This is a genomic window from Pseudomonas sp. GD04015, from assembly GCF_029837675.1.
Taxonomy (GTDB): Bacteria; Pseudomonadota; Gammaproteobacteria; order Pseudomonadales; family Pseudomonadaceae; genus Aquipseudomonas; species Aquipseudomonas paralcaligenes.
In genome coordinates this window covers 112209-290551 of sequence record NZ_JAOEEE010000002.1, presented here as the reverse complement: position 1 = coordinate 290551, position 178343 = coordinate 112209, and the positions used below count along the sequence as shown (strand labels likewise).

The 178343-nt window shown below is 68.2% G+C and carries 161 protein-coding genes and 1 other RNA gene (1 of these 162 only partly in view); 87 read left to right on the top strand and 75 right to left on the bottom strand.

Annotated features, from left to right (window positions below; genetic code table 11):
* From N7640_RS02930 to N7640_RS02915, 4 genes are all read left to right on the top strand, one after another.
* Positions 1-240 (top strand): OprD family outer membrane porin (locus N7640_RS02930; RefSeq protein ID WP_279906023.1); only part of this gene is annotated, 240 nt, incomplete at its 5' end.
* Between the two features lie 87 nt (positions 241-327).
* On the top strand, positions 328-1317 hold the full coding sequence (locus tag N7640_RS02925; RefSeq protein WP_279906024.1) for an aliphatic sulfonate ABC transporter substrate-binding protein: 990 nt from the start codon (positions 328-330) through the stop codon (positions 1315-1317).
* Positions 1318-1320: 3 nt separating this feature from the next.
* Positions 1321-2172, top strand: a complete 852-nt coding sequence (locus N7640_RS02920; protein ID WP_279906025.1) for an ABC transporter permease — start codon at positions 1321-1323, stop codon at positions 2170-2172.
* Position 2173: 1 nt separating this feature from the next.
* Complete coding sequence (locus N7640_RS02915; protein WP_279906026.1) at positions 2174-2893, top strand: ABC transporter ATP-binding protein; 720 nt, start codon at positions 2174-2176, stop codon at positions 2891-2893.
* Positions 2894-3045: 152 nt separating this feature from the next.
* Here the strand turns inward: N7640_RS02915 and N7640_RS02910 are convergent, their stop codons facing one another.
* From N7640_RS02910 to N7640_RS02900, 3 genes are all read right to left on the bottom strand, one after another.
* Positions 3046-3666, bottom strand: a complete 621-nt coding sequence (locus N7640_RS02910) for a LysE family transporter (protein WP_279906027.1) — start codon at positions 3664-3666, stop codon at positions 3046-3048.
* Positions 3667-3778: 112 nt separating this feature from the next.
* Positions 3779-4318, bottom strand: coding sequence for a transposase (locus tag N7640_RS02905; protein WP_279906028.1), 540 nt, complete (start codon positions 4316-4318; stop codon positions 3779-3781).
* Positions 4319-4368: 50 nt separating this feature from the next.
* Positions 4369-5154, bottom strand: coding sequence for a helix-turn-helix domain-containing protein (locus N7640_RS02900; protein ID WP_279906029.1), 786 nt, complete (start codon positions 5152-5154; stop codon positions 4369-4371).
* Between the two features lie 125 nt (positions 5155-5279).
* On the opposite strand from N7640_RS02900, the gene N7640_RS02895 reads away from it, so the two are divergent.
* From N7640_RS02895 to N7640_RS02885, 3 genes are all read left to right on the top strand, one after another.
* Entirely contained in the window at positions 5280-5681 is a 402-nt protein-coding gene (locus N7640_RS02895) for a hypothetical protein (protein WP_279906030.1), read from the top strand.
* A gap of 143 nt (positions 5682-5824) precedes the next feature.
* Positions 5825-6223 carry a helicase gene (locus N7640_RS02890; RefSeq protein ID WP_220811247.1) on the top strand — a complete coding sequence of 133 codons (399 nt, stop codon included), beginning with the start codon at positions 5825-5827 and terminating at the stop codon, positions 6221-6223.
* Between the two features lie 58 nt (positions 6224-6281).
* Positions 6282-7010: a hypothetical protein gene (locus N7640_RS02885; RefSeq protein WP_279906031.1), complete on the top strand. Its 729-nt coding sequence runs from the start codon at positions 6282-6284 to the stop codon at positions 7008-7010.
* A gap of 30 nt (positions 7011-7040) precedes the next feature.
* Here the strand turns inward: N7640_RS02885 and N7640_RS02880 are convergent, their stop codons facing one another.
* The 6 genes from N7640_RS02880 to exbB form a co-directional block, all read right to left on the bottom strand.
* Positions 7041-8453, bottom strand: a complete 1413-nt coding sequence (locus N7640_RS02880) for an aminoacyl-tRNA deacylase and HDOD domain-containing protein (protein WP_279906032.1) — start codon at positions 8451-8453, stop codon at positions 7041-7043.
* Positions 8454-8556: 103 nt separating this feature from the next.
* Positions 8557-10632, bottom strand: a complete 2076-nt coding sequence (gene recG / locus N7640_RS02875) for an ATP-dependent DNA helicase RecG (protein WP_279906033.1) — start codon at positions 10630-10632, stop codon at positions 8557-8559.
* Positions 10629-11561: a hydrogen peroxide-inducible genes activator gene (locus N7640_RS02870; protein WP_220811251.1), complete on the bottom strand. Its 933-nt coding sequence runs from the start codon at positions 11559-11561 to the stop codon at positions 10629-10631. Before N7640_RS02870 ends, recG begins: the two co-directional genes overlap by 4 nt.
* A 211-nt stretch (positions 11562-11772) precedes the next feature.
* Complete coding sequence (locus N7640_RS02865) at positions 11773-12477, bottom strand: energy transducer TonB (RefSeq protein ID WP_220811252.1); 705 nt, start codon at positions 12475-12477, stop codon at positions 11773-11775.
* Positions 12474-12899: a TonB system transport protein ExbD gene (exbD, locus tag N7640_RS02860; RefSeq protein ID WP_220811253.1), complete on the bottom strand. Its 426-nt coding sequence runs from the start codon at positions 12897-12899 to the stop codon at positions 12474-12476. The genes N7640_RS02865 and exbD overlap by 4 nt, the downstream gene beginning before the upstream one ends.
* A 3-nt stretch (positions 12900-12902) precedes the next feature.
* On the bottom strand, positions 12903-13991 hold the full coding sequence (gene exbB / locus N7640_RS02855) for a tonB-system energizer ExbB (protein WP_220811254.1): 1089 nt from the start codon (positions 13989-13991) through the stop codon (positions 12903-12905).
* 187 nt (positions 13992-14178) lie between these two features.
* Here exbB and N7640_RS02850 point away from each other — a divergent pair, with 187 nt between their 5' ends.
* From N7640_RS02850 to N7640_RS02840, 3 genes are all read left to right on the top strand, one after another.
* Complete coding sequence (locus tag N7640_RS02850; RefSeq protein ID WP_279905516.1) at positions 14179-15033, top strand: NAD-dependent epimerase/dehydratase family protein; 855 nt, start codon at positions 14179-14181, stop codon at positions 15031-15033.
* Positions 15034-15834, top strand: a complete 801-nt coding sequence (locus tag N7640_RS02845) for an AraC family transcriptional regulator (protein ID WP_279905515.1) — start codon at positions 15034-15036, stop codon at positions 15832-15834. It abuts the gene before it with no gap.
* A 69-nt stretch (positions 15835-15903) separates the two neighbouring features.
* Complete coding sequence (locus N7640_RS02840) at positions 15904-16530, top strand: LysE family translocator (protein WP_279905519.1); 627 nt, start codon at positions 15904-15906, stop codon at positions 16528-16530.
* Positions 16531-16539: 9 nt separating this feature from the next.
* Here N7640_RS02840 and N7640_RS02835 read toward each other — a convergent pair whose 3' ends face one another.
* The 6 genes from N7640_RS02835 to N7640_RS02810 all read right to left on the bottom strand — a co-directional run bounded on the left by N7640_RS02835 (position 16540) and on the right by N7640_RS02810 (position 21910).
* Positions 16540-17271, bottom strand: a complete 732-nt coding sequence (locus N7640_RS02835; RefSeq protein ID WP_279905514.1) for a hypothetical protein — start codon at positions 17269-17271, stop codon at positions 16540-16542.
* Positions 17272-17275: 4 nt separating this feature from the next.
* Positions 17276-17656 carry a RidA family protein gene (locus N7640_RS02830; RefSeq protein WP_279905513.1) on the bottom strand — a complete coding sequence of 127 codons (381 nt, stop codon included), beginning with the start codon at positions 17654-17656 and terminating at the stop codon, positions 17276-17278.
* A 45-nt stretch (positions 17657-17701) separates the two neighbouring features.
* Positions 17702-19810: a bifunctional GTP diphosphokinase/guanosine-3',5'-bis pyrophosphate 3'-pyrophosphohydrolase gene (gene spoT, locus N7640_RS02825; protein WP_279905512.1), complete on the bottom strand. Its 2109-nt coding sequence runs from the start codon at positions 19808-19810 to the stop codon at positions 17702-17704.
* Positions 19811-19873: 63 nt separating this feature from the next.
* The gene (rpoZ, locus tag N7640_RS02820) at positions 19874-20140 is read right to left on the bottom strand and encodes a DNA-directed RNA polymerase subunit omega (protein ID WP_220811260.1); all 267 of its coding nucleotides are present in this window, start codon (positions 20138-20140) and stop codon (positions 19874-19876) included.
* Between the two features lie 255 nt (positions 20141-20395).
* Positions 20396-21016 carry a guanylate kinase gene (gene gmk / locus N7640_RS02815; RefSeq protein WP_220811261.1) on the bottom strand — a complete coding sequence of 207 codons (621 nt, stop codon included), beginning with the start codon at positions 21014-21016 and terminating at the stop codon, positions 20396-20398.
* Positions 21017-21046: 30 nt separating this feature from the next.
* Entirely contained in the window at positions 21047-21910 is an 864-nt protein-coding gene (locus N7640_RS02810; RefSeq protein ID WP_279905509.1) for a YicC/YloC family endoribonuclease, read from the bottom strand.
* Between the two features lie 157 nt (positions 21911-22067).
* Here N7640_RS02810 and rph point away from each other — a divergent pair, with 157 nt between their 5' ends.
* From rph to N7640_RS02795, 3 genes are all read left to right on the top strand, one after another.
* Entirely contained in the window at positions 22068-22787 is a 720-nt protein-coding gene (gene rph / locus N7640_RS02805; protein ID WP_220811263.1) for a ribonuclease PH, read from the top strand.
* A gap of 24 nt (positions 22788-22811) precedes the next feature.
* A complete protein-coding gene (locus N7640_RS02800; RefSeq protein ID WP_279905508.1) occupies positions 22812-23180 on the top strand; it encodes a DUF4870 domain-containing protein in 369 nt (122 codons plus the stop codon).
* 94 nt (positions 23181-23274) lie between these two features.
* The gene (locus N7640_RS02795; protein WP_279905507.1) at positions 23275-24210 is read left to right on the top strand and encodes a DUF808 domain-containing protein; all 936 of its coding nucleotides are present in this window, start codon (positions 23275-23277) and stop codon (positions 24208-24210) included.
* A 22-nt stretch (positions 24211-24232) separates the two neighbouring features.
* Here the strand turns inward: N7640_RS02795 and N7640_RS02790 are convergent, their stop codons facing one another.
* Positions 24233-25012: an exodeoxyribonuclease III gene (locus tag N7640_RS02790; RefSeq protein WP_220811266.1), complete on the bottom strand. Its 780-nt coding sequence runs from the start codon at positions 25010-25012 to the stop codon at positions 24233-24235.
* 127 nt (positions 25013-25139) lie between these two features.
* Between N7640_RS02790 and pyrE the strand changes: the two genes are divergently transcribed.
* Both pyrE and N7640_RS02780 read left to right on the top strand, forming a co-directional pair.
* Positions 25140-25781 carry an orotate phosphoribosyltransferase gene (gene pyrE / locus N7640_RS02785; RefSeq protein ID WP_279905506.1) on the top strand — a complete coding sequence of 214 codons (642 nt, stop codon included), beginning with the start codon at positions 25140-25142 and terminating at the stop codon, positions 25779-25781.
* A 30-nt stretch (positions 25782-25811) separates the two neighbouring features.
* Positions 25812-26399, top strand: coding sequence for a DUF4124 domain-containing protein (locus N7640_RS02780; RefSeq protein WP_279905505.1), 588 nt, complete (start codon positions 25812-25814; stop codon positions 26397-26399).
* Between the two features lie 22 nt (positions 26400-26421).
* Here N7640_RS02780 and argB read toward each other — a convergent pair whose 3' ends face one another.
* The 4 genes from argB to coaBC form a co-directional block, all read right to left on the bottom strand.
* Complete coding sequence (gene argB / locus N7640_RS02775) at positions 26422-27330, bottom strand: acetylglutamate kinase (RefSeq protein WP_220811269.1); 909 nt, start codon at positions 27328-27330, stop codon at positions 26422-26424.
* A 23-nt stretch (positions 27331-27353) separates the two neighbouring features.
* Positions 27354-28760: a phosphomannomutase/phosphoglucomutase gene (gene algC, locus N7640_RS02770; RefSeq protein WP_279905518.1), complete on the bottom strand. Its 1407-nt coding sequence runs from the start codon at positions 28758-28760 to the stop codon at positions 27354-27356.
* A gap of 1220 nt (positions 28761-29980) precedes the next feature.
* Positions 29981-30436, bottom strand: a complete 456-nt coding sequence (gene dut / locus N7640_RS02765; protein ID WP_220811270.1) for a dUTP diphosphatase — start codon at positions 30434-30436, stop codon at positions 29981-29983.
* Between the two features lie 24 nt (positions 30437-30460).
* A complete protein-coding gene (gene coaBC, locus N7640_RS02760) occupies positions 30461-31669 on the bottom strand; it encodes a bifunctional phosphopantothenoylcysteine decarboxylase/phosphopantothenate--cysteine ligase CoaBC (protein WP_220811271.1) in 1209 nt (402 codons plus the stop codon).
* Between the two features lie 164 nt (positions 31670-31833).
* Between coaBC and radC the strand changes: the two genes are divergently transcribed.
* Entirely contained in the window at positions 31834-32508 is a 675-nt protein-coding gene (gene radC, locus N7640_RS02755; RefSeq protein WP_220811272.1) for a DNA repair protein RadC, read from the top strand.
* Between the two features lies 1 nt (position 32509).
* Here the strand turns inward: radC and N7640_RS02750 are convergent, their stop codons facing one another.
* Positions 32510-34087, bottom strand: coding sequence for an ABC transporter substrate-binding protein (locus tag N7640_RS02750; RefSeq protein WP_279905504.1), 1578 nt, complete (start codon positions 34085-34087; stop codon positions 32510-32512).
* A gap of 322 nt (positions 34088-34409) precedes the next feature.
* Here N7640_RS02750 and rpmB point away from each other — a divergent pair, with 322 nt between their 5' ends.
* The 4 genes from rpmB (at position 34410) to ltrA (ending at position 37812) form a co-directional block, all read left to right on the top strand.
* A complete protein-coding gene (rpmB, locus tag N7640_RS02745; protein WP_220811274.1) occupies positions 34410-34646 on the top strand; it encodes a 50S ribosomal protein L28 in 237 nt (78 codons plus the stop codon).
* Between the two features lie 10 nt (positions 34647-34656).
* Positions 34657-34812 carry a 50S ribosomal protein L33 gene (rpmG, locus tag N7640_RS02740; protein ID WP_012703270.1) on the top strand — a complete coding sequence of 52 codons (156 nt, stop codon included), beginning with the start codon at positions 34657-34659 and terminating at the stop codon, positions 34810-34812.
* Positions 34813-35833: 1021 nt separating this feature from the next.
* Positions 35834-35989, top strand: a complete 156-nt coding sequence (locus N7640_RS02735; RefSeq protein WP_021218932.1) for a hypothetical protein — start codon at positions 35834-35836, stop codon at positions 35987-35989.
* Positions 35990-36105: 116 nt separating this feature from the next.
* Positions 36106-37812: a group II intron reverse transcriptase/maturase gene (gene ltrA, locus N7640_RS02730; RefSeq protein ID WP_031287528.1), complete on the top strand. Its 1707-nt coding sequence runs from the start codon at positions 36106-36108 to the stop codon at positions 37810-37812.
* A 234-nt stretch (positions 37813-38046) separates the two neighbouring features.
* Here ltrA and N7640_RS02725 read toward each other — a convergent pair whose 3' ends face one another.
* Entirely contained in the window at positions 38047-38409 is a 363-nt protein-coding gene (locus tag N7640_RS02725) for a cupin domain-containing protein (RefSeq protein ID WP_279905503.1), read from the bottom strand.
* Between the two features lie 214 nt (positions 38410-38623).
* Between N7640_RS02725 and N7640_RS02720 the strand changes: the two genes are divergently transcribed.
* Both N7640_RS02720 and N7640_RS02715 read left to right on the top strand, forming a co-directional pair.
* A complete protein-coding gene (locus N7640_RS02720) occupies positions 38624-40117 on the top strand; it encodes an aldehyde dehydrogenase (RefSeq protein ID WP_279905502.1) in 1494 nt (497 codons plus the stop codon).
* A 125-nt stretch (positions 40118-40242) separates the two neighbouring features.
* A complete protein-coding gene (locus N7640_RS02715; protein ID WP_220811277.1) occupies positions 40243-41382 on the top strand; it encodes an MFS transporter in 1140 nt (379 codons plus the stop codon).
* 59 nt (positions 41383-41441) lie between these two features.
* On the opposite strand, the gene N7640_RS02710 is transcribed toward N7640_RS02715, so the two are convergent.
* The gene (locus tag N7640_RS02710) at positions 41442-42995 is read right to left on the bottom strand and encodes a phospholipase D family protein (RefSeq protein WP_279905517.1); all 1554 of its coding nucleotides are present in this window, start codon (positions 42993-42995) and stop codon (positions 41442-41444) included.
* 68 nt (positions 42996-43063) lie between these two features.
* Positions 43064-44482 carry a PLP-dependent aminotransferase family protein gene (locus N7640_RS02705; protein WP_279905501.1) on the bottom strand — a complete coding sequence of 473 codons (1419 nt, stop codon included), beginning with the start codon at positions 44480-44482 and terminating at the stop codon, positions 43064-43066.
* A gap of 175 nt (positions 44483-44657) precedes the next feature.
* On the opposite strand from N7640_RS02705, the gene N7640_RS02700 reads away from it, so the two are divergent.
* A complete protein-coding gene (locus N7640_RS02700) occupies positions 44658-44888 on the top strand; it encodes a DUF1127 domain-containing protein (RefSeq protein WP_220811279.1) in 231 nt (76 codons plus the stop codon).
* 9 nt (positions 44889-44897) lie between these two features.
* Here N7640_RS02700 and N7640_RS02695 read toward each other — a convergent pair whose 3' ends face one another.
* Complete coding sequence (locus N7640_RS02695; protein ID WP_279905500.1) at positions 44898-46220, bottom strand: FAD-binding oxidoreductase; 1323 nt, start codon at positions 46218-46220, stop codon at positions 44898-44900.
* Between the two features lie 156 nt (positions 46221-46376).
* On the opposite strand from N7640_RS02695, the gene N7640_RS02690 reads away from it, so the two are divergent.
* The 4 genes from N7640_RS02690 to N7640_RS02675 all read left to right on the top strand — a co-directional run bounded on the left by N7640_RS02690 (position 46377) and on the right by N7640_RS02675 (position 50794).
* Positions 46377-46730: a YkgJ family cysteine cluster protein gene (locus tag N7640_RS02690; RefSeq protein ID WP_279905499.1), complete on the top strand. Its 354-nt coding sequence runs from the start codon at positions 46377-46379 to the stop codon at positions 46728-46730.
* Positions 46731-46784: 54 nt separating this feature from the next.
* On the top strand, positions 46785-47330 hold the full coding sequence (locus N7640_RS02685) for an RNA polymerase sigma factor (RefSeq protein ID WP_279905498.1): 546 nt from the start codon (positions 46785-46787) through the stop codon (positions 47328-47330).
* Entirely contained in the window at positions 47327-48166 is an 840-nt protein-coding gene (locus N7640_RS02680; protein ID WP_279905497.1) for a FecR domain-containing protein, read from the top strand. The genes N7640_RS02685 and N7640_RS02680 overlap by 4 nt, the downstream gene beginning before the upstream one ends.
* 114 nt (positions 48167-48280) lie before the next feature.
* Positions 48281-50794: a TonB-dependent siderophore receptor gene (locus N7640_RS02675; protein WP_279905496.1), complete on the top strand. Its 2514-nt coding sequence runs from the start codon at positions 48281-48283 to the stop codon at positions 50792-50794.
* A gap of 61 nt (positions 50795-50855) precedes the next feature.
* Here N7640_RS02675 and dadR read toward each other — a convergent pair whose 3' ends face one another.
* Positions 50856-51344 carry a transcriptional regulator DadR gene (dadR, locus tag N7640_RS02670; RefSeq protein WP_220811285.1) on the bottom strand — a complete coding sequence of 163 codons (489 nt, stop codon included), beginning with the start codon at positions 51342-51344 and terminating at the stop codon, positions 50856-50858.
* A 148-nt stretch (positions 51345-51492) separates the two neighbouring features.
* On the opposite strand from dadR, the gene N7640_RS02665 reads away from it, so the two are divergent.
* The 9 genes from N7640_RS02665 (at position 51493) to N7640_RS02625 (ending at position 60834) form a co-directional block, all read left to right on the top strand.
* On the top strand, positions 51493-53691 hold the full coding sequence (locus tag N7640_RS02665) for a YdbH domain-containing protein (RefSeq protein WP_279905495.1): 2199 nt from the start codon (positions 51493-51495) through the stop codon (positions 53689-53691).
* Between the two features lie 14 nt (positions 53692-53705).
* A complete protein-coding gene (locus N7640_RS02660) occupies positions 53706-53888 on the top strand; it encodes a YnbE family lipoprotein (protein WP_220811287.1) in 183 nt (60 codons plus the stop codon).
* A gap of 22 nt (positions 53889-53910) precedes the next feature.
* Positions 53911-54255 carry a YdbL family protein gene (locus N7640_RS02655; protein ID WP_279905494.1) on the top strand — a complete coding sequence of 115 codons (345 nt, stop codon included), beginning with the start codon at positions 53911-53913 and terminating at the stop codon, positions 54253-54255.
* 227 nt (positions 54256-54482) lie between these two features.
* Positions 54483-55781: a D-amino acid dehydrogenase gene (gene dadA / locus N7640_RS02650; protein ID WP_279905493.1), complete on the top strand. Its 1299-nt coding sequence runs from the start codon at positions 54483-54485 to the stop codon at positions 55779-55781.
* Positions 55756-56109 (top strand): RidA family protein, encoded by a 354-nt coding sequence (locus tag N7640_RS02645; RefSeq protein WP_220811290.1) that lies wholly within the window; start codon positions 55756-55758, stop codon positions 56107-56109. The genes dadA and N7640_RS02645 overlap by 26 nt, the downstream gene beginning before the upstream one ends.
* A gap of 191 nt (positions 56110-56300) precedes the next feature.
* On the top strand, positions 56301-57389 hold the full coding sequence (gene alr, locus N7640_RS02640; RefSeq protein WP_279905492.1) for an alanine racemase: 1089 nt from the start codon (positions 56301-56303) through the stop codon (positions 57387-57389).
* A 103-nt stretch (positions 57390-57492) separates the two neighbouring features.
* The gene (locus tag N7640_RS02635) at positions 57493-58041 is read left to right on the top strand and encodes a cupin domain-containing protein (protein ID WP_220811292.1); all 549 of its coding nucleotides are present in this window, start codon (positions 57493-57495) and stop codon (positions 58039-58041) included.
* A 118-nt stretch (positions 58042-58159) separates the two neighbouring features.
* On the top strand, positions 58160-58582 hold the full coding sequence (locus N7640_RS02630) for a c-type cytochrome (protein ID WP_220811293.1): 423 nt from the start codon (positions 58160-58162) through the stop codon (positions 58580-58582).
* Positions 58583-58698: 116 nt separating this feature from the next.
* The gene (locus N7640_RS02625) at positions 58699-60834 is read left to right on the top strand and encodes an acetyl-CoA hydrolase/transferase C-terminal domain-containing protein (protein WP_279905491.1); all 2136 of its coding nucleotides are present in this window, start codon (positions 58699-58701) and stop codon (positions 60832-60834) included.
* Between the two features lie 194 nt (positions 60835-61028).
* Here N7640_RS02625 and rep read toward each other — a convergent pair whose 3' ends face one another.
* A complete protein-coding gene (gene rep / locus N7640_RS02620; protein WP_279905490.1) occupies positions 61029-63041 on the bottom strand; it encodes a DNA helicase Rep in 2013 nt (670 codons plus the stop codon).
* A 295-nt stretch (positions 63042-63336) separates the two neighbouring features.
* On the opposite strand from rep, the gene N7640_RS02615 reads away from it, so the two are divergent.
* Positions 63337-65016, top strand: a complete 1680-nt coding sequence (locus tag N7640_RS02615; protein ID WP_279905489.1) for a bifunctional diguanylate cyclase/phosphodiesterase — start codon at positions 63337-63339, stop codon at positions 65014-65016.
* Positions 65017-65119: 103 nt separating this feature from the next.
* Here N7640_RS02615 and N7640_RS02610 read toward each other — a convergent pair whose 3' ends face one another.
* The gene (locus N7640_RS02610; RefSeq protein ID WP_279901538.1) at positions 65120-66517 is read right to left on the bottom strand and encodes a NorM family multidrug efflux MATE transporter; all 1398 of its coding nucleotides are present in this window, start codon (positions 66515-66517) and stop codon (positions 65120-65122) included.
* Between the two features lie 140 nt (positions 66518-66657).
* Here N7640_RS02610 and N7640_RS02605 point away from each other — a divergent pair, with 140 nt between their 5' ends.
* Positions 66658-67584 (top strand): LysR substrate-binding domain-containing protein, encoded by a 927-nt coding sequence (locus tag N7640_RS02605; RefSeq protein WP_279901541.1) that lies wholly within the window; start codon positions 66658-66660, stop codon positions 67582-67584.
* Between the two features lie 325 nt (positions 67585-67909).
* On the top strand, positions 67910-68707 hold the full coding sequence (locus N7640_RS02600; RefSeq protein WP_279901543.1) for a type 1 glutamine amidotransferase: 798 nt from the start codon (positions 67910-67912) through the stop codon (positions 68705-68707).
* Positions 68708-68791: 84 nt separating this feature from the next.
* On the opposite strand, the gene N7640_RS02595 is transcribed toward N7640_RS02600, so the two are convergent.
* Positions 68792-71173: a penicillin acylase family protein gene (locus N7640_RS02595; protein ID WP_279901545.1), complete on the bottom strand. Its 2382-nt coding sequence runs from the start codon at positions 71171-71173 to the stop codon at positions 68792-68794.
* 104 nt (positions 71174-71277) lie between these two features.
* On the opposite strand from N7640_RS02595, the gene N7640_RS02590 reads away from it, so the two are divergent.
* Positions 71278-72315, top strand: coding sequence for an AraC family transcriptional regulator (locus N7640_RS02590; RefSeq protein WP_279901547.1), 1038 nt, complete (start codon positions 71278-71280; stop codon positions 72313-72315).
* Here the strand turns inward: N7640_RS02590 and N7640_RS02585 are convergent.
* The 3 genes from N7640_RS02585 to N7640_RS02575 are packed head-to-tail and all read right to left on the bottom strand — an operon-like array spanning position 72279 to position 76495.
* Positions 72279-73685, bottom strand: a complete 1407-nt coding sequence (locus tag N7640_RS02585; RefSeq protein WP_279901549.1) for an FAD-binding oxidoreductase — start codon at positions 73683-73685, stop codon at positions 72279-72281. The two genes, N7640_RS02590 and N7640_RS02585, sit on opposite strands and share 37 nt — an antisense overlap.
* Positions 73686-73713: 28 nt before the next feature.
* Positions 73714-75993 carry a phosphoenolpyruvate--protein phosphotransferase gene (gene ptsP, locus N7640_RS02580; protein ID WP_220811302.1) on the bottom strand — a complete coding sequence of 760 codons (2280 nt, stop codon included), beginning with the start codon at positions 75991-75993 and terminating at the stop codon, positions 73714-73716.
* Positions 75994-76015: 22 nt separating this feature from the next.
* On the bottom strand, positions 76016-76495 hold the full coding sequence (locus N7640_RS02575) for an RNA pyrophosphohydrolase (RefSeq protein ID WP_220811303.1): 480 nt from the start codon (positions 76493-76495) through the stop codon (positions 76016-76018).
* Positions 76496-76640: 145 nt separating this feature from the next.
* On the opposite strand from N7640_RS02575, the gene N7640_RS02570 reads away from it, so the two are divergent.
* Positions 76641-77294, top strand: coding sequence for an HAD-IB family hydrolase (locus tag N7640_RS02570; protein ID WP_279901553.1), 654 nt, complete (start codon positions 76641-76643; stop codon positions 77292-77294).
* 73 nt (positions 77295-77367) lie between these two features.
* Here the strand turns inward: N7640_RS02570 and N7640_RS02565 are convergent, their stop codons facing one another.
* The 4 genes from N7640_RS02565 to ilvA are packed head-to-tail and all read right to left on the bottom strand — an operon-like array spanning position 77368 to position 81054.
* Positions 77368-77835, bottom strand: coding sequence for a DUF2269 domain-containing protein (locus N7640_RS02565; RefSeq protein WP_279901555.1), 468 nt, complete (start codon positions 77833-77835; stop codon positions 77368-77370).
* Complete coding sequence (locus tag N7640_RS02560; RefSeq protein WP_279901556.1) at positions 77832-79088, bottom strand: SDR family oxidoreductase; 1257 nt, start codon at positions 79086-79088, stop codon at positions 77832-77834. The genes N7640_RS02565 and N7640_RS02560 overlap by 4 nt, the downstream gene beginning before the upstream one ends.
* Positions 79088-79528, bottom strand: a complete 441-nt coding sequence (locus N7640_RS02555) for a DUF2269 family protein (protein WP_279901557.1) — start codon at positions 79526-79528, stop codon at positions 79088-79090. Before N7640_RS02555 ends, N7640_RS02560 begins: the two co-directional genes overlap by 1 nt.
* An 11-nt stretch (positions 79529-79539) precedes the next feature.
* On the bottom strand, positions 79540-81054 hold the full coding sequence (ilvA, locus tag N7640_RS02550) for a threonine ammonia-lyase, biosynthetic (protein WP_279901558.1): 1515 nt from the start codon (positions 81052-81054) through the stop codon (positions 79540-79542).
* A 181-nt stretch (positions 81055-81235) separates the two neighbouring features.
* Between ilvA and N7640_RS02545 the strand changes: the two genes are divergently transcribed.
* Both N7640_RS02545 and rpiA read left to right on the top strand, forming a co-directional pair.
* Positions 81236-82381 carry a calcium-binding protein gene (locus N7640_RS02545; RefSeq protein WP_279901559.1) on the top strand — a complete coding sequence of 382 codons (1146 nt, stop codon included), beginning with the start codon at positions 81236-81238 and terminating at the stop codon, positions 82379-82381.
* A 64-nt stretch (positions 82382-82445) separates the two neighbouring features.
* Positions 82446-83117, top strand: a complete 672-nt coding sequence (rpiA, locus tag N7640_RS02540; protein ID WP_220811310.1) for a ribose-5-phosphate isomerase RpiA — start codon at positions 82446-82448, stop codon at positions 83115-83117.
* Between the two features lie 103 nt (positions 83118-83220).
* Here the strand turns inward: rpiA and N7640_RS02535 are convergent, their stop codons facing one another.
* The gene (locus N7640_RS02535; protein ID WP_279901560.1) at positions 83221-84333 is read right to left on the bottom strand and encodes an SRPBCC family protein; all 1113 of its coding nucleotides are present in this window, start codon (positions 84331-84333) and stop codon (positions 83221-83223) included.
* An 87-nt stretch (positions 84334-84420) separates the two neighbouring features.
* On the opposite strand from N7640_RS02535, the gene N7640_RS02530 reads away from it, so the two are divergent.
* From N7640_RS02530 to N7640_RS02520, 3 genes are all read left to right on the top strand, one after another.
* Positions 84421-85344: a LysR family transcriptional regulator gene (locus N7640_RS02530; RefSeq protein WP_279901561.1), complete on the top strand. Its 924-nt coding sequence runs from the start codon at positions 84421-84423 to the stop codon at positions 85342-85344.
* A gap of 201 nt (positions 85345-85545) precedes the next feature.
* Complete coding sequence (locus N7640_RS02525) at positions 85546-87492, top strand: autotransporter domain-containing protein (RefSeq protein WP_279901562.1); 1947 nt, start codon at positions 85546-85548, stop codon at positions 87490-87492.
* A gap of 118 nt (positions 87493-87610) precedes the next feature.
* Positions 87611-87943 carry a YegP family protein gene (locus tag N7640_RS02520; protein WP_279649799.1) on the top strand — a complete coding sequence of 111 codons (333 nt, stop codon included), beginning with the start codon at positions 87611-87613 and terminating at the stop codon, positions 87941-87943.
* Positions 87944-87994: 51 nt separating this feature from the next.
* On the opposite strand, the gene N7640_RS02515 is transcribed toward N7640_RS02520, so the two are convergent.
* Positions 87995-88918: an SdiA-regulated domain-containing protein gene (locus N7640_RS02515; protein WP_279901563.1), complete on the bottom strand. Its 924-nt coding sequence runs from the start codon at positions 88916-88918 to the stop codon at positions 87995-87997.
* A 113-nt stretch (positions 88919-89031) separates the two neighbouring features.
* Between N7640_RS02515 and N7640_RS02510 the strand changes: the two genes are divergently transcribed.
* The 8 genes from N7640_RS02510 to N7640_RS02475 all read left to right on the top strand — a co-directional run bounded on the left by N7640_RS02510 (position 89032) and on the right by N7640_RS02475 (position 97397).
* Positions 89032-90042, top strand: a complete 1011-nt coding sequence (locus N7640_RS02510; RefSeq protein WP_220811316.1) for an AraC family transcriptional regulator — start codon at positions 89032-89034, stop codon at positions 90040-90042.
* Between the two features lie 83 nt (positions 90043-90125).
* Positions 90126-91298 (top strand): 5-demethoxyubiquinol-8 5-hydroxylase UbiM, encoded by a 1173-nt coding sequence (gene ubiM / locus N7640_RS02505; RefSeq protein ID WP_279901564.1) that lies wholly within the window; start codon positions 90126-90128, stop codon positions 91296-91298.
* A 203-nt stretch (positions 91299-91501) separates the two neighbouring features.
* The gene (locus N7640_RS02500; RefSeq protein WP_279901565.1) at positions 91502-92551 is read left to right on the top strand and encodes an ABC transporter ATP-binding protein; all 1050 of its coding nucleotides are present in this window, start codon (positions 91502-91504) and stop codon (positions 92549-92551) included.
* Entirely contained in the window at positions 92548-93456 is a 909-nt protein-coding gene (locus tag N7640_RS02495; protein ID WP_220811319.1) for an ABC transporter permease, read from the top strand. The genes N7640_RS02500 and N7640_RS02495 overlap by 4 nt, the downstream gene beginning before the upstream one ends.
* Positions 93453-94241 carry an ABC transporter permease gene (locus tag N7640_RS02490; RefSeq protein ID WP_220811320.1) on the top strand — a complete coding sequence of 263 codons (789 nt, stop codon included), beginning with the start codon at positions 93453-93455 and terminating at the stop codon, positions 94239-94241. Before N7640_RS02495 ends, N7640_RS02490 begins: the two co-directional genes overlap by 4 nt.
* A gap of 10 nt (positions 94242-94251) precedes the next feature.
* Positions 94252-95295 carry an extracellular solute-binding protein gene (locus N7640_RS02485; protein ID WP_279901566.1) on the top strand — a complete coding sequence of 348 codons (1044 nt, stop codon included), beginning with the start codon at positions 94252-94254 and terminating at the stop codon, positions 95293-95295.
* A 144-nt stretch (positions 95296-95439) separates the two neighbouring features.
* On the top strand, positions 95440-96474 hold the full coding sequence (locus N7640_RS02480; protein WP_279901567.1) for a histone deacetylase family protein: 1035 nt from the start codon (positions 95440-95442) through the stop codon (positions 96472-96474).
* A gap of 182 nt (positions 96475-96656) precedes the next feature.
* Entirely contained in the window at positions 96657-97397 is a 741-nt protein-coding gene (locus tag N7640_RS02475; protein WP_279901568.1) for a DUF6796 family protein, read from the top strand.
* Here N7640_RS02475 and N7640_RS02470 read toward each other — a convergent pair.
* The 3 genes from N7640_RS02470 to N7640_RS02460 all read right to left on the bottom strand — a co-directional run bounded on the left by N7640_RS02470 (position 97378) and on the right by N7640_RS02460 (position 100700).
* The gene (locus N7640_RS02470; protein WP_239330250.1) at positions 97378-98304 is read right to left on the bottom strand and encodes an SdiA-regulated domain-containing protein; all 927 of its coding nucleotides are present in this window, start codon (positions 98302-98304) and stop codon (positions 97378-97380) included. The two genes, N7640_RS02475 and N7640_RS02470, sit on opposite strands and share 20 nt — an antisense overlap.
* A gap of 201 nt (positions 98305-98505) precedes the next feature.
* The gene (locus tag N7640_RS02465; RefSeq protein ID WP_279901569.1) at positions 98506-99171 is read right to left on the bottom strand and encodes a fumarylacetoacetate hydrolase family protein; all 666 of its coding nucleotides are present in this window, start codon (positions 99169-99171) and stop codon (positions 98506-98508) included.
* A 134-nt stretch (positions 99172-99305) separates the two neighbouring features.
* Positions 99306-100700 (bottom strand): FAD-binding oxidoreductase, encoded by a 1395-nt coding sequence (locus tag N7640_RS02460; protein ID WP_220811326.1) that lies wholly within the window; start codon positions 100698-100700, stop codon positions 99306-99308.
* A 177-nt stretch (positions 100701-100877) separates the two neighbouring features.
* Here N7640_RS02460 and serA point away from each other — a divergent pair, with 177 nt between their 5' ends.
* Positions 100878-102107, top strand: coding sequence for a phosphoglycerate dehydrogenase (gene serA / locus N7640_RS02455; RefSeq protein WP_220811327.1), 1230 nt, complete (start codon positions 100878-100880; stop codon positions 102105-102107).
* 135 nt (positions 102108-102242) lie between these two features.
* Here the strand turns inward: serA and ppx are convergent, their stop codons facing one another.
* Positions 102243-103742, bottom strand: coding sequence for an exopolyphosphatase (ppx, locus tag N7640_RS02450; protein ID WP_279901570.1), 1500 nt, complete (start codon positions 103740-103742; stop codon positions 102243-102245).
* Between the two features lie 215 nt (positions 103743-103957).
* Between ppx and trxA the strand changes: the two genes are divergently transcribed.
* From trxA to N7640_RS02430, 4 genes are all read left to right on the top strand, one after another.
* The gene (gene trxA / locus N7640_RS02445; protein ID WP_220811329.1) at positions 103958-104284 is read left to right on the top strand and encodes a thioredoxin TrxA; all 327 of its coding nucleotides are present in this window, start codon (positions 103958-103960) and stop codon (positions 104282-104284) included.
* Between the two features lie 237 nt (positions 104285-104521).
* Positions 104522-105781, top strand: a complete 1260-nt coding sequence (rho, locus tag N7640_RS02440) for a transcription termination factor Rho (protein WP_220811330.1) — start codon at positions 104522-104524, stop codon at positions 105779-105781.
* A 111-nt stretch (positions 105782-105892) separates the two neighbouring features.
* Complete coding sequence (gene ubiD / locus N7640_RS02435) at positions 105893-107359, top strand: 4-hydroxy-3-polyprenylbenzoate decarboxylase (RefSeq protein ID WP_279901571.1); 1467 nt, start codon at positions 105893-105895, stop codon at positions 107357-107359.
* A gap of 100 nt (positions 107360-107459) precedes the next feature.
* Positions 107460-108428, top strand: a complete 969-nt coding sequence (locus tag N7640_RS02430; protein ID WP_279901572.1) for a CDP-6-deoxy-delta-3,4-glucoseen reductase — start codon at positions 107460-107462, stop codon at positions 108426-108428.
* Positions 108429-108461: 33 nt separating this feature from the next.
* Here the strand turns inward: N7640_RS02430 and N7640_RS02425 are convergent, their stop codons facing one another.
* Positions 108462-109931, bottom strand: coding sequence for a tyrosinase family protein (locus N7640_RS02425; RefSeq protein WP_279901573.1), 1470 nt, complete (start codon positions 109929-109931; stop codon positions 108462-108464).
* 160 nt (positions 109932-110091) lie between these two features.
* The gene (locus tag N7640_RS02420; RefSeq protein WP_220811334.1) at positions 110092-111072 is read right to left on the bottom strand and encodes an NADPH:quinone oxidoreductase family protein; all 981 of its coding nucleotides are present in this window, start codon (positions 111070-111072) and stop codon (positions 110092-110094) included.
* A gap of 158 nt (positions 111073-111230) precedes the next feature.
* Between N7640_RS02420 and N7640_RS02415 the strand changes: the two genes are divergently transcribed.
* On the top strand, positions 111231-111638 hold the full coding sequence (locus tag N7640_RS02415; protein ID WP_279901574.1) for a flagellar basal body-associated protein FliL: 408 nt from the start codon (positions 111231-111233) through the stop codon (positions 111636-111638).
* Between the two features lie 78 nt (positions 111639-111716).
* Here the strand turns inward: N7640_RS02415 and N7640_RS02410 are convergent, their stop codons facing one another.
* The 5 genes from N7640_RS02410 to N7640_RS02390 form a co-directional block, all read right to left on the bottom strand.
* Entirely contained in the window at positions 111717-112841 is a 1125-nt protein-coding gene (locus tag N7640_RS02410) for an ABC transporter permease (protein ID WP_220811336.1), read from the bottom strand.
* On the bottom strand, positions 112841-115546 hold the full coding sequence (gene rbbA, locus N7640_RS02405; RefSeq protein ID WP_279901575.1) for a ribosome-associated ATPase/putative transporter RbbA: 2706 nt from the start codon (positions 115544-115546) through the stop codon (positions 112841-112843). The genes N7640_RS02410 and rbbA overlap by 1 nt, the downstream gene beginning before the upstream one ends.
* On the bottom strand, positions 115543-116610 hold the full coding sequence (locus tag N7640_RS02400) for an HlyD family efflux transporter periplasmic adaptor subunit (protein WP_279901576.1): 1068 nt from the start codon (positions 116608-116610) through the stop codon (positions 115543-115545). Before N7640_RS02400 ends, rbbA begins: the two co-directional genes overlap by 4 nt.
* An 88-nt stretch (positions 116611-116698) precedes the next feature.
* Positions 116699-118561, bottom strand: a complete 1863-nt coding sequence (locus N7640_RS02395; RefSeq protein WP_279901577.1) for a diguanylate cyclase — start codon at positions 118559-118561, stop codon at positions 116699-116701.
* 50 nt (positions 118562-118611) lie between these two features.
* Entirely contained in the window at positions 118612-119061 is a 450-nt protein-coding gene (locus N7640_RS02390; RefSeq protein WP_220811340.1) for an EVE domain-containing protein, read from the bottom strand.
* A gap of 203 nt (positions 119062-119264) precedes the next feature.
* On the opposite strand from N7640_RS02390, the gene N7640_RS02385 reads away from it, so the two are divergent.
* Positions 119265-119393, top strand: a complete 129-nt coding sequence (locus tag N7640_RS02385; protein WP_262880323.1) for a hypothetical protein — start codon at positions 119265-119267, stop codon at positions 119391-119393.
* A 46-nt stretch (positions 119394-119439) separates the two neighbouring features.
* Here N7640_RS02385 and N7640_RS02380 read toward each other — a convergent pair whose 3' ends face one another.
* From N7640_RS02380 to N7640_RS02365, 4 genes are all read right to left on the bottom strand, one after another.
* Entirely contained in the window at positions 119440-120039 is a 600-nt protein-coding gene (locus tag N7640_RS02380) for a 5-formyltetrahydrofolate cyclo-ligase (RefSeq protein WP_279901578.1), read from the bottom strand.
* 8 nt (positions 120040-120047) lie between these two features.
* Positions 120048-120226, bottom strand: a non-coding RNA gene (gene ssrS / locus N7640_RS02375) — 6S RNA.
* Between the two features lie 35 nt (positions 120227-120261).
* The gene (locus N7640_RS02370; RefSeq protein WP_220811342.1) at positions 120262-120576 is read right to left on the bottom strand and encodes a cell division protein ZapA; all 315 of its coding nucleotides are present in this window, start codon (positions 120574-120576) and stop codon (positions 120262-120264) included.
* A complete protein-coding gene (locus N7640_RS02365) occupies positions 120573-120782 on the bottom strand; it encodes a TIGR02449 family protein (RefSeq protein ID WP_220811343.1) in 210 nt (69 codons plus the stop codon). Before N7640_RS02365 ends, N7640_RS02370 begins: the two co-directional genes overlap by 4 nt.
* Before the next feature lie 157 nt (positions 120783-120939).
* On the opposite strand from N7640_RS02365, the gene N7640_RS02360 reads away from it, so the two are divergent.
* From N7640_RS02360 to gcvP, 13 genes are all read left to right on the top strand, one after another.
* The gene (locus N7640_RS02360; RefSeq protein WP_279901579.1) at positions 120940-121494 is read left to right on the top strand and encodes a YecA family protein; all 555 of its coding nucleotides are present in this window, start codon (positions 120940-120942) and stop codon (positions 121492-121494) included.
* A 9-nt stretch (positions 121495-121503) separates the two neighbouring features.
* A complete protein-coding gene (gene pepP, locus N7640_RS02355) occupies positions 121504-122835 on the top strand; it encodes a Xaa-Pro aminopeptidase (RefSeq protein WP_220811345.1) in 1332 nt (443 codons plus the stop codon).
* Entirely contained in the window at positions 122835-124019 is a 1185-nt protein-coding gene (gene ubiH, locus N7640_RS02350; RefSeq protein ID WP_279901580.1) for a 2-octaprenyl-6-methoxyphenyl hydroxylase, read from the top strand. Before pepP ends, ubiH begins: the two co-directional genes overlap by 1 nt.
* Before the next feature lie 9 nt (positions 124020-124028).
* The gene (locus N7640_RS02345; RefSeq protein WP_279901581.1) at positions 124029-124511 is read left to right on the top strand and encodes a DUF4442 domain-containing protein; all 483 of its coding nucleotides are present in this window, start codon (positions 124029-124031) and stop codon (positions 124509-124511) included.
* Positions 124512-124520: 9 nt separating this feature from the next.
* A complete protein-coding gene (locus N7640_RS02340; RefSeq protein WP_279901582.1) occupies positions 124521-125738 on the top strand; it encodes a 2-octaprenyl-3-methyl-6-methoxy-1,4-benzoquinol hydroxylase in 1218 nt (405 codons plus the stop codon).
* A gap of 104 nt (positions 125739-125842) precedes the next feature.
* Positions 125843-126343, top strand: coding sequence for a sigma-70 family RNA polymerase sigma factor (locus N7640_RS02335; protein ID WP_279901583.1), 501 nt, complete (start codon positions 125843-125845; stop codon positions 126341-126343).
* A complete protein-coding gene (locus tag N7640_RS02330) occupies positions 126344-127291 on the top strand; it encodes a FecR domain-containing protein (protein ID WP_279901584.1) in 948 nt (315 codons plus the stop codon).
* A gap of 103 nt (positions 127292-127394) precedes the next feature.
* Positions 127395-129842, top strand: a complete 2448-nt coding sequence (locus tag N7640_RS02325) for a TonB-dependent siderophore receptor (protein ID WP_279901585.1) — start codon at positions 127395-127397, stop codon at positions 129840-129842.
* 242 nt (positions 129843-130084) lie between these two features.
* A complete protein-coding gene (locus N7640_RS02320) occupies positions 130085-131080 on the top strand; it encodes an extracellular solute-binding protein (protein ID WP_279901586.1) in 996 nt (331 codons plus the stop codon).
* A 124-nt stretch (positions 131081-131204) separates the two neighbouring features.
* Positions 131205-132824 (top strand): iron ABC transporter permease, encoded by a 1620-nt coding sequence (locus N7640_RS02315; protein WP_279901587.1) that lies wholly within the window; start codon positions 131205-131207, stop codon positions 132822-132824.
* Positions 132825-132970: 146 nt separating this feature from the next.
* The gene (gcvT, locus tag N7640_RS02310; protein WP_220811355.1) at positions 132971-134053 is read left to right on the top strand and encodes a glycine cleavage system aminomethyltransferase GcvT; all 1083 of its coding nucleotides are present in this window, start codon (positions 132971-132973) and stop codon (positions 134051-134053) included.
* 87 nt (positions 134054-134140) lie between these two features.
* A complete protein-coding gene (gene gcvH / locus N7640_RS02305; protein WP_220811356.1) occupies positions 134141-134530 on the top strand; it encodes a glycine cleavage system protein GcvH in 390 nt (129 codons plus the stop codon).
* 91 nt (positions 134531-134621) lie between these two features.
* Positions 134622-137495, top strand: coding sequence for an aminomethyl-transferring glycine dehydrogenase (gene gcvP / locus N7640_RS02300; protein WP_279901588.1), 2874 nt, complete (start codon positions 134622-134624; stop codon positions 137493-137495).
* Positions 137496-137750: 255 nt separating this feature from the next.
* Here the strand turns inward: gcvP and N7640_RS02295 are convergent, their stop codons facing one another.
* The 8 genes from N7640_RS02295 to N7640_RS02260 all read right to left on the bottom strand — a co-directional run bounded on the left by N7640_RS02295 (position 137751) and on the right by N7640_RS02260 (position 146163).
* Positions 137751-138077, bottom strand: a complete 327-nt coding sequence (locus N7640_RS02295) for a DUF2388 domain-containing protein (protein WP_279901589.1) — start codon at positions 138075-138077, stop codon at positions 137751-137753.
* Between the two features lie 87 nt (positions 138078-138164).
* A complete protein-coding gene (locus N7640_RS02290; RefSeq protein ID WP_279901591.1) occupies positions 138165-139229 on the bottom strand; it encodes a GGDEF domain-containing protein in 1065 nt (354 codons plus the stop codon).
* A 58-nt stretch (positions 139230-139287) separates the two neighbouring features.
* Positions 139288-139734 (bottom strand): NfeD family protein, encoded by a 447-nt coding sequence (locus tag N7640_RS02285; RefSeq protein WP_279901592.1) that lies wholly within the window; start codon positions 139732-139734, stop codon positions 139288-139290.
* A complete protein-coding gene (locus N7640_RS02280; protein WP_220815992.1) occupies positions 139731-140657 on the bottom strand; it encodes an SPFH domain-containing protein in 927 nt (308 codons plus the stop codon). The genes N7640_RS02285 and N7640_RS02280 overlap by 4 nt, the downstream gene beginning before the upstream one ends.
* 42 nt (positions 140658-140699) lie before the next feature.
* On the bottom strand, positions 140700-142484 hold the full coding sequence (locus N7640_RS02275) for a GspE/PulE family protein (protein ID WP_220815991.1): 1785 nt from the start codon (positions 142482-142484) through the stop codon (positions 140700-140702).
* 96 nt (positions 142485-142580) lie between these two features.
* Positions 142581-143945: a CYTH domain-containing protein gene (locus N7640_RS02270; RefSeq protein WP_279901593.1), complete on the bottom strand. Its 1365-nt coding sequence runs from the start codon at positions 143943-143945 to the stop codon at positions 142581-142583.
* Positions 143942-144550, bottom strand: coding sequence for a serine acetyltransferase (locus N7640_RS02265; RefSeq protein WP_220815989.1), 609 nt, complete (start codon positions 144548-144550; stop codon positions 143942-143944). The genes N7640_RS02270 and N7640_RS02265 overlap by 4 nt, the downstream gene beginning before the upstream one ends.
* A 140-nt stretch (positions 144551-144690) precedes the next feature.
* Positions 144691-146163 carry an inorganic phosphate transporter gene (locus N7640_RS02260; protein WP_279901594.1) on the bottom strand — a complete coding sequence of 491 codons (1473 nt, stop codon included), beginning with the start codon at positions 146161-146163 and terminating at the stop codon, positions 144691-144693.
* A 166-nt stretch (positions 146164-146329) separates the two neighbouring features.
* On the opposite strand from N7640_RS02260, the gene argE reads away from it, so the two are divergent.
* Together argE and argA are read left to right on the top strand one after the other, a co-directional pair.
* Positions 146330-147469, top strand: a complete 1140-nt coding sequence (argE, locus tag N7640_RS02255) for an acetylornithine deacetylase (protein ID WP_220815987.1) — start codon at positions 146330-146332, stop codon at positions 147467-147469.
* Between the two features lie 113 nt (positions 147470-147582).
* Positions 147583-148881: an amino-acid N-acetyltransferase gene (gene argA / locus N7640_RS02250; RefSeq protein ID WP_279901596.1), complete on the top strand. Its 1299-nt coding sequence runs from the start codon at positions 147583-147585 to the stop codon at positions 148879-148881.
* A gap of 202 nt (positions 148882-149083) precedes the next feature.
* On the opposite strand, the gene N7640_RS02245 is transcribed toward argA, so the two are convergent.
* The 4 genes from N7640_RS02245 to N7640_RS02230 all read right to left on the bottom strand — a co-directional run bounded on the left by N7640_RS02245 (position 149084) and on the right by N7640_RS02230 (position 153960).
* Positions 149084-149281 (bottom strand): ribosome modulation factor, encoded by a 198-nt coding sequence (locus tag N7640_RS02245; RefSeq protein ID WP_220815985.1) that lies wholly within the window; start codon positions 149279-149281, stop codon positions 149084-149086.
* Positions 149282-149465: 184 nt separating this feature from the next.
* Positions 149466-151052, bottom strand: a complete 1587-nt coding sequence (gshA, locus tag N7640_RS02240) for a glutamate--cysteine ligase (RefSeq protein ID WP_279901597.1) — start codon at positions 151050-151052, stop codon at positions 149466-149468.
* A 178-nt stretch (positions 151053-151230) separates the two neighbouring features.
* Complete coding sequence (locus N7640_RS02235) at positions 151231-151617, bottom strand: PaaI family thioesterase (RefSeq protein WP_279901598.1); 387 nt, start codon at positions 151615-151617, stop codon at positions 151231-151233.
* Between the two features lie 3 nt (positions 151618-151620).
* Positions 151621-153960 carry a Tex family protein gene (locus N7640_RS02230; protein WP_279901599.1) on the bottom strand — a complete coding sequence of 780 codons (2340 nt, stop codon included), beginning with the start codon at positions 153958-153960 and terminating at the stop codon, positions 151621-151623.
* A 316-nt stretch (positions 153961-154276) separates the two neighbouring features.
* Between N7640_RS02230 and ompR the strand changes: the two genes are divergently transcribed.
* Together ompR and N7640_RS02220 are read left to right on the top strand one after the other, a co-directional pair.
* Positions 154277-155008, top strand: a complete 732-nt coding sequence (ompR, locus tag N7640_RS02225; RefSeq protein ID WP_220815703.1) for a two-component system response regulator OmpR — start codon at positions 154277-154279, stop codon at positions 155006-155008.
* Positions 155009-155100: 92 nt separating this feature from the next.
* Entirely contained in the window at positions 155101-156414 is a 1314-nt protein-coding gene (locus N7640_RS02220) for an ATP-binding protein (RefSeq protein ID WP_220815704.1), read from the top strand.
* Positions 156415-156564: 150 nt separating this feature from the next.
* Here N7640_RS02220 and rimK read toward each other — a convergent pair whose 3' ends face one another.
* Together rimK and N7640_RS02210 are read right to left on the bottom strand one after the other, a co-directional pair.
* Positions 156565-157470 carry a 30S ribosomal protein S6--L-glutamate ligase gene (rimK, locus tag N7640_RS02215; RefSeq protein ID WP_220815705.1) on the bottom strand — a complete coding sequence of 302 codons (906 nt, stop codon included), beginning with the start codon at positions 157468-157470 and terminating at the stop codon, positions 156565-156567.
* Positions 157467-157907, bottom strand: a complete 441-nt coding sequence (locus N7640_RS02210) for an ATP-dependent zinc protease (RefSeq protein ID WP_279901967.1) — start codon at positions 157905-157907, stop codon at positions 157467-157469. The genes rimK and N7640_RS02210 overlap by 4 nt, the downstream gene beginning before the upstream one ends.
* 128 nt (positions 157908-158035) lie before the next feature.
* Between N7640_RS02210 and N7640_RS02205 the strand changes: the two genes are divergently transcribed.
* Positions 158036-158422, top strand: a complete 387-nt coding sequence (locus tag N7640_RS02205; protein ID WP_279901600.1) for a S4 domain-containing protein — start codon at positions 158036-158038, stop codon at positions 158420-158422.
* 1 nt (position 158423) lies between these two features.
* Here N7640_RS02205 and N7640_RS02200 read toward each other — a convergent pair whose 3' ends face one another.
* Complete coding sequence (locus N7640_RS02200; RefSeq protein ID WP_279901601.1) at positions 158424-159221, bottom strand: phosphatase PAP2 family protein; 798 nt, start codon at positions 159219-159221, stop codon at positions 158424-158426.
* 90 nt (positions 159222-159311) lie between these two features.
* On the opposite strand from N7640_RS02200, the gene hslO reads away from it, so the two are divergent.
* A complete protein-coding gene (hslO, locus tag N7640_RS02195) occupies positions 159312-160205 on the top strand; it encodes an Hsp33 family molecular chaperone HslO (RefSeq protein WP_279901602.1) in 894 nt (297 codons plus the stop codon).
* A 159-nt stretch (positions 160206-160364) separates the two neighbouring features.
* Positions 160365-161906: a phosphoenolpyruvate carboxykinase gene (locus tag N7640_RS02190; protein ID WP_220815710.1), complete on the top strand. Its 1542-nt coding sequence runs from the start codon at positions 160365-160367 to the stop codon at positions 161904-161906.
* Positions 161907-162336: 430 nt separating this feature from the next.
* Here N7640_RS02190 and N7640_RS02185 read toward each other — a convergent pair whose 3' ends face one another.
* The 7 genes from N7640_RS02185 to gshB form a co-directional block, all read right to left on the bottom strand.
* Positions 162337-163608, bottom strand: a complete 1272-nt coding sequence (locus tag N7640_RS02185; RefSeq protein ID WP_279901604.1) for a dihydroorotase — start codon at positions 163606-163608, stop codon at positions 162337-162339.
* Positions 163608-164609, bottom strand: a complete 1002-nt coding sequence (locus tag N7640_RS02180; protein WP_279901606.1) for an aspartate carbamoyltransferase catalytic subunit — start codon at positions 164607-164609, stop codon at positions 163608-163610. The genes N7640_RS02185 and N7640_RS02180 overlap by 1 nt, the downstream gene beginning before the upstream one ends.
* A gap of 9 nt (positions 164610-164618) precedes the next feature.
* On the bottom strand, positions 164619-165125 hold the full coding sequence (pyrR, locus tag N7640_RS02175; RefSeq protein WP_279901607.1) for a bifunctional pyr operon transcriptional regulator/uracil phosphoribosyltransferase PyrR: 507 nt from the start codon (positions 165123-165125) through the stop codon (positions 164619-164621).
* 15 nt (positions 165126-165140) lie between these two features.
* Positions 165141-165572, bottom strand: a complete 432-nt coding sequence (gene ruvX / locus N7640_RS02170) for a Holliday junction resolvase RuvX (protein WP_279901609.1) — start codon at positions 165570-165572, stop codon at positions 165141-165143.
* On the bottom strand, positions 165569-166135 hold the full coding sequence (locus N7640_RS02165) for a YqgE/AlgH family protein (RefSeq protein ID WP_279901968.1): 567 nt from the start codon (positions 166133-166135) through the stop codon (positions 165569-165571). Before N7640_RS02165 ends, ruvX begins: the two co-directional genes overlap by 4 nt.
* A gap of 85 nt (positions 166136-166220) precedes the next feature.
* Positions 166221-167123, bottom strand: a complete 903-nt coding sequence (locus N7640_RS02160) for an energy transducer TonB (RefSeq protein WP_220815715.1) — start codon at positions 167121-167123, stop codon at positions 166221-166223.
* A gap of 87 nt (positions 167124-167210) precedes the next feature.
* A complete protein-coding gene (gshB, locus tag N7640_RS02155; protein WP_279901610.1) occupies positions 167211-168170 on the bottom strand; it encodes a glutathione synthase in 960 nt (319 codons plus the stop codon).
* A gap of 222 nt (positions 168171-168392) precedes the next feature.
* Here gshB and pilG point away from each other — a divergent pair, with 222 nt between their 5' ends.
* The 6 genes from pilG to N7640_RS02125 all read left to right on the top strand — a co-directional run.
* On the top strand, positions 168393-168800 hold the full coding sequence (gene pilG / locus N7640_RS02150; protein ID WP_021698994.1) for a twitching motility response regulator PilG: 408 nt from the start codon (positions 168393-168395) through the stop codon (positions 168798-168800).
* Between the two features lie 45 nt (positions 168801-168845).
* The gene (pilH, locus tag N7640_RS02145; RefSeq protein ID WP_043216118.1) at positions 168846-169211 is read left to right on the top strand and encodes a twitching motility response regulator PilH; all 366 of its coding nucleotides are present in this window, start codon (positions 168846-168848) and stop codon (positions 169209-169211) included.
* Between the two features lie 47 nt (positions 169212-169258).
* On the top strand, positions 169259-169795 hold the full coding sequence (locus N7640_RS02140) for a chemotaxis protein CheW (RefSeq protein ID WP_220815717.1): 537 nt from the start codon (positions 169259-169261) through the stop codon (positions 169793-169795).
* 84 nt (positions 169796-169879) lie between these two features.
* On the top strand, positions 169880-171922 hold the full coding sequence (locus N7640_RS02135) for a methyl-accepting chemotaxis protein (protein ID WP_220815718.1): 2043 nt from the start codon (positions 169880-169882) through the stop codon (positions 171920-171922).
* Between the two features lie 68 nt (positions 171923-171990).
* Positions 171991-172854: a protein-glutamate O-methyltransferase gene (locus N7640_RS02130; RefSeq protein ID WP_220815721.1), complete on the top strand. Its 864-nt coding sequence runs from the start codon at positions 171991-171993 to the stop codon at positions 172852-172854.
* A gap of 22 nt (positions 172855-172876) precedes the next feature.
* Positions 172877-178343: the 5' portion of an Hpt domain-containing protein gene (locus tag N7640_RS02125; RefSeq protein ID WP_279901612.1), read on the top strand. It continues 2510 nt past the right edge of the window; the window shows 5467 of its 7977 coding nt (coding positions 1-5467); its start codon is at positions 172877-172879; its stop codon lies off the right edge, out of view.

The following is a 178343-nucleotide window of genomic DNA, read 5'->3' as shown; positions in this document are numbered from 1 at the left end:
TCCGTCGGCGCGCCGGGCCTGAAGGCGATCATCACCTACCTGTCGGGCGACAACATCGACGCCGCCGGCGGCGACCGCCGCGAGTGGGAGCGCGACTTCCGCCTCGACTACACCCTGCAGGACGGCGCGCTCAAGGGCCTCGGCTTCTCCTGGCGCAACGCCTCCCTGCGCGGCAACACCAGCGCCAACGACCAGGACGAGAACCGCCTGATCGTCAGCTACACCCTGCCGATCCTCTGACCGGCAACGGCGGGGCCTCGCGCCCCGCCTTCTCCTGACCCGTCCGCCATCGGACAGGAAGGCCAATCCAGCGCCAAGGAGAATTCCATGAGCTTCAAGCCCCGCCACTTGCTCGCCGCCCTGCTGGCCGCTGCCCTGCCGGTCGCTGCGCACGCCGCCGAGCCTCGCGAAGTCCGCCTGGACTACGCCTACTACGCCCCCACCAGCCTGGTGCTGAAGGACCAGGGCATCCTCGAGAAACGCCTGGCCGCCGACGGCATCTCGGTGAAGTGGGTGTTCAGCCAGGGCAGCAACCGCTCCCTCGAATACCTCAACGGCGGCAGCGTCGACTTCGCTTCCACCGCCGGCCTCGCCGCCGTGCTCAGCCGCGCCAACGGCAGCCCGGTGAAGACCGTGTACATCGCCAGCCGTCCGGAGTGGACCGCCCTGGCCGTGCCCAAGGATTCGCCGATCAAGACCCTGGCCGACCTCAAGGGCAAGAAGGTCGCCGCCACCAAAGGCACCGATCCCTACCTGTTCCTGCTGCGCAGCCTGCAGAGCGCCGGCCTGGGCAAGGGCGACGTGGAGATCGTCCACCTGCAGCACCCGGACGGCCGCGTGGCCCTGGAGCGCGGCGACGTGGATGCCTGGTCCGGGCTCGACCCGCACCTGGCCGCCAGCCAGCTGCAGGCCGGCTCGCGCCTGCTCTATCGCAACCTCGACTTCAACAGCTACGGCGTGCTCAACGTCAGCGACCGCTTCCTCGAGGAACAGCCGCAGCTGATCGGCAAGGTCATCGCCGCCTACGAGGAGGCGCGCCAGTGGACCATCGCCCACCCGCAGGAGACCGCCGAGCTGCTGGCCCGCGAGGCCAAGCTGCCGCTGGACGTGGCCAGGCTGCAACTGTCGCGCACCGACTTCGGCAACCCGCAGCCGGGCGCCGAGCACATCGCCGCGCTGAAGGCCGCCGCGCCCATCCTGCTCGACGAGCAGCTGGTGCGCCCGGGCACCGACGTGGCCGCCGTGGTCGACCAGCTGATCAGCCCGCAACTGGCGGCCGGCGTGATCGGCCAGCCGGTGGCCAGGACGGAGCCGTGAGCCATGACCGGTAGCAGCCTGCTCGCCACCTTCCTGGCCGCCCGCGCGGCCATCCGCGGCGAGCGTTCGCCTACGGCCCCGCGCCGTCCGTGGGCCGGCAACTGGCGCGGGCTGGTACTGCCACTGGCCCTGCTGGTGCTGCTGGAGGCGCTGGTGCGCCTCGGCTGGATTCCCGCGCACCAGCTGCCGGCGCCCAGCCAGATCGGCCAGACCCTGTGGTGGCTGGCCGCCGGTGGCGAACTGTGGGGACACATCGGCGTGAGCCTGGCGCGGGTCGCGGCCGGCTTCGCCATCGGCACGGCGCTGGCCGTGCTGATCGGCGCCTGGGTCGGCCTCAGCCGCCGCGCCGAGAGCTACCTGGAGCCGACCTTCCAGGCCCTGCGGGCGATCCCCAGCCTGGCCTGGGTGCCGCTGCTGCTGCTCTGGCTGGGCATCGACGAGACGCCCAAGGTGGTGCTGATCGCCCTCGGCGCCTTCTTCCCGGTCTACCTGGCGCTGCTCGCCGGCATCCGCAACGTCGATCGCAAGCTGGTCGAGGTCGGCCGCCTGCATCGCCTGTCCGGCGTCGAGCTGACCCGGCGCATCCTCCTGCCGGCGGCGCTGCCCAACCTGTTCACCGGCCTGCGCGGGGCGCTCAGCCTGAGCTGGATGTTCCTCGTCGCCGCCGAGCTGATCGCCGCCACCCGCGGCCTCGGCTACCTGCTCAGCGACGGCCGCGAGACCTCGCGGCCGGACCTGGTGATCGCCGCCATCCTGCTGCTGGCCGTGTTCGGCAAGCTCAGCGATGGCCTGCTCAAGGCCTTCGAGGCGCGCGCCCTGCACTGGCGCGACAGCTTCGTCGGCGGGGAGGGTTGAGATGGGCGCGTTGCTGGAACTGCGCGGCATCCGCAAGGCCTTCGCCGGCCAGCGGGTGCTCGACGACATCGACCTCAGCCTGGCGCCGGGCGAGATCGTCAGCCTGCTCGGCCCCAGCGGCTGCGGCAAGAGCACCCTGCTGCGCATCGCCGCCGGCCTCGACGAGGACTTCAGCGGCGGCCTGGCGCACAACCCGCTGCTGGATTTCGGCGGTGGCACCGGCATCGGCGTGGTGTTCCAGGAGCCGCGCCTGCTGCCCTGGCTGAACGTGGCGCAGAACATCGGTTTCGCCGATGGGCGCAAGGCCGACGGCGCCTGGATCGGGCAGTTGCTCGACGATGTCGGCCTGGCCGGCCAGGGCGACAAGCTGCCCAAGCAGCTCTCCGGCGGCATGGCCCAGCGCGTGGCCATCGCCCGCGGCCTGTACCAGCGGCCCCAGGTGCTGCTGCTCGACGAACCCTTCAGCGCGGTGGACGCCTTCACCCGGATGAAGCTGCAGGACCTGGTGGTGCGCCTGGCCGACACCTACGGCATCGCCCTGCTGCTGGTCACCCATGATCTCGACGAGGCGTTCTACTTGAGCGACCGCGTACTGATCCTGGGCGGCACGCCGAGCCGCATCCAGCGCGAACTGGCGGTGCCCCTGCCGCACCCGCGCGACCGCCGCGCCGTGGAACTGGCCTACCTGCGCGGCGAGGCACTGACCGAACTGACGCTGTAAACGAACCTCAAGGTGGAAGCTGTTTCCGGGCCGCATGGCCCGGTTTTTTTATCTGCGGGAAGTGTGGCGGGCTCTTGTAGGGTGCGCCGTGCGCACCGGACAGGATTGCTGGTGCGCACGGCGCACCCTACGCAAGCGCGATGGCGCTGCGTCTAGCTGCGCTGCAGCGAAGACGCCGCCAGGCCCAGCCCCAGGGCCACCAGCACGCCGCCGATGGCCCGCTCGATCAGGTGCCGGCTGCGGGCGACGAAGGCGCGCGCCGCATCCGAGGACAATCCATAGGCCACCAGGGCGAACCAGAACAGGTGGGCGACGGCCATGAACAGCCCGTAGCCGAGCTGGGTGAGGGTGGCGGTGTCCGGGCTGATCACCTGGGTGAACAGGGCGACCACGAACAGCGTGGTCTTGGGATTCAGCGCATTGGTCAGGAAGCCCACCCGCAGCGCCTGCCAGTCGGACAGGCGGGGCGCGTCCAGCACCTGCTGCGGGTCCGCCTTGCGGCTGCGCAGCATGCCGATGCCCAGCCAGATCAGGTAGGCGGCGCCGGCGAACTTGACCAGGTTGAACAGCACGATGGACTGGGAGATCAGCAGGCCGATGCCGAGCATCGAGTAGGTCACGTGTACCAGCACGCCGAGGCTGATGCCCAGCGCCGTGAGCAGGCCGGCGCGGCGCGACAGGAACATGCTGTTGCGGCTGACCATGGCGAAATCGGCGCCGGGGCTGACCACGGCGAGCAGGGTGATGGTGACGACCGAGACGAGTTCGAGCATGGCGCAGTCCGTTTTCCTGGTGGGCTGGTCAAGATGAGGGCAGTCTCCGTCGACGGCAAGCGCGGGTTTCACCCGCCCTACTCTGTGTAGGGCGGGTGAAACCCGCGTGTGCCTACTCGCCTACCGGCATGTCCGCATCCGCCGAACCACCCCAATCCGCCGGATAGATACCCTCGAGCACGTACCGATGGAAGGACGACCAGGGCCAGTCGACGACCCGCTCCACCAGGCCATGCCTGAGCGGATTGCCGTGCAGGTAGTCGAGGTGGTTGCGCAGGTCGGCCTCGTCGCGGATCAGATGCTCCCAGAACCGGTTCTGCCAGAGGCTGCCCTGGCCTTTATCCATCCGCCGTTCGCTCAGCAGCTCGGGGCGATGGTAGGCCGAGCAGGCTACGGCGACATGGCGCTTGATCAGTCGCCAGCGGTTGGAAAAGTCCGCATCGCCGTCCGGCAGGGTCCAGATGGCGTGCATATGGTCCGGCAGCAGCACCCAGCCGTCGATGCGGAATGGCAACCGAGCCCGCACCCGGTCGATGGATTCGCGCAGGGCGGTGCGCACATCGTCGTGGGTCAGGATGGCCTGTCGGCCTTGGGTGACGACCGTGAAGAAATAGGTTCCGCCGGGGACGGCGGCGCGTCTGTAGTAGGGCATCACAACGTCCTTGTTGTGCGGTGTTCAGGGCTGCGCGGGTTTCACCCGCCCTACGGTTGGGCAATGGCGCGCAGCAGCGCCGCGCTTTCGGCGTCGGCGGGGAAGAAGGTTTCCAGGGCCAGTTCGGCCAGGGTCACGTCGTTGGGGGTGCCGAACACGGTGGTGGTGCTGATCAGGCTGAGCACGCCCTGTTCCGTGCGGAACTGCAGCGCCATCAGCACGCTGTCCGGCTGCGGGGCGGGGACTTCCTCGGGGGCCGGGTAGCCCAGCAGTTCTTCCTGTAGCGCCATCAACTGCGGGTCGCCGCTGATGTCGATGTCGTGCTGCAGGCGCATCAGCAGGTAGGCGCGCCACTGGGCCAGGTTGACGATGCGCGGCGCCAGCCCGTCCGGGTGCAGCGATATGCGCAGCACGTTGAGCGGCGGGCCGAGCAGCTCGGCCGGGATGCCGGTGAGGAACGGTGCCACCGCGCCGTTAGCGGCCAGCAGGTTCCACTGGCGGTCGATGGTGAGCGCCGGGTAGGGCTCGTGGGCCTTGAGCAACTGCTCGATGGCGGTGCGGGCGGCGGCCAGCGCCGGGTCTTCCAGGCCGTGCTGGCTGTACAGCGGCGCGTAGCCGGCGGCGGTGAGCAGGCGGTTGCGCTCGCGCAGCGGAATCTCCAGCTGCTCAGCCAGGTGCAGCAGCATCTCGCGACTGGGCAGGGCGCGGCCGGTCTCGACGAAGCTCAGGTGGCGGGTGGAGATGTCCGCCTCGCAGGCCAGGTCGAGCTGGCTCAGGCGGCGGCGCTGGCGCCACTGGCGCAGCAGGGCGCCGACGGGGTGATGGGCTGTGTTCATGGTTGCCGACGATAGCCCAGGGGCGTCATCGCGGCCATTACCTGGGACGTAATCGACGCCTGGCGCGATCCGGACGAACCCTATGGACAGGCGCCGATCCGGCGTCGCCATCCGGAGATTTCGCCATGAACACCCTGAACGCTTCCCCGCTGCTGCGTCGCGCCCTGCTCGCCGACGGCCTGGTCGGCCTGGCCACCGGCTCCCTGCTGGTACTGCTCGCCGACTGGTACGCCAACCTGCTGGCGCTGCCCGCCGACCTGCTGTACGGCGCCGGCCTGGCCCTGTTGCCGCTGGGCCTGTTCCTCGCCTGGCTGGGCTGCCAGGAGCGGATCAACCGCCTGCTGGTGTGGGCCGTGATCGCGATCAACGCGCTGTGGGCGATCGACAGCCTGGCCCTGCTGTTCGCCGGCTGGGTGTCGCCCAACCTGCTCGGCCAGGTGTTCGTCATCGGCCAGGCCGCGCTGGTGCTGCTGTTCCTCGAACTGGAGCTGATCGGCCTGAAACGCTCAGAGGCGGTGCCGGTCTGAATCCCAGGCGCATGGCCCCACCCGCGAGGCGGGGCCTTGCCGGCGTGACGACCGGTCCGCGGAGCGGTCCGGCGCGGGATGTAGTGTCTCGCGGAAGTCGCTACAATGCGCCGCCGATTTCTCCACCACCGAGGCCGCGCGCCATGAAACTCCGCTTTCTCCTCTGGATGCTGGGCCGCCTGATGGCCAAGGCCAGCCGTACCAACCCCGAGTTCCAGAAGCAACTGGAAGGCAAGGACCTGGTGTTCCAGCTGCACACCCTCGACGGCAAGCTGGCGCGTCACTACCGGATCAAGGACAAGCGCGTCACCAGCCATGCCGGCGCGGCCAGCGAGCCTGCCTTCGCCATCGGCTTCAAGGACGCCGCCTACGGCTTCGCCACCATGAACGCCAAGAACAAGCAGCTGGCCTTCATGCAGGGCATCCAGAACAAGGACATCCAGATCCAGGGCAACCCGGCGCTGGTGATCTGGTTCCAGGGCCTGCTCAAGCATGTGGTGCCGAAGAAGAAAAAGAAGAACGAGGTCAAGAAAGCGGCCTGAGCCGCTTTCCCTCGCGGGCCCATGCGCTAGGCTGGGCCTTTTCACGGATATCGCCCCGATGCGCCTGTCGTTTCTCCTCGCTCTGCTCCTGTCGCTGGCACTCCCGGTCCGCGCCGAAACCGACGCCACCCTGGCGCGCGTGCTGGACCTGGCCGGGGTCAGGCTGCTCTGCGAGCAGGCCGCGCCGCTGCTGCAGCGCGGCATGAGCGAGGATCAGCAGAAGGCGCTGGGCGAGGCCTTCGCCGCCGGCCCGCTGTGCGACGACCTGGCCGAGCGCATGGCGCCAGGTCTCCGGCAGGAACAGCTGGAGGCGGCGCTGACGCTGCTCGACAGCCCGCTGGCCCATCACTTCACCGCCGCCGAGCGCGCGGTGGGCGAGGATGGCGGCCTGGCCGCCTACCGCCAGCAGCTGCAGGAGCGCCCGCCGCTGGGGCCGCGCGTGGAGCTGGTACGGCGCCTGGACAAGGCGGCGCACACCACCGAACTGGCCACGCTGCTGCGCTACGAGGTGGGCAAGACCCAGGCCCTGATGGCCCTGCGCGCCCGTGGCGGCGACCTGGGCGAGCAGGAACTGGCCGAGCAGACCGCCGCGCAGCTGGCGCCGCTGCGCGCCTCCAGCACCAGCGGGATCGAGGCGTTCATGCTCTACGCCTACCGCAAGACGCCCAGCGATCAGCTCGGCGAATACGTTGCCCTCTACGAGCAGGAACCCCTGCGCGTGGTGCTCGAAGCCAGCGTCAAGGCGCTGCCGGACGTGTTCGCCGCGCGCCGGGCGAAACTGAAGTAGCGCGCGGGGCCGCGGTGGCCCCGCCTGCACCTACTGGGCGTGATGGTTGAACTGCGAAGCCAGTTCACGCAGCGCCACTTCCGCCTGCAGCACCCGATTCAGGGCTTCATCGGCCTTCTCGCGGCTCACCCCCAGACGCTCGAACAGGGCGTCCGGCAGGTCGTGCTGCGGGCCGTTGCCGATGCCGCGGCTGCGCAGCAGGTTGACCGCCAGGCACACCAGGTTCGGGTAGGCGGCGTGGGCGCCGTCGTAGTCCGGGTCGTGCTGGAAGCGCAGCGCGGTGGCCAGCTCCTCCGGCATGTCCCAGAAACGCATCAGCCAGGCGCCGATCTGCTCGCGGGTGATGCCCAGCAGGTGCTGCTCGACGTAGCCGTGGCTGAGGTGCGGGTTGACCTCCAGATGGCGGCAGATCAGCGAGAAGTGCGGCGGGAAGACGTGGGCCAGCACCAGGTAGCCGAAGTTGTGCAGCAGCCCGGCGAGGTAGGTCAGGCCGGCCTCGGGGCGCTGGGCGCGGGGCATGGCACGGGTCAGGCCCTCGATGATGGCGGCGGTGTAGATCGCCTGCTGCCAGTAGGGCGTGGCCTGCTGCGGCTGGTCCTTGGGCAGGCTGAGGGTCTTGCCCAGGGCCAGGCCGAGGGCCAGGTTGATCACCAGGTCGAAGCCCAGCACGCGGACGATGGCGTCTTCCACCGAGCGGATCTTGCCCGGCGCGGCGTAGTAGGGCGAGGCGGCCCAGCTGACCACCTGGGCGGCCAGCGCCGGGTCGGTCTCGACCACGCCGGTGATGTCGTCCACGGTGGCGTCCGGGTCGACGCGCAGCTTGATGATCTTCTGCGCGGTTTCCGGCAGCGGCGGAATCTCGATGGTTTCCTCGAGGCGCTGCTGGATGCGGCGGGCGGTGAACGCCTGCACGGCCTGGGTGATCTCGGCGCGGTCGTCGTCCGGCCGGTCCAGGTTCGGCCGGATGCTAGTCAGCGGCTGGCCGAAGCGGGCGGCGCTGGCCTTGGCCAGGAGGATGGCCTTGTAGTGCTCGCTGTCGATCTCCAGCAGCACGCCGGCCTGGCCCGACTCGATCAGCAGGTTGGATTCGTCGAGCAGCCGCTCGTCGTACAGGCAGGGCGAGCTGGTCAGCGGCGGCAGGCCCGGCAGCAGGTCGAGGCTGTGCTTGCCCAGCATGCGCTCCATGCGTTCCGGCTTGACCGCCACCAGCTTGCGGCCGGTCAGCTCGGCCAGGCGGTTGAGGTCGAGCAGCTGGTTCTGCGGGAACAGCACCAGCAGGGCGCCGACCGCGTCCTCCAGCAACACTGCCTGCACCCGCCGCGCGGCCGGCAGGGCCTGGTGGTCCGGCCGTATGTGGCAGGGCACGCCGAGTTTCTCGAGGAGCTGCAGGATCACCGTCGGCGGGCGCGGAGAGGCATCGGGGGCGAGGGCGACTTCGGTCATGGGCGACATCCGGAAGAAGAACTACTGAGGGGGAGTATAACCAGCGCCCCGCGGGATACACCCGGTTGCCGGACAGGTGAACCGCGGCAGTCTGTGCGCCGGCTCACACTTGGCCGTACTGCTGGCCGTGGCGCAGCCAGCGTTCGAGCAGCGGGCTGACGTGCTGCGGCCAGCGTGCCAGCAGCTCCTGCGCCGCTTCGCGCACGGCCGGCAGCAGGTCGGCGTCGCGCATCAGGTCGGCCACCTTGAACTGCAGCAGGCCGGTCTGGCGGGTGCCGAGCATCTCGCCGGGACCGCGCAGCTCCAGGTCCTTCTCGGCGATGACGAAGCCATCGCAGGTCTCGCGCATGATGCCCAGGCGCTCGCGGCCGAGCTGGGACAGCGGCGCGTGGTAGAGCAGCACGCAGTGGCTGGCGGCGCTGCCCCGGCCGACCCGGCCGCGCAGCTGGTGCAGCTGGGCCAGGCCCAGGCGCTCGGGGTTCTCGATGATCATCAGACTGGCGTTGGGCACGTCGACACCGACCTCGATGACGGTGGTGGCGACCAGCAGCTGCAGTTCGCCGCGCTTGAAGGCGTCCATCACCTCGGCCTTCTCCGCCGGCTTCATGCGGCCGTGGATCAGGCCGACGCGCAGCTCGCCGAGGGCCGCGCTCAGCTCTTCGTAGCTGGTTTCGGCGGCCTGGCAGGTGAGTTCCTCGGATTCCTCGATCAGGGTGCACACCCAGTAGGCCTGGCGGCCTTCGCGGCAGGCCGCGCGGACCCGCTCGATCACCTCGATGCGGCGGCTGTCGGCCACCAGCAGGGTGTTCACCGGGGTGCGCCCGGGCGGCAGCTCGTCGAGGATCGAAGTGTCGAGGTCGGCGTAGGCGCTCATCGCCAGGGTCCGCGGGATCGGCGTGGCGGTCATGATCAACTGGTGCGGGCAGAGGCGGCCGTCGATGCCCTTCTGCCGTAGCGCCAGGCGCTGCTGCACGCCGAAGCGGTGCTGCTCGTCGATGATCACCAGCGCGAGTTTCTGGAAGCGCACCTCGTCCTGGAACAGGGCGTGGGTGCCCACCACCATCGGCGCGCCACCGGCGATGCGCTCCAGCGCGGCGGCGCGGGCCTTGCCCTTGAGCTTGCCGGCCAGCCAGGCGACCTCGATGCCGAGCGGCTCCAGCCACCGGCCGAAGTTGAGGAAGTGCTGCTCGGCGAGGATTTCGGTGGGCGCCATCAGCGCCACCTGGTAGCCGGCCTCCAGCGCCTGCAGGGCGGCCAGCGCGGCGACCACGGTCTTGCCGGCGCCGACGTCGCCCTGCACCAGGCGCAGCATGGGTTCGGCCTGGGACAGGTCGTAGGCGATCTCGGCGCCGACCCGCTGCTGGGCGCCGGTGGGGGCGAAGCCGAGGTTCTGCAGGAAGCGCTGCGGCAGCTTGCGCGCCACCGGCAGCGCCGGCGCCTGCTGGGCGCGCACCTGCTCGCGCAGGCGCTGCAGCGACAGCTGGTGGGTCAGCAGCTCCTCGAAGGACAGGCGGTGCTGGGCCCAATGGCGGCCCTCGGCCAGTTCTTCCAGGTCGGCGTCCGGCGGCGGCCGGTGCAGGTAGCGGATGGCCTCGTCGAGCGGGCCGAGTCGATAGTCGCGGGCCAGCTCGGCGGGCAGCCAGTCCGGCAGGCTGTGCGGGCCGAGGCGGGCCAGGGCGAGCTGGCTCAGCGAGCGCAGGCGCTGCTGGGTCAGGCCTTCGGTGGTGGGGTAGATCGGGGTCAGGGTCTGTTCCACCGGCGCCGGCTCGTCGCCGCTCTGGGCGCGGTATTCCGGGTGGTAGATCTCCAGGCCGGTGGCGCCGGGGCGCACTTCGCCGTAGCAGCGCAGGGCGGTGCCGCGCTTGAGCGCGTCCTTCTGCGCCTGGCTGAAGTGGAAGAAGCGCAGGCTGAGCGTGCCGCTGCCGTCCTGCAGGCGCACCAGCAGGCTGCGCCGGCGGCCCATGACGATGTCGGCGCCGGCCACCACGCCCTCGACCACCGCGTCCTGGCCCGGGCGCAGGGCGCCGATGGGAGTGATGCGGGTACGGTCCTGGTAGCGCAGCGGCAGGTGGAACAGCACGTCCTGCAGGCTTTCCAGGCCGACCTTGCCCAGCTTCTCGGCCAGCGCGTCACCGACGCCCTTGAGCGCAGTGACGGGGACCTGCGCCAGTTCGGTCATGCCGGGACGGCTTCACCCTGGGGGCGGGCTACCGAGCACAGGCGCACGGAGTCGGCCAGCACTTCGATGGCCTTCGGCCGCGGGAAGCTGGCGCGCCAGGCGATGGCGACGGTGCGGAATGGCGCCGGCGCGCTGAGCGGGCGCACTTCGATCACCCCCGGCGCGTAGTGGTGGCTGTCCACCGCCGAGAACGGCAGGATCGAGATGCCCAGGCCGGAGGCGACCATGTGGCGGATGGTCTCCAGCGAGCTGGATTCCACCGTGGTGTGCTTGGCCGCGTCGTCGCCGCCCTTGCGCAGCGACGGGCAGGCTTCCAGCACCTGGTCGCGGAAGCAGTGGCCCTCGCCGAGCAGCAGCAGGCTCTTGTCGTTGAGCAGCTCCTTGTCGATGGTCTCGCGCTCGGCCCAGGGGTGGCCGGCCGGCAGCAGGGCGTAGAACGGCTCGTCGTACAGCGGCTTGGTCAGCACGTCGGCTTCCTGGAACGGCAGGGCGATGATGATCGCGTCCAGCTCGCCGGTGCGCAGCTTGTCGCGCAGCACGTGGGTGAAGTTTTCCTCGATGTACAGCGGCATCTGCGGGGCGACCCGGTGCAGCTGCGGGATCAGATGGGGGAACAGGTAGGGGCCGACGGTGTAGATGGCGCCGATCTTCAGCGGCGCGGCCAGCTGGTTCTTGCCGGCCTGGGCCAGTTCGCGGATGCCCTGGGCCTGCTCCAGCACCTTCTGTGCCTGGGTGACGATGCCCTCGCCGACCGGGGTCAGGCGCACCGCGCTCTTGCTGCGCTCGAAGATGAGCACGCCCAGCTCGTCCTCCAGCTTCTTCACGCCGACCGACAGGGTCGGCTGGCTGACGTGGCAACGCTCGGCGGCACGCCCGAAGTGCTGCTCCTGGGCGAGGGTGACGATGTAGCGCAGTTCGGTGAGGGTCATAGGTAAATTCCATTGAGACGCGGCCAAGCATAGCGGCTGCATTCGATGGAACCAAGGCTGGCAACGGGCCAAGCGCGGGAAGCTTCTGCTGGCGCGGTAGGGCGGGTGAAACCCGCGAATGGGCACGCGGGTTTCACCCGCCCTACACGGAAAAACGCCGCGGCTCCGGTAAGGGAGTCGCGGCGTGTTTTCATCCGGGCTACGGCTGCCGTCAGCGCCTGTCCAGCGAGTAGACGAAGGGCGCGACGATCTCCAACTGGCCGTTCTGCAGCATGTCCGCCGGGGGCGGCGGCAGCGGCTGGGCGCGGCGGATCATTTCCAGGGTGGCGCGATCCAGCGAGGCGCTGCCGGACTTGCCCACCAGCGAGTAGGACAGCACCTTGCCGTTGGCGTCGAGCACGAAGCGCAGGCGGTTGACCCCTTCGAAGCCGCGACGGCGGGCGTCTTCCGGGTAGCGCTTGTACTTCGCCAGGTGGCCGAGCAGGGTGCTCTGCCAGCTCACCTGCGCCTGGGTCGGCGCGCTGACCGGGGCCTTCTGCGGCGCGGCGGCCTTCTCGTCGCGGGCGACCACCGGGGCCTCTTCCTGCGGCGGCCTGATCTCAGGCTCCGGCGGCTTGGGCTGTGGCGGCTTCGGCTTGGGTTTCGGCTTCGGCTTGACGATGGCGATCTTCGGCTTGGGTGCTTCCACCACCTTCGGCAGCTCCGGCTCGTCCGGCTCGACCACCGGTTGCGGCGGCGGAGGCGGCGGCTCGACCGGCGCCACCAGCGGCTCCAGCTCGATCATCATCGCCGCCGGCGGCACCTGCATGGGCTCGACCTTGGGATTGAGCCGCGCGATCAGGTACAGGCCGACGTGCAGCCCGGCCGCGATCATCAAGGCGATGGCCCAGATCGGTATGCGTCGCGATTGGCTCATTGCGCTCCGACCGTTTCCAGGCCCACCAGGCCGATCTTCAGGTAGCCGGCACCGCGCAGGTTGTCCATCACGCGCATCAGCTCTTCGTACTGCACGCCCTTGTCGCCGCGGACGAAGATGGTCTTGTCCTTGTCGCCGCTGGTGCGCTGGTCCAGCGCGGCGCCGAGCTTGGCCGGCTCGACCTGCTCGTTGTCGAGGAACAGGGCGCTGTCTTCCTTGATGCTCAGGTAGATCGGCTTGTCCGGGCGCGGTGCCGGCTTGGCGGTGGACGCCGGCAGGTCGATCTTCACGTCCACGGTGGCCAGCGGGGCGGCCACCATGAAGATGATCAGCAGCACCAGCATCACGTCGATGAACGGCGTGACGTTGATCTCGTGGTTTTCCTGGAGGTCGTCACCGCCCTCGTGCAGATGCAGGCTCATGGATCAGCCCACCTTGGCGATCGGAGCCTGGGCGCGCTCGCCAGCCGGCTGGTCCAGGTCGCGGCTGACCAGCAGCAGCACCTGGGCCGAGGCGTCGGCGACCTGGGCCTTGTAGCTGGCGATGGAGCGGGCGAAGACGTTGTAGATGATCACGGCCGGGATCGCCGCGACCAGGCCCAGGGCGGTGGCCAGCAGGGCCTCGGCGATGCCGGGGGCCACGACCGCCAGGTTGGTGGTCTGCGATTTGGCGATGCCGATGAAGCTGTTCATGATGCCCCACACGGTACCGAACAGACCGACGAACGGGGCGGTGGAACCGATGGTGGCGAGCACGCCGGTGCCCTGGCTCATCTTGCGGCCGCTGGCGGCGACCAGGCGCTCCAGGCGGAAGCTGACGCGCTCCTTGATGCCTTCCTTCTCGCGGCAGCCGGCCGACAGGCGCAGCTCTTCGCGGGCGTCCTCGATCAGGGTGGCGCTGAAGCTGTGCTTGGCGTGGGCCTGCTCGGCGGCCTGGTTCAGGCTGCGCGCGCCCTTAAGGTCGCCCAGCTCGCGCTGCAGGCGGCGGCGGCCGATCAGCAGCTCCAGGCCCTTGGCGATCCACACGGTCCAGGTGAGGATGGAGGCCAGCACCAGGCCGATCATCACGCTCTTCACCACCTTGTCGGCGTTGTTGTACATGCCCATCGGCGACAGGTCGTGGAGGATGGCGTTGTCGCCTTCGACCAGTTCGTTGCCGGTGGCCGGCTCGTCGACGGCCAGCAGCAGCTGCTCGGCTTCGGGGCCGGTGATGCCGTTCTGCTGCAGGAACTCCTGTTTGGTGGCTTCGATCTGCTCCGAGGTCGCCTCGGCGCCCAGTGCCGCCAGCCTGGCCTTCAGTGCTTCGGCCTGGGAAGGCTGGGCTGCGGCGGGGATTGCCTCGCCGGCGATCGGGGCGGCGGTGGTCTCGGTCGCTACGGCCGGCTGCTCCTGGACGGCGGCGGGCGCCGCGGGCGTGACCTCTTCGGCATGGCCGCCGAGCGGCAGCAGCAGGCCGAACAGCAGGGCCGCGAGAGGCAGACGGGAGGATTGTGTGCGGAGAGCGTTACGATTCATGCTGGCCGGACCTAAGTGGGGTGTGCACTGGGCGGGACCCTTTTGGGTGGCTCCCGCTAAAAAAGGCCAGCATTATTGCAAGTAATTCTTGTTTATGAAAGTAACGATGTAACCTTTCTGCACAGCCGTTGTCCGTGACGTCCTTCCCGGACCGGCCGGTCCGTTTCCTGTTTTCGAGGTGTTATCCATGTCCAAGAGCCTGATGATCGTCGGTTGCGGCGATGTCGGCAGCCGTCTGGCGCGTCGCGCGCTGGCCCTCGGCTGGACCGTCCACGGCCTGCGGCGCGATGTCGCATCCCTGCCCGCCGGCGTGCTGCCGGTGGCCGCCGACCTGGAGCGGGCCGAGTGTCCGCCGGCCTGGCCGGCCGCCGGGCCGGACTATCTGGTGTACTGCGTCGCCGCCACCCGCCACGACGAGGCGGGCTACCGCAGCGCCTATGTCGACGGCCTGCGCCATGTCCTAGCCTGGCTGGCCGAGCGCGGCCAGCGGCCGCGGCGCCTGCTGTTCGTTTCCAGCAGCGGGGTGTATGCCCAGCAGCAGGGCGAGTGGATCGACGAGGGTTCGCCCGCCGAGGCGGAAAGCTATTCCGGCCGGGTGATGCTGGAGGCCGAGCGCCTGGCGCTGGACAGCGGCCTGCCGGCGACCCTGGTGCGCCTCACCGGCATCTATGGCCCGGGCCGTGAATGGCTGCTCGGCCAGGTGCGCCAGGGCTACCGGGTGGCCAGCGAGCCGCCGCTGTACGCCAACCGCATCCACGCCGAGGACGCCGCCGGGCTGCTGGCCTTCCTGCTGGCGGCGGACGCCGGGGGCCGGCCGCTGGCCGACTGCTACCTGGGCGTGGACGACGCGCCGGCGCCGTTGCACGAGGTGGTCGGCTGGCTGCGCGAGCGCCTGGGAGTCGAGCACTGGGCCGAGGAGCAGAGCGTGCGCCGCGCCGGCAGCAAGCGCTGCAGCAATGCCCGCGCCCGCGCGCTCGGCTGGGCGCCGCAGTATCCCAGCTACCGCGAAGGCTACGCGGCGGTGCTGGAAGGCCGCGACTGAATGGAAGCCAACCGCCTGTTGGCCCGGCCCTGGCTGCCCGGGGTGGAGCTGTTCCACGCCGACTTCTCCGGCCAGCAGTTCGGCCGGCACAGCCACGACGCCTTCGCCGTCGGCGCGATCCTCCAGGGCGTGGGCGGCTACCTCTGTCGCGGCGCCCGCCACGCGCTGCCCGCCGGCACCCTGTCGCTGATGAACCCGGAGGAGCCGCATACCGGCCATGCCGAATCGGAGCGCCTGGTCTACCGCATGCTCTACGTCGAGGAAGCGCGCCTGCCGGCCCTGCTGGGACGCAAGCGCCTGCCGGGCGGCTTCCGCGAGCTCAATCCGGCCGATGACGGCCAGGTGGCGGCGGGCCTGGCGCGCCTGGCCGCGGAGTTCGAGCGCGGCGACGCGCTGGTGCTGGAGGCAGAGCTGCTGGAGGTGCTGGAGCGGGTGTTCGTGCGCCACGGCGGCCTGCCGGAGGCGGCTCCGGCGCCCCGCGACGGCGGCACGACCGCGCGCCTGCGCGAGTACCTGGAGGCGCACTACGCCGAGTCGGTCAGCCTGGAACAGCTCGCCGGCCTGGTGCAGCGCCATCCGCGCCACCTGATCGAGGCCTTCCGCCGCGCCTACGGCGTGCCGCCGCACACCTACCTGCTGCAGCGCCGGGTGCGCGAGGCCAAGCGCCTACTGCTGGATGGCCAGGCGCCGCTGGACGTGGCACTGGCCCTGGGTTTCTACGATCAGGCGCACTTCGGCAGCACCTTCAAGCGCTTCACCGGGGTCAGCCCGGGACGTTTCCGCACCGCCGCCGCGACCTGAGTTTCTTCCAAGACGGCGTCCACCGCCGCTATCGACACTGGCCCTCCGTTTTCGAGGAGGTCCGTGATCGTGTTCGCCCTGTTCCTGCTGGTGGCTGGTACCCATTTCGCCGCGCTGCTGTCGCCCGGCCCCGATTTCTTCCTGCTGCTGCGCGCGGCGCTGGTGCGCGGCCGCCGGCACGCGGATGGCTGCGCGGCGGGCATCGCCACCGCCAACCTGCTGAGCATGGCGATGGTGCTGGCGCTGCTGGGCCTGGTGGCGTCGGTCGACGGACTCTGGTGGCGCCTGTTGCAGGGGGCCGGCGGGGCCTACTTCGTCTGGCTCGGCGGCCGCGCGCTGCTGGCCCGCCGGCGCCTCGACCTGCCGGACCGCCTGGAGGCAGAGGCGCGCGGCTCCTGGCGCAGAGGTTTCGTCGAAGGGCTGCTGGCCAGCAGCTTCAATCCCAAGCTGCCGATCTTCTACGCCGGGCTGTTCGGCGCGCTGCGCGAGGCGGCCATGCCGGCCTGGGGGCTGGCCGCGAGCATGGCCTGGATGACCCTGGTGGTGCTGGGCTGGGACATGGCGCTGGTGCGCCTGCTCGGCCACCAGCGCTGGCGCGGCCGGCTGCAACGGCGGGTGGCGCTGCTCGACCGGCTGTGCGGCGGCCTGTTGGCGGCGCTGGGGGTGTGGCTGCTGGCAGGGCTAGCGAGATCGTGAACGACGGGCTCAGTCGCGTTCCAGCAGCCAGGCCTGGCGGCCGGGGCGGTAGTCGGGGAACTCGTCGGCCGCGGCCCGGTTGACCGCTTCGAGGATGCGCAAGCGGTCGCCGTCGCGCTCGAACAGCCAGGGTGCGCCCTGGTTGCCGAGCTGCAGCCACAGGCTGTCGCCCTCGGTCATCGAGGCGCAGTCGCCGGCCAGGCACAGGGCGTAGCGGTCGGCGCCCGGCAGACCCTCCAGGCGGCCGTCCGGATGGAACAGCACCAGGCCGCCACGGCCGACGCCTTCGCGGATCTTCCACTCGCCGCCGCCCAGGTAGGCGTCGTACAGCGCCCACTCGAAGCTGCTGCCGAGGAGCGCGCCGTTCTCGGCCTCGCTCTGCGGCCGGGCGAAGCGCTGTTCCGGGCCGTAGTTGTTGGCGTGCTGGACCAGTTCGTCGCCGCGCACTTCCAGCTCGTCCTGGTGGGCGTCCCGGTAGCTCACCTGCCAGCGACCGCTCTCGGTGGCTGCCAGGTCGCCCTGGGGCGTCTCGAAGCCGTTGCTGAACACGGCCTGGCCGCGCTGGCTGTCGACCCGCCATTCGAGGACCGGGCCATGGGCCAGCAGTGCCTCGTGCAGGGGGATGCCTTCGCGGGCGGCGTCGATGATGGGCTGGTTGATCCAGGTGCCGTCGGGGCTGCCGGGGCCAGCGCAGCCGGCCAGCAGGCCGGCGGCCAGGGCGATCAGGAGCGGATGGCGCATGGGCTTACTCGAGGACCAGCACGCCGTCCATTTCCACCAGCGCGCCGCGCGGCAGGGCGGCCACGCCGATGGCGGCGCGGGCCGGGTAGGGCTGCTCGAAGTAGCGGCCCATGACTTCGTTGACCTTGGCGAAGTGGCTCAGGTCGGTGAGGAAGATGTTCAGCTTGACCACGTCCTTGAACGAGCCGCCGGCCGCCTCGATCACCGCCTTGAGGTTCTCGAACACCTGCACGGTCTGCTCCTCGAAGCCCTGCACCAGTTCCATGGTCTTCGGGTCCAGCGGGATCTGCCCGGACAGGTAGACGGTGCTGCCGGCCTTGATCGCCTGGGAATAGGTGCCGATGGCGGCGGGGGCGTTGGGCGAGGTGATGACGGTCTTGCTCATGGGAACTCCGATTCCGGGGATTTGTTGTTCTGCGGCGGCGCGCCCTCAGGCGCGCATGCGGGTGATGCGGATCACGCCCTTGAGGGCGCGCAGCTTCTTGATGACGCGGGCCAGGTGCACGCGGTCATGTACGCTGATGACCAGCTGGACCACGCTGATGCGGCCGTCGCGCTCGTCCATGCCGATCTTCTCGATGTTGCCGTCGGCGGCGTTGACGCTGCTGGCGAGCAGGGCGATCAAGCCACGCTGGTGCTCCAGTTCGACGCGCAGTTCGACGTTGAACTCGCCGGCCACGTCCTTGGCCCAGTTGAGCTGGATGCACTTCTCCGGGTTGTGGCGGATGTCGGCGATGTTCTTGCAGCTGTCCAGGTGCACCACCATGCCTTTGCCGGCCGACAGGTGGCCGACGATGGGGTCGCCGGGGATCGGCGTGCAGCACTTGGCGTAGCTGAGCACCAGGCCCTCGGTGCCGCGGATGGCCAGCGGGCCGTCCGGGCTGGGCGCGGCCTCGCCGGTCTCGGCGAGCAGGCGGCGCGCCACCACGTAGGCCATGCGGTTGCCCAGGCCGATGTCTTCCAGCAGGTCCTCGATCACTTCCAGGCGATACTCGGCCAGCACCGCCTGGATGCGCTCCAGGGCGATCTTCTCCAGATGGCTGTCGAAGCCGGTGAGGGTCTTGTTGAGCAGGCGTTCGCCCAGGTTGATCGACTCCGAGCGGCGCTGCAGCTTGAGCGCGTGGCGGATGTGCGTGCGCGCCTTGCCGGTGACCACGAAGTTGAGCCAGGCCGGGTTCGGCCGCGCGCCGGGGGCGGTGACGATTTCCACCGTCGAGCCGCTCTCCAGGGCCTGGGACAGCGGCGCCAGGCGGCGGTTGATGCGGCAGGCGATGCAGCTGTTGCCGACGTCGGTGTGCACCGCGTAGGCGAAGTCGACCGCCGTGGAGCCCTTCGGCAGCTCCATGATGCGGCCCTTGGGCGTGAACACGTAGACCTCGTCCGGGAACAGGTCGATCTTCACGCTCTCGATGAATTCCAGCGAGTTGCCGGCGCGCTGCTGCATCTCCAGCACGCCCTTGACCCACTGGCGGGCGCGGGCGTGGTTGCCCTTCGGCACCTCGTCGCCTTCGGACTTGTACAGCCAGTGGGCGGCGATGCCGTTGTTGGCCATCTCTTCCATTTCGCGGGTGCGGATCTGGATCTCGATGGGCACACCGTGCATGCCGAACAGGGTGGTGTGCAGCGACTGGTAGCCGTTGGCCTTGGGAATCGCGATGTAGTCCTTGAAGCGGCCCGGCAGCGGCTTGTACAGGTTGTGCACCACGCCGAGGGCGCGGTAGCAGGTGTCGACCTTGTCGACGATGATGCGGAAGGCGTAGACGTCCATGATCTCGTTGAACGCCCGGCGCTTGCCGCGCATCTTCTGGTAGATGCTGTAGAGGTGCTTCTCGCGCCCCATCACCTCGCCCTGCAGGCCCTCGCGCTGCAGGTAGGCGGTGATCGATTCCTCGATCTTGGCGACGATTTCCTTGCGGTTGCCCCGGGCGCGCCGGACCGCGGCGCGGATGCGCTCGGAGCGCATCGGGTGCATGGCCTTGAAGCCGAGGTCCTCGAACTCCACGCGCATGTTGTGCATGCCCAGCCGGTTGGCGATGGGCGCGTAGATTTCCAGGGTTTCCTTGGCGATGCGCCGGCGCTTCTCGCCGGACAGCACTTCCAGGGTGCGCATGTTGTGCAGGCGGTCGGCCAGCTTGACCAGGATCACGCGGATGTCGCGGGCCATGGCCATGGCCATCTTCTGGAAGTTCTCGGCCTGGGCCTCGGCCTTGGACTGGAAGTCCATCTGGGTCAGCTTGCTGACCCCGTCCACCAGCTCCGAGACGGTCTCGCCGAACTGCGCGGTGAGGGCTTCCTTGGCGATGCCGGTGTCCTCGATCACATCGTGCAACATAGCTGCCATCAGGCTCTGATGGTCCATGTGCATGTCGGCGAGGATGCTGGCGACGGCGAGCGGATGGGTGACGTAGGCTTCGCCGCTGCGGCGGCGCTGGCCATCGTGGGCCTGCTCGGCGTAGAAGTAGGCGCGGCGGACCAGGTTGACCTGATCCGGTGCCAGGTAGGACGAAAGTCTGTCGGCGAGGGTGTCTATGCTCGGCAAGGGATCACCCCCTGCCGAGTCGGCGCTTTACCCGGTGCCGCGAGACTTCGACCAGGCATTGGCTTACAGAGGCTCGTTGGCCTCTTCCTCGAAGGCAGCGGCGAACAGCGGCTCTTCCTCGACCAGGTCTTCCTGGGCGACGAATTCGGAGTCCACCAAGCCGGCGGCGATTTCACGCAGGGCGACCACGGTCGGCTTGTCGTTTTCCCAGGCGACCTTCGGCTCCTTGCCGCCGGTAGCCAGCTGGCGGGAACGCTTGGTGGCCAGCATGACCAGCTCGAAGCGGTTGTCTACGTTCTCCAGGCAGTCTTCAACGGTAACGCGGGCCATGGTGTTCCTCGTGGCAAATAGCAGATAAGGCTAGGCCCGGATGGGCGAGCGGACTGAATAGTCTAAAAAATCACCAGCGATTAGGGAAGACCTTTCGGTGGCGCAGGGCGATCGGGTGAAGGCCTCCTATCAGGAGACATCCGTCATTCCCGCGCAGGCGGGAGTCCATGGGCGCTGTGTTTTTTGGGTCCCCGCCTTCGCGGGGATGACGGGGCCGTGTGTGCGCCGCTGCTCCGCGATACCTGGCCGGGGCCGTCAGCTCAGCAGCTCGCTGAGCAGACCGGCGTGGCGTTTCGCCTGTTGCGCGCTGTCCAGCTGGTTGGCGCGGAAGATCGATTTCAGGTCGTCCAGAGCGTGGGCGAAGTCGTCGTTGATCACCAGGTAGTCGTACTCGACGTAGTGGCTCATCTCGCTGACCGCGTCGCGCATGCGCCGCTCGATGATCTCGGCGCTGTCCTGGCCGCGGTTGGTCAGGCGGTGGCGCAGCGCCTCCTGGGTCGGCGGCAGGATGAAGATCGACCTGGCCTCGGGCATCAGCCGGCGGACCTGCTGGGCGCCCTGCCAGTCGATCTCCAGGATCAGGTCGGAGCCGGCGGCGAGGGTCTGCTCGACCCAGACCTGGGAGGTGCCGTAGAAGTTGTCGAACACCTGGGCATGCTCTAGGAACTCGCCGCGCTCGATCATCGCGCTGAACCGGGCGTGGTCGACGAAGTGGTAGTTGACCCCGTCCTGCTCGCCGGGACGCATGGCGCGGGTGGTGTGCGACACGGACACGCGGATGCGCGCGTCGCTGTCGAGCAGGGCCTTCACCAGGCTGGTCTTGCCGGCGCCGGAGGGTGCGGAAACGATGTAGAGGGTGCCGGTGGCGAGGGTCATCTGTCTGTCCTGTGGCTCGGGCCTGGCGGCTTATTCGATGTTCTGGACCTGTTCGCGCATCTGCTCGATCAGGACCTTGAGGTTGACCGCGGCCTGGGTGCTGCGCGGGTCGAAGGCCTTGGAGCCCAGGGTGTTGGCCTCGCGGTTGAGTTCCTGCATGAGGAAGTCCAGGCGGCGGCCGGCGGCGCCGCCGGCCTTGAGCACGCGGCGCACCTCGGTGACGTGGGTGGACAGGCGGTCCAGTTCCTCGGCCACGTCGCTTTTCTGCGCCAGCAGCACCAGTTCCTGCTCCAGGCGCTGGGGGTCCAGCTCGGCGCGCATCTCGGCGAAGCGGGTCTCGATCTTCTGGCGCTGGTTGGCCAGCATCTCCGGCACCAGCTCGCGCAGGGCGGCGACCTCCTGCAGGATGCCGTCCAGGCGCTCGTTGAGCAGCCGGGCCAGTTCGGCGCCTTCGCGGGCGCGGCCGTTCTTCAGCTCGCCCAGGGCCTGCTCGAACAGTTTCAGCGCGGCGGCGTTCAGCGCCTGCGGATCGGCGGCGTCGGCCACCAGCACGCCGGGCCACGCCAGCACTTCCAGGGGATTGAGCGGGGCCGGCTGGCGGATCAGCGCGGCCACCTGCTCGGCGGCCTCGACCAGTTGCCGGGCGCGCTCGCCGTCCACCTGCAGGCTCCTGCCGGCGTTCTCTTCGGCGAAGCGCAGGGTGCATTCCACCTTGCCGCGCGACAGGCCCTGGCGCAGCGCCTCGCGCACCGCGCCTTCCAGGTCGCGGAAGGCTTCCGGCAGGCGCAGGTGCGGCTCCAGGTAGCGATGGTTGACCGAGCGCAGTTCCCAGCTCAGGGTGCCGTGGGCCTCGGCGCCTTCGGTGCGGGCGAAGGCGGTCATGCTGTGCACCATGGTGAGGGCCTCGTGAAATGACGAATGGGCGCGGGATTGTAGCGCAGTGCGACCGCCGGCCCAATCGGGCGTGTCGCGCCATCTGCGGCGGCCCTATAATGCCGGCAGGTCGGGCGCCGCGACGCCCGAGATTTCCGCTTTATACAGGTACCAGTAGATGAAACGTCCCAGCGGCCGTGCTTCCACCCAGTTGCGTTCCGTGCGCATCACCCGCAACTACACCAGGCACGCCGAGGGGTCGGTGCTGGTGGAGTTCGGCGACACCAAGGTGATCTGCACCGCCAGCGTCGAGTCCGGCGTGCCGCGCTTCCTCAAGGGCCAGGGCCAGGGCTGGCTGACCGCCGAGTACGGCATGCTGCCGCGCGCCACCGGCGAGCGTAACCAGCGCGAGGCCAGCCGCGGCAAGCAGGGTGGCCGTACCCTGGAGATCCAGCGCCTGATCGGCCGCTCGCTGCGCGCCGCGCTGGACATGAGCAAGCTGGGCGAGAACACCATCTACATCGACTGCGACGTGATCCAGGCCGACGGCGGCACCCGCACCGCCTCCATCACCGGCGCCATGGTGGCCCTGGCCGACGCGCTGAAGGTGCTGAAGAAGCGCGGCGCGCTGAAGGGCGAGCCGCTCAAGCAGATGGTCGCCGCCGTGTCCGTGGGCATCTACCAGGGCGAGCCGGTGCTCGACCTGGACTACCTGGAAGACTCCGCGGCCGAGACCGACCTCAACGTGGTGATGACCGACGCTGGCGGCTTCATCGAGGTGCAGGGCACCGCCGAGGGCGCCCCCTTCCAGCCGGAAGAGCTGAATGCCATGCTGGCGCTGGCCCAGCAGGGCATGCGCGAGCTGTTCGAGCTGCAGCGCGCCAGCCTGGCCGACTGATTCCTGTTGCCCACGGAGAGCCCGATGGAAGAGCAGAACCTCATCCCCACGCCGAGCCAGGAAGCCCGGCAATGGGCCATGTTGTGTCACTACGCGGCCTTCTTCTGGGTGCTGGCGCCGATGATCGGCAACGTCATCGGCCCGCTGATCGTCTGGCAGCTGAAGAAGGAGATGGACCCCTTCGTCGACGATCAGGGGCGCGAGGCGCTGAACTTCCAGATCACCTACAGCATCGCCATGATGATCTGCGGCCTGCTGGCCTGGGTGCTGATCGGCTTCCCGCTGATGGTGCTGGTCGGTGTGGTCGCCCTGGTGCTGACCATCATCGCCGGGATCAGGGCCAACGAAGGCAAGACCTACCGATATCCGCTGTGCTGGAGGTTGATCAAGTGATTTCCGGGCCCCGCATGCGGGGCCTTTTGCTGTGCCGCCGGACATCGAATCGACCCCGGCGAAACCCTCAACCACTCATACAAGGAAGCCGGAAGTGGCTGGAGCCAGTCTGCTGACACTGCTCGATGACATCGCCAGCGTGCTCGACGATGTCTCTGTGATGACCAAGGTGGCGGCGAAGAAGACCGCCGGTGTGCTGGGCGACGACCTGGCGCTGAACGCCCAGCAGGTGACGGGCGTCAAGGCCGAGCGCGAACTGCCGGTGGTCTGGGCGGTGGCCAAGGGTTCGTTCATCAATAAGGCCATCCTGGTGCCGGCGGCCCTGCTGATCAGCGCCTTCGCGCCTTGGCTGGTGACGCCGCTGCTGATGCTGGGCGGCGCCTTCCTCTGTTACGAGGGCTTCGAGAAGCTCGCGCACAAGTTCCTGCACAGCAAGGAAGAGGTCGAGCAGCGCCACGCCGAGCACGTCCAGGCGCTGGCGGACCCGGCGGTGGACGTCCAGGCGTTCGAGAAGGAGAAGATCAAGGGCGCGGTGCGCACCGATTTCATTCTCTCTGCCGAGATCATCGCCATCACCCTGGGCGTGGTGGCCGAGCAGGCGTTCCTGCAGCAGGTGATCGTGCTGTCCGGCATCGCCCTGCTGATGACCGTCGGCGTGTACGGCCTGGTCGCCGGCATCGTCAAGCTGGACGACGCCGGCCTGTACCTGAGCCAGCGCGCCAGCGCCGCGGCGCAGGGCCTGGGGCGCGGCATCCTGTGGCTGGCGCCCTGGCTGATGAAGTTGCTGTCGGTGGTGGGCACGGCGGCCATGTTCATGGTCGGCGGCGGCATCCTTACCCATGGCATTCCCGGCGCCCACGAGCTGATCCACCACTGGAGCGAGGCGATCGCCGGCGTGCCTGCAGTCGGCGGTGTACTGGCCGTGCTGGCGCCGACCGTGATCAACGCGCTGTTCGGCGTGCTGGCGGGCGGCATGGTGCTGGCTGTGGTGAGTGTCGTCGGCAAGGCCTGGAAGGCCCTGCGTTCCTGAGAGGTGACGTGCTGGCTGCCGGCTAGACGCTGAGCAGCCAGTCGTAGTCGACGATCAGCGGCGCATGCTGGGAGAAGCGCGGCTGGCGCGGCAGCTTGGCGTTGCGCACGATGCGGCGCATGCCGGGGGTGAGCAGCTGGTAGTCGAAGCGCCAGCCGAGGTTGAGCATCTCGGCCTGCTCGTTGTCCGGCCACCAGCTGTACTGGTCGCCCTCGCGGCTGACTTCGCGCAGTGCGTCGACGTAACCCATGGTGCCGATCACTTCGTCCAGCCACGCGCGCTCGGGGGCGAGGAAGCCCGGCAGTTGCTGGCTGTCGCGCCAGTTCTTCACGTCCAGCTTCTGGTGCGCCACATAGAGCGAGCCGCAATAGATGTACTCGCGGCGCTTGCGGCGCTGCTTGTCCAGGTAGCCGGTGAAGTCGTCGATGAACTTGAACTTGTGGTTCAGGCTCTCGTCGCCGCCCTGGCCGGACGGCAGCAACAGGGTGGCGATGCTCACCTTGTCGAAGTCGGCCTGCAGGTAGCGCCCGTAACGGTCGGCCATCTCGAAGCCGAGGCCGTGGATCACCGCCTTGGGTTGCAGGCGCGAGTAGAGCGCCACGCCGCCCTGGGCAGGCACTTCGGCATCGGCCGCATAGAGAAAGTAGCCATCCAGCTGGTAGGCCGGATCGTCCAGTTCGAAGGAAGAGACTCTTGTATCCTGCAGGCAGATCACGTCGGCATTCTGGGCCTGCAGCCAGCTGAGCAAACCTCGCTCGACCGCGGCCTGAATACCATTCACGTTCACACTGATGATCCGCATAAATGGCCCCTGAAAACTCGTGCGGGTATGATACCCGAGTTATTCCCATTAGCTAGATTCATGGGACTTGCGAGCCGCGTGCGTGGTATCGGAAGCTCCCGTAGAGCCGTGCCCTCCGGAGTCCTTCATGCAGGCGTACCAGCGCGAATTCATCCGTTTTGCCATCGAGCGCGGGGTGCTGCGTTTCGGTGAGTTCACCCTCAAGTCCGGGCGCACCAGTCCTTACTTCTTCAACGCCGGCCTGTTCGACAGCGGCCTGGCCCTGGCCAGGCTGGGGCGTTTCTACGCCTCCGCGCTGGTGGATGCGGGCATCGGCTTCGACGTGCTGTTCGGCCCGGCCTACAAGGGCATCCCCCTGGCCGCCGCCACCGCCGTGGCGCTGGCCGAGCAGCACGACCGCGACCTGCCCTGGTGCTTCAACCGCAAGGAAGCCAAGGACCACGGCGAGGGTGGCACCCTGGTCGGCGCGCCGCTGGCCGGGCGGGTGATGATCGTCGACGACGTGATCACCGCCGGCACCGCGATCCGCGAGGTGATGCAGATCATCCAGGGCCAGGGCGCCCAGGCGGCCGGCGTGCTGATCGCGCTGAACCGCCAGGAACGTGGCAAGGGCGAGCTGTCGGCGATCCAGGAAGTGGAGCGCGACTACGGCATGCCGGTGATCAGTATTGTTTCCCTGGAGCAGGTGCTGGATTATCTGGCAGGCGATGCTGAACTCAAGAAGCACCTGCCGGCGGTGGAGGCCTACCGCGCGCAGTACGGCATCTGAAAACCAACAATAAACAGGATGTGCTTGCTCATGCTCAAACCGGTCGCGCTCAGTCTGTCCCTGGCTCTGGGGTTCGGCCATGTGCCGCTTGTGGCGGCGGGCGAGTATTACCGCTATCGCAACGACAAGGGTGTGACGGTGCTCGACCGCCTGGGCGTGCCGCCTGAATACATCGAGAAAGGCTACCAGGTGGTGGACGAGCAGGGCCGGGTGGTGCGCGACGTGCCGCCGGCGCCCAGCCTGGAAGAGCGCAAGCGGATGATCGAGGAGAAGGCCAAGGCCAAGTCCGACGTCCACCTGCTGCGCATGTACTCCGAGCCGGCCGACGTCGACCGCGCCCGCGATCGCAAGCTGGCCGAGCTGGACGGGGTCATCGGCGTGGCCCACAGCAACCTCAGCTCGCTGCACACCCAGCAGGCCAACCTGCAGGCCCAGGCCGCGGAGTTCGAGCGCGCCGGCCGCGAAGTGCCGGAGCACCTGCTGGTGCAGATCGAGAACATCAAGGCCGAGCAGGTCGGCGTCGAGCGCGATATCCAGCGCTACCAGAAGAACCGCGCCGAGGCCGAGACCTCCTTCGCCGCCGACCGCGCGCGCCTGGTCGAACTGCGGGGCGAGTGAGCCCGCCCCGCAGGCGCCATCCTCAGTAGTGGCGCTTGCGATTGCTGATCAGGGTGCCGACACCGCTGTCGGTGAAGATTTCCAGCAACACCGCATTGGGCACGCGCCCGTCGATGATGTGCGCGCTGGTCACACCACCCTGCACCGCCTCCAGGGCGCAGCGAATCTTCGGCAGCATGCCGCCGTAGATGGTGCCGTCGGCGATCAGCTCGTCCACCTGCTCGGTGGTCAGGCCGGTGAGCACTTCGCCCTGCTTGTCCATCAGGCCGGCGATGTTGGTCAGCAGCATCAGTTTCTCGGCCTTCAGCGCTTCGGCTACCTTGCCGGCCACCAGGTCGGCGTTGATGTTGTACGACTCGCCGTTGGCGCCCACGCCGATGGGGGCGATCACCGGGATGAAGTCGCCTTTCACCAGCATGCCCAGCAGGTCGGTATTGACGCCGACCACTTCGCCCACATGGCCGATGTCGATGATCTCCGGCTGGGTCATCTCGGGGGTCTGGCGGGTGACGGTGAGCTTCTTCGCGCGGATCAGCTCGGCGTCCTTGCCGGTCAGGCCGATGGCGCTGCCGCCGTGGCGGTTGATCAGGTTGACGATGTCCTTGTTGACCTGGCCGCCGAGGACCATCTCCACCACGTCCATGGTCTGCGCATCGGTAACGCGCATGCCGTCAATGAAGTGGCTCTCGATCGACAGGCGCTTGAGCAGGTCGCCGATCTGCGGACCGCCGCCATGCACCACCACCGGATTGATGCCCACCGCCTTCATCAGCACGATGTCGCGGGCGAAGCCTTCCTTCAGCTCGTCGCTTTCCATGGCGTTGCCGCCGTACTTGATCACCAGGGTCTTGCCGACGAAACGACGGATGTACGGCAGCGCTTCGGACAGGACCTTGGCGACTTGGGTGGCGGCATCACGATTGAGGGTCATGGTGGAACGGGCTCCGGAACGGATCAGAACGGCAGGTTGAGGTCGGGGGCGACGTTGTACAGCTGGGCGCGGAATACTTCCTTGATGCGCGCCAGCTCTTCCTCGGTCTCCGCCTCGAAGCGCAGCACCAGCACCGGTGTGGTGTTGGAGGCGCGCACCAGGCCCCAGCCCTTGGGATAGTCGACGCGCACGCCGTCGAGCGTGGTCAGGTTGGCCTCGCCCCAGACGCCGTCGCGCTGCAGGCGGTCGATCAGGCGGAACTTGTTCTCGTCGGTGACGGTGACGTTGAGTTCGGGCGTGGAGATGTCCAGCGGGAAGGCGGAGAACACGTGCTCGGCGTCGCGGCGGTCCTGGCTGAGGATTTCCAGCAGGCGCGCGGCGCTGTAGATGCCGTCGTCGAAGCCGAACCAGCGCTCCTTGAAGAACACGTGGCCGCTCATTTCGCCGGCCAGCAGGGCGCCGGTTTCCTTCATCTTCTTCTTGATCAGCGAGTGGCCGGTCTTCCACATCACCGGGCGGCCGCCGTAGCCGCTGATCAGCGCGCCCAGGCGGCGGGTGCACTTGACGTCATAGATGATGTCGGCGCCGGGGTTGCGCGAGACCACGTCCTTGGCGAACAGCATCATCAGGCGGTCCGGGTAGACGATGGTGCCGGTGTTGGTCACCACGCCGACGCGGTCGCCGTCGCCGTCGAAGGCCAGGCCGAGGTCGGCGCCTTCGCTCTTCACGCGGGCGATCAGGTCCTTGAGGTTCTCGGGCTTGCCCGGGTCCGGGTGGTGGTTGGGGAAGTTGCCGTCCACCTCGCAGTACAGCGGGATCACGCTGCAGCCCAGGGCCTCGATCAGGCGCGGGGCGATCACGCCGGCCACGCCGTTGCCGCAGTCGACCACCACCTTGATCGGCTTGGCCATGGCGATGTCGTCGCGGATCTGCTTGAAGTAGCGGTCGAGGATGTCGATCTGCTCGACGCTGCCGACGCCGCTGGCCAGGTCGTTGTTGTCGATGCGCGTCTTGAGCGCCTGGATCTGCTCGTTGGCCTGGGTGTCGCCGGCGATGACGATCTTGAAGCCGTTGTAGTCCGGCGGGTTGTGGCTGCCGGTGAGCATCACCCCGGACTTGCCTTCCAGCACGTGGGTGGCGAAGTACAGGACGGGGGTCGGCACCATGCCGATGTCGGTGACCTGGCAGCCGCAGTCCAGCAGGCCCTGGATCAGCTGTTGCACCAGTTGCGGGCCGGACAGGCGGCCGTCACGGCCGACGGCCACGTGCGGCTCGCCCTTGGCCAGGCTTTCCGAGCCGATGGCGCGGCCGATCCAGTAGGCGGCCTCGGTGGTCAGAGTGTCGCCGACCACGCCACGGATGTCGTAGGCGCGGAAGATGCTGGCGGGGAGTTTCGGTGGGGTCTGTACGTTCTGCACGGGGCTGTCCATGAAAGGTTGCTCCAATCCCAGGAGATCCTGGTCTTCGTCGAGGATGTCGATATCGAGAATATCGGTAGCCTGGAACATCGGGTCTGCCAGCTGCGTCGGCCTGGTGCTCGCCGACGGGGCGCTGTTGGCTGGGCTGCCAGGCTCCGGCCTTGATGCTTCTTTCTTCGGGCGCGGCAGGCGCGCCAGGCTCTGCGCCAGCCCATCCAGGGCGGTGAAGTGCAGGCCGAAGGCTTTGACCGACTTTCCGCTGGAAAGCTCCTGGAGCATGCCGGCGAGCTGTTGCACGTCGCCACGCAGGCGGCCGAGCAGATGATTGCGGGTCAGCATCAGGCCGATCAGGGCACCCGCCAGGGCCAGCAGGCCGGCGATGGCGAGGATCACCGGCGACAGCGGCGCGCCGCTCAGCGCCGGACCCGGCGCGAAGTCGAGCTGCCAGTTGGGGTTGCCGGTCTCGAAGCGCTGCGCCGGGCCGGCCGCGGTGCCGCGGGAGAGCAGCGTCTGTGCCGGCGTGGTGGCGAATTTCTGGCTGAGCTGGACCTGGCCGATGCCTTCCGGCAACGCGGGCAGGGCGGCCAGCAGCCGTTCCAGGTCGACCACCAGCAGCAGGGTGCCCTGCAGCTGGTCGCTGCCCGGGCTGCGCAGGGGGGCGGTGGTATAGGCCAGCCAGCGCTCGCCGATCTTGTAGGCCTCGATGGCCGGCGCCTGGCCGTTTTCCAGGCGCTGCAGCATGTCCAGCGCGGCGAAGTTCATCGGGCCGGTGCGGCCCACGTCCAGCGCGGCGCGGCGCGGCAGGTTGATGTGGGCGTCGACCACGCCCTGCCAGTGCAGGAGGTTGCGTTCGGCGCTGGCGATCAGGTTGCGGTCGCCGCTCTGCAGGGCCGCCAGCAGCGCCGGGTCGCCGGCCGCGGCCTGGGCGTCCGCCTGGAGCTGCCGCTGGGCCTGCTGCAGGGCGCCCGCCTGGCTGCCGCCCCAGGCCTCGACCAGCTGCTGTTGCTGCTGCTTGCCGATGCCCAGCAGGCTGAAGCCGATCAGCGCGCCGGCCAGCAACAGCCCGCCGAAGGCCGCCAGGGCGCCGGGAATCAGCGCCTTCTGGTCATTGGAGACCTGGCGCGCCGGCTTGGCCGGGGCGGCGGAGAGGGGTTGGCCGGTGTCCTTGGCGGTACGTTTTGAGAATTTCACGCAACGTCTCCCTGGCAATGCATCCTGATGGGCGGGCTGACTCAGTGGCTACCGGAATGGCCGAAGCCGCCGGCGCCGCGTTGGCTGGCGTCGAACTCCTCGACCAGCTCGAAATGCGCCTGCACCACCGGCACCAGCACCAGTTGGGCGATGCGCTCGCCGATGGCGATGGTGAAGGGCGTCTGGCCGCGGTTCCAGCAGGACACCATCAGCTCGCCCTGGTAGTCCGAGTCGATCAGCCCGACCAGGTTGCCCAGCACCACGCCATGCTTGTGGCCGAGGCCGGAGCGCGGCAGCACCAGGGCGGCCAGGCCCGGATCGGCGATATAGATGGACAGGCCGGTGGGGATCAGCAGGGTCTGGCCCGGCTCGAGGACGGTGTCTTCCTTGAGCATGGCGCGCAGGTCGAGGCCGGCGGAGCCCGGGGTGGCGTACTGCGGCAGGGGGAAGTCGCTGCCCAGGCGCGGGTCGAGGATCTTGGCTTGCAGAGCGTGCATGGCGGGTTCCGTAGACGAATGGTGTCAGGCGCGGTTCAGGCGCTCGGCGATGAAGGCCACCAGTTGGCGGGCGATCTTGCTCTTGCTGGTCTGGGCGAAGGCGCTCGCCTGCAGTTCGCGGTCGATCACGGTGATGGCGTTCTCTTCGCTGTTGAAGCCGATGGTCGGGTTGGCCACGTCGTTGGCGACGATCAGGTCGAGGTTCTTGTCCTTCAGCTTGCGCGCAGCATAGCCGAGCAGGTTCTCGGTTTCTGCGGCGAAGCCCACGCTGAAGGGACGATCCTGGCGGCCGGCGATGGTGGCGAGGATGTCCGGGTTGCGCACCAGCTGCAGGAGCAGGCCCTCGCCGCTGGCGGGGTCCTTCTTCAGTTTGTGCTCGGCGACCACTTCCGGGCGGTAGTCGGCCACGGCGGCCGAGGCGATCAGCAGGTCGCAGGGCATGGCGGCCTCGCAGGCGGCCAGCATGTCGCGGGCGCTGACCACGTCGATGCGGTTGACCCGGTCGGGCGTCGGCAGGTGCACCGGGCCGGTCACCAGGGTGACCTTGGCGCCGGCCTCCACGGCCGCCTCGGCGAGGGCGAAGCCCATCTTGCCGGAGCTGTGGTTGGTGATGTAGCGCACCGGGTCGATGTTTTCCTGGGTCGGGCCGGCGGTGATCAGCACGTGGCGGCCGGTCAGCGCCTGGCGCTGGAAGCAGTCGGCGGCGCGCTGGGCCAGCTCGTCGGCTTCCAGCATGCGGCCGGGGCCGACGTCGCCGCAGGCCTGGCTGCCCGCGGCGGGGCCGAACAGGTGCATGCCGCGCTGCAGCAGGACCTTGGCGTTGGCCTGGGTGGCCTCGTCGCGCCACATGGCCTGGTTCATCGCCGGGGCCAGGGCGACCTGGGCATCGGTGGCCAGCACCAGGGTGGTGAGCAGGTCATCGGCCACGCCCTGGGTCAGCCGCGCCATGAGATCGGCGGTGGCTGGGGCGATCAGCACCAGGTCGGCCCACTTGGCCAGCTCGATGTGGCCCATGGCGGCCTCGGCGGCCGGATCGAGCAGGTCGAGGTGGACCGGGTGGCCGGACAGCGCCTGCAGGGTCAGCGGGGTGATGAACTCGCGGCCGCCGCGGGTCATGACCACCCGCACTTCGGCGCCCTGGTCGCGCAGGCGGCGGACCAGTTCGGCGCTCTTGTAGGCGGCGATGCCGCCGCCCACGCCCAGGACGATGCGTTTCCGATACAGCCGCTGCATAGGCCTGCCTTAATAATGTGGTGTGGATAGCAACGCGTGGAGGCGCCTCCCCAGGCCGACCAACGCGCCAAAAAAGCCGGGCTAAGATAGCACAGGGCCTGCGCCGGAACAGCGGGCTGCACGGGGCGCCTTCGCGCGCCGTCCATTCGTCACAAGGAGGTGCCATGAGCATACGCGACTGGCCCGCGGCGGAACGCCCGCGGGAAAAACTGCTGCAACTGGGGGCGGCGGCGCTGAGCGACGCCGAACTGCTGGCCATCTTCCTGCGCACTGGGGTGTCCGGCCACAGCGCGGTGGACCTGTCCCGCCGCCTGCTCGCCGACTTCGGCAGCCTGCGCGCCCTGCTGGAGGCCGATCTCGGCGCCTTTGGCCAGCGCCTGGGGCTGGGACCGGCGAAGTACGCGCAGCTGCAGGCGGTGCTGGAGATGAGCCGGCGCCACCTGGCCGAGCGGCTGCGCCGCGATTCCGCGCTGGAGAGCCCGCAGGCGGTGCGCGACTACCTGAAGGCGCGCCTGCGCCACGAGCACCACGAGGTGTTCGGCTGCCTGTTCCTCGACGCCAAGCACCGGGTGATCTGCTTCGAGGCGCTGTTCTTCGGCAGCATCGACGGGGCCAGCGTCTACCCGCGCCAGGTGGTCAAGCGCGCCCTGGCGCACAACGCCGCGGCGGCCATCCTGGTGCACAACCATCCGTCCGGTATCGCCGAGCCCAGCCAGGCCGACCGCCTGCTCACCGAGCGCCTGCAGGAGGCGCTCGACATGATCGAGGTGCGCGTGCTCGACCACTTCATCGTCGGCGATGGCGAGCCGCTGTCGATGGCCGAGTACGGCTGGCTGTAGATCAGGGGGCCAGCTTCACCCTGGAGAAGTCCTGGCGGCCGAACGGGCTGACCTGGTAGCCGCTCACCTTGTCGCTGTGCAGGGCGAAGGCGGTGGGGTGGGCCAGCGGTAGCCACAGTGCCTGCTGCTGGATGATGGCCTGGGCCTGGCGATACAGCGTGTCACGCTGCTGCTGGTCGCTGGCGGACTTGCCCTCGGCGATCAGCTTGTCCAGCTGCGGGTCGCAGTAGCGGGCGAAGTTCAGGCCGGACTGCACCGAGGCGCAGGCGAATTGCGGGGTGAGGAAGTTGTCCGGGTCGCCGTTGTCGCCGGCCCAGCCCATGAACAGCAGGTCGTGCTCGCCGGCCTTGGCCCGGCGGATCAGCTCGCCCCATTCGATCACCCGCACCTCCGCCTGGATGCCGATCTTGGCCAGGTCGGCCTGCAGCAGCTGGGCGCCGAGCGTCGGATTGGGATTCAGCAGGCTGCCGGACGGCCGGGTCCAGAGAGTGGTCCTGAAGCCGTCCGCCAGGCCGGCCTCGGCCAGCAGCGCCTTGGCCTTGTCCGGGTCGTGGGCGTAGCCGGGGAGGTCTTGCGCGTAGCTCCAGGTGTTCGGCGGGTAGGGGCCGCTGGCGGGGGTGGCGCTGCCCTCGAACACCGCCTTGAGGTAGCTGGCCTTGTCGAAGGCCAGGTTGATGGCCTGGCGCACCTGGGGCTTGTCCAGCGGCGGGTGCTGGCTGTTGAGGGCGACGAAGGCGGTCATGAAGGCCGGCGTCTCGCTGACCCTGAGCTTCGGCTCCTGGCGCGCGGCCTGCACGTCCAGCGGTTTCGGCGACAGAGCGATGTGGCATTCGCCGCGCTTGATCTTCTGCAGGCGCACGTTGGCGTCCGGGGTGATGGCGAACACCAGGCCATCCACGGCCGGCTTGCCGGCGAAGTAGTCGGGGTTGGCGGTGTAGCGGATCGCCGCGTCCTTCTGGAAGCGCTTGAGCACGAAGGGGCCGGTGCCCACGGGCTGGCTGTTGAGCTTCTCCGGCGTGCCGGCGGCCAGCAGCTTATCGGCGTATTCGGCGGAATAGATGGAGGCGAAGCCCATGCTCAGGGTGGCGAGGAAAGTGGCGTCCGGGTGCTTGAGGACGAAGCGCACGCTGGTCGGCGACGGCGCCTCGACCCGTTCGACCAGCTCCGGCCACTGCATGGACTGGGCGTGCGGGTAGCCGCCGGCGGCGCTCTTGTGCCAGGGGTGGCTCGGGTCGAGCATGCGCTGGAAGCTGAACAGCACGTCCTCGGCGTTCAGCTCGCGGCCCGGGGTGAACCAGGCGGTGCGCTGGAACTTCACCTCCGGGCGCAGCTGGAAGGTCCAGCTCAGGCCGTCGGCGGACACCTCCCAGCGCTCCGCCAGGCTGGGCACCAGCTCGCCGGTCGCGGCGTCGTAGTCCACCAGGCGGTTCATCAGCACGTCGGCCGAGGCGTTGGTGGTGGTCAGCGAGTTGTACTGCACCACGTCGAAGCCGTCCGGGCTGGCTTCGGTGCACACGGCAAGGGTGGCGGCCTGGCTCAGCACGGGGGCGAGCAGCAGGGGCAGGGCGGCGAGACGCATCTCGGTTCCTCCGAATGGCAAGAGGCCCACCCTAGACAAAAGCGCCGTGGTAGACAATCGAATCGGGCGACGAGCGGTCATCCCGGCGGCGCGGCGAGGGGCCGCCGTTCCTGGCCGGGAACGGCATTTGCCGGGTGCGGCGATCCTTGCGGGTGGTGGGGTGTTCTGGTATAAAGCAGCGCTCTTTTCTAGGGGCCCGGTCCTGCGGCGACGCAAACAGCCGGTAAGACCCCCGAGAAACGCGGCGCTGAGCGCCAAATGACTATTGAGTTCAAGCGGCCAACCCATGCCGGGTTGGGCATGTGGTTTAGAGGGCTGAGGCATGTCGAGAGTCTGTCAAGTAACCGGTAAGGGTCCGGTTACCGGGAACAACATTTCCCACGCGAACAACAAAACCCGTCGTCGTTTCCTGCCGAACCTGCAGCACCATCGCTTCTGGGTCGAGTCCGAGAAGCGCTTCGTGCGTCTGCGCGTTTCCGCCAAGGGCATGCGCATCATCGACAAGCGTGGCATCGACGTAGTGCTGACTGAGCTGCGCGCTCGCGGCGAAAAGGTCTAAGGAGACAATCATGCGTGAACTGATCCGTTTGGTGTCCAGCGCCGGTACCGGCCACTTCTACACCACCGACAAGAACAAGCGCACCACCCCGGACAAGATCGAGATCAAGAAATACGATCCGGTCGTCCGCAAGCACGTGATCTACAAGGAAGCCAAGATCAAGTAATTGGTGCGACACGCATGGTCGTGTCGTGCTTGGTTGGGAGCTTTACCCTGACACCAAGCCCCTTGATTCAAGGGGCTGAAGTCAAAACTAAGCAGATGAGCCTGGCTTTGATAGCCTAAAATGATCCGCTTGCGGGGGTGCGAAATTCTCCGTCTGCGGGGAAAGAACGCCTCGAATTCACCTCTCCGAGGTTAGAGTTCGATCAAAAGCACTATCAAAAGAACAATCTCCACCGGGGATTGCCTCAAATGAATGAAGCTCCTTGGGAGGATGAAACTCCCGTAGGGAGTTCTCGTTTTCTCAAAAGCTTGATCATTTGGCCCTCCGCCACCGTCGTGAGACGTGGGAGGCATCTTGTCCAAGCACGAGCGCAAGCTCTATCTGTCATTGTCCAGCCATTGCCTGTATGGAATGGTAGCGGACTCGTTGTACGACCAACGATAGCCTAGGGAGACATGCGTCACTGGTAACGGTGGGGTATGAAGCTTTCCCGACAATGTAGCCCCCTTCTGGGTGCGTCTTTGCCGTGAGGCGGGGCGTAGACGCTCGGAGCAGTACCGGGTCGAGGCGCTAGGCTGGCTGGCATGGGCAACGCAAGTGAACTGCTGATAAACGTCGTTATGATCAGATTGCCAAAACTGCTGTTAGGCAATAACCAAAAGGTGCGTGGTCGGTTATCCCTGTCGATTATGGGGTTACGTCGTCTCAGTACCACCGGCGAATAGGCAGGTCCTAAACCAGTCGTGTGATAGATAGGGAACGTGGTAAGCCCGTATCGCTGCCCTCGTGGCAGGTGAGCCGCGAGGCGAACTGTTGGCGGTGCGGGTATGGGATTGCAGAAAAAGCGAATGCCGGGCTGTAATGGTTCGGATAGGGGTTGGAACATCACCCCACGGGAAACCGGGCAGACTTCTGCATGGTCTTTCGTCGCATGACGTCTGACTGACCTCACTCAAATAGGTGGCAAGCCCACCAGGCTCGTATCCCTTCACGGGATAGGGGAAACGCAAGGAGAAAACGGATGAACGCTTTTGCTCGTGAGATTCTCGCGGCCGCAAGGCAGGCTCCGGCCATCTACTTCGCGCCGCTCTTGGGTGCGATTCAGGAAGTAAAAGCCGAGTGGAAGCGCCAAGTGCGCAACCACGAGGCCAGCTCTTCTCTGGATAAAAAGCGCTAGGAGCACCCGCAAGCCCTCCAGGGTTTGCCGTAGCCATCATCAACCCCGTTCGGGACCATTGTTCCCGAACGGGGACAGTGCGTTTCCGCTCGGGCCCTACCTGAGAGGAAAGCAGCATGAAAGAACTCAGCCAGCCGGCCGGGTCTGCGTTTTCCGACACCCCGCAGCAATGGCACGACATCGACTGGTGTCGTGTGCAGCGGAATGTCCGAGGAATGCAGATACGGATTGCGAAGGCTTGTCGGGAAGGCAGATGGCGCAAGGTGAAAGCCCTGCAACGGATGCTGACCCGCTCGAAGTCGGCCAGATACTTGGCCGTACGACGAGTCACTGAAAACCAGGGCAAGCGCACGGCGGGAGTCGACCGCGTGCTCTGGAATACCCCCGACGAAAAATGGAAAGCGGCACAAGGGTTGAAGCGACGCGGATATAAACCACGGCCTTTACGGCGTGTGTTCATTCCTAAGTCGAACGGGAAGGAACGTCCTCTGGGCATCCCGACCATGACCGACCGGGCCATGCAGGCGTTGTATCTGCTGGCGCTGGCGCCCATCGCGGAAACCACGGGCGATCCGAACAGCTACGGCTTCAGGACCGAGCGCTCGACGGCGGATGCTATGAGTCAGCTATTCACCTGCCTGTCCCAAAAAGCCTCGGCTAGATGGGTACTGGAGGCGGATATCGAAGGTTGCTTCGATCACATCAACCACCACTGGTTGGTCGCGAATATCCCCACGGATAAAGCGGTTCTCCGGAAATGGTTGAAGGCTGGCGTGGTTCATAAAGGTCAGCTACAGGCAACGGATGCCGGTACGCCACAAGGCGGGATTATCTCGCCGACCTTGGCAAATATGGTGCTGGACGGGCTGGAGTCAGGTCTCAAGCAGTATCTGGGGCGGGCGAAGGCAAAGAGGCTGAAGATACATGTGGTGCGTTATGCGGATGATTTCGTGATCACCGGCGACTCTCCGGAGGTGCTGGCAGACGAGGTCAAACCTTGGGTAGAGCAGTTCCTGGCGGTACGCGGGCTGCGGTTGTCTCCCGAGAAAACGCAGATCGTCCACATCGATCAAGGCTTCGACTTCCTGGGATGGAACTTCCGCAAATACTACGGAAAGCTCCTGATCAAACCGAGCAAGAAAAACGCGCAAGCGTTCTATCGCAAGGTGAAAGAAGCGATCAGCAACAACAAGACGACGAGACAGGAGAATCTGATTCGCCTGCTGAATCCGATCTTGAGGGGTTGGGCGTTGTATCACCAACCCGTGGTTGCCAAGCAGGCGTTCAGTCGCATGGATTTCCTGCTCTTTCAGGCAATATGGCGTTGGGCAAAACGGCGACATCCGAGGAAGAATCTCGAATGGATACGGAAGAAGTATTTCCGAACGGGCGAGAACAAGAACTGGGTGTTTGCCACCACGGTACTTACCGAGGAAGGGAGCAAAAAGGATTTTGTGCTGTATACCCTGTCGGAAACACCAATAGAGCGGCACATCAAGATCAACGGGGAATACAACCCCTTCGATCCCACGATGGAGGCGATGAGCGAAAAGCTGCGGATGGATCGGATGCTGAAAAAGCTGAAGTACCGGAAGCAGATTAAGAGCTTGTACGTGATCCAGAAAGGGCGGTGTGTACTCTGTGGACAACCGATAACCAAGGAAACGGGATGGCATGACCATCACATCATTCACCGCTCGCAAGGCGGCAGTGATGCGATGGCTAACCGGGTGCTACTGCACCCCAATTGCCACCAACAGCTACACAGCCGTGGTCTGACAGTAAGCAAGCCGGCTCCCTCGGGAGCTTTGTTAAAGGCTTGAGCCGTATGCGCTGAAAGGCGCACGTACGGTTCTTAGGGGGAGGCGGGCCAGCAATGGCCTGTCTCTACCCGACATCCGGCCCTTGTACGAAGAAACCCGCCTCGGCGGGTTTTTTCTTGCCCGCGAAAAGGTGCGGGCAAAGGTGGACTGCTCATGATCGGTGGGAGCGAGCTTGCTCGCGAATGGCTCCGCAAAGAGCTTCGCGAACAAGTTCGCTCCCACAGAGGTTCGTGTTCAGACTTTGGCCTCGAAGATCACGTACACCTTGCGGCAATGCTCCAGCACTTCCCAGGTGCCTTTCAGCCCGGCCGGGATGACGAAGCGGTCGCCGGCGCGGACGGTCCGCGCGTTGCCGTCCTGGTCGCGGATCACCGACACGCCCTGCAGGATCTCGCAGTACTCGTGCTCGGTGTAGTGGATCGTCCACTGCCCCGGCGCGCCTTCCCAGATGCCCGCGTTGAACTGGCCGCAGGGGCTGCCGTAGTGGTTGCGCACGCTCTGCTCGGGGTCGCCCTTGAGGATCTTCTCGGCGGCGGGACGGTAGTGCTCGGGCGCGGTGGCGGCCGTGGCGAAGTCGACGATCTGCTCGATGTTCATGACGCTTCCTGTTGTTGTAAGACGCGAGTGTTCGGGAGTCTATGTTTGATAAAACGAACATTGCAAGGCGGAGCACGGCCATCTGTCAAAAATATTGAAAAGGTCGGGCGCTCTGGTTTAGTGTTGCCTGCACGATGGCCGGCAATCGGCCTGGCAGAATAATTGACAGTGCGTGTTGTCGATTTGCGACACGCTTCCACTCGAGGATCCTTGCATGACCACCCTGACCCGTGCCGATTGGGAACAGCGCGCCAAGAACCTGAAGATCGAGGGCCGGGCCTTCGTCCAGGGCGAATACACCGATGCGGTGGCCGGCGCGACCTTCGAGTGCATCAGTCCGGTCGACGGCCGCCTGCTCGGCCTGGTGGCCAGCTGCGACGCCGCCGACGCCGATGTGGCGGTGAGCCACGCCCGCGCCGCCTTCGAGTCCGGCGCCTGGTCGCGCCTGGCGCCGGTCAAGCGCAAGGAGATCATGATCCGCTTCGCCGACCTGATCGACGCCCACGCCGAGGAACTGGCCCTGCTGGAAACCCTGGACATGGGCAAGCCGATCGGCGACTCGCTGAGCGTCGACGTGCCGGCCGCGTCCCGCGCCCTGCGCTGGAGCGGCGAGGCGATCGACAAGATCTACGACGAGGTGGCCGCCACCGCCCATGACGAGCTTGGTCTTGTGACGCGCGAGCCGGTCGGCGTGGTCGCCGCCATCGTGCCGTGGAACTTCCCCCTGCTGATGACCTGCTGGAAGCTCGGCCCGGCCCTGGCCACCGGCAACTCGGTGGTCCTCAAGCCGTCCGAGAAGTCGCCGCTGACCGGCATCCGCATCGCCCAGCTGGCCATCGAGGCCGGCATCCCGGCTGGCGTGTTCAACGTGCTGCCGGGCTTCGGCCACACCGTGGGCAAGGCGCTGGCCCTGCACATGGACGTCGACACTCTGGTGTTCACCGGCTCCACCAAGATCGCCAAGCAACTGATGGTCTACGCCGGCGAGTCGAACATGAAGCGCGTCTGGCTGGAGGCCGGCGGCAAGAGCCCGAACATCGTGTTCGCCGACGCCCCGGACCTTGAGGCCGCCGCCCAGGCCGCCGCCAGCGCCATCGCCTTCAACCAGGGCGAGGTGTGCACCGCCGGCTCGCGCCTGCTGGTGGAGAACTCGATCAAGGACAGGTTCGTGCCCATGGTGGTCGAGGCGATCAAGACCTGGAAACCGGGCAACCCGCTGGACCCGGCCACCAACGTCGGCGCGCTGGTCGACACCACCCAGATGAACAACGTGCTGAGCTACATCCAGGCCGGCCACGACGACGGCGCCAAACTGGTGGCCGGCGGCAAGCGGGTGCTGGAAGAGACCGGCGGAACCTACGTCGAGCCGACCGTGTTCGACGGTGTGACCAACGCCATGCGCATCGCCAAGGAAGAGATCTTCGGCCCGGTGCTGTCGGTGATCGGCTTCGATAGCCAGGAAGAGGCCGTGGCCATCGCCAACGACACCATCTACGGCCTGGCCGCCGCGGTGTGGACCAGCAACCTGTCGCGCGCCCACCTGGTCGGCAAGGCCCTGCGCGCCGGCAGCGTGTGGATCAACCAGTACGACGGCGGCGACATGACCGCGCCGTTCGGCGGCTTCAAGCAGTCCGGCAACGGCCGCGACAAGTCGCTGCACGCCTTCGACAAGTACACCGAGCTGAAGTCCACCTGGATCAAGCTGTAACACTGCACGCGGGCGGCCGCGAGCCGCCCGGAGGTCCGCCCTACGGGGCCGGCTCCCTGGAGCCATACCTGCGGCCGGGTTTCTCACGAAACCCGGCCGCGTTGCATTGAGAGGACGGAAAGACCATGCGTTGGGGAACCTACTTCGCGGTGTGCGCCGCGGTGATCAGCATCGGCCTGGCCCTGGGCGTGACCATGCCGCTGGTCTCGCTGCGCCTGGAGGGCTGGGGCCACGGCAACTTCGCCATCGGCGTGATGGCGGCCACCCCGGCGATCGGCGTGCTGCTCGGCTCGCTGATCGCCGGGCGCCTGGCCGGGCGCCTCGGCACTACGCTGGTGATGCAGTTGTGCCTGCTGCTCGGGGCGGTATCGGTGGCGCTGCTGGCGCTGGTCCAGCACTACCCGGTGTGGCTGGGGCTGCGCCTGTTCCTCGGCGTGGCGCTGACGGTGGTGTTCATCCTCGGCGAGAGCTGGATCAACCAACTGGCGGTTGAGCAGTGGCGCGGCCGCCTGGTGGCGCTGTACGGCACCGGCTACGCGCTCAGCCAGCTCGCCGGACCGCTGCTGCTGACCCTGCTCGGCACCAGCACTGATCTGGGCTTCTGGACCGGCACCGGGCTGCTGGTGTTCGGCTCGCTGGCGCTGCTCGGCCGCAGCGGCGCGCCGCGGGTCGACGCGCACAGCGCCTCCGGGCGCGGCCTGTTCGACTTCTGCCGGCGCATGCCGACCATCGCCTGGGCGGTCGGCCTGTTCGCCGCCTTCGAGGCGATGATGCTGACCCTGTTGCCGGTCTACGGCCTGCACCAGGGCTTCACCCAGGAAGTCGCGCTGATGATGGCCAGCGTGGTGGTGGTGGGCGACGCCGCGCTGCAGCTGCCGATCGGCTGGCTCGCCGACCGGGTGCCGCGCAACGCGCTGTTCCGTCTGTGCGGCGTGGTCCTGCTGCTGTCCAGCCTGGGCGTGCCGCTGCTGCTGCACACGCCGCTGATCTGGCCGCTGTGGGTGTTGTTCGGCGCCAGCGCCGGCGGGCTGTTCACCCTGTCGCTGATCCTCATCGGCGAGCGCTTCCGCGACGACGAGCTGGTCCGCGCCAACGCCCATGTCGCCCAGCTGTGGGGCATCGGCTGCCTGCTCGGCCCGCTGCTGACCGGCGCCGCCAGCCAATGGCTCAGCGGCCATGCACTGCCGATGATGATGGCGCTGGGCGCGGCCGGTTTCGTCTGGCTGGCCTGGCGCGACAAGGGCGAGGCGGTGCCTGCCCGGTAGGGGGCCGGGCGCATCGGTTCTCCAGGGCATCGGTGCGCGCGGCCTACGAGAGTGCGGGCCTAGAGCATGCGCTCCAGCCCGATCAGTTCGGCGAACCAGGCGTTGAAGCGGCGCCAGGTGCTTCCGGGTTCCTCGGCCAGTTCGCGCTTGCGACCGTTGTCCTCGGTCAGCCAGACCACCCGCTCGTCGCGCAGGCGCACCTCGTAGCTGAGCGAGGGCTGCATGCCTTCCAGTGCCAGGCGTCGCACGTGCCCGCTCAGCTCGACGCTGTCCACCAGCACGCCGACCTCGGTGTTCCACAGCAGCGAGCGTGGGTCGAAGTTGAGCGAGCCGACGAAGCTGTAGCGGCCGTCCATGACGATCGCCTTGCTGTGCAGGCTGGAGGCGGAGGCGCCGCTGAAGCTGTAGGGCCCGCTGCCGCCGGCGCCGTTGTCGCCCGGCTGGCGGCGCAGCTCGAACAGGCGCACGCCGTGTTCCAGCAGCTCGCGCCGGTAGGGCGCGTAGCCGCCATGCACGGCGGGCACGTCGGTGGCTTCCAGGGAATTGGTCAGCAGGCGGATGTTCACCCCGGCGTCGGCGTGGCCGGTGAGGTAGCGCATGCCTTCCTCGGCCGGCACGAAGTAGGCGGAGACCAGGATCAGCTCCCGCTCGATACCCGACAGCCGCGGCTCCAGTTGGGTGGCGAGCAGTAGCTGCGGCTCCGGCTCGCCACCGGCCAGCACCTTGGCCGGGGCGTCCCACAGCGCCTGGCCCGGCGCCCAGATCAGTTCGTCCAGCCAGTGCTGCAGGCGCGGTTCCTGCCGGTAGGTGTGCAGGCGCTGGTACAGCTCCTGCTGTTCCACCTTGGCCTTGTCCAGGTAGCGGTGCAGGCCCTGGCGGGCCTTGGCCAGGTCGCGCTGGTCCGGCGCCCACAGCAGGAACTGCTGGATTGGCTTGCTCAGCGCGCTGTTCCAGTACTGGTCGAAGCTGTGCGCCAGCTGCTCGGCCACCGGGCCGACGGCCAGCAGGTCGATGTCGGTGAAGTTGCGGCTGGGTTCGGCATCGAAGTATTCGTCGCCGAGGTTGCGCCCTCCGACGATGGCCGCGCTGCCGTCGGCCAGCCACAGCTTGTTGTGCATGCGCCGGTGCTGCTGGCCGAGGTTCAGCGCGCGGCCGAGCACGCGGGTGACGCCGGTGGAGCGGCCCAGGTGCAGCGGGTTGAACACCCGCACCTGGATGTTGGGGTGGGCGGCGAGCAGGGCGATCTCGTAGTCGCGGCCGTCGCTGCTGGTGTCGTCCAGCAGCAGACGCACGCGCACGCCCCGGTCGGCGGCGCCCAGCACCTCGTCGATCAGCGAGCGGGTGCTGAGGCCGTCGTGCACGATGTAGTACTGCAGGTCGAGGCTGCCGCGCGCCGCGCGCACCAGCTCGGCGCGGGCGGCGAAGGCTTCGTCGCTGGCCGGCAGCAGGCGGAAGCCCGACTGCCCCTGGTGGCGGGCCGCGAGGTCGTGCAGCTGGCGGCCGAACGAGGATTCGGCGGGCGGCAGGGTCTGGCTCGGCTGGATGGCGGGCGGCGCGGCGCAGGCGGCGAGCAGCGCCAGCAGGCAGATCAGCAGGGGGCGGTGCACGACGATCTCCGGTCTTCGCGTCCTCTTGCTACGACGATGCCGTCCCGCCAAAGATTCCACCAATCGCACGTCGCTCAACGGCCTTCCAGCAGCCGTGCCGCGGTCTCGCCGACCAGGCGCACGGCGGCCTCCACCTCGGCGTCCGGCCGGGCCGCGTAGTTCATGCGCAGGCAGTTGCGGTACTTGCCGGCTGCGGAAAAGATGCTGCCCGGCGCGATCTGCACGCCTTGCGGCAGCAGCTCGCGGTTCAGGCGCTGGCTGTCGAAGCCCTCGGGCAGTTCCACCCAGATCATGAAGCTGCCCTGGGGCTGGCTGACCTTGGTGCCGGCCGGGAAGTAGCGGCGGATCCACTCCTGCATCTGGTCGCGGCTGTGCTGGTACTGGGCGCGCATGCGGCGCACGTGGGGCTCGAAGTGGCCGTCGCGGATGAACTCGGCCAGCGCCAGCTGCGGCAATTGCGCGGTGGAGCCGGTGCCCATGTACTTCATGTGCAGCACCCGGTCGAGGTAGCGGCCGGGGGCGATCCAGCCGATGCGCAGGCCCGGCGCCAGGGTCTTGGAGAAGGAGCTGCAGAGCAGCACGCGGCCGTCCTCGTCGAACGACTTGATGGTGCGCGGCCGCGGGTAGCGGTAGGCCAGGTCGCCGTACACGTCGTCCTCGATGATCGCCACGTCGTAGCGCTGGGCCAGGGTCAGCAGGGCGCGCTTGCTGGCCTCCGGCATGATGTAGCCGAGCGGGTTGTTGCAGGTCGGGGTGAGCTGGATGACCTTGATCGGCCACTGCTCCAGCGCCAGTTCCAGGGCTTCCAGGCTGATCCCGGTGAGTGGGTCGCTGGGCAGCTCCAGGGCCTTCATGCCGAAGCCCTTGAGCGCCTGCATCACGCCGTGGAAGCTCGGCGAGTCCACCGCGACGATGTCGCCGGGTTCGCAGATCGCGCGCAGCGCGGCGGACAGCGCCTCGTGGCAGCCGGTGGTGATGACGATGTCCTCGGCGGGGATGCGGCAGCCGGAGTCGAGCAGCAGGCGCGAGACCTGCTCGCGCAGGCCGATGTCGCCGTAGATATTGCCGTAGGTCAGGCCGTTGAGGTCCTGGCGCCGGCTCAGGCGCGACAGCGAGCGCAGCAGGGGCCTGAGGGTCGGCTGGCTGATGTCCGGGCGGCCGCGGCCGAGCTGCAGCACGGATTCGTTCGGCGAGTTCGCCACCTGCGCCAGCACCTGGTCCCACTGGGATACCTCCACCGGCCGCTGGGCGGTGCGGCTGACCTGGGGCAGCTCGGCGACCGGCCGCGCGCTCGGCACGTAGTAGCCGGACTTCGGCTGCGGCCGGACCAGGCCGCGATCCTCCAGTTCGCGGTAGGCCTGCTGCACCGTGCTCAGGCTCACGCCGTGCTCCTGGCTCAGCGCGCGCACCGAGGGCAGGCGGTCGCCGGGGCGGTACAGGCCCTGCTCGATGCGAGTGCCGAGCAGGTTGGCCAGGTTGAGGTAGAGCGTCATGACAGATGCCTCGGCGATTGCACTGCGAGCGATACAGATGGGCTCAGAATAAGCCATTCAGCCGCGCGGTCGAGCCTTCTGTATGGATTTAATAGATCATTTTTGAATCTGTATCCTCCGTGCGCGCGCCGCCATCATGGTTGCCCAAGGGAGAAGCCTGGATGGAGGGCTGACCATGCGCGAATTCGCTGATCTGTACGGGGCGCTGCCGGAGCGCCGGAAGGCCGGTGAACGCTTTTCGCCGAAGGGCCTGGCGCTGCGCTGGCAGCGGCTGCTGCGGCGCATCAGGACTCGGCGCGCGCTGCAGAACCTGGACGCCAGGCTGCTGGCGGACGTGGGCCTGAGCGCCGAGCAGGCGCGGGCCGAGGCTTCCCGCTCGCTCTGGCAGCTACTGCGGGAAGCCTGAGCGGCGGCCTCAGACCAGGCCGACGGCTTCCTTGAGCCGGTACCAGGCCATGCCCAGGGCCAGCAGCGGCGAGCGCAGGTGGCGGCCACCGGGGAAGGTCATGTGCGGCACCTTGTCGAACAGGTCGAAGCCGCCGCCCTGCTGGCCGGCGATGGCCTCGGCCAGCAGCTTGCCCGCCAGGTGGGTGGCGTTGACCCCGTGCCCGGCATAGGCCTGGGCGTGGTAGACGTTCGGGTGCTCCCGCAGGCGGCCGATCTGCGGCAGGCGGTTGGCGCCGATGCCGATCATCCCGCCCCACTGGAAGTCGATGCGCACGTCCTCCAGGCCGGGGAACACCTGCAGCATCTTCGGCCGCATGTAGGCGGCGATGTCCGCCGGGTCGCGCCCCGAGTAGTGGCAGGCACCGCCGAACAGCAGGCGGTGGTCGGCCGAGAGGCGGTAGTAGTCGAGGGCCACGCGCTGGTCGCACAGCGCCATGTTGCGCGGGATCAGCGCGCGGGCGCGTTCCTCGCCCAGCGGCTCGGTGGCGATCACGTAGCTGCCGGCGGGCAGCACCTTGCCGCCGAGGGTCGGGTCCAGGCCGTTGAGGTAGGCGTTGCAGGCCAGCACCAGGGTCTTGGCGCGCACGCTGCCGCGGGCGGTGTGCACCTTCACCTCGCTGCCATGGTCGATGCGGGTCACCGGCGAGTGCTCGAACAGCTGCACGCCGAGCGACGCGGCGGCGGCGGCCTCGCCCAGCGCCAGGTTGAGCGGGTGCAGGTGGCCGGAGCCCATGTCGATCAGGCCGCCGCAGTAGCGGTCGGAGCCCACAACCTCGTGCATCTGTTCCGGGCGCAGCAGGCGCAGCTCGTGCCGGTAGCCGAGGCTTTCCAGCTCGGCCTTGTCCTCGGCGAAGCCTTGCAGGTGCGCGGGCTTGTTGGCCAGGTCGCAGTAGCCCCAGGTCAGGTCGCAGTCGATGGCGAACTCCTCGACCCGCTGGCGGACGATCTCCACCGCTTCCAGGCCCATCAGCTTGATGGTGCGCACGCCGTCTTGGCCGATCACCGGCTCGAACTGCTCGACGCCGTGGCCGACGCCGCGGATCAGCTGGCCGCCGTTGCGACCGCTGGCGCCCCAGCCGACCTGGTGGGCCTCCAGCAGCGCCACCGAGAAACCCTTGCGAGCCAGTTCGATGGCGGTGTTCAGCCCGGAGAAGCCGCCGCCCACGATGCACACGTCCGCCACCTGCTCGCCGGCCAGGAGCGGGTACGCCAGCTGGCGGTTGACCGTGGCGGCGTAGTAGGACGCGGCGTGCTGGTCGCTGTGGACGGGCGGGTTGAGCCGGGCGTTCATGTGCGAAATCCTGATTGATGTGTTGTTAAAATTTGACGCAGGATAAGCGCGGTCCTTGCCGCTAGCCAAGAGGGGCGGATACTTTTTCCCGCAACGGGCGGTGAGCGGGCATGATGCGCCGCCGAAACCCTTCCTCCATCCGCTTCCGGAATGCCCATGAGTTGCACCGACCGCAAGATCGACCACCTGCGCCGGCAGATCCCGCGCTTCGACTGCGTGCCCGGCTGCCACGACTGCTGCGGCCCGGTGACGGCCTCGTCGGAGGAAATGGCGCGCCTGCCGGTGAAGAGCGACGCCGAGCACGACGCCGCGCTGGCCGCGTTCGACTGCGTGCACCTCGGCCCGCAGGGCTGCACGGTGTACGACCAGCGCCCGCTGATCTGCCGCCTGTTCGGCACCACCCCGCGCCTGCCGTGCCCGCGCGGGCGGGGGCCGGAGACGCCGATCGAGCTGGCCGTCGAGCGCCAGGTACACCGGTTGATCGCCAGCACGCGGCAGGTGCTGGTCTAGCTCGGGTTCGTGGATATAATGAGACTCACTTTCAAGTAGTCCGCAGCCGTCCCGATGACCCACTCCCCGCAAGACGCCGCGCTGGTACACGCCCTGGCGCTGCATTACGACGATCTGGTCGAGTACATCCGCCGACGCTTCCAGGGCAGCCAGTTCGCCCGCGAGGTGGTGCACGACGTCTGCGTACAACTGCTCGAGAAGCCTCCGCAGCAACCGGTGAAGGTGCCCTTCGCCTTCCTGCGCCGGGCGACCTTCAACCGTGCCATCGACCGGCGCCGTGCCGACAGCACCCGCGATGCCCGCTTCGAGGCGGTGGCCGAGGTGTCCGACTGGCACATGCACGACCTGGACGGCGCCGCCGCGCTGGACTTCGAGCAGCAGCTCGAGGCCCTGCTGGCGATCATCGACGCTCTGCCGGCGCGCGCCCGCCAGGTGTTCCTGCTGCACCGCATCCACGACATGCCGCAGCGCGAGATCGCCGAGGAACTGGGCATCTCGGTGAACATGGTGACCCAGCATTTCGCCCGCGCCATGCGCGACATCGCCCGGGACTGGGAGCCGGCCCGGCTCGCCCTGGCCGGCGGGCGCCGGCAGCCATGACCGACCGCGCGCGGCCCGACGACACGCCCGCCGACCCGCTGGCGCCCTTCGAGCAGGCGCTGCGCGCCCGCGTGCCGTCCCGGGAGGCCCTGCTCGCCGAGGCCAAGGCGCAGACCGCGCGCCAGCGGCGGCGCAAGCAGGCCCTGGGCGGCGGCCTGTCGGTGCTGCTGCTGGCGACCGGCCTGTGGCTGGCCGACCCCGCCTGGCAGCGCGAGGACGTGCGCACCGCGGCCGGTGGGCGCGACAGCCTGACCCTGGTCGACGGCAGCCGGGTGGTGGTCAACGGCGCCACCCACCTGCGCGTCGAGCGGCGCCTGCGCAGCCGCCAGGTCGAGCTGGTCGAGGGCGAGGCGACTTTCACCGTGGAGCACGGACCCACGCCGTTCATCGTGCGCAGCCAGGGCGTCGACGTGCTCGATATCGGTACGGTGTTCAACGTGCGCAGCGACAGCCGGGGCGTGGCAGTCGCCGTGGTCGAGGGCGCCGTCGAGGTCTCCGCGGGCGCGTCGCCGTCGCGCCGCCTGGGCGGCGGCCAACAGGTGCTGGCCCGGGCCGGCGCGTTGGGCGACACCGAGCGGGTCGACCCGGCCCGCGCCACCGCCTGGCAGCAGGGCAAGCTGCGTTTCGACGGCACGCCGCTGAGCGAGGTGATCGTCGACATCCAGCGCTACCGCCAGGCGCCGGTCCGCCTGGCCGATCCGCGCCTCGGCGCGCTGCGGGTGTCCGGCGAATACGACAGCGCCGCCATAGAGTCGCTGATCGACCTGCTGCCGGCGATCCTGCCGGTCCGCCTGAGCCGCGCCGGCGACGGCAGCGTGGTGATGAGCGGACGCTGATCGGCGGGGCGCCCGGGAAAAAACGAGAATTTTTCCCAGGCGACCTCAACATCCCCCCAGGCTCATCCGCCACTCCCTGTGATCGTCACTTTCTGCTCGTTCATGGGGAGTTTCATGGATACCAAACCGACCACCGTGCCGTCCCGGCGCAGCCGCCTTTCCCTCCTGATCGCCGGCCTGGCGCTGGCCTCGGCCCTGCATGCCCAGGACGCCACCCACGCGCTGAACCTGCCGGCCCAGCCGCTGGACCAGGCGATCAACGCCCTGGCCGGGCAGACCGGCAGCCGCATCCTGTTCGCCACCGAGGTGGCCGAGGGCCTGAACGCGCCGGCGGTGAGCGGCGACCTGACGGTGCAGCAGGCGCTGCAGCGCCTGCTGCGGGGTTCCGACCTGACCGCCCAGGCGACCGCCGACGGCGGTTTCGTGATCGCCGCGCCGGTGGCGGGTGGCACGGCGCTGGAACTGGGGGCGACCACCATCCAGGGCCAGGGGATGGGCGAGGCGACCGAGAACTCCGGCTCCTACACCACCGGGCTGGTCAGCGTCGGCTCGAAGACCCCGACCAGCCTCAAGGACACGCCGCAGACGGTATCGATCATCAGCCAGCAGATGATCGAGGACCAGCGCATCACCACCCTGCCCGAGGCGATGAGGCGCGCGCCGGGCATCACCGTGCGCAACAACAACTACCACGTCGAGCAGTTCTTCTCGCGTGGCTTCAGCATCGACAACGTGCAGATCGACGGCGCGGCGCCGATGGACATCGGCAATGGCCTGGGCACCTTCTACAGCGACCGCCTGTACGACATGGCGTCGTACGACCATGTCGAGGTGCTGCGCGGCGCGAGCGGCCTGCTGGGCGGGACGGGTGACCCGGGCGGCATCGTCAACCTGGTGCGCAAGCGTCCGCTGGACAGCTACCAGCTGAAGTTCAACACCTCCGCCGGCTCCTGGGACAACTACCGCACCGAGGTCGACCTGACCGGCCCGCTGGCGTTCGACGGCAAACTGCGCGGGCGTGTGGTGGCGGCCTATTCCGACCACCAGTACTTCATGGACAACCGCAGCACCGAGAAGCCGTATCTCTACGGCATCTTCGAGGCCGACCTCACCGACGGCACCATGCTCACCCTCGGCGGCAGCTACGACAAACTCAAGGAGAACGGCACCGGCGACGGCCTGCCGCGCTACAGCACCGGCGGCGACGTGCACCTGCCGCGCAGCACCTGGTACACCACCGACGCCGCCTGGTCCGATAGCTACACCCGCGAGTGGTTCGCCAAGCTCGACCACGACTTCAACCAGGACTGGAAGCTCAACGCGTCCTATACCTACTCCTACAACGGTTCCACCACCGAGGGCATCATCCCCTACGGCTCGGTGGACGAAGCCACCGACACCGGGCCGTACTGGTGGGGCAGCTACGTCTCCAGCTGGAGCAAGCAGTCGGTGTTCGACGTCAACCTGTCCGGCTACTTCGATGCGTTCGGCCGCCAGCACGAGTTGCTGGTCGGCGGCGACTACCAGAAGGTCACCAGCCGCTGGCGCGGGGCCCCGGGCATGCTCGACAAGGGCGGCATGATCGACATCTGGAACCCCGGCGCCACGCCGCTGCCCAGCAACCGCTCCAGCCATGAGTTCTGGCGCGACTACTACCCCAACACCCGCGAGCAGTACGGCCTGTACTCGACCCTGCGCCTGCAGCTGACTGACCCGCTGAAACTGGTGGTGGGCGCCCGTGCCCAGCGCTACAAGTTCGAGCAGGCCTACAGCATGCGCAAGAGCGACGGTACCGGGCCCTGGGTGGAGCAGGACGACGTGTTCGATCGCGAGCCGACCACCGTGGTGCCGTTCGGCGGGCTGATCTACGCGCTGAATGACGACTGGTCGACCTACGTCAGCTACTCCGAAGTGTTCAAGCCCCAGGCGCAGAAGCTCAAGGGGCCGGAAGACGCGGCCACTTCCCTGGAGCCGATGACCGGCAAGACCTACGAGACCGGCATCAAGGGCGAACTGCTCGGTGGGGCGCTGAACGTCAGCGCCGCGCTGTTCTACACCACCCGCGAGCACCAGGCGGCGACCGATCCGGCGTATCCCAACCCGCCCTTCAGCTACAGCAGTTCCTGCTGCTTCCTGGCGCAGGACAAGATCACCAGCAAGGGCATCGACCTGGAAGCCACCGGCGAGATCGCGCCCGGCTGGGAGGTGCTGGCCGGATACACCTACAACCAGGTACGCAACGACACCCAAGAGACGCTCTACAGCACCGTCACGCCCAAGCACCTGCTCAAGCTCTGGACCACCTACACCCTGCCGGACACGTTGTCGGCCTGGCGTGTCGGCGGTGGCGTGACCGCGATGAGCCCGACCTACGTGGAGGGCGAGGCCTATCGCTTCGACGGCGACTGGAACGTCATCGACGCCCAGCCCTACAAGTTCAGCCAGTCGGGCTATGCGGTGTACGACGCGATGATCGAGTACGACGTGGACGAACACTGGACCGTCGCCCTGAAGGGCAACAACCTGTTCGACCGCCGCTACTACGCCAGTGTCGGCACCTCCGAGTACGGCAACTACTACGGCGAGCCGCGCAACTACATGCTGACCTTGCGCGGCACCTTCTGGTAAGCCTGCCCGCGCAGCGCGAAACGCCCGCCTCGCCGCGGGCGTTTCGCGTTCGGCGCTCCGGTTACTCCGGCACCGGCAGCGTCAGCGACTCCTTCACCTCTTCCATGACGATGTAGGACTTCGACTCGCGCACGTGCGGCAGCTTGAGCAGGATGTCGCCGAGCAGCTTGCGATAGCTGGCCATCTCGTTGATCCGCGCCTTCACCAGGTAGTCGAAGTCGCCGCTGACCAGGTGGCACTCCAGCACGTGGGGCAGCTTGAGCACGGCGCGGCGGAATTCCTCGAAGGTATCGCCGGACTTGTAGTCCAGGCTGATCTCGACGAACACCAGCAGGCTGGCCTTGAGCTGCTGCGGATTGAGCCGGGCGTGGTAGCCCATGATGATGCCCTCGCGCTCCAGGCGGCGGACGCGCTCGGTGCAGGGCGTGGTGGACAGGCCCACCCGCTCGCCCAGTTCGGTGAACGAGATGCGCCCCTCCTCCTGGAGGATGCGCAGGATGTTGCGGTCGATCTTGTCCAGTTCACGGCGGCTCTGGTGCTGGGTTCTCATGGATGCCTCAAGTGGTTGCCGTCTCGGCTGGGAAATCCTCGGCCAATATAGTGGCCCGGGTAGTGGAAATCACTGCCTGGACGAAACGCCTTGATCTCGGCCGGCCCAGCCGCCACCCTGATTCCGAGTCGCCGGACGAGATGCCTGCATGTCCTTTCCCCGCCTGACGCGGATTCTGTTGCTGCTGATCCTCTGCGCCGTGCTCGGCTGGCTGGGCTGGGAGCGCCTGCTGGCGGCCCAGGGCATCGACGAGCTGGACTGGCGCGGGCTCGGCCTCTCGCGCGACGGGCTGGCGCTGGACGAACTGCAGGCGCGTCGGGACGGCCCCGACGGCAGCCGGCTGGTGGTGCGGGCACAGGGGCTGTTCCTGGCCTGGCCAGGCTCCCGGGACGGGCAGTGGGGGCTGGAGGAGTTCCGCGCCCGGGCCGTGCAGGCGAGCTGGCAGCCCGGGACGGCCGTCGACAATGCGCCGAGCGACCCCCAGGCCATCCTCGACGGTCTGCGCTGGGTGCCGCGGCGGGTGAGCGTCGAGGACCTGAGCCTGGACCTGCCCTGCGCCAGCGGGCGCTGCACGTTGCGCGGGAGCCTGCAGCTGGATGCCACCGCGCTGCCGGCGACGCTGCGCCTGGACCTGCTGCAGGGCGAGCGCCGCGTGGCGGTGAACGCCCAGGCGGGCCGGCAGGCCGGCGAATGGCAGCTCGACGCCGAGGCGACCTTTGACGGCCAGCCCTGGCTGACCCTGGCCAGCCGCCTCCAGGCCGACAGCCCCACACCACTCTGGAGCGGCAACCTTCGGCTGGCGCAGATGGCCGATACCCGCCCGCTGTTCGCCTGGCTGAGCCAGTGGCTGCCGTCCGACGAACGCCTGCTGCACGCCGAGGCCGCGCTGCGCTTCGACGCCGACTGGCAACTGACCCTGGCGAGCGCCGACGACCCGCTCGACCTGAATCGGCTGCGCCAGGGCAGCGGTACCTTTGCCGTACAGGCGCAACTGAAGAGCCCGCAGCTGCGCCACGACACCCTGCACCTGCAGGGCATCGACCTGGACGCCCGCATCCAGGGCAGCCTCGCCGACGAGCGCCTGGCGCTCGCCGTGCAGGCGCCGTCGCGGCTGATCCTGGCCCAATTGCGGGTGGACCAGGCGTTCACGGCCAAGACCCTGCGCGCCGAGCTGGGCGGGCTGACGATCACCCTCGACCCGTCCGCCGGCGCCGGGCTGGAAGGTCCCCTCCAGTTGAAGGTCGGCAGCTTGCAGCAGGAGCAGCTGTTGCCCTTGGGCTGGCAGTTCAAGGGCCAGGTGCAGGCGGCCGCCGAGCGCCAGACTTTGCGCGGCACGCTGAGCAACGACGCCGGCCTGAGCGCCGAGCTGCAGGGCGACTACGACCGGCGGGGGGCGCTGTCGCTGTCCGCCGCCTTCGGCGAAATCTTCTTCCGCGCCGGCAACCCGCTGAGCAAGACCCTGGTGGCCTGGCCGCCGCTGCTGGAACTCGCCAATGGCCGGCTGACGGCCAAGGCCAGCCTGCGCAGCGACCCCGGCCGGCCACTGGCGCTGCAGGCGGGGCTGCAGTTCAAGGGCCTCGACGGCATCTACGACCGTAGCGAACTGCTTGGCCTGGGCGGCCGGCTCGACCTGCGGCTCGATGGCCAGCAACTGGTGCTGGATGCCCCCGAACTGAATCTGAACCAGGCCAACCCGGGGCTGCCCATCGGCCCCCTGCAGTTCCAGGGCCGCTACGCCGCCAGCCTCGACCGGCCAGCCGCCGGGCAACTGAGCTGGACCCGCGCGAGCAGCGGCCTGTTCAAGGGAGAGGCGTCGCTGGAGCCGGGCCGGGTCGACCTGAGCCAGGCCGGCCAGCGCCTGACGGCCCGGCTCAAGGGGCTGCAACTGGACGAGATTTTCCGGGTCTACCCGGCTGAAGGATTGGCCGGTCGTGGTGCCCTGTCCGGCCAGTTGCCGGTGCTGGTCGACCCGAAGGGCGTGCGCATCGAGCGTGGCAGGGTGGTGGCCGAGGCGCCGGGCTACCTGCGCTTCCGCTCGGAGAAGATGCGCGCACTCGGGCGCAGCAACCCCGGCATGCAGCTGGTGGTCGATGCCCTCGACGACTTCCACTACGACCTGCTCGAAAGCGCCGTTGACTATGATGAACACGGCAAGCTGACCCTGGGGCTGCGCCTGCAAGGGCGCAACCCGGACCTGGAAAAGGGTCGGCCGATCAACCTCAACGTCAACCTGGAAGAGGACGTGCCCGCCTTGCTTACCAGCCTGCAGCTCACCGACAAGGTCAGCGAAACCATCCGCCAGCGTGTCCAGGAACGTCTGCGCCAGCGCAACGTGCCCGCCCCATGATCCGGGAGATCGCCATGCGCCCGAGCGCCCTGTTCTGTCTCGTCCTGCTGGTCGCCGCCTGTACGCCCACCGTGCAGCTGGCGGTGCCCAACGAACCGATCAACATCAACCTTAACGTGAAGATCGAGCACGAAATCTACATCAAGGTCGACAAGGCCCTGGACTCGATCATCAACGAATCCAGCGGCCTGTTCTGAGTCGCTGCAAGGAGCCAAGAGCATGAAACTGCGTAGCAAACTGGGATACGGCGTGCTGGTGCTCTGCCTGAGCCTGCCGGCCTGGGCCATGAGCCTGAGCGAAGCGATGTCGGCGCTGGGCCCGGCCAAGGCCAGCGGCCAGCTCGGCGAGCAGCCGGACGGCTATCTGGGCGTGGTGAGCAGCGGGGGCCAGGCGACGGAGATCGCCGAGCAGATCAACCAGGCGCGGCGTGCCGAGTACCAGCGCTTGGCCAAGGAGAACGGCCTGCAGCTGGGCGACGTCGAGGCCATGGCCGGGCAGAAGGCGCTGGATAAGACGCCGTCCGGGCAGTACATCCAGGTCAACAACAAGTGGGTGCGCAAGTAGCGCACCGCCTCGCCGCGCCAGGCGCGCGGCGAGACATTCTCCTGCTGTTCCGCCGTTTTTTCCTTTGCTGGCGCCTTTCCTGCTCGCGTGAAACGCCTTATGGCCGAGCTTTCCCCTCGAATATTGCCTTTTAAACAGTGAAAAGACCTATCTGAGTCTTTCTATACTGCGCGCATTGCGGGTCCATATTTTCACGAGGCGGAGCAGTCCGCGGCGAGGAGGCGACAATGCGTGTTCTGGTTCTCGGCAGCGGGGTGATCGGCACCGCCAGCGCCTACTATCTGGCCCGTGCCGGGTTCGAGGTAGTGGTGGTCGACCGCCAGGACGGCCCGGCCCTGGAAACCAGCTTCGCCAACGCCGGCCAGGTCTCCCCCGGCTACGCCTCGCCCTGGGCCGCCCCGGGCGTGCCGCTGAAGGCCATCAAGTGGCTGCTGCAGAAGCACGCGCCGCTGGCGATCCGCGCCACCGGCGACATCGACCAGTACCTGTGGATGGCGCAGATGCTGCGCAACTGCACCGCCGCCCGCTACGCGGTGAACAAGGAGCGCATGGTGCGCCTGTCCGAGTACAGTCGCGACTGCCTCGACGAACTGCGCGCCGAGACCGGCATCGCCTACGAAGGCCGCCAGCTCGGCACTACCCAGCTGTTCCGCACCCAGGCCCAGCTCGACAACGCCGCCAAGGACATCGCCGTGCTGGAAGCCTCCGGCGTGCCCTACGAGGTCCTCGACCGCGCCGGCATCGCTCGCGTCGAACCGGCCCTGGCCGGCGTCACCGACAAGCTGGCCGGCGCCCTGCGCCTGCCCAACGACCAGACCGGCGACTGCCAGATGTTCACCACCCAACTGGCGGACATGGCCAAGGCCCTGGGCGTGGAATTCCGCTTCGGCCAGAACATCCAGCGCCTGGACCACGCCGGCGACCGCATCAACGGCGTGTGGATCGACGGCAAGCTGGAGACCGCCGACCGCTACGTGCTCGCCCTCGGCAGCTACAGCCCGCAGCTGCTCAAGCCGCTGGGCGTCCGCGCGCCGGTCTACCCGCTCAAGGGCTACTCGCTGACCGTGCCGATCACCAACCCCGACATGGCGCCGGCCTCGACCATCCTCGACGAGACCTACAAGGTCGCCATCACCCGCTTCGACAACCGCATCCGCGTGGGCGGCATGGCGGAGATCGCCGGCTTCGACCTGAGCCTCAACCCGCGTCGTCGCGAGACGCTGGAAATGATCACTGCCGACCTCTACCCCCAGGGCGGCGACCTGGCCCAGGCGAGCTTCTGGACCGGCCTGCGCCCGGCCACCCCGGACGGCACGCCCATCGTCGGCGCCACGCCGTACCGCAACCTGTTCCTCAACACCGGACACGGTACCCTTGGCTGGACCATGGCCTGCGGCTCCGGCCGTTTCCTCGCCGACCTGATGGCGAAGAAGCGCCCGCAGATCAGCGCCGAAGGCCTGGACATTTCCCGTTACGGCAAGACCAAGGAGACCCACAAGCATGTCCATCCAGCGCCGGCACATTGAGAAACGCTACAGCGAGATCGTCCTCCACAACGGCACCGTCTACCTGGCGGGCCAGCTGGCCGACGACTACAGCGGCGACATCGCCGAGCAGACCCGCCAGACCCTGGCCAACGTCGACCGCGCGCTGGCCGAGGCCGGCAGCGACAAGACCCGGATTCTCTCGGTGACCATCTACCTCAAGGATATCGCCGCCGACTACGCCGGCCTCAACCAGGTGTGGGACGCCTGGGTCGCCGAGGGCGCCGCGCCGGCCCGTGCCTGCGTCGAAGGCAAGCTGTACGACCCGCGCGCCCTGGTGGAAATGACGGTCATCGCCGCCCAGAACTGATTCCCTGACTCGCCCGGCACCCCCACCGGGCTTTTTTTTAGCCATATCCCAATCGAGTGTTGCAGTGACCCCGTGGGAGCGGACTTGTCCGCGAAGCTTTGCTTGTCAGCCCTGTTCGCGGACAAGTCCGCTCCCACAAGGTTCGAGCCCACCAACAACAATTAACCCAGACACCGACTGAAGTAGCCGAAATGCGCCCTGCCCGTGCCCTGATCGACCTCGAAGCCCTGCGTCACAACTACCGCCTCGCCCGCGAGATCGGCGGCGCCAAGGCCCTCGCGGTGGTCAAGGCCGACGCCTACGGCCACGGCGCCACGCGCTGCGCCCAGGCGCTGGAGGCGGAGGCTGACGGTTTTGCCGTGGCCTGCATCGAAGAGGCGCTGGAGCTGCGCTACGCTGGCATCCGCAACCCGATCCTGCTGCTCGAGGGCTTCTTCGAGGCGAGCGAGCTGAGCCTGATCGACCAGCACCAGCTGTGGTGCGTGGTGCACGCCACCTGGCAGATCGAGGCCATCGAGCGGGCGCGCCTCGGTCGGCCGCTGCGAGTGTGGCTGAAGGTGGACTCGGGCATGCACCGGGTCGGCCTGCACCCGGCCGAATACCGCGACGCCCACGCGCGCCTGCTGGCCAGCGGCAAGGTCGACAGGATCGTGCTGATGAGTCACTTCTCCCGCGCCGACGAGCTGGACTGTCCGCGCAGCGCCGAGCAGGTGGCGCTGTTCCGCGAGGCCCGTGGCGACCTGCGGGCCGAGGTCAGCCTGCGCAACTCGCCGGCGATACTCGGCTGGCCCGGGCTGGTCGGCGACCAGCAGGCCAACGACTGGGTGCGCCCCGGCATCATGCTGTACGGCGCCACCCCCTTCGAGCAGGACCAGGAGCAGGCCGCGCGCCTGCGCCCGGTGATGACCCTGGAATCGAAGATCATCAGCGTGCGCGAGCTGCCGGCCGGCGAGCCGGTGGGCTACGGCGAGCGCTTCTTCGCGGAGCGGCCGACCCGCGTCGGCGTGGTCGCCATGGGTTACGCCGACGGCTATCCGCGCCACGCGGCCACCGGTTCGCCGGTGATGGTCGACGGCCAGGCGAGCCGGCTGATCGGCCGGGTGTCCATGGACATGCTCACGGTCGACCTCACCGACCTGCCCGGCGCCGGCCTCGGCAGCCGCGTCGAACTGTGGGGGCGCAACGTCTCCGCCAGCGCCTTGGCCTATGGCTGCGGCAGCATCCCGTACCAGCTGTTCTGTAACCTTAAGCGAGTGCCGAGGCTCTATTCCGGGGGTTAGCCGTCGGGCCGCCGAGCAGTTGCGTTTGCAGTGTTGTAAATACTGAACACTGCCCGCATGATACCGCCACCCAAATGCCTCGTTCCCAAGGAGGACCCCCGCATTGGACGTCGGTGTTCGACTGCAATCTATCCGCAAACTCAAAGGCCTTTCCCAGCGTGAACTCGCCAAGCGTGCGGGCGTCACCAACAGCACCATCTCGATGATCGAGAAGAACAGCGTGAGCCCCTCGATCAGCTCCCTGAAGAAGGTGCTCGGCGGGATTCCCATGTCGCTGGTGGAGTTCTTCTCCATCGACCTGGAGCAGGACAACCAGACCCAGGTGGTCTACCGGGCCGACGAACTGACCGACCTTTCCAGTGGCGCCGTGACCATGAAGCTGATCGGCAAGGCGCATCCCAACCGGACCATCACCTTCCTCGACGAGACCTACCCGCCGGGCACCGACACCGGCGAGGAAATGCTCAACCATGACGGCGAAGAGGCCGGCATGCTGATGGATGGTCGCCTGGAGCTGACCGTGGGCAGCGAGGTATTCGTGCTCGAACCGGGCGACAGCTACTACTTCGACAGCACCAAGCCGCACCGCTTCCGCAACCCGTTCGACAAGCCCGCCCGGCTGATCAGCGCAACCACGCCGGCGAACTTCTGATCGCGGGCAATGCCCCTGCGACAAGTTGGGTTGTTCCGGCCGGCCGGTCTAACCGTTATACTGCGCGCGCTCGCGAAACCGTGGCCGCGAGCGTGACTAGCCACAATGAGGGTGTACCGTGAACCTGATCAAGAAGATGCTGGCGGCTCAAGCTGCCGTGTTGGCCCTGTGGGCTGTGAGCGCTCAGGCTGCGACCAACGACGAGATCGCCGAGCGCATCAAGCCGGTCGGCGAGGTCTGCATCCAGGGTGAAGAATGCAAGGGCGTCGGCACCGTGGCCGTAGCCGCCGGCGGTGGCGCCAAGTCGCCGGACGACGTGATTGCCGCCCACTGTGGCGCGTGCCACAACACCGGCGTGCTGGATGCGCCGAAAGTCGGCGATGCCGCCGCCTGGAAGACCCGCGCCGACAAGGAAGGCGGTCTCGACGGCCTGCTGGCCAAGGCCATCTCCGGCATCAACGCCATGCCGCCGAAAGGCACCTGCGCCACCTGCTCGGACGACGAGCTGATGGGCGCCATCAAGAAGATGTCCGGCCTCTGATCGCCGCCATCTCGCGATGACCGCAAAGCCGCCTCCGGGCGGCTTTGTCGTTTTCACCTGATCGAAATCCCCCGAGGGGCGGTCCAACCTCCTACGCCAATCGAGGAGGAAGACGCGTGCCGACCTGCACACTGGAAAGCGCCGTGGACGAAGTGCTGGCGCGGATCGACGGGCCGATCCGCCTGGGCCTGCCGCTCGGCCTGGGCAAGCCCAACCGCTTCGTCAACGCCCTGTACCGCCGCGTCCGCGACCTGCCACAGCGCCAGTTGACCATCTACACCGCGCTGTCCCTGGCCCGCCCGCAGCCGCGCAGCGACCTGGAGCAGCGCCTGAGCGGCCCCTTCCTGGAGCGCATCTACGCCGATCACGTCGAGCTGGACTACCTTGCCGACCTGCGCCGCGACGCGCTGCCGGCCAACATCAGGCTGGAGGAGTTCTACCTGCAGCCGGCCAGCCAGCTGCACAATCCCTCGGCCCAGCAGAGCTACATCAGCCTCAACTACAGCCACGTCGCGCGGGACCTGCAGCGCAAGGGCATCAACGTGATCGCCCAGTTGGTCGCCCGGGACGAGCGCCGGCCCGGCCACGTCAGCCTGAGCTGCAACCCCGACGTCACCCTCGACCTGCTGCCCGGCCTGCGCGAGCGGCGGCGGGCCGGCGAGACCATCCTGTGCATCGCCCAGCCGCATGCCGACCTGCCCTACATGGGCGGCGACGCGGAGCTGAAGGTCGACGAGTTCGACCTGCTGCTGGAGCCGGTCGAGCGCTGCCGCCTGTTCTCCACGCCGAACCTGCCGGTGACGCCGCAGGACCACGCCATCGGCCTGCACGTCAGCGCCCTGGTGCGCGACGGCGGCACCCTGCAGCTCGGCATCGGCGCGATGGCCGACGCGGTGGCCGCGGCGCTGCTCGCGCGGCAGGCGGACAACGCCTCCTACCGCGCGTTGCTGCGGGCCATGCAGGTGCCCCGGCGCTGGGCCGGACTGGTCGAGGAGGAGGGCGGCATGGAGCCCTTCGCCCGCGGCCTGTACGGTTGCAGCGAGATGTTCATGCACGGCCTGCTGGTGCTGCTGGAGGCCGGCGTGATCCGGCGCATGGTCTACCCGGACGAGCACCTGCAGCGCCTGGCCGACCAGGGCGGGCTGGATGCCGACGGCCGCCTGGCCGATGTCGGCGCGCTGCGCCACGCCGGCATTCCCCAGGTGCTTGACGACCTCACCCTGGGCTGGCTGCAGCGCCACGGGCTGGTCGACGCCGGGGTGAAGGTGGATGACGGCCAGCTGCTGCTGCCAGACGGCCGCCGACTGCCCCGCGACCTCGGCGATGCGGACACCCTCGCCGCCCTGGCACCGCATTTCGGCGCGGCGAAGAACGGCGTGCTGGTGCACGGCGGTTTCTTCCTCGGCCCGCAGGCCTTCTATGACCGGTTGAGCGAACTCGAAGACGGCCAGCGGCGGCGCATCGGCATGACCGCCATCAGCCGCATCAACCGGCTGTACGGCGACGAATCGCTGAAGCGGGCGCAGCGCCGCGACGCGCGTTTCATCAACAGCTGCCTGGTGGTGACCCTGCTCGGCGCCAGCGCCGCCGACCAGCTGGAGGACGGCCGGGTAGTCAGCGGCGTGGGCGGCCAGTATGACTTCGTCGCCCAGGCCCACGAGCTGGAGGGTGCCCGCTCGATCCTGATGCTGCGCAGCTGGCGCGAGGCCGACGGCGAGGTGAGTTCCAACATCCGCTGGGACTACCGCCACGCCACCATTTCCCGCCACCTGCGCGACATCGTGGTGACCGAGTACGGCATCGCCGACCTGCGCGGCAAGAACGACGCCCAGGTGATCGAGGCGCTGGTGCGGATCGCCGATTCGCGCTTCCAGGACGAATTGATCGTCGCCGCGCAGAAGGCCGGCAAGCTGCCCGGGGACTTCGAACTGGAGGCCGAGTACCGCCAGAACACGCCGTGGCGGCTGCTGACCCTGCAGACCGAATTCCCCCAGCTGTTCCTCGAATACCCGCTGGGCTGCGACTTCACGGACGAGGAACAGGACCTGCTGCGGGCACTGCGCTGGCTGCAGAGCAAGCTCAAACTCAGTGAGATACTGGAACTGGGCGCGGCGACCCTGTTCGACCTGCCGGATGCCACGGAGTACGCGCCGCACCTGCGGCGCATGGACTTGGAACGGCCCGAGGGGCTGCGCGAGCAGCTCTACCAGAAGCTGCTGCTGGCCGGCCTCAAGGCCACCGCCCAAGGGTAGGGTGTGCCCGTCGTTCAGCCGGGGGACATGGGTAACAGGTGTCGAGAGACATGGGGATCGTCATTGCCGCGCAGGCGGCAATCCAGAGGCTCGCCGCACCTGGGCTCCCGCCTGCGGGGAGTGGCGGGGAGTGGCGGGGAGTGGCGGCTGTAGGGGGCATGGGGCCACCCAGGCCGCACGCATCGGGAAACGTCCTACGTCCGCTTCAACATCGCCCGCATATTGGCCAGCGCGTCGTTGCCGCGCGCGCTCTTGACCTCAGCCGGCGCATCTTCCTGGCCTTCCCAGACCAGGTCCTCCTGGGGCAGTTCGTCCAGGAAGCGGCTTGGCGAACAGTCGATGATCTCGCCGTACTGCTTGCGCTTGGCGGCGTAGGTCAGCGCCAGGTTGCGCTTGGCGCGGGTGATGCCGACGTAGGCCAGGCGGCGTTCTTCCTCGATGGTGTCGGCCTCGATGCTGGAGCGGTGCGGGAGGATTTCCTCCTCGAAGCCGATGATGTACACCGAGGGGAATTCCAGGCCCTTGGAGGCGTGCATGGTCATCATCTGCACGCCCTCGGCGCCTTCCTCTTCTTCCTGCTGGCGCTCCAGCATGTCGCGCAGCACCAGCTTGCCGATGGCGTCCTCGATGGTCATGTCGCCGTCCTCGTCCTTGTCGAGGGTGTTCTTCAGCGCCTCCACCAGGAACCAGACGTTGCCCATGCGCGCCTCGGCGACCTTGTCGCTGGAGGCGTTGGTGCGCAGCCAGGTCTCGTAGTCGATATCCATGATCATGCTGCGAATGGCGCCGATCGGGTCGCTTCCGGCGCAGAGTTCGCGGACCTTGTCCATGTAGCGCTTGAACCGGGTCAGGCGCTCGGTGTAGCGGGCGTCGAGGTGCTCGGCCAGGCCCAGCTCCTCGCTGGCGGCGTACATCGAGATGCCGCGCTGGCTGGCGTAGTTGCCGAGCTTCTCCAGGGTGGTGGAGCCGATCTCCCGGCGTGGCACGTTGATCACCCGCAGGTAGGCGTTGTCGTCGTCCGGGTTGACCAGCAGGCGGAAGTAGCTCATCAGGTCCTTCACCTCCTGGCGGGCGAAGAAGCTGGTGCCGCCGGACAGGCGATAGGGAATCTGGTGGTGCTGCAGCTTCAGCTCCATCAGCTTGGCCTGGTAGTTGCCCCGGTAGAGGATGGCGAAGTCGCTGTACGGGCGCTCGGTGCGCAGGTGTTCGGTGAGGATTTCCAGCGCCACCCGCTCGCACTCGGCGTCCTCGTTGCGCGTGCGGATCACGCGGATCTCGTCGCCGTGGCCCATCTCCGACCACAGCTGCTTCTCGAACACGTGCGGGTTGTTGGCGATCAGCACGTTGGCGCACTTGAGGATGCGGCTGGTGGAGCGGTAGTTCTGCTCCAGCATCACCACCTTCAGGGAGGGGTAGTCCTCCTTGAGCTGGTTGAGGTTCTCCGGCCGCGCGCCACGCCAGGCGTAGATTGACTGGTCGTCGTCGCCGACCACGGTGAACTGGTGGCGCATGCCCACCAGCAGCTTCACCAGCAGGTACTGGCTGGCGTTGGTGTCCTGGTACTCGTCCACCAGCAGGTAGCGGATGCGGTTCTGCCACTTCTCGAGCACGTCGGGGTGCTCCTGGAACAGCTTCACCGGCAGCAGGATCAGGTCGTTGAAGTCCACCGCGTTGTACGCCTTGAGCGTGCGCTGGTAGTGCAGGTAGACCACCGCAGCGGTCTGCTCCTTCGGCCCGCGGGCGCCCGCCAGGGCCTCGTCGGGCAGGATCAGGTCGTTCTTCCAGCCGTCGATGTAGTTGCGGATCTCGTCCACGCCGTCGTCGCCGGCGTACTCCTTCTGCATGATGTCGGTCAGCAGGGCCTTGATGTCGCCGTCGTCGAAGATCGAGAAGCCGGGCTTGTAGCCGAGGCGGGCGTATTCCTTGCGGATGATGTTCATGCCCAGGTTGTGGAAGGTGGACACGGTCAGGCCGCGCGCCTCGCCGCCCTTGAGCAGGGTGCCGACGCGCTCGCGCATTTCCCGCGCGGCCTTGTTGGTGAAGGTCATGGCGACGATGTGCTGGGCGCGGATGCCGCACTGCTGGACCAGGTAGGCGATCTTGCGGGTGATCACGCTGGTCTTGCCGGAGCCGGCGCCGGCGAGCACCAGGAGCGGCCCGCCGATGTAGTTCACGGCTTCCTGCTGGCGGGGGTTGAGTCGGGACATGGAGGAGAGTCGGTCGGGAAAAACGAGGCGGCATTCTAGCAGCCGCCCCTCGGCGGGTGGGGTATGGACCGACAACCGCCCGGCGGAGCGAGTTCCCTACAAAAAGCCTCAGGATTGAGCGATAAGTCACTCTTTTCAAAGATCATGTAAGATTGCGCCGCCTTCCTCCCGTTGCCGCTGCCAGGTGTTTCCGGGAGGATGCGCGAAGGTCTGCACAGGGACGGGCAGAAAAAGCGCGCCGGAGCATGGCGCACACAGACCGGACGGTCTGTTTTCCTGACCTTGGGGAGGTCGTTTGTCCGCGCACGTCGAACCCATGCGCCTGGTCCTGCTGGCCGAAACGCCGGAGTGGGCGGCCCTGCTGCGCGCGCGGCTTGACGCTCTGGGCGGTGCCTTCCCGCTGATCACCGCGCCCTCCTGGGAGGCCGCCAGCAGCCTGTTCGACGACGGCGGCCGCGGCCTGCTGCTGACCACGCCTGCCTGCCAGCCGGCGCCCGGCAGCTGTTCGCTGCCTACCGTGCTGCTGCTCGAGGAAGAACCCGCCGAGGCGCCGGCGGACGTCTACGACTGGCTGGTGCGCGACAGCCTCAGCACCGACCTGCTGCGCCGCTGCCTGCGCTACGCCCGCGAGCGCGACCGCCTGCAGACCACCCTGCAGCACCTGGCCGAGCAGGACCCGCTGACCGGCATCGCCAACCGCCCGGGCTTCCACACCCTGCTGGCCGCGCGCCTGGCGGAATACCAGGGCCGCGGTCTGACCCTCGGCCACCTCGACCTGGACAACTTCAAGCACGTCAACGATGCCCTCGGCTACCAGGCCGGCGACCGTTTGATCCTGCAGGTGGTGGCGCGGCTCAAGGCCCAGCTGGAGGCCGGCGACGACCTGGCGCGCCTGGGTAGCGACGAGTTCGCCCTGCTGATCGACACCCGCCGCGACCCGCGCCGTGCTGAGCGCCTCGCCGAACGCATTACCGAGGCGCTCTCCGAGCCCTACTGGCTGGACGGCGAGAGCCTGCTGCTCGGCTGCAGCCTGGGCCTGGCCCATGCCCGCGCCGGTGAGCAGGCCGACCCGCTGCTGTGGCACGCGCACATCGCGATGCAGCAGGCCAAGGCCGCCCAGGGCTGCACCTTCCACCTCTACGACGAGCGCGTCCACCGTGGCGCGCGCAGCATGGCCGACCTGGAGGCCGAGCTGCGCCGGGCCTTGCGCCGCGACGAGCTGGAGCTGCACTACCAGCCGCGCCTGTGCCTCACCAGCGGGCGCATCGTCGGCCTGGAGGCGCTGGTGCGCTGGCGCCACGCCGAGCGCGGTCTGCTCGGCCCCGACGAATTCATCCCGCTGGCCGAGGAAAGCGGGCTGATCGTGCCGCTCGGCTACTGGGTCATCGCCCGCGCCCTGCGCGACATGCAGTGGATGCGCGGGCGCGGCCTGCCGGCGCTGCACATGGCGGTCAACCTGTCGTTCCGCCAGTTCCAGGACAGCCAGCTGCTGGCCACCCTCGGCCGGCTGATCGAGGAACGCGGTGTGGACGCCCAGATGCTCGAGTTCGAGCTGACCGAGACGGCGGTGATGCGCCGCAGCGAGCAGGTGCGCCAGACCATGCAGGCCCTCGGCCGGCTCGGCGTGCGCTTCTCGCTGGACGACTTCGGCACCGGCTTCTCTTCCTTCGTCCACCTGAACAACCTGCCGATCACCCTGCTCAAGCTCGACAAGAGCTTCGTCGGCGAGATGGGCGAGCGTGCGGAGAACCGCCAGCTGGTGCGGGCCATGATCAACCTGGCGCACAACCTCAATCTGGAGGTGGTGGGCGAAGGCGTGGAGAACGCCGAGCAGCTGGCGCTGCTGCGCCAGTTCGGCTGCGACCAGGTGCAGGGCTACCTGATCAGCAAGCCGCTGCCGCTGGCCGACCTCGCCCGCTTCCTGGTGTTCGGCCTGCGCCAGCCGCTGCTCTCCGGACAGCCGCCGTCCCTCTAGCCTTCACGTCCTGTGGGAGCGGCCTTGGCCGCGAAGCTCTATTGGCCCTTTCGCGGCCAAGGCCGCTCCCACATGAGGGGGATGTGCAGGCAGTCTCCCGCTCCTACGGCAGGCAGGGCTGTGCCGAGCTGTCTTGCGGGGCCGGGCGAGGCCGCAGCAGGCGGTCGGTCTTCCACTCGAAGCCCAGGGTCAGGCCGATGGCCGCGCAGGCCAGCCCGCAGGCCAGGCCCCACCATACGCCATGGGCGCCCCAGCCGAGCGGGAAGGCCAGGGTCCAGGCCAGCGGGATGCCGATCAGCCAGTAACAGCCGAGGCCGACCAGCAGGGTGGTCTTGCCGTCGCCCAGGCCGCGGATCGTGCCCATGGCGATGCTCTGGGCGCCGTCGAACAGCTCGAACACGGCCGCCACCGCCAGCAGGCTCACGGCCAGCGCGACCACCTCGGCGAACGCCGGGTCGGCGCGGTCGACGAACAGCCCCACCACCGGCTCCGGCATCAGCCAGAACAGCAGCGCGAACACCAGCATGCAGCAGGCGCCGCCGGCGATGCCCAGGCGTCCGGCGCGGCGCACGTCGGCCGGGCGGCCGGCGCCATAGTGCTGGCCGACACGGAAGGTCACCGCGTAGGACAGCCCCTGGGGCAGGATGAACGCCAGCGTCACCGCCTGGATGGCGATCTGGTGGGCGGCCAGTTGCACGCTGCCGAGGGCGCCCATGCACAGCGCGGCGAAGGTGAACATGCCCTGCTCGGCGGCATAGGTGCCGCCGATCGGCAGGCCCAGGCGCAGCAGCTTGCCCATCTCGGCCCGGCGCGGGCGCAGCAGGCCGCGCAGCAGCGCGTAGTCGCGGTAGGCCGGCGCGCGCAGGATATGTAGCGCGAGGGCCAGGGCCATGCCGCTGCTGACCAGGGCGGTGGTCATGCCGATGCCGCCCAGGCCCAGGCTGGGCAGGCCGAACCAGCCTTTGATCAGGGCGTAGTTGATGACCAGGTTGGCGATGGCGCCGACGATGCCGATGGTCATCACCGGGCCGGGGTGGCCGATGGCGCTGGTGAAGCCGCGCAGGGCCATGAAGGCCAGGTAGCCGGGCAGAGCCAGGGCCAGCGGGCCGAGGAATTCCATGGCGCGTGCCGCGGCGTCCGGTTGCTGGCCCAGGTGCGGCAGCAGCGGGCCGAGGGATCGCAGGCAGAGGGCGCCGCCGATACCCAGCAGCAGGGCCAGCCATAGACCGTTCTGCAGCAGGCGGGTGGCGCCCGGCGCGTCGCCGGCGCCGTGGCGGATGGCGACCAGGCTGCCCACCGCCGCCACCATGCCGACGCAGAACAGGGACAGCATGTAGTAGCAGGTGGCGCCGAGGGCGCCGCCGGCCAGCTGCTCGGGGCCGAGCATGCCCATCATGATGGTGTCGGTGAACACCATCAGCACATGGGCGAGCTGCGCGGCGATCAGCGGACCGGCGAGGCGGAAGAGGGCGACCAGTTCGTCGCGGGTGGACTGCGGCATGATGAGTGAGGCTCAGACAAGAGGCGCCGCCGGAAATCCCGGCCAGGCGAAAGGATTGCGCGCATTCTCGGAATCCGCACGGTCACGCACAAAGGGAAAAATGCGATGCTTGGCATGACTATTACTCATGGATCGCCGTCATGGCCCGTCGCCTGCCCCCGCTCTATGCCCTGCGCGCCTTCGAGGCGGCCGCCCGGCATGCCTCCTTCACCCGTGCCGCCGAGGAGCTGGCCATCACCCAGAGCGCGGTGAGCCGGCACATCCGCACCCTGGAGGATCACTTCGGCTGCAGCCTGTTCGAGCGCGCCGGCCGCCACCTGCGCCTGAGCGAGAGTGCGCGCCTGCTGCTGCCCGGCGTGCGCGACGGCTTCGACGCCCTGGAGCGGGCCTGCACCGCGCTCAGCGCCGACGACGCCACCCTGCGCCTGAAGGCGCCCTCGACCCTGACCATGCGCTGGCTGCTGGCGCGGCTGTCGCGCTTCCGCCAGCGCAACCCGGACATCGAGGTGCAACTGACCAGCGCCTGGATGGACGTGGACAAGGTCGACTTCCACCAGGAGCCGTTCGACTGCGCCGTGCTGCTCAGCAGCGGTGGCGCCTTCCCCGCCGAGTGGGAGAGCGTCGAGCTGTTCGCCGAATGGCTGATCCCGGTGTGCGCGCCCGAGGCGGCGGTCGACGCCCCGTGGGACCTGGCGCGGCTGCAGGCCGCCGAGCTGCTCCACCCGACGCCGGACCGCCGCGACTGGCGGCGCTGGCTGCAGGCCATGGGGCTGGAGGAGCGGGTGCCGCTGCGCGGCGGCCAGGTGTTCGACACCCTGGAACTGGGCATCGTCGCGGCGGCGCGGGGCTACGGCGTGTCGATCGGCGACCTGGTGATGATCGCCGAGGACGTGGAGCAGGGGCGCCTGGGGCTGCCCTGGCCCAGCGCGGTGGCCAGCGGGGACAGCTATTACCTGGTCTGGCCCAAGGGGCGGCGCGGCGAGGAGCGCCTGCGCCGGCTGCGCGACTTCCTGCTCGCGGAAGTCGGGCAGATGCGCCTGCCGGCGGTGGAACGGGTCGCTGGCTGAGCGTTATTCGTAAAAAATATTGGACTTCTGCGAGGGAGGAGGCCAGGCGGAATCAGGCTTGTATGCCATGGAATGGCGCCTGTAGGCCAATGTTCGCCAGACGCCATTCTTGAAATGTTTGACATATTTTACGCGGATAAGGAGACTGTGCCGGCGGTTCGACTGTTATGCGGCCGTCGCGGGAGGTCCGTTACCTTCCACTCCCATGCCTCCAGGTGAGGCCCGCTACGCCGCCGACAGACGGAACCGTGCCAAACAGGTAGTGCGTCGATCTCCCGACCCACCTGCACAGCAACGGCAGAACCGATCTGCCCCAAGGTGACGTATGTCCAACAAGAACAGTGCAAAGACCCCCTCTGCCAAGCGCAAACCCGTCGTGTTGATGTCCATGGGCGCCCAGGAGCGCAAGGGCCACGACTATCAGGTGATGACCCACAAATACATCGTGCCGCTGGTGGAGATCGCCGGCTGCGTGCCGGTGCTGGTGCCCACCTGCTGCGGGACCGACGATCTCGAGCAGTACCTCGACATGGCCGACGGCGTGTACCTGACCGGCGCCGGCTCGAACATCGACCCCGCCCTCTACGGACAGGAAAACCTCACCCCCGAGAAGGGCCAGGACCGCGACCGCGACCAGTTCGACCTGCCGCTGATCAAGGCGGCCATCGCCCGCGGCCTGCCGATCTTCGCCATCTGCCGCGGCATGCAGGAAATCAACGTCGCCCTGGGCGGCGACCTGTACCAGAAGCTCTACGCCGAGCCCGGCTTCAACGACCACCGCGAGAATTCCGAGGACCCGGTGGACGTGCAGTACGCCGAGGCGCACAAGGTGCGTATCCAGTCGGGTAGCTGGCTGGCCAGGGTGCTGGGCGGCGAGGAAGTGGGCGTCAATTCCCTGCACGGCCAGGGCGTGAAGACCCTGGCCAAGGGCCTGGAACCCCTGGCCCTCGCCGAGGATGGCCTGGTCGAGGCCTTCCACGCGCCGAGCCTGTCGCCCTTCCTGTTCGCGGTGCAGTGGCACCCGGAATGGCAGGCGGCGCAGAATCCGGTCTCGGTGAAGATCTTCGAGGCCTTCGGCGAAGCCTGCCGCCAGCGCCAGACCGGCGTCCGCCTGGCCGGCTGAGCGTCTGGGCCGGGGCGCCAGCTCGCTCCGGCCCCCCCCGATCTCGTATTATTCGCTGAGAGACGAGGCGGTATCTAGGGCGGGTCAGTCCTCTGGCCGTAGCTCCAGCGTGCCGCGGGTATTGGCGCGCACCTCGTCCTCGGCGAAGTGCATCGGCAGGTACTCCCCGGCGACGTAGGCCTCGGCCTGGTCGGCGAAGTGGCGGTCGAACGGCACGCCGCTCTGGCCGACCGGGTTGATGCCCAGGCCCTTGCTGGCGTCGGCCATGTCGATCAGGCGGCGGGTCGAGGGGCCGTAGACCACCGACCAGGGCGCCGGGCCGACCCGGTGCGACAGGTTGTTCGGCACCTCGTGGCCGCCCGGCACGGCGAAGGGGCCGACGTTGAACAGCCTGTCCAGCGGCTTCTGGGTGCCCAGCGGGTGCTGGTGGGTCAGGCTGTGGCCCTTGTCCCAGGTCCACTGTTGGCTGTCCGGGCCGAAGGTCTGGCGCAGGTGGGCGATGCTCGCCTGCCAGGCCGCCTTGACCGTCTCGGCGCGGCTTTCCACGGCCTCGGTGCCGCGCCTGTCCCACCAGGGCGAGGTGGCGTCGGCGGTCAGCCGTGGCAGCGCCACGTCGAGCACGCGGGTCTGCAGCAGGCTGTCGAAGAAGGCGTCGCCCAGCTCATCGTGCATGACCTGGTTGGCCAGCTCGAAGGTCAGCTGGTTGAACAGGGTGGCGGCGACCGACTCCAGCGGATGGCCGCCGTCCCAGGCGGCGAGTTGCTCGACCAGGGCGCGCTCGTCCTTGTCCGCCGCAGCGGCGCGCAGGTCGTCGAGGATCGGCGCCAGCAGGCGCGGGCCGTAGCCGGTGCCATCGTCCAGCTGCAGGGCCTGGCTGTTGTGGGTGTCCCACTTCACGTCCGGTTGGGCCAGGCGCTGGTCCAGGCGTGCGCCGCGGTCCGCCAGGTTGTAGTAGCCGGGGATGGCCGCGCCGGTGGGCGAGTCGGGCTGGTAGTTGGCGGAGATGATGTAGCCGCGCGCCGGGTTCTCTTCCTGCGGGTTGGCGGCGAACGGCAGGTAGCCGGGCTTGTCCGCCTCGCCGCTGGCGCCGTCGAGGATGAAGCTCGGGTTCACCCCGTCCGGGCGCCGCGGCAGCTTGCCGGCGGCCCACCAGCCGATGTCGCCGCTGGCGTTGGCATAGATCACGTTGAGACCCGGCGCGTGGATCTTCGCGGCGGCGGCGCTGGCCTTGGCCAGGGTGTCGGCGCGGTTGAGCTGGTAGAAGGCGTCGAGGACCGGGTTCTCGGTCTCCAGGAAGGCCCACCACATGGCGATCGGCGTCTTGCCCGGCGTGGCGCCGAGCGCGTCGTTGACGATGGGGCCGTGGGGCGAGCGGCGCAGGGTGATGGTCACATCCTCGCCGCCCTTGACCCTGATGGTCTCCTCGCGGATCTCCAGACTCACCCAGCGGCCGTCGATCCAGACCTGCCCGGAGTCGTTCGGGTTGACCTTCTCGGCGATCAGGTCGAGGTCGTCGTTCTGGAACATGGTGAGGCTCCAGGCGAACTGCCGGTTGTGACCGAGCGAGGCGTAGGGGTTGAGCGCCTGGTGGTGGCCGTACAGCTCGAAGCCGGGGTAGCTCAGCTGCGCCTCGTACCACACCGCCGGCACGGCGAAGCGGATGTGCGGGTCGCCGGCCAGCAACGGCTTGCCGCTGGCGGTGCGGCTGCCGGAAACGGCCCAAGCGTTGCTGCCCTCGAACTGGGGCAGGCCGGCCTCCACCAGCGCCTGCTGGCTGAGCCGCGCCAGGTCGTTGAGCGCCTGCCAGTCCTCGCCACCCAGGCGCTGCGCCAGGGCGCCGCCGGGGTGCCAGTCGAGGTCGAACACGCGCAGGTAGTCGCCGCCCAGGTTGTCGCGCACATGGGTCAGCACTGGTTCGGTGCGGAAGGCGGCGGCGAAGCTGTAGGCCATGTAGCCGGCCACGGACACGGTGTCTTCGAGGGTGAAGGGGCGTTTCTCGATGCCCAGCAGGTCGAACTCCACCGGCGCCGGGCGGCTGTCCTGGTAGCGGTTGATGCCGTCCAGGTAGGCCAGCAGGGCCTTCACCGACGGGCTCTCGCGGTCCAGGCCCTGGGCGTAGCGATCGGCGTGCTGGCGGATGCCGAGGGTGCGGAACAGGCGGTCGGTGTCGACCAGCTTGGCGCCCAGCACCTCGGCCAGCTCGCCGCGCGCCAGGCGGCGCAGCATCTCCATCTGGAACAGGCGGTCCTGGGCGTGCACGAAGCCCAGGGCGCGGTACAGGTCGAGTTCGTTCTGCGCGCGGATGTGTGGCACGCCGCGCTCGTCGTAGCGCACCTCGACCGGCGCCTGCAGGCCGGCCAGCGGCAGGTTGCCGTCGCGTACGGGAAGTTTGCCGTGGACGTACCAGGCGCCGCCGGCGGCCGCCGCGGCGACGGCCACGGCGAGGAAGGTCAGACTGCGTTTCATGACGCGCTCCTTGTTGTAGTGCGGCCATTCTGCGCAGCGCTTCGGCCAGCGGCATTGACCGGGGATGCGCGTGCTGGAATTCTCCGGTCAAACAAGGAGCGCCCATGAACCCGCACCTCGGCACCACGCCGCTGACCCATTCCGCGACCCTGCGCCGCCTGCTCTACGAGGCCCTGACCGAACTGGGCCACGACCCCGTGACCATCTACCGGCGCACCAACCAGAACCGCCGTCTGGTGCCGCCGCCGACCGAGGGGCGCCTCAGCCACGACGAAGCGCCGCTGTTCTGGCTGGCCGCCGACGCGCTGACCGGCGACCCGGACATCGGCCTGCACCTGGGCGAGGTGATGAAGCCGCGCCTGCTCGACGTGGTCGGCTACCTGCTGCTGTCCGGCCGCGACCTGCAGCAGGCGGTGGACAGCTTCCTGCGCTTCCAGCACATCCTCGCCGGCGGCTTCGTCGCCCAGCTGCGCGTCGAGGACGAGCGCGCCTGCCTGGTGCTGGACCTCAACTACCGAGGCTTCGGCCCGCTGCGCCAGCAGATGGAATGCCTGGTGCTGCTGTTCATCAAGCTGCTGCGGCTGATCACCGACGACGAGTTCCATATCGACGGTCTCGACTTCCGCCACCCGCGGCCGGCCCGGGTGAGCGAGCATCGCCGGCTGTTGGGCCTGCTGCCCCGCTTCGCCGCCGAACACGACGCCCTGTGGTTCCCCGCCGCGCTGCTCAGACGGCCGTCGCGCAACGCCAATCCCGGCCTGCACCGCCTGCTCTGGCAGCACGCGGAGACCCAGCTGGCCGAGCTGGTGGAGAATGATCTGCTCAACCGCCTGAGCTACCTGATCGGCGTGCGCCTGGGCCGCGCCGACTGCTCCCTGCGCGCCTGCGCCACCGAGCTGGGCATGCCCCCGGGCGCCCTGCAGCGCGGCCTGGCCGCCCAGGGCAGCCACCTGCGCCAGGTGCGCGAGGCGATCCAGCAGTCCCGCGCCCACGAACTGCTGCGCACGGGCCTGGCGATCCGCGACGTGGCGCGGGCCTGCGGCTTCGCCGAGCTGTCGCCCTTCTACCGGGCGTTCCGCCGCTGGTACGGCATCGCGCCGGACGCCTATCGGGCCAAGCTGATGCTGGAGGAGGGGGCGTAGTAAGCGTCCCACAGCCGGTTGCGGAACTTGTAGCCGGGGTCGAGTCGCTGCTTGAGGGCGAAGAACTCGGGGGCGCGTGGGTAGGCGGCGAGGAATTGTTCGCGACTGGCGTGGATCTGGTAGGGCAGGTAGTAGCGCCCGCCGCAGGCCAGCGCGGCGTCGATCAGTTCGCGGGTCCAGGCGGCGGCACGTTCGCGCTCCTTCGCGGAGCTGCCCTGGCGGTAGTAGAGCACCAGGGCGAATACCTCTTCCGGTGCCCAGGCCAGCAGTGTGTCGGGGTCGGCCTTGGCGTGGCGGATGGATACGTTGATCAGGCTGGCCCCGTGCTTTTCGCTCAGCCGCGCCAGTTCGCCGACGAAGCGCTCCAGCTGCGTCGGCGGCACGAAGTACTCCTGCAGCACGAAGCTGAAGTCCGGCCCCGAGATGGGCTCCAGTTCGCGCACGTCGAGGCTGGCCTCGTGGTTGCGCCATTGCACCTTGGCGCCGCGGAACAGCAGCGGGTCCAGTGCCGCCTCGCGCAGCACGCGGCCGGTGCGCGAGGCACTGGTCAGGCGGATGCCGGCCTGCTGCAGGCGGTAGTCGCGGTCGGTGGGCGTGAGCCTGGCCGTCTCGGTCAGTGCGGCGCTGGTGCGGCGATAGGAGACGGCGCGCACGGTGTTGAAGCCGTCCGGGTAGAGAATGCCGTTGTGCAGCACCAGGTCGCTCTGCCCGCGGACCTCGCGGTCGAACCAGGCGCGGTACCGGCTCAGCGGCATGACCGTCGACTCGCGGGCGATACGGCTGCTGTCCACCAGGCCCAGCGTGGCCTCGACTATCACCCCGAGCCCGCCGTAGCCGCCGATGGCGCCATGGAACAGCTCGGCGTTCTGCTGCGGGCTGGCCTCCACCAGGCTGCCGTCCGCCAGTACCAGGCGGATGCTGCGCACCGAGCCAATCAGCGGGCCTTCGCCGACATAGCGGCCATGCACGTTGACCGACAGGGAGCCGCCGACCGTGAAGTTGGCGTAGGACTGCATGATCTGCGGCGACAGGTCGTGGCGATCGACGTACTCGAGAATCGCGCGCCAGGTGATGCCGGCCTGCACGCGGATCTCGCGGCGCTCGGCGGAGAATTCGAGGATCTGGTCGAAGTCACGCATGTCGAGCTGCAGGGCGCCATCCGTGGCGGTCTGGCCGCCCATGCTGAAGCGTCCGCCGCCGATGCTGATCGGGCCGGGGTGGTGCTTCACCGCGGTGACTATCTGCTCCAGTTCGGTGGGCGCGAGGACGCGCTCGACCTGGATCGGGTTGAGCCCGGTGACGTCGTTGACCGTCTCGTCGGCCAGCGCCGGAAGGCCCAGGAGAATCAGGAAGACAAGCAGGAGGCGCATGAACATTCCTTGTTCGCGGCCCGGCGGATCAGCTCTGGATGGTCGCCGCCGGGTTGATCACGCGGCCCAGGCCGAGGTTGCGCAGGGCCAGGTGCAGGCTGCTGTGGATAACCTGCGGGTTGTCGATGGCCATCAGGTGGCTGAGCAGTTCGCGGGCGCGAGTGGAGCTGATCTGGCGCAGCAGCCACTTCACCTTGGGCAGGTTGGTGGCGTTCATCGACAGGCTGTCGAAGCCCATCGCCAGCAGCAATACGGCGGCCGCCGGGTCGCCGGCCATCTCGCCGCAGATGCTCACCGGCTTGCCTTCGGCGTGGGCGCCGTCGACCACCAGCTTGAGCGCGTGCAGCACGGCGGGGTGGAGGAAGTCGTAGAGATCGGCGACCCGCGGGTTGTTGCGGTCCACCGCCAGCAGGTACTGGGTCAGGTCGTTGGAGCCGACCGAGATGAAGTCGACCTGGCGCGCCAGCTCGCGCACCTGGTAGACGGCGGCGGGAATCTCGATCATCACCCCCACCGGCGGCATGGGGATGTCCACGCCCTCGTCGCGCACCTCGCCCCAGGCACGGTGGATCAGGTGCAGCGCTTCTTCCATCTCCTGGATGCCGGAGATCATCGGCAGCAGGATGCGCAGGTTGTTCAGACCCTCGCTGGCCTTGAGCATGGCGCGCACCTGGACCAGGAAGATCTCCGGGTGGTCGAGGGTGATGCGGATGCCGCGCCAGCCGAGGAAGGGGTTCTCTTCCTTGATCGGGAAGTAGGACAGGGCCTTGTCGCCGCCGATGTCGAGGGTGCGCATGGTCACCGGCAGCGGGTGGAAGGCGGCCAGCTGCTCGCGGTAGGTGGCCAACTGTTCCTTCTCGCTGGGGAAGCGCTCGCCGTTCATGAACGGTACTTCGGTGCGGTACAGGCCGACGCCTTCGGCGCCGCGCTCCTGGGCGCGCTTCACGTCGGCCAGCAAGCCGGTGTTGACCCACAGCGGCATGCGCTGGCCGTCCAGGGTCTCGCAGGGCAGTTCGCGCAGGGCGTTGAGGCCCTGGGCCAGCTGGCGTTCTTCCTCGACCACCTCGGCGTACTGCTTGCGCAGCAGCTCGCTGGGGTTGGTGAAGACCTCGCCGTGGTAGCCGTCGACGATCAGCTGGATGCCGTCGACCTTGGAGTAGGGCAGGTCGACCACGCCCATCACCGTGGGGATGCCCATGGCGCGTGCCAGGATGGCCACGTGGGAGTTGCCCGAGCCCTGCACCGAGATCAGGCCGACCAGCTTGCCTTCCGGCACCTGGCCGAGCATGGCCGGCGACAGCTCCTCGCTGACCAGGATGGTGTTGTCGGGGTAGACCAGGCTCTGCTTGCGTTCTTCCTGCAGGTAGGCAAGCAGGCGGCGGCCGAGGTCGCGCACGTCGCTGGCGCGCTCGCGCAGGTAGGCGTCGTCCATCAGCTCGAAACGGGAAACGTGCTCGGTGACCACCTGGCGCAGGGCGCCCTGGGCCCACTGGCCGGTCTTGATGACCTTGCGCACCTCGTTGCCGAGGGCATTGTCGTCGAGCATCATCAGGTACACGTCGAACAGCGCCAGCTCTTCCTTGCGCAGCTGGCTGGCGAGCTTCGCGGACAGCTCCTGCATGTCCTCGCGGACCCATTCCAGGGCCTTGCCGAACAGTGCCAGCTCGGCCTCGATGTCGTCGACCGACTTGTCCGGCACCACGTTGAGGTCGGCCGGCGGCAGCACCACCACGGCGCTGCCGACGGCCGCACCCGGGGAGCCGGGAACGCCGACGAAGCGCGCCTCCTGTATGCCCTTGCCCTGCTTGCCGAGGCCGCGGATCGAACCGGTGGCCTCGGCGTGGGCGATGACCCCGGCGAGCTGGGCGCTCATGGTGACCAGGAAGGCTTCCTCGCCCTCGTCGAACTGGCGGCGCTCCTTCTGCTGCACCACCAGCACGCCCATCACCCGGCGGTGGTGGATGATCGGCGCGCCGAGGAAGGAGGCGTAGCGCTCCTCGCCGGTCTCGGGGAAATACATGTAGCGGGGGTGCTCGGAGGCGAACTCGAGGTTCAGCGGCTCCTCGCGGGTGCCCACCAGGCCGACCAGGCCCTCGTTCGGGGCCATGCTGACCTTGCCGATGGCGCGCTTGTTGAGGCCGTCGGTGGCCATCAGGACGAAGCGCTTGGTATCGGCGTCGAGCAGATAGACGGAGCACACCTGGCTGCCCATGGCCTCCTTCACCCGTTGCACGATGATCGTCAGCGCCGCCTTGAGATCCTTGGCGGCGTTCACTTCCTGGACGATCTTGCGCAGGGTGTTGAGCATGGCTCGCTATCGAACTCCTTCGTCAGTCGCGCGTCAGCAGGCGCGGGGCTAATTCCTTCAGGGCGCGGCGGTAGACCTCGCGCTTGAACGTCACCACCTGGTTCAGCGGGTACCAGTAACTGACCCAGCGCCAGCCGTCGAATTCAGGCTTGCCGGTCAGGTCCATGCGCACCCGGCTCTCGTCGCCGACCAGGCGCAGGAGGAACCACTTCTGTTTCTGCCCGATGCACAGCGGCTGGCTGTGGGTGCGCACCAGGCGCTGGGGCAGACGATAACGCAACCAGCCCCGGGTGCAGGCGAGAATCTTCACGTCCTGCTGTTCCAGGCCCACTTCCTCGTTCAGCTCGCGGTACAGCGCCTGCTCGGCGGACTCGTGGGGATTGATGCCGCCCTGGGGAAACTGCCAGGCATCCTGGTTGATCCGCCGCGCCCACATGACCTGGCCGACATCATTGGTCAGGATGATGCCGACATTGGGGCGGAAACCATCGGAATCGATCACGGCACAACACCTCGAAAACGCATGTTTCGGCATTGTTCCACAAAGCCCGCGGGCGCAGCAAACGCGCGGTTCCAGCAATGGGCAGCGGCGCTGAAAGCGGCTATTCTGGCGCCCCTTCCGGCCATTGCGAACCAGGTATCACGACGTGCGCCTCGCCCTTTTCGACCTCGACAACACCCTGCTCGCCGGCGACAGCGACCATAGCTGGGGCGAATTCCTCTGCGAGACCGGCCGGGTCGACGCCGCCGAGTACCGCGCGCGCAACGATGCCTTCTATGCCGACTACTGCGCCGGCCAGCTGGATGTGGTGGCCTACCAGAGCTTCACCCAGGCCATCCTCAGCCGCACCCCGGCCGCCGAGCTGGCGCGCTGGCAGGCGGAGTTCATGACGGAGGTGATCGAGCCGATCATCCTGGCCAAGGGCGAGGCCCTGTTGGGCGAGCACCGCGAGGCCGGCGACCGGTTGGTGATCATCACCGCCACCAACCGCTTCATCACCGCGCCGATCGCCGCGCGCCTGGGCGTGGAGACGCTGATCGCCACCGAGTGCGGCATGGAGAACGGCCTCTACACCGGCCGGGTCGCCGGCGTGCCCTGCTACCAGGACGGCAAGGTGACGCGCATGAACCAGTGGCTGGCCGAGACCGGCCTGAGCCTGGAAGGCAGCTACTTCTACAGCGACTCGCGCAACGACCTGCCGCTGCTGCAGGCGGCGACCCACCCGGTGGCGGTCGACCCCGACGACACCCTGCGCACCATCGCCGTCGAGCGTGGCTGGCCGGTGATCAGCCTGCGCTGAGTCGAGGTGTCACGCGGGTTTCACCCGCCCTACGGTCATGTAGGGCGGGTGAAACCCGCGTAGAACCACCGATCTACAGCGGCTTGGCCACCATCAGCCAGAAGATGGCGATGAACGCGACGAAGGCCGGCCAGCCCAGCGCGAACCAGATGCGCATGTACAGGTGGGCGCGGGCGGGCAGCCCGGTGCCGTCGCGTAGCGCCTGGCCGGCCATGTCGCGTACCCGCATCTGCAGCCACAGCACTGGCAGCCAGCACAGCCCGGCCAGCACGAACAGTCCCGCGCTCCACAGCAGCCAGGCCTGGCTCAGCGGCCAGCCCGCCAGCTTCGCCAGGGCCAGGCCGGAGAGCGGCTGGAACACCGCCGTGGTGGCGATGAACAGCCAGTCGGCGGTGACCAGGTGGCGGAAGGTGGTGGCGATCACCTGTACCTCGCCACTGCGCCAGGCGCGCAGGGCGTAGTAGGCCGAGCCCAGCCCGGTGCCGAACAGCAGGGTGGAGGAGAGGATGTGCAGGGTCTTGAGCAGCAGGTACAGGCTCATCGGTGTCTCGTCGTGGAGGCGGAAAGGCCCAGCAGCCAGAGGCTCAGCAGCAGGACCGCGAAGTTCTTGCCCAGCGCCATGTACGGATCGAACCAGTAGTGGGGCAGCAGCAGGCTGATGGCCAGGCTATAGACCAGCATCAGGCCGATCTGTGCCTGCAGGGCGCGGACGCGCCAGCGCCGCCACAGCAGGGCCAGGCCCAGCGCGCCGTCCAGCAGGGCGCCGGCGATCACCGCCAGGCGCGCGGGAAGGCCGTTGACGCCGGCCTCCGCCATGATCCGCAGGCCCCAGTCGAAGCCTGGCCCGAGGCAGACCACGGCGGTGCCCAGCCAGATCAGTGCCAGCACCAGCAGGACCAGTGGTTGCAAGGCCAGGACCAGGCTCTGCGCCGGCTGCGGCCAGTGGCGCAGGCGGCTCGCCAGGGGCGCGGCGCGGTAGCCGCAGGCATCTTCCAGCGGCGTCGGATCGGCCAGGTTGTCGTGGCGGCTGAGGCGCAGGGTCTGGCGGTTCAGCGCCTGCCAGCCCAGGCGTTCGCCCAGCGCCGCGCCGAGCCCGGCGAGCGGGGCCGGCAGGGTGACGTAGCGCGCCGGCCGCCAGCCCTGGGCCTGGCGCAGCACGTCGATCAGCTCGCCCTGAGTGAGCGCCTGCGGCCCCACCAGCGGCAGCACGGTCGCCTGCGCCGGCCAGCGCCGCAGTAGCGCCAGCACCGCCGCGCAGAGATCGTCGACATGCAGCGGCTGCAGCCTGGCCCGGTTGCCCAGCAGCGGTACTAGCGGCAAGGACGACAGGCGTTGCAGCCAGCCGCTGCTGGCGCCACCGGGACCGACGACCAGCGAGGGGCGCAGCACCACGGCGGGGATGCCGAGGCCGAGCAGGTGCCGGTCGGCCGCCGCCTTGCTGGCCAGGAAGGGCAGATCGGGGTGCTCGCCGGCGCCCAGGGCGGAAATCTGCAGCACCGCGGCGCCGTGCCGCTGGGCCAGCTCGAACAGGGCAATAGCACCCTCGCGCTGCAGGCGCTCCATGCGCGCCGTGTCGGTGGACAGCTTGCCGCTGGCGTTGATCACCAGCTCGACGCCCTCCGGCCAGGCGAAGGCGTCCGGCCGCAGCAGGTCGAGGGAGCGCCACTCCACGCCGGGCAGCGTGGGCGCATCGGGGCCGCGCCGGGTGGCCACCACCGCGTGGCCGGCCAGGACCAGGGCGTCGAGCAGATGCCGGCCGATAAAACCGCCGGCTCCGACCAGCAGGATGCGCATCAGGCCGGCTTGGCCCCCATCAGGGCGAAGATCGCCAGCAGCAGGATCAGCATCAGCGCCGCGTAGGCGATCACGAAGCGCAGCAGCCTGGTCGGCACCGCGCCACCGGCCGCCGCCTGCCAGGCGCCGAGGCGGCTGTGCAGGAGCAGGCCGAACAGTACCAGCAGGCCGAACAGCACCGCGCTGTACAGCAGCCAGCTGGCGCCCAGCGGCCAGCCCACGGTGTGCACCAGCCACCAGCCGCTGACCGGCAGGGACAGCGCCACCAGGCCCATGGCCGGCAGGCTGTACAGGCGGGTGACGCGCAGCTTGCGGGCCAGCACCGCGGCGTCGCCGGAGCGGTTGGCCTTCCACAGCATGAAGACGTGGGCGACGAAGCCCGCCAGGATCAGCACGGCCGGGATCAGGTGGGCGTATTTCAGCAGTTGGTAGTGTTCCATCACTTACACCCTTATCCGAGGAACAGCTTGTACGCCGGGTTGTCGGTCTCGTCCCAGTAGGGATAGCCGATGGCGTCGAAGGCCGCCGGAATCTGGTGGCGCTCGTCCGCCGGCACCTGCAGCGCGGCCAGCACGCGGCCGTCGGCGGCGCCGTGGTTGCGGTAGTGGAACATGGTGATGTTCCAGCGCCCGCCCAGGCGGTTGAGGAAGTTGAACAGTGCGCCCGGCCGCTCGGGGAACTCGAAGCGGAACACCACCTCGTCCGACACCGCCGCCGCGTGCCCGCCCACCGTATGGCGGATGTGCAGCTTGGCCAGCTCGTTGTCGGTCAGGTCGACCACCGGGAAGCCCTGCTCGCGAAGGTTGTCCACCAGCGCCGCGCGCGGGTCGTTCTCCGGGTGGGTCTGCACGCCGACGAAGATGTGCGCCTCGCGGTCGGTGTGGTAGCGGTAGTTGAACTCGGTGATCTGGCGCTTGCCGATCGCCTCGCAGAAGGCCTTGAAGCTGCCCGGGCGCTCGGGGATGGTCACGGCGATGATCGCCTCGCGCTTCTCGCCCAACTCGGCGCGCTCGGCGACGTGGCGCAGGCGGTCGAAGTTGATGTTGGCGCCGGAGTCGATGCCCACCAGCACCTGGTCGCGCAGGCCCTCGCGCTCCACGTACTTCTTGATCCCGGCCACGGCCAGGGCGCCGGCCGGCTCGGTGATCGAGCGGGTGTCGTCGTAGATGTCCTTGATCGCCGCGCAGATTTCGTCGGTGCTGACGGTGATCACCTCGTCCACGTACTGCCGGCAGATGTCGAAGGTGTGCTGGCCGATCTGCGCCACCGCCACGCCGTCGGCGAACAGCCCGACCTGCGGCAGCACCACGCGCTCGCCGGCGGCCATGGCGGCCTGCAGGCAGTTGGAGTCGTCCGGCTCGACGCCGATCACCTTGATCTCCGGGCGCAGGTACTTCACGTAGGCCGCGATGCCGGCGACCAGGCCGCCGCCGCCGACCGGCACGAAGATGGCGTCCAGCCGGCCCGGCTGCTGGCGCAGGATTTCCATGGCCACGGTGCCCTGGCCGGCGATCACCAGCGGGTCGTCGTAGGGGTGGATGTAGGTGTAGCCCTTCTCTTCCACCAGCTTGAGCGAGTGGGCCAGGGCCTCGGGGAAGGCGTCGCCGTGCAGCACCACCTTGCCGCCGCGCGAGCGCACGCCCTGCACCTTCAGCTCCGGGGTGGTTCGCGGCATGACGATGGTCGCCTTCACCCCCAGGTGCTTGGCGGCCAGGGCCAGGCCCTGGGCGTGGTTGCCGGCGGAGGCGGTGACCACGCCGCGCTCCAGTTCCTCGCGGCTGAGCTGGGCCAGCTTGTTGTAGGCGCCGCGAATCTTGAACGAGTACACCGGCTGCAGATCCTCGCGCTTGAGCAGAATCTGGTTGCCCAGCCGCTCGGTGAGCTGGCGGGCGGGTTGCAGCGGGGTTTCCACCGCGACGTCGTAGACGCGCGAGGTGAGGATCTTCTTCATGTACGGTTCGAGCATCACGGGTATCACGGCGCAGGGAAGGAGGGAGAGGGGGAGTCTACTCCGGCGACGCCGGACGCGGCCACCCGGGCGAGCCGACCGGTGGCGCGGAATCTTCCGCCGTTGCGCCAGTCAGTCCGCTCAGGCCCCTTTGTGCAGTGGCGTGCCTCCCCCACACTCCACTCCATGAGGATTCGCCATGGCCGTTCCCTCCCGCGTACTTGTGCCCGGCACGCCCGGCAACGACCTGCTGGTCGCCCACCCCGAACCCAGCCGCCTGCTCGGCGGCGACGGCGACGATGTCCTGATCGACGGCCCCGGCTCGGACTCGCTGGTCGGCGGCGCCGGCCACAACCGCCTGTACGGCGGCCTGGGCAGCGACTACTACACCTACGATCTGAACGCTGGCGGGCGCGACGAGATTCTCGACTTCGACCCCAGCCCGTCCTGGGTCAACCAGAACATGGACACCCTGATCATCGACGAGAGCCTGGAGTCGTTCGGCCCCTTCGAGCGCTACCAGGACGACCTGCTGATTGGCCTCAACGGCGAGCCGGGCGTGGTCGTGGTGCGGCACTTCTTCCTCGACCCCGCGTTCCGCATCGAGGTGTTCCGCTTCGGCTCCACCGTGGTGACGGACGAACAGGTGCTGCGCAACTTCCACATCGACCCGCTCATGGCGCTCGGCCGCAGCGCCGACAACCCGCCGACCTACACCGGCAACCTGATCCGCCTGACCGGCAACGAACAGGCCAACCGCCTGGTGGCGGCGGACCGGCCCACCTACCTGTCCGGGCGTGGCGGCAACGACCTGCTGATCGGCAGCCGCCACGGCGACCTGCTCAACGGCGGCACCTCCGAGCCGATGTTCCTCGGCGGCAACCGCTGGAACCGCCTGTACGGCGGGCCGGGCGACGACTACTACCAGGTCGACCTGGTGGTGAGCGGCGATTTCGGCGACCAGCGCATCCACGACTACGACACCACCCCGGGCAACCTCGACACCCTGCACATCCGCGGCGCGGTAGACCCGGCCTACGTGCGCTTCAGCGGCGGGCCGCCCGGCGACCTGATCGTCGAGCTGGACAACGAGCAGCGCATCGTCATCGACAACTACTTCCTCGACCGGGCCTTCGTGGTCGAGAAGATCCGCTTCGACGACGGCACGGTGCTGGACGAGGCCGCTGTGCGCCAGCGCATGGGCCTGCCGGCGGCGGCCCCGCCCCAGGCGAGCCTGAGCACGCCGGGCCACTGCTGCCCCGGTGTGGCGCCCGAGCCGGCGGCCGATGGCCTGCTGGGCCTGGCGCTGGCCGCCGGCGCCGTGCTGGTGCGTGCGGGCGGATGAGAAGCGCTGCGGCCGGGCCGGCAGCGCGGCTATAATCGCGCTTTTCCAGCCCGGCAGAAGCGTCATGACCCAGGATCAGCTCAAGCAGGCGGTGGCCCAGGCCGCCGTCGACCACATCCTCCCCCTGCTCGACAGCAAGAGCGTGATCGGCGTCGGCACCGGCTCTACCGCCAACTTCTTCATCGACGCCCTGGCCCGGCACAAGATGGCCTTCGACGGCGCCGTTGCCAGCTCCGAGGCCACCGCCGCGCGGCTCAAGGGCCACGGCATCCCGGTGTATGACTTGAACAGCGTCAGCGAACTGGAGTTCTACATCGACGGCGCCGACGAGAGCGACGAGCACCTGCACCTGATCAAGGGCGGCGGCGCCGCCCTGACCCGCGAGAAGATCGTCGCGGCGGTGGCCAGGACCTTCATCTGTATCGCCGACGGCAGCAAGCTTGTACCGGTGCTCGGCGCCTTCCCGCTGCCGGTGGAAGTCATCCCCATGGCCCGCAGCCACGTGGCGCGCCAGCTGGTGAAGCTGGGCGGCGACCCGGTGTACCGCGAGGGCGTGGTCACCGACAACGGCAACATCATCCTCGACGTGCACAACATGAGCATCGTCGACCCGGTGAAGCTGGAGGCGGACATCAACGCCATCGTCGGCGTGGTCACCAACGGCCTGTTCGCCGCGCGCCCGGCCGACCTGCTGCTGCTCGGCACCGCCGAGGGCGTGAAGCGCCTGGAGCGCTGAGCGCTCACGCGCCGTCGGGGAACGGTGTAGGAGCGAGCTCTGCTCGCGAATACAGGCGCCGCCAACACTTCGCGAGCAGAGCTCGCTCCTACCATTCGTTCGGCTAGGCGCCGGCGCGCGCCTCCCAGGCCCGCTTCAGCTCGACCAGCGACTGGCGTGACTCGCGCTCGGTCCTGCGGGACAGGAACAGCGCGTCGAGCAGGCGCAGCAGCCGGCCGTTCACCCGGTACTCCATGCGCCGCTCGAAGCGGGTGCCGCCGGCCAGCGGCGCGCACAGGTAGGTGACCCGCAGCCAGAAGCGTCCCTGGGCGTCCTCCGCCTCGGCGCACCACAGCCGGCCCGGCTGGTAGTCGGTGACGCGCCAGGCGATATGGCCGAGGCGGCCGGCGGACTCGATGTCCTCCTCGAAGGTCGCGCCCGCCGGCAGCGGCCCGCTCACCCCGTAGATGACCTTGGACGAGGGATGCCACTCGGGCCAGTGGCTGGCGTCGCGGGCGTAGTCCAGCACCGCCTCGGGCGTGCCGCTCAGGTCTACCACGTGCTGCTGGCGGACCAGGCCGGCCTCGGGCATCGGCTCCCAGTGCAGGGTGCCGTAGAGCCAGTCGGTCAGCGGGAACACGATGTTCATGTTGCGCTCCTGCATCAGGTCGCGGCGATGGTGCAGGGCGTGCAGGTGGCGCATGTGGCGGACCCAGGGCAGGCGCGCGACGGGGTTGCTGTCGGGCAGGTGCTCACAGGCGTGCAGCACCTCGTAGAGCAGGTAGCCCAGCACCCAGCCGGCGCCGACCACGGCCGCTAGCTCCGGGTTGAACGGCCGGATCACCGCCCAGAGGGCCACGGCGCCGGCGCTCTGCACCATCACCAGCCAGGCCGGGAACAGGATCACCCGCCAGTCCCGCGCCTGCTCGAAGGGCATGTGGCGCTCCTCGAAGAAGCTGTGGTGGTCGCCGGTGTGGCGCTTGTAGAACATCGCGCCCAGGCGCCGCTTGTGGTGCCCCAGGCCCTGGTGGATGCGGTGCTCGCCCCAGTTGAGGAACAGCAGGGTCAGGGGCAGCGCCAGCCACTCCCACGGCCCGATGTCCTGCGCGGTCGCCAGCAGGGCGGCCGCCACGCCGAGGCCGAACAGGGCGACGAAGCCGGCGTGCAGCCAGGGGTTGTAGCCGGGGCTGATCGCCGCCCGGTAGCGTTCGCGGAATGTATGCACGTCGAAGCTCATGCCATCGCCCTCCCTCGGGTCTATGAAAGCTCAGGCTAGAGGCTGTATCTTCATTCGTATAATGGATATTCAGAAAGAGCTTTATTCATGATCCGGAATTTGCAACAGCTCGATCTGAACCTGCTGCTGGTGTTCGACGCCCTGATGCAGGAACAGAACCTGTCGCGCGCCGCCCTGCGCCTGCACCGCAGCCAGCCGGCGGTGAGCAACGCCCTGGCGCGCCTGCGCGAGCAGCTCGGCGAGAGGCTGTTCGTGCGCACCGCCCAGGGCCTGCGGCCGACCGCCCAGGCCCAGGCGCTGCACGTGCCGATCCGCCAGGCGCTGGGCATCCTGCAGCGCGGGCTGGGCAGCGAGACCGCCGTCGACCGCGACAGCGAGCACCGCCTGCGCCTGTCGATGAACGACTACGCCCAGGCCAGCCTGCTGCCGGCGCTGAGTGCCCGGCTGGCCGCCGAGGTGCCGCGCTGGACGCTGCAGGTGCAGAGCGACGACGCCCGGCAGATGGTCCGGCAACTGGCCGACGGCGAACTCGACCTGGCCATCGACTACCTGTATTTCGACGATCCGCAGCTGTGCTACCAGGCGCTGCACGAGGAACGGATGATGGTCATCGGCCGCGGCGGCCACCCGGCCTTCGACGGCGGCCTGGGCCTGGAGGACTACCAGGGCGCCCGGCACGTCTCTATCCTGCCGCGCGACGGCCGCGGCTCGCCGCTGGAGATCGTGCTCGGCTCGGCCAAGGTGCGCCGCCAGGTGCAGGTCTACCTGCCCAACTACATGCCGCTGCCGGCCATCGTCGCCGGCTCCGACCTGCTGGCCACGGTGCCCGGCCACCTGCTGCGCCAGCTGCCGGCCGGCCATGGCCTGGCGGTGGCGCCGCTGCCGCTGGCACTGCCGCCGGTGCAGGTCAGCATGATCTGGCACCGTTCCCAGGACCGCTCGCCGAACATGCGCTGGCTGCGCGAGCGGCTGCTGGAGATCGCCGGCGAACTGCGCGCCGGCGAGGCCTGATTCGGGGCCGGAAAGACCCCGTTCGCGCCAATCCGGTGCGCCGTGTCCGCCCGGTCATGTAGCCAGGCGGATACAACTTACAGCCAGGCGACCCGCAGTTTTTCCCATGCGTCAATCTGTCTGCGCGGACAGGTTGCCGGCCCGCATCCTGCTATTGCTTTCCTGTCGTTTTTCCTCCCAACCAACAACAAGGAAAGTGAAGTGATCAAATCCCTCGCTCGCGCCGTCAGCCTCGGCAGCCTGCTCTGCGCCCCCCTGGCCGGCGCCTACCAGTTCGGCGAACACGCCGCTGGCACCGTCGACAAGCTGATCCACGACTACCCGGGCCGCTACCGCGACACCGCCAGCTTCGCCGGCGCCGCCGACTGGATGGAGGCCCGCATGGGCAGCGGCTATGCGCTCGGCCGGCAGAACTTCAGCTGGAACGACGGCACCCGCACCTCGCAGAACGTCGTTGCCTCCGCCGCCGGCCTCAGCGACCAGTACGTGGTGATCGGCGCCCACTTCGACACCTACTTCGGCCGCCCGACCCTGCAGGGCCTGGACGACAACGCCTCGGGCGCCGGCGTGCTGACCGAGGTGGCGCGCAACCTCTCCGGGTTGCGCCTGGAGAACGGCCTGGAGATCGTCGGCTTCGGCGCGGAGGAAGAGGGCCTGCGCGGTTCCCGGGCCTACGTGGCCGCGCTGGACGACGCGCGGCGCGCCAACCTGCTGGCGATGATCAACATCGACAGCCTGATCACCGGCGACATGATGTACGCCCACGCCGGCCAGAACAGCACGGACAACCCGGAGCTGGCCAGCCTGCGCGAGCACGCCGCGCGCATCGCCGGGGAGCTGGGCATCGACCTGCGCGCCAACCCCGGCCTCAACCCCGACTACCCCGTCGGCACCGGCTGCTGCAGCGATGGCGAGGCGTTCGAGGACCTCAACGTGCCGATCCTCTACGTCGAGTCGACCAACTGGGACATCGGCGACCTGGACGGCTACGAGCAGACCACCAACCCGGCCATCCCCGGCGGTTCGACCTGGCACGACCCGGTCGAGGACAACGAGACCGTGCTGGTCGGCGCCTTCGGCGAGGAGCGTATCGAACAGCGCCTGCGCGACTACTCGCGCCTGCTCAGCCGCCTGATGCTGGAGCTGACCAACGCCGACCTGCTGGCCTCCGCCGCGTCGGGCGGCGCCACCGCGCGCAACATGCAGGACCACCTGCAGCGCCAGTACCAGGCGCAGAGCCAGCTGCACGAGCGGCGCTGGCAGCTGCTGCAGGCCATGCAGCGCGAGGTCGGCAGCTTCGACGGGGCGATCGGCGTGGACGGCGAGTACGCGCCGGACAGCGGATTCGACGAGGCGCCCAACCCCGAGGCCCGGCGCTACGGCATCCACGCCCTGGGCGACCTGCGGGTGAGCGAGCTGCTGTCGGTGGGCGCCAGCCTGAGCTACCAGAACGGCCGCGACGACCTGGAGCATGGCGGCAAGCTCGACAGCGACGCCTGGCGCCTCGGCGCCTTCGCCCTGCTCAGCGACGGCGGCCCGGCCTGGCTGGGCGCCGACCTCGGCGTGGCGCACACCCGCCTCGACAGCGAGCGCGCCCTGCGCATCCAGGCCGACGGCGGCCCGGTGCTGCTGGAGCGGCGCTTCTCCGCCGATACCGACGCGCTGACCTGGGGCGCGCGCCTGCTCGGCGGCTACGACTTCAGTTTCGGCGACCTGCGCAGCGGTCCCTTCGCCGGCCTGGACTACAGCCACAGCCGCATCGACGACTTCTCCGAGAAGGGCGCCGACCGCACCGCCCTGGGCTACGAGGAACAGGACTACGACAGCCTCGAAGCCAGCCTCGGCTGGCGCCTGCAGGGCAGCCTGGCGCTCGATGGCTCGCTGCGCCTGCTGCCGTACGCCAGCGTGGCCTGGGTCAAGGAGCTGGGCGACGGTCGCCTGGAAGACATCGCCCTCACCAGCCGCGCCGACGGCCGGGTGCGGGTGGCCGAGCTGGGCGACGTGGACACCAGCTTCGGCCGCGCGCGCCTCGGCAGCCAACTGCAGATCGGCGACAGTCTGGGGCTGTACGTGGAGGTCAACGGCCGCCTGGGTCACGACGAGGGCAGCCAGACCGGCTACTCGCTCGGCGCCCAGTGGCTGTTCTGAGGTGAGCGGGCGGGGCCGGCTCCCGGCCCCGCCCGATTCTGCAAGCGTGATCGTCCGAACAACCGAAGCGGCAGCTTGCGGCTACGCTTAGCGGACCATTCCCCACGGAGGTCCACCCATGGCCAGCAAGTTCCACCTGAAAACCGCCAGCAACGGCCAGTTCCACTTCAACCTGCATGCCGGCAACGGCGAGATCATCCTCAGCAGCGAACAGTACAAGGCCAAGCAGTCGGCCCTGGACGGCATCGAGTCGGTGCGCAAGAACTCGCAGCGCGAGGGTGCCTTCGAGGTCAAGGACGCCAGCAACGGCAAGAGCTACTTCGTGCTCAAGGCCACCAACGGCCAGGTGGTCGGCCAGAGCCAGATGTACGCCAGCGAGGCCAGCTGCAAGAACGGCATCGAGTCGGTGAAGAAGAACGCGCCGGACGCGGTGCTGCAGAACGACGCCTGAGCGGGTGACGAGTGAAACCCGCGTGGGTGTTCGGCGCGGGTTACACCCGCCCTACGGCTGCGCCTGTTTCTCGAACACGTAGAACAGGTTCGGCTCGCTCACCAGGTACAGCCGGCCGTGGTCGTCCAGTGCGACGCCCTCGGCCTGCGGTACTCCCTTCTCCAGGCCGTTGCGCCCGCCCAGCAGCGACAGGGTGCTGATCGGCCGGCCGTCCGAATTGATCTCCAGCACCAGGCGCGACTCGTCCGAGAGTGCCAGCAGGTGCCCGCTGTGCTGGTCGTACTGCAGGCTCGACAGGTCGCGCACGAACAGCCGCGCATCGCGCTCCGGGTCTTCCACCACGTGCACGGCGAACGGCTTGTCCGGGTGGGTGTGGGGGAAGCCGTGGATCTCGTAGATGGTCACCGGGTCGCGCTCCTTGGCGGCGAACAGGCGGTGGTTGACCGGATCGTAGGCCAGCCCCTCGAAGCCCTTGTTGCCGTTGAGGCCGATGCCCAGCGACAGCTGCTCGGAGTCGGCGGCGTCGACGAAGTCGGTGTCGTCGTCCAGGTGCACGCGGTACAGGCGCTGCTGGCGTTCGTCGGTGATCACGTAGAGGTCGCGGCTGATGTACTCGATGGCTTCCGGGTCGCCGAAGCCGATCAGGGGCACGCGGCGGATGATCGCGCCGTCCAGCGACAGCTCGACCACCTCGGGTTTCTTGTTGGTCACGGTGAAAAGCGTGCGCCGGTCCGGGTCGAAGGTCAGCGCGGAGACATCGGAACTCAGCCCCTCGATGGGCCTGGCCTGCACGGTGGCGTGGTAGTCCGGCAGCCAGATCGAGCGGTCCCGCCATTCGGTGGTGTGGCGCCATTCTTGCACCATGAACCAGCCGCGTTCGAACAGGCGCCACTGCTGGGCCACCACCAGCAGGGCCAGGAGGACGAGCAGCGCCAGGGTGGGCAGCAGAACGCGGGCTTGGGTCAGGCGACGCATGGATGGGGTTCCGGGTCAGGGGTGCTGCATCAGAGCAGCCGCAGCTGAATTCAACCTTAAGAAGGCGCCGCCGGCCGAAGTTACCGAATACCACCGCAGCGGAAACGGTCGTCATGTCAGTGTTACCGGAAGAGCGAGTATTGACCACCCTGCACACGGTCGCCTTGGCCGTGCAGGTCCTGCAGCGCATGGGCGTCGCCGCCGAGCGGGTGCTGGAGGGCAGCGGCATCCAGGCCGGCGACCTGGACAGCCCGACCCGGCTGGTCAACCACGCCCAGGAACTGCGCGTGCTGAGCAACGCCCTGGCGGCCAGCGCCGACCCCGCCCTGGGCCTGCTGCTGGGCAAGCGCATGCACGTCTCGGCCTACGGCATGCTCGGCTACACCCTGCTGGCCAGCCGCAACCTGGGCGACGCGCTGCGCCTGGCCATCGCCCATCCGGCGCTGCTCGGCACCTACTTCCAGCTCGACCTGCGCCCGGTCGGCGACGAGGTGCGACTGAGCGCCGGTGGCTACCGCTACGACCCCGCATTGTCGCGCTTCAACACCGAGCTGTGCCTGGCCTCGCTGCTCACCGTGGTGCAGGACCTGCTCGGCGAGTCCGTACGCCCGCGCCGCCTGCTGCTGGCCTACCGCGCGCCGGCCCATGCCGCCAGCTACGGCGAGCGGCTCGGCTGCCCGGTGGAGTTCGACGCCGGCTGCAACGCCCTGTGCTTCAACCCGGCGCTGCTGGAGCGGCCGCTGCCGCTGGCCGACCCGGTCAGCCACCAGCACGGCCTGCAGCAGTGCATGCAGCTGGAAGCGCAGCTGCACAACCGCCACGACCTGCGCGACCTGATCCGCCAGCAGCTGTCCGGCGACCTGATCGAGTGCTCCAGTCTGGAGCGCGTCGCCACCCGCCTGCACCGTTCCGAGCGCACCGTGCGCCGCCATCTGCAGCAGCTCAACACCAGCTTCCAGCACCTGCTCGACGAGGTGCGCTACGACAAGGCGCGCCAGCTGCTGCTCAACACCGACATGCCGATCTACCTGATCGCCGAGCAGCTCGGCTACAGCGAGACCGCCAGTTTCCGCCACGCCTTCCAGCGCTGGAGCGGCCTGGCGCCGAGCGAACTGCGCCGCTGAGGCGGCGACATGATCCAGGACAAGACCGGACGGCGCTCCCGCGCCTAGACTCGCGGACATCGTCAGTGCTGCGGGAGCCGCTCATGATCCACGATGTCGCCATCATCGGCGCCGGCCCGGCCGGCCTGTGCCTGGCCCGCGCCCTGTCCGGGCACGGCCTGTCCGTCGTCCTGCTGGAGCGCCAGGCGGAACAGGAACTGGCCGACCCGGCCTTCGACGGCCGCGAGATCGCCCTGACCCACGCCTCCCAGGCCCTGCTGGAGAAGCTCGGCCTGTGGCGGCGCTTCCCCGCCGAGGATGTCGCCGTGCTGCGCGACGCCCAGGTGTTCAACGGCCCCTCGCTGTTCGCCCTGAAGATCCGCGCCGAGCAGGCGGGCGCCGAGCGCCTCGGCCATCTGGTCGCCAACCAGGCGATCCGCCGCGCCGCCTTCGAGGCGGTCGCCGAATGTGCCGACGTGCAATTGCGCTGCGAGACGAGCGTACGTGCGATCCGCCACCACGCCCGGGAAGTGGAGTTGGAACTGGCCGATGGCGAGTCGCTGCGCACGCGCCTGCTGGTGGCCGCCGACAGCCGCTTCTCCGAGACCCGTCGCCAGCTCGGCATCGGCGCCCGCCTCAAGGACTTCGGCAAGACCATGCTGGTGTGCCGCATGCGCCACGACAAACCTCACCAGCAGGTGGCCTGGGAGTGGTTCGGCTACGGCCAGACCCTGGCCCTGCTGCCGCTCAACGGCAACCAGTCGTCCGTGGTGCTGACCCTGCCGCCGCGCGAGATCGAGCGCCTGCGCGAACTGGACGAGGAGGCCTTCGCCCGGGAGATGGAGCAGCGCTTCGACCGTCGCCTCGGCGCCATGCAGCTGGTCAGCGCCCGCCGCGCCTATCCCCTGGTCGGCGCCTACGCCGAGCGCCTGGTCGGCCCGCGCTGCGCATTGCTCGGCGACGCCGCCGTCGGCATGCACCCGGTCACCGCCCACGGCTTCAACTTCGGCCTGGGCAGCGTGCAGCGGCTAAGCGAAGCCATACTGACTGCCCACGCCCACGGCGAAGACATCGCCGCGCCGGCGGTGCTGTCCCGCTACGAGCGCCAGCACCGCCTGGCGACCTGGCCGCTGTACCAGGCCACCAACCTGCTGGTGGACGTCTACACCAACGACCGCCTGCCGGCCAGGTTGCTGCGCGGCGCCGGCCTGCGGGTGGCGCAGGGGCTCCTGCCGCTGCGCAAGGGCATCGCGCGGCACCTCACCGCGCACGGCTGACCCACCGTAGGGTGCGCCGCGCGCACCGGCCGTGCCTCGGTGCGCGCGGCACACCCTACAGATTGGCCTCATCTATCCCCTTTTGTCCGCATCTATCGTTCTGCCGCAAGCGCAGCGCTGCCTAGAATCGATCACAAGGTGTCCTTGGCACCCAACTGCCTCTTAATCGCCAATAAAAACAATTGGTTAGGAGCTATTTGCGGATGAGCAGCGCGATCTCGATCGAAACCCTGAGCATGGAGTACGGTGCCGCCGGCAGCGGCCACAAGGCCCTGGACGAGGTCTCCCTGGAAATCCGCGACAACGAGTTCTTCACCCTGCTGGGCCCCTCGGGCTGCGGCAAGACCACGCTGCTGCGGCTGATCGCCGGTTTCGAGCAGCCCACCGCCGGGGTGATCCGCCTGTACGGCGAGCCGATGCAGGACCTCCCGCCCTTCCGCCGCCCGGTCAATACCGTGTTCCAGAGCTACGCGCTGTTCCCGCACATGACGGTGGCGCAGAACATCGGCTTCGGCCTGGAGATGCAGGGCAAGCCGAAGGCGGAGATCGCCGCCACCGTGGAGCGCATGCTGGCGCTGGTGAAGCTGCCGGACGTGGGCGGCCGCCGCGCCGACCAGCTGTCCGGCGGCCAGCAGCAGCGCATCGCCCTGGCCCGGGCGCTGGCCAGCCGGCCGCGGGTGCTGCTGCTGGACGAGTCGCTGTCGGCGCTGGACATGAAGCTGCGCAAGGAGATGCAGATCGAACTCAAGCGCCTGCAGGCCGAGACCGGCATCACCTTCATCTTCGTCACCCACGACCAGGAAGAAGCGCTGACCATGTCCGACCGCATCGCGGTGATGAGCAAGGGGCGCATCCTCCAGGTCGGCACGCCCAGCGAAATCTACGAGAGCCCGGTGAACCGCACGGTGGCCGACTTCATCGGCGAGACCAACTTCCTCGAAGCCTGGGCCCGGGACGAGCGCCTCGAACTGGCCGACGGCCAGGCGCTGCCGGGGGCGGGCGAGCGGCGCGGCGCGGTGACCCTGGCGATCCGCCCGGAACGGGTGGCCCTGGACGAGGCCGGCAACCTGGCCGGCGAGGTGGAGGAGGTGGTGTACATCGGCACCGACACCCTCTACCTGCTCAAGGTGGCGGGGCAGTCGGGCTTCCGCGTGCGCCAGCAGAACCGCGGCGGAAGCGCGCAGCCCCTGCCGCGCGGCGCGCTGGTGCGGCTCGACGTGCCGGCAGCGGCGATCCGGGTGCTGGCCGAATGAGCACGCCACGGCAACTGGCCGAACGCCGCCAGCTGGTCCGCCGCCTCGGCCTGATCGCGCCGGGCATGGCGGTGCTGGCGGTGTTCCTGATCGCGCCGCTGGCGATCATGCTGCTGGTGTCCTTCCTCCAGCCCGGCGACTACGGCGGGGTGAAGTGGGGCGAATACTCGGTGGAGGCCTATGTCGGCTTCCTCTACGAGCGCGACTTCGATGATAGCCTGGTGTTCAACACCGACTACCTGGGCATCTTCCAGCGCTCCTTCTGGCTGGCCGTGGCGACCACCGCCGGCTGCCTGCTGATCGGCTTCCCCACGGCGCTGTACCTGGCGCTGCAGAGCGAGAGGAAGCGCAACCTGCTGCTGTTCCTGGTCACCGTGCCGTTCTGGACCAACCTGCTGGTGCGGGTCTACGCCTGGATGCTGCTGCTGCGCAACGGCGGCCTGGTGGACAGCGCGCTGGGCGTGTTCGGCGTGCCCGAGGGCAGCGTCGGCCTGCTGTACAGCAACGGCGCGGTGATGATCGGCCTGCTCTACAGCTTCCTGCCGTTCATGGTGCTGCCGATCTACACCAGCCTGGAGAAGCTCGACTGGCGCCTGGTGGAGGCGGCCTTCGACCTGGGCGCCAACCGCTGGCAGGCGCTGAAAAGGGTGATCCTGCCGCTGGCGCTGCCCGGCATGCTGGCCGGGGCGACCCTGGTGTTCATCCCGGCGCTGGGCAACTACATCATTCCCGAGCTGCTCGGCGGCGGTAAGGCGCTGATGATCGGCAACCTGATCCAGCTGCAGTTCGGCTCCGGGCACAACTGGCCGCTGGGCTCGGCGCTGGCCTTCTCGCTGTTCAGCCTGGTGCTGCTGGCCCTGCTGTTCAATGGCCTGCGCCAGCGCGGCCAGGAGGTGCGCGCATGAACCTGCAGGGCCCGCTGTGGCGTTTCACCGGCGTGCGGCCGCTGGCCTGGGCGTTCTTCGCCTTCCTCTACATCCCGATCGTGGTGCTGGTGGCGCTGAGCTTCAACGCAGGCCAGTCGGCTACCCTGTGGCAGGGCTTCAGCCTCAAGTGGTACGGCGTGGTGGCGAACGATCCGGAGATTCTCCGCGCGGCGAAGAACTCGCTGATCGTCGCGACCCTGGCGACGCTGATCGCCACCTGCCTGGCGACCCTGGCCGCGCTGGGCATGCACGGCCGGCGCTTCCGCGGCCAGGGCGCATTGCAGGGCGTGCTCGGCCTGCCGCTGCTGGTGCCGGACATCGTCTGCGCGGTGGCGATCCTGATGTTCTTCGCCTTCATCGGCCTGAAGCTGTCGCTGCTGACCATCCTGATCGCCCATGTGGTGTTCTGCACGCCGTTCGCCTACCTGCCGATCCGCGCCCGCCTGCAGGGCATGGACCCGCGTCTGCTGGAGGCGGCCGCCGACCTCTACGCCTCGCCCTGGCGCGCGTTCTGGCGGGTCAGCTTCCCGCTGCTGCTGCCCGGCATCCTGTCCGGGGCGATGCTCGCCTTCATCATCTCGATGGACGACTTCGTCATCACCTACTTCGTCGCCGGGGCCGGTTCGACCACCCTGCCGATCTACATCTTCAGCTCCATCCGCATGGGTATATCGCCGAAGATCAATGCGATTTCCTCGATCATGCTCGTGCTTTCCATCCTCTTCGTCACCCTGTCGTACTACCTCGGCCAACGCAAACGCTAGGAGCCAGACCATGATCCGTCGTACCCCGCTCGCGCTATCCGTCGTATTCGCTCTCGGCCTGTCCGGCGCCGCCCAGGCCGCCGGCAGCCTCAACTTCGCCAACTGGTCGGACTACTACCCGCCGGAGCTGCTGAAGAAGTTCGAGGCCGACACCGGCGTCAAGGCCACCCTCGACGCCTACGACTCCAACGAGACCCTGCTGGCCAAGCTCAAGGCCGGCGGCGGCAACTACGACGTGGTGGTGCCGTCGGACAGCTTCATCCAGATCATGGTCCAGGAGGACCTGCTGCAGAAGTTCGACAAGAGCAAGCTGCCGAACCTGAAGAACCTGGCGCCGACCTTCCAGAAGCTCGACTTCGACCCGGGCCACGACTACAGCGTGCCGTACCTGTGGGGCACCACCGGCTACAGCTACGACAGCGCCCAGGTGCCGGGCGGCAAGCTCGACGAGAGCTGGGGGCCGTTCTTCGCCCCGCCGGCCGAGCTGAAGGGCAAGGTGGTGGCGCTCAACTCGATGGACGACCTGTTCCCGCCGGCCGCCTTCTACCTCGGCATCGACCGCTGCACCGAGGACCCGCAGGAGGTGAAGAAGGTGATGGACCTGCTGAGCAAGCAGAAGGGCATGCTCGCCATGTACAACAGCGACGGCACCATCGAGCGCATGGCCGCCGGCGAGGTCGCCATGCACCAGCAGTGGAACGGCGCCTTCCACCGCGCCAAGGAGCAGCGCGGCTCGCTGGTCTACGTCTATCCGAAGGAAGGCATCGCCACCTTCATCGACAACTTCGTGATCCCCAAGGGCGCGACCAACGTGGAGGAGGCTCACGTGTTCATCAACTGGATGATGCAGCCGGAGAACATCGCCGCCGCCTCCAACTTCGCCAAGTACCACAACGCCATCGCCGGCTCCGAGCAGTTCATGGAGAAGGCCCTGTTCGACGACCCGGCCATCAACACCCCGCAGGACAAGCTCGAGCGCCTGCGCCCGTTCAAGCTGTGCTCGCCCAAGGCCCTGTCGTTGCGCACCAAGGTCTGGACCAAGCTGAAGAAATAAGCGCCTGGCTCCCCTCTCCCATTTGGGAGAGGGGTCGGGGCGGCCCGCGTAGGGGTGAGGGTGCTTCGACCCTCGCCTGAACCATCCCGGCAGGAAAATTCATCCTTTCATTTCACGGACCCTTGCGAGTCCGGGGAGCCCCTCATGCTGACGATCTACAGCGACGACCATCACCTGCACCACGGCAAGTTCGAACTGATCGACGGCCAGCTCACCCCCTGCTTCGAGAAGCCCAGCCGTGCCGACATGGTCCTGGCGCGTGCGCAGAAGGTGAAGCTGGGCGAGGTGGCGGCGCCGCGTGAGTTCGGCCTGGAGCCGATCCTGCGGGTCCACGACGAAGGCTTCGTGCACTTCCTCAAGGGCGCCTGGGCCGAATGGCAGGCCATGGGTCGCGACTACGACATGCTGCCGTTCACCTGGCCCAACCGGCGCCTGCGCCAGACCATCCCGGACAGCGTCGACGGCCGCTTCGGCTACTACAGCTTCGACGCCGGCGTGCCGATCACCGCCGGCACCTGGCAGGCGGTGAGCAGCTCGGTGAACGTCGCCCTGACCGGCCAGGCCGAGCTGGCCAAGGGCGCGCGCGGGGTGTTCTCCCTGTGCCGGCCGCCGGGCCACCACGCCGCCGCCGACTACATGGGCGGCTACTGCTACTTCAACAACGCCGCCATCGCCGCCCAGGCCATGCTCGACCAGGGCGCCAGCCGGGTGGCCATCCTCGATGTGGACTACCACCACGGCAACGGCACCCAGGACATCTTCTACGATCGCGCCGACGTGCTGTTCACCTCGATCCACGGCGATCCGCGCTTCGAGTACCCGTTCTTCCTCGGCTACGCCGACGAGAAGGGCACCGGCGTCGGCCAGGGCTTCAACTTCAACTACCCGCTGGCCGCCGGCAGCGACTGGTCGGCGTGGAGCCTGGCGCTGGCCGCCGCCTGCCGGCAGATCGCCGCCTACGCGCCGGACGCGCTGGTGGTGTCGCTGGGGGTGGACACCTTCAAGGAAGACCCGATCTCCCAGTTCAAGCTGGACAGCCCGGACTACCTGCGCATGGGCGAAGTCATCGGCAAACTCGGCCTGCAGACCCTGTTCGTGATGGAAGGCGGCTACGCGGTGGAGGAGATCGGCATCAACGCCATCAACGTGTTGCAGGGCTTCGACAGCGTGGTGCGCTGACCTGCGGATGGGTGTGCCGTGGTGGCGGCGGTGCGCACAGCGCACCCTACGGTAGGGCGGGTGAAACCCGCGGGCGGGACCGATGACCTCGCGGAGGCGCGGGTTGCACCCCCCACGGGATTCGCTCGCCTGGCAGCGCGATAGCTTCTAGAATCGAGAACAATTCTCGACAAGGGGGCTCCATGTCCGCATCCATCCGGCTTCGACTCGTCCGCCTGAGCGGCCTAGCGGGCATCCTCGGCGCGCTGCTGTGGACGCTCGGCGACGCCCTCATCATCGGCGCCAATGCCGGCGTCGCCGACTATCCCCTGCTGCTCGACACCTACGCGGAGCGGATCGGTTTCGACGGCCTGGCGATGATGCTGCCGTCGTCCGAGCCGCGCCTGGCGGCCGGCGCGCTGGTCGCCAACGTCGGTATCGTCTTCTACCTGGCCGGCTGCTGGCACCTGCTCCAGGGCATGCGCCCGGACCGGGGATGGCTCGCCTGGGCGGCCTTCGCCCTGCTGGTCGCCGGCAACGCCTGGTCGCCGCTCGGGCATGCCGGCTTCTACTACGTCGGCATGGTCTACAAGACACTGCTGGAGACGCCGGTGGAGGCCCATGCCGCGCTGCTCGAACTCGGCAACCACTTCGACCACGTGCTGATGATCGCCTGGTTGCTGGCAGTGGTGACCCTCGGCGTGGCGCTGTTGCTGCTCGGACTGCGCATCGCCCTCGGTGGCACGGCCTGGCCGCGCTGGTTCGCGCTGGTCGCCAACCCGCTGTCGCTGGTCGGCATCGGCCTGCTGGTGCCGTTCGTGCTGCCGGAACCGCTGAGCACCTGGCTCGGCGGCGCGGCGTTCAACGTCGGCTGGCTGGCCGTCTACGCCCTGTCGACCGCGCTGCTGTGGCGCGGCGACACGCTCAGCCCTGCGGTGCGGTAAAGGGCTCGTCCTTGCGGAACACGTAGAACAGGTTCGGCTCGCTGACCATGTAGATGGTGCCGTCCTCGTCCATGGCCACGCCCTCGGCGCGCGGGATGCGCTGCTCCAGGCCGCTGCGGCCGCCGACCAGGCTGATGAAGCTGACCGGCTCGCCGTGCTCGTCCAGCTCCAGCAGCAGGCGCGACTGGGCGGAGAGGGCGAGGATGTGGCCGGTGCGCGGGTCGACGCTGAGCGCCGACAGGTTGCGCATGCCCAGGCCGTAGCTCGGCAGCGGCTGCAGTTCCTGGTCCAGCAACTGCTGGCCGTCGCTGCCCAGGCTGAACATGGCGGTGGGCGAGCGCTCCTTGCCGAGCAGCAGGCGCTGCTGGGCCGGATCCCAGGCGATGCCCTCGAAGCCCTTGTTGCCGGCGTCCGGGAAGCCCAGGTCGAAGGGTTCGGCGTCGGCGATGTCCAGTTCCTCGGTGTCCGGCGTCAGGGCGAAGATCGACAGGTTGCGCTTGCGCTCGTCAGTCACGGCGATGTTGCCGTTCTCCAGCACGGCCACCCCTTCCGGGTTGGCGAAGCCTTTCAGGGCGATGCGCCGCAGCACCTCGCCGGTGCGGCTCAGCTCGACCAGCATGGGCAGCTTGCCGGTGACGGTGAACAGGGTGCCGGTGAGTGGGCTGTAGGCCAGGTCGGAGGCCTCGTCGTCGTCCAGGCCGGCCAGCGGCTTGCCCTCGACGCTGACCTTGTAGCCCGGCAGCCAGATGCTGGCGTCGCGGTCGGCGGTCGGCACGTTCTGCTCCTTGAGCCAGAGCAGGGTGCGGTCGTCCCAGTGCAGGTAGCGGACCACGGCGACGGTGCAGGCGAGGATGACGACCAGCGCGAGGCTGAGCGTGCGGCGGCGGGAGAGAACGGCGAGGGACATCGGGGACTGCTCGATGAAGATCAGTCCCTGTGATACCCCGGGCACGGTGAAAGTTCTGTGAAAGGCCGACTCGGAACCTGTTCACGAGCGAGAACACATCCTGTAGGAGCGGTCTTGGCCGCGAAGCTTTTACCGTGCTCCCGGTTCGCGGCCAAGGCCGCTCCTATCAGCTGCGCCTATCTGCTGCTCTCGCCCGGGCTTTCAGAGGACCTGGCTGGCGAAGCGCGAAAGCCCGACCAGTTCGATCTCCAGGCTCTGGCCGCTGCTCAGCGGGCCGACGCCGGCGGGGGTGCCGGTGGACACCACGTCGCCCGGCTGCAGGCTGAAGTGGCCGGCGATGTGCTGGATCAGGCCGATGATCGGGTTGAGCATGTCGCGGCTGTTGCCGTCCTGGCGGACCTGGCCGTCGATGGACAGGCGGATGCCGATGTCGCGCACATCCTCCACCGCGTCGGCCGTGATGAAGGGGGCCAGCACGTAGGCGCCGTCGAACGACTTGGACAGCTCCCAGGGCAGGCCCTTTTCCTTCAGCTTCGCCTGCACGTCGCGCAGGGTCAGGTCCAGCGCCGGGGCGAAGCCGGAGATGGCGTCGCGCACCTCTTCCTCGCTCGGCTTCTTCGACAGCGGCTTGCCGATCAGCACGGCGATCTCCGCCTCGAAGTGCACGGCGCCGCGCTCCTGGGGAATGGCGAAACCGCCCTCCAGCGGCACGGTGCAACTGCCCGGCTTGATGAACAGCAGCGGCTCGGTCGGCACCGGGTTGTTCAGCTCGGCGGCGTGCTCGGCGTAGTTGCGCCCGACGCACACCACCTTGCCCAGCGGGAAGTGGACCGGGGTGCCGTCGATGTAGTGGTGCTGGTAGCTCATGATGTAGCTCCGTGTGCTTTTGCTCCCTCTCCCCTTGGGAGAGGGTTGGGGTGAGGGTGTTCCAAATCGCTCCGAGCCGCCTATGGCGCCCTCACCCCCGGCCCCTCTCCCGAGGGGAGAGGGGAGTCGAGGCTTCAAACCGGGAAGATCTTGCCCGGGTTCATGATGCCATTCGGATCGAACACGGCCTTGATCGCCTTCATGTAGCCGATCTCCGCCTCCGAGCGGCTGTAGTGCAGGTAGTCGCGCTTGGTCATGCCCACGCCGTGTTCGGCGCTGATCGAGCCGTTGTACTTCTGCACGGTCTCGAACACCCACTGGTTGACCACCGCGCACTTGGCGAAGAACTCGTCCTTGGACAGGTTGTCCGGCTTGAGGATGTTCAGGTGCAGGTTGCCGTCGCCGATATGGCCGAACCACACCACCTCGAAGTCCGGGTAGTTGGCCTCGACGATGCGGTCGATGTCGTGGAGGAAGGCCGGCACCTGGCCGACGGTGACCGAGATGTCGTTCTTGTACGGCGTCCAGTGGCTGATGGTCTCGGAGATGTACTCGCGCAGCTTCCACAGGTTCTCCAGCTGCTGCTGGCTCTGGCTCATCACGCCATCGACCACCCAGCCCTGCTCGACGCAGTGCTCGAAGGTGGCCAGGGCCTGCTCGGCGACTTCCTCGGTGGTGGCCTCGAACTCCAGCAGGGCGTAGAACGGGCAGTCGGTCTCGAAGGCCGGCGGCACGTCGCCTCGGGCCATGATCTTGGCCAGGGCCTTGTCGGAGAAGAACTCGAAGGCGGTCAGGTCGAGCTTGTTCTGGAAGGCGTGCAGCACCGGCATGATCGAGTCGAAGTCCGGGGTGCCGAGGACCATCGCGGTGAGGTTCTTCGGCGCGCGCTCCAGGCGCATGGTCGCTTCCACCACGAAGCCCAGGGTGCCTTCGGCGCCGATGAACAGCTGGCGCATGTCGTAGCCGGTGGCGTTCTTGATCAGGTCGCGGTTCAGCTCCAGCAGCTCGCCGGTGCCGGTCACCACCTTGAGGCCGGCCACCCAGTTGCGCGTCATGCCGTAGCGGATCACCTTGATGCCGCCGGCGTTGGTGCCGATGTTGCCGCCCAGCTGGCTGGAGCCGGAGGAGGCGAAGTCCACCGGGTAGTACAGGCCCTTCTCCTCGGCGAACAGCTGCAGCTGCTTGGTCACCACGCCCGGCTGGCAGACCACGGTGCGGTCGTACTCGTTGAAGGCGAGGACCTGGTTCATGTAGTCGAACGCCACCACCACCTCGCCGTTGGCCGCGACGGCGGCGGCGGACAGGCCGGTGCGGCCGCCCGAGGGCACCAGGGCGACCTTGTGCTGGTTGGCCCAGCGCACGATGGCCTGCACCTGCTCGACGGTCTTGGGGAAGACGATGGCGCTGGGCGCCGGGGCGAAATGCTTGGTCCAATCCTTGCCATAGGCGTTGAGGGAGTCGGCGTCGGTCAGCACCTTGCCGGCCTCTACCAGGGTCTTCAGCTCGTCGATCAGGGCGGGATTGGTCATCTGGGAACTCTCAAGCTGTTCATGGTCACCCTGAGAACGCTTCATCGGTCAGGGGTGGGCGTTTCGCGGGGTCCGTATGCTAGCATACGCACCCCGCCAATCGTGCCCCCGAGCCGATCCGCGGGGTCGGCCGCGGCCGATTTCCCTGACACTTTTTGTGGGACAACAGGTACTCCGATGAGCAAGACCTCTCTCGACAAGGGCAAGATCAAGTTCCTTCTGCTGGAAGGCGTGCACCAGAACGCCGTCGACACCCTGAAGGCCGCTGGCTACACCAACATCGAGTACCTCAAGGGCGCCCTGTCCGGCGACGAGCTGAAGGCCAAGATCGCCGATGCTCACTTCATCGGCATCCGCTCGCGCACCCAGCTGACCGAGGAAGTCTTCGACTGCGCCAAGAAGCTGGTCGCCGTCGGCTGCTTCTGCATCGGCACCAACCAGGTCAACCTGGACGCGGCCCGCGAGCGCGGCATCGCCGTGTTCAACGCACCCTATTCCAACACCCGCTCGGTGGCCGAGCTGGTGCTGGCCCAGGCCATCCTGCTGCTGCGCGGTATCCCGGAGAAGAACGCCTCCTGCCACCGTGGTGGCTGGATCAAGTCGGCGGCCAACTCCTTCGAGATCCGCGGCAAGAAGCTCGGCATCATCGGCTACGGCTCCATCGGCACCCAGCTCTCGGTGCTGGCCGAGGCCCTGGGCATGCAGGTGTTCTTCTACGACACGGTGACCAAGCTGCCGCTGGGCAACGCCACCCAGATCGGCAACCTGTACGATCTGCTGGGCCTGTGCGACATCGTGTCGCTGCATGTGCCCGAGCTGCCGTCCACCCAGTGGATGATCGGCGAGAAGGAAATCCGCGCCATGAAAAAGGGCGGCATCCTGATCAACGCCGCGCGTGGCACCGTGGTCGAACTGGACCACCTGGCCCAGGCGATCAAGGACGAGCACCTGATCGGCGCCGCCATCGACGTGTTCCCGGTCGAGCCGAAGTCCAACGACGAAGAGTTCGAGAGCCCGCTGCGTGGCCTGGACCGCGTGATCCTGACCCCGCACATCGGCGGCTCCACCGCCGAGGCCCAGGCCAACATCGGCCTGGAAGTGGCCGAGAAGCTGGTCAAGTACAGCGACAACGGCACTTCCGTCTCCTCCGTCAACTTCCCGGAAGTCGCCCTGCCGGCACACCCGGGCAAGCACCGCCTGCTGCACATCCACCAGAACGTGCCGGGCGTGATGAGCGAGATCAACACGGTGTTCGCCGAAAACGGCATCAACATCTCCGGCCAGTTCCTGCAGACCAACGACAAGGTCGGCTACGTGGTGATCGACGTCGACGCCGAGTACTCCGACCTGGCGCTGGAGAAGCTGCAGCACGTCACCGGCACCATCCGCAGCCGCGTCCTGTTCTGAGGCGCGTCGCCGCAATGAAAAAGGGAGGCTTCGGCCTCCCTTTTTCGTTGTGTCGTATGTCGCTGCGGTGCGCGCGGCGCACCCTCCGCTCGGCGTGTAGCCCGGATGAATCCGGGATTGCGGGCTCTTGGCCCGTCAGCGCACCGTCAGCGCGAAGCCGATGCGGGTCAGCCACTCGGCTTCCTGCTCGAAGTCAGCCTGGGTCAGCGGGTTGGCTTCCAGCCAGCCGCCGGGGAAGGTCAGGTCGAGGCTCTGCGGGCCGGCCTTGAGCTGCACCTTCGGCATGTCCTGGGTGCCGCGGATGTGATGGAAGAGGATGGCGAAGCGCAGCAGCACGCACAGGCGCAGCAGCTGCACGCCGTCCTCGCCGAACTCGGCGAAGCGGTCCTTGGGGATGTTGCGGCGGTGGCCGCGGACCAGCAGCGCCAGCATCAGCTGGTCGCGCCGGGAGAAGCCGGCCAGGTCGGAGTGCTCGATCAGGTAGGCGCCGTGCTTGTGGTACTGGTAGTGGGCGATGTCCAGGCCGATCTCGTGCACCCGCGCGCCCCATTGCAGCAGGTCGCTGTGCCAGTCCTCGTCCAGCTGCCAGGTGTCGGCGACCTTGCCCAGCGCCTGCAGGGCCTTGGCCTCGACCCGCGCCGCCTGCTGCAGGTCGACGTGGTAGCGCTCCATCAGCGCGCCCAGGGTGCGTTCGCGCACGTCCTCGTGGTGGTGGCGGCCGAGCAGGTCGTAGAGCACGCCTTCGCGCAACGCGCCTTCCGAATGATCGATGCGCTGCAGTTCGAGGGCATCGAACACGGCCTCGGCGATGGCCAGGCCGGCCGGGAAGATCTGCCGGCGATCGGGCTTGATGCCGTCGATCTCCAGCTTGTCGGCCTCGCCCAGCTTGAACACCTTGCGCTTGAGCCAGGCCAGGCCCTCGGGATTGATCTCGCCGTTGCCCAGTTCGCCGGCCTTGATCGCCAGGCCGATGGCGCGGATGGTGCCGGACGCGCCCACCGCTTCCTGCCAGCCCAGGCGATGCAGGCCCTGCTCGATGCTCATCAGTTCCAGGCGCGCGGCGGTGTAGGCCTGTGCATAGCGCGCCGGGGTGATCTTGCCGTCCTTGAAGTAGCGCTGGGTGTAGCTGACGCAGCCCGTCTGCAGGCTCTCGCGCAACAGCGGCTCGAAGCGCTGGCCGACGATGAATTCGGTGCTGCCGCCGCCGATGTCCACCACCAGGCGCTTGCCGGGAGTGTCGGCGATGGTGTGCGACACGCCGAGATAGATCAGGCGCGCTTCCTCGCGCCCGGAAATCACTTCCACCTGATGGCCGAGCAGCTCGTCGGCGCGGCGGATGAACTCGGCGCGGTTGCGTGCCTCGCGCAGAGCGTTGGTGCCGACGATGCGCACGGCGCCCTGGGGCAGGTGCTGGATCAACTGGCCGAAGCGGCGCAGGCAATCGAGGCCGCGCTGCATGGCTTCCTCGCTGAGCTGGCGCTCCTCGTTGAGGCCGGCGGCCAGCTGCACCTTCTCGCCGAGCCGCTCGAGGATGCGGATCTCGCCATGATCGGCCTTGGCCAGCACCATGTGGAAACTGTTGGAGCCCAGGTCGATGGCTGCAATCAGGGGGTACTGCTTGGAGGTGTTGGGCATGAGGGATTCCTTGAGGAAACGCTGGCATCCTGCCACGACCAGGCAGGCGCTCCAATGGTTCGCATGTTAACCGCCCGAGGCCTCGATGCCGTATTCTTTCATCAGCTTTTACCCTGGGATCGATAGCCAGGCTCAATGGCCTGCGGCTTTCGACTCGGGGCGAGGCGGGCTATCATGGCCGCCAATTTTTCCGCTTCCGACCACGGAGACTGTGCATGAGCGAATTCATCACCAACGTCAGCGACACCAGCTTCGAAGACGATGTGATCAAGGCCGAAGGTCCGGTCCTGGTCGACTACTGGGCCGAATGGTGCGGCCCGTGCAAGATGATCGCCCCGGTCCTGGACGAGATCGCCCAGACCTACGCCGGCAAGCTGAAGATCTGCAAGCTGAACATCGACGAGAACCAGGAAACCCCGCCGAAGTACGGCGTGCGCGGCATCCCGACCCTGATGCTGTTCAAGAACGGCAACGTCGAGGCCACCAAGGTCGGCGCCCTGTCCAAGTCGCAGCTGGCCGCCTTCCTCGACGCCAATATCTGAGGCGTTCGCCGCTGTAGCAGAAGCCCCGCACATTGCGGGGCTTTTTCTTTGGACGCAGGCTGGACGCCACGATAAACGCGGTGTTACATTCGGGCCTGCGCCGGGTTCCCCGCCGCCCTCCAAGCCGTCGCCGATGCACTCCTCCCGATAATATCGAGCGATCCAGTCGCCCTCTCGCGGCGCGGCCAGCAAAGCCACAGGCTTTCCTTCCTTCTCTCATCTATCTACGTCATTCCTATGAATCTGACCGAACTCAAGCAAAAGCCGATTGCCGAACTGCTGGACATGGCCGACCAGGCTGGTCTGGAAAACATGGCCCGTTCGCGCAAGCAGGACATCATCTTCGCCCTGCTCAAGAAGCACGCGAAAAGCGGCGAAGAGATCTCCGGCGACGGCGTGCTGGAGATTCTCCAGGACGGCTTCGGCTTCCTGCGCTCCGCGGACTCCTCCTACCTGGCCGGCCCGGACGACATCTACGTCTCGCCCAGCCAGATCCGCCGCTTCAACCTGCGTACCGGCGACACCATCATCGGCAAGATCCGCCCGCCGAAAGAGGGCGAGCGCTACTTCGCCCTGCTCAAGGTCGACACCATCAACTTCGACCGTCCGGAAAACGCCAAGAACAAGATCCTGTTCGAGAACCTGACGCCCCTGTTCCCGACCAAGCGCCTGACCATGGAGGCCGGCAACGGCTCCAAGGAAGACCTCACTGGCCGCGTGATCGACCTCTGTGCACCGATCGGCAAGGGCCAGCGCGGCCTGATCGTCGCCCCGCCGAAGGCGGGCAAGACCATCATGCTGCAGAACATCGCGGCCAACATCACCCGCAACAACCCCGAGTGCTACCTGATCGTCCTGCTGATCGACGAGCGCCCGGAAGAAGTGACCGAGATGCAGCGCACCGTGCGCGGCGAAGTGGTCGCCTCGACCTTCGACGAGCCGCCGACCCGCCACGTGCAGGTTGCCGAGATGGTGATCGAGAAGGCCAAGCGCCTGGTCGAGCACAAGAAGGACGTGGTCATCCTGCTCGACTCCATCACCCGCCTGGCGCGTGCCTACAACACCGTGATCCCGAGCTCCGGCAAGGTCCTCACCGGTGGTGTCGACGCCCATGCCCTGGAGAAGCCCAAGCGCTTCTTCGGCGCCGCCCGTAACATCGAGGAAGGCGGCTCGCTGACCATCATCGCCACCGCGCTGGTCGAGACCGGCTCGAAGATGGACGAGGTGATCTACGAGGAATTCAAGGGCACCGGCAACATGGAGCTGCCGCTGGACCGCCGCATCGCCGAGAAGCGCGTGTTCCCGGCCATCAACATCAACAAGTCCGGCACCCGCCGCGAGGAGTTGCTGACCGGCGAGGAAGAGCTGCAGCGCATGTGGATCCTGCGCAAGCTGCTGCACCCGATGGACGAGATCGCCGCCATCGAGTTCCTCACCGACAAGCTGAAGGACACCAAGACCAACGAGGAATTCTTCTTGTCGATGAAGCGCAAGTAGGCACGAATCGTTGCACGCGAGGCCGGGGAAACCCGGCCTTTGCATGTGCGCAGCCTTCTGAATAACCCAGTTCGGCGCTAAACTTTGCGCCCCGACCTGTGAGGCCCAAGCATGCAGTATCGCGACCTGCGCGACTTCATCCGCGAGCTGGAAAAGCGCGGCGAACTCAAGCGCATCCAGGCGCCGGTATCGCCGGTGCTGGAAATGACCGAAATCTGCGACCGCACCCTGCGCAAGGGCGGCCCGGCGCTGCTGTTCGAGAAGCCCACGGGCTTCGACGTGCCGGTGCTCGGCAACCTGTTCGGCACGCCCAAGCGCGTGGCGCTGGGCATGGGGGCAGAGGATGTGGGCGAGCTGCGCGAGATCGGCAAGCTGCTGGCCTTCCTCAAGGAGCCCGAGCCGCCCAAGGGTCTCAAGGACGCCTGGAGCAAGCTGCCGATCTACAAGAAGGTCATCAGCATGGCGCCCAAGGTGCTCAAGGATGCGCCGTGCCACGAGGTGATCGAGGAGGGCGAGGCCGTCGACCTCGGCAAGCTGCCGATCCAGCACTGCTGGCCGGGCGACGTGGCGCCGCTGATCACCTGGGGCCTGACCATCACCAAAGGCCCTAACAAGGAGCGGCAGAACCTCGGCATCTACCGCCAGCAGGTGATCGGCCGCAACAAGGTGATCATGCGCTGGCTCAGCCACCGCGGCGGCGCGCTGGACTACCGCGAGTGGTGCCAGAAGCACCCGGACAAGCCCTACCCGGTGTGCGTGGCCCTGGGCGCCGACCCGGCCACCATCCTCGGCGCCGTGACGCCGGTGCCGGACACCCTCTCCGAATACGCCTTTGCAGGGCTCTTGCGCGGCCACCGCACCGAACTGATCAAGGCCATCGGCTCGGACCTGCAGGTGCCGGCCAGCGCCGAGATCGTCCTCGAAGGCGTGATCCATCCGGGCGAGACCGCGCCGGAAGGCCCCTACGGCGACCATACCGGCTACTACAACGAGGTCGACACCTTCCCGGTGTTCACTGTCGAGCGCATCACCCGCCGCCGCGATCCGATCTACCACAGCACCTACACCGGCCGCCCGCCGGATGAACCGGCGATCCTCGGCGTGGCGCTGAACGAGGTGTTCGTGCCGATCCTGCAGAAGCAGTTCCCGGAGATCACCGACTTCTATCTGCCGCCGGAAGGCTGCTCCTACCGCATGGCGGTGGTGACCATGAAGAAGCAGTACCCGGGCCACGCCAAGCGGGTGATGCTCGGCGTGTGGAGCTTCCTGCGCCAGTTCATGTACACCAAGTTCGTCATCGTCACCGACGACGATGTGAACGCGCGCGACTGGAGCGACGTGATCTGGGCCATCACCACGCGCATGGACCCCAAGCGCGATACGGTGATGATCGACAACACGCCGATCGACTACCTCGACTTCGCCTCGCCGGTGTCCGGCCTGGGCTCGAAGATGGGCCTGGACGCCACCCATAAGTGGCCGGGCGAGACCAGCCGCGAGTGGGGCAGGGTGATCGAGAAGGACCCGGCCGTGGTCGCACGAGTCGACGAGCTGTGGGCGCAACTGGGGATCGACTGATGAAGCGCCTGTGGGAGCGGCCTTGGCCGCGAACGGAACAGCGCAGAGGCATCGCGGCCAAGACGGAGTGCCGCCTAGTCGCTCTAACGGGGGCCGTGGCATGAAGGTCACCCTGCAGCCCTCCGGCGCCGTGCTCGACGTACACGGCGGCGAGCGCATCCTCGACGCCGCGCGGCGCCTGGGCTACGAGTGCCCGCAGAGCTGCCGCAACGGCAACTGCCACATCTGCGCGGCATTGCTGGTGGAAGGCCGGGTGCGCCAGGACGGCGCCGAACTGGACCACGGCGAGCTGTTCACCTGCCTGGCCGAGCCGCTGGAGGACTGCGTGCTGCACTGGGACGGCGTGCTCGCCCCCGGTGAGTTGCCGGTGCGCACCTTCGGCTGCCAGGTGCTCGACCTAGCCGATCTGGGCGGCGACGTCTGCCGCGTGCGCCTGCGCGCGCCGGCCGGCAAGCCGCCGCGCTACCACGCCGGGCAGTACCTGCTGCTGCAGCGCGACGACGGCGAGTGGGCGGCCTTCTCCCTGGCTTCGGCGCCGCACGAGGGGCGCGATCTGGAGCTGCATATCCTGACGCGCGAGGACGCCCCACGCCAACTGGTGGAACAACTGCGCCGCACGCGCCTGGCGCGGGTGCAGATGCCGTTCGGCGACACCCACCTGGCCGAGCTGCCGGAAGGGCCGCTGGTGCTGCTCGCCGCCGGCACCGGCATGGCGCAGATGCACAGCCTGATCGAGCACTGCCGGGCCACCGGCTTCACCCATCCGCTGCACCTGTACTGGGGCGTGCGCCAACCGGAAGACTTCTACCATTTGGACCACTGGCGCGCCTGGGAAAACCAGCCCGGCCTGCACCTGCACCGGGTGGTCAGCGACGCCTGCACCGGCGACAGCCGCTGCGGCATGCTGCACGAGGCGGTGTGCCAGGACTTCGCCGACCTCAAGTCCCTGCACGTCTACGCCAGCGGCTCGCCGGGAATGGTCTACGGCACCCTGGACGCCCTGGTGGACGCCGGCATGGACGCCCACCAGATGCGCGCTGACGTGTTCGCCTACGCGCCCCGCTCCTGACCGGGCCGCCCCAGGGCGGCCCGGCAGGTTGCCTCAGTAGCGCAGCAGGCTGATGTCGTCGATGCGGATCTCGTCGCTGCGATCGCCCTGGCTCTTCACCCGCAGGCCGTACTGCCCGTCGGCCGGTAGCTCGTCGGTCACGTCGAACAGGAACGACGACTTCAGCCGTGCCGGTTCGGCCGCGTGATCGGCGTGTGAAAGCTCCGCGCCGCCATGGCTGCTGGCGTGGTGCGCGGCGCCGAAGAAGGTCAGATAGCCGGCCAGCCGTTCGCCGCCCTGGCTGTCGGTGATCAGCACCTCGTAGGCGCCGTCGGGCTCCTCGGTGAAGGACACGACCATCTGCAGGACCAGTGCCGAGGCGTCGCTCGTCAGCACCTTGGGCGCGGACTTGCTGGTCTGGGGCGGGGGCGCCAGGTCGAGGCTCAGGCCTTGCAGGGCCTGGCGCGGGGCGGACTGCCAGAGGCGCTGCGGCTGCTGGCGTTCATTGGCCTGCAGCAGCTCTTCGCTCGCGCTGCTGCCGAGCGCGGCCACCGGGCTGCCGAGCTGATCGTAGACGTAGTTGGGGCTGAAGGCGGCCTGGTAGGCCTGCGCGACGCTGTATTCGACGCGCTGGCCGTTGGCGTCGAAGAACTGGTAGGGCCAGGGCACGGCCTGCAGCTCGGCCAGCGAGGGGCGTCGCCCGTTCGGCGAGCGTTCCCACTTCTGCCACAGGTAGTCGATGTTGGCGTGGTGCAGCCAGAACACCGGGTCGAATCCGGCCGAGGGCACCTCGCCCATCAGGCCGGCGTGGGCCTTGTCGCGGTAGATCGAGTTCCACATGGTCAGGTCGTTGGAGACGCCGCCGATGTAATTGTGCATCGCGCCGTGCGGGGCGCGGTCGATCTGGTTGCTGAAGACGCTGAAGACCCGGCTCTGGAACAGGCTGGTCACGTCCAGCAGCTTGTCCATGTTGGCGATGGGTGTGTTCTGGATCGGCTGGCCGGCGTTCAGGCTGGGCAGGCGTTCGGCGCTGAACAGACTTGAGTCGGGCCGGCGGATGGGCTCGGGCATCACCCGATAGGCGCTGTTGGTGTAGTCCCAGTAGGGCAGGGCGAAGTCGCGCTTGCCGGAGAGCTGGCGCACCATGGCCTCGAAATGCTGGATGTACAGGCGGTGCCAGAGCAGGAAGTGGATCTCCGAGCCGTCCTGGTGGGTGCAGGTGTTCCACCCCCACTTGAGCTGGCCGATGTTGGTATAGGAAGGGCAGAGCGGGTTGTCGCCATCGGGGATGGTCGGCGGAATGGCGTGGGTGGCGCCCTGGTAGTACCAGCTGCGCGGGTCGGCGCAGCCCAGGGCGCGCATCTTCTGCAGGGCGGTCTGCAGCGCCATCAGGTCGGGCAGGGCCGCGGCGGTGCTGGCGTTCTTGCGAACGAAGGGCGGGGTGTTGGTCGCGGTTTCGGCCTGGGCCTGGCTGGCGATAAGCAAGGAGGCGCCGAGGAGGGCGCCGAGAGCGGCATGCTGCATATGTTCGTCCCTGTATGCGGATCGACGGGAAAGGCCTTGGGGCCTTTGCGAGGTGGCGTCGGGCCGGCGCCATCCGGCTCCGGGGCAGGCATCCGTGCCCGCGCTGGTGGAGGAGTCTAGCAGTGAATCGCGGATGCGCCGCACAGGGCGGCGCAGTGCTTCAGCGGACGAGCACGACCACCTTGCCCACGGCCTTGCGCTGGCCCAGGGCGTCGATGGCTTCGCCGCCGCGCGCCAGCGGGAAGGTCTGGGACACCAGCGGCTTGAGCTTGCCCTCGGCGTGCCAGGCGAACAGCTGCTCGAAATTGGCTGCGTTGTCCTGCGGCTGGCGCTGGGCGAAGGAGCCCCAGAACACGCCGATCAGCGCCGCGCCCTTGAGCAGCGGCAGGTTGGCCGGCAGGGCCGGGATGCCGCCGCCGGCGGCGAAGCCGACCACCAGGAAGCGGCCGTTCCAGGCGATGGAGCGGAAGGCCTCCTCGAAAAGATCGCCCCCGACCGGGTCGTAGATCACGTCCACGCCTTGGCCGCCGGTGAGTTTCTTCACTTCTTCCTTGAGGCTCTGCTCGCTGTAGTTGATCAGGTGGTCGGCGCCGGCGTTGCGCGCCACTTCCAGCTTCTCGGCGGTGCTCGCCGCGGCGATCACCTTGGCGCCCATGGCCTTGCCGATCTCCACCGCCGCCAGGCCGACGCCACCGGAGGCGCCGAGCACCAGCAGGGTCTCGCCCGGCTGCAGGTTGGCGCGCTGCTTCAGCGCGTGCATCGAGGTGCCGTAGGTCATGCCGAAGGCGGCGGCGCTGGTCAGCTCCATGCTCTTCGGCACGGGCAGCACGTTGTAGGCGGGTACCGCCACTTCCTCGGCGAAGCCGCCCCAGCCGGTCAGCGCCATGACCCGGTCGCCCGGCTTGAGGTGGGTGATCTTCTCGCCGACCGCCTTGACCACGCCGGCGGCCTCGCCACCCGGGGCGAACGGGAACGGCGGCTTGAACTGGTACTTGCCCTCGATGATCAGGGTATCGGGGAAGTTGACCCCGGCGGCGTGCACTTCGATCAGCACCTCGTTCTTCTTGGGTTCGGGGCTGGGCAGGTCTTCCAGGACCAGGCTGGAGGCCGGGCCGAAGGCTTTGCAGAGCAGGGCTTTCATCGCACTTTCCTCGGGTTCGTGACTGTCCGGCAGTGTAGGCGGCGGGTCGCGAGGGTCAACGAGCATGGCCGCATCTGATGGCGCCCCATAAGCACCGGGCTTGGGCGCGGGGGCGGCTATGGCTATGCTAGGCGGCATCCGCCTTCGAGGAGTCGTCCGTGAAAAACTGCATCGCGTTGCTGCTGGCCCTGATCCTGCCCTGCGCCGCCCTGGCCAACAGCGGCGGCGGCGAGGAGAACGCCGCGCCCAAGGTCGCCTACTACAACCTGGTGCCGGCCCTGGTGGGCAATTTCGGCGCCGGGCCCAAGCTCAAGTTCTACAAGGCCGACATCGCCCTGCGGGTGACCGGCAGCGAGGCCGAGGAGCGGGTCGAGCACCACGAGCCGCTGATCCGCAACCAGCTGGTGATGCTGTTCTCCCAGCAGACCGAGGCCAGCATGGCCGACGAGGCGGCCAAGGAGAAGCTGCGCCAGGACGCCCTCAAGCAGGTGCAGGAAGTGCTGACCCAGGAAGAAGGCAAGCCGATCGTCGAAGACCTGCTGTTCAACAACCTCATCGTTCAATAGCTGCAAGCTTTAAGCTACAAGCCACAAGTAGAAGCGGGTGCTCTCTTGCAGCTTGAGGCTTGTAGCTTGCTGCTGCCTTCAGGCCATCTGCGCCAGGGTCTTGCGGAAGCGCAGCAGGGCCGCGGTGAAGAACAGCGCGCCGATGCCGGCGATGGCCAGCAGCTGCGGCCAGACGATGGACAGCCCCGCGCCGCGGTAGAGGATGGCCTGGGCCAGCGCGACGAAGTGGGTGGTCGGCGCCGCCAGCATGATCTGCTGCACCAGCTCCGGCATGCTCTCGCGCGGCGTGGTGCCGCCGGAGAGGATCTGCAGCGGCAGCAGCACCAGGATGATCAGCAGGCCCAGCTGCGGCATCGAGCGCGCCACCGTGCCGAAGAAGATGCCCATCGAGGTGGTGGCGAACAGGTGCAGCGCCGCGCCCGCCAGGAACAGCGCCAGCGAACCCTCGATCGGCACCTGCAGCCAGCCCTGCACCACCAGCAGCAGCGACAGCGCCGCCGCCACCAGCACCACCAGGCCCATCGACCAGACCTTGGCCAGCATGATCTCCAGCGGTGTCACCGGCATCACCAGCAGGTGCTCCACCGTGCCGTGCTCGCGCTCGCGGATCAGCGCCGCGCCGGTGAGGATGATCGACAGCATGGTGATCTGGTTGATTACCTCCATCACCGAGCCGAACCAGGCGCGCGTCAGATTGGGGTTGAAGGCGACCCGCACCGCCAGCTCCGCCGGCTGCTGCAGCTCGCCCCGGTAGCGGCGGACGAACTCGGCCACCTCGCTGGCGCCGATGCTCTGGATGTAGCCGGCGCCGGTGAAGGCCATGCTCACCTGGGTGGCGTCGACGTTGAGCTGGATCGCCGGGCTGCGCCCGGCCAGCACGTCGCGCTGGAAGTCCGGCGGGATGTTGAGGGTGAAGGTGTAGCGGCCGGAGTCCATGCCGCGGTCCATCTGGCTCAGGTCGATGCGTTCCGGGGGCCGGAAGTAGGGCGCCTGGAAGGCCTGGACCAGGCGCTCGGAGAGCTGCGACTGGTCCTCGTCGACCACCGCGATGGCGGCGTTGTGCAGGCTCTCCGGCATGCTGGTGGCGGAGGAATATACGCCCAGGCTGAAGGCCCAGAGGATCAGCACCACCAGCGCCAGGTCGTGCTGCAGGCTGCGCAGTTCCTTGACGCCGAGGTGGAGGATATTGGCCAGGCGTTCCATCACACCTCCTGTTTGCGCAGCAGGCTGGCGCTGAGCAGGGTCAGCAGCGGCACGGTCAGCGCCAGGGCGAGGAAGTAGCCGGCCAGGTCCTGCAGTTCGAGGGCCTTGGAGAAGATGCCGCGGCTGATCACCAGGAACTGCGAGGTCGGGTAGACCTGGCCGATCAGCGCGCCGAAGCCTTCCAGCGAGGCCACCGGGTAGATCAGCCCGGAGAACTGCACGGCCGGCAGCAGGGTGGCGATGGCGGTGCCGAACACGGCGGCGATCTGGCTCTTGGTGAAGGTCGACATGAGCAGGCCCAGGCCCGTGGCGCAGGCGACGTAGAGCAGGGCGCCGAGGCCGAGGGTCAGCCTGCTGCCCTTGAGCGGCACGTCGAACACGGTGATCGCCAGCAGCACCAGCAGGGCGCAGTTGAACAGGCCCAGGGCGATGTAGGGCAGCTGCTTGCCGAGGAGGAACTCCAGCCGCGTCACCGGGGTGACGTAGAGGTTGGTGATCGAGCCCAGCTCCTTCTCGCGCACCACGCCGAGGGCGGTGAGCATCGCGGGAATCAGCATCAGCAGCAGCGGGATCACCGCCGGCACCATGGCCTTGAGGCTCTCCACGTCCGGGTTGTAGCGGTAGCGCACTTCCAGCTCGGCGGCGCCGGCCGCCTGGGGCTGCGGCGAGCGCCGCGCCAGTTCGGCCAGGTAGTGCTGGTGCAGGCCGGTGACGTAGCCCTTGATGGTCTCGGCGCGGGTCGGCATGGCGCCGTCGATCCACATGCCGATCTGCGGGCTGGCGCCGCGCTTGAGGTCGCGGCCGAAGTGCGGCGGTATCTCCACCGCCAGGCTGATGTCGCCGTTGCGCAGGCGTCGCTCCAGGTCGGTGTAGTCGGTGAGCGGCGGCTTCTCCAGGAAGTAGCGCGAGCCGGACAGGTTCAGGTGATACTCCTGGCTGGTGGTGGTGCGGTCGCGGTCGAGCACGGCGAAGGTCAGGTCCTCCACGTCCAGGCTGATGCCGTAGCCGATGATGAACAGCAGCAGCACCGTGCCGAGCAGGGCCATGCCGCCGCGGATCGGGTCGCGGCGCAGCTCCAGCGACTCGCGCCGGGCATAGCTCAGCAGCCGGCGCGGACTGAAGCGCTGGCGTTGCGGCGGCGGCGCCTGTTCCAGCGGCGGCGCCTCGCTGACCGGCTGCTCGCCGACCGCCTCCTGCAGGTAGGCGATGAAGGTGGCTTCCAGGCTGTCCAGCCCGCGCTTGTCCATCAGCCCCTGGGGCGTGTCGCTGTCCAGCACCTTGCCGGCGTGCATCAGCGAGATGCGGTCGCAGCGCTGCGCCTCGTTCATGAAGTGGGTGGAGATGAAGATGGTCACCCCGTCGTTGCGCGACAGGTCGAGCATCAGCTGCCAGAAGCCGTCGCGCGCCACCGGATCGACCCCCGAGGTGGGTTCGTCGAGGATCAGGATTTCCGGCTGGTGGATCACCGCCACGGCCAGCGACAGGCGTTGGCGGATGCCCAGCGGCAGGCGCTCGGGGAGCATGTCCATGACCGCGCCGAGGTCGAAGCGCGCGGCCATCTGCGCCACCCGCGGCTCGATGTCGGCGGCCGGCACGTGGAACAGCTGGGCGTGCAGCACCAGGTTCTGTCGCACCGTCAGCTCGCCGTACAGGGAAAACGCCTGGGACATGTAGCCGACCCGCTTGCGAGTGGCCATGTCCTTCGGGTCCACCGCCTGGCCGAACAGCAGCGCCTCGCCCTCGCTGGCCGGCAGCAGGCCGGTGAGCATCTTCATGGTGGTGCTCTTGCCGCAGCCGTTGGAGCCGAGGAAGCCGAAGATCTCGCCGCGGCGGATGCGGAACGACACCCGCTCCACCGCCACGAAGTCGCCGAAGCGCATGGTCAGGTCGCGGGCCTCGATGGCGATCTCGCTGCTGTCGTGCAGCGGCGGGATCACCACCTCGCGGTGGCCGCGCCGGCGCTCCTCCGGCAGCAGGGCGATGAAGGCCTGCTCCAGGCTGTCGCAGCCGGTGCGCTGGCGCAGCTCGGCCGGGCTGCCGGTGGCCAGCACACGGCCGGCGTCCATCGCCACCAGGTGGTCGAAGCGCTCCGCTTCCTCCATGTAGGCGGTGGCCACCAGCACGCTCATCTGCGGGCGCTGGCTACGGATGCGGCCGATCAGGTCCCAGAACTGGTTGCGCGACAGCGGGTCGACGCCGGTGGTGGGCTCGTCGAGGATCAGCAGGTCGGGGTCGTGGATCAGCGCGCAGCACAGGCCGAGCTTCTGCTTCATGCCGCCGGACAGCTTGCCCGCCGGCCGCTCGCGGAACGCCGCCATGCCGGTGCTGCGCAGCAGGTCGTCGATGCGCCGCTCGCGCTCGGCGGCGCCCTGGCCGAACAGGCGGCCGAAGAAGTCGAGGTTCTCGAACACCGACAGGGTCGGATAGAGGTTCCTGCCCAGGCCCTGGGGCATGTAGGCGATGTGCGGGCAGACCTCGCGGCGGTGGCGACGGCTGGCCATGTTGCCGCCGAGCACCTCGACCGTGCCGTGCTGGATCTGCCGGGCGCCGGCGACCAGCGCCAGCAGGCTGGACTTGCCGACCCCGTCCGGGCCGATCAGCCCGACCATGCGTCGCGCCGGCAGCTCCAGGTCGATCCGTTCGAGCGCCTTGGTCTGGCCGTAGTCGAGGCCGACGCCGGCGAGCCGGGCGACCACCTCGTTCATTGCGGGACCTTGATCGTCAGGTGCTCGGGCCATTCGGCCTCAGGGTCGAGACGCAGGTAGGCCATGCCCGGCACGCCGATCTTCACCTGCTGCAGGTGCTTCTGCAGCAACCCGGGGTCGATGCGCGCCTTGACCCGGAACATCAGCTTCTCGCGCTCGCTGGCCGTCTCCACCGTCTTCGGGGTGAACTGGGCGACGCTGGCGACGTAGCTGACCTTGGCCGGAATCACGTACTGCGGCGCGGCGTCGATCACCAGGCGCACCTCGCTGTCGAGCGCCACCAGGCCGGCCTGGCGCTCGGGCAGGAAGAAGGTCATGTAGACGTCGGTGAGGTCGACCAGGTTGAGCACCTTGCCACCAGCGCCGAGCACTTCGCCGGGCTGGGCGACGCGGTACTGCACGCGGCCGGCGCGCGGCGCCTTGAGCCGGCTGTCGTCGAGGTCCGCCTGCAGGCGATCGACGCTGGCGCGGGCGGCCTCCACGGCGGACTCCGCCTCGATCGCCTGGGACTGGGCGGCGGCGATGCCGGCGGCGGCGGAGCTGACCTGGGCGCGGGCCGCGGCCAGCGCCGCCTCGGCGCTCTGCAGGCGGGCCAGGTCGTCGTCCAGCTGCTGCTGGGCCATGGCGTTGCGCTTGACCAGGGTGACGCTGCGGGCGTGGCGCTTGCGGGCCGCGTCCAGCTCGGCCTGGCGCTGGCGCACCACGGCCTCGGCGGTGAGCTTCTCGCTCTCGCGCAGGCTGATCTGGCTGGTGGCGGTGATGCGGCCGTTCTCGGCCTGCTTCAGTTGCGCCCTGGCCTGGGCCAGCTGGGCCTCCAGCACCTGGGTGTCCATCTGCGCGAGGACCTGCCCGGGCTGGACGAAGTCGCCTTCGTCGACCTCGATGGCGGCGATGCGCCCGGCCAGCTTGGTGGCGACATCCACCTCGGTGGCCTCGATCCGTCCGTTGCCGCTGGCGAAGTCCTCGCCCAGCCCTTGCGGGCGAAGTTGCCACCAGGCCGCGGCGACCAGCAGGGCCAGGCCGGCGGCGATCAGGTAGGGCAGGGGACGTTGCGTTTTGTTCATCTCGGCTTCCCTTCTGCGAGCCCCGTCGAGGGGATGGTTAGCAGGCTTCCATTCTCTGCCGGTCGTGGTTGCGGCAACGTGACTCAGGTCAAGCGGATGGCCTGCCGTGGGTGGCGAAAGTGGCGTTCCAGACGCAGGTACGGTTGCGCCCGTCGTGCTTGGCACGGTACAGCGCCTGGTCGCTGCGCGCCACCAGCGCGCCCGGGTGCTCCTCGGTTATCGGCTCGGCCACGGCCAGGCCGATGCTCAGGGTCAGCCGCCCCTCGGGGCTCGCTGGATGGGTGATGGCCAGCGCGGCGATCAGCGCATGGACCCGTGCGGCCACATGCTCGCCGCCTTCCAGGCCGGTGTTGGCGAGGATGATGGCGAATTCTTCGCCGCCGTAGCGGCAGGCGACATCGCCCTCGCGTTGCAGGCTGTTCTGCAGGACCTCGCCCACCTGGCGCAGGGCATCGTCGCCGGCCAGGTGGCCGAGGCTGTCGTTGAACGCCTTGAAGTGGTCGATATCCAGCATCAGCAGCGCCAGCGGCGCGTCGATCCGGCGCAGGCGGCGCCATTCGCCCTGTAGCTGCTGGTCGAAGAAGCGCCGGTTGTACAGGCCGGTCAGGCCGTCCAGGTGCGACAGGCGTTGCAGGCGGGCCTCCAGTTCCAGGCGCTCGCTGTTGTCGCGGGACACGGCGATCAGGTATTCGCGCTCGCCCTGCTGCACCAGCTGGGTGTTGATCTCCGCCGGCTGGCGGCTGCCGTCCTGGCGGTACAGCTCGCGCCGGAAGATGCGCGACTGGTTGTCCTGGCGCGCCGCGCGCACCTCCTCCAGCCAGTCGTGGAAGCCCGGCAGCAGGCGCTCGGGGTCGTCGCGCAGGAGCCGGGCGAACTGCTCGGCGGGGTAGCCCAGGCCGGCGTGGGTGGCGCGGTTCATGTGCAGCAGCTCGCGGCTGCGGGTATCGAAGATGAACAGGCTGTCGTGGCTGGAGTCGGTCAGGTCGAGCACCAGTTGCAGGCGCTCGCGGCTGTCGCGCAGGCGGCGCTCGGTCTCCTCGCGGCGCGCGGCTTCCTCGTGCAGGCGGCGGTTGGCCATCTGCATGGCGCTGGCGCGGCGCATGTTCTCCAGCGCCAGCGCCAGGGCGGCGACCAGCAGCAGGCTGATGGCCAGGCCGGCGCCCAGGACCACCTCCGGCAGCGGCGTGTCCAGGCTCTGCAGCAGGCTCGCGGTGGGACTCAGCTGTAGGCTGAAGGAGCCGTTGTTGAGCAGGTGCAGGCCCACCTCGCGGGCCATCTGCAACTGGGTGTCGGGGTGCTCGTAGCTGTACAGGCTGCGCTGGTTCTCCAGCAGCCGCACGCTGAAGCTGCCCCGGTCGAGCTGGGCCAGCAGCTCGTCCATCAGCGGCTCGACGCGGAACACGCCCTGCAGGAAGCCGTCGAACTCGCGCTTGCCCGTGCCGTCCTGCAGGTACAGCGGGGTGTAGAGGATGAAGCCGAGGCCGCCCTGGACCAGCGGGAAGCTGTTGGAGAAGCGCTGTTCGCCGGTCTGCCTGGCCTGCATCGCCAGCGGGTAGTTGGGGTGGTCCGGGGTCAGGCGGAAATTGACCGCCGCCTCGTTGCCGAGCAGGGGCAGCAGCCAGCGTATCCGCAGGTCGGCGCCGGTCCACTGGACCGACTGGTAGGCGGGGAAGTCGGCCAGCGCCAGCTCCGCCTCCTGTTCCCAGCTCTCCCGTGGCAGGCGCCCCAGGCTGTTCCACAGGCGGGCGATGCGGCCGAGGCTTTCCACCTCGGTATGCAGGGTGGCTTCCAGACGGCGCGCGAGGGTGCGTGCCTCGTAGTCCACCCTTTCGTTCACGCGTGCCTGCTGGGCCTGTTCCAGTTGGCGCCAGAGCATGATGCTGGCCATGTTCAGCGCCAGGAATACGAGGACCAGCGCCAGGCGCGCCGGCCAGACGGGACTCACGCGCATGGTCGGCTCCGCAGGCTATGTCATGGTGATAGCACAGCGCCGATGGCGACTCAACGCATGGCGAGGATGGCCTGCCACTGGGCGTCGCTCACCGGCATCACCGACAGGCGGCTGCCGCGTTGCACCAGGGCCAGTTCGGCCAGGGCGGGGTTGTCGCGCAGGCGCGCCAGCGGCAGCACCTGGGGGAAGGCCTCGACGAACTCCACGTCCAGCGCGCTCCAGGGATTCTTCTCGGCGCTGGCCTTGGGGTCATGGTAGTGGCTGCCCGGGTCCAGCGCGGTGGGGTCCGGGTAGACCGGCCCGGCGATGCGGGCGATCCCGGCGATGCCTGGCTCGGGGCAGCTGGAGTGATAGAAGAAGAACAGCTCGCCCGCCTGCATGCTGCGCATGAAGTTGCGCGCCTGGTAGTTGCGCACTCCGTCCCAGCGGGCTCGGCCGAGCTTCTGCAGGTGGTGGATGGACAGCTCGTCGGGTTCCGATTTCATCAGCCAGTAAGGCATGAACTTTGCTCCTGTGTGCCGGTCCTTTCGCGGGCGCCGTCGCCGGGCCCGCGGTCGACTGCCGGACGGCCGAAAAGAATGTGTGGATCGCGCCTTGATCGGATTCGCTTCGAGGTGCAGGCTAGGCGCCCTCGTCGCGGCCAACAACACAACGACCGCCGCCGGTAACGAGCAGCAACACGCCTACAGGGGGAGGCAACTCGATGAAACGCAAACCGGATCTGTTGTGGGTACTGGTCATCCTGTTCGGCCTGGGCATGGTAACCACAGGTTACACCCAGGGTCTGTGGGACCGTCAGGGTAACCCGCCGGCCACCGAGCAACAGCCCTGATCCACAGCCCGCATCGCCGCAGGGAACGCGGCGCCTTCACCGCCTCTCAGCCGTACCACCGCAGATCGGTCACCACCGCACCGAGCCTGACGTCCCAACTGGCCAAGGCCAGCCTGTCCACCCGCTGACACTCGTGCGCAACGCCCAGAAGCGTCGGTTTGTGCCATTTTTTGCGCCTCTGCAGGTAAGCCAGGCTGCGGTCGTAGAAGCCTCCGCCCATCCCCAGTCGTCCGCCGTACGCGTCGAAGCCCACCAGTGGCAGCAGGATCAGGTCCAGCGCCCAGGCCTTGCGCTGGCGCGCCCGCCGGATGGCCGGCTCCTCGATGCGGAAGCGGTTGCGCACCAGCGCCTCGCCCGGCTGCACCCGCTGGAAGTGCATGTGGGTACGTGGCCAGGGGCCGAGCACGGGCAGGTAGGTGGCCTTGCCACGGCGCTGCGCTGCGCGCAGCAGCGGGCGCGGGTCGATCTCGCCGTCGTTGGGCAGGTACAGGGCGATGTGGCGGGCGCGGCGGAACAGCGGATGCTGCGCCAGCTGGCGATAGAGGCCGCGGGCGGCGCGTCGTTGTTGCAGGGGTGGGAGGTTGCGGCGAGCCTGGCGGAGCTGGCGGCGTAGCGCCGCGCGTGAAAGGTCACCAGCCAGGATCATGGAATTCGGGACTCCCCGGTCGTGCCGCTGTCGGGTTAGCCCTTGAACCCGAAAGTTCAAGGTGGAGATTGCAGGAGGCGTTAAGGCTTTCCGTCAGGCGGACATGCACACCGGCCCCGCTGGCAACCCCCGTGGTTGTGCGTATCGGCTCAGGGACATCACCGACTGGCCAACACACCAGGGAGCTCGGGGGCGAGTATACCCCATTCGGGCGCGCTGCGATCAGAGCGCGTGGCCATCCGGATCGGCGGCGAGGGCGGAGTCGACGCGGCCGAGCAGGTCGCGCACCTGCTCGCGGGCGGCGCTGGCCTCCTGATCCAGGCGCTGCTGCTTGTGCAGCAGGTCGTGGGTGATGTTCAGCGCGGCCATGACCGCGATGCGGTCGGCGCCGATGACTTTGCCGCCGGAGCGGATCTCGCGCATCTTGCCGTCGAGATAGCGCGCGGCGCTCTCCAGGTTGGCGCGTTCGTCCGCCGGGCAGGCGATGCAGTATTCCTTGTCGAGGATATGCACGGTTACGGTTTTCGACTGGGTCATGAGTCCTGCTCCAGAGCTTTCAGGCGCGAAATCATCGCTTCGACCTTCTGCCGGGCCAATTCGTTCTTTTCGACCAGATGAGCGCGCTCTTCGCGCCAGCTCTTCTCCGCGGCGAGCAGGGAGCGATTCTGCGTCTTCAGCTGCTCAACACGCTGGATCAGCAGCTCCAGCTTGCCCGTGAGGGCTTGCAGTTCGGGGTTTTCCATCGTCTCCATACCTGGGCCGTGATCCCGGCACTATAAAGGATCGCGGGGAGGGGGCGGCAAGCGGCGTGCGGCAACGATGCGGTGGAAACCACAGCGCGCAGGCCCTACGATACGAAACCTTCATTCTAGAGATCGCGCGGTTCAGCGCCTGGTTGCCATGCCCACTTCGAATTCCCCCTACGCCGCCTTCGCCGCCCTGCTGGCGAGTTCCGGCAAAGCCGTTTCCCCCGCCGAACTGCACGGCCTGCTGCTGGGCCGCAGCTGCGCCGGCGCCGGCTTCGAGGCCGACGCCTGGCTGCAGGACGCCAGCGAGCTGCTCGGCGCCGAGCCGGCCGACAACGTGCGCCAGGCCCTGGTCGGCCTGCAGGAGATGGTCAAGGGCGAACTCGCCGGCAACGACATCACCCTGGTCCTGCTGCTGCCCGGCGACGACGAGCCGCTGGCCGAGCGCGCCAAGGCTCTGGGCCAGTGGTGCCAGGGCTTCCTCGACGGCTTCGGCATGATCCTCGGCAACGCCGCGCTGAGCGCCGAGGCCATGGAAGTGCTCCAAGACCTCTCCGCCATCGCCCAGATCCAGAGCGCGCTGGAGGAATCCGAGGACGGCGAGAGCGACTATATGGAAGTGATGGAATACCTGCGCGTCGCCCCGCTGCTGCTGTTCACCGAGTGCGGCAAGGCCGAAGCGCCCGCGCCCAAACCTTCCCTGCATTAAGGTCGAGCCATGGTCAGCATCCCCAGGTCGGAATACGCCCGTCGGCGCAAGGCGCTGATGGAGCAGATGGAACCCAACAGCATCGCCATCCTGCCGGCGGCGCCGGTGTACATCCGCAACCGCGACGTCGAGCACGTCTACCGCCAGGACAGCGATTTCCAGTACCTCACCGGCTTCCCCGAGCCGGAGGCGGTGATGGCCCTGATTCCCGGCCGCGAGCACGGCGAGTACGTGCTGTTCTGCCGCGAGCGCGACCCCGAGCGCGAGCTGTGGGACGGCCTGCGCGCCGGCCAGGATGGCGCCGTGGCCCAGTACGGCGCCGACGACGCCTTCCCCATCGGCGACATCGACGACATCCTGCCGGGCCTGATCGAGGGCCGCGAGCGGGTCTACTACGCGATCGGCACCAACCAGGAGTTCGATCACCGGTTGATGGAGTGGGTCAACGTGATCCGCTCCAAGGCGCGCCTCGGCGCGACGCCGCCCAACGAGTTCGTCGCGCTCAACCATCTGCTGCACGACATGCGCCTGTACAAGAGCGCGGCCGAGGTGAAGGTGATGAAGGCCGCCGCCGAGATCAGCTCGCGCGCCCACGTGCGGGCCATGCAGGCGAGCCGCCCCGGCCTCCACGAATACCACCTGGAAGCCGAGCTGGACTACGAGTTCCGCAAGGGCGGGGCGAAGATGCCGGCCTACGGCTCCATCGTCGCCGCCGGCAAGAACGCCTGCATCCTGCACTACCGCGAGAACGACGCGCCGCTGCGCGACGGCGACCTGGTGCTGATCGACGCCGGCTGCGAGATCGATTGCTACGCCAGCGACATCACCCGCACCTTCCCGGTTTCCGGCACCTTCTCGCCCGAGCAGAAGGCCATCTACGAGCTGGTGCTCAAGGCCAACGAGGAGGCGTTCAAGTACATCGCCCCCGGCAAGCACTGGAACGAGGCCCATGAAGCCACGGTGCGAGTGATCACCGCCGGCCTGGTGGAGCTCGGCCTGCTCGAGGGTGACGTCGAGCAGCTGATCGCGAGCGAAGCCTACAAGCCCTTCTACATGCACCGCGCCGGCCACTGGCTGGGCATGGACGTACACGATGTCGGCGACTACAAGGTCGGCGGCGAATGGCGAGTGCTCGAACCGGGCATGAGCATGACCGTGGAGCCGGGCATCTACATCGCCACCGACAACGACAAGGTGGCGAAGAAGTGGCGCGGCATCGGCGTGCGCATCGAGGACGACGTGGTGGTGACCCGGACCGGCTGCGAAGTGATCACCGGCGGCGTGCCCAAGACGGTCGCCGAGATCGAGGCGCTGATGGCCGCCGCGCACCAGGCCGCCTGATGGCCCGCGCGCAGCTCGTCATCGTCGGCGGCGGCCTGGTCGGCGCCAGCCTGGCCCTGGCGCTGCAGGCCGGGGCCAGGGCGCGCGGCTGGCGCATCGTGCTGGTCGAGCCGTTCGCCCCGGGCGACGCCTGGCAGCCGAGCTACGACGCCCGTTCCAGCGCCCTGTCCTACGGCAGCCGGCAGATATTCGAGCGCCTCGGCCTGTGGCCGGCGCTGGCCGAGCGGGCCGAGGCGATCACCCGTATCCAGGTCTCCGACCAGGGCCGCTTCGGCGCCACCCGCCTGTCCGCCGAGGACGAAGGCGTGCCGGCCCTCGGCTACGTGCTGGAGAACGCCTGGATGGGCCACTGCCTGTGGCGCGCCCTCGATCCCGGCGTGGTCGAGTGGCGCTGCCCGGCGGAAGTGACCCGCATGGAGGCGCTGGACGACGGCTACCGCCTGTTCCTCGACGACGACTCCAGCCTGGACTGCGACCTCGCCGTGCTGGCCGATGGCGGCCGTTCGGGCCTGCGCGAACAGCTCGGCATCGCCGTGCGCCACACCCCATACGACCAGTGCGCGCTGATCGCCAACGTCAGCACGGCCGACGCCCACGGCGGCCAGGCCTTCGAGCGCTTCACCGAGCAGGGGCCGCTGGCCCTGCTGCCGCTGGCGGACGATCGCTCCGCGCTGGTGTGGACCCGCCCGCCGGTGGACGCCGAGCGTCTGCAGCGTCTGCCCGAGCGCGCGTTCCTCGGCGAGCTGCAGCAGGTCTTCGGCTACCGCCTCGGCGCGCTGCGCCAGGTCGGCGCCCGCCACGTCTATCCGCTGGCGCTGGTCGAGGCCACCGAGCAGGTGCGCCCGCACCTGGTGGTGCTCGGCAACGCCGCCCACAGCCTGCACCCGGTAGCGGGGCAGGGCTTCAACCTGTCCCTGCGCGACGCCCAGGCGCTCGCCGACACGCTGCTGGAGAGCGAGGATGGCGTCGGCGAATTCGCGACGCTGCAGCGCTACCTGGAGCGCCAGCGCCAGGACCAGGCCCTGACCGTGGGCTTCTCCGATCGCGTCACGCGCCTGTTCGGCCGTGGCGAGTCGCTGCTGGTGGCCGGACGCACCCTGGGCCTGCTAGGCCTCGACCTGTTGCCGCCGGCCAAGCGCTGGTTCGCCCGCCAGGCCATGGGCCTGGGCACCCGCACCCTATGAGAAAGACCGATGACTGATCGTAAACTGGCGCGCCGCGCGCGCCTGCTGCGGCTTGGCCTGAACCTGTATCCGCCCTACCTGGGCGCGGGCATCCGCGTGCAGCGCATTTCCGCCGACTGCCGCGAGGCGCGGGTGAAGATGGCCTTGCGCTGGTACAACCGCAACTTCGTCGGCACCCAGTTCGGCGGCTCGCTGTACAGCATGATCGACCCCTTCTACATGCTGCTGCTGATGCCCCTGTTGGGCGACGACTATATCGTCTGGGACAAGGCCGCCAGCATCGACTTCGTCAGCCCGGGCAAGGGCCCGGTGTTCGCCGACTTCCGCATCGACGACGCACTCCTGGCGGAAATCCGCGACAAGACCGCCAGCGGAGACAAGTACCTGCCCGAGCTGCACGTGGAGATTCGCGACGGCGAAGGTACCCTGGTGGCTACCGCACACAAGACCCTGTACGTGCGCCTGAAGCCGCGTGCGCGGCAAGCGGCATAAGGAAGCGACATGCAAGCGGACCTGATCATCGTTGGCGCCGGCATGGTCGGCAGCGCACTGGCCCTGGCCCTGGAGCACAGCGGCCTGGAGATTCTGGTGGTCGATGGCGGGCCGCTCAGCGTGCGTCCCTTCGAGGCCGAAGGCGCCTTCGAGCCGCGGGTCAGTGCCCTGTCCGCGGCCAGCCAGCGCATCCTCGAACGCCTGGGTGTGTGGGACGGCATCGCCGCCCGGCGCGCCTCGCCCTACCGCGACATGCGCGTGTGGGACGGTTCCGGCACCGGCAGCGTGCATTTCTCCGCCGCCAGCGTGCATGCCGAGGTGCTCGGCCATATCGTCGAGAACCGGGTGGTGCAGGACGCCCTGCTCGATCGCCTGCACGACAGCGGCATCGGCCTGCTCGGCAGCGCGCGCCTGGAGCAGCTGCGCCGCTCCGGCGACGGCTGGCTGCTGACCCTGGCCGACGGCCGCGAGCTGCGCGCGCCGCTGCTGGTGGCCGCCGACGGCGCCAACTCGGCGGTGCGCCGCCTGGCCGGCTGCGCCACCCGCGAGTGGGACTACCTGCACCACGCCATCGTTACCAGCGTGCGCTGCGAGCGGCCGCACCAGGCCACCGCCTGGCAGCGCTTCACCGACGACGGCCCGCTGGCTTTCCTGCCGCTCGACCGCCAGGGCGACGCGCACTGGTGCTCGATCGTCTGGTCCACCGTGCCGGAGCAGGCCGAGCGCCTGATGGCGCTGGACGACGCGGCCTTCCGCCACGAGTTGGGCAAGGCCTTCGAGTGGAGCCTGGGGCCGGTCGTCGCGGCCGATCCCCGGCTGTGCATCCCGCTGCGCCAGCGCCACGCCAAGCGCTACGTGGAAAGCGGCCTGGCGCTGATCGGCGACGCCGCCCACAGCATCCACCCGCTGGCCGGCCAGGGCGTCAACCTCGGCTTCCTCGACGCCGCGGTGCTGGCCGAGGTGCTGCTGCACGCGCTGGAGCGCGGCGAACAGCCGAACGATGTGCGCGTGCTGAGCCGCTACGAGCGCCGGCGCATGCCGCACAACCTGGCGATGATGGCGGCGATGGAGGGCTTCGAGCGGCTGTTCCAGGCCGATCCGCTGCCGATCCGCTGGCTGCGCAACAGCGGCCTGAACTGGGTCGACGAGCTGCCGGACGCCAAGGCCCTGTTCGTCCGCCGCGCCCTCGGCCTGGCCGGCGACCTGCCGGTGCTGGCGCGGGTATAGCGCTCCGGCCCGAGGGTTTGCCAGAAACCGGTGGCATGAGTGGCTTGCCAGCAGCCGGTCTCACCCGGACAATGCGATGAATTATCATTTGTAACTTCATCGCCATGTCCTGCTCCGACTCTCGTTCCCTGCATGCGCTCTACAGCGAGCATAACGGCTGGCTGAAGGGCTGGTTGCGTGCCCGCCTGGGCAATGCCAGCGATGCGGCCGACCTGGCCCAGGACACCTTCGTCCGGGTGCTCGCCGCGCGCAACGTCGAGGCCATCCGCGAGCCACGCACCTACCTCAGCGCCATCGCCCGCGCGCTGATGATCGACAAGTTCCGCCGCCAGGCCATCGAGCAGGCCTATCTGGACGCGCTGGCGCTGCGCCCCGAGCCGCTGGACATTGCCCCGGAAACCCGCCTGCTGATCCTGGAAACCCTGACCGCCGTCGATGTCATGCTCGACGGCCTGGGCGAGCGCACCCGGCGCATCTTCCTCGCCGTGCAGCTCGAAGGGCTGAGCTACGTGGCCACGGGCGAGCGTCTCGGCGTGTCGGTGACCACGGTGAAGAAGCACATGATCCGCGCCATGACCCAGTGCCTGTTGCTGGTGGACGATTGAATGGCCGCCAGCCTGGATCGCAAGACCCTCGAAGCCGCCGCCACCTGGTACGTGCAGCTCAACGCCGCGCCGCCCAGCGAGGCCGAGCGTCAGGCCTGGCGTGACTGGCTGGGCGAGAGCGCGGCCAATGCCCAGGCCTGGGCGCGGGTGGAAAAGCTCCAGCGGCAACTGGGTGCCCTGCCGCAGGAGGTGGCCTTGCCGACCCTGGCCGGGGTGCGTGCCCGACGCCGCGCCGTGCTCAAGACCCTGGGCGTCCTGCTGGCGGTGGGCGCCACCGGCTGGACGGCCGGCGAGCTGGCGCCGACCGCGGCCTGGCTGGCCCGGCACCGTACCGCCAAGGGCCAGCGTCGCCGCCTGCGCCTGGAAGACGGCAGCCGGCTCGACCTGAATACCGACAGCGCGGTGGATGTCGCCTACGACGACACCCTGCGCCGGGTGTACCTGCGCCGCGGCGAGATATTCATCGAGACCGCCGTCGACCCGGCGGGCCGTCCCTTCGTGGTCCATACGGAGGAGGGCAGCGTGCGCGCTCTCGGGACGCGCTTCAGCGTGCGCAGCGAAGCGGGGCGCAGCGAGGTCCGGGTGATGCAGCATGCGGTCGAGCTGCGGCCCGTGCAGCAGCCGTCCTCGGTATTGCGTGTGGAAGCCGGCCAGCAGGCCGACTTCGACGGCCAGCGCCTCGGTTCGCCCCGGGAACTGGTCGCCGGCAGCGGCGCCTGGACCGAGGGCATGCTGACGGTCATCGAATGGCGCCTGGCGGATTTCCTGGCCGAGCTGGAGCGCTACCGACCCGGCTATGTGCGCTGCGCCGAGACGGTCGCCGACCTGCGCCTGTCCGGCGCCTTCCGCCTCGATGACACCGACCTGATCCTGGAAAACCTCGGTGCCTCGCTTCCGATTCGCGTGCGGTACCTGACGCGTTACTGGGTGCGGGTCGAGCCGGCCTGAAAATAATTCAGTCACTGGGTTGCCGATTTTCATTCTCATCCGGCCAAGCAATGAAGCGGTGAACGCTGCCGCACTTCTGCCATGCCAACCGAAGGAAAATTGCATGACCCGTCTTTCTCCGCGAGCGGCCAGGCCGCTGGCCCATGCCCTCCACCTGGCGCTGTTCGGCCTGACCGCCGCACCGTTCGCGCTGTTGCCAGGCCAGGTCGCCGCCCAGACCGGAATGGCCCAGACCGAAGCGGCTACCTACAACATTGCCGCCGGCCCGCTGGGCACGGCCCTGAGCCAGTTCGCCACCGCCGCCGGCGTGACCCTGTCGTTCGCCGCCGAACAGACCCAGGGTCGCAGCTCGCCAGGCTTGCAGGGCGCCTATTCGGTGGACGAGGGGCTGAGCCGGCTGCTCGCAGGCAGCGGCCTGCTGGCGCAGCGCCAGGGCAACGGCGGGTATGTACTGGTGCCGGCCCCCGTGGCCGGGGATGCGGCGCTGGAGCTGTCGGCCCTGAGCATCTCCGGCAAGGCGCCGGGTTCGACCACCGAGGGCTCCGGCTCCTACACCACGGACTCCTCCAGCAGTTCCACACGCCTGAACCTGTCGCCCAGGGAGACGCCGCAGTCGGTCACCGTCCTGACCCGGCAACGCATGGAAGACCAGAGGCTCGACAGCCTGACCGATGCCCTCGACGCCACCACCGGCATCACGGTGATTCGCGAGAGCCTGGGGGCGGACAGTACCACCTACCTGTCGCGCGGCTTCCCGATCAGAAACTTCGAGATCGACGGCGTGCCCACGTCGGCAAGCATGGACAACTACACCCAGAACACTGCGATGTACGACCGGGTGGAAGTGGTGCGTGGCGCCACCGGGCTGATCAGTGGCCTGGGCAACCCCTCGGCGACCATCAACCTGATCCGCAAGCGGCCCGGCACCGATCCGCAGGTCATCCTCAGCGCCGAAGCGGGCAGCTGGGACCGCTACGGGCTGGGCGTGGACGTCGGTGGCGCGCTGAACGACAGTGGTACCGTGCGTGCCCGCTTCGTCGCCGAGCACAAGGACGAGCATGCCTGGATCGACCGCTTCAGCCAGGAGCTGACGACCCTCTATGGCATCACCGAGCTGGACCTGACGGACGCGACCCTGCTGACCCTGGGCTTCAGCCACCAGATCACCCACAGTAACGCGCCGATGCGTACCGGCTTTCCGCTGTTCACCACCGACGGTGGCATGACCGATATCAAGCGCTCCTTCAATACCTCGCCCGACTGGAGCTACTACGATCGCCAGCAGAGCACGCTGTTCACCTCCGTCGAGCAGCATTTCGCCAATGGCTGGAGCGGCAAGCTGGAGTACAGCCACGCGCGCAATGACTACGACACCGTGGTCAGCTACATGGACGGTGAAATCGATCCCGCCACCGGCGGCGGCGCCTATATCATGCCGACCCGCTGGCAGGCGACGCCCGAGCAGGACAACCTCGATGCCTATCTGACCGGCTCGTTCCCGCTGTTCGGTCGCGAGCACGAACTGATCGGCGGCGTCACCCTGTCGCGCGTCGAGGAGCGCGGCACCTCGAACTTCGGCGGCTGGAAGCGGGCAAGCTCGGGCTACGAGGGCGATATCCCGAACATCTACGACTGGGATGGCAAGGCGCCCAAGCCGCACTTCGACAAGATCGGTGAGAACGACGTGACCGAGAGCCAGTATGCCGGCTACCTCACCTCGCGCTGGCGCCTGACCGATGCCGCCAGCCTGATTCTCGGCGCCCGCGTGGTGGACTGGAACCGCGAGAGCAAGAACCGGCTCTACGCCGGCACCCGCAGCAAGACCGAACGCACCGAGAGCGGGATCGTCATCCCCTATGCCGGCTTCACCTACGACCTGACCGACATCTGGACCGCCTACGCCAGCTACACCCAGATCTTCAACCCGCAGTCGGCCAGTGTGCGCGACGTCAACGGCTCGCCGCTCGACCCGCTGGAGGGCACCGGCTATGAAGTGGGCCTGAAGGCCGGCTTCTACGACGGGCGCCTGAACACCAGTCTGGCGCTGTTCCGGGTCGAGCAGGACAACCTGGCGGTGGCCGACGGCAAGAGGCTACAACCCAACGGCTTCCAGGCCTACAGGGCCGAGAGCGGCACCACCAGCGAAGGGGTGGAGCTGGAAGTCACCGGCGAACTCGGGGACGGCTGGCAGTTCACCGGCGGCTACTCCTACAGCGTCAGCTTCAACGATGCCGACCGGCGCATCGTCACTGAGATCCCGCGCAACAGCGTCAAGCTGTTCACCACCTACCGCCTGCCCGGCGCGCTGGACAAGTTCACCGTCGGTGGCGGGCTGAACTGGCAAAGCGAGGCCGGCTACGACCTCTACTACGCCACCACCCAGAGCAGCTACGCCCTGGCCAGCCTGATGGCCAGGTACCAGATCACGCCGGCGCTGTCGGCGACGCTGAACGTCAACAACCTGTTCGACAAGGAGTACTACACCACCACGGCGGCAGGTCTGTATGGCGCGCCCCGCAACTTCATGACGACGCTGCGCTACGCCTACTGAGGCGCAGCGTTTTCGAGGCGTCTGGAAACCCGTCGCAACGGGCCGGTCCTGCCCGTTGTGCAGGCGAGGCATATCCCGCTCCGACTGCGCGGGTGTGGCAGTCCGGGGCGTCAGCCTGATGTCTGTACGGAGCATCGGGCGCACGCTGCGCACCCCGAAACACTTCGACATACACACCATGCTCATTCGCAACTGAGGTTTACTATCATTTGCGCCTTTCTGGACCTTACAGGGACTGCATGATGCGCACAGGCAAACCTCTTCTCGCGGCGCTGCTGCTTGCCGCCACCACCGCCCAGGCCGCCGACGAAGTAGTGGTCTACTCCTCGCGGATCGACGAGCTGATCAAGCCGGTGTTCGACGCCTACACCGCCAAGACCGGGGTCAAGGTCAAGTTCATCACCGACAAGGAAGCGCCGCTGATGCAGCGCATCAAGGCCGAGGGCGAGAACGGCGTGGCCGACCTGCTGATCACGGTGGACGCCGGCAACCTGTGGCAGGCCGAGCAGATGGGCATCCTGCAGCCCTTCACCTCGTCGGTGATCGACGCCAACATCCCCGCCCAGTACCGCTCCAGCAACCACGCCTGGACCGGCCTGTCGCTGCGCGCGCGCACCATCGTCTATTCCCCCGAGCGGGTGAAGCCGGGCGAGCTGACCACCTACGAGGCGCTGGCGGGCCCGGAGTGGGAAGGCCGCCTCTGCCTGCGCACCAGCAAGAAGGTCTACAACCAGTCGCTCACCGGCACCCTGATCGAGACCCACGGCGCCGAGAAGGCCGAGCAGATCGTCCGCGGCTGGGTCAACAACCTGGCCACCGACGTGTTCGCCGACGACAACTCGGTGGTCCAGGCGGTGGATGCGGGCCAGTGCGACGTCGGCATCGTCAACACCTACTATTACGGCCGCCTGCACAAGGCCAACCCGCAGCTGCGCGCCAAGCTGTTCTGGCCGAACCAGGAAGACCGTGGCGTGCACGTCAACCTGTCCGGCATCGGCCTGACCAAGCATGCGCCGCACCCCGAGGCGGCGAAGAAGCTGGTCGAGTGGATGACCACGCCGGAGGCCCAGGGCCTGTTCGCCGAGATCAACCAGGAGTTCCCGGCCAACCCGGCGGTCAAGCCGTCCGCCGAAGTGGCCGCCTGGGGCGAGTTCAAGGCCGACTCCATCCCGGTGGAAGTGGCCGGCAAGCGCCAGGCCGAGGCGATCAAGCTGATGGACCGGGTCGGCTGGAACTGATCCGCCTCGCGGTGAGGCGATGATCCGCCAGCGACCTCCGGTCGCCGGGCCATCGCCCCTTCGCCCGTTATACTCGACGCCCCGGCCCGCCGGGGCGTTTCGCATCCACCGCCTAGGAGTCCGCGTGGCCCATCCCGCCCAACGCCGCTGGTACCCCATCGCCTTCGCCATCGCTTCCCTGGTGCTGCTGCCGCTGTCGGTGCTGGTGCTGTCCTGGCACGAGGTCGACGGCGAGATCTGGCGCCACCTGTGGGATACCCAGATGCCGCGCCTGCTGGGCAACACGCTGATCCTGGTGCTGGGCGTCGGCGTCGGAGTGACCGTGCTCGGCGTCAGCCTGGCCTGGCTCACCAGCCTCTGCGAGTTCCCCGGCCGGCGCTGGCTGGACTGGGCGCTGATGCTGCCCTTCGCCATCCCGGCCTACGTGCTGGGCTTCGTCTTCATCGGCCTGTTCGACTTCTCGGGCCCGGTGCAGAGCCTGCTGCGCGAGTGGTTCGGCACGGGTATCCGCTTCCCCCGGGTGCGCTCGACCGGCGGCGTGATCGCGGTGCTGGTGCTGGTCTTCTACCCCTATGTCTACCTGCTCGCGCGCAGCGCCTTCCTCGCCCAGGGCAGGGGGTTGATGGAGGCCGCCCGGGGGCTCGGCCAGTCGCCGTGGCAGGCGTTCTGGCGGGTGGCCCTGCCGATGGCCTGGCCGGCGATCGGCGCGGGCCTCGCCCTGGCGATCATGGAGACCCTGGCCGACTTCGGCGCGGTGGCGGTGTTCAACTTCGACACCTTCACCACCGCCATCTACAAGACCTGGTACGGCTTCTACAGCCTGTCCGGCGCCACCCAGCTGGCCAGCTTGCTGCTGCTGGCGGTGATGCTGGTGCTGTACGGCGAGCGCCGCGCCCGGGGCGTCAGCCGGCCAGCCAGCGAACGGCCGCGCGGCCAGGCCCTGTACGTGCTGCGTGGCTGGAAGGCGGTCGCCGCCAGCGCCTGGTGCGGCCTGGTGTTCGCCTGCGCCTTCGTGGTGCCGCTGCTGCAGTTGCTGGCCTGGTTCTGGCAGCGCGGCCGCTTCGACCTGGACGAGCGCTACGCCGGGCTGATCCTGCACACCCTGTCGCTCGGCGGCCTGGCGGCGCTGATCACCGTGGCGGTGGCCCTGCTGCTGGCGTTCGCCCGGCGCCAGGCGCCGACCCGGCCGGTGCGCGGCGCGATCAGCCTGGCCAACCTCGGCTACGCGCTGCCCGGCTCGGTGCTGGCGGTCGCCATCATGCTGGCCTTCAGCTTCCTCGACCGGGAGCTGGTGATCCCGCTGTCCGCCTGGTTCGGCGGCGCCGGCAAGCCGCTGCTGCTGGGCAGCCTCGCGGCGCTGCTGCTGGCCTACCTGATCCGCTTCATGGCGGTGGCCTACGGCCCGCTGGAAAGCAGCCTGGCGCGCATCCGCCCGTCGCTGCCCCAGGCCGCCCGCAGCCTCGGCGTCGGCGGGCCGGTACTGTTCTTCCGCGTCTACCTGCCGTTGTTGGTGCCGGGCGCGCTCTCGGCGGCGCTGCTGGTGTTCGTCGACGTACTCAAGGAAATGCCGGCGACCCTGCTGATGCGCCCCTTTGGCTGGGACACGCTTTCCGTGCGCATCTTCGAGATGACCAGCGAGGGCGAATGGGCCCGCGCCGCGCTGCCGGCCCTGACCCTGGTGCTGGTCGGCCTGCTGCCGGTGATCGGCTTGATCCGCCGCTCGGCGCGGCAGCCGGGGCACTAGCGTTCGGCGAATCCGGTCACGCAGCGACTGTCCGGTCGGCTATCGAGGTGACCGGGGGCCGCGTCGGGGCTACAATGCGCGCCTGCTGAAGCAGCCGTCCATGAGCCCGTGCCTACCAGGGCAGGGCCCGCATCAAGGAGTTATCCATGGGACAGCGTACACCCCTGTATGAACAGCATCTGGCGCTGGGCGCCAAGATGGTCGACTTCGGTGGCTGGGACATGCCGCTGCACTACGGCTCCCAGGTCGAGGAACACCACCAGGTCCGGCGCGACTGCGGCGTGTTCGATGTCTCCCACATGACGGTCGTCGACATCACCGGGCCGCAGGCCAAGGCCTGGCTGCAACACCTGCTGGCCAACGACGTGGAGCGCCTGAAGACGCCGGGCAAGGCCCTCTACAGCGGCATGCTCAACGAGCGTGGCGGGGTGGTCGACGACCTGATCGTCTACCTCACCGACTGGGGCTACCGCATGGTGGTCAACGCCGCCACCCGCGACAAGGACATGGCCTGGATGCAGGCCCGCACCGCCGGCTTCGAGGTGACCCTGACCGAGCGCCCGGAACTGGCCATGCTCGCCATCCAGGGCCCCAGCGCCCGGGCCAAGACCGCCGAACTGGTCAGTGCCGCGCGCGCCGCGATCATCCACGAACTCAAGCCGTTCCAGGGCCTGCCCGAAGGCGACTGGTTCATCGCCCGTACCGGCTACACCGGCGAGGACGGCCTGGAGATCATGCTGCCGGCGGCCGAGGCCCCGGGCTTCCTCAGCGAGCTGGTCGGTGCCGGCATCGCCCCGATCGGCCTGGGCGCCCGCGACACCCTGCGCCTGGAGGCCGGCATGAACCTGTACGGCCAGGACATGGACGAGGACACCTCGCCGCTGGCCGCCAACATGGCCTGGACCATCGCCTGGGAGCCAGCCGAGCGCCGCTTCGTCGGTCGCAGCGCCCTGGAGAGCCAGCGCGCCGCCGGCGACCAACCCAAGCTGGTCGGCCTGGTGCTGGAGGAGCGCGGCGTGCTGCGCGCCCACCAGGTAGTGCGGGTGGACGGCGTGGGCGAGGGCGAGATCACCAGTGGCAGCTTCTCGCCGACCCTCAACAAATCCATCGCCCTGGCCCGCGTGCCGGCCGCCACCGGCGACCGCGCCGAGGTGGAAATCCGCGGCAAGTGGTATCCGGTACGGGTTGTGCAACCGAACTTCGTGCGCAATGGCAAGGCCGTGATCTGATTCCAGTGGCGCGGGGCGGCAGCCTCCGCGCCAACTGCTAAATTTTCCGGGCGGACGTTCCGCCCACCGATTCCGAGGATAACGACAATGAGCAACATCCCCGCCGATCTGCGTTACGTCGCCAGCCACGAGTGGATTCGCCTGGAGGCCGACGGTTCGGTCACCGTGGGCATCACCGACCACGCCCAGGAAGCCCTGGGCGACGTCGTCTACGTCGAGCTGCCGGAAGTCGGCAAGCAGCTGAGCGCCGGCCAGGAAGCCGGGGTGGTCGAGTCGGTGAAGGCCGCCTCCGACATCTACGCGCCGATCTCCGGCGAAGTGCTGGCGGTCAACGAGTCGCTGGCCGACGCGCCCGAGCAGGTCAACGGCGAGCCCTACGAGGCCTGGTTCTTCAAGCTCCAGCCGAGCGACGCGGCCGAACTGGAAGGCCTGCTCGACGCGGCCGGCTACCAGGCCGTGTGCTCCGCCGACGCCTGAGGCCGATGACCGCGCGCAGCGCGGTCCGCACCGATTCCCGTTGCCGAGCCTCGATCCGTCGGGGCTCTGTCATTTTTCGAGAGCTTCCGCCATGTCCACGCCCCGTCTCGACCAGCTGCAACAGCCCGACGCTTTCCTCCGCCGCCACCTCGGCCCCGACGCCCGCGAGGAGCAGGCCATGCTCGATGCCCTCGGGCTGGGCAGCCGCGACGAGCTGATCGTGCAGACCGTGCCGCCGGCCATCCGCCTCAACCGCCCGCTGGACCTGCCGGCGGCGCTGGACGAGCAGGGCGCCCTGGCCAAGCTCAAGGGCTACGCCGAGCAGAACCAGCTGTGGACCAGCCTGATCGGCATGGGCTACCACGGCACCATCACCCCCACGGTGATCCTGCGCAACCTGCTGGAGAACCCGGGCTGGTACACCGCCTACACCCCCTACCAGCCGGAGATCGCCCAGGGTCGCCTGGAGTCGCTGCTCAACTTCCAGCAGCTGACCATCGACCTGACCGGCCTGGACCTGGCCAGCGCCTCCCTGCTCGACGAGGCCACCGCCGCCGGCGAGGCCATGGCCCTGGCCAAGCGTGTGGCGAAGAGCAAGAGCAACCTGTTCTTCGTCGACGAGAACTGCCACCCGCAGACCATCTCGGTGGTGCAGACCCGCGCCGAAGGCTTCGGCTTCGAGGTCAGGGTCGGCGCGCTGGACGAGCTGACCGGGCTGGAAGTGTTCGGCGCCCTGCTGCAGTACCCGGACACCCATGGCGAAATCCGCGACATCCGCCCGCTGATCGACCAGCTGCACGCGCAGAACGCCCTGGCCTGCGTGGCCGCCGACCTGCTCAGCCTGCTGCTGCTGACCCCGCCCGGCGAATTCGGCGCCGACGTGGTGTTCGGCTCGGCCCAGCGCTTCGGCGTGCCGATGGGCTACGGCGGCCCGCACGCAGCCTTCTTCGCCACTCGCGACGCCTTCAAGCGCGCCATGCCCGGGCGGATCATCGGCGTGTCCAAGGACGCCCGCGGCAACACCGCGCTGCGCATGGCCCTGCAGACCCGCGAGCAGCACATCCGCCGCGAGAAGGCCAACTCCAACATCTGCACCTCGCAGGTGCTGCTGGCCAACATGGCCAGCTGCTACGCCGTCTACCACGGCCCCGAGGGCCTCAAGCGCATCGCCCAGCGCGTGCACCGGCTGACCGCCGTGCTGGCCGCCGGCCTGGAGCAGAAGGGCCTGCAGCGCGACAACCTGTTCTTCTTCGACACCCTGACCCTGGATGTCGGCGGCATGCAGACCGCGATCATCGAGTCGGCCAAGGCCGCGCGCATCAACCTGCGCATCCTCGGCCGCGGCAAGCTGGGCGTCAGCCTGGACGAGACCTGCTCGGAGCAGACCGTCGAGCAACTGCTGAGCATCTTCCTCGGCGCCGACCACGGCCTGTCCGTCGCCGAACTGGATGCGGGCTACCTGCCGGAAGGCATCCCGGCCGCGCTGCAACGCACCTCCGGCTACCTGAGCCACCCGGTGTTCAACAGCCACCACAGCGAAACCGACATGCTGCGCTACCTCAAGCGCCTGGAGAACAAGGACCTGGCCCTGAACCAGGCCATGATCCCGCTCGGTTCCTGCACCATGAAGCTGAACGCCACCAGCGAGATGATCCCGGTGACCTGGCCGGAATTCGGCGCGCTGCACCCCTTCGTGCCGCGCGAGCAGGCCACCGGCTACCAGCTGATGATCGACGAGCTGGAGGCCTGGCTGCGCGCCATCACCGGCTTCGACGCCATCTGCATGCAGCCCAACTCCGGCGCCCAGGGCGAGTACGCGGGCCTGCTGGCGATCCGCAAGTACCACGAGAGCCGCGGTGAAGGGCACCGCGACATCTGCCTGATCCCGGCCTCGGCCCACGGCACCAACCCGGCCTCGGCGCAGATGCTCGCCATGCGCGTGGTGGTGGTGGAGTGCGACGCCGCCGGCAACGTCGACCTGGACGACCTCAAGGCCAAGGCCGGCGAGGCGGGCGACAAGCTGTCCTGCCTGATGATCACCTACCCGTCCACCCACGGCGTGTACGAGGAAGGCATCCGCGAGATCTGCGAGGTCGTCCACGGCTTCGGCGGCCAGGTCTACATGGACGGCGCCAACCTCAACGCCCAGGTCGGCCTGGCGCGCCCGGCCGACATCGGCGCGGACGTGTCGCACATGAACCTGCACAAGACCTTCTGCATCCCCCACGGAGGCGGCGGCCCGGGCATGGGCCCGATCGGCGTGCGCGCGCACCTGGCGCCCTTCGTCGCCAACCACCCGGTGGTCGAGCTGCAGGGGCCGAACCCGCAGAACACCGCGGTCAGCGCCGCGCCCTGGGGCAGCGCCAGCATCCTGCCGATCAGCTGGATGTACATCGCCATGATGGGTCCGCAGCTGGCCAGCGCCACCGAAGTGGCGATCCTCAACGCCAACTACCTGGCCAGCCAGCTCAAGGGCGCCTTCCCGGTGCTCTACAGCGGCCGCAACGAGCGCGTGGCCCACGAATGCATCCTCGACCTGCGCCCGCTCAAGGCGGAGACCGGCATCAGCGAGGAAGACGTGGCCAAGCGCCTGATGGACTACGGCTTCCACGCCCCGACCATGAGCTTCCCGGTTCCGGGCACGCTGATGATCGAGCCGACCGAGAGCGAGTCGAAGGAAGAGCTGGATCGCTTCATCGAGGCGATGCTGAGCATCCGTGCCGAGATCGCCAAGGTCGGCAGCGGCGAGTGGCCGGAGGACAACAACCCGCTGAAGAACGCGCCGCACACCCTGGCCGACGTCACCGGCGTGTGGGAGCGGCCGTACAGCATCGCCGAGGCGGTGACCCCGTCCGTCCACACCCTGGCGCACAAGTACTGGCCGGCGGTGAACCGGGTGGACAACGTCTACGGCGACCGCAATCTGTTCTGCGCCTGCGTGCCGATGGACGACTACCGCGAGTGATGCCGTGCGGGTGAAACCCGCGATCCGGCACCGGTGCGGGTTTCACCCGCCCTACGGCGACGTCGACGCCCCTGCATTCCGCGAGGAGTGTAGGGGCGTTTTTCTTAGGCTATGTGCCTGTTACGTGGCGCAGTCCTGATGTTGTGGGAGCGGCTGGGCGGCATTCCGATCAGCCGCGAAGTTCGCGGATAAATCCGCTCCCACAAGGTATGCAGCATTCAACGGGGGCATGGCCTTTTCGTAGAGGGCGACGAATCAGCGCGTGGCTGCGTGGCCCGTCGGCTGCACCAGCAGTGCCTGGGCCAGCTCTTCGTCGCTGGCCTGCAGGTGCGGATGGTCGGCGCGCGCCCGCTGCAGCGCCGCTTCCAGGTGGGCGCCGCGGATCTGGCCGCCGCTGGCAATGAAGGCGCTGGCGTCGTCGCGCGCCGCGATCACCTCCTTGTTGTCCTTGAAGGTCAGGTAGGTGGAGGCGGTGGTGGCGCCGGAGGAAATGACGTCGCGCCAGAAGCCTCCGTCGGCCATGGCCGGGCCGAAGGGGAGGGCGATCAGGGCGAGGGTCGCGAGGGTTTGGCGGGTGCGCATGCTGGCTGCTCCTTTGGCGGCGAGTCCTGAGAGCTCTGAACCTGTGGTTTTGCCGGGAGTTCCACCTTTCGAACGAGGTGGCAGGTTTCAGGATAGCTCGGCCTGCGTCTCGCCAACGACCCGGTTGCGACCGGACTGCTTGCCCTGGTACAGGCGCCAGTCGGCGCAGCGGTACAGCTCGTCCGGCGTATGGCCGTCGCGGGGCCATTCGGCGAGGCCGAAGGTGGCGGCCAGTTCGATGGTCTGCCCGGCGTATTCCAGGGGCTGCTCGCAGATCAGCTGGCGCAGCGACTCCAGCAGCGGCAGCGCGCCGGCGGCGTCGGTGTTGCGCAGCAGCAGGCCGAACTCCTCGCCGCCGAGCCGGCCGAGGTTATCGGTGGTGCGCAGGCGCCGGTAGAGCAGGTCGCAGATGTGGCGCAGGGCGTGGTCGCCGGCGTCGTGGCCGTAGCGGTCGTTGACGCTCTTGAAGTGGTCGATGTCGAGCAGCGCCAGGACCACTGGGCTCTGGCTGCGGCCGGCATCCTTCAGCGCCCGGCGCAGCTCCTGCTTGAAGTGGCCGCGGCTGTCGGCGCCGGTCAGCTGGTCAGTCTGCGCCTGGTGCTGCAGCTCGGCGAAGGCCGCGGCGCGGCGGGTCTCGTAGAGATGGACGAAGACCACGATCAGGGCGCCGCAGAGAATGGCGTTGCCGGCGTCGATCCAGGCCAGCGCGGACTGCGGCAGCGGGTACCTCAGGTAGTAGAGCACCAGGGCCAGCAGCATGAACGGCAGCGCCAGGCGCATGCCCCGCCGCTTGCCGAGCATCAGGTAGGACAGCACCGGGATCAGGTAGACCCAGACGAAGGCGGTGGACGAAGCCTGGGGCATCAGGCTGATGTAGAGGATGAAGGCGAAGGTCGGCAGCAGGTAGAGGTAGATCCACAGTTCCAGGCGCCGGGCGCCATGGATGCCGCGGCCGGCCGCCAGCAGAGTGATGCAGGCGATCACCTCGAGGCTGGCGAACAGCACGTTGCCGGAGCCGAACTGCAGCACCGAGAACGCCCCGATGCTGAGGGCGGTGGCGTTGAAGATCAGGCGCAGCAGCGAGCGCCGGTCGCTGTCCTCCAGCCCGGTATGGCTGCTCTCCCTCGGTGGTCGCGGTTGCCGCTCTTGCATGCCCGGCGTTCTCATGTGTTGTGCACCGTTGGCGGCCGCTGGAGCGGCGTGGCTGCCGTCAGGCGGGCTCGACGATCAGCAGCACGCCGTCCTGGCCGGTGACCCGCACCGTGCTGCCCGCGGGCAGGTCGCCGCCCCTGACCAGCCACAGCGTGTCGCCGGCCCTGATCTTGCCGCGTCCGTCGACGATCGCCTCGTGCAGGACGAAGGTGCGGCCGATGAACTCGCTGCCCCGGCGGTTCAGCCCCGGCACGTCCGAGGGCTTGGCGGCGCTGCGCTGGCGCTGCCACCAGAACACCGCGGTGAGCACCGAGAGCAGGGCGAACACGATGAACTGCCAGGTCCAGGGCAACTCGGGGAAAAGATAGGTCAGAACGCCGACCGCCGCCGCCGCGACGCCGATCCACAGCAGGTAGCCGCCGGCGCCGAACACCTCGAGGATCAGCAGGACCGTGCCGAACGCCAGCCAGTCCCAGAACGACAGGTGCTGCAGGTAGGCGATCATGCTTTCTTGCCGTCCCTGTCGAAGGTGGCGCGGACGATCTCGCCGATGCCGCCGACCGCGCCGATCACCTGGCTGGCCTCCAGCGGCATGAGGATGACCTTGCTGTTGTTGGCCGATGCCAGCTGGCCGAGGGTCTCGACGTATTTCTGCGCGACGAAGTAGTTGACCGCCTGCACGTTGCCGCTGGCGATGGCGTCGGACACCATGCGGGTCGCCTCGGCTTCGGCCTGGGCCGCCCGTTCGCGGGCCTCGGCCTCGAGGAAGGCAGCCGCGCGCTCGCCCTCGGCCTTGAGGATTTCCGCCTGCTTGTGGCCCTCGGCGGTGAGGATGGCCGCGGAACGCGAGCCCTCGGCTTCGAGAATCTGCGCGCGTTTGAGGCGCTCGGCCTTCATCTGGCTGGCCATGGCCTCGACCAGATCGGCTGGCGGGCTGATGTCCTTGATCTCGATGCGGGTGATCTTGATGCCCCAGGGCGCGGTGGCCTCGTCCACGGTCTTGAGCAGGCGCTCGTTGATCGCGTCACGCTGGCTGAGCATGGAGTCCAGCTCCATGGAGCCGAGCACGGTACGGATGTTGGTCATCACCAGGTTTCGGATCGCGTGCTCCAGGTCGTTCACCTCGTAGGCGGCCTGGGCGGTGTTGATCACCTGGAAGAAGCACACCGCGTCGATCTGCACGATGGCGTTGTCGGCGCTGATCACCGCCTGCGGCGGGATGTCCAGCACGCTCTCCATGACGTTGAGCTTGCGGCCGATGCGGTCCATCACCGGCACGATGATGTTGAGGCCGGGCTTGAGGGTGTTGGTGTAGCGGCCGAAGCGCTCCACCGTCCACTCGTAGCCCTGGGGGACCACCTTGAAGCCCATGAACACCACGGCCACGGCCAGGGCGACGAAGAGAAAGATCACGCTACCGACTTCCATGGAAAACTCCCTTTCTGTGCGGGCCGGCGTGGGGCCCGTTGATTACTTCTGTTCGCTCTGCGGGGTGACCCGCAGCACTTCCTCGATGGTGGTCAGCCCCGCCGCGACCTTCTGCGCGCCGGACAGGCGCAGGCTGCGCATGCCGTCCTTGAAGGCCGCGCGGCGCAGGGCGATGAGGTCGGTGTCGGCGGTGATCAGCGGCTTGATGCTGTCGTTCAGCAGCATGATCTCGTAGACGCCGGCGCGGCCCCGGTAGCCGGTCTCGCGGCACTCCAGGCAGCCGACGGCGCAGTGCGCCTGGGTCGGCAGCGGCGCGTTCCAGGGCTTGGTCAGGCTCTGCCAGTCGTCCTCGTCCAGCGCCACCGGCGCCTTGCAGTGCGGGCACAGGGTGCGCACCAGGCGCTGGGCCATGACGCCGAGCAGGGTGGCCCTGAGCAGGTAGTGCGGCACGCCCAGCTCCAGCAGGCGGCTGATCGCGCTGGGCGCGTCGTTGGTGTGCAGGGTGGAGAGCACCAGGTGGCCGGTGAGCGCCGCCTGGATGGCCATCTCGGCGGTCTCCAGGTCGCGGATCTCGCCGACCATGATGATGTCCGGGTCCTGCCGCATCAGCGCGCGCACGCCGCTGGCGAAGGTCAGGTCGATGTTGTGCTGCACCTGCATCTGGTTGAAGGCGCCCTCGATCATCTCGATCGGGTCTTCGATGGTGCAGACGTTCACCTCTTCGGTCGCCAGCTGCTTGAGCGTGGTGTACAGGGTGGTGGTCTTGCCCGAGCCGGTGGGGCCGGTGACCAGGATGATGCCGTTGGGCTGGCAGGTCATGCTCTCCCAGCGGCGCAGGTCCTCCGGCGAGAAGCCCAGCTGGTCGAACGACTTGAGCAACACCTCCGGGTCGAAGATACGCATCACCATCTTCTCGCCGAAGGCGGTGGGCAGGGTCGACAGGCGCAGCTCGACCTCGCCGCCGTCCGGGGTGCGGGTCTTGATCCGGCCGTCCTGGGGCTTGCGTTTCTCCGCCACGTTCATCCGCCCGAGGCTCTTCAGGCGGCTGACCGCGGCCATGGTCACCTGCGGCGGGAACTGGTAGACGTTGTGCAGCACGCCGTCGATGCGGAAGCGCACGGTGCCGGCCTCGCGGCGCGGCTCGATGTGGATGTCGCTGGCGCGCTGCTGGTAGGCGTACTGGAACAGCCAGTCGACGATGTTGACGATGTGCGCGTCGTTGGCGTCCGGCTCCTGGTCCTGGGCGCCGAGGTTGAGCAGTTGCTCGAAGTTGCCCACGCCGCTGATCTTCTGGTCCACCGAGGTGGCGCCGGTCACCGAGCGGGCCAGGCGGTAGAACTCGGTGGTGAAGCGCTGGATGTCCGCCGGGTTGGCCACCACCCGCTTGATCGGGCGCTTGAGCACGTGGGTCAGGTTGCCTTCCCAGCCATGCACGAACGGCTGGGCGCTGGCGATGGTCACCGTCTCGCTGTCCACCGCCACGGCGAGGATCTTGTGGCGCTGGGCGAAGGCGTAGGACATCAGCGGCGTCACCGCCGCCACGTCGATCTTCAGCGGGTCGATACGCAGGTACGGCTGGCCGGCGAAGTTGGCCAGCCACACGGTGAGGCCTTCCAGATCGTGCTTGCGATCGGGCCGCTGCAGGTCGTCGATCTGCTGGGCGGCGATGAATTCCAGCGGGTGCAGCTGTGCGTTGCTCGACGCGCGGCGCAATACCATGCACTGCTCGGCCTGCTCCTGGGCGATCCGGCCCTGGGCCACCAGCTCGCGGAGGATGTCGTTGAGGTCGAGCCAGCGATCCTGGGCTGGCGAGGCGAAGGCGGACATGGAGCTCCCTTTTTGTTCTGACTGGATGCCCGCTGGATGCGTGGGAGCGGCCAGGGCCGCTCCCACAAGTTCTGCTCCCACTGCGGGACGAGCAGCTTATTTCAGCAGCAGCTTCCAGGGTTTGAGCGTCGCCACAGTATGGGCCTGTGCCTGGCGAGCGGCCAGCACTTCGGCATCGTTGCCACGGCTGGCCAGGGCCTCCAGCTTGGCCAGTTCGCCGTACAGGCGGTCCAGTTCCGGCAGTTCGAGCGCCTGGCGGGCCAGGCGCAGCCAGGCCTGGATGCGCTCGATGCGCGGCAGCTGTTCGGCCAGCGCCTCGGGGAACTGCTGGTAGTGTTTCAGGCGCAGGCCCTCGGCCTCTTCGCCCAGCAGGGTCGGCAGCCAGTTGCCCAGCGCCGCCGCGCCCTGGCGCTCGCCGCGCGAGTTGCGCCCGGCCGTCCAGCCGCGCTGCAGCAGCCAGCGCGACAGCTGCAGGGAGAGCAGGCCCCAGCGGTTGCCCTGCAGCTCGCCGGCGAACATGGCCGGCGCGTTGTGGCGCAGCGCCTCGTCGTCGCGGCCGGCGGCCAGGCGCGGGCGCCAGTCGGCCAGCAGGGCGTCCAGCGCCTCGCGCAGCTCGCGGCTGGAGGCGCGCGGCGCGGCCTGGCCGAGGCTGCCGAGCAGGGCGCGCAGGTCGATCAGCTGTTGCAGCCACTGTTCCAGCAGCTTCCAGTGGCCGTTGAAGCGGTACTGCTCGGCCAGGCGCTGGCTGCTGCCGAGCAGGTGCCAGGCGAGGGCGGCGAAGGCGTCGTCCAGCGCCATCTCGGCGTGCAGCGCGGGCGGCGGCAGGCTCAGGCTGTAGCTGGCGGAGTCGAACAGGCGGTAGCCGCGCTCGGCCTTGCTGATGTCGCAGGGCATCAGCGGCAGGTCGGCGGCCAGCTCGCAGGCCAGTTCCAGCAGGGCCGCCGGCTCGCCTTCGCGCAGTTCCAGTTCCAGTTCGCAGATTTCTTCCTCGCCCTCGCCGGCGACCACCTTGCCCAGGTCCAGGGCCGCCTCGATCACCGTCTTGGCCTTGCCGCGACCCCAGGCGATCTCCGCCTTCTGGCGGACGAAGTCGGTGGTGAAGATCGGCTGCAGGGTCTTCTTGTCCAGCTCGGCCAGGCTGGCCGGCCAGCAGTCGTCGCCGAGCAGCTTGAGGTCCAGCTTGGCCTTCTTCAGGTACCAGTCCCACTCGTTGCGTTCGGACAGCCCGGCCACGCTCTGGCCGCGGCTCTTGAGGGTCTGGATGTACTGCTCGCCGTCGCGGCGCAGGCGCAGGGCGACGCGGGCGCCGGCCAGGTCGCGCTCGGCCGTGTCGAAGTACTGGTTGAACAGCTCGTGGGTCTGCCAGCCGGACTTGTTGCGCTTCTTCAGCAGCGGGTGGTCGCGCAGGGCGGCGAGGGTTTCGCGGCTGGCGCGCAGCTTGATCTCGGTTTCTTTGTTCATGCGGGTTTCGTCGGTTGCGGCTGTTGTGCCTGGCGGGAATGGCGCGTGCTGATGAGGGAGGCCCCCTGGCGGGGCTCGATCAGCTCCGAGGCGTAGCGGGTGACGAACAGGTGGTCGTCGGGAATGTCCTTGTTGACGAAGGCGGCCGCCGCGATGGTGACGTTGTTACCGATGCGCAGGTCGTGGCCGATGATGCAGGCGTTGGCGCCGACGGTCACGTTGTCGCCGATCAGGATGGGCGCGCTGTCGTCGTTCTTCTGGCCGATGGTGGTGTTCTGGAAGATGCTGAAGTTCTTGCCGATCACGGCCTTGCGGGTGATGACGATACCCACCGGATGAGGGATGAACAGCCCTTCGCCGATCTGCGCGCCGAGGGCGATCTCGATGCCGAAGCGTTCGGCGATGCGGTCCGCCAGGCGCTCGGCGCGCTTGCGCAGGAACTTCGAGCGGCTGCTGTGCAGGTACTGGGCGAAGCGGAACCAGAACAGGTAGCGGTAGCGCGAGCGCTGCACGTACTTGGCGCGCAGCCGGCGCCAGGAGAAGCGCTTGTGGGCGCCGCCCAGCAGCTCGATGTGCCAGTAGCGCCTGAGTTGTTGGAAAGTCATCGCTGGGTGATCCGCCTCTGTCTCGTCGCCACGCCGCCCCGAGCCGCCAGTGTACAGGGCAAAGCCGGGCTGGGAAGGTGGCTGGGGCTGGAACGAAGAGGCCGCCCGGGGGCGGCCTCGTCGCGTGGCGCCGGTGGCGCCTACACGAACAGCTGCACGCCCAGCCAGAACAGGCCGGCGGACAGCAGGATGGTGGCCGGCAGGGTCAGCACCCAGGCCATCAGGATGTTGCGCACCGTGCCGAACTGCAGGCCGCTCTTGTTGGCGACCATGGTGCCGGCGACGCCGGACGACAGTACGTGGGTGGTGGACACCGGCAGGCTGTAGACGTTGGCCAGGCCGATGGCGATGGAGGCGGTGATCTGCGCGCTCATGCCCTGGGCGTAGGTCATGCCCTGCTTGCCGATCTTCTCGCCGACGGTCAGCACCACGCGCTTCCAGCCGACCATGGTGCCGATGCCGAGGGCCAGGGCCACGGCGAAGATCACCCAGGTGGGGGCGTATTCGGTGGTGGCGGTGAGGTCCTTGCGCAGCTTGTCCAGGTCCGCCTTCTCGCGCTTGGGCAGGTTGTCCAGCTTGCTGACGCGCTTGGCGGTGTCGTCCAGGCAGAGCAGGTAGCGGCGCACCTGGGTGCGTTTCTCGTGATCCATCTGGTTGTAGTCGGTGACGCCCTGCAGGTCGGTCATCAGGGCGGCGATGGTCGCCTCGGTCAGCTTGGCGTCGCAGCGGAACTGCTTGGGCAGCTCGGTGTTGCCGGGCTTGCCCAGCGACAGGTACTCGCTCAGCGCGTCGTGGTTGCGCTGGTAGAACTGCTGCAGGTGGACGGTGGCGTCGCGGGTGCGTTCGATCTGGTAGGTGGTGCTGTTCAGGTCCAGCACGAACTTGGCCGGGACGATGCCGATCAGCACCAGCATGATCAGGCCGATGCCCTTCTGGCCGTCGTTCGAGCCATGCACGAAGCTCACGCCCATGGCCGAGATGATCAGCACCATGCGGTTCCAGAACGGCGGCTTCTTCTTGCCCTTGATCTCCTTGCGGCTCTCGGGCGTCTCGTGCATCTTCGATTCGGCGAAGGCACGGCGCAGGCCGATCAGGATCAGGCCGGCCACGGCGAAGCCGGCCAGCGGCGACAGCAGCAGGCTCAGGCCGATGTCGATCGCCTTCTGCCAGTTCACGCCGTCGGCCAGGGAGATGTGGGTGAGCAGGGCGTTGGCCAGGCCGACACCGAGGATCGAGCCGATCAGGGTGTGCGAGCTGGAGGCCGGGATGCCCAAGTACCAGGTGCCCAGGTTCCAGGCGATGGCCGCGGTCAGCAGGGAGAACACCATCACCAGGCCGTGGCTGGTGTTGACGTTGATCAGCAGCTCCACCGGCAACAGGTGGACGATGGCGTAGGCGACGCCGACGCCGCCCAGCACCACGCCGAGGAAGTTGAAGATGCCGGAGGCGATCACCGCCAGGTGCGGCGGCATCGCCTTGGTGTAGATCACCGTGGCCACCGCGTTGGCGGTGTCGTGGAAACCGTTGATGAATTCGAAGGCCAGGACAAAGGTCAGAGCCAGGACCAGGCTGATGGCAACCCACACATCCAGCCCGCTGAATAGTTCGAACATGACGTTTTCATGACCGCAAAAGGGGCGCGAAGTATGCCAGATGACAGCGGCTTCTGCTCGAACGGTCGTTTCGGCTCATGTCGGCCCGGACGAAAGGTCGGGTTCCGACCGCGTTTGCAGGGCGCGCCCGCGTCTCTATGATGGGGGCCAGATCATGGAGATTCCTATGCCGCTTCCCTCCCTGCAGGACCAGCTCGCCGCACTGATCGCCACCCCCTCGGTCAGCTGCACCCAGCCCCACTGGGACCAGTCCAACCGCCCGGTGATCGAGCTGCTGGCGGCCTGGCTGGGCGACCTCGGCTTCGCCTGCGAGATCCAGGACGTGGCGCCGGGCAAGGCCAACCTGCTGGCGACCCTGGGCAGCGGCCCCGGCGGCCTGGTGCTGGCCGGCCACAGCGACACGGTGCCGTTCGACGCCGCGCTGTGGCGCAGCGACCCGCTCCGGCTGACGGCGGAGGGGGACCGCTGGGTCGGCCTCGGCGTCTGCGACATGAAGGGATTCTTCCCGCTGGTGATAGAGGCGGTGCGCGGGCTGCTCGACCACCCGTTCCGTCAGCCGCTGCTGGTGCTCGCCACCTGCGACGAGGAAAGCTCGATGGACGGCGCGCGCGCCCTCGCCAGGGCCGGCCGGCCGCTGGGCCGCGCGGCGGTGATCGGCGAGCCTACCGGGCTCAGGCCGGTGCGCCTACACAAGGGCGTGATGATGGAGCGCATCGACATCCTCGGCCAGAGCGGCCACAGCTCCGACCCGAGCCTCGGCCACAGCGCCCTGGAGGCGATGCACGACGCCATCGGCGCGCTGCGCGACCTGCGTGGCCAGTGGCAGCGCGAGTTCAGCAATCCGCAGTTCGGCGTGCCGCAGCCGACCCTCAACCTCGGCTGCATCCACGGCGGCGACAATCCCAACCGCATCTGCGGCCAGTGCTCGCTGGAATTCGACCTGCGCCCGCTGCCGGGTATGGACCCGGAGCAGCTGCGCGAGGCCATCCGCGGCAAGCTGCGGCCGCTGGCCGAGCGGCACCAGGTGAAGATCGACTACGCGCCGCTGTTCGCCAACGTGCCGCCCTTCGAGCAAGCCGCCGACAGCGAACTGGTGCGCCTGGCGGAAAAGCTGACCGGGCATGCAGCCCAGTCGGTGGCATTCGGCACCGAAGCCCCGTATCTTCAGCAGCTCGGCTGCGAGACCATCGTCCTCGGCCCGGGCGACATCGCCTGTGCCCACCAGCCGGGGGAATTCCTCGAACTGGCGCGCATCGAACCGACCGTGGCGCTGCTGCGCCAGCTGATCCAGCACTACTGCCTGTAACCCGCCCGGCCCATAAGGGGAGCAACGATGTTGCGACGACGCTAGACCGACCTTCCTTCTCCGCTTCGGAGAGGCAAAACATCGCTCGTCCGTCCTTGCTCACAGGCTTCTCAATGCACGACTACGTCAACTGGCTTCGCCACGCTTCGCCCTATATCAACGCCCACCGGGACTGCACCTTCGTGGTGATGCTGCCCGGCGACGGCGTGGAACATCCGAATTTCGGCAACATCGTCCACGACCTGGTGCTGCTGCACAGCCTCGGCGTGCGCCTGGTGCTGGTGCACGGCTCGCGCCCGCAGATCGAGGCGCGCCTGGCCGAGCGCGGGTTGATCCCGCACTATCACCGCGACCTGCGCATCACCGACGGGCCGACCCTGGATTGCGTGATCGACGCGGTCGGCAGCCTGCGCATCGCCATCGAGGCGCGCCTGTCGATGGACATGGCCGCCTCGCCGATGCAGGGCTCGCGCCTGCGCGTGTCCGGCGGCAACTTCGTCACCGCGCGGCCGATCGGCGTGGTCGACGGCATCGACTACCACCACACCGGCGAAGTGCGTCGGGTCGACCGCAAGGGCATCGGCCGCCTGCTCGACGAACGCAGCATCGTGCTGCTGTCGTCGCTCGGCTACTCGCCCACGGGTGAAATCTTCAACCTGGCCTGCGAGGACGTCGCCACCCGCGCCGCCATCGACCTGCAGGCCGACAAGCTGCTGCTGTTCAGCGCCGAGCGCGGCCTGCTCGACGACAGCGGCAAGCTGGTGCGCGAGCTGCGCCCGCAGCAGGTGCCGGCGCACCTGGCGCGCCTGGGCAGCTGCTACCAGGCCGAGCTGCTCGACGCCGCCGCCCAGGCCTGCCGGGGCGGGGTCAAGCGCAGTCATATCGTCAGCTACATGGAGGATGGCTCGCTGCTCACCGAGCTGTTCACCCGCGACGGCGGCGGCACCCTGGTCGACCAAGAGCAGTTCGAGTCGCTGCGCGAGGCGACCATCGAGGATGTCGGCGGCCTGATCGAGCTGATCACCCCGCTGGAGGACCAGGGCATCCTGGTGCGCCGCTCCCGCGAGGTGCTGGAGCGGGAGATCGGCCAGTTCAGCATCGTCGAGCGCGACGGGCTGATCATCGCTTGCGCCGCGCTGTATCCGATCTCCGATTCCGAGGCCGGCGAGCTGGCGTGCCTGGCGGTGAACCCGGAGTATCGCCACGGCGGCCGCGGCGACGAGCTGCTCGAACGCATCGAGGAGCGCGCCAGGGCACTGGGGCTGAAGACCCTGTTCGTGCTCACCACTCGCACCGCGCACTGGTTCCAGGAGCGTGGTTTCGAGCCCAGCGGCGTCGAGCGCCTGCCGGCCGCCCGCGCCTCGCTGTACAACTACCAGCGTAATTCGAAGATATTCGAGAAGGCCCTGTAGGGGCTCCGGTGTGCATGGCGCACCCTACGGTAGGGCGGGTGAAACCCGCGATGGTGCCGGTCACGCGGGTTGCACCCGCCCTACGTGACCGCGGGCGATAACGAAGAGCCACGCCGGAGCCTGTAGGAGCGAGCTCTGCTCGCGAACATCAACGGCGAAAGGCTTCGCGAGCAGAGCTCGCTCCTACGGACGTGGCGGGGTGTCAGGCGCTGCGGCGCTGGTGTTGCTTGAACTGCTCGTTGCCGTCGTCCCAGCCGGCCTCCCAGGCGGCGGCCAGCACTTCGGCGGGGTAGGGCTGGGCGTGCTGTGGCTGGCCGGTGAGGCCGGCCATGTAGCCTTGCTGGTAGGCCTTGTTCAGGCTCTCCAGGCTCCAGTCGTGATTGTCTGCTGCGGGCGTCATGGCGGTTCGCCAATACGGGTTTCCACACAGGCTAGCCCGTGGCAGGGCGGCCGGCGTGCCGCTGGTCAGGGCCGAACGGTCGTCGTGGCGGATTTGTGACGGGCTGCCGCAAAGAAACCCCGCTTTTCGCCAGGTCATTGATTGCAGAGCCTTTACCGCGCGCCGGTGTTCCGGCGCGCTGCCCTTATACGCTGATGCCGAGGATGCTCGCCTGGTACGCCGCGACGAAGGTGTCGAAGTCGCCGGCCGGGGCCCGTTCCAGTTCCTCCTGCTCGGCCAGCGACTGGCTCGCCGCCGCCTCGAAAGCGGCCCGCTCCTCCGCGCTCAGCGGCCGGGCGCGGAAGGCCTCGGCGTGGGCCTTGCTCTGGCGCAGGGCGAACTGGCGGAAGCTCTCGCCGGTCGCCTGCAGCTCGGCCAGCACCCGCGCCGAGGGCGTCAGGCTGGTGTCCTCCACCTTGCGTCGCTGCAGGTGCAGGGCGGTCTGGTAGGCGTCGCCGCCGTGGGCGCGGTCGAGCAGGGTGGCGATGGGGGCGAAGGCATCGAGCAGTTCGCCGGCCCAGGTCCGCAGTTCCACCTGCTGGCTGTCGCGCTGCAGGTGCAGGTTGGGGCGGCGACCTTCCTTGACCGTCTTGAGGAAGTTCTCGGTGCAGGAGCAGCACTCGCCGCTGGCCAGCAGCGGGCTGTCGGCCAGGGCGCAGAACAGGATGAAGGCGTCGAGGAAGCGCGCCTGGTCCAGGTCGATGCCCAGCGGCAGGTAGGGGTTGATGTCCAGGCAGCGCACTTCCACGTATTGCACGCCGCGGCTCATCAGGGCCTGGATCGGGCGCTCGCCGGAGTAGGTGACGCGCTTCGGGCGGATGCTCGAGTAGTACTCGTTCTCGATCTGGATGATGTTGGTGTTGAGCTGCAGCCACTCGCCGTTGGCGTCCTTGGTGCCGATCTCGGCGTAGGCCGGGTAGGGCGTGGCCACTGCCGCGCGCAGGCTCTCGGTGTAGCTGGCCAGGTCGTTGTAGCAGGGCGTCAGGCCGGACTGGGCGCTGCTCTGGTAGCCCAGGTCGCTCATCCGCAGGCTGGTGGCCCAGGGCAGGTAGAGGGTGTCGGCGTCGAGTTGCTGCAGCTGGTGCGGGCGGCCGCGCAGGAAGCTGGCGTCCAGCGCCGGCGAGGCGCCGAACAGGTACATCAGCAGCCAGCTGTAGCGGCGGAAGTTGCGGATCAGCGCGATGTAGGCGGCGGACTGGTAGTCGCGCGGGGCCTGGGTGTCGCCGTCCAGCTTCTGCAGCAGCGGCCACAGGTCCTCGGCCAGGCTGAAGTTGTAGTGGATGCCGGCGATGCACTGCATGGTCTTGCCGTAGCGCAGGGCCAGGCCCTGGCGATAGACGTACTTCAGGCGGCCGATGCTGGAGCTGCCGTAGCGGGCGATCGGGATGTCCGCCTCGTCAGGCAGCAGGCCGGGCATCGACGGGCTCCACAGGTATTCGCCGTCCAGCCGGTCGGCGGCGAAGCGGTGGATGCGGTCGAGATCGGCCAGGGTGTCGGCCGGGTCCGGCTCGGCCGGGGTGATGAACTCCAGCAAGGCCTCGGAATAATCGGTGGTGATCTGCGCGTGGGTCAGCGCCGAGCCCAGCGCGCGGGGGTGCGGCGTCTGCGCCAGCCGGCCGTTCGCGTCGACGCGCAGCGTCTCGCGTTCGATGCCGTGCAGGCACCGGGTGAGCAGGGGCAGGTGGGCGGCCTCGCCGAGCAAAGCCAGGCGGCGTTCGATGCGATCGCTCAAGATTCTTGTTCCTTCACTCGACGGTCGCCCCTATATGGGGGTGGAGCCGCCACACTGCAAGTGGGGTACGGACGGACGCTGTCGCCTGACCGGAAGGGGAGGATGCGCCGCCCGGGCGCGCGGCGCAATCCTGAAGCGCCCCTCTCCCAGGGGGAGAGTGCTCGCGCGCCGCCGTGGCTTACTTGCAGATGAACGTGGCCTGGGCCGTGGCGATCAGCTTGTCGCCCTGTTCCACCCTGGCCTCCAGCACGTGGACCTTGCGCCCGGCGTTGAGCACGCGGGCGTGGCAGACCACCTCGCCGGCCTCGACGCCGCGGATGTAGTTGACCTTGCATTCCAGGGTCATGCTGCCGGCCTCACCGCCGAACAGGCTGTGGCTGGCCTGGCCGAGGGCGGTGTCGATCAGCGAGTAGAGCGCGCCACCGTGCATGCGCCCGTGCAGGTTGAGCAGGTGCTCCTGCATGCTCATGCGCAGCACCGACTCGCCGTTCTCGGCCTTCTCGATGCGGATGCCGAGCAGCTTGCTGAAGTTGCTGTCCTGGCCGACCGGCGACGCTTCACTCATGGCTCACTTCCTCAGCTGCTTGGCGTTGGCGAACAGCGCGGCCATGGCGGCGTTGGCCGGGGCCGGCTTGTCCTGGCTGGAGTGGCGCTCGCTGCGCGGCTGGTTGCCACCGTTGCCACCACGGGACTGCCCGCCCCGGGGTTGCCCGCCACGCGGACCATCGACCTTCTCGCCGGGGGTGTCGCTCATGCGCATGGACAGGCCGACGCGGTTGCGCGGGATGTCCACTTCCATGACCTTGACCTTGACGATGTCGCCGGCCTTGACCACTTCGTAGGGATCTTTCACGAACTTCTCGGAAAGCGCGGAGATGTGCACCAGGCCGTCCTGGTGCACGCCGATGTCGACGAAGGCGCCGAAGTTGGTGACGTTGGTCACCACGCCCTCCAGCACCATGCCCGGCTGCAGGTCCTTGAGGCTTTCGACACCGTCCTGGAACTCGGCGGTCTTGAACTCCGGGCGCGGGTCGCGGCCGGGCTTGTCCAGTTCCTTGAGGATGTCGGTGACGGTCGGCAGGCCGAAGCTCTCGTCGGTGAAACGCTTGGGATCGAGGCTGCGCAGGAAGCTGGAATCGCCGAGCAGCGAACGCACATCGCGGCCAGTGTCGGCGGCGATGCGCTGCACCAGCGGGTAGGTCTCCGGGTGCACGGCGGAGGCGTCCAGCGGGTTGTCGCCATTCATCACGCGGAGGAAGCCGGCGGCCTGCTCGAAGGTCTTCTCGCCCAGGCGCGGTACCTTCTTCAGGTCGGCGCGGGAGGCGAAGGCGCCGTTGGCGTCGCGGAACTGCACGATGTTCTGCGCCAGGGTGCCGTTGAGGCCGGAGATGCGCGCCAGCAGCGCGGCGGAAGCGGTGTTCACGTCGACGCCGACGGCGTTCACGCAGTCCTCGACCACCGCGTCCAGCGAGCGTGCCAGCTTGAGCTGCGACACGTCGTGCTGGTACTGGCCGACGCCGATGGATTTCGGGTCGATCTTCACCAGCTCGGCCAGCGGGTCCTGCAGGCGGCGGGCGATGGACACGGCGCCGCGCAGCGACACGTCCATGTCCGGGAATTCGCGGGCGGCCAGCTCCGAGGCGGAGTACACCGAGGCGCCGGCCTCGGACACCATCACCTTGGTCAGCTTGAGGCCCGGCAGCTTCTTGATCAGGTCGCCGGCCAGCTTGTCGGTCTCGCGGCTGGCGGTGCCGTTGCCGATGGAGATCAGGTCCACCGCGTGCCTGGCGCACAGCTTGGCGAGAATGGCCAGGGTGCCGTCCCAGTCGTTGCGCGGCGCGTGCGGGTAGACGGTGGCGGTTTCCAGCACTTTGCCGGTGGCGTCGACCACGGCCACCTTGCAGCCGGTGCGCAGGCCCGGGTCCAGCGCCAGGGTGGCGCGCGGCCCGGCCGGGGCGGCCAGCAGCAGGTCGTGCAGGTTGCGGGCGAACACGGTGATCGCCTCGTCCTCGGCCTTCTCGCGCAGCTCGCCGAGCAGGTCGGTTTCCAGGTGGGTGTAGAGCTTGACCTTCCAGGTCCAGCGCACCACTTCGCCCAGCCACTTGTCGGCGGCGCGGCCGCGCTGCTCGATGCCGAAGCGCTCGGCGATCATCAGTTCGCACGGGTGCATGGTGCCCGGCGCCTCGTCGCCGACCTTGAGGCTGGCGCCGAGGATGCCCTCGTTGCGCCCGCGGAAGATCGCCAGCGCGCGGTGCGACGGCACGCCCTTGAGGGCTTCATCGTGCTCGAAGTAGTCGCTGAACTTGGCGCCCTCGGCCTCCTTGCCGGCGACCACGCGGGCGCTGAGGGTGGCTTCGTGCTTGAGGAACGAGCGCAGCTTGTCGAGCAGGCTGGCGTCCTCGGCGAAGCGCTCCATGAGGATGTACTTGGCGCCTTCCAGCACGGCCTTGACGTCGGCGAAGCCCTTCTCGGCGTCGACGAAACGCGCGGCCTCGGTTTCCGGGTTCAGCTCGGGATTGCCGAACAGCGCGTCGGCCAGTTCGCCGAGGCCGGCTTCCAGGGCGATCTGGCCCTTGGTGCGGCGCTTCTGCTTGTACGGCAGGTAGAGGTCTTCGAGGCGGGTCTTGGTGTCGGCCTCGTTGATCTCGCGGGTCAGCTCGGGGGTCAGCTTGCCCTGTTCCTCGATGCTGGCGAGGATCGCGGCGCGGCGCTCGTCCAGTTCGCGCAGGTAGCGCAGGCGCTCTTCCAGGTGGCGCAGCTGGGTGTCGTCCAGGCTGCCGGTCACTTCCTTCCGGTAACGGGCGATGAAGGGCACGGTGGAGCCTTCGTCGAGCAGGGCCACGGCGGCGGCGACCTGTTGCGGGAGGACGCCGAGCTCGGCGGCGATACGCTTGTTGATGCTGTCCATGAAACCTACCTGAGAGCCTGTCAAAGTCTGCTGCGCGTCGGCCAAACGGCGTTGAAAGCGGCCTCGGAATGCTCATTTACTACTCGTAAACTCCGCTTCCTCGGCCGTTTTCGCCACCGTTTGGCTCTAGCTCGCAAGCCTTTGAACAGGCCCTGAAAGAAAACCACGCCGGTGCCGACGCGAAAGCGCCGCATTATAAACACCGGGTCGGAAAGCATTGGGAACCGTTCGGGGAAAAATCTGCTAACAATGGACGGGCCGCCGCAACCCGGCACTGGGCGATAATGCCGCCCCACCTGGACCGACAGGAGAGAACATGAGCAGCACACCCGCCGCCGAAGGCGAAAAGATCCTCATCGTCGACGACGACCCTGGCCTGCGCCGCCTGCTGGAGCGTTTCCTAAGCGAGCAGGGCTACCGCGTGCGCGCCGTGGAGAACGTCGAGCAGATGGACCGCCTGCTGGCCCGCGAACTGTTCCAGCTGCTGGTGCTCGACTTGATGCTGCCGGGCGAGGACGGCCTCTCCGCCTGTCGCCGCCTGCGCGAGGCGAACAACCAGATGCCGATCATCATGCTCACCGCCAAGGGCGACGAGGCCAGCCGCATCCAGGGCCTGGAGGGCGGCGCCGACGACTACCTGGCCAAGCCGTTCAACCCGCGCGAGCTGCTGGCGCGGATCAAGGCCGTGCTGCGCCGCCAGTCGCCGGTGGTGCCGGGCGCCCCGGCCAGCGAGGACGAGACCGTCACTTTCGGCGACTACGAGCTGTCCCTGGCGACCCGCGAGCTGAAGAAGGGCGACGAGGTGCACATGCTCACCACCGGCGAATTCGCCGTGCTCAAGGCCCTGGTCCAGCACGCCCGCGAACCACTGACCCGGGACAAGCTGATGAACCTGGCCCGTGGCCGCGAATGGGACGCCCTGGAGCGCTCCATCGACGTACAGATCAGCCGCCTGCGCCGCCTGATCGAGCCGGACCCGTCCAAGCCACGCTATATCCAGACCGTCTGGGGCGTGGGCTACGTCTTCGTGCCTGATGGCAACAAGTGAGCCGCAAGCAGCAAGCCACAAGCTGCAAGTGGCCCTGCTGAAGTCCGGCTTTTGCTTGAGGCTTGTCGCTTGAGGCTTGCAGCTGTCTTTCTATGAAAACCCCCCTCTGGTTTCCACAAAGCTTCTTCGCCCGCACGCTCTGGCTGGTGCTGGTCGTCGTGCTGTTCTCCAAGGCGTTGACCCTCGTCTATCTGATGATGAACGAGGACATGCTGGTGGACCGCCAGTACAGCCACGGCGCGGCGCTGACCCTGCGCGCCTACTGGGCGGCCGAGCCCGAGGACCGGGCGCACATCGCCGAGGCGGCGACCCTCACCCGGGTCTCGGCCGACAAGGTGCCGGCCACCGAGCAGCACTGGCCCTATTCCGAAGTGTTCCTGCGCCAGATGCAGTCCGAGCTGGGCGCGGACACCGAGGTGCGCGTCCGCGTGCAGAGCCCGCCGGCGCTCTGGGTGCGGGCGCCCAGCCTGGGGCCGGACTGGCTCAAGGTGCCGCTGTATCCCTACCCACTGCGCGGGCAGCGCATCTGGAGCGTGCTCGGCTGGTTCCTCGGCATCGGCCTGCTGTCCACGGCCGCCGCCTGGATCTTCGTCGGCCAGCTCAACGCGCCGCTCAAGCGCCTGGTGTTCGCCGCCCGCCAGTTCGGCCAGGGGCGCAGCGTACGCCTGCCGGTGAGCGACACGCCGAGCGAGATGACCGAGGTGTACCGTGCCTTCAACCAGATGGCCGAGGACATCGAGCAGGGCGCCCGCGAGCGCGAGCTGATGCTGGCCGGCGTCTCCCATGACCTGCGCACGCCGCTGACCCGCCTGCGCCTGTCGCTGGAAATGCTCGGCGGCGATGTCGAGATGACCGAGGACATGGTCCGCGACATCGAGCACATGGACACCATCCTCGACCAGTTCCTCGCCTTCATCCGCGACGGCCGCGACGAGCGGACCGAGCCGCTGCTGCTCGACGAACTGGTGCGCGAGGTGGTGGCGCCCTACAACCAGCAGGAAGACCGGGTGCGCCTGTGCCTGGAGCGGGTACCGGCGTTCCCGCTGCGCCGGGTATCGATCAAGCGGCTGCTGGTCAACCTGCTCGACAACGCCCTGCGCTACGGCGGCCAGAACGTCGAGGTGGTGACCAGCCTGGCCGGGGACGAGAGCGCGCCCTACGTGGTGCTCAGCGTGCTCGACCGCGGCCCCGGTATCGCCCAGGAGGAAATGGGCGAGATCTTCAACCCCTTCATCCGTGGCGACCGCGCCCGTGGCGGCAAGGGCACCGGCCTGGGGCTGGCCATCGTCAAGCGCATCGCCGCCCTGCACGGCGGCAGCGTGGAGCTGCGCAACCGCTCCGGCGGCGGCCTGGAGGCGCGCATCTGCCTGCCGCTGGGCCTGCTGCTGCCGCGCGACGCCAGCTAGGCTGCATCAACCCCTCTCCCTGCGTGGGTGAGAGTTTTCCAGGCAATTCCGAGTGGCTGGCGGCACCCTCACCCCAGCCCTCGGCTTTGGCATCCTGCGTCGCCCTACCTCCTGCATCCATGCAGTCGTCTCCCAAGGGGAGAGGGAGCTTCAGCCTCTGCCCCTGGTCCGGGTCTGCCCCGGCATGGCGTTCTTCTCCAGATACTGGATGATCATGCCGGCCACGTCCTTGCCGGTGGTGGTCTCGATGCCCTCCAGGCCCGGCGACGAATTCACCTCCATCACCAGCGGCCCGTGGTTGGAGCGCAGGATGTCGACCCCGGCCACCGACAGCCCCATGACCTTGGCCGCGCGGATGGCAGTCATCCGCTCTTCCGGGGTGATCTTGATCAGGCTGGCCTCGCCGCCGCGGTGCAGGTTGGAGCGGAACTCGCCGGGCTTGGCCTGGCGCTTCATCGCCGCGATCACCTTGTCGCCGACCACGAAGCAGCGGATGTCGGCGCCGCCCGCTTCCTTTATGTACTCCTGCACCATGATGTTCTGCTTCAGGCCCATGAAGGCCTCGATCACCGACTCGGCGGCCTTCTCCGTCTCGCACAGCACCACGCCGATGCCCTGGGTGCCTTCCAGCACCTTGATCACCAGCGGCGCGCCGTTGACCATCTGGATCAGGTCGGGAATGTCGTCCGGCGAGTGGGCGAAGCCGGTCACCGGCAGGCCGATGCCCTTGCGCGACAGCAGTTGCAGCGAGCGCAGCTTGTCCCGCGAGCGACTGATCGCCACCGACTCGTTGAGCGGAAACACCCCCTGCATCTCGAACTGGCGCAGCACGGCGCAGCCATAGAAGGTGACCGAGGCGCCGATGCGCGGGATGACCGCGTCGAAGCCCTCCATGGGCTTGCCGCGGTAATGGATCTGCGGCTTGTGACTGGCGATGTTCATGTAGGCGCGCAGGGTGTCTATCACCACCATCTCGTGACCGCGCTGCACGCCGGCTTCCACCAGGCGACGGGTCGAATAGAGACGCGGGTTGCGCGACAGAATGGCGATCTTCATTGGGCACCGGAGGCGAGAGGGAACTGGGGTTTGTCTTGGACGTAGGTGAGCGCGGGGTTGACCACCAGCTGGCCGTCGATCAGGGCGTGGGCGCCGAGCAGCACGCGGTAGCGCATGGTCTTGCGGCAGGCCAGGGTGAAATCCACCGCCCAGCTGCGATCACCCATGGCCAGCGTGGTGGTGATCACGTAGCGGGTCTGGGCCTGGCCGTTGGAGCTCTTGATGGTCTTCACCGTCACCACCTTGGCCTCGCACGGATGGCGGCGCTGCACCAGGGTGCCGAAGTGGGCGGTGAAGCGCACCCAGCGCACGCCGTCGCGCTCGAACGGCACGATGTCGCTGGCATGCAGGGTCGAGGTGCTGGCGCCGGTGTCGATCTTCGCGCGCAGGCCGATCATGCCCAGCTCGGGCAGGTTGATCCATTCGCGTAGGCCGATCACAGAGAGATGGTCGAAAGTCTTCAATGCAGGCTTTCCCGGGAAATTCGCAGGAGTTTAGCTGTGCCATGTGACAACGGCATCAGGCAAGATTCGAACCTTGATCGACAAGATTTTGCGGAACGAGCATGAGCGACAGAGACGACGACAAGGTGCGCCTGGACAAGTGGCTGTGGGCCGCGCGCTTCTACAAGACCCGTTCGCTGGCCAAGGAAGCCATCGAGGGCGGCAAGGTGCATTGCCGGGGCGAGCGCTGCAAGCCCGGCAAGGAGCCCAGGGTGGGTGACGAGTACGTGATCCGCGCCGGCTTCGACGAACGGACCGTGGTGGTGCGGGCGCTGTCCATGGTGCGCCGCGGTGCGCCCGAGGCGCAGCTGCTCTACGAGGAAACCGCCGACAGCATCGCCCGCCGCGAGGAGGCCGCCGCCTTGCGCAAGGCCGGTGCGCTGGGCGTGCAGACCGAGGGCCGGCCGAACAAGAAGCAGCGCCGGCAGATCCTCGGCCTGCGCGACTGACTCAGCGCCGCTGCAGTACGCCCCAGCGGCCCACTGCCGGCAGCCGCTGCAGCCAGGGCAGCAGCGGCTGGCTGCAGCGCTCCAGGCCGGCGGCGACGAAGCCGGCCAGCGGCGTGCAGTAGCCCCAGGCGAAGGCCAGTGCGGCCAGCAGCACGCCACCGACGGCGACGTCCTCCAGCCAGTGCGCGCCGGCCATCAGGCGCGGCAGGGTGCAGAACAACACCAGGGCCAGGCTGGCCCACAGCTTCCAGCCGCGGCAGAAACAGGCCATGAACAGGCCCCAGACGAACAGCACCGAGGCGTGGTCGCCGGGGAAGCTGCGGCTGGAACGGTCCTTCACCTCGAAGACTCGCTCCAGGCCGGGGAAGGCGTCGCTGAGCCGATAGCTGCCGGGGATCAGCTCCGACGGACTGGCGTGCTGCCAGTGCATATATCCGACCAGCTTGCTGAACACCGTGCGCAGGAGCACCAGGATCAGCATCAGCGCGAGCACGTGGAACAGCGCGCGGCGGCTCTCCGCGCCGCGGAACGCCCAGCCGTGATGCAGCAGCAGGGCGAGCATCAGCGCGCCGACCAGGATGTCCCACAGGCGCGTGCTGCACAGCGCCCACAGGGCATCCCACAGGGCGTTGTGGCCGAGGGTGCCGTGCAGGGCCAGGAAGAAATGGGTGCCGGCCTCGCGCCACACCTGGCGACCGGCTTCCGGTATCCAGCTCGCCAGCAGGGCGAGGGCCAGCAGGTGCAGGCCGAGGAACGCCGGCCATCGCCAGGCGGCTTGGATGCGTGGGGCTTTATCCATAGAATTCATACCTTCCCTAGTCGCAAAGATTCGTTGGCGCGTTTTAACGGCTCGTCATCGAATTGTCATTCTTTCAGGTGCCCGTCCGTCATGTCCGACCGCGATTTCACCCAGCGTTTCCTCTTCGATGACACCGACGTCCGCGGCGAAATGGTCAGCCTCGCCGAGAGCTACCAGCACGTGCTGGCCAAGCATCCCTACCCGCAACCGGTGGCCCAGCTGCTCGGCGAGATGCTCGCCGCCGCCGCCCTGCTGGTCGGCACCCTGAAGTTCGAGGGGCTGCTGGTTCTCCAGGCGCGCTCTTCCGGCCCGGTGCCGCTGGTGATGATCGAGTGTTCCAGCGAGCGCGACGTGCGCGGCATCGCCCGCTACGACGCTGAGGCGGTGGATGCCGGTGCGGGCCTGCGCGAGCTGATGCCGGACGGTGTCCTGGCGCTGACCGTCGACCCCGCCAGGGGCCAGCGCTACCAGGGCATCGTCGAGCTGGAGGGCGACAGCCTGGCCGACAGCCTGACCGCCTATTTCGCCACCTCCGAGCAGTTGCCGACCCGCTTCTGGCTGCGCGCCGACGGCCAGCGCGCCCGCGGCCTGTTGCTGCAGCAGTTGCCGCCGCACCACCAGACCGAGCCGGAGGAGCGCCAGGAGAGCTGGAACCACCTGCTGACCCTGGCCGATACCCTGACCGCCGAGGAGCTGCTGGGGCTGGACAACGAGACCGTGCTGCACCGCCTCTACCATCAGGAGTCCGTGCGTCTGTTCGAGCCCAGTCCACTGCAGTTCCGTTGCAGCTGCTCGCGCGAGCGCTCGGCGAGGGCCCTGGTCAGCATCGGCCAGGCGGATGCCGAGGCCCTGCTGGAGGAAAGCGGCGGCCAGGTGGAGGTCGACTGCCAGTTCTGCAACGAGCGCTATCTGTTCGACGCCAGCGACGTCGCCCAGCTGTTCGCCACCGGCGACAGCCAGGCGCCGTCGACGACCCGTCACTGACGCCCATAGCCTGGCTCTATCGAAAGCATTCATGGACAAGAGGCTGCCAAGAACCTCGCTTTTCTGGCATACTCCCGCGACTTTTTTATCGATGTAGTGCGTTACGTGGCTCACTACACAACGTTCGGAAGACTCGGCCGCCGGCCGACGGGGACCCAAATGACGCAAGCCAACACCGCCGTTTACACCGACATCAGCGCTGCCCAACTGGTCGAAGAGGCCATACGCCGTGGCGAGGGTGAGCTGGCCGCCAATGGCTCTCTGGTTGTCCGCACCGGCCACCGTACCGGCCGTTCTCCGGTCGATCGCTTCATCGTCCAGGAGCCGAGCACCGAGGCCAAGATCGCCTGGGGCAGCATCAACCGTCCGTTCCCCGCGGACAAGTTCGATGCCCTGTGGGACCGCGTCGAGGCATTCAACGCCGCCCAGGATCACTTCGTTTCCTACGTCCACGTCGGTTCCGCCGCCGAGCACTACCTGCCGGTGAAGATGACCACCCAGACCGCCTGGCAGAACCTGTTCGGCCGTTGCCTGTTCATCAACCCGGAAACCTACAACCCGGCCGGCAGGGGTGAGTGGCAGGTCCTCAACGTCGCCAACTTCGAATGCGTGCCGGAGCGTGACGGCACCAATTCCGACGGCTGCGTCATCCTCAACTTCGCCCAGAAGAAGGTCCTGATCGCCGGCATGCGCTACGCCGGTGAAATGAAGAAGGCCATGTTCTCCGTGCAGAACTTCCTGCTGCCGGAAGCCGACGTGCTGCCTATGCACTGCGCCGCCAACATCGGCGAGGAAGGCGACGTGACCCTGTTCTTCGGTCTGTCCGGCACCGGCAAGACCACCCTGTCCGCCGACCCGAGCCGCTACCTGATCGGTGACGACGAGCACGGCTGGGGCGAGGGCGTGGTGTTCAACATCGAGGGCGGCTGCTACGCCAAGTGCATCGACCTGTCCGAGAAGAACGAGCCGGTGATCTGGAAGGCCATCCAGTTCGGCGCCGTGCTGGAGAACGTGGTGCTCGACGAGAACCGCGTGCCGGACTACGCCGACGACAGCCTGACCCAGAACAGCCGCGCGGCCTACCCGCTGGAGCTGGTCGAGAAGCGCAGCGAGAAGAATCTGGGCGGCGAGCCGAACGCCGTGATCTTCCTGACCTGCGACCTGACCGGCGTGCTGCCGCCGGTGTCCATCCTCAACGAAGAGCAGGCGGCCTACCACTTCCTGTCCGGCTACACCGCGTTGGTCGGCTCCACCGAGATGGGCAGCGGCGGCGGCATCAAGTCGACCTTCTCCACCTGCTTCGGCGCGCCGTTCTTCCCGCGTCCCGCCGGTGAGTACGCCGAGCTGCTGATCAAGCGCATCCGTGGCTTCGGTTCCAAGGTGTACCTGGTCAACACCGGCTGGACCGGTGGCGGCTACGGCGTCGGCAAGCGCTTCAGCATCCCCACCACCCGTGGCGTGATCGCCGCCATCCAGAGCGGCGCGCTGGTCGGTGCCGAGACCGAGCACCTGCCGATCATCAACCTGGACGTGCCGAAGGCCGTGCCGGGCGTCGAGACCGGCCTGCTCAACCCGCGCAGCACCTGGGCCGACCAGAACGCCTACGACGAGGCCGCCAAGACCCTGGCCAAGCTGTTCATCGACAACTTCCAGAAGTTCGACGTGTCCGACGCCATCCGCAACGCCGGGCCTCAGCTGTAAGCCGAGCGCCCAGTGACGAAAAAGCCGCCCTCGGGCGGCTTTTTCATGGCTATCTTCCCGTGCGTTTTGCGCGGTCAAGCCTCTTTGTCTGAGCGCTGTAGCTGTCTGCTCCTGGATTATTCCCCTCCCAGCGCAAGTGCTGTCCCGCCTGTACGGGAATGATGCTCCTCGGCAGGAGTGAGTCCCACCCCTACCTCGTCATCCCCGCGCAGGCGGGGACCCAGAAAGGATCAGGGCACTACAACAACAGGTAGCGGGTACACAGCTTGCTGCCTCATGGCCATGTCCCCGTTACGTGCTGGTGGCGCAATCCTGCTTTTGTGGGAGCGGCTGGGCAGGCCGCGAAATTCGCGGATAAATCCGCTCCCACAAGGTGTGCAGCATTTAACGGGGCATAGCCTTCTTCATGTCCGGCGGATTTTCCTCCGCGTCAGCCCTGATAGCTGACGCGGCCGTCCACCAGGGTGTAGCGCACCCTGCCCGGCAGGCAGTGGCCGATGAAGGGGCAATTGGCGCCCTTCGAATGCCAGGTTTCCCCGGCCAGGGTCTGGCCTTCGGCGTCGAGCAGCAGCAGGTCGGCCGGAGCGCCGACGGCCAGGCGGCCGGCGGGCAGGCGCAGGGCCTTGGCCGGGCCGGTGGTCAGGCGCGCCAGCAGGGTCGGCAGGTCGAGCAGGCCGTCCTGCACCAGGGTCATGGCCAGCGGCAGCAGCAGTTCGACGCTGCTGATGCCCGGCTCGGTGGCGCCGAACGGCGCCAGCTTGGCATCCGCCTCGTGGGGCTGATGGTGGCTGGCGATGGCGCCGATCACGCCGCTCTTCACCGCCTCGCGCAGGCCGTCGCGGTCGAAGGCGGTGCGCAGCGGCGGCTGCACGTGGTAGAGGCTGGAGAAGCCCAGCAGCGCCTCGTCGGTGAGGATCAGCTGGTACATCGCCACGTCGGCGGTCACCGGCAGGCCGCGCGCCTGGGCGGCGGCGATCATTTCCGCGCCGCGGGCGCTGGTCAGCTGGCTGAAGTGCGCGCGCACGCCGCTCTGCTCGACCAGCAGCAGGTCGCGGGCCAGGGCCACGGTCTCGGCGCTTTCCGGGATGCCGGCGAGGCCGAGGAAGCTGGCGGTGGCGCCCTCGTGGGCCAGGCCGCCTTCGGCCAGGTCGGCGTCCTGGGTATGGAATACCACGGTCAGATCGAAGGTGGCGGCGTATTCCAGGGCGCGGCGCAGGGTGCGGTTGTTGGCCATCGGTGCCAGGCCATTGGCGAAGGCCACGCAGCCGGCGTCGCGCAGGGCGACCAGTTCGGCCAGTTGCTCGCCGGCTAGGCCCTTGGTCAGGGCGCCGATGGGGAAGACCTTGGTGTGGCCGGCTTCCTGGGCGCGGTCGAGGATCAGCTCGGCCACCGCCGAGGTGTCCAGCACCGGCTTGGTCAGCGGCGGGCAGCACAGGCTGGTGACGCCGCCGGCGGCGGCGGCCAGGGTCTCGCTGGCGATGCTGCCCTTGCGGCTGTAGCCCGGCTCGCGCAGGGCGACGGACAGGTCGACCAGGCCGGGGCTGGCGACCAGGCCGCGGGCGTCGATGGTCTGGTCGGCTTCGAAACCGGCCGGCGCCTGGTCGAAGGCGGCGATCTTGCCACCCTCCAGGTAGAGGTCGCGGACCTGGTCCAGGCCGCTGGCCGGGTCGATCACCCGGGCTCCGAGGATTCGGCTGCGCATCAGTTCTGCTCCTCGGCGTTGAGTTGGCGCTGGGTGGCCTGGCCGCTCATGGCCATGGACAGCACGGCCATGCGGATGGCGATGCCGTAGGTGACCTGGTTGAGGATCACCGACTGCGGGCCGTCGGCCACCGCCGACTCGATTTCCACGCCGCGGTTGATCGGCCCCGGGTGCATCACCAGGGCGTCCGGCTTGGCCTGCCGCAGGCGCTGCTCGGTCAGGCCGTAGAGGCGGTAGAACTCGCCCTCGCTGGGCAGCAGGCCGCCCTGCATGCGCTCGCGCTGCAGGCGTAGCATGATCACCACGTCGACGTCCTTCAGGCCTTCGGTGAAGTCGGTGTAGACCTTCACCCCGTACTGTTCCACGCCGACCGGCAGCAGGGTCTTCGGCCCGATCACGCGGATGTCCGGGCAGCCCAGGGTCTTCAGCGCGAGCATGTTGGAGCGCGCCACTCGCGAGTGCAGGATGTCGCCGACGATGGCCACGGAGAGGTTCTCGAAGCCGCCCTTGTGCCGGCGGATGGTGAGCATGTCCAGCATGCCCTGGGTCGGGTGCGCGTGGCGCCCGTCGCCGCCGTTGATGATCGCCAGGTTCGGGCATACGTGCTCGGCGATGAAGTGGGCGGCGCCGGAGTCGGCGTGGCGCACGACGAAAATGTCCGCGGCCATGGCCTCGAGGTTGCGCAGGGTGTCGAACAGGGTCTCGCCCTTACTGGTCGAGCTGGTCGACACGTTGAGGCTGATCACGTCGGCCGACAGGCGCTGGGCGGCCAGTTCGAAGGTGGTGCGGGTGCGCGTGGAGTTCTCGAAGAACACGTTGCACACGGTGCGGCCGCGCAGCAGCGGGACCTTCTTCACCGCGCGGGTGCCGACTTCGAGGAAGGAATCGGCGGTGTCGAGGATTTCCGTCAGCAACTCGCGGGGCAGGCCGTCGAGCGAGAGGAAGTGGCGCAGCTGGCCCTGGTCGTTGAGCTGCAGCGAGCGCTTGGCGTCGATGGGCATGGGGTGGTCCTAGGCGGAGAGGCTTTGCAGCTCGAGGGCGAGCGGCGCGGGGCCGGACAATTTTACCCGCTGCTCGGGCGCCAGGGCGAGGGTGGCGCCGAGCACGTCGGCGTGGATCGGCAGCTCGCGGGCGTCCAGGTCGAGCAGGCTGACCAGGGTCACGCTGGCCGGGCGGCCGTAGTCGAACAGCTCGTTGAGGGCGGCACGGATGGTGCGCCCGCTCATCAGCACGTCGTCCACCAGCACCAGGTGCTGGTCCTCGATCTCGAACGGCAGCTCGGAGGGGCGCACCTGCGGGTGCAGGCCGCTGCGGGTGAAGTCGTCGCGGTAGAAGGACACGTCCAGGGTACCCAGCGGCTGCTCCAGGCCCAGCTCGCGCAGCAGCGCCTCGGCGACCCAGACGCCGCCGGTGCGGATGCCGATGAAGCGCGCCTGGTCGACGCCGCGCCGCTGCAACAGGGTACGCAGGTCGGCGGCCATGCGTGGCAGCAGTTGCTGGGGATCGGGCAGGGTCATGGGCAGTCCTCGCAATCAGTCCGAAAGATGGTGTTCGAGCCAGCCTTCCAGCAGCAGGGCGGCGGCCAGGGCGTCCACCGGGCGCTCGCGGTAGCCGCCACGCTGACCCTGGGACAGGCGCTGGCCCTTGGCCTCGAAGGTGGTCAGGCGTTCGTCGTGGGTGTGCACCGGCAGGTTGAAGCGGCCGTTGAGGCGGCGGGCGAACTTCTCCGCGCGCTCGCTCATCTCGCTGCGGCTGCCGTCCATGTTCAGCGGCAGGCCGACGACGATGGCGTCCGGTTGCCACTCCTTGATCAGCGCCTCGACCTTCTGCCAGTCCGGCACGCCGTTCTGCGCCTTGAGCACACACAGCTCGCGGGCCTGGCCGGTGACGGCCTGGCCGACGGCGACGCCGATCTGCTTGGTGCCGTAGTCGAAGCCCAGCAGCAGGCGCGGCGTGGCGCTCATGCGTGGCCGGCCTGGGCGGTGAGCAGGCCGAGGTTGACGCCCAGGCGCGCGGCCGCGGCCTCCAGGCGCTGGTCGTAGGGCGTGTCGAAGAGGATGGCGGCGTCGGCGGGGCAGGTCAGCCAGGCGTTGTCAGCCAGTTCGGCTTCCAACTGGCCGGCTTCCCAGCCGGCGTAGCCGAGGGTGATCAGGTGTTTCGCCGGGCCGTTGCCGTCGGCGATGGCGAACAGCACGTCCTGGGAGGTGGACAGGGCCAGTTCGCCCAGCCCCAGGGTGGCCTGGAAGTCGTGTCCGCTCGGGTGCAGGACGAAGCCGCGGTCGGTCTGAACCGGTCCGCCGGCGAAGATCGGCAGACTCTGGCAGAGGGCAGGCGGGGTCTCTTCGGGGCGCAGCTGTTCGAGCACGTCGGCCAGGTTGAGGCCGTTGGGGCGGTTGATCACCAGGCCCATGGCGCCCTGCTCGTTGTGCTCGACCAGGTAGGTGACGGTCTGCGCGAAATGCGGATCGGCCATGTGCGGCATGGCGATCAGGAAGTGGTGCTTGAGGTAGCTGGTGGCGGTCTTCATGGCGCTAGTTTGGAGCGACACGCTCCAGGTCACAAGCTCGGCAAGGTGCTGCCGGTAGGGTGCGCCGTGCGCACCGCTGGGATTCCTAGTTGCTCGACAGCCGGTCGCCGCGCTCGAAGCGCCAGGTGCGGATGATCTCCAGTCGGTCGATGTCCGCGAGGTCGCCGCTGAAGGGGGCGAACGGGGCGGCCAGGCGCACGATGCGCAGGGCGGCCTGGTCCAGCGTCGGCTGGCCGGAGGATTCCAGCACCTGCACCTCGTAAAGCGTGCCGTCGCGGTTGATCGACACCAGCAGGCGCAGGCTGCCGTAGATGCGCTGGCGCCGCGCCTCTTCCGGGTAGTTCAGGTTGCCGATGCGCTCGACCTTCTTGCGCCACTCGTCCTTGTACCAGGCACCCTTGTCGCGCATGGTCGAGGCGGCGTTGAGGCGGTGGATCTTCGGCCGCTTGGCGTAGAGCTGCTGCTCCTGGGCCAGCTCCGCCTCCAGGCTGGCGATGTCGGCGGACAGCTGGGCCGAGTCGAACACCGGCGCTGGCTGGGCGTCGGGCTGGGGCTCGTCTTCCTTCTGCTTGGTCGCGGCCTTCTGCGGTTGCGCCTTGGTGGTGGTCAGCGCGGTCTTGGCCGCGGCAGCCTCCTTGCGCTGGGTCGGCTGCGGCGCGGCGGCCGGGGTGACCTTGTTCACCTTGCTGTCCTGGAACGGCGCCTGCTCGGTGGTCTTGGGTGCCGCCTTGTGCTCCAGGGTGCCGCTGCCCTGCTGGTTGTCCTGGGCGAGGTAGTCGGCCTCCTTGGGCTTCTCCTCGCTCTTGAAGGTGGACAGGGTGATTTCCAGCGTCTTGCTGATCTGCCCGGGCTCGGCCATGGTGAAGCCGACGCCGAGGATCAGGGCCAGGTGCAACAGGGTGGCGACGAACAGGGTGAAGCCCAGGCGATCCGCGGGGCGGATGCCTGAGCTGGTCAGTTCGGGCGGTGGTTTCAGGGCTGCGTTCATCTGGCGTGGACGGGGATCGGATTGCCGCGCAGTCTGCCGGCTCGGGTCGTCAGGCTGCAAGCCGCAAGCGCCAAGCTGCCACCTGCTTCAAGCTTTGCGCGCGGCGAGCTTGCCTTCGATGGCATCCATCAGGCGCTCGCCGATGCGGGTGTCGTAGGCCTTGTCGATCTCGCGGATGCAGGTCGGGCTGGTCACGTTGATCTCGGTCAGGTGCTCGCCGATCACGTCCAGGCCGACGAACAGCAGGCCCTTCTCGCGCAGCACCGGCCCCACTTCCGCCGCGATCCAGCGGTCGCGGTCGGTCAATGGTCGCGCCTCGCCACGGCCGCCGGCGGCCAGGTTGCCGCGGGTCTCGCCCTGGGCGGGGATGCGCGCCAGGCAGTAGGGCACCGGTTCACCGTCTATCATCAGAATGCGCTTGTCGCCGTCGACGATGGCCGGCAGGTAGCCCTGGGCCATGATCTGCTGAGTGCCGTGGGCGGTCAGGGTCTCGAGGATCACGGACAGGTTGGGGTCGCCGTCGCGGTGGCGGAAGATCGAGGAGCCGCCCATGCCATCAAGGGGTTTGAGAATGATGTCACGCTGCGCTTTCGCGAACTCGCGCAGAATATCGGGTCTGCGGCTGACCAGGGTGGGCGGCATGCAATGAGGGAACTGGGTGGCGAACAGTTTCTCGTTGCAATCGCGCAGGCTCTGCGGGCGATTGACCACCAGCACGCCGTCGCGCTCGGCCTGTTCCAGCAGGTAGGTGGAGTAGACGAATTCGTTATCGAAGGGCGGGTCCTTGCGCATCAGGATCACGTCCAGTTCGGCCAGCGGGGCGTCCGTTTCCTCGCCCAGCTCGAACCAGCGCTGCGGGTCGTTGAAGACCTGCAACGGCTTCATGCGGGAGCGGGCGTGGCCGGCATTCGTATAGAGGTCGCGCTGCTCCATGTAGAAGAGCGACCAGCCGCGCGCCTGGGCCGCCAGGAGCATGGCCAGCGAGCTGTCCTTCTTGAAGTTGATCTGGGCGATGGGATCCATGACGATCCCCAGGCGAATGCTCATGGGCTGAAACCTGTTCCGAGTGACCGAAGGAATGCGCAAGGGTGGCGCCGTGGGGCAGGCCGGTCAAGAAAAACCCGGAGTTCCGGGGGCTTATAGATTGCATCAGGAGAGTGTGCTAAAAAGTCCGGACGATCGGGTCGCAGCCCGTCAGTGTTACGGCCTCAGCCACACTGTGCTGTATATAAAAAACAAACGACTCACCGAGGCGATGGTAGGGCAGACATGGAACAGCATTCCGAGGGTTTGAAGGTGATGGTGATCGACGATTCGAAGACGATTCGTCGCACCGCCGAGACTCTGCTGAAGAAGGTGGGTTGCGAGGTCATCACTGCGGTGGACGGCTTCGATGCGCTGGCCAAGATCGCCGATACGCATCCGAGCATCATCTTCGTCGACATCATGATGCCGCGCCTCGACGGCTATCAGACCTGCGCCCTGATCAAGAACAACAGTGCTTTCAAATCCACCCCGGTGATCATGCTGTCCTCCAAGGACGGCCTGTTCGACAAGGCCAAGGGGCGTATCGTCGGTTCTGACCAGTACCTGACCAAGCCTTTCAGCAAGGAAGAGCTGCTCGGTGCCATCAAGGCGCATGTGCCCGAGTTCGTCCCGGTGGAGCAAGCCTCCTGATGTCCGGCCACAAGCCGGTGATGCCTATTCCGAATGGGGAACTTCATGGCTCGTATTCTGATTGTTGATGACTCGCCGACCGAGATGTACAAACTGACCGCCATGCTCGAGAAGCATGGCCATCAGGTACTCAAGGCGGAAAATGGTGCCGACGGCGTGGCCCTGGCCCGCCAGGAAAAGCCCGATGCGGTGCTGATGGACATCGTCATGCCCGGGCTCAACGGTTTCCAGGCGACCCGTCAACTGACCAAGGACGCCGAAACCAGTCACATCCCGGTGATCATCGTGACCACCAAGGATCAGGAAACCGACAAGGTCTGGGGCAAGCGCCAGGGCGCGCGTGACTACCTGACCAAGCCGGTGGACGAAGATACGCTGATGAAGACCCTCAATGCGGTGCTGGCCGGCTGAAGCCGCGCCAGTCCGCAGCCACATAAGAAGAAAAGGCCAAGGCCGGCATGTCGGACGACCAATCCCCCTTCCAGCTTCTCGTTGATCTCGACCGCCACTGTCGCACGCTGGCGGCCGGTCTGCCGTCGCAGCAGCAGGCGGTGCAGACCTGGAGCGGGATCGGCTTTCGCATGGGCGAGCGTTATTTCGTGGCGCCCATGGGGGAGATTGGCGAAGTGCTGCACGAGCCTCGGCACACCCTGCTGCCTGGCGTGAAGAGCTGGGTCAAGGGAGTCGCCAACGTGCGCGGCAGGCTGCTGCCGGTGATGGACCTGTGCGGCTTCTTCGGCAGCGAGCTGTCGCCCCTGCGCAAGCAGCGGCGGGTGCTGGTGGTCGATCATAACGAAGTGTTCGCCGGCCTGACGGTCGACGAAGTATTCGGCATGCAGCATTTCCCGGTGGATACCTTCTCCGAGCAGCTGCCGCCGTTGGAGGCGACCATTTCGCCTTTCGTTCATGGGGTTTTCCAGCGCGAGCGGCCCTGGCTGGTGTTCAGCCCGCACGCGCTGGCGCAGCACCAGGGTTTTCTCGACGTGGCGGTATAGGCAATTTCGGTTGAGTCGGCGCTTGCCGGCTCTTTGGCGTTACACGGAAATCGTTGTGCGGTCGGTCCAGGCGGGGGCCAAATAATGAAGAAAATCGATGCAGGCAATCTCTTGGCAGGTGTGCGCAGTAACACGCTGATCGCCGGACTCTTCATAGTCCTGATCATTTCCATCGTGTTGCTGTTCGCCAACTTCGCCTACCTCAACACCCAGTCCACCTACGACAAGGAATACATCAGCCACGCGGGCGAGCTGCGCGTGCTGTCCCAGCGTATCGCGAAGAACGCCACGGAAGCGGCGGCCGGCAAGGCGGAAGCCTTCCCGTTGCTGAAGGAAGCGCGTCGCGACTTCGAGGAGCGCTGGGGCTTCCTGACCTCCGGCAGCGAGGAAAGCGGCCTGCCGCCGGCGCCGGAATCGGTCAAGCCGAAGATGGACGAGGTGCAGAAGGACTGGGACGTGCTGCGGCAGAACGCCGACGCCATCCTGCAGAGCGAGCAGACCGTACTGTCCCTGCACCAGGTGGCGGCGACCCTCGCCGAAACCATCCCGCAGCTGCAGGTCGAGTACGAAGAGGTGGTCGACATCCTGCTGCAGAGCGGCGCGCCGGCGGCCCAGGTCTCCGTGGCCCAGCGCCAGTCGCTGCTTGCCGAACGTATCCTCGGCTCGGTGAACAAGGTGCTGGCCGGTGACGACGACTCCGTGCAGGCCGCCGACATGTTCGGCCGCGACGCCAGCCTGTTCGGTCGCGTGCTCAAGGCGATGATCGAAGGCAACAGCGCCATGGAAATCTCGGCGGTGACCGACCAGGACGCCCTGGAGCGCCTGGCAGAGATTTCCGAGCTGTTCCAGTTCGTATCCGGCTCGGTGGACGAGATCCTCGAGACCTCTCCGGAACTGTTCCAGGTCCGTGAGTCCGCCAACACCATCTTCACCGGTTCTCAGACCCTGCTGGACAAGACCTCCGGTCTGGCCGGCGAGTTCGAGGACCTGGCCGACGGCCGTTACTTCAATACCGTCGCCGGTTACGTGCTGGGTGCCCTGGCCCTGGCGGCGATCATCCTCATCGGCCTGGTGATGGTGCGCGAAACCAACCGCCGGCTGGCCTCCACCGCCGAGAAGAACGAGCGTAACCAGACCGCGATTCTGCGTCTGCTCGACGAGATCGCCGACCTCGCAGACGGTGACCTGACCGTGGCCGCGACCGTGACCGAGGACTTCACCGGTGCGATCGCGGACTCCATCAACTACTCCATCGACCAGCTGCGCGACCTGGTAGCGACGATCAACTCGACCGCCGTGCAGGTGGCCGCCGCCGCCCAGGAAACCCAGTCCACCGCGATGCACCTGGCCGAGGCTTCCGAGCACCAGGCCCAGGAAATCGCCGGAGCCTCCGCGGCGATCAACGAAATGGCCGTGTCGATTGACCAGGTATCGGCGAACGCCGCGGAATCGTCCGCGGTAGCGGAACGTTCCGTAGCCATCGCCAACAAGGGCAACGAGGTGGTGCACAACACCATCACCGGCATGGATAACATCCGTGAGCAGATCCAGGACACCTCGAAGCGGATCAAGCGCCTCGGTGAATCGTCCCAGGAGATCGGTGACATCGTTAGTCTGATCAACGACATCGCCGACCAGACCAACATCCTCGCACTGAACGCCGCGATCCAGGCCTCCATGGCCGGTGACGCGGGCCGCGGCTTCGCCGTGGTAGCGGACGAGGTACAGCGCCTCGCGGAACGTTCCTCGGCGGCGACCAAGCAGATCGAGGCACTGGTAAAGACCATTCAGACCGACACCAACGAAGCAGTTATCTCCATGGAGCAGACCACTTCCGAGGTGGTCCGCGGTGCCCGCCTGGCGCAGGACGCCGGTGTGGCCCTGGAAGAGATCGAGAAGGTATCCAAGACCCTCGCGGCCCTCATCCAGAACATTTCCAACGCCGCTCGCCAGCAGGCCTCTTCGGCCGGCCACATCTCCAACACCATGAACGTGATTCAGGAGATCACCTCGCAGACCTCCGCAGGTACCACCGCTACCGCCAAGAGCATCGGCAACCTGGCCAAGATGGCCAGCGAGATGCGTCGTTCGGTATCCGGCTTCACCCTGCCGGAAGGCCAGGCCTGATCAGGGGCGTGATGGCGGCCTGAGAGGGCCGCTGTCCAGGACATTCGGCCATGAGCGAGGGGCAAGGCATGCAGCCAAGCGGCGTCTGGGCCCTGAAACCCATGGCCGACATGTCGCAGGGAGAGTTCCGCGACTGGCAGGCACTGCTGGAAGAACGTACCGGCGTCGTGATCAACGAGCAGCGCCGGGCCTTCCTGCAGACCAACCTGACCGCGCGGATGCGCGAACTGGGTGTCGACGACTACGCCAGCTACTACCGCCAGGTCACCGACGGCCCGCGCGGGGCGGTAGAGTGGTCGACCCTGCTGGATCGTCTCACCGTGCAGGAAACCCGTTTCTTTCGTCACCGCCCATCCTTCGATGTGCTGGAAAGTTACCTGCGCGGGCGCCTGGTCACGGACGAGTCGCCGCGACCTCTGGCACTCTGGAGCGTCGGCTGCTCCAGCGGCGAGGAGCCCTACTCGATGGCGATCAGCGTCGCCGAGATACTGGAGGGGGCCGGCAGCGACCGGCAGTTCGGCGTCACCGGCACCGATATCAGCCTGAGCGCGCTGAACAAGGCGCGCGAGGCGGTCTACGGCGCGCGCAAGCTGGAACAGATGGACAGTGACCTGTGCGAGCGCTACTTCCTCGCCCAGGACGATGGTCGTTACAAGGTGGTGCCGGACCTGGCGGCGCGTGTCTGCGCCGCCAGGCTGAATGTGCTGGAGCTGGCCAAGGCGCCGCAATCCGGCATGGACGTAATTTTTTGCCAGAACCTGCTGATCTACTTCCGCCGCTGGCGTCGTCGGGAAATCCTCAACCGCCTGGCCGAACGCCTGGTGCCAGGGGGCTTGCTGGTGGTGGGCGTGGGTGAAGTGATCGGTTGGCAGCATCCGGACCTGGTGCCGGTGGCCGACGAGCGGGTTCTGGCGTTTACCCGCAAGGGCTAAGACAAGAATGACTGGAGCAGGTATGGGTGATCGGCACGATTATGTCGCCCTGGAATGGGTCAAAGGCGAGATCGCGGAAACCCTGAAGCAGGCGCGTCAGGCCCTGGAGGCGTTCGTCGAGAACCCGCAGGACGCCACGCGCATGCGTTTCTGCCAGACCTACGTGCACCAGGTCCATGGCACCCTGCAGATGGTCGAGTTCTACGGCGCGGCCCTGCTCGCCGAGGAAATGGAACAGCTGACCCAGGCGCTGCTGGACAGCCGCGTGGGCAACCAGAACGAAGCGCTGGAAGTGCTGATGCAGGCGATCCTGCAGCTGCCGGCCTACCTCGATCGCATCCAGAGTGCGCGCCGCGACCTGCCGATGGTGGTGCTGCCGCTGCTCAACGACCTGCGTGCCGCCCGCGGCGAGAACCTGCTGTCGGAAACCAGCCTGTTCTCCCCCGACCTGTCCACCCGCCTGCCGGCGCTGCCTCTCGACTCGCTGGACAAGCTGCGCTCCGCCGAACTGCCGGTGCTGCTGCGCAAGCTGCGGCAGATGCTGCAGATGGCCCTGGTCGGGGTGATCCGCAACCAGGACCTGGCCACCAATCTCGGCTACATGGCGCGCGTGTTCGCGCGCCTGGAAACCCTGTGCAAGGAAGCTCCGCTCGGCGCCCTGTGGCAGATCGCCTCCGGCCTGGTCGAGGGCCTGGCCAACGGCAGCGTGGGTAACAGCGCCTCGGTGCGTACCCTGCTGCGCCAGGTGGACAAGGAACTCAAGCGCCTGGTCGACCAGGGCGCCGACGGGATCAACCAGCGTGCGCCGGACGAACTGACCAAGAACCTGCTGTTCTACGTCGCCAAGTCGTCGGCGCAGTCGCCGCGCCTGCGTGCCCTCAAGGATCAGTACCGCCTCGACGACGCGCTGCCCGACAGCGGCGTGGTGGACGAGGAGCGCGCCCGCCTGGCCGGGCCGGACCGCGACGCCATGCGTTCGGTGGTCGGTGCGCTGTGCGAGGAGCTGGTACGGGTCAAGGACAGTCTCGACCTGTTCGTACGCAGCGACCGCAAGCAGGTCGCCGAGCTGGATGCCCTGCTGGCGCCGCTCAAGCAGATCGGCGACACCCTGGCCGTGCTCGGCTTCGGCCAGCCGCGCAAGGTCATCCTCGACCAGATCGATGTGGTGCATGCCCTGTCCCTCGGCCAGCGCGAGCCGAACGACGCGGTGCTGATGGACGTGGCCGGCGCGCTGCTCTATGTCGAGGCCACCCTGGCCGGCATGGTCGGCCCCGCCGACGACCAGCGGAGCGAGCAGAGCCACCTGCCGACCACCGACGTGGCGCAGATCCACCAGCTGGTGATCAAGGAAGCGCGCACCGGGCTGGAACAGGCCAAGGACGCGATCATCGAGTTCATCGCCTCGCAATGGAACCACGAGCACCTGGCCCGCGTGCCGGAGCTGCTGACCCAGGTCCGCGGCGGCCTGGCGATGATTCCGCTGGCCCGCGCCGCCGCGCTGCTGCAGGCCTGTACCCGCTACATTCAGGAGCAGCTGCTGGTACGCAAGGCCGTACCCAACTGGCAGAACCTGGACACCCTGGCCGACGCCATCACCAGCGTCGAGTACTACCTCGAGCGCCTGGCCGAAGACCACGCGACCCAGGGCGACCTGATCCTCGACGTCGCCGAGGAAAGCCTGGAGAGCCTGGGCTACCCGCTCAAGGAAAAGCCGTCGATCCTCGACCGCATCGAACCGCGCGAGGAAGCGCCGGCACCGCTGGCCGACCCGCTGCAGGAAATCGAAGTGCTGGCCGCCGAAGAGGCTTCCTTCGCGGAGCCGCTGGCGGAAGAGCCGCCGCTGGAACTCGCGGAGCTGCCCGCACTGTCTCTCGAGGAAGCGAGCGAAGAACTGAGCGTCGAGTTCGCCGAACTGCCGGCCGAGGACGCCGGCGAGCTGCTGGTGTCCGACGATAACTGGAGCCTGGGCGAGGCCGAGTCGGATGAGTCCGCCGGCATCGACCTGAGCCTGGATGCGCCGCTCGAACGGGTGGCCGCGGATGATCTCCCCGCGCTGTCCGGCGAGCCGGAAGAATTCACCCTAGACAGCGCCTTTATCACGGAAGCCGGCGAGCTGCCGGGCGCCGCTGAACTGCCGGCGCTGGACGAGAACCTGCCGGAGCTGTCGCTCGATGGCGAGGAGCTGAGTCTCGACAGCACCCCGACGCAATGGGATGAGCTGGAGATTGCCGATCTCGAACTGCCGGAAGTCGATCTGCCGAGCGCGCCGCTCGAGCCCGAGCCGGCCCAGCCCGCGGTCGACAAGCCGATGACCATGGCCGAGGTGATGGCCGCTCCGGTGCAGGCGATCAATCCGCCTGCCCAGGACGTGCCGCCGAGCCTGTTGCCGCCGCCAGCCGACGAAGAGCCGGTGGACGAGGAACTGCTCGAGGTCTTCATCGAGGAAGTCGGCGAGGTTCTCGAGACCATCAACGAATACCTGCCGCAATGGCGCGCGGATACCGACGACAAGGACGCGCTGACCGAAGTGCGGCGTGCCTTCCACACCCTCAAGGGTAGCGGCCGCATGGTCCGCGCCCTGATCATCGGCGAACTGGGCTGGTCCATCGAGAACATGCTCAACCGCGTGCTGGATCGCAGCATTCAGCCCGACCAGCCGGTGCAGCAGGTGATTGCCGACGTGGTGGCGCTGATGCCGGCACTGGTCGACGAGTTCGCCGCCAAGGCCCAGCGCCAGCGTGACGACGTCGACCGCCTGGCCGCCACCGCCCACGCCCTGGCCCGTGGTCAGCTGCCGAGCTTCGCCAGCGAGCCGGAGGTCGTCGAGCCGCAGAGCGCGCAGGTGGCCGACGCGGTAGTAGAGGAAGCGGTCGAAGCCGAAGTCGTTGTCGAGCTGCCGGCGCCTGAAGCGTTCCAGAGCGGCACTAACGACGAGCCCCTCGACCCGCTGCTGCTTGAGATCTTCCGCAACGAGGCCGAGACCCATCTGGACACCCTGGTGGGCTTCCTGGCCGATTGCGCCCAGGAACTGCCGCAGCCGGTGACCGACGACCTGCAGCGCGCCCTGCACACGCTCAAGGGCAGCGCGCACATGGCCGGCATCCTGCCGATCGCCGAGATCGCCACGCCGCTGGAGAAGCTGGTCAAGGAGTTCAAGACCAATCTGATCAGGGTGGACCTCGGCGAAGCCGAACTGCTGCGCGACGCCGAGCACCTGTTCCGCGCCGGCCTGGAGCAGCTGGAAAGCCAGCCGCTGGCGCCGATCCCGGGGGCCGCCGAGTTTCTCGAGCGGGTCCACAAGCTGCACCACGCCCGCCTGGAGGGCGCCGAGAGCGCGCGCCTGGAGCAGCAGGACCAGCGCGATCCGCAGCTGATCTCCATCTTCCTCGCCGAAGGCATGGACATCCTGCTGGATGCCGAGGACCTGCTGCGCAAATGGCGCGAGCATCCCAGCGAGCAGCAGGAACTGTCCGCTCTGCTGGAAGAGCTGACCACCCTCGGCCGCGGCGCCGAGATGGCCGAGCTGCCGCAGATCGACGAGCTGTGCCAGGCCCTGCTGGCCCTGTACCAGGCGGTATTGGACGGTCGCCTGGCGGTCAGCGAGCACTTCTTCGCCGAGGCCGAGGCCGCCCATGAGGCGCTGATCGGCATGATGGACCAGGTCGCCGCCGCCCTGCAGGTCAGCCCGCAGCCCGAGCGCGTCGCCGCCCTGCGCGACCTGCTGGCCCAAGCCCTGAACCCGGCCACCCTGGCGCTGCTGAATACCGACAACGCCATCGGCCTGGAAGTCGTGGAGCTGGACGAGCTGCCCGCCGAGCCTCAGGCCGAAGCGCTGCCGGAACCCGAGCCGGAACCCGAGATCGAGCCGTTCCCGACCGCGCAGCCCGAGCCCCTGCCGAGCACTCAGCCGGCGCCGGCCGCGCCGCTGGCCAGCATGCCGGAGAACCTCGACGCCGAGATGGTGGAGATCTTCCTGGAAGAGGCCGTCGACATCCTCGACAGCGCCGGACAGGCCCTCGACCGCTGGCTGAGCGACCCGGACAGCACCCTCGCCCTGTCGTCGCTGCAACGCGACCTGCACACCCTCAAGGGTGGTGCGCGCATGGCGGAAATCAGCGCCATCGGCGACCTGGCCCACGAGCTGGAATCGCTCTACGAAGGGCTGGTCGACCGTCGCTTCAGTTATTCGCCGCCCCTGGCCGATCTGTTGCAGCAGAGCCACGACCGCCTCGCCATCGTGCTCGAACAGTTGCAGCGCGGCCAGCCGTTGCTGGACTCATCGGTACTGATCGACGCGATACGCTCCTTTCGCCAGAGCGGCACGATAGCCGCGCCGAGTTTCTCGGCAAGCAGCGAAAGCGCACAGCGTGATGCGGACGAGCAGCCGCAACCGGCCGAGCCGGCTCAGGAGCCGGAGTTGCCCCTGGCGGAAATCGACCTGGGTGAGTCGGTCGAGGCTGACTTCGTCGCCCTCACGCCGGATGATCTGCCCCTGGTGGACATCGAGCCTTCCGGCGATCTTCCGGCCGACGAGCTGCCGTCGCTGAGCCTGGACGAATGGAATCCTGACGACTCGCTGCCGCAGCCGACCGAGGCGCGGGACGAGTCGCCGGAAATGGACCTGGGTGAGCTGGCCGGTGCCGACTTCGTGGCGCCGCAGATGGACGAGCTGCCCGAACTGCACATCGAGTCCGTTGAGCCGCCGGCCGAGGAACTGCCGGAAGCATTGCCGGCGATGACCGCGGAAGAGTGGCACCTGGACGAATCCCTGCCCGCCCTGGGATCGGAGACGCCCGAGGATCAACCCACCACCGAACCCGAGGCGCCCGTCGCCGAGTCACCGGAGATGGACCTGGGCGAACTGGCCGATGCCGAATTCGTGGCGCCGCAGATGGACGAGCTGCCCGAACTGCACATCGAATCCGTCGAGCTACCGACCGAGGCGCTGCCGGAAGCATTGCCGGCGCTGACTTCGGAAGAGTGGCACCTGGACGAGTCCCTGCCCGCCCTGGGCGCCGAAGACCTGGTGCCGCTTGCGCAAGAGACTCCGCCCGCCGATGCTGCCCCCGAGCCCGAGCCCGAGCCCGAGCCCGAGCCCGAGCCCGAGCCCGAGCCCGAGCCCGAGCCCGAGCCCGAGCCCGAGCCGGTGAGCCCGCCCCCGGCACTGGTCGCGCCTGTCGCCGCGCCGGTGGATCGCGATCCCGAACTGGTCGAGATCTTCCTCGAGGAAGGCTTCGACATCATGGACAGCGCCGCCGCGGCCCTGCAGCGGTGGATGGTTGACGTCGACAACACCCTCGAAGTGGAAGCCCTGCAGCGTGACCTGCACACCCTCAAGGGCGGTGCGCGGATGGCCGAGATCCGCGAGATCGGCGACCTGGCCCACGAGCTGGAATTCCTCTACGAAGGCGTCGGCGACGGTCGCCTGAAGGCCGGCGGCGAGCTGTTCGGCCTGTTGCAGGCCTGCCACGACCGGCTCTCCGAAATGC

Excerpts from the sequence above, each read along its gene's own strand:
- N7640_RS02925 (WP_279906024.1), top strand. The coding sequence starts at position 328 with ATGAGCTTCAAGCCCCGCCACTTGCTCGCCGCCCTGCTGGCCGCTGCC.
- N7640_RS02920 (WP_279906025.1), top strand. The coding sequence starts at position 1,321 with ATGACCGGTAGCAGCCTGCTCGCCACCTTCCTGGCCGCCCGCGCGGCC.
- N7640_RS02915 (WP_279906026.1), top strand. The coding sequence starts at position 2,174 with ATGGGCGCGTTGCTGGAACTGCGCGGCATCCGCAAGGCCTTCGCCGGC.
- N7640_RS02910 (WP_279906027.1), bottom strand. The coding sequence starts at position 3,666 with ATGCTCGAACTCGTCTCGGTCGTCACCATCACCCTGCTCGCCGTGGTC.
- N7640_RS02905 (WP_279906028.1), bottom strand. The coding sequence starts at position 4,318 with ATGCCCTACTACAGACGCGCCGCCGTCCCCGGCGGAACCTATTTCTTC.
- N7640_RS02900 (WP_279906029.1), bottom strand. The coding sequence starts at position 5,154 with ATGAACACAGCCCATCACCCCGTCGGCGCCCTGCTGCGCCAGTGGCGC.
- N7640_RS02895 (WP_279906030.1), top strand. The coding sequence starts at position 5,280 with ATGAACACCCTGAACGCTTCCCCGCTGCTGCGTCGCGCCCTGCTCGCC.
- N7640_RS02890 (WP_220811247.1), top strand. The coding sequence starts at position 5,825 with ATGAAACTCCGCTTTCTCCTCTGGATGCTGGGCCGCCTGATGGCCAAG.
- N7640_RS02885 (WP_279906031.1), top strand. The coding sequence starts at position 6,282 with ATGCGCCTGTCGTTTCTCCTCGCTCTGCTCCTGTCGCTGGCACTCCCG.
- N7640_RS02880 (WP_279906032.1), bottom strand. The coding sequence starts at position 8,453 with ATGACCGAAGTCGCCCTCGCCCCCGATGCCTCTCCGCGCCCGCCGACG.
- recG (WP_279906033.1), bottom strand. The coding sequence starts at position 10,632 with ATGACCGAACTGGCGCAGGTCCCCGTCACTGCGCTCAAGGGCGTCGGT.
- N7640_RS02870 (WP_220811251.1), bottom strand. The coding sequence starts at position 11,561 with ATGACCCTCACCGAACTGCGCTACATCGTCACCCTCGCCCAGGAGCAG.
- N7640_RS02865 (WP_220811252.1), bottom strand. The coding sequence starts at position 12,477 with ATGAGCCAATCGCGACGCATACCGATCTGGGCCATCGCCTTGATGATC.
- exbD (WP_220811253.1), bottom strand. The coding sequence starts at position 12,899 with ATGAGCCTGCATCTGCACGAGGGCGGTGACGACCTCCAGGAAAACCAC.
- exbB (WP_220811254.1), bottom strand. The coding sequence starts at position 13,991 with ATGAATCGTAACGCTCTCCGCACACAATCCTCCCGTCTGCCTCTCGCG.
- N7640_RS02850 (WP_279905516.1), top strand. The coding sequence starts at position 14,179 with ATGTCCAAGAGCCTGATGATCGTCGGTTGCGGCGATGTCGGCAGCCGT.
- N7640_RS02845 (WP_279905515.1), top strand. The coding sequence starts at position 15,034 with ATGGAAGCCAACCGCCTGTTGGCCCGGCCCTGGCTGCCCGGGGTGGAG.
- N7640_RS02835 (WP_279905514.1), bottom strand. The coding sequence starts at position 17,271 with ATGCGCCATCCGCTCCTGATCGCCCTGGCCGCCGGCCTGCTGGCCGGC.
- N7640_RS02830 (WP_279905513.1), bottom strand. The coding sequence starts at position 17,656 with ATGAGCAAGACCGTCATCACCTCGCCCAACGCCCCCGCCGCCATCGGC.
- rpoZ (WP_220811260.1), bottom strand. The coding sequence starts at position 20,140 with ATGGCCCGCGTTACCGTTGAAGACTGCCTGGAGAACGTAGACAACCGC.
- gmk (WP_220811261.1), bottom strand. The coding sequence starts at position 21,016 with ATGACCCTCGCCACCGGCACCCTCTACATCGTTTCCGCACCCTCCGGC.
- N7640_RS02810 (WP_279905509.1), bottom strand. The coding sequence starts at position 21,910 with ATGGTGCACAGCATGACCGCCTTCGCCCGCACCGAAGGCGCCGAGGCC.
- rph (WP_220811263.1), top strand. The coding sequence starts at position 22,068 with ATGAAACGTCCCAGCGGCCGTGCTTCCACCCAGTTGCGTTCCGTGCGC.
- N7640_RS02800 (WP_279905508.1), top strand. The coding sequence starts at position 22,812 with ATGGAAGAGCAGAACCTCATCCCCACGCCGAGCCAGGAAGCCCGGCAA.
- N7640_RS02790 (WP_220811266.1), bottom strand. The coding sequence starts at position 25,012 with ATGCGGATCATCAGTGTGAACGTGAATGGTATTCAGGCCGCGGTCGAG.
- pyrE (WP_279905506.1), top strand. The coding sequence starts at position 25,140 with ATGCAGGCGTACCAGCGCGAATTCATCCGTTTTGCCATCGAGCGCGGG.
- N7640_RS02780 (WP_279905505.1), top strand. The coding sequence starts at position 25,812 with ATGCTCAAACCGGTCGCGCTCAGTCTGTCCCTGGCTCTGGGGTTCGGC.
- argB (WP_220811269.1), bottom strand. The coding sequence starts at position 27,330 with ATGACCCTCAATCGTGATGCCGCCACCCAAGTCGCCAAGGTCCTGTCC.
- algC (WP_279905518.1), bottom strand. The coding sequence starts at position 28,760 with ATGGACAGCCCCGTGCAGAACGTACAGACCCCACCGAAACTCCCCGCC.
- dut (WP_220811270.1), bottom strand. The coding sequence starts at position 30,436 with ATGCACGCTCTGCAAGCCAAGATCCTCGACCCGCGCCTGGGCAGCGAC.
- coaBC (WP_220811271.1), bottom strand. The coding sequence starts at position 31,669 with ATGCAGCGGCTGTATCGGAAACGCATCGTCCTGGGCGTGGGCGGCGGC.
- radC (WP_220811272.1), top strand. The coding sequence starts at position 31,834 with ATGAGCATACGCGACTGGCCCGCGGCGGAACGCCCGCGGGAAAAACTG.
- N7640_RS02750 (WP_279905504.1), bottom strand. The coding sequence starts at position 34,087 with ATGCGTCTCGCCGCCCTGCCCCTGCTGCTCGCCCCCGTGCTGAGCCAG.
- rpmB (WP_220811274.1), top strand. The coding sequence starts at position 34,410 with ATGTCGAGAGTCTGTCAAGTAACCGGTAAGGGTCCGGTTACCGGGAAC.
- rpmG (WP_012703270.1), top strand. The coding sequence starts at position 34,657 with ATGCGTGAACTGATCCGTTTGGTGTCCAGCGCCGGTACCGGCCACTTC.
- N7640_RS02735 (WP_021218932.1), top strand. The coding sequence starts at position 35,834 with ATGAACGCTTTTGCTCGTGAGATTCTCGCGGCCGCAAGGCAGGCTCCG.
- ltrA (WP_031287528.1), top strand. The coding sequence starts at position 36,106 with ATGAAAGAACTCAGCCAGCCGGCCGGGTCTGCGTTTTCCGACACCCCG.
- N7640_RS02725 (WP_279905503.1), bottom strand. The coding sequence starts at position 38,409 with ATGAACATCGAGCAGATCGTCGACTTCGCCACGGCCGCCACCGCGCCC.
- N7640_RS02720 (WP_279905502.1), top strand. The coding sequence starts at position 38,624 with ATGACCACCCTGACCCGTGCCGATTGGGAACAGCGCGCCAAGAACCTG.
- N7640_RS02715 (WP_220811277.1), top strand. The coding sequence starts at position 40,243 with ATGCGTTGGGGAACCTACTTCGCGGTGTGCGCCGCGGTGATCAGCATC.
- N7640_RS02705 (WP_279905501.1), bottom strand. The coding sequence starts at position 44,482 with ATGACGCTCTACCTCAACCTGGCCAACCTGCTCGGCACTCGCATCGAG.
- N7640_RS02700 (WP_220811279.1), top strand. The coding sequence starts at position 44,658 with ATGCGCGAATTCGCTGATCTGTACGGGGCGCTGCCGGAGCGCCGGAAG.
- N7640_RS02695 (WP_279905500.1), bottom strand. The coding sequence starts at position 46,220 with ATGAACGCCCGGCTCAACCCGCCCGTCCACAGCGACCAGCACGCCGCG.
- N7640_RS02690 (WP_279905499.1), top strand. The coding sequence starts at position 46,377 with ATGAGTTGCACCGACCGCAAGATCGACCACCTGCGCCGGCAGATCCCG.
- N7640_RS02685 (WP_279905498.1), top strand. The coding sequence starts at position 46,785 with ATGACCCACTCCCCGCAAGACGCCGCGCTGGTACACGCCCTGGCGCTG.
- N7640_RS02680 (WP_279905497.1), top strand. The coding sequence starts at position 47,327 with ATGACCGACCGCGCGCGGCCCGACGACACGCCCGCCGACCCGCTGGCG.
- N7640_RS02675 (WP_279905496.1), top strand. The coding sequence starts at position 48,281 with ATGGATACCAAACCGACCACCGTGCCGTCCCGGCGCAGCCGCCTTTCC.
- dadR (WP_220811285.1), bottom strand. The coding sequence starts at position 51,344 with ATGAGAACCCAGCACCAGAGCCGCCGTGAACTGGACAAGATCGACCGC.
- N7640_RS02665 (WP_279905495.1), top strand. The coding sequence starts at position 51,493 with ATGTCCTTTCCCCGCCTGACGCGGATTCTGTTGCTGCTGATCCTCTGC.
- N7640_RS02660 (WP_220811287.1), top strand. The coding sequence starts at position 53,706 with ATGCGCCCGAGCGCCCTGTTCTGTCTCGTCCTGCTGGTCGCCGCCTGT.
- N7640_RS02655 (WP_279905494.1), top strand. The coding sequence starts at position 53,911 with ATGAAACTGCGTAGCAAACTGGGATACGGCGTGCTGGTGCTCTGCCTG.
- dadA (WP_279905493.1), top strand. The coding sequence starts at position 54,483 with ATGCGTGTTCTGGTTCTCGGCAGCGGGGTGATCGGCACCGCCAGCGCC.
- N7640_RS02645 (WP_220811290.1), top strand. The coding sequence starts at position 55,756 with ATGTCCATCCAGCGCCGGCACATTGAGAAACGCTACAGCGAGATCGTC.
- alr (WP_279905492.1), top strand. The coding sequence starts at position 56,301 with ATGCGCCCTGCCCGTGCCCTGATCGACCTCGAAGCCCTGCGTCACAAC.
- rep (WP_279905490.1), bottom strand. The coding sequence starts at position 63,041 with ATGTCCCGACTCAACCCCCGCCAGCAGGAAGCCGTGAACTACATCGGC.
- N7640_RS02610 (WP_279901538.1), bottom strand. The coding sequence starts at position 66,517 with ATGCCGCAGTCCACCCGCGACGAACTGGTCGCCCTCTTCCGCCTCGCC.
- N7640_RS02605 (WP_279901541.1), top strand. The coding sequence starts at position 66,658 with ATGGCCCGTCGCCTGCCCCCGCTCTATGCCCTGCGCGCCTTCGAGGCG.
- N7640_RS02600 (WP_279901543.1), top strand. The coding sequence starts at position 67,910 with ATGTCCAACAAGAACAGTGCAAAGACCCCCTCTGCCAAGCGCAAACCC.
- N7640_RS02595 (WP_279901545.1), bottom strand. The coding sequence starts at position 71,173 with ATGAAACGCAGTCTGACCTTCCTCGCCGTGGCCGTCGCCGCGGCGGCC.
- N7640_RS02590 (WP_279901547.1), top strand. The coding sequence starts at position 71,278 with ATGAACCCGCACCTCGGCACCACGCCGCTGACCCATTCCGCGACCCTG.
- N7640_RS02585 (WP_279901549.1), bottom strand. The coding sequence starts at position 73,685 with ATGCGCCTCCTGCTTGTCTTCCTGATTCTCCTGGGCCTTCCGGCGCTG.
- ptsP (WP_220811302.1), bottom strand. The coding sequence starts at position 75,993 with ATGCTCAACACCCTGCGCAAGATCGTCCAGGAAGTGAACGCCGCCAAG.
- N7640_RS02565 (WP_279901555.1), bottom strand. The coding sequence starts at position 77,835 with ATGAGCCTGTACCTGCTGCTCAAGACCCTGCACATCCTCTCCTCCACC.
- N7640_RS02560 (WP_279901556.1), bottom strand. The coding sequence starts at position 79,088 with ATGCGCATCCTGCTGGTCGGAGCCGGCGGTTTTATCGGCCGGCATCTG.
- N7640_RS02555 (WP_279901557.1), bottom strand. The coding sequence starts at position 79,528 with ATGGAACACTACCAACTGCTGAAATACGCCCACCTGATCCCGGCCGTG.
- ilvA (WP_279901558.1), bottom strand. The coding sequence starts at position 81,054 with ATGCTCGAACCGTACATGAAGAAGATCCTCACCTCGCGCGTCTACGAC.
- N7640_RS02545 (WP_279901559.1), top strand. The coding sequence starts at position 81,236 with ATGGCCGTTCCCTCCCGCGTACTTGTGCCCGGCACGCCCGGCAACGAC.
- rpiA (WP_220811310.1), top strand. The coding sequence starts at position 82,446 with ATGACCCAGGATCAGCTCAAGCAGGCGGTGGCCCAGGCCGCCGTCGAC.
- N7640_RS02535 (WP_279901560.1), bottom strand. The coding sequence starts at position 84,333 with ATGAGCTTCGACGTGCATACATTCCGCGAACGCTACCGGGCGGCGATC.
- N7640_RS02530 (WP_279901561.1), top strand. The coding sequence starts at position 84,421 with ATGATCCGGAATTTGCAACAGCTCGATCTGAACCTGCTGCTGGTGTTC.
- N7640_RS02520 (WP_279649799.1), top strand. The coding sequence starts at position 87,611 with ATGGCCAGCAAGTTCCACCTGAAAACCGCCAGCAACGGCCAGTTCCAC.
- N7640_RS02515 (WP_279901563.1), bottom strand. The coding sequence starts at position 88,918 with ATGCGTCGCCTGACCCAAGCCCGCGTTCTGCTGCCCACCCTGGCGCTG.
- N7640_RS02510 (WP_220811316.1), top strand. The coding sequence starts at position 89,032 with ATGTCAGTGTTACCGGAAGAGCGAGTATTGACCACCCTGCACACGGTC.
- ubiM (WP_279901564.1), top strand. The coding sequence starts at position 90,126 with ATGATCCACGATGTCGCCATCATCGGCGCCGGCCCGGCCGGCCTGTGC.
- N7640_RS02500 (WP_279901565.1), top strand. The coding sequence starts at position 91,502 with ATGAGCAGCGCGATCTCGATCGAAACCCTGAGCATGGAGTACGGTGCC.
- N7640_RS02495 (WP_220811319.1), top strand. The coding sequence starts at position 92,548 with ATGAGCACGCCACGGCAACTGGCCGAACGCCGCCAGCTGGTCCGCCGC.
- N7640_RS02490 (WP_220811320.1), top strand. The coding sequence starts at position 93,453 with ATGAACCTGCAGGGCCCGCTGTGGCGTTTCACCGGCGTGCGGCCGCTG.
- N7640_RS02485 (WP_279901566.1), top strand. The coding sequence starts at position 94,252 with ATGATCCGTCGTACCCCGCTCGCGCTATCCGTCGTATTCGCTCTCGGC.
- N7640_RS02480 (WP_279901567.1), top strand. The coding sequence starts at position 95,440 with ATGCTGACGATCTACAGCGACGACCATCACCTGCACCACGGCAAGTTC.
- N7640_RS02475 (WP_279901568.1), top strand. The coding sequence starts at position 96,657 with ATGTCCGCATCCATCCGGCTTCGACTCGTCCGCCTGAGCGGCCTAGCG.
- N7640_RS02470 (WP_239330250.1), bottom strand. The coding sequence starts at position 98,304 with ATGTCCCTCGCCGTTCTCTCCCGCCGCCGCACGCTCAGCCTCGCGCTG.
- N7640_RS02465 (WP_279901569.1), bottom strand. The coding sequence starts at position 99,171 with ATGAGCTACCAGCACCACTACATCGACGGCACCCCGGTCCACTTCCCG.
- N7640_RS02460 (WP_220811326.1), bottom strand. The coding sequence starts at position 100,700 with ATGACCAATCCCGCCCTGATCGACGAGCTGAAGACCCTGGTAGAGGCC.
- serA (WP_220811327.1), top strand. The coding sequence starts at position 100,878 with ATGAGCAAGACCTCTCTCGACAAGGGCAAGATCAAGTTCCTTCTGCTG.
- ppx (WP_279901570.1), bottom strand. The coding sequence starts at position 103,742 with ATGCCCAACACCTCCAAGCAGTACCCCCTGATTGCAGCCATCGACCTG.
- trxA (WP_220811329.1), top strand. The coding sequence starts at position 103,958 with ATGAGCGAATTCATCACCAACGTCAGCGACACCAGCTTCGAAGACGAT.
- rho (WP_220811330.1), top strand. The coding sequence starts at position 104,522 with ATGAATCTGACCGAACTCAAGCAAAAGCCGATTGCCGAACTGCTGGAC.
- ubiD (WP_279901571.1), top strand. The coding sequence starts at position 105,893 with ATGCAGTATCGCGACCTGCGCGACTTCATCCGCGAGCTGGAAAAGCGC.
- N7640_RS02430 (WP_279901572.1), top strand. The coding sequence starts at position 107,460 with ATGAAGGTCACCCTGCAGCCCTCCGGCGCCGTGCTCGACGTACACGGC.
- N7640_RS02425 (WP_279901573.1), bottom strand. The coding sequence starts at position 109,931 with ATGCAGCATGCCGCTCTCGGCGCCCTCCTCGGCGCCTCCTTGCTTATC.
- N7640_RS02420 (WP_220811334.1), bottom strand. The coding sequence starts at position 111,072 with ATGAAAGCCCTGCTCTGCAAAGCCTTCGGCCCGGCCTCCAGCCTGGTC.
- N7640_RS02410 (WP_220811336.1), bottom strand. The coding sequence starts at position 112,841 with ATGGAACGCCTGGCCAATATCCTCCACCTCGGCGTCAAGGAACTGCGC.
- rbbA (WP_279901575.1), bottom strand. The coding sequence starts at position 115,546 with ATGAACGAGGTGGTCGCCCGGCTCGCCGGCGTCGGCCTCGACTACGGC.
- N7640_RS02400 (WP_279901576.1), bottom strand. The coding sequence starts at position 116,610 with ATGAACAAAACGCAACGTCCCCTGCCCTACCTGATCGCCGCCGGCCTG.
- N7640_RS02395 (WP_279901577.1), bottom strand. The coding sequence starts at position 118,561 with ATGCGCGTGAGTCCCGTCTGGCCGGCGCGCCTGGCGCTGGTCCTCGTA.
- N7640_RS02390 (WP_220811340.1), bottom strand. The coding sequence starts at position 119,061 with ATGCCTTACTGGCTGATGAAATCGGAACCCGACGAGCTGTCCATCCAC.
- N7640_RS02385 (WP_262880323.1), top strand. The coding sequence starts at position 119,265 with ATGAAACGCAAACCGGATCTGTTGTGGGTACTGGTCATCCTGTTCGGC.
- N7640_RS02380 (WP_279901578.1), bottom strand. The coding sequence starts at position 120,039 with ATGATCCTGGCTGGTGACCTTTCACGCGCGGCGCTACGCCGCCAGCTC.
- N7640_RS02370 (WP_220811342.1), bottom strand. The coding sequence starts at position 120,576 with ATGACCCAGTCGAAAACCGTAACCGTGCATATCCTCGACAAGGAATAC.
- N7640_RS02365 (WP_220811343.1), bottom strand. The coding sequence starts at position 120,782 with ATGGAAAACCCCGAACTGCAAGCCCTCACGGGCAAGCTGGAGCTGCTG.
- N7640_RS02360 (WP_279901579.1), top strand. The coding sequence starts at position 120,940 with ATGCCCACTTCGAATTCCCCCTACGCCGCCTTCGCCGCCCTGCTGGCG.
- pepP (WP_220811345.1), top strand. The coding sequence starts at position 121,504 with ATGGTCAGCATCCCCAGGTCGGAATACGCCCGTCGGCGCAAGGCGCTG.
- ubiH (WP_279901580.1), top strand. The coding sequence starts at position 122,835 with ATGGCCCGCGCGCAGCTCGTCATCGTCGGCGGCGGCCTGGTCGGCGCC.
- N7640_RS02345 (WP_279901581.1), top strand. The coding sequence starts at position 124,029 with ATGACTGATCGTAAACTGGCGCGCCGCGCGCGCCTGCTGCGGCTTGGC.
- N7640_RS02340 (WP_279901582.1), top strand. The coding sequence starts at position 124,521 with ATGCAAGCGGACCTGATCATCGTTGGCGCCGGCATGGTCGGCAGCGCA.
- N7640_RS02335 (WP_279901583.1), top strand. The coding sequence starts at position 125,843 with ATGTCCTGCTCCGACTCTCGTTCCCTGCATGCGCTCTACAGCGAGCAT.
- N7640_RS02330 (WP_279901584.1), top strand. The coding sequence starts at position 126,344 with ATGGCCGCCAGCCTGGATCGCAAGACCCTCGAAGCCGCCGCCACCTGG.
- N7640_RS02325 (WP_279901585.1), top strand. The coding sequence starts at position 127,395 with ATGACCCGTCTTTCTCCGCGAGCGGCCAGGCCGCTGGCCCATGCCCTC.
- N7640_RS02320 (WP_279901586.1), top strand. The coding sequence starts at position 130,085 with ATGCGCACAGGCAAACCTCTTCTCGCGGCGCTGCTGCTTGCCGCCACC.
- gcvT (WP_220811355.1), top strand. The coding sequence starts at position 132,971 with ATGGGACAGCGTACACCCCTGTATGAACAGCATCTGGCGCTGGGCGCC.
- gcvH (WP_220811356.1), top strand. The coding sequence starts at position 134,141 with ATGAGCAACATCCCCGCCGATCTGCGTTACGTCGCCAGCCACGAGTGG.
- gcvP (WP_279901588.1), top strand. The coding sequence starts at position 134,622 with ATGTCCACGCCCCGTCTCGACCAGCTGCAACAGCCCGACGCTTTCCTC.
- N7640_RS02295 (WP_279901589.1), bottom strand. The coding sequence starts at position 138,077 with ATGCGCACCCGCCAAACCCTCGCGACCCTCGCCCTGATCGCCCTCCCC.
- N7640_RS02290 (WP_279901591.1), bottom strand. The coding sequence starts at position 139,229 with ATGCAAGAGCGGCAACCGCGACCACCGAGGGAGAGCAGCCATACCGGG.
- N7640_RS02285 (WP_279901592.1), bottom strand. The coding sequence starts at position 139,734 with ATGATCGCCTACCTGCAGCACCTGTCGTTCTGGGACTGGCTGGCGTTC.
- N7640_RS02280 (WP_220815992.1), bottom strand. The coding sequence starts at position 140,657 with ATGGAAGTCGGTAGCGTGATCTTTCTCTTCGTCGCCCTGGCCGTGGCC.
- N7640_RS02275 (WP_220815991.1), bottom strand. The coding sequence starts at position 142,484 with ATGTCCGCCTTCGCCTCGCCAGCCCAGGATCGCTGGCTCGACCTCAAC.
- N7640_RS02270 (WP_279901593.1), bottom strand. The coding sequence starts at position 143,945 with ATGAACAAAGAAACCGAGATCAAGCTGCGCGCCAGCCGCGAAACCCTC.
- N7640_RS02265 (WP_220815989.1), bottom strand. The coding sequence starts at position 144,550 with ATGACTTTCCAACAACTCAGGCGCTACTGGCACATCGAGCTGCTGGGC.
- N7640_RS02260 (WP_279901594.1), bottom strand. The coding sequence starts at position 146,163 with ATGTTCGAACTATTCAGCGGGCTGGATGTGTGGGTTGCCATCAGCCTG.
- argE (WP_220815987.1), top strand. The coding sequence starts at position 146,330 with ATGCCGCTTCCCTCCCTGCAGGACCAGCTCGCCGCACTGATCGCCACC.
- argA (WP_279901596.1), top strand. The coding sequence starts at position 147,583 with ATGCACGACTACGTCAACTGGCTTCGCCACGCTTCGCCCTATATCAAC.
- N7640_RS02245 (WP_220815985.1), bottom strand. The coding sequence starts at position 149,281 with ATGACGCCCGCAGCAGACAATCACGACTGGAGCCTGGAGAGCCTGAAC.
- N7640_RS02235 (WP_279901598.1), bottom strand. The coding sequence starts at position 151,617 with ATGAGTGAAGCGTCGCCGGTCGGCCAGGACAGCAACTTCAGCAAGCTG.
- N7640_RS02230 (WP_279901599.1), bottom strand. The coding sequence starts at position 153,960 with ATGGACAGCATCAACAAGCGTATCGCCGCCGAGCTCGGCGTCCTCCCG.
- ompR (WP_220815703.1), top strand. The coding sequence starts at position 154,277 with ATGAGCAGCACACCCGCCGCCGAAGGCGAAAAGATCCTCATCGTCGAC.
- N7640_RS02220 (WP_220815704.1), top strand. The coding sequence starts at position 155,101 with ATGAAAACCCCCCTCTGGTTTCCACAAAGCTTCTTCGCCCGCACGCTC.
- rimK (WP_220815705.1), bottom strand. The coding sequence starts at position 157,470 with ATGAAGATCGCCATTCTGTCGCGCAACCCGCGTCTCTATTCGACCCGT.
- N7640_RS02205 (WP_279901600.1), top strand. The coding sequence starts at position 158,036 with ATGAGCGACAGAGACGACGACAAGGTGCGCCTGGACAAGTGGCTGTGG.
- N7640_RS02200 (WP_279901601.1), bottom strand. The coding sequence starts at position 159,221 with ATGGATAAAGCCCCACGCATCCAAGCCGCCTGGCGATGGCCGGCGTTC.
- hslO (WP_279901602.1), top strand. The coding sequence starts at position 159,312 with ATGTCCGACCGCGATTTCACCCAGCGTTTCCTCTTCGATGACACCGAC.
- N7640_RS02190 (WP_220815710.1), top strand. The coding sequence starts at position 160,365 with ATGACGCAAGCCAACACCGCCGTTTACACCGACATCAGCGCTGCCCAA.
- N7640_RS02185 (WP_279901604.1), bottom strand. The coding sequence starts at position 163,608 with ATGCGCAGCCGAATCCTCGGAGCCCGGGTGATCGACCCGGCCAGCGGC.
- N7640_RS02180 (WP_279901606.1), bottom strand. The coding sequence starts at position 164,609 with ATGCCCATCGACGCCAAGCGCTCGCTGCAGCTCAACGACCAGGGCCAG.
- pyrR (WP_279901607.1), bottom strand. The coding sequence starts at position 165,125 with ATGACCCTGCCCGATCCCCAGCAACTGCTGCCACGCATGGCCGCCGAC.
- ruvX (WP_279901609.1), bottom strand. The coding sequence starts at position 165,572 with ATGAGCGCCACGCCGCGCCTGCTGCTGGGCTTCGACTACGGCACCAAG.
- N7640_RS02165 (WP_279901968.1), bottom strand. The coding sequence starts at position 166,135 with ATGAAGACCGCCACCAGCTACCTCAAGCACCACTTCCTGATCGCCATG.
- N7640_RS02160 (WP_220815715.1), bottom strand. The coding sequence starts at position 167,123 with ATGAACGCAGCCCTGAAACCACCGCCCGAACTGACCAGCTCAGGCATC.
- gshB (WP_279901610.1), bottom strand. The coding sequence starts at position 168,170 with ATGAGCATTCGCCTGGGGATCGTCATGGATCCCATCGCCCAGATCAAC.
- pilG (WP_021698994.1), top strand. The coding sequence starts at position 168,393 with ATGGAACAGCATTCCGAGGGTTTGAAGGTGATGGTGATCGACGATTCG.
- pilH (WP_043216118.1), top strand. The coding sequence starts at position 168,846 with ATGGCTCGTATTCTGATTGTTGATGACTCGCCGACCGAGATGTACAAA.
- N7640_RS02140 (WP_220815717.1), top strand. The coding sequence starts at position 169,259 with ATGTCGGACGACCAATCCCCCTTCCAGCTTCTCGTTGATCTCGACCGC.
- N7640_RS02135 (WP_220815718.1), top strand. The coding sequence starts at position 169,880 with ATGAAGAAAATCGATGCAGGCAATCTCTTGGCAGGTGTGCGCAGTAAC.
- N7640_RS02130 (WP_220815721.1), top strand. The coding sequence starts at position 171,991 with ATGCAGCCAAGCGGCGTCTGGGCCCTGAAACCCATGGCCGACATGTCG.